Raw genomic sequence first — 230,686 nt, 5'->3', positions numbered from 1 at the left:
CCTGGGTACCGCGGCCAACGCCGCGGTGCAATCCATCGACAAGGTCGTGGCCATCGTCGACAACGACGTGGTCATGCAAAGCCAACTGGACCAGCGTGTCCATGAAGTGCAGCAAACCATTGCCAAGCGTGGCGGTGGCTTGCCGCCACCGGGCGTGCTGGACCAGCAGGTGCTTGAGCGCCTGATCGTTGAAAACCTGCAGTTGCAGATTGGCGAACGTTCCGGCATTCGCATCACCGATGAAGAGCTGAACCAGGCTGTCGGCACCATTGCCCAGCGCAACAACATGACCATCGACCAGTTCCGCGCCGCCCTGGCTCGCGACGGCCTGTCTTTTGACGACGCTCGCGACCAGATCCGTCGCGAGATGGTCATCAGCCGTGTAAGGCAGCGTCGTGTGGCCGAACGCATCCAGGTGTCCGAGCAAGAAGTGAAGAACTTCCTCGCTTCCGACCTGGGCAAAATGCAGTTGTCCGAAGAGCTGCACCTGGCCAACATCCTGATCCCCACGCCTGAAAGCGCCAACTCCGAAGCGATCCAGAGTGCATATCGCCAGGCGATGGACGTTTACCAGCAACTCAAGCAAGGCGCTGACTTTGGCCAGATGGCCGTGGCGCGTTCCGCCAGTGAGAACGCCCTGGAAGGCGGCGACATGGGCTGGCGCAAAGCCGCTCAGTTGCCCCCTCCGTTCGATCGCGAGCTCAGTTCCATGGCCGTGGGTGACATCACCCAGCCAGCCCGTACACCCGGCGGTTTCATCATCCTGAAGCTGTTGGAAAAACGCGGTGGCGGCACCCAGGTGCGCGACGAAGTACATGTTCGCCACATCCTGATCAAGCCGAGTGAAATCCGCAGCGAAGCCGAAACCAAGCGTTTGGCCGAGAAGCTTTACGAACGGATCACTTCTGGCGAGGACTTCGCCGAGCTGGCGAAGAGCTTCTCGGAAGACCCGGGTTCAGCCCTGAACGGTGGCGACCTGAATTGGGTCGATCCGAATGCGTTGGTTCCCGAGTTCCGCCAGGTCATGGCCGAAACACCGCAGGGCCAACTGTCCAAGCCGTTCAAGAGTCCTTATGGCTGGCACGTACTGGAAGTCCTTGGCCGCCGCGCCACCGACAGCACGACCCAGGCGCGCGAGCAGCAAGCCATGACGGTATTGCGTAACCGCAAATACGACGAAGAGTTGCAAACCTGGCTGCGTCAGATTCGCGACGAAGCCTACGTCGAGATCAAACTCCCTGGCGCAGACCAGGCAGCGCAGTGAAACCCAAGCGTTTCGCGCTGACCCCCGGCGAACCAGCCGGCATTGGTCCCGACCTTTGCCTGCTGCTCGCCTCGCAAGCCCAGCCGCATCCCCTGATTGCCATCACCAGCCGCGACCTGCTCATTGAGCGGGCCGCGCAGTTGGGGGTGGCGGTTGACCTGCTATCGGTCACGCCGGATGCCTGGCCGGATGCTCCGGCGCCTGCCGGCTGCCTGTATGTTTGGGATACCCCTTTGGGCGCCCCGGTCGTGACGGGACAGTTGGACACCGCCAACGCGGCGTTCGTCCTGGAAACCCTGACCCGCGCAGGCCAGGGCTGCCTGGACGGAGCCTTCGCAGGCATGATCACCGCCCCGGTGCACAAGGGCGTGATCAACGAATCCGGCATACCGTTTTCCGGCCACACGGAGTTCCTGGCCGACCTGACCCAGACCGCGCAAGTCGTGATGATGCTCGCCACCCGAGGCCTTCGCGTGGCGCTGGTCACCACTCACCTGCCCCTGAGGGATGTCGCCGACGCCGTAACACCGCAACGCCTCGAACGGGTCACGCGGATACTGCACACCGACCTCCAGGAAAAATTCGGCATCGCCCAGCCTCGCATCCTGGTGTGCGGGCTGAACCCCCATGCCGGCGAAGGCGGACACCTGGGCCGCGAAGAAATCGACATCATCGAACCCACATTGGAACGCTTGCGCAGCGAGGGCATGGATTTGCGTGGCCCGCTGCCGGCCGACACTCTGTTTACCCCCAAATATCTGGAGCACTGCGACGCGGTGCTGGCGATGTACCACGACCAGGGCCTGCCCGTGCTGAAGTACAAAGGCTTCGGCGCGGCGGTCAACGTGACCCTGGGCCTGCCCATCATCCGCACCTCGGTGGACCACGGCACTGCCCTGGACCTGGCCGGCAGCGGCAAGATCGACACCGGCAGCCTGCAAGTCGCGCTGGAAACCGCCTACCAGATGGCCGAGACCCATTTATGACCGAGCAATACCAACACCGCGCGCGCAAGCGCTTCGGCCAGAACTTCCTGCATGACGCTGGCGTGATCGATCGCATCCTGCGCTCCATCAATGCCAAGGTGGATGACCGCCTGCTCGAGATCGGGCCGGGCCAAGGTGCCCTGACCGAAGGTTTGCTCGGCAGCGGCGCACAGCTGGACGTGGTGGAACTGGACAAGGACCTCGTCCCGATCCTTAACCAGCAATTCGCCGGCAAGAGCAACTTCAACCTGCACCAAGGCGACGCCCTGAAATTCGACTTCAACAGCCTGAACGCCGCGCCGGGCAGCCTTCGAGTTGTGGGCAACCTGCCATACAACATCTCCACGCCGCTGATTTTTCACCTGCTGAACAATGCCAGCCTGATCCGCGACATGCACTTCATGCTGCAGAAGGAAGTGGTCGAGCGCCTCGCCGCCGGCCCTGGCGGCGGCGATTGGGGGCGTTTGTCGATCATGGTCCAGTACCATTGCCGCGTGGATCACCTGTTCAACGTGGGCCCGGGCGCGTTCAACCCACCGCCGAAAGTCGACTCTGCAATCGTCCGGCTTGTCCCCCACGCGGTCCTGCCGCATCCGGCAAAGGATCATCGCTTGCTGGAACGCGTGGTGCGCGAAGCTTTCAACCAGCGTCGCAAAACCCTGCGCAACACCTTGAAGCTGTTGCTCAGCAGCGCCGAAATCGAAGCCGCCGGCGTCGATGGCAGCCTGCGTCCCGAGCAACTGGACCTGGCGGCTTTCGTGCGCCTGGCCGACAAGCTCAGCGAACAAGTCGCGCCCACGACGGCTGCCAACTAACAGGCCATGACCGCTATCGGGCAGTACGCCGGTCTGGTTTACTACCCGATACGTGGCCTAGACTAATCTATTGAGTCATGTCCGCGTCCCGCTTAAGGCCTTTTTGCATGTCCGATCCTCGTTATCAGGTCGACGTCAGCGTCGCCACCCGCTTTCTGGCAGAACAGTCGCAACCCGAACACAACCGTTTCGCTTTCGCCTATACCATCACGGTGCGCAACAACGGCTCTTTGCCGGCCAGGCTATTGTCGCGGCACTGGGTCATCACCGACGGCGACGGACACGTCGAGGAAGTCCGCGGCGAGGGCGTGGTCGGCCAGCAACCGTTGATCGACGCGGGCAAAAGCCACAGCTATAGCAGCGGCACGGTGATGACTACCCAGGTCGGCACCATGCAGGGTACCTACCAAATGCTGGCCGAGGACGGCAAACGCTTCGACGCCATCATCAAACCCTTTCGCCTGGCGGTGCCCGGAGCATTGCACTGATGGCCACGTACGCGGTCGGCGACCTGCAAGGTTGCCTCGACCCACTCAAGTGCCTGCTGGAACGGGTAGCGTTTGATCCGCACAAAGACACGCTTTGGCTGGTGGGCGACCTGGTCAACCGTGGCCCGCAATCGCTCGAAACCCTTCGCTTCCTCCATGGCATCCGCGATTCGCTGGTCTGCGTGCTCGGCAACCACGACCTGCACCTGCTGGCCGCTTGGCGGAACATCGAGCGCCTGAAAAAATCCGATACCTTGAAAGAAATCCTGGACGCGCCTGATTGCGTCGAGCTGCTCGAATGGCTGCGCCAGCAAAAGCTCATGCATTACGACGAGACGCGCAACCTTGCACTGGTCCATGCCGGCATTCCGCCCCAATGGTCCCTGCGCAAGGCATTAAAGTGCGCGAGCGAAGTGGAGCAGGCGCTACGGGACGACAACCTGTTCGGCCCCTACCTGGACGGCATGTACGGAAACGAACCGGTCAAATGGGACAATGACCTCACCGGCGCGGCCCGGCTTCGGGTCATTACCAACTATTTCACCCGCATGCGTTTCTGCACCCGCGACGGCAAGCTCGATCTCAAGGGCAAGGAAGGTATCGAGACCGCCCCACCCGGTTATGCGCCATGGTTCAAGCACAAAGAGCGCAAGACCCGTAACCTGAAGATCATTTTTGGCCACTGGGCGGCCCTTGAAGGTCAAAGCGACGAGCCCGGGGTCTTTGCCCTTGATACCGGCTGCGTATGGGGCAGCGCACTGACGCTGATGAACGTCGACACCGGCGAGCTGCTGCGCTGCGATTGCGACGAGAAGGGCCACGCCAAACCACATCCATCGACCACTGCATCATTGCGGGCCGGCACTGCCCTTTGATCGGCTTTGTGCATCAGGCCACAGGAGTCCTAAATGTCCGAATTCAAACGCATCCCCCCCGAACAGGCCCAGGCCCTTCGTGAACAAGGCGCCGTCGTCGTCGATGTGCGCGACCCAGGTACTTTCGCCGCTTTGCATATCAGTGGCTCCAAGCATCTGGATAACCATTCCATTGCCGACTTCATCCGTGCCGCCGACCTCGATGCGCCTACCATCGTGGTCTGCTACCACGGCAATTCCAGCCAGAGTGCCGCAGCCTACCTGGTCAGCCAGGGCTTCAGTGACGTCTATAGCCTGGACGGTGGTTTTGAGCTATGGCGTACAACTTACCCAGCAGAAACAGGGCAAGGTACCCAGGAATAATTTTTTATGCCGCCCAAGCCCACGCGAACCGCGGGCTTGGGCGATGGCAGACGAACGGTCTGCCATAACTAATTACGTATTCAACCTTTACCTCTCCGATTCCGAACTATCCTTAGCCTCAGGCCATCCAAAACAGGGGAGAGCCGGTACACCGGCGCGCGGGTCATCGGGAGTCAGCTTTCAGGAGCCAACGTTCCTGAAAGCATTCTGGGGGGTAAAACGGCAACTGGGTTCCCAGCGGCTGTCCAGCATCGACTGATTGATCCGACACCGGCTCCACGTATCGAGCGAGGTGACGTCATGAGTATTTTTAGCCACTTCCAGCAACGTTTCGAGTCCACGCGGCAGGAGGAGTACTCGCTGCAGGAATACCTCGAACTCTGCAAGCAGGACCGCAGTGCCTACGCATCGGCCGCGGAGCGTCTGTTGCTGGCCATCGGAGAACCGGAACTGCTGGATACCTCGACCAACTCGAGGCTCTCGCGGATATTTTCCAACAAGGTGATCCGCCGCTACCCGGCCTTTGCCGACTTCCACGGGATGGAAGAATGCATCGAGCAGATCGTGTCCTACTTCCGCCATGCCGCCCAGGGCCTGGAGGAGAAGAAACAAATCCTCTACCTGCTCGGCCCCGTCGGCGGCGGTAAATCGTCACTGGCCGAGAAGCTCAAGCAACTGATTGAGAAAGTGCCCTTTTATGCCATCAAGGGGTCGCCGGTGTTCGAGTCCCCGCTGGGGCTGTTCAACGCCACCGAGGATGGCGCCATTCTCGAGGAAGATTTCGGCATCCCGCGCCGCTACCTCAACACCATCATGTCGCCATGGGCTACCAAGCGCCTGGCCGAGTTCGGCGGTGACATCAGCCAGTTCCGTGTGGTCAAGCTCTACCCATCGATCCTCAACCAGATTGCGGTCGCCAAGACCGAGCCTGGGGATGAAAACAACCAGGACATTTCCGCCCTGGTGGGCAAGGTCGATATCCGCAAGCTGGAGGAATTCCCACAGAACGACGCCGACGCCTACAGCTATTCTGGCGCGCTGTGCCGGGCCAACCAGGGCCTGATGGAATTCGTCGAAATGTTCAAGGCGCCCATCAAGGTGCTTCACCCGTTGCTGACCGCCACCCAGGAAGGTAACTACAACAGCACCGAAGGGTTGGGGGCGATTCCGTTCAGCGGCATCCTGCTGGCGCACTCCAACGAATCGGAATGGCACACCTTCCGCAACAACAAGAACAACGAAGCCTTCATCGACCGAATCTACATCGTCAAGGTGCCTTACTGCCTGCGGGTTACCGACGAGGTGAAGATCTACGACAAGCTGCTGTTCAACAGCTCGCTGTCCAAGGCCCATTGCGCGCCCGACACACTGAAGATGCTGGCTCAGTTCACTGTGCTGTCGCGCCTCAAGGAGCCGGAGAACTCCAACATCTACTCGAAGATGCGGGTCTACGACGGCGAAAACCTCAAGGACACCGATCCAAAGGCCAAGTCGATCCAGGAATACCGCGACAACGCGGGCGTGGACGAAGGGATGAACGGCCTCTCCACCCGTTTCGCGTTCAAGATCCTGTCCAAGGTCTTCAACTTCGATCCGCATGAAATCGCCGCCAACCCGGTCCACCTGCTGTACGTGCTTGAGCAACAGATCGAGCAGGAACAATTCCAGGCGGAAACCCGCGAGCGGTACCTGCGCTTCCTCAAGGAATACCTGGCGCCCCGCTACATCGAGTTCATCGGCAAGGAAATCCAGACCGCCTATCTGGAGTCCTACAGCGAATACGGCCAGAACATCTTCGATCGCTACGTGCTGTACGCAGACTTCTGGATCCAGGACCAGGAATACCGCGATCCGGAAACCGGCGAGATCCTCAATCGCGTGGCGCTTAACGAGGAACTGGAAAAGATCGAGAAACCGGCGGGCATCAGCAATCCGAAGGATTTCCGCAACGAGATCGTCAACTTCGTCCTGCGCGCCCGGGCCAACAACAACGGCAAGAACCCTACGTGGCTCAGCTACGAGAAGCTGCGGGTGGTCATCGAGAAGAAAATGTTCTCCAACACCGAAGACCTGCTGCCCGTCATCAGCTTCAACGCCAAGGCCAGCAAGGAGGACCAGCAAAAACACAACGATTTCGTTACACGCATGGTCGAACGTGGCTACACCGACAAACAGGTACGACTGTTGTCCGAGTGGTACCTGCGGGTCCGGAAATCGCAGTAGTACAGCGACAAGCTACAAGCTATGAGCTGCAAGAGAAAAGCGCGTGAGCCCTGAGTCCGCGCCTGCTTTTACTTGCAGCTTGTAGCTCACGACTTGAAGCTCCCCCGGAGGGGCCTATGAGCTATGTGATCGACCGACGCCTTAATGGCAAGAACAAGAGCACGGTGAACCGCCAGCGTTTTTTGCGGCGCTACCGTGATCACATCAAGAAAGCCGTCGAAGAGGCGGTCAGCCGTCGCTCCATTACTGACATGGAACACGGCGAACAGATCAGCATTCCCGGCCGCGACATCGACGAGCCGGTGCTTCACCATGGCCGCGGCGGCAAACAGACCGTCGTGCACCCTGGGAACAAGGAATTCACCAGCGGCGAGCACATCCCTCGTCCACCGGGCGGGGGCGGTGGCAAAGGCCCTGGCAAGGCGGGCAATTCCGGCGAAGGCATGGACGAATTCGTTTTCCAGATCACCCAGGAGGAGTTCCTTGAGTTCATGTTCGAGGACTTGGAATTGCCGAACCTGGTCAAGCGCAACCTGACCGGCACTGACACCTTCAAGACCGTACGCGCCGGTATCAGCAACGAAGGCAACCCCTCGCGCATCAATATCATCCGCACCCTGCGCTCAGCCCATGCCCGACGCATTGCCCTGTCAGGCAGCAGCCGGGCGAAACTGCGCGAAGCCAAGGAAGAACTGGCCCGGCTCAAGCGCGAGGAGCCGGATAATTTCGGCGACATCCAGGACCTGGAAGCGGAGATCGAGAAACTCAGCGCGCGCATCCATCGCGTACCGTTCCTCGATACCTTCGACCTCAAGTACAACCTGCTGGTGAAGCAACCAAACCCCAGCTCCAAGGCCGTGATGTTCTGCCTCATGGACGTATCCGGCTCCATGACCCAGGCAACCAAGGACATCGCCAAGCGCTTTTTCATCCTGTTGTACCTATTCCTGAAGCGGAACTACGACAAGATCGACGTGGTGTTCATCCGTCACCACACAAGTGCCCGAGAGGTCGACGAAGAAGAGTTTTTCTATTCCCGGGAAACCGGTGGCACCATTGTTTCCAGCGCCTTGAAGTTGATGCAGGAAATCATGGCCGCACGTTATCCAGCCAATGAATGGAATATCTATGCGGCGCAGGCGTCCGACGGGGATAACTGGAACGACGATTCGCCCATTTGCCGCGACATCCTGATCAACCAGATCATGCCGTTCGTCCAGTACTACACCTATGTGGAAATAACTCCACGCGAACACCAGGCCCTGTGGTACGAATACGAACGCATCGCCGAAGCCTTTTCCGACACGTTTGCCCAACAGCAACTGGTCTCGGCCGGGGATATCTACCCGGTCTTCCGTGAACTCTTCCAGCGCAGGTTAGTGACATGACCGCCAAAAAAGAGCAGAAGCGCCAGCCCATTTCCACCGGTTCCGAATGGACATTCGAACTGATACAGGCCTACGACCGCGAAATCAGCCGTATCGCGGACCGTTATGCCTTGGACACCTACCCGAACCAGATCGAAGTGATCACCGCCGAGCAGATGATGGACGCCTATGCGTCGGTCGGCATGCCGCTGGGCTATCACCACTGGTCCTATGGCAAGCACTTTCTCAGTACGGAAAAATCCTATAGCCGGGGCCAGATGGGGTTGGCCTACGAAATCGTGATCAATTCCGACCCGTGCATTGCCTACCTGATGGAAGAAAACACCATCTGCATGCAGGCCTTGGTAGTGGCGCATGCTTGCTATGGCCACAACAGCTTCTTCAAGGGCAACTATCTGTTCCGTACGTGGACCGATGCCAGTTCGATCATCGATTACCTTGTATTTGCCAAGCAGTACATCATGCAGTGCGAAGAACGCCACGGCATCGACGCCGTGGAAGACCTGCTGGATTCCTGCCATGCCTTGATGAACTACGGCGTGGACCGCTACAAGCGCCCCTATCCGATTTCCGCTGAAGAAGAGCGGCGCAGACAGAAGGACAGGGAAGAACATCTGCAGAAACAGATCAACGACCTATGGCGGACCATCCCCAAGGGCGCGGACAAATACAGCGAGAAGGACAATGCGCGTTTCCCTGCCGAGCCCCAGGAAAACATTCTCTACTTCATCGAGAAACATGCGCCGCTGCTGGAGCCTTGGCAGCGGGAAATCGTGCGGATCGTGCGCAAGATTGCCCAGTATTTCTATCCACAGCGCCAGACCCAGGTCATGAATGAGGGTTGGGCGACGTTCTGGCACTACACACTGATGAACGACCTGTACGACGAGGGCCTGGTCACTGACGGTTTCATGATGGAGTTCCTCACATCCCATACCAGCGTGGTGTTCCAGCCCGGCTTCGACAGCCCTTACTACAGCGGCATCAACCCTTATGCGCTGGGCTTCGCGATGTACCGCGACATTCGGCGCATGTGCGAAAACCCGACCGAAGAGGATCGTCGCTGGTTTCCTGAGCTGGCCGGGTCGGATTGGTTGTCCACGATCAAATTCGCGATGAGCAGCTTCAAGGATGAGAGCTTCATCCTGCAGTACCTTTCGCCCAAGGTGATTCGCGACCTGAAGCTATTCAGCATCCTTGACGATGATCAGAAGGACGACCTGCTGGTACCCGCAATCCATGATGAAAGCGGTTATCGCATCATCCGTGAAACCCTGGCGGCGCAGTACAACCTGGGCAATCGCGAACCCAACGTACAGATCTACAGCATCGACCGCCGCGGCGATCGCTCGCTGACGCTCCGTCATCAACAGCACAATCGCAAGCCACTGGGCGATTCAACCGATGAAGTCCTCAAGCACCTGCATCGCCTCTGGGGATTCGATATTCACCTCGAAACCCTGCAAGGCGATCAAGTGATGAAAACCCATCATGTCCCCCCGCGAAATGAACAAGCCGAAGGAGACTATGGCCGCCTGGACTTGGCCGTCATACATCTTTGATAGCGTTTTCGCCTCCGGCGGTCCGGCGTAAAGGTTTATCCTGTCGGCCCAACGGAGGTTTTTTATGCAGATCTACAAAGTTGGCGGCGCCGTTCGCGACCGCCTGCTGGGGATTCCCGTCACCGACATCGATCGGGTCGTGGTGGGCGCCACCGCCGAGGAAATGCTCGCCAAGGGCTTCCGCCCCGTAGGGGCTGATTTCCCGGTATTTCTTGACCCCAAGACAGGCGAGGAATATGCCCTCGCCCGCACGGAACGCAAGAGCGGCAGGGGTTATGGCGGCTTCGTGTTCCATGCCAGCCCCGAGGTGACGCTCGAAGAAGACCTGATCCGCCGGGACCTGACAATCAACGCGATTGCCGAAGATGATCATGGCAATCTCATCGATCCCTATCATGGCCAGCGTGATATCGAAGCACGCATGCTGCGTCACGTTTCCATGGCTTTCGCCGAAGATCCCCTCAGGGTCCTGCGTGTTGCTCGTTTTGCCGCGCGCTATGCCCCGCTGGGCTTCAAGGTTGCAGACGAGACGCTTGAGCTGATGCGCCAACTCAGCGGTTCAGGCGAGCTGGAAGCATTGACGGCCGAACGCAGTTGGAAAGAAATCTCCCGCGCACTGATGGAAAACCAGCCGCAGGTATTTATTCAAGTGCTTCGTGACTGCGATGCGCTCAAGATCCTGATGCCCGAAGTCGATGCATTGTTCGGCGTACCACAACCCGAAGCCCATCATCCCGAAATCGACACGGGCGCTCATACCTTGGGCGTGCTGGAACAGTCTGCACGGTTCAAGCAGCCGCTGTCGGTCCGCTGGGCTTGCCTGCTGCACGATTTGGGAAAAGGCCTGACGCCTGAGCATGAATGGCCACGGCACATCGCTCATGAACACACCGGGCTGAAACTGATCAAAGCGGTCAACGAGCGTTTCAAGGCGCCCCGCGACTGTCAGGAATTGGCGCTACTGGTGGGCCAATACCACACCCATGGCCATCGCGCGCTGGAACTCAAGGCATCCACTTTGCTTGAGCTGCTGCAGAGTTTCGATGTGTACCGGCGCCCCCAGCGCTTCGAGGAGTTCATCGCCGCATGCGAGATGGACGCGCGCGGGCGCAAGGGGCTTGAAGAGCGAAGTTATCCACAGGCCGATTATCTGCGAGGCGCTGCGTCAGCGGCCCGGGCAGTGGCGGTGCAACCGTTGCTGGAGAAAGGCTTCAAGGGACCGGAACTCGGAGAGGCGATCAAGCGTGAGCGCCTCAGGGCACTGAAGGCTTACAAGGAAGCGGCGAGCTGACGATGTCGGCCGCCGCTCTACAGCAGATCCGATGGCGTAAGCGGCTTCCCTCGCCACTCGAATGCCACCGGCGCCAGCACCTGGTCGATCTGCGCTTCTTCCCACAACACGGCAAAGCTTTTGCCCACGCCCGGATGAATCCGATCCGGCGCGATCAACGACAAAGGCCACAGCACAAAGGCATTCTTGAGGATTTCCGCGCGGGGAAGGATCAACCCATCGAAGTTGCCAACCTGTTCGCCGTACAACAACACGTCGATATCCAGCGGCAGCCCCTTGCGGTCCGGCGCGTAACGACCATTGTCGGCCTCGATGAATTTGAGCCGGCGATCCAGCTCCATCAGCGGCAGGTCAGTGAAGGCCGACACGACAAAATTGAAGAACGGACCGCTCTTGATGCCTACCGGCTGGCTCTCGAACACGGCCGAGCAACGCATATCGACCAAAAAACCGGCCAATGCCTCAAGCCCTGCGCACAAATGGGTTTCGCGCTCGATATTGCTGCCGAGCCCGAGGAAAACCTGTATCAGCGACATCCGCGCTCGATCTCCACGCCAACCCCACTGGCAGCCGGAACGGCGCCAGGCTTGGTTACTTTCAGGCGTAGCCAGGTAATCTCGAACTCGTCCATGAGTTCCTTGGCCAAACGCTCTGCAAAGGTCTCGACCAACTGGAACTGCGCCAGCTCAGCGAACGCCTGGATACGCGCCGAAACGCTGGCGTAATCGAGAGCCAGGGCAAGGTCGTCGCCCGCGGCAGCCGGACGGTTGTCCCAGGCGAAGCTCAGGTCAAGCCGCAGGCACTGTCGGATACCTCGCTCCCAGTCGTAGGCACCGATTACCGTGTCGACTTCCAGGCCCTCGATAAACACTCTGTCCAAGCACTTTTCTCCGCAGCACGACAAGGGCGCAATGCGCCGTTAGAATCAGGGCGTCCTCGCCCGGAATGGTTAGCATGTTTTGGTTACTGGCGATCCTCGCCTACCTGCTCGGCTCACTGTCCTTCGCCATTTTGCTCAGCCGCCTGACCGGTCGACCGGATCCGCGAATGAGTGGCTCGGGCAATGCCGGCGCCACCAACATGCTGCGCCTGGCCGGACGCAAACTCGCCATCCTGACCCTGCTCGGCGACCTCTGCAAAGGCCTTGTCCCGGTATTGATCGCCAGCCTTGCAGGGCTCTCGTTGCAACAACAGGCCTGGATCGGCGTCTGCGCCGTTATCGGCCACCTGTTCCCGCTGTACTTCCGCTTTCGTGGCGGCAAGGGTGTCGCCACCGCCGCCGGCATGCTGCTGGGTCTTTATCCCCCTGCCGCCCTGCTGGCTGCCTGCGCCTGGCTGCTGACCTTCTACCTGACTCGCACCAGTTCCCTGGCCGCGCTGATCGCCACGCCGTTGACCCTGCCGTTGCTAGCCTGGCAGGAACCGGCGGCCCTGCTGCCAATGACCGCGCTGGTTGCACTGATCGTCTGGCGCCACCGGGGCAATCTACGCGACCTGTTCGCCGGGCGCGAACGGCATTTTTAAATGCCGCTTCACAGCGGCGCCAACCGCTCCATGGGCCAACGCGCCTGCACGCTGATCGCCAGGCTTTCCTGCTGGCCGGCCTGCAACCGCTGGCAGCCGGCAAAAGCGATCATCGCGCCGTTATCTGTGCAGAACTCCGGTCGGGCGTAGTAAACGTCGCCCTTCATATCGCCAAGCATTTTCTCCAACGACAGTCGCAAGGCTTTATTGGCACTCACGCCGCCGGCGATGACCAGGCGCTTGAGCCCGGCCTGTTTCAAGGCACGCTTGCATTTGATGGTCAAAGTCTCCACCACGGCCTGCTGGAATGCCAGGGAGATGTCGCAACGGGCTTGCTCACTGTCGTCCCCGGCGCTGACGCACTGCTGCCAGGTATTCAACGCGAAGGTTTTCAGGCCGCTGAAGCTGAAATCCAGGCCAGGCCGATCGCACATCGGACGAGGGAAGACGAAACGTCCTTCGACCCCTTGGGTTGCCAGCCGCGCGATTTCCGGTCCGCCCGGATAGTTGAGGCCCATCATTTTCGCGGTTTTGTCGAAAGCTTCCCCGGCGGCATCGTCGAGCGACTCCCCCATGAGGGCGTACTGACCGATTCCGTCCACGCGGACAAGCTGCGTATGACCGCCCGACACCAACAAAGCGACGAACGGAAATTCCGGCGGTTGCGGCTCCAGCATCGGCGCCAGCAGATGGCCTTCCATGTGATGCACGCCCAGGGCCGGAATGCCCCAGGCAAAGGCCAGTGCCTGGGCACAGGAGGCACCGACCAGCAGCGCACCCACCAGGCCCGGCCCGGCGGTGTAGGCGATGGCATCGATCTCGGTCGGCACACAGCCGGCTTCGGCCAGGACCTGGCGGATCAAGGGCAGCATGCGCTTGACGTGATCGCGGGACGCAAGCTCGGGCACCACGCCGCCATAGGCGCGATGCAGGTCGATTTGACTGAACAAAGCGTCGGCCAGCAGGCCACGCTCGCTGTCGTAGAGTGCAACGCCGGTTTCGTCGCAGGACGTTTCTAATCCCAGTACTAGCATGGGTTTGCGCCTTGTAGAGGCTGAATTCGAAGGCGCGCATAATAGTCGCCGCGTTGTGCCCCGACCAGCTGTTTTCGATCAGAGGCTTTGCATTCCGAGCGATGAGGGGTTAACATCCGCAACCCTTAAAAACCGACGTCTTCAAGTGCTCTTTTGCCGCGAGGATGTTGACCCCGGTAATGAATGAAGGTAGCTCTGGATGCCAGCCGTCAAAGTAAAAGAGAACGAACCCTTCGACGTAGCTCTGCGTCGTTTCAAGCGCTCCTGCGAAAAAGCCGGTGTTCTGGCTGAAGTTCGTAGCCGCGAATTCTACGAGAAGCCGACTTCCGAGCGTAAGCGCAAAGCAGCAGCCGCTGTTAAGCGTCACGCCAAGAAAGTTCAGCGCGAACAGCGCCGCGCCGTACGTCTGTACTAATACACAGACGTCCGTCGCAAGCTTCTTGCCAAGCCCGGCCCTCAAGCCGGGCTTATGGCATTTGCGGAAAACGCTTGATGCTTCACTGTCAAAGCCGCAGACGCGACCTAGACAACCCGCTTCACTGCGTCAGACCTGGCTCTTTTGCCAGCGGTGCACGTCTCTTCTGACGAGCCTTCCAAGGCTACTGACGAGCACACCCTGATTCCTCTAACGACGATCAGCCCAAGGCACCCGCTTGCGTGCCCGCTTGATGAGCTATCCGTGGCCAGGCCGGCCGTTACCGGACTCAGCGCAACACATTCATATGGTCGAATACTGATAGTCATTAACGTCAGTGGATAATCGGCAGATACACTTCCCGACAGCAATGATGCAGACGACCCGGTCGAGCCACCTGTTTTCCGTGCCTCAAAACCAGGAACCGATGACGCCTGCTGATCTCGGGCCTTATTTCGCGCAGTGATGATGAGAACGCCATGGCCGGGCTAATTCCCCAGAGCTTTATTGACGACCTCCTGAACCGCACCGACATCGTCGACGTGGTCAGCTCTCGCCTGCAAATGAAGAAAGCGGGCAAGAACTACACGGCCTGCTGCCCGTTCCATAAAGAAAAAACCCCGTCCTTCAGCGTCAGCCCGGACAAACAGTTCTATTACTGCTTTGGCTGCGGCGCGGGCGGCAACGCCCTCGGCTTCATCATGGACCATGACAACCTGGAGTTCCCCCAGGCTGTCGAAGAACTGGCCAAAGCCGCTGGCATGGAAATCCCTCGCGAGGAAAGCGGTCGGCAGCACAAGCCGCGCCAACCGACCGATTCGCCGCTTTATCCACTGCTAACCGCCGCGGCTGATTTTTATCGCCAGGCCCTGAAAAGCCATCCGGCCCGCAAGGCGGCGGTGGATTATCTCAAGGGCCGCGGCCTGACCGGCGAGATTGCCCGTGATTTCGGCCTCGGCTTCGCCCCGCCCGGCTGGGACAATCTGTACAAGCATTTAAGCAGCGACACACTGCAGCAGCGCGCGATGATCGATGCCGGCCTGCTGGTCGAGAATGCCGAGACCGGCAAGCGCTACGACCGCTTCCGCGACCGCGTGATGTTCCCGATCCGCGATACGCGCGGGCGAATCATCGCCTTTGGCGGCCGGGTACTGGGCGACGACAAGCCCAAGTATCTGAACTCCCCGGAAACGCCGGTGTTCCATAAAGGCCAGGAGCTGTATGGCCTGTACGAAGCGCGCAAGAACAACCGCAACCTCGACGAGATCATTGTCGTCGAAGGCTACATGGACGTCATCGCCCTGGCCCAGCAAGGCTTGCGCAACGCCGTCGCGACCCTGGGCACGGCCACCAGCGAAGAGCACATGAAACGCCTGTTTCGCGTCGTGCCGAGCGTGCTGTTCTGCTTCGACGGCGACCAGGCCGGGCGCAATGCCGCCTGGCGTGCGCTGGAGGCAACGTTGCCATGTTTGCAGGATGGGCGACGCGCACGCTTTCTATTCCTGCCCGAGGGCGAAGACCCGGATACCCTGGTGCGCTCCGAGGGCACCGATGCATTTCGTGCACGAATCAACCAGCACGCGCAGCCGTTGGCCGATTATTTTTTCCAGCAACTGACTGAAGAAGCCGATCCGCGCTCCCTCGAAGGCAAGGCGCACATGGCCACCCTCGCGGCGCCGCTGATCGACAAGGTGCCGGGCGCCAACCTGCGCACGCTCATGCGTCAACGCCTGAGCGAAATCACCGGCCTCAACAACGAAGCGATGAATCAACTGGCCCACAGCGCTCCTCAGGAAGCGCCGCCAGCCTATGACCCTGGCGTCGATTACGACGCGATGCCGGATTTCGCCGACTATCATCAACCTCAGCAGGATTACGCTCCTCAGCAGGAGTGGACGCCGAAAAAAACCGCTGGTGGCGGCAAGAAATGGGACAAGAAACCCTGGGACAAGAACGGCAAGCGTGGCGATCGCGACCAACCACGTGCCCCGCGCGTGCCGGCCGCCGTCGAACCTCCAACACTGGCCGCCTTGCGCACCTTGCTGCATCACCCGCAACTGGCTGAGAAAGTAGAGGACGCCGGGCACTTCGCCGCCGAGGACCACAGCAACACACAATTGCTGGTGGCACTCCTTGAAGCCGTGCAAAAGAACCCCAAGCTAAACTCATTCCAGTTGATCGCGCGGTGGCACGGCACCGAGCAAGGGCGCCTGTTGAAGGCGCTGGCCGAGAAGGAATGGCTGATAGAGGGAGACAACCTTGAACAACAGTTTTTCGACACCATTACTAGCTTGTCCGCCCGCCAACGCGAGCGAAACCTGGAACAACTTCTGCGCAAAGCTCGCCAGAGCGAGTTGACCAGCGAAGAGAAAAACCAATTGCGGGATTTACTCAGCCGCAATGTTTGCGCATCAAACCCGACCTCAACTGGCGCGTGAGGTCACAGCTCAGGTATAATCCTCGGCTTGTTTTTTGCCCGCCAAGACCTTCAGTGGATAGGGTGTTATGTCCGGAAAAGCGCAACAGCAGTCTCGTATCAAAGAGTTGATCCTATTGGGTCGTGAGCAGGGCTACCTGACTTACGCGGAGGTCAACGACCACCTGCCGGAGGATATTTCAGATCCGGAACAGGTGGAAGACATCATCCGCATGATCAACGACATGGGGATCAACGTATTCGAGGTTGCTCCAGATAAGGATGCCCTTATGCTGGCCGACGCCGATACCGACGAGGCGGCCGCTGAAGAAGCGGCCGCAGCGTTGGCAGCGGTCGAGACCGACATTGGTCGCACCACGGACCCCGTGCGCATGTACATGCGTGAAATGGGTACGGTAGAGCTCCTCACGCGTGAAGGCGAGATCGAAATCGCCAAGCGTATTGAAGAAGGCATCCGTGAAGTGATGGGCGCGATCGCGCACTTCCCTGGCACGGTCGACCATATTCTCTCCGAGTACACCCGCGTCACCACCGAAGGTGGCCGCCTGTCCGACGTTCTGAGTGGCTACATCGACCCGGATGACGGCATTGCGCCGCCTGCCGCCGAGGTGCCGCCACCGATCGACTCGAAAGCCGCCAAGGCCGACGACGACACCGATGACGAAGACGCAGAAGCCAGCGACGACGAAGAAGAAGCCGAAAGCGGTCCGGATCCGATCATCGCTGCCCAGCGCTTCGGCGCCGTGGCCGACCAGATGGAAATCACCCGCAAGGCGCTGAAAAAGCATGGTCGCAACAACAAGCAGGCCATCGCCGAGCTGTTGGCGCTGGCCGAGCTGTTCATGCCGATCAAGCTGGTGCCCAAGCAGTTCGAAGGCTTGGTGGAGCGTGTTCGTAGCGCCCTGGATCGCCTGCGTCAGCAAGAGCGCGCCATCATGCAGCTCTGCGTACGTGATGCACGCATGCCGCGTGCAGACTTCCTGCGCCAGTTCCCGGGCCACGAAGTCGACGAAAGCTGGACCGACGCATTGGCCAAAGGCAAGAGCAAGTACGCCGAAGCCATTGCCCGCCTGCAACCGGACATCGTTCGTTGCCAGCAGAAGCTGAGCGCGCTGGAGGCCGAGACCGGCCTGAGCATCGCCGAAATCAAGGACATCAACCGTCGCATGTCGATCGGCGAGGCCAAGGCCCGTCGCGCGAAGAAAGAGATGGTCGAAGCGAACTTGCGCCTGGTGATCTCCATCGCCAAGAAGTACACCAACCGCGGCCTGCAATTCCTCGACCTGATCCAGGAAGGCAACATCGGCCTGATGAAGGCGGTGGACAAGTTCGAATACCGTCGCGGCTACAAGTTCTCGACTTATGCCACCTGGTGGATTCGTCAGGCGATCACTCGCTCGATCGCCGACCAGGCCCGCACCATCCGTATTCCGGTGCACATGATCGAGACCATCAACAAGCTCAACCGCATTTCCCGGCAGATGTTGCAGGAAATGGGTCGCGAACCGACGCCGGAAGAGCTGGGCGAACGCATGGAAATGCCTGAGGACAAGATCCGCAAGGTACTGAAGATCGCCAAAGAGCCGATCTCCATGGAAACCCCGATCGGTGATGACGAAGACTCCCATCTGGGTGACTTCATCGAAGACTCCACCATGCAGTCTCCGATCGATGTCGCCACTGTCGAGAGTCTCAAGGAAGCGACTCGCGAAGTACTCTCCGGCCTCACTGCCCGTGAAGCCAAGGTACTGCGCATGCGCTTCGGCATCGACATGAATACCGACCATACCCTTGAGGAAGTCGGCAAGCAGTTCGATGTCACCCGTGAGCGGATTCGTCAGATCGAAGCCAAGGCGTTGCGCAAACTGCGCCACCCGACGCGAAGCGAGCATCTGCGCTCATTCCTCGACGAGTGACCTTCCAAACCCCCGGCCCTGCCGGGGGTTTTGCTATCTGCAGATAAAACGCCCTTCGTTGCCCCCCTGCCCTGTTGCCCGTCTACACTCGAAACATCCTCCCAAGCCATGACGAGACCGTGATGCCCAGACTGACGGCCGTGCTTTTGCTGTCATTGATGACCTGGACCGCGACGGCCGGCGCGTTGACGCTCACCGATGAAGAGCGCCGCTGGCTCAAGGACCACCCCGACCTGCGCCTGGGCGTCGATGCCTCGTGGCCACCGTTCGAGTTTCGCGACGATCAGGGGCGCTACCAGGGCTTGGCGGCCGATTACGTCGAAATCATTCGCCGGCGACTGGCTGTCACGTTGACGCCCATCGAACCGGTGAGCTGGACCGTCGTGCTGGAACAGGTCGCTCAGGGCCGGATCGATCTCCTGCCAGGCATCATGTCCACCCCTGAACGCCAGAACTACCTGGCTTTCACCCGCCCGTACCTGGATTTTCCGATTGTCATCCTGGCCCATCGCGGCGGCGCCCAGCCGCGCAATCTTGAAGACCTGTACGGTCTGAAAATCGCCGTCGTGGAGAACTATGCCCCCCACGAACTGTTGCGCAATCACCATCCCGACCTGAACCTCGTGGCACTGCCCAACGTCAGCTCGGCGCTGCAGGCACTGGCAACCGATGAGGTGGATGCCGTCGTCGGCGACTTGGCGTCCAGCGTCTGGAGCTTGCGCCAACTCAAGCTCGACGGACTCTATGTCAGTGGCGAGACCCCTTATCGCTATCAGCTCGCGATGGCCGTCCCGCAGGAAAACAAGATATTGGTGGGTATCCTGGACAAGGTCATGGCGGACATGTCCCCCGCCGAGGTCAGCGAAATCCAGGAAAAATGGATCGGCAACGTGCGCGACTATCGCCAGTTCTGGTCGGACTTGTTGCTGTACGGCCTGCCAGGGCTGCTTCTACTGGTGGGTATCCTCGCAGTGGTGATTCGCATCAATCGCCGTCTCAGCTCCGAGATAGCCCGGCGAGTCGACCTGGAGCAAGAGCTGCGCAGCAGCGAGTACCACTATCGCGGTCTGGTCGAAAGTCTATCGGCGATTGCCTGGGAAGCACGGGTCAGCGACTTCACCTACAGCTACGTCTCGCCCCACGCCGAAGAATTGCTGGGTTATCCGCTCAGCCATTGGCTCATCCCGGGATTCTGGCGCAACATCATTCACCCGGCCGACCTCATACGCGCGCAGACCTATTGCGACCACGAAGTGCTTGCCGGGCGCGACCATTGCGTCGACTACCGGGTGATAACCGCCGATGGTCGCTGCCTGTGGGTACGAGACATCGTCAGCCTGATCGAACACGGCCACGAGCCGTTGATGCGCGGGTTGATGATCGACATCAGTGAAGCCAAGCACACCGAGGAAGCATTGCGTCTTTCCGAACAGAAGTTCGGATCGGTGTTTCGCCAGTGCCCGGACATTCTGGTGATCGCCCGGCTGCTGGACGGCTGCCTGCTGGAAGTCAACAAAGCCTTTGAAGAGCAGATCGGCCTGAGCGCCGAACAGGTGGTAGGCAAGAGCGCCACTGACCTGGATATCTGGGGCATACAGGGCGTGGGGCCGAGCCTGTTGCAACGTCTTCAAGCCGGAAGTATTCGTAACCTGGAAATGCCCTTTCGGCGCAGCAACGGCCAGGTCTTCACCGGGCTGATCTCAGCGGAACCGTTCGATCTCGACACGACCCCGGCGCTGGTCGTGGTGGTCCGTGATATCAGCCAGCTCAAGGAAACCCAGCAACAGTTGCAGACCTCCGAAGAGAAGTTTGCCAAGGCCTTCCACGCCTCGCCCGATGGCCTGCTACTGTCCCGGCAGAGCGATGGCCTGCTGATCGAGGTCAACGACGGTTTCAGCCGTATCACCGGTTTCAACAGCGCGCTTTCGGTGGACCGTTCGACGCTCGACCTGGGCATTTGGGTCAACCTCAACGAACGCAAGCAGATGCTCGACCTGCTGCAACGGGATGGCTTCGTCAAGGATTTCAGCTGCCATATCCGCCGCAACGACGGGCAGATCCGACTCTGCGAGGTGTCCAGCCGTCCGCTGCCCATCGGCAACGAAGACTGCATGCTGACCATCGCCCGGGACATCACCGAACGCCACCTCATGCAGGAAAAACTGCAACAGGCCGCCACGGTCTTCGAAAGCACCGCCGAAGGCGTATTGATCACCGACACGCAGCAGCACATCAGCGCCGTGAACCGCGCCTTCACCGAGATCACCGGCTACAGCGAAACCGAAGCCTTGGGCCATACGCCTCGCTTGCTCGCTTCCGGCCTGCATGACAGCGCGTTCTATGCGGCGATGTGGCATCAATTGACGGCCGAAGGACACTGGCAGGGCGAGATTTCCAACCGCCGCAAAAACGGCGAACTTTACCCCAGCTGGCTGACGATCAGCGCCGTCCGCAACCGGGAACAGCAGATCACGCATTTCGTCGCGGTGTTCGCTGACATCTCCAGCCTCAAGCACGCCCAGGCTCGCCTCGACTACCAGGCACACCACGATCCACTCACCGGCCTGCCAAATCGCACCCTGTTCGAAAGCCGTCTGCTGACGGCCCTGAATAACCAGCAGGAAAACGGCGGCCAGGGCGCGGTCCTGTTTCTCGACCTGGACCGTTTCAAGCACATCAACGACAGCCTCGGGCACCCGGTCGGCGACCTGCTCCTCAAGGGCATCGCCGTACGACTGCGCGAACAACTGCGCGATATCGACACCGTTGCGCGACTGGGCGGTGACGAATTCATCATCCTCTTGCCCGGCCTGCAACAGCCCAGTGATGCCGAGCACATTGCACATAAACTCTTGAACTGTTTCGCCGCGCCGTTCCAGGCCGGCGAACATGAATTCTTCATCAGCGCCAGCATCGGCACCAGCTTGTATCCGCAAGATGGCGGCGATGTCGCCACGCTGGTCAAGAATGCCGATGCGGCGATGTACCGCTCCAAGGCCAAGGGTCGTAACCGAGTGGAAAGCTACACCCGCGATCTCACGGCCCAGGCCAGCGAACGCGTCGCCCTGGAACACGAGCTGCGACGGGCGATTGAACGCAACGAGCTGTCGCTGTCCTTCCAGCCGAAAATCAGCCTCATCGACAACCGACTGGTGGGCGCCGAAGCGCTCATTCGCTGGACGCACCCGACCTTCGGCGACGTGCCGCCCGAACATTTCATCCCGCTGGCGGAAGAAAACGGCATGATCCTGCAGATTGGCGACTGGGTATTGGAAAGCGCATGCCGCCAACTCTGCGAGTGGAACAGCAGCCATGAAAGCCTTGGCCCGCTGTCGGTCAACCTGGCGGGAGCCCAACTGCGCCAACCCAACCTGCTGGGCCGCATCGAGCAACTGCTGCGGGAAAACCAGCTTGAGCCTGGCTTATTGCAACTGGAAATTACTGAAAACTTCATCATGAGCCAGGCCGAAGAGGCGCTCACGGTGCTCCATCAGCTGAAGAAACTCGGCGTACAACTGGCTATCGACGACTTCGGCACCGGCTATTCCTCCCTGAGCTATCTCAAGCGACTGCCGCTGGACATCCTCAAGATCGACCAGTCATTTGTCCGCGGCCTGCCTGACGACCCCCACGACGCGGCTATCGTGCGGGCAATCATCGCCCTGGGGCGCAGCATGCAGTTCACCATCATCGCCGAAGGCGTCGAGACCCTGGCCCAACAGCAATTCCTCACCGAAGAAGGCTGCGAACAAATCCAGGGCTACATCGTCAGCCTGCCTCTCTGCGCCGAGGAATTCGCCGCAACGTTTCTGCGTATGACCGTATCGGATTTTTCGGATAGCACAGCCGAGAAACCGTCGCTATAATCCGCGGCCTACTGAGGGCCCATAGCTCAGTTGGTTAGAGCAGAGGACTCATAATCCTTTGGTCCACGGTTCGAGTCCGTGTGGGCCCACCAAATTGAAAGCCGCGCATTGCGCGGCTTTCGTCGTTTCCAGGGGTACAAGATTTAACGAATCATTTGATACCCAGTGGTCGATCCAACGACATCGCACCGCCGCCGCGGGCGACGATGAGCAGTAGCAAGCCTGCCCAGGAAAGGTGGGTTGGCCAGGCGTCAGGGTAGACAAACACTTCGATTACAAGGGTCATGCCCAGTAATGCCAATGCCGACAGTCGCGAGAACAGGCCTAGCACAAGCAGCACCGGAAAAAGGTGCTCACTGTAGGTTGCCAGATGCGCGGCCAGTTCCGGTGTGACCAGCGGCAGTGCGTATTCTGTTCGAAACAGCTCGTACGTACTGGGCGTAATCGTCAAAAAACCACTGACTTTGGTGCGCCCTGACATCAGGAAAATGGCTGCGATGGATAGCCGCGCAACCAGCACCAACAACGAGTCACCCAGCATCGCGCCAAGTCGGTCTGCGATGCTGTTCCACATGCCTCGCAAGGATTTGTCGGCTGTGGACGAAGGATTTCTTATGGCGTCCATGATGTGCTCCGCTGGCTAAGTTGCTGTTACGGGATGCTTACAGAGGCGAACGCGTCGGCGCTGAATAAGCGGGTAATGAGTTCTGAAAAATCCAGGTCAGGCTGAACCTCAAGGGCCTTTTCCGCAGCCTGTTCAAGCGGTAGATGTGCCGCGCAGGCATCCAGAAACCTGCAATCTGCTGCGCTGGCGGCTTGCCAAAAAACCTTGCCTTGCTTGCGCGTCAGCAGCGCTCCTTCGCCTCGCCAGTCGAGCTCATCGGGCATGTCCCGCTCTTCGCGATTGAACCGCCAAAGGGTGTAGGCGGGGTTGTCCGGGAACCACGCCCAACGGCAAGCGGCCTTCGGTGTGAGTCGGCTGCGGGCCAAGTCCTGTGGGGACAGCTTCGCCAGTTCGCTCGGATCGACGTCGGGTTCATCTTCGGCGCAATGGACCTGGGTCCAAAGCAGGTCCAGGCGGGCGACGTCGCCCAGATAAGGTATCTCTCGCGCATGTTCGAAAACGTGGAGGAATTCCGGAAAACCAGCCCCGTAATGCAACAACCGGGAATCGGCCGGGGGCGCCTGCCGGGCATGGAGAGTCGCGGCAGCCTTAAGCCACTCTGTACCGACCAAGCGTTCGACGGTGGGAAAGTTCGCCAGTAATGCGTCCACCGATCCTTTCAAAACAGTGTTGCGGTACACCATAAAACCGGGCTGTTCGATCAGCGCGGTCATTCCAGTCGAATGTCGCTCATATAACGCGTCGACGAATGCATCCTGGAAACTGGCCAGCGAGGTGTTCATATCGTCACTTCCGATACTCGCCGGTTGCCAATGTTCAACAACCTCTGCGCCCTGTCTCGTTCAGCCAGCAAGACATCGAACCCAGGAATATTGTCGTCGCGCTCGATCAAGGTCGGACGCCTACCGATCCGTTCGATCAAACGTCGATATAACAACCAGACATCTTCAGCGATGGCGGCATCGTGCGTGTCTATCAGCAATCGCGTGTTTCCCGGGTCCACCGCGTGGCCTGCGAGATGGATTTCCCTGATCGCCCTGGCCGGGAAGGCATCCAGATATTTCGACGCATCAAAGCCCAAGTTATGCGCGCTGATATGGACATTATTGATGTCCACCAGCAACCCGCAGCCAGTCCTTATGCTCAGTTCGGTCAAGAACTCTATTTCGCTGAACTCATGCCCCGGCAAACTCAGATAGTGAGTGGGGTTTTCAATGGCAATCGAACGCCCCAGGGCCTCTTGAGTTCGTTGGATATTGCTTGCGATGCGCTGCAACGCCTCGACAGTACGAGGGAATGGCAGCAGGTCGGGATGATATTGGCCACGCCATGCAGACCAGGCCAGATGCTCGGAAATCAGTGCAGGCTGCACTCGGTCGACCAATGCCCGGAAGCGCTTCAGATGACTTTCGTCCGGTGGGCAATCGGCAGCCAGTGAAAGTGAAACACCGTGCAGCGACAGCGGGTGCTTGCTCCCGATTGCCTCCAGCCATGCGAGACGGGGGCCACCTTCTACCATGTAGTTTTCCGGATGAACTTCGAACCAGAGCCCCTCGGCAGCGCAGTCAAGCGCATCGGGGTAATGGTTCGGCTTCAGGCCGAGGCCGGCCCCCATCTGGAATACGGTTTTCATGATCGGTGAGCCCCTTGGCACTGCAATTACATAGGTGTGAGAGAGCCCATGCCTTTAGGTGTCTTGATGGAGGTACACGTACCGGCAGGAACGTTTTTCCAGGCATTGGCCTGATAGTCCATTTTGGCGGTGCCCGCACAGGTCGTGCCCGCCCCCGCTTTGCAATCGTTCTTGCCGGCCATGGCAACGCCGTAGCATTTTTCCATGGCGCCTGAGGCGGCAGGCGTTTGCGCTGCGATGGCACCGGCGGCGAACGAAGAGAAGGCAACGGCGAGGGCGGCAAGTTTGAGGTTGTTCATTATTTGCTCTCCAGAAGATGGGTTTGGTCGCTGCATCAATGCTTGGGCACCGTGTTTGCGATCCAACAAGTAGTTCGATGTGGTTCCGGATTCGGTTACAGCGCTCGCAAAATATTTCTCAGGCCAGCAAAAAATTAATTGCCTGTTGCCTTATGTCGGGAAGCCGCATGTAAGATTCGCTGCGGCATTGGCACCAGCGAGATATTTTCCCTTTCGTGTAACCAGAGCGAACGATGGAACGAACTACGGATAACGATGCTTTGCGCAGCCGAGAGCGCCATCTTCAGGCCTTGTTTCTCTCAGGCCTGGATGGGGACGAACGGGCTTATCGCAAGTTTTTATCGGAGCTGAGTGGCCATCTTCGCGGTTTTTTACGCGCGAGGCTTCAACAGCGCCCCGGTGAAATCGAGGATTTGCTGCAAGAGGTTTTACTGGCCGTTCATAATGCGCGCCAGACGTATCAAGCCAATCAACCGCTGACGGCATGGGTCTTTGCCATTGCGCGTTACAAGCTCATCGATTTTTTCCGTGGGAGGTCACGCCATGACGTGTTCAACGATTCCCTCGACGATGCGGCAGAGCTTTTTGCCGAGCCACATCTAGAACCTGCGCAGGCCAGTCGCGACCTGGGCAAGTTGCTTGAGCAACTACCTGAACGCCAGCGTCTACCTATCGTACGCGTGAAGCTGGAAGGGCTTTCTGTGACCGAAGCCGCTCAAACGACGGGGTTATCCGAGTCTGCGGTGAAGATAGGGATACACCGAGGGCTTAAAGCCCTGGCGTTGAGAGTGAGAGGTGCACGATGAAGACTGATGATTTGATTTCCCTGCTCGCCTCGGGTGTGGCCCCGGTCGATCCCAGGGCGCCCGCCAAACGATTCAGTGTCGCGGTTCTGGCCGGCCTCCTGGGCGCCCTTTTGCTGGTGGTCGCACTGAAGGGTGTGCGGCCCGACTTGGGCCAGGTCATGGCGACACCGATTTTCTGGGCCAAGATCGCGTTTCCGCTCTGCCTGATGATCGGCACGCTGGGCATGGTCACGAGGCTGGCCAGGCCTGGAGCGACCTCGGGACCCGGCAAGATCCTCATCGTCGCCGCCATCACTGCGGTGTGGGTCGGCGCGATCTATGTCCTCAAGGTGACCGCACCTGATGACCGCGTCGCAGTCGTCCTGGGCGATACCTGGCGGGTATGCGCGCTCAACATAACCCTGCTGTCGATCCCGGGATTCATCGCGGTGTTCTGGGCGCTACGCGGCCTCGCCCCCACCAACCTGACACTTACAGGCGCCTGTGGCGGACTGCTGGCCGGTTCGATGGCGACGATTGCCTACTCCTTTCATTGCCCCGAGATGCAGATCCCCTTCTGGGCAGTCTGGTACGTGTTGGGCATGTTGGTGCCGACGATACTGGGCGCGCTGCTCGGTCGACGCTGGCTGCGCTGGTAGCAGGCCCTTCGGTTTTTCCAGGGCCCTACGACTGCGACGCCACGCGTTTCTACTCAGTGTCGGTCCACTCACGACAAGAAACCCCATCCCACCGAGACCTCCATCATCGCCAGCCCCAGCCTGTCCCGACTGTTCCTCGAACTCTTCTGGCAACTCGGCATCCTGGTGGTGCCGGCCTTCTTCGTCACCATCCTGCCGCCGCCGCTGGCCTTGCTGGCGGTGATATTGCTCGGTTTGCTGATGGGCCTGGCCGCGCGGCTGGGCTTCCTGGCGATGGGCCGAGGCATTGCCCGTCTGACGGTTGGTGCCGTGTTTGGCCTGGGCTTCAGCCTGGGCCGGGCGCTGCCCGAGTGGTGGGGCATCCTTGTGGCTATCGTTGCGATCATCGTCGGCCTCGCCTGCGTCAGCAAATGGGAGCGACGCCTTGGGCTCGCGCCGGTTGCCACCAAGGGGCCGAGCGCCTGGGGTGGCAGCGAGCCACAGCTCACGCCTGAGGGCGAGCCGATCCGGCAGTTCAACCACAGCGAAATCGCCATGGGCGGCCCGGTGTATTGCGACTATCTGTTTCCCGACGGTGTGCTTTTGCAAGGGCTTGGTTCTTCTGCGCTGTTTTCCAGCGACGGCCGTTATTTCGCCGCGCCCGTGCCGTCCCGGCAGGAATGGGGACTGGTCATCCTCGATCGTCAGCAGCGCAAGGTCTACCGCTGCGCCGAAAGCGAGTTCTGGGAACTGGACGCTTTCAACCCCGACGAACTGATTGGCCGTCATAGCCCGCTGGTCGATAACAGCAGCCGCCAGGCGCGACTGGAGGATCTGCTGCAAACCGCCCAGGCAGCGGACCTGGTGCCCGTCGCTGACCTGTGGCTTGAACCTGGCTGGCACCCGGACAATGTAGCGCCCACCTTCGAGCGGCCCAGCGCCGACGGCCAGCATCGCTTGGAGGGCAACCTCTTGCTGCCCGCGACCTTCCGTGATCTGGACCAGCCATTGGCGCCGCTGTATTCCCCGCGCTATGCCATCACCGTCGACGGGCAGCCGTCGGGGCTGGTCATGGCAGCCGATGCACCTATGGTCTGGGGCGCCACTGAAGCCGCGCTGGTGTGTCTGGCCCGAGAGCAAGCCAACGATGCGGACAGCGATCAGTATTGGTTGTGGCAAGCGGGAAATGGCTGGCGCGCCCTGCCCTCGCCCTGGGTGAAAAGCGCCGCCGAGCCTTCCTTTTACTGGCACGAGTTGCTGAGTGTCGAGGCGAGCCATGTGCGTATCGGCGCGTATCTCGACTATCCACGACCGAGCTCCGGCCGTTACGGCTATCGCCTGGACAGCATCCACAGCGATACCGAAACCCAGACAGGTCACGACGCCCAGGGTCGCGTGCAGGTTGAAGAATTCAAGCTGACCCGGATGTCCATCGTCATGCCGCTGGACAGTCGCGGTCGGCGAGGCGACTCGTGCATCGAGACACAGTCGATGCTGGACGGCAAACGCGCTTGTCTGACCTGGATGCGCGACAACCCCGACGGACTCGGAAGTTATCGCTGCCAAATCGGTGATTGGTCCTTGCCGGGAAGTTGGTTGCTTGATCATCGAGTCTCCGATTGCGGGCGCTATCTGGCGCTGCTGCCCTTCGAAGCCGCGACGACGGTGGCAACCCACGCGGTGGTCGCAGACTTGCAGGAACGGCGCCTGCTGCAAGGGCCCGCCCTGTGGGTGGAGCGCATACTCGATTTCCGCGATGGCCGCTTGAGCCTTGCGGTGATCGCGGGTCGTCTCGATAGCGATGTCGAAAGCACCCCGTTGCAGCGTTTCAACGTCACCGCACCGGAGGTCGGCCGCGACTCGTCTTTCTGTCGTCCCAACGAGCAATACCGACTGTTCTACAACACCGTTCAGCTGCAGCCGGAAGACTCGCAGCTCAGTACCGTTGAGCCTTGGCGCCTGGTGGACCGCCCTCAAGCGGCCACCGCCGACGGCGACTTCATCCAACTGGCGCCGAATGACCAGGACGCCGCCTGGCTATTCGGCAGCGAAACGGAATACGCCGACAGTTGGGTGCGTGCCGGTACGCCCCGCCTCGGCGGGCACCTGTTGACGGCGTCGGGCTGTGCATTGGTCGACCTGGCGCCGTCGATGGCCTGGTCATCCAATAGCCGATATCTGGCGTTGACCTGCATGGCAACCGACGTGACAGAACTCTGTGGAAACTACCGGGGCTGGCAGTTGCTGCTGCTTGATGTCCAAGACCATACGCTGCGGATACACCCGCGATGGCTGGGTCATCGGCCGTTGTTTGAAAGCTTCGACGAGCAACAACTACAGGTACGCTGTTTCAAGCGCGATTGGGAAATTGAAGGCGATGACGACCGAGGTTCGGTGCAGGCGTTCTCACTGGGCGACTTGCTGCAGTTGCCGGCTGAGCCTTTGATCGACCAGGACGGTCTCTGGCTCAGGTCTTCCCAGGCGCACCTCGCCCCGGCCTGGCGAGCGCTGGCCTTGCCTGCCACCCGCTACTTCGAACGCCGGAGCCTGTAACATGCCCGCCATTGATGCCTGCGCCGGAGCTGACCTTGACTGATACCCGCCCTCCCGTCCTCGACGAAATCGATCGTCAACTGATCGCGGCGCTGCAAATCAACGCGCGGGAAAGTGTTGCGATGTTGGCTCGGCAATTGGGCATTGCCCGCACGACCGTGACCTCGCGCTTGGCTCGACTGGAGAAAACCAAGGTCATCACCGGCTACGGCGTGCGTCTTGGGCAGCGAGTGATCGATGGCGGTCTGCAGGCTTATGTCGGCATCAAGGTCCAGCCACGCTCCGGCAAGGACGTATTGCGACGCCTGAGCGCGATGGCCCAGGTCCAGCAGTTGTGCGCGGTCAGCGGCGAATTCGATTATGTGGCCTGGCTACGCACGGACTCGCCGGAGCAACTGGATCAGTTGCTGGATCAGATCGGCAGTGTGGACGGGGTGGAGAAAACCACCACGTCGATCATCCTCAGCAGCAAGATCGATCGGGGCCAGCCGGTCTAGAACTACCCAAACGCTGCGGAAGCGAGCTTGCTCGCGATGGCGGTGTGTCAGTCAACATTCTCATGGCTGATCCACCGCTTTCGCGAGCAGGCTCGCTCCCACATAGGGGCAGGCTTCGTCATTAGGATTGAACGAAGGTTATAAATGACGAAAAACAGCGCAAAACGACGACACATTGCGTCTTATTAACGTGCTTCTCCCTCTCTAGAATGGCTGGCATCTTTTCCTATACTCAGACGCGAACGTCGCGTCGAGTCGCCCATCAAGGTCCGCCATGAACAAGAACAATCGCCACCCAGCAGACGGCAAGAAACCCATCACCATTTTTGGGCCGGATTTTCCGTTCGCCTTTGACGACTGGATCGAACACCCGGCCGGCCTGGGCGTCATTCCGGAACATAATCACGGCGCTGAAGTGGCGATTGTCGGTGCCGGGATCGCCGGCCTGGTGGCGGCGTACGAATTGATGAAGCTGGGCCTCAAGCCGGTGGTCTACGAAGCGTCGAAAATGGGCGGGCGCCTGCGCTCCCAGGCGTTCAACGGCGCCGAAGGCATCATTGCCGAGCTCGGCGGCATGCGATTTCCGGTCTCATCGACGGCGTTCTATCACTACGTCGACAAGCTGGGCCTGGAGACCAAGCCCTTTCCCAACCCGTTGACCTCGGCCTCGGGCAGCACCGTCATCGACCTGGAAGGCCAGACCTATTATGCGGAAAGCATGGCCGACCTCCCCGCGCTATTCCAGGAGGTCGCCGACGCCTGGGCCGACGCATTGGAGGCGGGTTCACGCTTCAGCGAGATCCAGCAAGCGATCCGCGACCGCGACGTGCCACGTCTCAAGGAACTGTGGAACACCCTGGTGCCGCTGTGGGATGACCGCACCTTCTATGATTTCGTCGCCACCTCCAAGGCGTTCGCCAAGCTCTCGTTCCTGCACCGCGAAGTGTTCGGCCAGGTCGGTTTTGGTACGGGCGGCTGGGACTCGGACTTCCCCAATTCGATGCTGGAAATCTTCCGCGTGGTCATGACCAACTGCGATGATCACCAGCACTTGGTCGTGGGCGGTGTGGAGCAGGTGCCTCACGGTATCTGGAAACATGTCCCGGAACGTTGCGCGCACTGGCCAGCCGGTACCAGCCTCAACTCGTTGCACCTGGGCGCGCCTCGTGCTGGCGTGAAACGTATCGCACGCGCCGACAATGACCGGTTCAGCGTCACCGACGTCTGGGGCGACACGCGCGAATATGCCGCCGTGCTGGTCACCTGCCAGACATGGCTGTTGACTACCCAGATCGAATGCGAAGAGGCGCTGTTCTCGCAAAAGTTGTGGATGGCCCTGGACCGCACCCGCTACATGCAGTCGTCGAAGACCTTCGTGATGGTCGACCGGCCGTTCTGGAAGGACAAGGATCCGGAAACCGGACGCGACCTGATGAGCATGACCCTCACCGACCGCCTGACCCGTGGCACCTACCTGTTCGACAATGGCGACGACAAGCCGGGCGTGATCTGCCTGTCCTATTCGTGGATGAGCGATGCGCTGAAAATGCTGCCTTATCCGGTGGAAAAACGGGTGAAGCTGGCCCTCGATGCCCTGAAGAAGATTTATCCGAAGGTGGACATCGCCGCGCGGATCATCGGCGAACCGATCACCGTGTCCTGGGAAGCGGACCCTTACTTCCTCGGCGCATTCAAGGGCGCCTTGCCGGGCCACTATCGCTATAACCAGCGCATGTACGCGCATTTCATGCAGGACGACATGCCAGCCGAACAAAAAGGGATCTTTATCGCCGGCGACGACGTCTCATGGACACCCGCCTGGGTTGAAGGCGCGGTACAGACCTCGCTCAACGCCGTGTGGGGAATCATGAAACACTTCGGCGGTGAGACTCACCCCGAGAACCCGGGTCCAGGTGATGTGTTCGACGAAATCGGTCCGATCGCCCTGCCCGAATAAAAGGAGTTGTCGATGCGCGTAGCCCTTTACCAATGCCCACCGTTGCCCATGGACCCGGCCGGCAACCTGCAGCGCCTGCATCGGATCGCGCTGGAAGCCAGGGGCGCCGATGTGCTGGTGGTGCCGGAGATGTTCCTCACCGGCTACAACATCGGGGTCGATGCGGTGAATGTACTGGCGGAGGTCTACAACGGTGAATGGGCGCAGCAAATCGGCCGTATCGCCAAGGCGGCCGGCCTGGCGATTCTCTATGGCTACCCTGAACGCAGCGAAGACGGGCAGATCTACAACGCTGTCCAACTGATCGATGCCCACGGTGAACGCTTGGCCAACTACCGCAAGAGCCACCTGTTCGGTGACTTGGACCACACGATGTTCAGCGCGGGCGACGCGGCGTTGCCGATCGTGGAACTCAACGGCTGGAAGCTCGGTTTCCTGATTTGCTATGACCTGGAGTTCCCGGAAAATGCGCGGCGCCTGGCGTTGGCCGGCGCCGAACTGATCCTGGTGCCGACCGCCAACATGCAACCCTACGAGTTCATCGCCGATGTCACCGTGCGCGCACGGGCGATCGAGAACCAGTGCTTCGTCGCCTACGCCAATTATTGCGGCCACGAAGGCGAATTGCTGTATTGCGGCCAGAGCAGCATCGCCGCACCGGACGGCAGCCGGCCGGCGTTGGCGGGCCTGGACGAAGCGTTGATCGTGGGCGATCTCGATCGACAGCTGATCGATGATTCCCGCGCGGCCTACAACTACCTGCACGACCGTCGCCCCGCGCTTTATGGCGACTTGCCTAAACACTGATCCGGACTAATCCGCTAGCATGAGCGCATCCTCATCCTGGAAGCGCTCATGCCGGTCCCCGATCCCCTCCGCCCTCACATTGAAACCCTGGCCAACGGCCTGCAGGTGACATTGCGTCATGTCCCTGGCCTCAAGCGCTGCGCCGCTGTGTTGCGGGTGGCGGCCGGCAGCCATGATGCGCCCGAGGCTTGGCCGGGCCTGGCGCATTTTCTCGAACACCTTTTCTTCCTGGGGACAGAACGCTTTCCCACAGGGCAGAATTTGATGGCCTACGTGCAAGGTCACGGCGGGCAAATCAATGCGCGCACCAGCGAACGCACCACCGACTTTTTCCTGGAGCTACCGCCGGCCGCCCTGCCCGGCGGGCTGGAACGGTTGGCCGACATGCTCGTCCATCCACGCCTGGACGAAAACGATCAAATGCGCGAACGCGAGGTCCTCCACGCTGAATTCGTCGCCTGGTCCCAGGACGCAGCGGCCCAGCGACAGATGGCCTTGTACGAAGGGTTAGCGGCGAGACATCCGCTACGGGGCTTTCATGCGGGCAATCGCGACAGCCTTGGCGTATCGCAGCCGGAATTCCAAACGGCATTGCGCGATTTCTACCAGTGTTTCTATCAGAGCGGCCAAATGACCCTGAGCCTGGCCGGCCCGCAAGACTTCGAAGCCTTGCGAACCCTGGCCTTCCAATTCGGTGAGCACGTGGCCACCCATGAGGCAGCGATCCGGCAGGCACCGCCGAGGCTCATGGCGTCCGCCGACGCCAGTTATCAGCAAGCGCGGGAAGGCGGCCTCGACCTGCTGTTCGCCTTCGAACACCTGCCCGCCGCCTCGCCCCAGGCCTTGGACTTCCTGTGTCACTGGCTGAACAACCAAAAACCGGGCGGCTTGCTCGCGGCACTGCGCCAGCAAGGCCTGGCTGACAGCCTCAAGGCCACGGCGCTGTATGAATTTGCCGGCCAAGCGCTGCTGCATATCGAACTCAAGCTCGACAGCGGAGAAACACCCGTCGATAGCCGGCCGTTGCTGCGCGACTGGCTGGGCTTTTTTGCCGCCCAGGACGACTGGGCGTCACTGCGCCAGGCATACACCTCGCTTCGGCAACGTCAGCAAGAAACAGCGACCGCCTTGCAACTGGCCCGCTGGGACTGCGAAGGACGCAAAGGTCCGCTGTCGGAAAACGACTTGATACGCCTCAGGGAACTCCTCAGGCAGCTGCACCCTGTGGATAACGTCGCCGGACAATGGCACGTGCCAGCGCCCAACCCATTCCTGCAAACCATCGGTGAACCACCCCGCGCCGGTTTGATCCGTGGCCAGACCAGCGCCCACCGTGGCTTGCGCACATTCGCCCAGGATCGCAGCCGGGGCCGCCGGGAGCGCTCGCCCATGCCGTTCAGCCAGGCATTGCCGGATACCTCGCCTGAAGGTGCGGTGTACCTGCGCTGGCAATTGCCGGCACAAGCACCGCTCAGTCTGAAATCCAGGCTCGATCGGCAGTTGGCGGACTTGCAGGAAGATGCCCGGCAGGCCGGTGTCGACATCACCTTTGAACCCAGCGGCCAGCAATGGCTATTGAAACTGCTCGGCCTGCAGGCACCGATGCCGCTGGTCCTTTCGCACCTGCTGGCGAAGCTGGGACAGCCACTGCCGCCCGGCCCGGCCCGGGACGACGCACCACTGATACCGATCCGACAGCTGTTGCGCGAATTGCCGAATCATTGCCAGCAAAACCCACGGCCATCCTCGCAACCTTCATCGGGCAGCGACCAGGGCGTCTGGGCGGACGCCCACTGGGACGGTTTGGCCGTCGGTCTGTCGGCAGCCACCCAGGCCGCCATCGGTCCCGTATTGGCGCGAGTCCCTGGGATCGCCCAAGAAGGATCTCCGACAACGAGCGGGCCTGCGCCGATGCGTCGCTGGCATTCGCTCCAGACCCAAGGCGACGAACAGGCCGTGCTGCTGTTCTGTCCCACGCCCACCCAGGAGTTGGCCGACGAAGCCGCGTGGCGCCTGCTGGCCCATCTATGCCAAGCCCCGTATTACCAACGCCTGCGGGTCGAGTTGCAGTTGGGCTACGCGGTGTTCAGCGGCTTGAAGCAGATCGACGGCCGGACCGGGTTGTTGCTGGGCGCACAGTCACCCAGTGCGTCGGCGGCGCAGTTGGTCGAGCACATGGAGCAGTTCCTGGGCGACTTGCCAGCATTGATCGACGGGATTGACGATTCGACCCTGGCCAACCAACGACACGCCCTCGCCAACCAACTGCACAGTACTGGGCTGCCCGTTGCCCAGGCCGCCGAAATGCTCTGGCAAGGCAAGCTGGCCGGTCGTCCATTGGACTATCTCCAGCAATTACCGGAGGTCATGGCCGGTATGACGCGCAGACAATTGATCGATTCCGCCCGGCGCCTGGCCGAAGCCCATGGCGGACGGTATTGCCTGAGCAATGCACCGTGTCCGGGAATGCCCTGGCAAGCGGGGCATTGATCGTTACCAGCCCTGCAACGAGCTTTCTCAAAGAATCGCGGCGAAGGATTTTGACAGATTTAGTAACATAGCCGCCTAAGCATCTGAACATCTCCGAACGGAGGTGGACTATATGTATAGATCCAAAACGTCTCACCCCAACCAAAGGAGTATTCCCATGTCCTGGTCCAAACCCGCATATATCGATCTGCGTATCGGCTTCGAAGTCACCATGTACTTCGCCAGCCGTTGATTGCTGCAGGCGGTAGTACGCAACACCACGCCTCGGTCATCCGGGGCGTTTTTTATTTCGGTTTGCAGATGGAGCGGCCATGTTCGTCCAGATTCTAGGTTCCGCCGCCGGCGGCGGTTTCCCGCAGTGGAACTGCAACTGCGCCAACTGCGCAGGTTTTCGCAACGGCAGCCTGCGGGCCCAGGCGCGCACCCAGTCGTCCATTGCGATTTCCGATGACGGCGTGAGCTGGGTGTTGTGCAACGCCTCACCGGACATCCGCGCCCAACTCCAGGGGTTCGCCCCGATGCAGCCTGGCCGGGCCCTGCGGGACACTGGCATTGGCGCGATCATCCTGATGGACAGCCAGATCGACCACACCACCGGCCTGCTCAGCCTGCGTGAAGGCTGCCCGCACCAGGTCTGGTGCACCGATATGGTCCATGAAGACCTGAGCACCGGCTTCCCGTTGTTCAACATGCTGACCCACTGGAACGGCGGGCTGAGCTGGAACCGCATCGAACTCGACCAGAGTTTCACCATCGCCGCCTGCCCGAACCTGCGCTTCACCCCGCTGCCGTTGCGCAGCGCCGCCCCGCCCTATTCCCCGCACCGCTTCGACCCGCACCCAGGCGATAACATCGGGCTGATCGTCGAAGACCTGCGCACCGGCGGCAAGCTGTTCTATGCGCCGGGGCTGGGCAAGGTCGACGAGTCGTTGCTACAGATCATGGCCGGCAGCGATTGCCTGTTGGTGGACGGCACGATGTGGGACGACGATGAAATGCAGCGCCGTGGCGTCGGCACCCGCACCGGTCGGGAAATGGGCCACCTGGCGCAAAACGGCCCCGGCGGTATGCTCGAAGTGCTGGAGCAACTGCCCGAGCAGCGCAAGGTCCTTATCCATATCAACAACACCAACCCGATACTCGATGAAGATTCGCCCGAGCGGGCCGAGTTGGTGCGTCGCAAGATCGAAGTGGCATACGACGGGATGAGTATTGAGTTGTAGGAAGGGCTGGATGGCTACGGGAACCTGCTGGCCTCATCGCGAGCAAGCTCGCTCCCACAGTTGTCCGAGTCGTACCGAACATTCGATTCACAGCACCACCAATGTGGGAGCGAGCTTGCTCGCGATAGGGCCAACCCTGACACCACAGAACCCACGGGTATTTCCCGGAGAGCCGACATGACTGACACCCCCCTGTCCCCCGCCGAGTTCGAAGCGGCCCTGCGTGCCAAGGGCGCGTATTACCACATCCATCACCCGTATCACGTGGCGATGTATGAAGGCCGCGCCACGCGCGAGCAGATCCAGGGTTGGGTCGCGAATCGCTTTTATTACCAGGTGAATATCCCGCTCAAGGATGCCGCGATCCTGGCCAATTGCCCGGACCGGGAGATCCGCCGCGAGTGGATCCAGCGCCTGCTCGATCATGACGGCGCCCCGGGCGAAGACGGTGGCATCGAAGCCTGGCTGCGGCTGGGGCAGGCGGTGGGCCTGGATCCCGATCAATTGCGCTCCCAGGAACTGGTACTGCCGGGCGTGCGCTTCGCGGTGGATGCCTACGTCAACTTCGCCCGCCGGGCCAGTTGGCAGGAAGCCGCCAGCAGTTCGCTGACCGAGCTGTTCGCCCCGCAGATCCACCAGTCGCGCCTGGACAGCTGGCCGCAGCATTACCCGTGGATCGACCCGACCGGCTACGAATACTTCCGCACCCGCCTGGGCCAGGCCCGGCGCGACGTGGAGCATGGCCTGGCGATCACCTTGCAGCACTACACCACGCGTGCTGGCCAGGACCGCATGCTGGAAATCCTCCAGTTCAAACTCGACATCCTCTGGAGCATGCTCGACGCCATGAGCATGGCCTACGAACTGAACCGCCCGCCCTATCACACCGTGACCGACCAACGGGTTTGGCACAAAGGAATTACCCTATGAGTTTCGATCGCAGCCAAACCCCCAACTGGCGCCCCGGCTATCGCTTCCAGTACGAACCGGCCCAGAAGGGCCACGTGCTGCTCTATCCTGAAGGCATGATCAAGCTCAACGACAGCGCTGCGCTGATCGGCGGCCTGATCGATGGTGAACGCGATGTGGCGGCAATCATCGCTGAGCTGGATAAACAATTTCCCGGTGTGCCTGAGCTCGGTGACGACATCGAGCAATTCATGGAGGTCGCCCGTGCACAGCACTGGATCACCCTTGCCTGAGAAGCCCGCCGTTGGCCTGCCGTTGTGGCTGCTGGCCGAGCTGACCTATCGCTGCCCGCTGCAATGCCCGTACTGCTCCAACCCGCTGGACTTTGCCGAGCAAGGCAAGGAGCTGAGTACGGAGCAGTGGTTCAAGGTGTTCCGCGAGGCGCGAGAAATGGGTGCCGCGCAATTGGGCTTTTCCGGCGGCGAGCCGCTGGTGCGCCAGGACCTGGCCGAGCTGATCGGCGAGGCGCGCAAGCTGGGTTTCTACACCAACCTGATCACCTCAGGCATCGGCCTGACTGAACAAAAGATCAGCGACTTCAAGAAGGCTGGCCTGGACCACATCCAGATCAGTTTCCAGGCCAGCGACGAGCAGGTGAACAACCTGCTGGCCGGCTCGAAGAAAGCCTTCGCGCAAAAACTCGAAATGGCCCGGGCGGTGAAAGCCCATGGTTATCCGATGGTGCTGAACTTCGTGACCCATCGGCACAACATCGACAAGATCGACCGCATCATCGAGCTGTGCATCGCCCTCGAAGCCGACTTCGTCGAACTCGCCACCTGTCAGTTCTACGGCTGGGCGCACCTCAACCGCGTCGGTCTGCTGCCGACCCGGGAACAGCTGGTGCGGGCCGAGCGCATCACCAACGAATACCGAGCCAGGCTGGAAGCCGAAGGCAACCCGTGCAAGCTGATCTTCGTGACTCCGGACTACTACGAAGAGCGCCCGAAGGCCTGCATGAATGGCTGGGGCAGTATCTTCCTGACCGTCACGCCGGACGGCACGGCATTGCCTTGCCACGGTGCCCGGCAAATGCCAGTGCAGTTTCCGAATGTGCGCGACCACAGCATGCAACACATCTGGTACGACTCGTTCGGCTTCAACCGTTTTCGCGGTTACGACTGGATGCCCGAGCCCTGCCGCTCGTGCGATGAAAAAGAAAAGGATTTTGGCGGCTGCCGTTGCCAGGCGTTCATGCTCACGGGCGACGCCAGCAATGCCGACCCGGTGTGCAGCAAATCCGAACACCATGGGATGATTCTCCAGGCTCGCGAAGACGCCGAGCACGCCACGCAAACCATCGAGCAACTGGCCTTTCGTAATGAACGAAACTCACGCCTCATCGTTAAAGGCTGATCCGCTCAGCGCCGCCCAGGCTGTCGCGGCAGGCATCGACTTTGCCGAACTGCAACTCGGCCCCCTGGGCCTGTTCTGGAATGAATACCGTCCCGCGGACGGCGCCTGCCGAATCTGGCATCGGCGAGATGGCGAAGCCCATTGCCTGACCCCGGATGGCTTCAGCGTGCGCAGCCGGGTCTATGAATATGGCGGCGGGTCGTTCTGCCTGAGCGATAAGGGCGTACTGTTTGTCAACGAGGCCGACCAGCAGCTGTACCACCAATCGCTGGAAGACCCGCGCCCCGTGGCGTTGACCTCGGGCGACTGCCGATATGGCGACCTGTACTTCGCCGCAGGGCATGTGTTGGCGGTGGAAGAACGGGCCAACCAGCACCGTCTGGTGTCGATCGGGCTGATCGATCGTCAGCGATGCGTATTGGCCGAAGGCGCGGATTTCTATGCCGCGCCGATCCTGAGTCCTGATCAAAGGCGCCTCGCCTGGATCGAGTGGAGTCGCCCGCACCAGCCCTGGACGGCCACGCGGCTGATGTTGGCCGAGCACAACGATTCAGGTTGGGGCGAACCGGTCTGCGTGGCCGGCCACGGTGCGGAGGAGTCCATCCAGCAACCGCGCTTCGATGCTTCCAATCGTCTTTATTGCCTGACCGATCGAGGTGGCTACTGGCAGCCCTGGGGTGAAGATGCAGGCGTCCTGAGGCCATTGGCTGCCGCCGAAGCCGACCACGCCCCCGCGCCCTGGCAATTGGGCGGTTGTACCTGGCTGCCCATCGACGAAGAGACTTACCTGGCGAGCTGGAGCGAGGCGGGTTTTGGTCGGCTGGGCTTGTGCCAGGGTGACGCAACCGAAGATTTTACCGGGACCTACAGCCGCTTTCGCAGCCTGGCGCAGGATGAGTGTTTCATCTACGCCATTGCCGCCTCGCCGACGAGCCCGTCGGCGGTCATCGCCATCGAACGACAAAGCCACGACGCCACCGTGCTGGCTGGCGGCATTGCGCCGCTATCGGCCGAACAGATCAGCCGTCCACAGACCCTGCGCTATCCCGTTGCTTCAAGCGAAGCCCACGGGTTCTTTTATCCCACCACGGACACCCGCGCGAAACCGCCGCTGGTGGTGTTCATCCATGGCGGGCCGACTTCCGCCTGTTATCCGATATTTGATCCGCGCATCCAGTACTGGACCCAGCGCGGCTTTGCCGTGGCCGATCTCAATTACCGCGGCAGCAGTGGTTATGGCCGGGCCTACCGGCAGGCATTGCATTTGAATTGGGGCGTGGTGGACGTCGAGGATGCCTGCGCCGTCGTTGCGTACCTGGATGAGCAAGGCCTGGCCGATGGCCGCTGCGCCTTCATTCGTGGCGGCAGCGCCGGTGGGTATACGACCCTTTGCGCCTTGGCATTCCGGGATGTGTTCCGTGGCGGAGCCAGCCTCTATGGCGTCAGCGATCCGGTTGCCCTGGGCCGCGCCACGCACAAGTTCGAAGGCGACTATCTGGACTGGCTGATCGGCGACCCGCACGTGGATGCCGAGCGTTATCGGGCCCGTACTCCGTTGCTTCACGCAGACCAGATCCGAGCGCCGATGATTTTTTTCCAAGGCGAGCTGGATGCCGTGGTCGTGCCGCAGCAGACCCGCGATATGGTCAAGGCCTTGGAGGACAACGGTGTTCCAGTGGAGGCGCACTATTATCCGGAGGAACGCCACGGTTTTCGCAAGGCTGCAAACCAGGCGCATGCGCTGGAGCATGAGTGGTTGTTTTATCGCAAAGTGCTGGACGGCGATTTGTAGACAATCCGAAAAACTGTGGGAGCGAGCTTGCTCGCGATATCGGTGTGTCAGTTCAAAAATATCGATTGGACTATCGCTATCGCGAGCAAGCTCGCTCCCACAAGGATTTGTTCAAATTATCAGGGGATTCAGCGCTTGGCGATGATATACACCGCGTGCACGATGCCGGGGATATAACCCAACAGCGTCAGCAGGATATTCAGCCAAAAAGCCCCGCCGAAACCGACTTGCAGGAACACACCCAGCGGTGGCAGCAGGATGGCGATGATGATGCGAATGAAATCCATGGATGACTCCCTGATGAGCGATGGCCACGTTGCCATAGCCCATGGACACCTGCCCGCTCGTCGGGGTTCAGTAATTGCTCGCGGGAGGCGATTCGAAAGCGTCCGCCGATAAAAAACGCGGACAAAAGAAAACCCCGCCGAAGCGGGGCTTTGCAGACTGTTTCCCTGACATCCATTTCACTCCGCCTTCCTGGCAGAATCCTACGTGTCCGTGTTGTTACTTTGCGCGTCCTGCGCTACGTCCATGGAGGCTAGATTAGCCCTGGATCCAATCGGACGATAGAGGGAAATCGCCAGCACGTCATGTAAGCAATTGCTTACATGACGACATATTTCAGAACTGGCCCGGCTCCAACAGGAACAGCGACTCACTGCCAGCCTTCACTGAAGCGCTCAGGGAATGGATCCGCGGCAACAGGCGGGCGAAGTAGAATCGCGCCGTACCCAGCTTGCCTGCGTAGAAATCGTCCTGGCTTTCCTTGCCCAGGGCCGCCCTGGCCATGAGCGCCCACATGTAGGCATACGCGGTGTAACCAAACGCCTGGAGGTACTCCACCGACGCCGCGCCGATTTCGTTCGGATTGCTTTTCGCCCGGTCCAGCAACCATTCGGTCAATTCGTCCAGCGTACCGACGGCATCGTTCAACGGCTTGGTGAACTCCGACAACTCGCTGCTTGCCGTGGCGGTGAAATGGCGAATCTCATCGGCGAACAATTTATAGAACGCCCCGCCACTGCCGACGATCTTGCGTCCCACCAGGTCCAGCGCCTGGATACCGTTGGTGCCTTCGTAGATCTGCGTGATGCGCACGTCGCGCACCAGTTGCTCCTGGCCCCATTCGCGAATGTAGCCGTGACCGCCAAAGATCTGCTGGCCGTGGACCGTGGTTTCCAAGCCCAGGTCGGTGAGGAAAGCCTTGGCGACGGGCGTGAGCAGCGCGACCAGGTCTTCCGCACGCTTGCGGGTGGCGGGGTCTTGGCTGAACTTCGCGGTATCCAGTTGCATCGCGACGTAGGTGGAAAACGCGCGGCCACCTTCGTTCGAGGCTTTCATGGTCAGCAGCATGCGACGCACGTCCGGGTGGACGATGATCGGGTCGGCGACCTTGTCCTTGTTCTGCGCGCCGGTTGGCGAGCGGCTTTGCAAGCGGTCACGGGCGTATTCGATGGCGTTCTGGTACGAGCGCTCGCCGGTGGCCAGGCCCTGGATACCGACGCCCAGGCGCTCGTAGTTCATCATGGTGAACATCGCCGCCAGGCCTTTGTTCGGCTCGCCGACCAGATAACCCACGGCCTCGTCGAAGTTCATCACGCACGTGGCGGACGCCTGGATACCCATTTTGTGTTCGATCGACCCGCAGTTGGCCGCGTTCCGCGCACCCAGGCTGCCGTCGGCATTGACCATGAATTTCGGTACCAGGAACAGCGAGATGCCTTTCGGCCCAGCCGGTGCGTCCGGGAGTTTCGCCAACACCAGGTGGATGATGTTTTCGGTGAGGTCGTGTTCGCCGCCGGTGATGAAAATCTTCGTGCCACTGACCTTGTAGGAACCGTCAGCCTGGGGCTCCGCCTTGGTGCGGATGATGCCCAGGTCGGTACCGGCGTGAGGCTCGGTCAGGCACATGGAACCGGCCCAGACACCGGCGTACATGTTCGGCAGATACGCCGCTTTCAATTCTTCGCTGGCATGGGCGTTGATCGACAGGCAAGCCCCGGCGGTCAGCATCGGGTACAGGCCAAAGGACAGGCTGGCCGAGTTGACCATTTCCTCGACCTGGGCCGAAACGGCCTTGGGCATGCCCATGCCGCCATAAGCCGGATCACCGCCTACGCCAACCCAACCGCCCTCGGCGTAAGTCTTGTAGGCCTGTGGGAAACCAGCCGGCGTGGTGACGGCGCCGTCCGACCAGTGACAACCCTCTTCGTCAGCCGCACGGCTGAGGGGGGCGACGCTTTTACTGGTGACCTTTCCGGCTTCCTCCAGAATCGCTTCGACAGTTTCAGCATCCACGGTCTCGGCCAGCGCCGGCAATTGGGCCCAGAGTTTTGCGACCTCGAACACTTCATTGAGGACGAAGCGCATATCGCGCAGGGGCGCTTTGTAGTCAGCCATGGCAAACCTCGCAAGATCTAAACAATTGGTTCGTAGGAAAGCGGTTTCGCAATGGGCCAGAGTGTACCTCAACAACTTTTGCGACACATAGGGTCAACCCATGACCGTTTTATTATTTTTAGTCACTAGAAAAGATCGCAGGCTTCGCCAGCTCCTACAGGGAATACGCATTTCCATGTAGGAGTTGGCGAAGCCTGCGATCTTTGGCATTCCCCTCAATCAAAGCGCAAACAACTCCGCCGGCAACTTCATCAGGCATTCACTCCCAGCCTCGACGGCGGCCCGATGAGCGGTCGTGCGCGGCAGCAGGCGCTGGAAATAAAACTCGCAAGTCGCCAGCTTGGCCCGGCAAAAATCTGCATCACCGTCGCCACTGTCGAGTTGCGCCTGGGCCACCAACGCCATCCGTAGCCAGAGGTAGGCCAGGATGATGTAGCCGCTGTACATCAAGTAATCCACCGAGGCAGCCCCCACCTCATCCGGGTTTTTCATGGCCGCCATGCCAACCTGGGTCGTCAGTTCGCCCCACTGCCGGTTGAGGCCGTCGAGTTGCGCAACGTATCCGTCGAGCTGCGGATGCCCGGCATTGGCGGCGCAGAACTTGTGGACGATCCTGGTGAAGCCGCGCAGTAACTTGCCCTGACTGCCCAGGACCTTGCGCCCCAGCAGGTCCAGGGCCTGGATGCCATTGGTGCCCTCATAGATCGGCGCGATCCGACAGTCGCGCACCAGTTGCTCCATGCCCCATTCGCGGATAAAACCGTGGCCGCCAAACACTTGCATGCCGTGGTTGGTCACCTCCAGTCCGGTGTCGGTCATGAAGGCTTTGCAGATCGGGGTAAGGAACGCCAACAGGTCTTCGGCCTCCTGACGGGCGGTTTCGTCGCGGCCCAGGTGCGCGGTGTCGAGCAATTGGGCGGTGAAATAGGTCAACGCACGGTTGCCTTCGTTGAAGGCTTTCATCGTCAGCAGCATTCGACGCACGTCGGGATGGACGATGATCGGGTCAGCGACTTTTTCCGGAGCCTTGGGGCCGGTCAGCGAACGCATCTGCAGGCGATCGTTGGCGTACTTGATCGCGCCCTGGAAACTCGCCTCGCCCAAACACAGGCCTTGCATGCCAGTGCCGAGGCGAGCGTGGTTCATCATGGTGAACATGCAATTGAGGCCCTTGTTCGCCTCGCCGATCAGGAAACCCTTGGCGCCGTCGAAATTCAGCACGCAGGTGGCCGAGGCCTTGATGCCCATCTTGTGCTCGATCGACCCGCAGGAAACGCCATTGCGCTCCCCGGCCTCGCCCGTGGCGTCGGGCAGGAACTTCGGCACGATGAACAGCGAGATGCCCTTGGTCCCGGCCGGCGCATCGGGCAGCTTGGCGAGCACCAGGTGAATGATGTTGTCGCTCATGTCGTGCTCGCCGGCACTGATGAAGATCTTACTGCCGGTCACCGCGTAACTGCCGTCAGCCTGAGGCACGGCGCGGGTCTTGATGATGCCAAGGTCAGTGCCGCAGTGGGCTTCGGTCAGGCACATGGTACCGGTCCACTGGCCGGCAGTGAGTTTGCTGAGGTAGGTCTGCTTCTGCTCCTCGGTGCCGTGGGCGTGGATGGCCGACATGGCGCCGTGGGTCAGGCCGGGGTACATGCCCCAGGACGTGTTGCTCGACCCGATCATTTCGCTGATGACCAGGCCCAGGGAACTGGGCAGGCCCTGGCCGCCGTACGCCGGGTCCGCCGCCAGGCCGTGCCAGCCGCCTTCCACATACTGTGCGAAAGCCTGCTTGAAACCTGTAGGCGTAGTCACCACGCCGTTGTCGAAATGGCAGCCCTCTTCGTCACCAGGGCGATTGAGTGGCGCCAGCACGTTCTCACAGAATCGCGCGCCTTCCTCGAGGATGGCGCTGACCATGTCCGAGCTGGCATCGCTGGCACCCAGTTCGGCATAGCGACCATGGAAATCGAAGACGTGGTCGATCAAGAAGCGCATGTCGCGCAGGGGGGCTTTGTACTCGGGCATGGTGGTTTTCTCCGGTAGCAGATCGCTCCAACCTACTGCCGGCCATCAAGCCTCACAATCACAGTCCAGACGCTGAATGCGCCATCATCACTCAACCCGCGGCGGCTTCCATGCGCACCGCGCCGCGACGATTCTGGCCGAAGGCGATCACACAGTTTCGACCCGCGCCCTTGGCGTTATAGAGCGCCTGGTCCGCCGATTTGAGCACCTCTTCGGGCGTACGCTGCTCGATGCGCTCGGCCACGCCGATGCTGACGGTCACCGAAACGCTGGAGGCGCCAGCGCCGGCGCGACGCTGGCGCCCTTGTTGATCGTCCTGGGGACGACTGTCGGGATTGCGCAGTTGAATCGCGTACGTCTCGATGGATTGGCGGATGACTTCCAGGTGGGGCATGCACTCATCGATGGTCTTGCCTGCGAACACCAAGGCGAATTCCTCGCCACCGTAGCGATATGCCCTACCGCCACCGCCGATCTTTGACAGCTTGCTGGCGACCAGGCGCAGCACCTGGTCGCCGACGTCGTGGCCGTGGGTGTCGTTGAATTTCTTGAAATGGTCGACGTCACTCATCGCCAACACATAATTGCGCCCCAGGCGCTGCATGCGTTCGTTCAGTGCCCGACGCCCAGGCAGGCCGGTGAGTTCGTCGCGGAAGGCCATTTGATAAGCCTCGTGGGCGACCGCGGCGGCAATCATCAACATGACTTGGCTGCACATGATGTTCAGGGTAAACGGCAGGATGAATGTCTTGGGCAGCATCCAGAACAACCCGAGCAACCCCACCAGTTGCGCCGCGTGAAGCGGCCGGGGGTTGCGCCAGTATTGCCAGGCCAGCAGCAGGAATGCGGCGGCGAACATCGGGTAGGACAACTGGATCAGGCTCATCCAGGCGCCGTGCAACGCGGGCCAGCGGATCTCCGAGAGCCACAGCAGCAACGGCTGGGGGAAACTTTGCTCCAGGGCCAGCGCCACGCTGCCGAAAACCAGCAACACCGCGAACCGCGCCACCATGTCCTGGAACAGATGGGTGCGCTCCTGCCACGCCGCAAACAGCCCGAACAACAGCGGCAGCAACAGGCAGACGAGGTGGAACACCACCGCCGCGTCTTCGCGCACCTTGCCGTTATCCCGGTAGAAGTCGGTCTGGGTGTCCAGCAGGAAGTAGGCGATGTACACCGTGACCATCAGAAACAGTTCGCGCTGGCGTCGGTAAACGGCGCAATACGCGCCTCCCAGAAGCAACACCAATGTAGGCAGCACATTGAACAGGGAGGTGAAGAAGACGTTGAGATCCTTGACGTAGGCAGCCGCAAGCCCCGACAACAACAGCAGCAGTGACGGTAGGAAATGGCTCAAACGTACAGCGGAAGAACGCGGCAAGGGTAAAGCTCCGACCCGGCTGATCAAAGATGGCATTGTGCACGCGAGGCGTGACCGATGTCACACTGCCATCGCTGTAACGGCAGAGCGGGAAGTTTTCTTAGGGTTGGGTTGGATGAATATTGTTTCAGAATCACCGCGCCCCTCCTGTGGCGAGGGAGCTTGCTCCCGCTCGGCTGCGAAGCAGTCGTAAACCGGCGGGTGCGGTGTGTCTGATATTCCGCATTTGGCAGGTTTGGGGCCGCTTTCACGCCCAGCGGGAGCAAGCTCCCTTGCCACGAGTTTGCCTTGACTGGCGTTGGCAGACACAAAAAAAAAAGCCGCTGCTCCCGAAGAAGCAGCGGCTCTTGTGAAGAACCACGCAGGGCTTAGTAGCCCAGCGCGAAATCTTCTTCTTTCATGTCCATCAGGTTGTTGGCGCCCGACAACATGGCTGCAACGTGAGTGCGGGTACGCGGCAGGATGCGCTGGAAGTAGAAGCGCGCGGTCTGCAGCTTGGCGGTGTAGAACGCTTCCTCACTGGTGCCGGCTGCGAGTTTTTCCGCCGCCAGGCGCGCCATGTCGGCCCAGAAGTAAGCCAGGCAGGCATAACCGGAATACATCAGGTAATCCACCGAGGCCGCGCCGACTTCTTCGCGATCCTTCATGGCGGCCATGCCGACCTTCATGGTCAACTCGCCCCATTCCTTGTTCAACGCAGCCAGGGGTTCGACGAACTCCTTGAGTGCTTCGTTGCCTTCGTTGCCCTGGCAGAACTTGTGGACGATCTTGGTGAAACCCTTGAGCGCTTCGCCCTGGGTCATCAGCACTTTACGACCCAGCAGGTCGAGCGCCTGGATGCCGGTAGTGCCTTCGTACAGCATCGAGATACGGCTGTCGCGCACGTTCTGCTCCATGCCCCACTCGGCGATGAAACCGTGGCCGCCGTAGATCTGCACGCCGTGGTTGGCCGATTCGAAGCCGACTTCGGTCATGAAGGCCTTGGCGATCGGCGTCATGAACGCCAGCAGCGCGTCGGCTTTCTTCTTCTCTTCTTCGTCCACGCCGTACTTGACGATATCGACCTGCTTGGCGGTGAAGTAGACCATCGCCCGGTTGCCTTCGGCGAAGGCTTTCATGGTCAGCAGCATGCGACGCACGTCAGGGTGGACGATGATCGGGTCAGCGGCCTTGTCTGGGGCTTTCGGGCCAGTCAGGGAACGCATCTGCAAGCGATCACGGGCGTACTTCAGGCCGCCCTGGAAGCCGATCTCGGCGTGGGCCAGGCCTTGCAGCGCGGTGCCCAGGCGTGCGGTGTTCATGAAGGTGAACATGCAGTTCAGGCCCTTGTTCGCCGGGCCGATCAGGAAACCGGTGGCCGCGTCGAAGTTCATCACGCAAGTAGCGTTGCCGTGGATGCCCATCTTGTGTTCCAGGGAACCACAGCTCACCGCGTTGCGCTGGCCGATGGTGCCGTCGGCGTTAGGCAGGAATTTCGGCACGATGAACAGCGAAATGCCCTTGGTGCCAGCCGGTGCGTCCGGCAGGCGTGCCAGCACGATGTGGACGATGTTGTCGGCCATGTCGTGTTCGCCGGCCGAAATGAAGATCTTGGTGCCGGTCACTTTGTAGGAACCATCGGCCTGAGGCTCGGCCTTGGTGCGCAGCATGCCCAGGTCGGTGCCGCAGTGCGGTTCAGTCAGGCACATGGTGCCGGTCCATTCGCCGGACACCAGTTTGGTCAGGTAAGCCTCTTGCTGCTCGGGCGTACCGTGCTCGGAAATGGTGTTCATCGCGCCATGGGACAGGCCCGGGTACATACCCCACGACCAGTTGGCTTCGCCGACCATCTCGCTGACCGCCAGGCCCAGGGATTCCGGCAAGCCTTGACCACCGTGCTCGACGTCGTGGGCCAGGCTTGGCCAGCCGCCTTCGACGAACTGCTTGTAGGCTTCCTTGAAGCCGGTCGGGGTTTTCACGCCGGACTCGCTCCAGGTGCAACCTTCGAGGTCACCCACGCGGTTCAGTGGCGCCAACACCTGCTCACAAAACTTGGCGCCTTCTTCGAGAATGGCGTCAACCATGTCCGGAGTTGCGTCCTGGCAAGCCGGAAGGCTCTGATAATGCGCTTCGTAGCCGAGCAGTTCGTCACGAACGAAGCGAATATCACGCAAGGGGGCCTTGTAGTCAGGCATAGCGATAACCTCTGCTGATGTAACCGGGGATGAACGACCGTGGTTTTTTATAGCGGTCAAACAGGTGTTTGAAACATACGTTTACGCCCAAACCTTGTCAAGCGTCGATCCTTCGCCGTTCGTCATCGACCCCTGGAAAAATATCGGACACGGAAAAACCATCGCGTTGAAAAATCAGCGATGCCTGCAAAAAAGATTAGTCGAGCAATAAGACAGCAGAGACAAGAACGCCGCGAATAATCGCGGCGTTCTCATAAATCTCAGGCGCTTGTATCAAGCGAAAGTATCAATCAACGTACCCAGCATCTCATCGGAAGCCTTGGCGACATTCACGCCTAGCTGCACTTGAAACTTCCCATCGGCCATCTCAACCATGTTGCTGGCGAGGTCCGATTGCTGGCTGCGATCCACCGAACGCAGGCGATCGACCTGAACTTCGGACGACTGGCTGGTGACCGAACGCTCGATCGTATTGTTGGCGATCTGGCTGGAGGCCTGATCGACACGGTTCTGCCCTGTCTGAATCGTGCTCAGACCGGCATAGAATGCGGTATTTCCTGAGATTTCCATGACAGGGCTCGTCTTCTTGAAGGGTCGACACCGGCATTGAAACAGAAGCCCTGGAAAAACACCCGACAAAAACACTAATGGCACAGTGCCTCGTCATAGGCAAAACCTTGGCGGGTTCTCAGTCCAGCAAATCCAATTGCAGGTGCTCGGCCACCGCTTCAGCCGTTACGCTCTGGATCCGCGCCACCCGGCCCAGGCAGGGCGCCGGCAGGCGTTCGGCCAGGGTCGCCAGGTTTTCCTCGAGGCGCGAGGTGGCCGGGTCGATGATATTTGCCACCCAACCGGCCAATTGCAAACCGTCACGGGCAATAGCCTCGGCGGTCAACAACGCATGACTGATACACCCCAGGCGCACGCCCACCACCAGGATCACCGGCAGCCCCAGCGCTATCGCCAAGTCGGAAAGATTGTCCTGGCCGGCCAACGGTACACGCCAACCGCCTGCGCCTTCGATCAAGGTGAAGTCAGCGTCCAGTGCCAGCACTTCGCGCATCGGGCCCAGCAGCGACTGTACCGTCAACGCCACGCCGGCCTCCCGGGCGGCGAGGTGTGGCGCGATCGCAGGCTCGAACGCCACCGGATTGACCTGTGCATAACTCAATGGCATCGAGCATTCGGCTAGCAACGCCAAGGCGTCGGCGTTGCGCAGGCCCTTGGGCGTCACCTCGCAGCCGGAGGCCACCGGCTTGCCAGCAGCCGTGCTCATGCCGGCCTGTCGCGCCGCGTGCAGCAGGCCCGCTGCAACGGTGGTCTTGCCAACGTCGGTGTCAGTGCCGGTGATGAAATAAGCCTGGCTCATAGTGGTTTCTCCAACACGGCGTAGACCACCTGATAGGTCGCGGGCAGGCCCTGGGCCTGGCGGAACCGTTCGTAGGCTTCGACCAACGCGAGGATTCGCGCCCTGCCCGTCAACCCTCCGGGTCGGCCCGGGTTCAGATTATGAGCGCCCAATGCTTTCAATTCGTGGGTCAGGCTACGTACATCCGGGTAGTGCAACACATGGGGCTGATTTTCCAGGCAGAGGACATTCAATCCGCTACTTGCGCACAACTGTTGATAAGTCTCGAAATCACGGAAACGGTTGACGTGCACCCAGCCATCCACCTGACGCCAACTGTCACGCAATTCGTACAGTGTGCCGACACAAAGGCTGGTAAAGGCAAACACACCGCCCGGTTTCAATACGCGATGGGCCTCGCTCAGCACCGAGGCAAAATCGGCGCACCATTGCACCGCAAGGCTGGAGAAAACCAACTCACAGCTCGCCGCCTGCAAAGGCAGCCGCTCAGCATCACCGGCGATGAAATGCGCGGCCCCGCCTCTTGGGCGAGCATGGTTGAGCATGCCTTCGGCAATATCCAGCGCAAAGCCGGCGTCCTCGCCGAAACGAGCACCCAAGGCCCGGGTGAAGTAACCGGTGCCACAGCCCAGGTCCATCCAGCGCTGCGGATCGAGCGACGAAGGCAGTCGCCCGAGCAATTGTTGCCCCACGTCACGCTGCAGTTCAGCGACGCTGTCATAGCTGGCCGCCGCCCGGGAAAACGAGGCCGCGACCTGACGTTTATCGGGCAAGGCGCCAGGTAACTTCATAGACAAATCAGTCATCACCGGACTCATGCAAGAAAGCCTGGATCGCCCCCGCCACGCCGTGGGGATCTTCCAGAAGAAACGCGTGGCCGGCCTGTTCAATCAGGCCGATTTCGACATCCGGCAGCAATGCCAGCAACTCGCCCGCCGCTTCGGCTGGCACCAAGGCATCGAGCCCGGCAAACAAATGCAACTGCGGGCCGCGAAACCCCTGCAACGCCACACGAGTATCGAGCAGCGTCAACAACTCGAGACCGGCCATCAGCACGTCAGGCGCTGTATTCGGTGCGCCGCCGAGCAACAATCGCGACAACCCCCGGGGGTCGCCGCAACCTTGGGCACATAGCAAACTGAAGCGCTTGAGCGTCTGGCGCGGATCGGCCGCACACCCGGCAAGAAATCCATCGAAGATCTCACCGGCCATCGCGCTCGGCCATTGATCGTGAGCCACGAAAGACACATTACTGGCCAACGTCAGCACGCCACAGCAGCGCTCGCCCCGGCGCGCCGCCAGTTCCGAGGCCAACATGCCACCCAGGGACCAACCTCCGAGCCAGGCATCCTGGGGCAACGTCGCGTCCAACTCGTCGAGCCAGTCCGCCAGATTGCTCGAAGCCAGCGCCGGCAAGGGCTCGATTTCCACCTGCAAGTGCTCATCGAGCCCCTGCAGCGCAGCGGCCAACGGTTCCAGAGGCGAAACGCCCAGGCCCCAACCAGGCAGCAATATCAGTCGATCACGCATGACTCGGCTCCGGTCCCAGTCGGACAGAACATTCTGCCAGTGCCTCTAACAGTAGTTGCACCTGAGCCTCACTGTGGGCGGCGGTCAGGGTCACACGCAGACGAGCACTGCCAGCGGGGACAGTCGGTGGTCGGATCGCAGTCACCATCAGCCCCCGTTCACGCAGCATCCGCGACAACTGCATCGCCCGTCCGGCATCGCCGACCAGGATGGGCTGGATCGGCGTAAAGCTGTCCATCAGTTGCAAACCGATCTGCTCCGCGCCTTGGCGGAACTGGCGGATCAGCCGCTGCAAATGCTCACGCCGCCAATGTTCGCTGCGCAGCAGTTCAAGGCTCTTGAGCGTGGCGCAGGCCAGGGCTGGCGGTTGACTGGTGGTGTAAATGTAGGGACGCGCGAATTGGACGAGGCTTTCGATCAGTTCCTCACTGCCCGCCACAAAGGCGCCAGCGGTGCCAAAGGCCTTGCCCAGCGTGCCGACCAGCACGGGGACGTCTTCCTGGCTCAGACCGAAATGTTCGACGACACCGCCGCCGCTGGCGCCCAGCGTGCCGAAGCCGTGGGCATCATCAACCATCAGCCAGGCGCCCTTGGCCTTGGCTTCACGGGCGAGGGCCGGCAAGTCGGCGACGTCGCCATCCATACTGAACACCCCATCGGTGACCACCAAGGTATTGCCAACCGCCTTTTCCAAGCGCTGGGCCAGGCTCCGGGCATCGTTGTGCAGATAACGATTGAAACGCGCGCCGGACAACAACCCGGCATCGAGCAACGAGGCGTGGTTGAGGCGATCCTCCAGCACGGTGTCGCCCTGCCCGACCAACGCCGTGACCGCGCCGAGATTGGCCATGTAGCCGGTGGTGAACAGCAACGCCCGTGGGCGGCCGGTCAGCTCGGCCAGCGCCTCTTCCAAGGCGTGATGCGGCCCGCTGTGGCCGATGACCAGATGAGATGCGCCACCGCCGACGCCCCAACGCGCGGCACCTTCGCGCCAGGCCTCGATCACTTGCGGGTGATTGGCCAGGCCCAGGTAATCGTTGTTGCAGAACGCCAGCAGCGGCTGACCGTCGACCACCACTTCCGGACCTTGGGGGCTTTCGAGCAGCGGGCGCTGGCGATAGAGATTTTCAGCACGACGGGCAGCCAGGCGTGCGGCGAGATCGAAGGGCATGCTGGCCTCAACTGTTTAAGGACTGGCCAAAGCCCCTTGTGGGAGCGAGCTTGCTCGCGATAGCGGTGAGCCAGTCGACATAAATGTTGAATGTTCCATCGCCATCGCGAGCAAGCTCGCTCCCACAGGGCCTTGCATGCCAATCCGGGAATCGGTGCGTGATCAAACAGCGGCGTTATAGAACTGCTCGCTGCTCTTCTGCTCCACCAACGCCTGTTCAATGGCCGCTTGATGCACTTCGTCAGCATGCTCTTCACGGGCTTCGGGCTGGATGCCCAGGCGCGCGAACAGTTGCATGTCCTTGTCAGCCTGCGGGTTGGCAGTGGTCAGCAACTTGTCGCCGTAGAAAATCGAGTTCGCGCCGGCGAAAAACGCCAGGGCCTGCATTTGCTCGTTCATCGCTTCGCGGCCGGCGGACAAGCGCACGTGGGATTTCGGCATGAGGATCCGCGCCACGGCCAGCATGCGGATGAAATCGAACGGATCGACGTCCTCGGCATTCTCCAGCGGCGTGCCGGCGACTTTCACCAGCATGTTGATCGGCACCGACTCCGGGTGCTCCGGCAGGTTTGCCAGCTGGATCAGCAGGTTGGCGCGGTCGTCCAGGGACTCGCCCATGCCCAGGATCCCGCCAGAGCAGATCTTCATCCCCGAATCACGCACGTAGGCCAGGGTCTGCAGGCGCTCGCTGTAGGTGCGGGTGGTGATGATGCTGCCGTAGAACTCAGGCGACGTATCGAGGTTGTGGTTGTAGTAATCCAGGCCGGCCTGGGCCAGCGCTTCGGTCTGTTCCTGGTCGAGGCGGCCCAGGGTCATGCAGGTTTCCAGGCCCATGGCCTTCACACCCTTGACCATCTCCAGCACGTAAGGCATGTCCTTGGCCGACGGATGCTTCCACGCCGCGCCCATGCAGAAACGGGTCGAACCGATGGCCTTGGCGCGCGCCGCCTCTTCGAGGACCTTCTGCACTTCCAGCAACTTCTCTTTTTCCAGCCCGGTGTTGTAGTGGCCGGACTGCGGACAATATTTGCAATCTTCCGGGCAGGCGCCGGTCTTGATCGACAGCAGCGTGGAAACCTGGACGCGGTTGGCGTCGAAGTGCGCGCGGTGCACGGTCTGCGCCTGGAAAAGCAAGTCGTTGAATGGCTGGACGAAGAGTGCTTTGACTTCGGCCAAAGACCAGTCATGACGCAGGTTGGCAGTGGTGCTGGCGCTCATGGGCATTTCCTTGATTATGCTTGGCTGGCGCCTGGGGCACTCAATACCCACAGGCGCGACACGGATGTTCGGCATATTTAAGGAAGAGTCATGCGCTGTCAACCTCGATACAAATGGCCGGTTTACATCTGGTCAAAAAACAAACAACCCTGCCTATTGTGCGGCGAACACACGGACACACCGCAGCCAATCTGCACGCCTTGTGAAAGCGAATTGCCCTGGCTTGGCGATCAATGCAATGTCTGCGCGCTTCCGCAGCCCATGCCAGGGCTCCGCTGCGGACAATGCGCCACGCGCCGGCCGGCTTTCGAACGGGTCGTGGCGCCATGGATCTATGACTTTCCGGTGGACACGCTGGTCACCCGTTTCAAGCATCAGGCGAAGTGGCCGCTTGGGCGCTTACTCGGCGAACTGTTGGCGCAGTCGATCCAACATCATTTTGATGAAGGGCTGGAGCGTCCGGACGCGCTGGTGCCGGTGCCACTGGCGGCTCGACGCCTCCGGCAGCGCGGTTTCAACCAGGCGGCGCTGCTGGCCCGCTGGCTCAGCGGGCCGCTGCAGATTCCTTGCGAGGAGAAACTGCTGCTGCGCGTCCAGGACACCCCCGCGCAACAGGCCCTTGATGCCCGTGCGCGGCGTCGCAATCTTCGCCAAGCCTTTGCCTTGGCGCCTGACGCTTTATTGATGAACCGCCACTTGGCCCTGGTGGACGACGTGCTCACCACGGGTGCCACGGCCCAGACGCTTGCACGCCTGTTGCTCGATGCCGGCGCTGCCCGGGTCGATGTGTATTGCCTGGCCCGCACGCCAAAACCCGGCGACCCCGCTTGACGCGCCGCCGCCGAGGCGCCAACGTCCGGGCATCAAATCCCTGCACGCAGTTTTTCGTCATGACATTGCCTACGCTCCTGACCCAGCACATCGTCCGCCGACCACAGCGCATCGCCCTGTTGCAGCACATCGCCGAACAGGGCTCGATCACCCGCGCCGCCAAGAGCGCGGGCCTGAGCTACAAGGCCGCATGGGACGCGATTGACGAACTGAACAACTTGGCGGACCAACCGCTGGTCGTACGCAGCGTGGGTGGCAAGGGCGGTGGTGGCGCAAAACTGTCAGAGGAAGGCCAACGTGTCCTGCGTCTCTATCAACGCTTGCAGACCTTGCAGGCGCAACTGCTGGAAGCGAGCGAGGACGCAGGGGACCTGGGGCTGCTCAGCCGGCTGATGCTGCGCACCAGTGCCCGAAACCAGCTGCATGGCAAAGTGCTCGGCATCGACGCCCAAGGTCACAACGACCGGGTGCGCGTGGAACTGGCCCGTGGCCTGGTCATCGACACACAGATCACCCACGACAGCACACTGCGCCTGGAACTGGAAACCGGTACCGAAGTGGTTGCCTTGATCAAGGCCGGCTGGCTGGAGCTGTACCCCGCCGATCAGCCAGAACATCCGGGGGCCAACACGCTGCGCGGGGTGATCGAAGACGTCGCCGCCGCCGAAAACGGCCCCAGCGAAGTGCGCATCGGCCTGCCCAATGGCCAGACCTTGTGTGCCCTGGCTGATCCATCGCGGCTCAGAGAGCGAAACCTGGAGGCACGCTCACCGGTGCAAGTGTGTTTTTCTCCGTCAAATGTGTTGCTGGGCACCCCGTTGTAGCCCGCTGAAACAAAAGCTTCATCGACCCGCTTTAAGGTGACTGCCAAAACCAGCAGGGAGCCTGATGATGAGCCTATTAGAAGATAACCAATCCACCGACCTGGAAAACATCGTCGGCTTGAGCCGTCGCCGCTTCATTGGTGCTGGCGCCCTATGCGGTGCGGCGATGTTCCTGGGCGGCAACCTGCTGAGCCGCAGCGTCATGGCCGCCGCCGTGAGCGAAGGCAACAAACGCATGCTGGGCTTCGACGGCATCGCAGCCGCGACGACAGACACCATTACCCTTGCGCCAGGCTACAAAGCCTCGGTGTTGATCAGTTGGGGCCAGCCATTGCAAAAAAATGCACCGGCATTCGACCCCAGCGGCAACGGCACCGCCCGCGCGCAGGAAATGCAATTTGGCGACAACAACGACGGCATGAGCCTGTTCCCGATGCCTGGGGATGAAAACCGCGCGCTGATGGCGATCAACAACGAATACACCAATTATCGCTATCTCTTCCCCCATGGTGGTCAGCCGCAATCGGCCGAAGAAGTGCACAAGGCCCAGGCCTGTGAAGGCGTGTCGGTGATCGAGATCGAGCGGCGTCGCGGTCAATGGCAATTCGTCCAGGATTCTCGCTACAACCGCCGGATCCATGGCAACACGCCGATTCGCCTGAGCGGCCCGGCTGCCGGTCACGACTGGGTGAAAACCAGCGCCGACAAAAGCGGTAAAAAAGTGCTGGGCACCTTTCAGAACTGCGCCAATGGCATGACGCCGTGGGGCACTTACCTGACCTGTGAAGAAAACTTCACCGACTGCTTCGGCAGCAGCAAGGCCGACCTGAAATTCGATGACGCGCAAAAGCGCTACGGCGCTACCGTCACCAGCCGCGAGATCAACTGGCACCCGCATGACCCGCGCTTCGACCTGGCGAAGAATCCCAACGAACTCAATCGCCATGGCTGGGTGGTGGAAATCGATCCGTTCGACCCAAAATCCACTCCGGTGAAACGCACCGCCCTGGGCCGTTTCAAACACGAAAACGCGGCCCTGGCACAAACCCATGACGGTCGCGCCGTGGTGTACATGGGCGACGACGAACGCGGCGAATTCATTTATAAATTCATCAGCCGCGATCGCATCGACCACCGCAACGCCAAGGCCAATCGCGACTTGCTGGACCATGGCACCCTGTACGTGGCGCGCTTCGACGCCGGCGATGGCAACCCGGACCATCCGAAAGGCAAGGGCCAGTGGATCGAGCTGAGCCACGGCAAGAACGGCCTCGACGCCAGCAAGGGTTTCAATGGCCAGGCCGAGGTGCTGATCCACGCGCGCCTGGCCGGCAGTGCCGTGGGCGCGACTCGCATGGACCGCCCTGAGTGGATCGTGGTCAGCCCGAAAGACGGCCAGGTCTATTGCACCCTGACCAACAACGCCAAGCGCGGCGAAGATGGCCAACCGGTGGACGGGCCAAACCCTCGGGCCAAGAACGTCTACGGGCAGATCCTGCGCTGGCGCACCGACCGCGACGACCACGCCTCCAACACCTTCGAGTGGGATCTGTTCGTGGTCGCCGGCAACCCGACGGTACATGCCGGTACACCGAAAGCCGGCTCATCCAACGTCAATGCACAGAACATGTTCAACAGCCCCGACGGCCTGGGCTTCGACAAGGCCGGCCGGCTGTGGATCCTCACCGACGGCGACTCCAGCAACGCCGGAGACTTCGCCGGCATGGGCAACAACCAGATGCTCTGCGCCGACCCAGACACTGGCGAAATCCGCCGTTTCATGGTCGGGCCGGTGGGTTGTGAAGTGACCGGGATCAGTTTTGCACCGGACCAGAAGGCCCTGTTCGTGGGCATTCAGCACCCGGGTGAAAACGGCGGTTCGACCTTCCCCGAGCACCTGCCCAATGGCAAGCCGCGGTCTTCAGTGATGGTGATTACCCGCGAAGACGGCGGCGTTATCGGCGCCTGATCTGGCCTCATCGCGAGCAAGCTCGCTCCCACAGGATAGACGGTACACCGTAGATCCACTGTGGGAGCGAGCTTGCTCCGGGCGGCGATCCGACGATAGCGTCAGCACAGCCACCCCCTATCTGCCTCCGTCTGCGCTACCATGCTGGGCCGGACGCGGCAGCCCTGCCGCTGCGCAGGAGTCAGCATGTCCCATCCGTTCGAAACCCTCACGCCCGACCTGGTGCTCGATGCCGTTGAAAGCATCGGTTTCCTCAGCGACGCCCGCGTGCTGGCCCTCAACAGCTACGAAAACCGCGTCTATCAGGTCGGCATCGAAGACGCCGAGCCGCTGATCGCCAAGTTCTATCGCCCCCAGCGCTGGACCAACGAAGCCATCCTGGAGGAACACCAATTCACCTTCGAACTGGCCGACCGTGAAGTACCGGTGGTGGCGCCGTTGATCCATAACGGCGCCAGCCTGCACGAACATGCCGGGTTTCGTTTCACCCTGTTTCCCCGCCGCGGCGGCCGCGCGCCGGAGCCGGGCAATCTCGACCAGCTCTATCGCCTGGGCCAGTTGCTCGGGCGCCTGCATGCGATTGGCGCGACCCGTCCGTTCGAACACCGTGAAGCGCTGGGCGTGAAGAATTTCGGCCACGACTCGCTGGACACGGTGCTGCAAAGCGGCTTCGTCCCTCGCAGCCTATTGCCGGCCTACGAATCGGTCGCCAGGGACTTGCTCAAGCGCGTCGAGGACGCCTACGCCGCCACGCCCCACCAGAACATCCGCATGCACGGCGATTGTCATCCCGGCAACATGATGTGCCGCGACGAGGTGTTCCACATCGTTGACCTGGACGATTGCCGCATGGGGCCAGCGGTGCAGGATCTGTGGATGATGCTTGCAGGGGATCGCCAGGAATGCCTGGGCCAGCTGTCGGAGTTGATGGACGGTTACCAGGAATTCCATGATTTCGATCCACGGGAATTGGCCCTCATCGAACCACTGCGAGCCCTGCGCCTGATGCATTACAGCGCCTGGCTGGCCCGCCGCTGGGACGACCCGGCGTTTCCACGAAGCTTCCCGTGGTTTGGCAGTGAGCGTTACTGGGGCGACCAGATATTGGCGTTGCGCGAACAATTGGCCGCGCTGAATGAAGAGCCGTTGAAGTTGTTCTGATTGGGCTCGGCCCCAACAGCCACTGAAATCCCTGTGGGAGCGAGCTTGATCGCGATAGCGTTGTATCAGTCAATATAAATGGCGGCTGTTCCACCGCCATCGCGAGCAAGCTCGCTCCCACAGGGGACCTAACAAGGTTCACAGCACAACCAGACAAATCTCCTTACAATCACTCCTCTGTTAGCTGCCTAAGCAAGGATTCTGCATGCAAGCCGCCAACCCGCGTCGCGGGTACATCCTGGGCCTGAGTGCCTACATCATCTGGGGTCTGTTCCCGATCTATTTCAAAGCCATCGCCAGTGTGCCGTCGGTGGAAATCATCATCCACCGGGTGCTGTGGTCCGCCCTGTTCGGTGCGGCGTTGCTGATGGTCTGGAAACACCCGGGCTGGTGGCGCGAGTTGCGGGACAATCCCCGTCGCCTGGCGATCCTGGCGTTGAGCGGCACGTTGATCGCGGCCAACTGGCTGACCTACGTCTGGGCGGTAAACAACGGCAGGATGCTCGAAGCCAGCCTGGGCTACTACATCAATCCGCTGGTCAACGTGTTGCTGGGCATGCTGATCCTCGGCGAGCGCCTGCGCCGCATGCAGTGGCTGGCGGTGGGGTTGGCGGCACTCGGCGTGGCCCAGCAGGTCTGGCAGGTGGGCAGCCTGCCGTGGGTATCGCTGGCACTGGCGCTGACGTTTGGCTTCTACGGATTGATCCGCAAGCAGGCGCCGGTCAAGGCCTTGCCCGGGCTGGTGGTGGAAACCTGGATGTTGGTGCCGATCGCCATCGCCTGGTTGCTGCTCAATCCCTCGGCCACCAGCGCCCAAGCGGCGTTCTGGACCACCTCCGAAGCCTGGTGGCTGGTGGCGGCCGGCCCGGTGACGCTGGTCCCACTGGTATGCTTCAACGCCGCGGCGCGGCATTTGCCCTATACCGCGCTGGGTTTCTTGCAATACATCGCCCCGACTCTCGTGCTGCTGCTCGCGGTGCTGCTGTTCGGTGAGCATCTGTCGTCGTCCACCTTGGTGGCGTTCATCTTTATCTGGGCCGGGCTGGCGGTGTACAGCGTCGATGCCGTGATCAGTATGCGCCGGCGCAACTGATCAAAAAACACACAATCGTTCACAGGCCACGTCCGGCGTGGCCTGCGCGTTTCCTTCCCAAGGTTATCCACAGCGTGATCCCCGCCGTTTGTGCACAAGCCATTGAAAACTGGCGATTTTTTGATCATTGACCGCTGAGCCCCGGCGGGCCTGGGCTGGGGCCGGGTCTCTACAGGTTATCCACAGGCAGGCGCAGGTTTTCCTTGGATAACCCTCGTCACGCTTCGTCGCTGAGTTTCAGCTCAACCATCAACTCATCGGCCAAGGTCTCCAGGCGCGCCTGCAGTGTTTCAAGCGACAGGGTCAAGGGCACCCCGAGGATCGCCTCGGCATGAAACAGCAATTCACTGCTCATGGGCGCGGGCCGGACATGGGTCACCAGACGCTCGACATTGACGCCCTGCTCGCTCAGTAACCGGGTGATGTCCCGCACGATGCCGGGGCGATCGTTGCCCACCAGCTCCATGGCAATGGGTTTCCAGGTGCAGGATGCTTCAATGGCGCTTTCAGCGATCAGCACGCGAATGCCGTGGACCGACAATCCCTGCAAGGCTTCGATCAATTCTTCATGGGCCTCGGCCGGGGCGCTGAGGCGCAGGATCCCGGCAAACTGACCGGCCAGGTGCGACATGCGGCTCTCCAGCCAGTTACCGCCATGCTCGGCGATGCATTGGGCGATGCGCTCGACCTGCCCGGGCTTGTCCGGGGCGAAAACAGTGATGACGAGGTGGTCCATGGCGCAGTCCTCTTGTTGGGGAAGCGGACAGTATAGGCAAGGCAGGAAGTCCACACGGCCGCTTTCGTGGCGAGGGAGCCTGCTCCCGCTGGACCGCGTAGGAGCTGCCGAGCAAAGCGAGGCTGCGATCTTTTGCCGGACACCTCAATCTCAAGCAACAAGACAAAAGATCAAAAGATCAAAAGATCAAAAGATCAAAAGATCAAAAGATCGCAGCCTCGCTTTGCTCGGCGGCTCCTACGGCGGGAGCAAGCTCCCTTGCCATGGACGTGTGTACGAATTGTAGATTTATCTGGAACAATCCATCTGTTTTTTGAGAACATCCCGTTCCGCGCTGTGACCGTACTGCTTTAGTCGGTCGCAGAACGACGCATTTAGTCTAATTTTCACAAGCGCAATTGATCATGTAGTATGCCGCAGCGCGCACTACATAATCGTAATGCGTGATGTTCCACCGATGTCTGCCCAGGCCGGTCGCATCCCTGTAAAGCCCCGTCAGCAAGGCTTGATCACCCAGCCGCCAGCGATGGCATGTACTGGTTCAGGGGTTTGTGGTTTAAATGTCCCGAGGCTTCATTGTCAAAATCGAAGAGCTGAAAAGCGAAATAGCTGAGCAGAGTGAGGCAAGCAATGACTGAACACGTTCAAGTCGGTGGCCTGCAGGTCGCCAAAGTCCTGTTCGACTTCGTGAATAACGAAGCCATTCCCGGAACCGGCCTCACCGCCGACGCATTCTGGGCCGGCGCCGACAAGGTCATTCATGACCTGGCTCCGAAAAACAAAGCCCTACTCGCCAAACGCGACGATTTCCAGGCGCGGATCGACGCCTGGCACCAGGCACGTGCCGGCCAGGCCCACGACGCCGTGGCTTACAAAGCCTTCCTGCAAGACATTGGATACCTGCTGCCAGAAGCGGCGGACTTCCAGGCCACGACCCAGAACGTCGATGACGAAATCGCCCGCATGGCCGGCCCGCAACTGGTGGTGCCGGTGATGAACGCCCGCTTCGCCCTCAACGCCTCGAACGCCCGCTGGGGTTCACTGTATGACGCGTTGTACGGCACCGACGCCATCAGCGAAGCCGATGGCGCGGAAAAAGGCAAAGGCTACAACAAGGTGCGCGGCGACAAGGTCATCGCCTTCGCCCGTGCCTTCCTCGACGAAGCGGCCCCGCTGGCGGCCGGCTCCCATGTCGATTCCACTGCCTACAAAATCGTTGACGGCAAACTGGTGGTCACCCTCAAGGGCGGCACCAACAGCGGTCTGCGCGACGATGCCCAGTTGATCGGTTTCCAGGGCGATGCCTCGACGCCGACTGCCGTGCTGCTGAAACACAACGGCCTGCACTTCGAAATCCAGATCGACGCCAGCACCCCGGTCGGCCAGACCGATGCCGCCGGTGTCAAAGACCTCCTGATGGAGGCCGCGCTGACCACCATCATGGACTGCGAAGATTCGGTTGCCGCCGTCGATGCCGATGACAAGGTGGTGATCTATCGAAACTGGCTGGGCCTGATGAAGGGCGACCTGGCGGAACAAGTCGCCAAGGGCGGCCAGACCTTCACCCGGACCATGAACCCGGACCGCGTCTACACGGCTGTCGATGGTTCGAGCGTGACCCTGCACGGTCGCTCGCTGCTGTTCGTGCGCAACGTTGGCCACCTGATGACCATCGACGCGATCCTCGACAAGGACGGCAACGAAGTGCCGGAAGGCATCCTCGACGGCCTGGTCACCAGCCTGGCGGCGATCCACAGCCTCAACGGCAATACCTCGCGCCGCAACAGCCGCACCGGCTCGGTGTATATCGTCAAGCCGAAGATGCACGGCCCCGAAGAAGCCGCGTTCACCAACGAACTGTTCGGTCGTGTCGAAGACGTGCTGAACCTGCCGCGCAACACCCTCAAGGTCGGGATCATGGACGAGGAGCGCCGTACCACGGTCAACCTCAAGGCTTGCATCAAGGCCGCCAGCGAGCGCGTGGTATTCATCAACACCGGCTTCCTCGATCGTACGGGTGATGAAATCCACACCTCAATGGAAGCCGGCCCGATGGTGCGCAAGGCCGACATGAAAGCCGAGAAATGGATCGCCGCCTATGAAAACTGGAACGTCGATATCGGTCTGAGCACTGGCCTGCAAGGCCGCGCGCAAATCGGCAAGGGCATGTGGGCGATGCCGGACCTGATGGCGGCGATGCTCGAACAGAAAATCGCTCACCCGATGGCCGGCGCCAATACCGCCTGGGTGCCGTCGCCGACCGCCGCCGCGTTGCACGCGCTGCATTATCACAAGGTCGACGTGTTCGCCCGCCAGGCCGAACTGGCCAAGCGCGCCCGCGCTTCGGTGGACGACATCCTGACCATCCCGCTGGCCGTCAACCCGAGCTGGACGCCAGAGCAGATCAAGAACGAACTGGACAACAACGCCCAGGGCATCCTCGGCTACGTAGTGCGTTGGATCGACCAGGGCGTGGGTTGCTCCAAGGTGCCGGACATCAACGACATCGGCCTGATGGAAGACCGGGCGACGCTGCGTATTTCCAGCCAGCACATCGCCAACTGGCTGCGCCACGGCATCGTCACTCAGGAGCAGGTGATGGAAAGCCTCAAGCGCATGGCGCCGGTGGTGGACCGCCAGAACGCCAGCGACCCGCTGTACCGCCCGCTGGCGCCGGACTTCGACAGCAACATCGCCTTCCAGGCGGCGGTCGAGTTGGTGGTCGAAGGCACTCAGCAGCCGAATGGCTACACCGAGCCGGTGCTGCACCGTCGTCGTCGCGAGTTCAAGGCCGCCAATGGGTTGTGATTGAGCGGTAGACAGCGCATCACAAAAAAGCCCTGATCTCTCAATCAGGGCTTTTTCATTTGCAACACCTAACTGCCTTTGTGGCGAGGGCGCTTGCTCCCGCTGGGCTCTGTAGGAACGGGCGAAGCCTCGGGCCGCGTTCGGACGATCCCTTGATCTTGGCTTGTGATTCAAGCGCCTGGGGAAAGATCGCAGCCTCGCTGCGCTCGACAGCTCCTACAGTCGCAGTCGAGCGGGAGCAAGCTCCCTCGCCACAAAAGCACTTCGGCACGATTGAAGAAGATGGTCTAAAGATCCATCCCCAACTCATGCTTGACCAACCCCAGCAGCTTTTCGGTGTCGATCGGCTTGAGCAAAAAGTCCACCACGCTCAGGTGCATGGCTTCGATGGCGTCCTTCACATCGGCGTCGCCCGACACGATGATAATCGGCAACGCGGCCCGCTCCGACTCGCGCACCAGGCGTACCAGTTCCAGGCCATCGACGTTGCCCATGCGCAGGTCGGTGATGAGCAGGCCAATGGACGGCTTGGTCTCCAGCATCTTGAGTGCAGTTTCGCCACTGGCGGCGGTCATGCAGCGGATGCCGTCCAATGCCAGGATCTCCGACAGCAGCTCGCGGGCGTCCTTGTCGTCATCGACGATCAATACACGCTGCGGCGGCAGGTCAGGTTCCAGCATGACGGCACTCAGCGCCTCGCGCTCGGCGTCACTCAAAATATCGTGGTCGGACATGATGCTCTCTACGTTCCTTGAATCGATCCCCTGGCACAGTGGTCAGACATCGTTCTGCGGCGCTTCAATGTGCACTTCGTCGGATTTTTTTCCAAGAGCATTCCGGGAAGAATTTTCCGAGGCGAAGCGTAGGATATTTCCGTAGTTCCGGCCTGATGACGGCGACCTAGACTTACGTCCAATGGGCACCCCACGTTCAGAGGCCGACCATGGCGAACAGATCCGACCACAATAATTCGAAAAAGATTGCGCCATGGTTATGAAAAAAGCGGACGCCTTCATCCAGGCAGGGAAAACCGCGGTGTTGCAGAACATCCAGGGCACATTGCAGTTCCTGCAACGCTTCCCCCCGTTCAACCAAATGGAAAACGCCCACCTGGCCTATCTGGTGGAGCAATGCCTGCTGCGTTTCTACGCGCTGGGCGAAACGATCATCAAGCCGGCGGACGGTCCGGTAGAGCACTTCTATATCGTCAAGCAAGGCCGCGTGGTGGGCGAGCGGCCCCATTCGGCGAAGGGCGGCACCGAGACTACTTTTGAAATCACCACGGGCGAATGTTTTCCCCTCGCCGCGCTGTTGGGCGAGCGAGCCACCCGCACCGAGCATCGGGCCGGTGAGGACACGTTCTGCCTGCAATTGAACAAATTGGCCTTCATCAAGCTGTTCGCCCTGTCCGGCCCGTTTCGCGATTTCGCCTTGCGCGGGGTCAGCAGCCTGCTCGACCAGGTCAACCAGCAAGTGCAGCAAAAATCCGCGCAGACCCTGGGCACGCAATATTCCCTCAATACGCGCCTGGGCGAGCTGGCGATGCGTCACCCGGTCAGTTGCAGCCCCGAAACACCGCTGCGCGAAGCCGTGAAGCTGATGCACGAACAACAGGTCGGCAGCATCGTCGTGGTCAATGAACAAAAAGCGCCGATGGGGATTTTTACCCTGCGCGACTTGCGGCAAGTCGTGGCCGACGGCAGCGGGGACTTTTCCGAGTCGATCGCGATGCACATGACCCAGGCGCCGTTCTTCCTATCCCCCGACCACAGCGCCTTCGACGCGGCGATAGCCATGACCGAGCGCCACATCGCCCATGTCTGCCTGGTCAAGGACCAGCGCCTGTGTGGCGTAGTGTCGGAGCGGGATCTGTTTTCCCTGCAACGCGTCGACCTGGTGCACCTGGCCCGGACGATTCGCAACGCCCCCCGGGTGGAAAACCTGGTGACGCTGCGCGGCGAGATCGGCCAACTGGTGGAGCGCATGCTGGCCCACGGCGCGTCGTCAACGCAGATCACCCACATCATCACCTTGCTCAACGACCACACCGTGTGCCGGGTCATTGAGTTGACCCTGGCCGACAAAGGCGACCCGGGCGTGCCGTTCAGTTGGCTGTGTTTCGGCAGCGAAGGCCGCCGCGAGCAGACCCTGCATACCGACCAGGACAACGGCATCCTTTTCGAAGCCCGCGATGCCGCCCACGCTGCGCAGATCCGTGGCCTGCTGCTGCCCATCGCCCAGCAGATCAACCAGAGCCTGGCGCTGTGCGGCTTCACCTTGTGCAAAGGCAACATCATGGCCGGCAACCCCGAGCTGTGCCTGTCCCGGGCTGAATGGGCACGGCGCTTCGCGGCCTTCATTCGCGAAGCGACGCCCGAGAACCTGCTGGGCTCGAGCATCTATTTCGACCTGAGGGTGGTCTGGGGCGACGAACAAGGCTGCGAGCAATTGCGCCAGCAGATTCTCGATCACGTGGCGGACAACCGCTTGTTCCAGCGCATGATGGCCGAGAATGCCCTTCGCCACCGCCCGCCCGTTGGACGCTTCCGGGATTTCGTGCTGAGCAGAAAGAACGGCGAAAAAGCCACCCTCGACCTGAAGGTGCAAGGCCTGACGCCTTTCGTCGACGGCGCTCGATTGCTGGCCTTGGCCAACGGCATCGAGGCCAACAACACCCTCGAACGCTTGCGGCAACTGGTCGTCAAGGAAGTCATCGAACCGCTGGACGGCGCGGCTTATGAAGAGGCCTACCACTTCATCCAGCAGACCCGGATGCAGCAACATCAATTGCAGACCCGGGAAAACCTGCCTTATTCCAACCGTGTCGACCCCGACAGCCTCAATCATCTGGACCGGCGGATCCTGCGCGAATCCCTGCGCCAGGCCCAACGCCTGCAAAGCAGCCTGACGTTGAGGTATCAACTGTGAGTCTGTTTTCCTGGCTGCGCCCGGTCCAGCCAACGCTTTGCGACGCCTTGCAGCAACGCCTGGCCAACCTGCCCGCCCCCGCCCCATTGGCTGAATGCATCTTGCGGGAACAGCGTTGGGTGGTGGTCGACCTGGAAACCACCGGCCTCAACCTGAACAAAGACCAGGTGCTGTCCATCGGCGCGGTGGTGATCGAAGACGGGGCCATCGACTTCAGCCAGCAATTCGAACGGACCTTGCAATGCGACAAACAGAAGCTCGGGCCAAGCGTGCTGATCCATGGCCTGGCGCCGAGTGCCATCGCCGCCGGCAGCGACCCGGCGGAAGCCTTGCTAGCGTTCATGGAATTTGTCGGCGACAGTCCGCTGCTGGCGTTTCATGCGCCATTCGATTCCCACATGCTGGGGCGCGCCATGAAAGACTACCTGGGCTACCGGCTTCAACATCCATTCCTGGATGTCGCCGACCTGGCGCCGATGCTTTGCCCGCAAGCCAACCTGCGCAAGTCCGGCCTGGACGAGTGGATCGACTGGTTCAAGCTGCAAGTCTTCGATCGCCACAACGCCGGCGCCGACGCCCTGGCCACGGCGGAGCTGGCGCTGATCCTGTTCAGCCGCGCCCGCCAGCAGGAAATCCACACCCCCCTCGCCTTGCAACAACGCCTCGGGCAATGGAAACGGCGGCAGCAGGCGCCTTCGCTTTAATCCAGACCCGTGCCCTCGGGGAGCTTTTGTGGGAGCGAGCTTGCTCGCGATGGCGCAATGTCAGTCACCCCCAATGCGACTGCCCCACCGCTATCGCGAGCAAGCTCGCTCCCACAGGGGTATTGCATACCCCGACCAGCGCCAATTGCTTTCCCTGCCCCGCCTCTGCCACAATCGCGAACAATTCTCGTTACTTAAAACGTCGGTGATGTTCCGTGTCGTCAGTCCCTAGTGTCCGGTCTCACAAGTACCGTCCCTTTTTTGACGAGTGGCTGCTGTCGTCAGGCAAGGCGCCGCGACGAGTCATAGCCCGCTATGGCGAGGAGCGGCAACACAGCATGACGGCAGCAGACACCGTCAAAAAGGAACGGTACTTGTGAGACCGGGCACTACTCCTCATAGTGAGTTGGTTGGTGCGTTGTACCGTGACCATCGCGGCTGGCTATTGGCATGGCTACGGCGCAACGTGGCCTGCGCGCAGCGGGCCGAGGACCTGAGCCAGGACACGTTTGTGCGCTTGCTGGGTCGCGAGGAATTGAAGGCGCCCCGCGAACCACGTGCGTTTCTGGTGGCGATCGCCAAGGGGCTGTTGTTCGACTACTTCCGTCGGGCCGCCCTCGAACAGGCCTACCTGACCGAACTGATGCTGATTCCAGAAGACGAGCAGCCATCGGTAGAAGAGCAACAACTCATCCTCGAAGACCTGAAGAACATCGATCGCCTGCTGGGCAAGTTGTCCAGCAAGGCCCGCGCCGCCTTCTTCTATAACCGCCTCGATGGCCTCGGCCACGCTGAAATCGCCGAGCGCCTGGGGGTTTCGGTTCCACGGGTACGGCAATACCTGGCCCAAGGCATGCGGCAATGCTACATCGCGCTTTATGGTGAGCCGACATGACCACGGCCCACGGAAAACCGGTTTCGGCCCGGGTTCTGGACGCGGCCATCGCCTGGCAGTTGTCCTTGGACTCGAGCAGCCCAGAGGACCGCGAAGCATTTGCCCAATGGCATGCCGCCGACGAAGAACACGCCCGGGCCTGGCGGCAGCTAGGCATGCTCGACCAGCGCTTCAACGTCGCCAGCGGCCCGGCGCGCGCCGTGTTGCTGCAATCGCGGGTCAGCATCCGCCGACGCCTGCGCAAGGTCGGCAGCGGCCTGGCCAGTCTCGTCGCAGTCATCGGCTTGGCGCTGTTCGCCGGTGATCGTTACCTGCCCCTGGATTATTGGCTGGCCGACCAGCGTACCGCCACGGGTGAACAGCGCACGTTGCGCCTGGCGGACGGCACGTTGATCAACCTCAACACCCACAGTGCGCTGGACGTACGTTTCGACGACAAGCAGCGGCGTATCGTCTTGCAGGAAGGCGAGATCCTGGTGGAAACCGGCCATAACGATCCGCGTCCTTTCATCGTCGAGACGCGCGAAGGCAGCATGCGCGCGCTGGGCACGCGTTTCCTGGTCAGGCTCGAAGACCAGGGCACGCGCCTGAGCGTGTTGAAATCCGCAGTAGCGGCGCATCCGCAGGCCACCCATGAAGAACAGGTCCTGCGTGAAGGCCAGCAAGTGCTGATGCGCCGGGATGGCCTCGGGCCAACCTTGGCGTTGAAGCCCGGCGCCGATGCCTGGATCCGCGGCATGCTGGTGGTGGATAACGCGCGCCTTGAAGACCTGGTCCGGGAGCTGGGGCGTTATCGACGTGGTTATCTCGGTGTCGAGCCCCAAGTGGCTGACCTGCGGATCACCGGCAGTTTCCCGCTGCACGATACCGACCTGGCCCTGACCGCCCTGCTGCCGACCTTGCCGGTGCAGGTCGAGCATCACACGCGTTGGTGGGTGGTGGTGGGGCCAAGCGCTGCGCCGAAACCCTGATGTGCACGGTGCACCTTTGTAGGAGCTGCCGAAGGCTCGGGCCGCGTTCGGACGATCTTTTGTTTTTGATCTTTCGCTTGAGACTCAATCTGTGAAGAAAGATCGCAGCCTCGCTTCGCTCGGCAGCTCCTACAGAGGGTTTGTCAGCTTTATCTGAATCTAAATTATTTTCATCCAGCCCTATCACTTTTTGGATTTCATCCGGCACACAGGCAATTGAGAAATATTTCCATTCAGGAGCCGCCGTATGTCCCGCCCACTTGAGACCCTGTTGCGCCCCAGCCTGCTGGCCGTTGCCATTGCCCTTGCCGCCCCGTTGACCAGCGTCACGCTGCTGGCCGCCGAGCAGGCCTCAAGCTTGCGCGCCTACAACCTGCCCGCTGCGCCATTAGCCAGCACCCTGACCCAGATCGCCAGCCAAGCCGGCCTCTCCCTGAGCCTGGATCCGTCCCTGGCTTCCGGCAAGACTTCGGCGCCGGTCCAGGGTCAGTTCGATGCTACGGGAGCGCTGCGCGAAGCCTTGCGGGGCACCGGTCTGCAATTGGAACAAAGCAGCGCCGGCACCTTCAGCCTGATGGCCGCGCCTGAAGGCGTCATGGTCTTGCCGGAAACCAGCGTGATCGGGGCGGGAATCAGCGAAACGGCGTGGGGGCCGACTGATGGCTACGTCGCCACTCGGACCGCCGCTGGCACCAAGACGGATACGCCGATTGTCGAGCTGCCGCGCTCGGTCTCGGTGGTCACGCGCCAACAGATGGAGGAACGCTCCGTCCTCAACCTGAACGACGCCTTGCGCTACACCGCCGGCGTGCAGAGCAGCGGCTACGGTTCGGACTCACGTAACGATTGGCTGCTGGTGCGCGGCTTCGTGCCGACCCAATTCCTCGATGGCCTGCCGCTGCCCAAGGGCAACTACGTCACGCCGAAGATCGAACCCTGGAACCTTGAACGCATCGCCGTGCTGCGTGGCCCGGCCTCCTCGGTCTACGGGCAGACGCCGCCTGGCGGCATGCTCGACATGGTCAGCCGTCGCCCACAATCTGAAAGCAGCCATGAAGTCGAATTGCAAGCCGGCAGCTACGAGCACAAGCAGATCAATTTCGACAGCACCGGCAAGGTCGACGACGAAGGCCAGCTCCTGTATCGACTCAGCGGCACCGTGCGCGACAGCAACGCCCAGGTCGATCACATCCCGGACAAGCGCTACAACATCGCCCCGAGCCTGACCTGGAATATCAATGACGACACGCGCCTGACCTTCCTGTCGCAATATACCCGCGACGACACCGGCATCACCGGGCAATTCCTGCCATTGCAAGGCACCAAGCTGTCCTCGCCGGCGGGCAAGATTTCCCATCACAAGAACCTGGGCGATCCGGACTGGGAATTCTACGATCGTACTTATTACGCGTTGGGCTATGCCTTTGAAACCCGCCTGAACGACACCTGGCAGTTCCGCCAGAACCTGCGCTATACCAAGAGCGATCTTGAGTTCCAGGGAATTACAGCGGGGACGTTCCCACCTGATCAGGCAGTGAGTCCCGACGGGACAGTCAAGCGCAGCGCCGGGATCGTTAACGAAGATGTCAGTCAGTTCGCCGTTGATAACAACTTTCAAGCCGATTTCCAGACCGGTGCGGTGAGCCACACCTTGCTACTGGGTCTGGACCATCAGCGTTCCAATGCAAATTCAAAATGGCTCTGGGGTTCCAATGGCGTTCCCGACAGCAACATCCACAACCCGATCTACGGGCAGGACTTTTCTAACGTCCAGTACCTCACCATGTACGACTATAACCAGAAGACCAAGCAGACTGGCCTGTATGTCCAGGACCAGATTGCCCTGGACAACTGGCGCCTGACCCTCGGCGGCCGTGAAGACTGGATTCACACCAGCACTGAATTCCACAACCAGAACAACGCGACCGACACCCTGCGCGACAAGAAATTCAGCGGCAACGCGGCGCTGAGCTATGTCTTCGATAACGGTGTGACGCCTTATATTTCCTTCGCGCAATCGTTCCAGGCGGCAGCGGGTTCAACCGTCAACAGCACCCAGGCGTTCAAGCCCACCGAAGGCGAACAGTACGAAGCGGGTATCAAGTACCAGCCACCCGGCACCAAGACCTTGCTGACTGCCGCGGTGTTCGACTTGACGCAAAAAAACAACTCCGTCACCGAAAACAACATCACCCGCCAAGTCGGGGAGGTGCGCGTACGCGGCCTCGAACTGGAAGCCTCCGGCGAAGTAACCGATAACCTGAAGCTGATCGGCTCCTACACCTACAACGACAGCGAGATCACCAAGGGCACCGCGGCCGAAGAAGGCAAGCGCATGACCCAGGTACCGCGTCACCAGGCCACCGCTTGGGCCGACTACACCTGGCACAACGGCCCGCTGGACGGTTTTGGTGTCGGTGCCGGCGTGCGTTATGTCGGCGATACCTACGGCAACACCACCAACACCGATTGGGGGCATGTCGGGTCCTACACGGTGTATGACGCTTCGGCCCATTACGACCTCGGTCGTTTGAACAAGACGCTCAAGGGCGTCACGGTCGCGGTGGACGCGAAGAACCTCCTCAACAAGGACTACCTGTCCACTTGTGACGGCTCCTACTGCTACTACGGCGACCAACGCAACGTCGTCGCCAGCGTGAATTACAAATGGTAAACGGTTAGCATTTGCGTAAACCTTTCTGAGGGCACCTGCAACTGAGCTCAATCAGTCAGATGAAATCCCTGTGGGAGCGAGCCTGCTCGCGAAGACGGCGTAACAGTCAACATTGATGTTGACTGGAACACAGCTTTCGCGAGCAGGCTCGCCCCCACAGGTTTCACTGCTGACTGAATGACTCCAAGCATCGTCACCCTTTATGCATTCGGACCGATCATGAAAAGCAAAACCATCCGCCGCTGGTCCTTCGTCCACACCTGGACCAGCCTGATCTGCACAGTGTTCCTGCTGATGCTGGCGATCACCGGGCTGCCGTTGATCTTCCACCATGAAATCGAGCATCTGCTGGGCGACGCCCCGGAATTTCGGGAAATGCCGGCCGGCACGCCACCGCTGGACCTTGCCCAACTGGTGAAAAAAGCCAAGGCCCATCGCCCGGGCGAGGTGGTCCAGTATTTTGGCTGGGACGAGGACGATCCCAACGGCATCATCACCATCATGGCGCCGACGCCAGGCACCGAACCCAACGCGTCCCACACCTTCATGCTCGATGCCCGCACCGGCGAAGCCCTGGAAATGCCCTCGGCCAACGGCGGCTTCATGATGGTCATGCTGCGCCTGCACGTCGACATGTTCGCCGGCTTGCCGGGCAAGTTGCTGCTGGCGTTCATGGGTTTGCTGTTCGTGATCGCCATCGTCTCCGGCGTGGTGCTGTATTTGCCATTCATGCGACGCCTGACATTCGCCACGGTGCGCCAGGACAAATCCACACGCCTGCGCTGGCTCGACCTGCACAACCTGATTGGCGTGGTCACGCTGGTGTGGGCACTGACCGTTGGCGTCACTGGCGTGATCGCAGCCTGCGCCGACTTGATCATCGCCGCGTGGCGCAACGACAGCCTCAGCGCCATGGTCGAACCCTATCGCAACGCCCCGCCACTGACCGAACTGGCCCCGGCAACCCGTTTGCTGGACATTGCCAAGGCGGTCGCGCCAGGCATGGAGCCGAGCTTCATCGCTTTCCCGGGCACGCTGTTTTCCAGCGAGCACCATTACAGTGTGTTCATGAAAGGCAGCACCCACCTGACCTCCCATTTGCTGACGCCGGTCCTGATCGACGCCAGCACCCTGGACGTCACCGCCGTGGCTGAACGGCCCTGGTACATGGACATGATGAGCTTGTCCCTGCCACTGCATTTCGGCGACTACGGCGGCCGGCCGATGCAAATCTTCTGGGCGACCCTGGATGTGCTGACCATCATTGTCCTGGGCAGCGGCGTCTACCTGTGGATCGTTCGACGTAAAGCCGCCAAGCGCGCGACTGTCGGTGCGGAGGTCACGTCGTGAGGCCTCGGCAGTCGAATTTCTGGAAGGTATTCGGGATCCCCAGCGCAATCGGCGTGCTTTGCGCCGCCGGATTGTTCAGCGCCTTGCTCGGCGATGGCATGTGGGACGCCGTGAGCTGGGTCGGGTTGGGGATACCCTCCGTGCTGGCGGTATGGGGATTGCTCCCACGCCGCCGCTGAAGACAGGCGTCAGGAATCGATCTGACGCCCGCCCCCCGCCCACGTCATACGACGCCAACCTCAACGACGATGGTTTCCGGCCAGGCAATCTCTGACATATTTGTTGACAAATTAATCCTTGCACTCTTATAAAGGCGCAAGTTGTACGACAACCTACAACGCATCCTAATAACAAATATCCGAGTGAAAGGCGAAATGACCCGCAGTCGATCAGCCTCCGAAATCTCCACCTCTCGCCGCTTCCTGACGTATATCGCCCGCGCCGTCGCCGGCTGACGTCCTCTCGCAGCCATGCTGCACCGAAGACACCAAATCCAAAAATAATTGATGGTGAAGTGATGAAAATCAAAGGCATCCGTTGGTGGATGGTCGGCCTGGTCACGGCCGGCCTGATGGTCAACTACCTGGCTCGAAACACCCTTTCCGTGGCCGCTCCGACGCTGATGAGCGAAATGAGCATCTCCACCGAGCAATACTCCCACATCGTCGTGGCCTGGCAGATCTGTTACGCATTGATGCAACCGGTGGCCGGCTACATCATCGATGCCATCGGCACCAAGATGGGCTTCGCCATATTCGCGTTTGCCTGGTCCATCGCTTGCGCCGCAGCGGCAATGGCCTCCGGTTGGCAGGGCCTGGCGTTTTTCCGCGGGCTGCTTGGCCTGACGGAAGCCGCCGGGTTGCCGGCCGCAGTGAAGACTTCCACCGAATGGTTCCCGGCCAAGGAACGCTCGGTGGCGATCGGTTGGTTCAACATCGGTTCGTCGATCGGCGCCGTGCTGGCGCCGCCGCTGGTGGTCTGGGCGATCCTGAACAGCGGCTGGGAGTTGGCGTTCCTGATCGTCGGCGGCCTGGGCGTGGCCTGGACTTTCCTCTGGCTGGTCTTCTACAAGCATCCGCGTGACCAGAAGCTCCTGGGCGACGCCGAGCGCGATTACATCCTCAGCGGACAGGAAGCCCACTTCCAGGACCCGACGCCGAAAAAAGGCAGTTGGAAACGCATCATCGCCAGCCGCAACTTCTACGCCATCGCCAGCGCCCGGATCCTCTCGGAGCCGGCCTGGCAGACGTTCAACGCCTGGATTCCGTTGTACTTGATGACCGAGCGGCACATGAACATCAAGGAGATCGCGATGTTTGCCTGGCTGCCCTTCCTGGCCGCCGACCTTGGCTGCGTATTGGGTGGCTACCTGAGCCCGTTCTTCCATAAGTACTGCAAGGTGTCGCTGTTCACGTCCCGCAAGATGGTCCTGCTGTTTGGCGCCTCCTGCATGATCGGCCCAGCCTGCATCGGCCTCGTCGCCAGTCCGTACACGGCCATCGCCCTGCTCTGCGTCGGCGGTTTTGCCCACCAGACACTCTCCGGTGCGCTGTACGCCATTACCTCCGACTCCTTCGGCAAGAACGAAGTCGCCACGGCGACGGGCATGGGCGGGATGTTCGGTTACCTGGGCGCTGCCGCCTTCACGCTGTTGTTCGGCGTCATGGTGACGAAGATCGGCTACAGCCCGCTGTTCGTGCTGCTGGCGATCTTCGACGTGGTTGCCGCGTTTATCGTCTGGACCGTTGCCCGAGAACTCAAGCATCAGCCGACTACGCCGCAGCCCGAGGCGCAAGCGCTGCAACCAGCAGCCTGATGCACGGCGCGACCGAGCCACCTGGTCTCGGTCGCGCTATGCTGCGCAACACGCCCCCTGATCGAGACGTCACCATGTCCACCCCCAACATGACGCTGTTCCACAACCCTGCTTCGCCCTTTGTCCGCAAGGTCCTGGTGCTGCTGCACGAGACTGGCCAGCAAGACCGCGTGGCGTTGCAACTGAGCCTGCTCACGCCGGTCAAGCCGGACCGCGCGTTGATCGATGAAAACCCGTTGAGCAAGATCCCGGCCCTGCGCCTGGCCAACGGGACAGTGATCCATGACAGCCGCGTGATCCTCGATTACCTCGACCACCAGCACGTCGGCAACCCGCTGATCCCTCGGGATGGCGCGGCACGCTGGCGGCGCCTGACCCTGGCCTCAATGGCCGATGGGATCATGGACGCGGCGGTGATGATCCGTTATGAGACCGCGCTGCGCCCTGTGGAAAAACACTGGGACGAATGGCTCGATGCGCAACGGGACAAGATACGTCGCGCCCTGGCCATGCTCGAAGCCGAGGCGATTGCCGAACTGGCGAGCCATTTCGACATCGCTTCCATCAGCGTCGCCTGCGCCCTGGGTTACCTGGACCTGCGCCACCCGGACCTGGAATGGCGCAAGGCCAATCCACAACTGGCGGCGTGGTTTGCCGAGGTGAGCCTGCGACCTTCACTGGCCGAGACGGTGCCCAGGGTCTAGTTCTGTATTGGCTGATCCGGCCTCATCGCGAGCAAGCTCGCTCCCACATTGGGTTGCTTTGTTTGGGCCACCGGGATCCCCTGTGGGAGCGAGCTTGCTCGCGATGGCAGCGCACCGGATCCAGAGGAAACAACCCAGTAATCAGCATCACCAACTTTTCTCTCTCTCGCTGATCCTCACGCAACCCCAGCGACCGGCTCATTTCACCTCTCCCAGATCGAAGCTCATCGCCGCCGCCGGTTTCGCGCCCACCCCGTACCAGTCCAGCTTGCGGGTCAGCACCATGAACACGCCCAGCAGGCCGAACAGCAGCAGCGATCCCATCAACAGTGCGTAGTCCTCGGCGCTCAACAAGCCATAAAGCAAGCCATACAGCCCCGCCAATCCCGCCGAAAAGCCCAGGCCGTGGCCCACGCTACGGAGCACATGGCAGACGTAGAATCCGATCAACACCACGCAGGCACTGGCCGACACCAGGTACGCCAAGGTGAAGCCGATGTGTTCCGACAGCGACAGCAGCAACAGATAGAAGAACGCCAGGGCCACGCCCACCAACGCATATTGGACCGGGTGCACCGCCAGGCTCTTGAGCACCTCGAAGAGAAAGAACCCGGCGAAGGTCAACGCGATGAACAGCAGCGCATATTTGATCGCTCGATCGCTCTTGAGGTACTGGTCCACCGGATCGACGAAACTCACGCCGAACGCACGACTGCGGAACGCTTCACAGCCATCGGTGGGCACGCAGGCTTGAAGCGTCTCCAAGAGGTTGGTGGAGAAAAACGACGTCTGCCAATCAGCATTGAAACCCTGCTCGTTTATCTCGCGATTGACCGGCAAGTAGTTGCCGATGAAGCTGGGGTGCGGCCAGTCGGCGGACAGGTGCACTTTGGTAGTCTTGCCCACCGGAAGAATCTGTAGGTCGCCAGTGCCTTGCAAGCGCAGGTCGAAGCCGAAAGTCAGCTCGGGGCTGCCCTGGGCAGTGATCATCGGCAACGGCACGTGCACACCCTGCCCCAACCAGCTGAGGCGCGAGCCAGGCAGGAAATCAACGGTCTTCTGGTTCAGCGTGAGGGTCAGCGCATTCTCGATGCCACGAATGTCGCTGATGCCGACGCTCAGGTACGGCTCGTCGAAGCGGTAATCGGCAAAGTCCTTGGCCGCGACACCATAGCGCTCAGGCACCTTGAAGCGGCCATCGATCCGGTTATCGGCATGGAACAAGCGCGCTTCGTAGATGCCCCGGGCACGGGTTTCGGTACGGATCTGGCCGTCGAGTTCAAACTGCTCCGGTAAAAAATACAACTCACCTGCTCGCTCGACGGTTTCCAGGAAACGCACGCCGGTCTTCTCGTTGGTATTCCAGACCTTCACGCTCTTGCGAAACGGCACCACGATCATCGGCCCGATCAGTTGCTGGTTGTAGCTGGAGCTGCGGGCGATGTCCTGCAGCACACCGTCACGCAGTTCCTGGCGCTCATCAATGAGCCCGTTGATCATCAACAACGGGATCATCAACAAGAGAATCAATAGGGCGATCATGCCCAGTTTTATGGCGAGACTGCGGTTCATGTGGGGCTCTCCCTGTTCGAATGAGGGAGAGTCTGGGGTGGCTGTGTGTTGGCCTTATGGAGCGATTGTGGAGATTGTGTGTAGAACCAGAACCAGGAACCTCTGTGGGAGCGAGCTTGCTCGCGATAGCGGGGTTCCAGGCAACATAAATACAAGCTGATCCACCGCTATCGCGAGCAAGCTCGCTCCCACAAAGGGTCGTGTTTATCAGATAGCAGATGGGGTTTCAGGGCAACCTCAGCACCACCTCAACCCCACCCTCGACATTGCCAATACTGAATTGCCCCCCATGCAACTGCACCACTTCCTCCACGAAGTTGAGCCCCAGGCCAGTGCTCTTGCGGCCGCTGTCCGGGCGCGGCAGGGAGTAGAAGCGCTCGCTCAGGCGTGGCAGCGCGTAGTCGGGAATCGGCGCGCCCTGATTGAACAGGCGGATCTCGACGCGGTTCCCGTTGCGCTCGGCGCTGATACGTAGCCGACCGTTGACGGGGGTGAAATCCAGGGCGTTTTCCAGCAGATTGCCCAAGGCCTGGCGCAACAGGAACGGTTCACCGGTCAGCGTCAGGTCGGCAGCGATATGCTGTTCAACCGTCAACTGGCGACTTTCAATCCAGCCGCCACGCGCTTCTAGCAGCTCGTCCGTCAACGCCGCCAGCGGCACCGCGACTTCTTCTTCCAACCCCTGGCGCTGCTCGATCTGGGCCAGGTTGAGCAACCGTTCGATCAACTGCTGCATGCGCACACTTTCGTTGTCGATGTTATTGACGAAGCGTTGGTGCTGGGCGGCGGGCATGTCGCTTTGCAGCAGCTCGGCGGCCCCGCGAATCGCCGCCAGCGGGCTTTTGAGCTCGTGGGTCAGCGTATGCACATAACGCTCGACGTAAGCCTTGCCTTCCAGTTGCGTGCGCATGTGTTCCACAGCGCCCGCCAGTTGCTCGAACTCGCCGCCGCGATAATGCGGCACCTCCACCCGCCGCCCCTGGCTGACCGCCTGGGCGTAGATCGTCAAGCGCCGCAATGCCGCGCTGAGCCACCAGGACAACAAGCCGCCCAGCAACAAGCCCAGGGCGACCAAGCCGGCGCCATAGATCAACAGGCGCCGCTCGGTGCGATCGACATAAGGCTGCAAGGAACTGTTGGGCTTGGCGACGGTGACGACCCCAATGATGCGGCCGTTGTCGCGGATCGGCGCGCCGACGTGCATCACCGAGGACGTCGGATCATCGGCAACGCTGCGGGTCGAGCGAGCGCCGTAGTGGCCGCGCAGCGTCAGGTAAACGTCGTTCCAGCGCGAATAATCCTGTCCCACCGCCACGCCACTGGAGTCGAGCACCACGATGCCGTTGGCATCGGTGACATAGATGCGATGGCTGACCTGGTTTTTCGGCAAGCCCCAGATCGTCGCCGCCGGCTGGCGCTCGCCGTAGGCCTTGAGCAACTGCGGCCAGCGATTCTGGTTGAGGGTGCCGGCCTTGAAATCGTCCCGCAGGATCTCGGCCATCAGGTTGGCCGTGTCCACCAGGGTTTCTTCGGTGGACTGGCGCACGCCGGGGCGGATTTCCTCCATGACCGTGTTGAGCACGAAGTAACCGGTCAAGGCGATAAACAGCACATACACCAGGAAAATCCGGATCCCCAGCGACATCAGCTGTGCCCCGGGCTGTAGCTGTAGCCCAGGCCCCGATGCGTCTGGATCGGCTCGGCCTCGGCCCGGACCAGGCGCAGCTTGGCGCGCACGCTCTTGATGTGGCTGTCGATGCTGCGCTCGTAGCCGGCATCGCTGGCCACGCCCAGGGCATCGAGCAATTGTTCGCGGCTGAAGACCCGCTCAGGTTGCTCCAGCAGGCAATTGAGCAGGCGGAACTCGTGACGGGTGAGGTTCAGCGGTGTGCCGCGATAGTTGATCTGCACACGGTCGGCATCGACCTGAAACAGCGCCGTGCCCACCTCCGCCGCCGGACGCGGCGCCACGCGCTTGAGGATCGCCCGGACCCTGGCCGCCACCTCGCGGGGGCTGAAGGGCTTGACCACGTAATCGTCGGCACCGATCTCCAGGCCCACGATCCGGTCGATCTCGCCATCCCGGGCTGTCAGAAAGATGACCGGAACGTCGCTGAAACGCCTGAGTTTTTTACAAGTCTCGAATCCACTGATATCCGGCAGGCCCACATCGAGAATGATCAGGTCCGCGGGGGTGTTTTTCTGGTGTTCGAGGGCCGCCGCACCAAGGCTCAGCCACGCGGTGTCAAACCCCTCCCCTTGCAGGGCAAACACCAGTGTATCGGCGATGGCGGCTTCGTCTTCGACAATCAGGATATGAGGCATGGCTTGCGGGCCCGGCAGTAAAGTTGCCGGAACGGTGCCGCAAGGTTTGGGGGGAGTCAATCGGCAGTCGAATTTGTCAGGTGTTGGCGGTCAGGACTAACCGTTCTGATAGTAGGCAAGTGTTGGAAAACGGATGATGCTTAAGACCGGTTTTTTGGACATCAGATGGAGATTAGTCGATGCCGGCCGCCTCTCGCGAAACCGTATTGTGCCGCTACCGCTACGACCCGCTGGATCGCCTGGTCGATTGCGCGCCTTGCGCTGAGATCGATATCCAGCGGTTTTATTGCAAGAGCCGATTGGCGACGGAGATACAGGGGGCGGTGCAACGTAGCGTGTTTCAGCACGACGATCAGCTACTGGCGCAACGTCGGCGCGAGGATGCGAAGGTGGAGACCGCCCTGCTGGCGACTGACCAGCAGCGGTCGGTGTTGAATGTGCTTGATGCGAACCGGATTCATCCACTTGCCTATAGCCCTTATGGACATCGTCCGGCGGAAAACGGGCTGCTCAGTTTGCTTGGGTTTAACGGCGAACGGCCGGACCCGGTGACGGGGCATTATTTGTTGGGCAATGGGTATCGGGCGTTCAATCCGGTGTTGATGCGGTTTAATAGTCCGGATAATTTGAGTCCGTTCGGAAAGGGTGGGTTGAATGCTTACGGGTATAGCGTAGGAGATCCGATTAATTGGACGGACCCTACAGGACATATAAAAATCCCAGTAAACATGTCACTCATCACACCAGGGATCGATGATTTCCTTAAAAGTTTGATTGCGCCTACAGGGGCGATATCAAAATCAGCTAAAAGTCATAGAAGGATTATGACACTGCGGACCAGTCAAAGAAAATATTATGCTTCATTAAAAAATAGAACACACACCATAACCGCCAACGAAAAACTCTTAAAAAATCAAAACAGCTACACCATAAACGACAACATGACCGATCTAGAGCAAAGTTCAAAGGCTTACGAACTCGCAAAACAAGGTTATGGCTTTGAAAAATACCCGGACCCAAGCGTTAAACATGAAATCCAGATCAACGGAAGCACACTACTCGACACGGCCCACTTTGACGCAACCATAGCCCACTTTAAAAAAGCAAACAATACTCACAAGATCAAAACGTTTAATTTAAAAAACCCAAGTACGCCGCTCAAAAGAACTGACTATCAAGATGTTTACCTAGCCAATATCAAGCGCGCCGAATATATCAAAAACTTTACCGGCATTGATTTACTCAAGGAAATCCGCCAATAACGTCCATCGCACTAAAACATCAACATCAGGTCGCCCAAGTCCCGAAATATCGATCATTTCTCAGGGCCTCGCTCGCATTCTGGCGACCCCATCAACAATCCGGCTTATCCGCCGTAAACCGCCGCGCCGGGTTCACCGCCGCGCCAAACTCACGCAACGCCTTGGCCCCAATCAACAAGGGGTAATTGAAACTGCTGCGGTCGGTCAGGTTGACCTCGACCGTGCGCTTGACGTTACCCAGGCACAACTCCAGATCGACCACCGGGCGCTTGGTGGGCGCGATCTTTTCGTCGTCTTCTTCATCTTCCTCGGAACGGGTCTTGATCTTGCTGATGCGGGCGATCTTGTGCTCATAGACCTTGTTGCTCGCATCCTTGGTCGCCAGGCGGAACCGCACCCAATCATCGCCGTCACGGGTAAAGGTCTCGATGTCCTTGGCTGACAGCGAGGCGGTCAGGGCGCCGGTGTCCATCTTGGCCTTGAGCACTTCGCCACCGATTTCCGGCAGCGCAATGTATTCGTAGCGCCCGTACAGGGTCGGCTCGGCGGCCAGTACTGGAAGGGCCACCAGGGAAAGCAGGGCTAGAACTGATTTCATATAGTTAGGGCTTCCATTGTGGGCGTGGTTTTTTAGACCGTGGCTGGTGAATTCGTTCGGTTGATCGCACAGCTGTGGCCAGGGATTGCTCCCGTGGGCCCTGTAGGAGCTTTGTAGGAGCGCTGTAGGAGCTGTGTAGGAGCTGTGTAGGAGCTGCCGAGTGCAACGAGGCTGCGATCTTTCAAGGACACTTGAATCTCAAGCGAAAGATCAAAAGATCAAAAGATCAAAAGATCAAAAGATCAAAAGATCAAAAGATCGCAGCCTTCGGCAGCTCCTACACAAAGCGCTCCCAACCTACCCTGGCCAACGTGAAACTTTCGTCCACACCGATTTGGCCTGCCGCCCGAAGCTTGCTTATCATGGCCCGCCCACCTGTTTGCAAGAGTCATCTATGCGCCGCCTGCTCACCGGCTGTTTCGTCACCCTGCTGCTGTTGCTCAACACCCTGGTGCTGTTCGGGCCGCTGATGGTGTTCGCCCTGCTCAAACTGATCCTGCCCGGGCGCTTTCGCGACTATGCCTCGTGGGCGGTGATGTGGATCGCCGAGACCTGGGCCGAGATCGACAAGCTGATCTTCGCCCTGTGCATCCCCACCCGCTGGGACATCCGCGGCGGCGCGGACCTGCGCGGCGATACGTCTTACCTGGTGATCAGCAACCACCAATCCTGGGTGGACATCCCCGCTCTCGTCCAGACCCTCAACCGGCGTACGCCGTTCTTCAAGTTCTTCCTCAAGAAGGAACTGATCTGGGTGCCGTTCCTGGGGTTGGCCTGGTGGGCGCTGGACTACCCGTTCATGAAGCGCTACACCAAGGCGTTCCTGGCGAAAAACCCGGAACTGGCCGGCAAGGACCTGGAAATCACCAAGGCCGCCTGCGAGCTGTTCAAGCGCCAACCGGTCACCGTGGTCAACTACCTCGAAGGTACCCGCTTCACTGCCGCCAAAAGCCAACAACAGCAATCCCCCTTCACCCACCTGCTCAAGCCCAAGGCCGGTGGCGTGGCGTTCGTGCTGGCGGCCATGGGTGAGCAGCTGGACGCGGTGCTGGACGTGACCGTGGTCTATCCGCAGCAACGCATTCCCGGGTTCTGGGACTTGATCAGCGGCGCGGTGCCCAGGGTCATCATCGACATCCAGACCCGCGAATTGGCCCCCACACTGTGGCAAGGCGACTACGAAAACGACCCGGTATTTCGCCTGCAGGTGCAGGATTGGGTTAATCAGCTCTGGACTGAAAAGGACCGACGCATCGCCCAATTGCGCAACGAAAGGAGTGAAACCTAACAGTTCTGATAGTAGGCAGCGGCTGAAAAAGCTCCGATGCTGGAGGCCCGGCTTTTTGGTCCTTGCACGGAGTTCAGAGCATGCCTGTTGCGCCTCGTGAAACCGTATTGTGCCGCTACCGCTACGACCCGCTGGATCGCCTGGTCGATTGCGCACCTTGCGCTGAGGTGGGTATTCAGCGGTTTTACTGCAAGAGCCGTTTGGCGACGGAGATACAGGGCGCGGTGCAGCGGAGCGTCTTTCAGCATGACGACCAGTTGTTGGCGCAACTTCGGCGCGAGGACATGAAGGTGGAGACCGACCTGCTGGCGACTGATCAGCGGCGGTCGGTGTTGAATGTGCTCGATGCGAACCGGGTTCATCCACTTGCTTATAGCCCTTACGGCCATCGCCCGGCGGAAAATGGTTTGCTCAGTTTGCTTGGGTTTAACGGCGAACGGCCGGACCCGGTGACGGGGCATTATTTGTTGGGGAATGGGTATCGGGCATTCAATCCGGTGTTGATGCGGTTTAATAGTCCGGATAGTTTGAGCCCGTTTGGGGAAGGTGGATTGAATGCCTACGGATACTGCGAGGGGGATTCGATTAATCAGAACGATCCAACGGGCCATATGCTCTCGAAGCTTTTAAGCACCGCCCCACTTGTTCCGCCAAGACCAACGATCAGGACAGCTAGAATTTTCGCTACGCAAGTGCAAACACCGCTACCAGAAAGAATCAACGGCACTCGGATGGCAAGAAGACCCTCCGATCCGTCAGATTCGTTATTCGCTACCGAGCGAAAAGCAGGCGACAGCACTTCCAACCAGAGCGGAAGGGATGAACTGATGGGGTATCACGGCTCAACAAAAGAACATGAAACAAGCCTGACGAAAGGTTTAAATCCTCAATACGTAGGTTCAAGAAATGGTATCGATAGTGGCAGAGGCTTTTATATAACCCCAGACTACGAATCAGCGACAGGATGGGCTAGGTCTTCAAAGCGAGCAGAAACTAGCACCCCTCAAGTGTTTGGTGTTTATACCAAAAATTTTAACACCCTAAAACCTGGCAGGGATTACACCCTTAACACTGAGTTAAATACCGAATTAAAGGACCATATTCAGATCATCATCAAAGAACCCGCTTATCCTTTAATCTACATAAAGGCCATTCACGAAAAACAGAAAACCATCCGATTTAACTCTTTCGAAGCTCCTTATTAATCTTTGCCCTCGGCGTCCGACCGTTGCACCAGCCGGGACACCAACACCTGCAGACGAGTGAACACCGACTACTTCAGCTTGAGATTATGATGGTTGCCTGGCGGATTTTCGATGTCGCCACACCCTCAAACCCCCGCACCACTCCCCCAAATTCCCCCCAGATTCTGCAGCAACGAACCCGCCACGCCCTGTTGACCGAGGTATTGCAAGATGATCGGGGCAAACTGACCGATCATGCCGCTGTCCATGCCCAGCGCACTGAAGGCATTGTTCAGGTCGCCGGTGTCCTTGACGTTGCCCAGCAAGCCGTCGAGCAGCGCATTCTTGTCCGACCCGCCACCGAGCAAGCCACTCAGGCCATTGAGCCCACCTATAGCGCTGTTGCCGGCGATCTGATCCAGCCCCGGCACACTTTTGCTCAACTCGGCGAACTGCGGCTCACTGAGCCGATTCTTCGCCAGCCCCAGCATCGCGCCGGCACCGCCGATGGCCTGTTCCGGCGTGATCTTGAGTTCCGATCCCAAGGTGTTGAGCAGCCCGGCAGCTTTCGGCGCAGCGGCAACGACGCCCTCTTCCTGACCTGAATGGCCTTGCATCGCCGACACCACACTGGCTGCATCGCTGAAGCTGAACTGCGCGAAGGCCGGGCTGGCGGCCAGTGTCAGCAGCCAAGACAGTGCAAAACCTCGTGAAACCTTCATCCGGGACATCCTCTTGAGCACCAAAAAGCCGCCCAGGAAGAGCGGCGTAAAGCGTGTGTTGGACTGATGCGGACGGAATTTGTTCCTAAATGCAATACATGACCGGCCAATAGCCACTACAGAAAAATCTTCCAAAGCTGTAAGAAACGTCTGATTTAACGAAAACCGCGCTTTTTTATATAGCAAAGAGTTACCAAACATCCCTATACAGTTCTAAATTTACATAAATCATTGTGAACCTTGACAGTAGCCCGCCCGACCAAAGCCGTCGATCGTTGGACTGAGCCCTGGAGTCAGGCATATGCAAAAAATACTGGCTGGAGGCGCGGTGATGCTCTGGCTAATCCTCGGCCATGTCCATGCTGGCGAAGTAACGTGCCCCGCCGTTACTGACATCCGTAGAAACATTGAATCGGTGGAAGACGTTTTCTTCGTCGATGTACAGGACGACCACGAATGGAAAAGCGAAAGCCTGGTGGACGTGGTCGACCCGGTATCGTTGCAATTCGAAGGCGCCGAGTACGTGATTCATAAGGACGACGGGAACGAGCAGACACCCTCCCGCGCGACCATCACATGCAGGTACGGCGCTATCAACCTCAAGTTGGGATATCAACAGATCCTCAAACCGAAATTGTCAAAATGGGTGAGCAATCGCTGCGAAAGCGCGGACATACGAATGTGCAGATTAATGGAAAGCGACTACTTCAACTTGGTCTATTGATCGGTCACGGCAACCGCGTCACTGTTCCAGCACAGCCGCTCGAAGCACCCTGCCATCCCCTGCGCCATTACCGTACAGTGCGGCTTCCTCCAGCAGAGTTTGCCCATGAACGTAAAAATTGGCGGTGGTACCCTCGCGGTCATCCTGACAGGCATGCTCATTGTCTTTGGCGTCAACGAATGCCAGCGCGGCCCGCTGAACCCGGAACTTGCCGACGGCACCAGTGAAGAACAAAAGACATGGCTGACCATTGAACACCGCATCAAGCGCTCCGACCCGACCCTGACCGATGTGAGTCACGACCAGCAAGCGCTGACCGTGCACTACCGTCCTGGCACTTGCGCGGATAACTGCGAGCCCTGGGTCCCCCATATGCTGCGGGTCGTCGGCCACGGCCTGGCGGCGCTCAACGGCGCGCCGGGGGGCAAGCAGTACACGCAAGTGACGGTCAAGGCGTGGATCCTTGCCGATGATGATGTGGAATTGGTCTATGAAATGCCAGGGTTCGACGCCATCAAGACCCAACAAGGCGGCTACGAAACCTTTGCCGGCATGCCCCGCAGCCTGAAAATCAGCGCCGACGCCCTGGCCCAGGCGCAGGCCTATTGCCAAGGTCCTAGCGCCAAAGGGTTCTACCCAGAATTCTGCGAACGGGTCGAGACCGCAACGGCCCCGTAGGAGCTGGCGAAGCCTGCGATCTTTTAATCTTTTAATTTTTTAATCTTTTGATCTTTTGATCTTTTGATCTTTTGATCTTTTGATCTTTCGCTTGAGACTCAAGTGCCTGGGGAAAGATCGCAGTCTCGTTTCACTCGGCAGCGCCTACACAGTGTCCACAGCCCGACGCGTGCAATCTCTGCCCACAACCGGCGCTCGATCACCGTCGACTAAAAATCTTACAACTACTGAACTCTATGAACGGATCGAGACCGCAACGGCCCCGTAGGAGCTGGCGAAGCCTGCGATCTTTTAATCTTTTGATCTTTTGATCTTTCGCTTGAGACTCAAGTGCCTGGGGAAAGATCGCAGCCTCGTTTCACTCGGCAGCTCCTACACAGTGTCCACAGCCCGACGCGTGCAATCTCTGCCCACAACCGGCGCTCGATCACCGTCGACTAAAAATCTTACAACTACTGAACTCTATGAACGGATCGAGACCGCAACGGCCCCGTAGGAGCTGGCGAAGCCTGCGATCTTTGATCTTTTGATCTTTTGATCTTTTGATCTTTTGATCTTTTGATCTTTTGATCTTTTGATCTTTTGATCTTTTGATCTTTTGATCTTTCGCTTGAGACTCAAGTGCTTGGGGAAAGATCGCAGCCTCGTTTCACTCGGCAGCGCCTACACAGTGTCCACAGCCCGACGCGTGCAATCTTTAGCCACAACCGGCGCTCCCCCTCGACGTCCTCCAGGAAACCGCCGCCTACCGCATCCGCGCCGTGACCCAACTGTTGGAAAACATCGCCTTTCGCGAGGAACTCAGTTCCGACGCCGTTGTTCTCCACGATTTCGCCCTGCTCCTGGCGATTCCCGTCTTGCCTGATGGCTGGGATGAACTGGGCATGATCGCTGCCGCTTGCATGCACAAGCCAGGACATGGCCGCAGCGCTCGTCATCCGATTATCAACGCCCAAGCCGTTATTTCCTCTCGGTATTGCCTACTGTCAACGTTGACAGTAGGCGGCTGTTCATACGAGTTCTAAGCTGCAGCCGTGACAACGAAAAACAAGGCTCTGGGCAAACCACAGCCCCTGTGCCTTTCTCCATTCGGGCAAGCAGGAAGAATAAAAATGAACGACCGAATCAAAGGAACCGTGAAGTGGTTTAACGATGCAAAGGGCTATGGCTTCATCACGTGCGGCAAAGGTGGCGAGGAATTGTTCGTTCATTATTCGGCCATCGCCGGCGAGGGTTATAAAACATTGAAACGAGAGCAAACTGTTTCTTTTGAAGTCGAGACAGGCGAGAAAGGCAAGCAGGCCGCGAGAGTGACGCCTGAATAAGCCCAAGATTGAATATAACGAGGCGATGATTTATTCCGTAAAACTCTCAACTACTGTCAACCCTGACAGTAGGCAAACATTCTCAATCGGCTAAGTTCAAGCTGGCTTCAACAGAAATACAAGCGCCCCCATCGCTTACCGCACCAACCATTCATTCAGGTAAAAAAACATGAGTCAGGGAACAGTTAAGTGGTTTAACGACGAAAAGGGCTTTGGATTTATCACACCGGATGACGGTGGGGATGATCTCTTCGTTCACTTCAAAGCGATAAAAGCCGAGGGTTTCAAATCCCTGAAAGAAGGACAGAAAGTGACCTATGAAGCCGTCAAAGGGCAAAAAGGTATGCAAGCCGAGAACGTTCAAATCGTATAAAAATGGCGGCGGTGCGAGCGCGTTTCGACAGCTCGCACCCTGACCGCAGGCCCAGCTCTTTCAGTGGAGTTTTGCCATGGATAAGCAACCCGTAAAGCGTTACGGCCCAGTTGGGAGCGGCATTGGATTAACATCAGCCGATAACAACAAGCAGGACATTTTATTTAGCGTCCTGCCAACCAAAGAGGGCGGACCGGCCATAAAACCCGGACAGAAGGTGACGTACGAGCTGATGTTAGGTGATGACGGGCAATATTATGCAATCAATATTCAGGTCATCAGCGAGGACGAATAAGCGCCATCACTTTGCCCCATCAGCCGGCTGTCATGGGCGAGACCGATCTGGGCGGCCAACCTAACACTTGTGCTAGCTAGACGCCCGGCCTCTTACCTGAACATGATATTGCTATCTATATTTTCCACAGAACGAAGTCCATGTCCTCCACAGATGAAACCTTGCTCTGCCGCTACCAATACGACCCACTGGACCGCCTGGCCGACTGCACACCCTCGACCCAAGCCCGCACCCAGCGCTTCTACCTGAAAGAGCGCCTGACCAGCGAGATCCAAGGCTCGATACAACGCTCGATTTTCCAACAGGACGACCAACTCCTGGCGCAACAACAGCGCCAGGATGGCGGCATCGAAACCACCTTGCTCGCCACCGATCAGCAACGCTCGGTGCTGCACGCGCTCGATGCCACGCAGCCTCATCCCCTCGCCTATACGCCCTACGGCCACCGTGCCCCGGAAAACGGCTTACTCAGCCTGCTCGGCTTCAACGGCGAACGGCCGGACCCGGTGACGGGGCATTATTTGTTGGGTAATGGGTATCGGGCGTTCAATCCGGTGTTGATGCGGTTTAACAGCCCGGACAGTTTGAGTCCGTTTGGGGAGGGAGGGTTGAATACCTATGTCTATTGCGTGGGGGACCCTGTCAACCGGGGGGATCCAACGGGACATATATCATTATTTTCAAAGTTGGCTGGCCTCCTTGACAACTTCAAGGCCCCGACAACTACAGTAACAACTGAAATTGCAGCGCCCATTGCGAAGCCAAATAAATCGAGTTTCATAAATGGCGTATTCGAGACAGCCGCTCAATCCCTCTACAAAAACACAACGGCCCCAGCTGAAACAATGTCGCCAGCAAGGCAATATTTGGACAATATTGTTAAGCCGATATCCAACCCTGAACCTTTCATTAAAAAACTTAAAATTGTTAACCGAAACTTGGCCAGCCATGGAGATGAAAATCTTTCCATGGCACAAGCCCTTCATTACGAAAAGATCGTTCGAGAGGTAAACTCCGGAAAATTCAGCAACACCTTCGCCCATGTCCAATCAGCTAACGGGTGGATAAGAAGCTTTGTTGAGCACCCAACCCCTACCAACCTTGTTGGTGCTACCTTCAATGGTATTGGAGGGCCTTTGCTGAGTGGTGTATACGACCATGGTCTCTATAAAACCGGACAGGCGCTACGCAGAGGAAGCCTGGGAGCGAGACTTATCGACAACGTATAAGGTGAACGTTTACCCAGCCCAAATAAAAAGCCGTCCCGGTGATGGATAGACTGCATACCTGGATGATCGCCCAGCGCGACCTCGTGCCTGAAGGTTTGGCTATTTGCAGAGCACTGGATTACAGGCTGAAACGCTGGGCAGCGCTGTCGCGCTACCTCAGTGGATGGGGCGGTACCTATTGACAATAACTGGGCAGAGAACCAGATCCGACCATGGGCGCTGGGACGCAAAAACCGGCTCTTCGCTGGATCGCTGCGCAGCGGCAAACGAGCGGCGGCGATCATGAGTCTGATCCAGTCTGCGCGGCTGAATGGCCATGATCCGTATGCCTACTTGAAGGATATCCTCATGCGTTTGCCGACGCAGCGGGCGAGTGAGATCGATCAGTTGCTGCCGCATAAGTGGCAGCCGGTTTAATCACGCAAGATGTGATGCCCGGACGCATACGACACGAATGCCTTGATTCAGAGCTGATCAGTCATCAGAAGGGCGACATCATGTCGCCCTTCTCTCACTCCAAACGCCCTTACGCCGCACTAAACAACTTATGCGGATCAATCACAAACTTCTTCGGCACGCCCACATCAAACTCGCCATACCCCTTCGGCGCGTCATCCAGGCTGATCACCTGCACGCCGACGATTTCAGCGATGTTGATGCGGTCCCACATGTTCGCCTGCATCAGTCTTCATCACTGGGGCGTCGCCGACTTGGGCAGCCAAACCTAACACTTCTGCTAGCTAGACAACCCTCCTTCTGCCTGAACATGATAGTGCTATCTGTATTTCCCACAGAGCAAAGCCCATGTCCTCCCCAGATAACACCTTGCTCTGCCGTTACCACTACGACCCACTGGATCGCCTGGCCGATTGCACCCCCTCGGCCCAGGCCCGCACCCAGCGCTTCTACCTGAAGGACCGCCTGACCAGCGAAATCCAAGGCTCGGTACGGCGCTCGATATTCCAACAGGAAGCCCAACTCCTGGCGCAACAAGAGCACCAGGACGACGCCGTCGAAACCACCTTGCTCGCCACCGATCAGCAACGCTCAGTGCTGCACGCGCTGGATGCCACACAGTCTCATCCCCTCGCCTACACGCCCTACGGTCATCGCCCTGCGCAAAACGGCTTACTCAGCCTGCTCGGCTTCAACGGCGAACGGCCGGACCCGGTGACGGGGCATTATTTGTTGGGCAATGGGTATCGGGCATTCAATCCGGTGCTGATGCGGTTCAACAGCCCGGACAGTTTGAGTCCGTTTGGGGAGGGTGGGTTGAATGCTTATGTGTATTGCGTAGGGGATCCGGTTAATCGGAATGATCCAACAGGACACACTTGGGTGTGGCTGAAGAGACTTCTGAGAACCGCTGGGGTCATGAGCCCAGCGTCTTCTCCGCCATCAGTGGTTAGAACCGCAGTCAATATTAACAATCCGACACCAAGTATTTCTAATACTGTTCCTCCTCCGCCCTACAGCCCTCCTAGCACTCGCCATGCCGATATCATGCCGCGCATACATCAAGGCCCAGCAAGCGAAATTACCCGATTGGAAAGTATCGTATCAATAGATCGTGGTGCTCTAAATGACATTCATAATGGTCGTTTGCTTACATCATCGGAAGTTCACGCTCAGGTAGTCCACCGCCTCAACGCGAACGAGCAGCGAATCAGTGAGCTCAAAGGAATGATTCCACCTCCAAATTATGAGGAGGCTCTAAACGCCCCTCGTCCCGATGATCTTCCGAGTTACACAGCAGCGATAAGGGACGGAATCTGAGCCCGGCGCAATAACACAGACAAAAAAAGGGCGATGTAAGTCGCCCTTTTTTCAAGCTTTACGCCGCACTAGACAATTTATGCGGATCAATCACAAACTTCTTCGGCACGTCCGCATCAAATTCGCCATACCCCTTCGGCGCTTCATCCAGGCTGATCACCTGCACGCCGACGATTTCAGCGATGTTGATACGGTCCCACATGATGGCCTGAATCAGTACTTCATCACTGGGGCGTGGCCGACTTGGGCAGCCCAAACCTAACACTTCTGCTAGCTAGACACCCGCCCTTCTCCCTGAACATGATAGTGCTATCTGTATTCCCCACAGAGCAAAGCCCATGTCTTATACAACCGAAACCTTGCTCTGCCGCTACCACTACGACCCACTGGACCGCTTGGCCGACTGCACCCCCTCGACCCAAGCCCGCACCCAGCGCTTCTACCTGAAAGAGCGCCTGACCAGCGAAATCCAAGGCTCGGTACAACGCTCGATTTACCAACAGGACGACCAACTCCTTGCGCAACAACAACGCCAGGACGATGCCGTCGAAACCACCTTGCTCGCCACCGATCAGCAACGCTCGGTGCTGCGCGCGCTCGATGCCACGCAGCCTCACCCCCTCGCCTATACGCCCTACGGCCACCGTGCCCCGGAAAACGGCTTACTCAGCCTGCTCGGCTTCAACGGTGAACGGCCGGATCCGGTGACGGGCATTATTTGTTGGGCAATGGTTATCGGGCGTTCAATCCGGTGTTGATGCGGTTTAACAGCCCGGACAGCTTGAGTCCGTTTGGGGAGGGTGGATTGAATGCGTATGCATACTGCGTTGGAGACCCGGTGAATCGAAGCGATCCGACAGGACATATACCGAACTTTTTAAAGCCTGCACTAAGACATTTAAAAATCATAAAAAGACCGAATCCAGCTCCGACTATAGACATTCATGGCATAACACTTCCTGCATCGCCCCACATAAAAAATTTAGATGTATTCAATTCCCCTACGGAGGAATTTTTAATACGACCTATAGGCCCGGAACATGAAACCCCGTACATATCCAAATTCGAACTCAAACTATGGACAGACAGCAACAAAACAATCAAAGCCGAAAGATTCTTAGCTCAACAACTAAAAAACTCCAGCAACCTCACATCCAAAATAGATAATTTTCAGGAAAACATTCAAATAACACTAAACTGTAGAACGATCCACAAAGCCAATCTGCACATGTATGAAACGGAAATCAAGCAGATTACTGACGACGCCTTCAAATCAACATCGAACTTTTTTACCTCTCCTGGCGCCCCTCCCACTTACGAGTGGGCAGTGCAGCACTCACGACAAATACGCAATCAAACTTAAACTTTATCTTACCAGGCAAAATGGAATCGAATTTTTTATTAGTTGCTACGTTTCCACTGGAGCCCCCTAGAAAGGGGCGACATCACTGTCGCCCCTTTCTCCGTCTTGCCCTTTACCGCTTACGCCGCACTAAACAACTTATGCGGATCAATCACAAACTTCTTCGGCACACCCGCATCAAATTCGCCACACCCCTTCGGCGCGTCATCCAGGCTGATCACCTGCACACCCACAATTTCAGTGATGTTGATACGGTCCCACATGATCGCATGCATCAGTTGGCGGTTGCATTCCATCACCTAACAACCAAACCTAACACTTCTGCTAGCTAGACAACCGCCCTTCCCCCTGAACATGATGTCGCTATCTATATTCCCCACAGAGCAAAGCCCATGTCTTACACAACTGAAACCTTGCTCTGCGGCTATCATTACGACCCACTGGACCGACTGGCCGATTGCACACCCTCGTCTCAGGACCGCACCCAGCGCTTCTACCTGAAAGAGCGCCTGACCAGCGAAATCCAAGGCTCGGTACAACGCTCGATTTTCCAACAGGACGACCAACTCCTTGCGCAACAACAACGCCAGGACGATGCCGTCGAAACCACCTTGCTCGCCACCGATCAGCAACGCTCGGTGCTGCGCGCGCTCGATGCCACGCAGCCTCACCCCCTCGCCTATACGCCCTACGGCCACCGTGCCCCGGAAAACGGCTTACTCAGCCTGCTCGGCTTCAACGGCGAACGGCCGGATCCGGTGACGGGGCATTATTTGCTGGGTAATGGGTATCGGGCGTTTAACCCGGTGTTGATGCGGTTTAACAGCCCGGATAGTTGGAGTCCGTTTGGGGAGGGGGGGTTGAATGCGTATACATATTGTTTGGGAAATCCCGTCAATCGGGTAGACCCAACGGGAAAAATATCATTCAGCTTATTGAGTGCAACGTTGCAGCGCCTCTTTAAAAGTCATATCGACAAACTATTTGGCATCACAAGAAAACCTATAAAAAACTACCGAAGCATCGCAAAAGGCGTTGCCATATTCGAGGACACGACAAAAAAAAACATGAACCGTTTAACTGTAGTAGCCCATGGCGGCCCACCCATAAAAGGAAAATTCCCGTACATCATCGCAAATGATAAATCCATTACACCCGCTCAACTACATTTCAGACTTAAAAATCGAGTTAACCTTGAAAAATATGACAGCATTCGGACGCTTGTTTGCTCTTCGGCCGACGGCGAAAAGACGTTCGGTTCAACGTTATCAGAGCTCACTGGAAAACCCGTGAAAGCATTCTCGGGCCGAGTCCTTACTGGGCCAACCCAGACACCTGAAAAAACCCTACCGAGCGGATCTATTGATAACACCGTAACAGAATACATGGTGGTCAAAAATCGTTATCTTGGTCGCCTATTCAACTATCGCCCAAAAACATTCATAGCAATTAGGAACGCCCCATAAAAAAGGAAAATGTCTTTTCAGCCCTTTTTCCCGGCTTGCCCTTTATTACCTACACAGCACTGAACAATTTATTTATGCGAACCAATCACGAACTTCTTCGGCAACCCGGCATTGAACTGACCCCGGCCTTTCGGCGCGACGCGTACTGATCACCGCATACAAACGATTTTCGGTAATATTGATGGGACCCACAGGATGATTGCGCCCCACGGACCATCGTACTTCACCATTTAGCCGGACCGATTCGAGCAGCCAAACCTAACACTTCTGCTAGCTAGACAACCGCCCTTCCCCCTGAACATGATGTCGCTATCTATATTCCCCACAGAGCAAAGCCCATGTCTTACACAACTGAAACCTTGCTCTGCGGCTATCATTACGACCCACTGGACCGACTGGCCGATTGCACACCCTCGTCTCAGGACCGCACCCAGCGCTTCTACCTGAAAGAGCGCCTGACCAGCGAAATCCAAGGCTCGGTACAACGCTCGATTTTCCAACAGGACGACCAACTCCTGGCGCAACAACAACGCCAGGACGATGCCGTCGAAACCACCTTGCTCGCCACCGATCAGCAACGCTCGGTGCTGCGCGCGCTCGATGCCACGCAGCCTCACCCCCTCGCCTATACGCCCTACGGCCACCGTGCCCCGGAAAACGGCTTACTCAGCCTGCTCGGCTTCAACGGCGAACGGCCGGACCCGGTGACGGGGCATTATTTGCTGGGTAATGGGTATCGGGCGTTCAATCCGGTGTTGATGCGGTTTAACAGCCCGGACAGTTTGAGTCCGTTTGGGAAGGGTGGGTTGAATGCGTATTCGTATTGCGTGGGGGATCCGATTAACCGACAGGATCCGACGGGGCATTTTTCATTCTTCCGGTGGCTTCGACGGTTAATGCCTAAAGCGGCGCGTTCAACATCAACACAAGCAACCCCTAAATATAATATTAACCTCAGCAGCGCCAAGGCTACTCCAACCACTAAGAATGGAGCAAAGGTTTTAGCAAATACTAAATCCAACTTTCTTGCAGCCGAAATAAAACAATTAAATACGAGCTACTTGGCGAAGGGGAATGAACCAAGAAAAATTATTACCGAAGCGTCTGACATCATGTCGGGCCGTATAGGTATTGAGCAAAAATTCGTTCTAAATGACCAAGGGCAAATGGCAACAGCCATTTCTGGAGATAAAGGAACGCCCATGTATATTTCTCATCCGTCAATAGCAGAAATTCTGGATAGCAAAAAAGTAATTAGCGCTGGCACACTAATGACCGGCAGCATGGGTGAGATGGTGATATATAACAGGTCTGGGCATTACCGGCCATTGTTTGAAGATCTCACTCCGGCAATTGATCACATACGAAAACTAGGCCTTGCACCTGTACCTCTGCCGTTTAATTGATTCCCTGCGAGATGAAATATTTGTCGAAAACTTAAGATAGCATACTGTTTTTTACAACAATCACACAATTAAAGGCGGTATCCTGTCGCCTTTTTATCACCTTGCCTTCAGCTTTACGCCGCAGAACAACTTATGCGGACAATCACAAACTTCTTAGGCACACCCGCATCAAACTCGCCATCCCCCTTCGGCGCGTCGTCCAGGCTGTTCACCCGTACACCAACGATGTCAGCAACGGCCCCACATGATCTCCTGAATCAGTACTTCATCATTGGGGCGTGGCCGACTTGGGCAGCCAAACCTAACACTTCTGCTAGCTAGACAACCGCCCTTCCCCCTGAACATGATAGTGCTATCTGTATTGTCCACAGAGCAAAGCCCATGTCCTCCCCAGATGAAACCTTGCTCTGCCGCTACCAATACGACCCACTGGATCGCCTGGCCGACTGCACCCCCTCGGCCCAGGCCCGCACCCAGCGGTTCTACCTGAAGGAGCGCCTGACCAGCGAGATCCAAGGCTCGGTACAACGCTCGATTTTCCAGCAGGGCGATCAACTCCTGGCGCAACAAGAGCGCCAGGACGGCGGTATCGAAACCACCTTGCTCGCCACCGATCAGCAACGCTCGGTGCTGCACGCGCTCGATGCCACGCAGCCTCATCCCCTCGCCTATACGCCCTACGGCCACCGTGCCCCGGAAAACGGCTTACTCAGCCTGCTCGGCTTCAACGGCGAACGGCCGGACCCGGTGACGGGGCATTATTTGTTGGGTAACGGGTATCGGGCGTTCAATCCGGTGTTGATGCGGTTTAACAGCCCGGACAGTTTGAGTCCGTTTGGGGAGGGTGGGTTGAATGCCTATATGTATTGCGTAGGGGATCCGGTCAATCGACAGGACCCGACAGGCCACCTTTCGTTTTTCCCGAAAGGGTTTAATCCTATTAAAGGCCTTAGAAATCTGTTGGGCCTAAGAAAAGCCTCACCCCGCAAAGCTGATACACCCTTGGCTACCGGAAAAAAATACTTGGTGGGGTTCCACGGCACCTCGGAAGACAGCGCGCAAAGCCTGCTCAAAAGCGGGGTTAAGGAAGGATATGAAGGGACTAACAGCAGACTGGAAGACTTGGTGCTTGGTGAAGGGTTTTACATCGCTAAAGATCCTGAGGTCGCAGGAAATTACGCTCGCGCGCTGCTTGGAAAAAACAATCGATCAATCGTACTGAAGGTATACGTAACCGACATGCCTTCAAAAGTTCCCGACGTCGATTACTATCGAGGTGAGGGTAAAAGCGAAGGAATAAAATCTTTTCGCCCCCATGTCTACGGAGACATTTCATTCCAACACCATAGTTCTTTCAGGCGCAAAGGGCCGATTGACCAAATTCAGGAAATTCGCCAATAAAGAAATTTCGCCTCTCAGGTATGCATGAGAAAAAATTATTAAAAAAGGGCGACATCACTGTCGCCCTTTCCCCGTCTTGCCCTTTACCGCTTACGCCGCACTGAACAACTTATGCGGATCAATCACAAACTTCTTCGGCACGCCCGCATCAAACTCGCCATAACCCTTCGGCGCATCATCCAGGCTGATCACCTGTACGCCAACGATTTCAGCAATGTTGATGCGGTCCCACATGATCGCCTGCATCAGTTGGCGGTTGTACTTCATCACCGGGGTCTGGCCGGTGTGGAAGCTGTGGGATTTGGCCCAGCCCAGGCCGAAGCGGATGCTCAGGCTGCCCATCTTGGCCGCTGCATCGACGGCGCCCGGGTCTTCGGTGACGTAGAGACCGGGGATGCCGATCTTGCCGGCGACGCGGACCACGCCCATCAACGAGTTGAGCACGGTGGCCGGGGCTTCGTGCTTGACGCCGTCATGACCGTGGCCGCGGGCTTCAAAGCCAACGGCGTCGACCGCGCAATCGACCTCAGGCTCGCCCAACAGCGCGGCGATCTGTTCGTGCAGCGGGGTGTCCTGGGACAGGTCGGCAATTTCGAAACCCTGGGCCTTGGCGTGGGCCAGGCGAACCGGGTTGACGTCGCCAATGATCACGACTGCCGCGCCCAGCAAGCGAGCGGAAGCAGCAGCGGCCAGGCCAACCGGGCCGGCACCGGCGATGTAGACGGTGCTGCCAGGGCCAACGCCGGCGGTGACGGCGCCGTGGTAGCCGGTGGGCAGGATGTCGGACAGGCAGGTCAGGTCACGGATTTTTTCCATGGCCTTGTCGCGGTCCGGCAGTTTCAACAGGTTGAAGTCGGCGTACGGCACCAACACATATTCGGCTTGGCCGCCGGTCCAGTCGCCCATGTCGACGTAACCGTAGGCACCGCCGGCACGGGCCGGGTTGACGGTCAGGCAGACGCCCGTGTGCATTTCCTTGCAGGAACGGCAGCGCCCGCAAGCCACGTTGAACGGTACCGAGACCAGGTCGCCGATTTTCAGGTTCTCGACGTCGCTGCCCTTCTCGATCACTTCACCGGTGATTTCGTGCCCCAGGACCAGGCCGGTCTGGGCGGTGGTGCGGCCGCGCACCATGTGTTGGTCGGAGCCGCAGATGTTGGTGGAGACTACGCGCAGGATGACACCGTGCTCGATCTTCCTGCCGCGCGGGTCCTGCATTTTTGGATAGTCGATTTTCTGTACTTCGACCTTGCCGTTGCCGAGATACACGACACCACGATTACCGGACATGCTTTCACCTCGCTGTTGTTTTTATGAAACTGCGCCGCCCAGGCAGGCAGCGCGTTGATTGCTCGGGTTAGTGCTTGTGTCTTTGTTTCTTTGTTTCTTTGTTGTCTGTGAGGGCCTCATCGCGAGCAAGCTCGCTCCCACAAAGATTTTTGGTGTAACTAATATTTGTATACCGGCACAGATCCTGTGGGAGCGAGCTTGCTCGCGATGACGGACTAGAGAACGACCGTACGATTGGCGTTCAGGAACACCCTTCGCTCAATGTGATACCCCACCGCCCGGGCCAAGGTCAGCCCTTCGATATCCCGGCCCTTGGCGATCAGGTCTTCGGGATAGTGGCTGTGGTCCACCACCTCCACGCCCTGGGCGATGATCGGCCCTTCGTCCAGGTCGTTGTTGATGTAGTGCGCCGTGGCGCCTACCAGCTTCACCCCCTTGTTGTAGGCCTGGTGATACGGCTTGGCGCCCTTGAAGCCCGGCAGCAGCGAGTGATGGATGTTGATCGCCTTGCCGTCGAGCTTGCGGCACAGCTCCGGAGACAGCACTTGCATGTAGCGGGCAAGGATCACCAGTTCGGCGCCGGTGTCTTCGATCACTTGCCACACCTGCCGCTCCTGGGCCGGCTTGTCGTTCGGGTCCAGGGGGAAATGGTAGTAGGGAATCTGGTGCCAGTCGGCCAGCGGCTTGAGGTCGGGGTGGTTCGAGACCACAGCCACCACGTCCATGGACAACTGGCCGATGCGCTGGCGGTAGAGCAAATCGTTGAGGCAATGATCGGCCTTGGAGACCATGATCACCACTTTGGGCCGGTAGTTGGGTGGCGTGAGTTCGAAGACCATGCCGAAGGCTTGCGCGCGCTCGGCCAGGCCGGCACGGAAGTTCTGCTCGTCAAAACCGTCGGGCTGGCGAAACTCCACGCGAATGAAGAAACGCGCCGAGAGCCGGTCGTCGAAGGAGTGGTGCTCGGTGACGTAGCAGCCCTGCTCGAACAGAAAGCGGGTCACCGCATCCACCGTGCCGAGTACGCTGGGGCAGTCGGCGGTCAGGATCCATGTGTCTGGGGCGCGGCTCATTGCGGTGACTCCTGTTCGAATTTAACGAAGCGACACAAAACCCGTGGCGAGGGAGCTTGCTCCCGCTCGGTTGCGTAGGAGCTATGTAGGAGCTACGTAGGAGCTGTCGAGTGAAACGAGGCTGCGATCTTTCCAAGGACACTTGAATCCCAAGCGAAAGATCAAAAGATCGCAGCCTCCGGCAGCTCCTACAGAGCCCAGCGGGAGCAAGCTCCCTCGCCACAAGAGCCGTGTCGGCTTTAGTCCTTATGCCTGCACGTTCAAGCCATACTCAGCCGCGGCATCCTGCAACCACAGCCACCAGTAATCCGAGAAGCTGCGGCGGATCACCAGTTCCCAGGTGTCTTCAGCCGTGTGACGGATCACCAGTTGCGACTTGGCGAACACCGTGCCCACCGCCTTGCCTACCGGAAAGTTGTTTGGGTGAACATCGTAGCTGGTGGACTTCATCAGCACGTCGCGCACGTTCGGGCCGGACAGTTCGAGGATCTGCTGGCCGCCGCTGACGTTGACGATCTGGATATGCAGGTCGCCCAGGGCTTCGCGCAGCTTCTGCTCGGCGGCGAACTCTTCGCCGGTGGGCACCACCAGCAGCCATTCGTCCGGGCCGAGCCATTGCAGACTGGTCTCGCCCTTGACGACGACGCTCAGGGCGCCCGGCAATTCCAGGCCCAGGGCCTTGTGCACGCCGGCGGCGAAGGCCGGGTCATGGCCATCGCCACGAAGGGTCAGGTGGCCGAGGAGTTTTTTCTCGCGCACGGTCACGCCGGCGTTCTTGCGGCCCTTGCCCACCAGGCTGGCGAGGTCGGCATGGTGCAGCGACGACTCGGCCTTGGCCCCGGTGGTTGGGCGTTGTGGGTACACGTTGACTGCGGTCATATGGAGCACCTGTCTGAATGCTGTTGAGTCAAACCCTTGCGGTGGCCGTCAGGCCGTCATCGCGAGCAAGCTCGCTCCCACAAGGGTTACACGATCAACTGTGGGAGCGAGCTTGCTCGCGATGAAGCCGACGCGGTATCGCCGGTCTCCCACAGGACCTCAAGCCACTAGATATTCTGCCGATCCCCCTTCGGATCGAAGAACACCGAAGAAACAATCTCTGCCTCGATCACGCTGCCGTCGGCCAATGGCGCGAACACTCGCTCGCCCAGGCGCTTCAAGCCGCCCTTGACCACGCCCATCGCAAACGAATAACCCAGGGAGTTATGCGCATAGCTGGAGGTCACGTGGCCGACCATCGACATCGGAATCGCCTGCTTCGGGTTGAACACCAGTTGCGCGCCTTCCGGCAGCCAGACATTCGGGTCGATCGGCTTGAGGCCCACCAGTTGCTTGCGGTCTTCACGCACGCAATCTTCACGGTTCATGCCACGCCAGCCTATCCACGAGAACGGCTTGGTCCGGCCAACGCACCAGCCCATGTTCAGGTCGTCCGGGGTCATCGAGCCGTCCGTGTCCTGGCCGACGATGATGAAGCCCTTCTCGGCCCGCAATACGTGCATGGTCTCGGTGCCGTACGGGGTCAGGTTGTACTTCTTGCCGGCCTCGACGATCTGTTCGAGCACGCCCATGGCGTAGTCGGCCTGCACGTTGATTTCGTACGACAGTTCACCGGTGAACGAGATCCGGAACACCCGGGCCGGGACGCCGCCCACCAGGCCTTCCTTCCAGGTCATGAACGGGAAAGCGTCCTTGTCCAGGTCGATGTCGGTGACGTCGCCGAGCAGCTTGCGGCTGTTGGGCCCCGACAGGGTCATGGTCGCCCAGTGGTCGGTGACCGAAGTGAAGTACACCTTCAGGTCCGGCCATTCGGTCTGGTGATAGATCTCCAGCCATTGCAGCACGCGCGCCGCGCCGCCGGTGGTGGTGGTCATCAGGAAGTGGTTGTCCGCCAGACAGGCCGTTACGCCGTCGTCGAAGACCATGCCGTCTTCCTTGCACATCAGGCCGTAGCGGGCCTTGCCCACGTCGAGCTTGGTCCAGGCGTTGGTGTAGACGCGGTTGAGGAACTCGCGGGCATCCGGGCCCTGGATGTCGATCTTGCCCAGGGTCGAAGCGTCCAGCAGGCCGACGCTGTCACGCACGGCCTGGCATTCGCGCTTGACCGCGGCATGCATGTCTTCGCCGTTCCTCGGGAAGTACCAAGGGCGCTTCCACTGGCCGACGTCTTCGAACTCGGCACCGTTCTTCACATGCCAGGCATGCAGCGCGGTGAAACGCACCGGCTCGAAGATGTGCCCACAATGCCGGCCCGCCACCGCGCCGAACGTCACCGGCGTGTAGTTCGGACGGAACATGGTGGTGCCCATCTGCGGGATGCTCACGTTCAGCGAACGGGCCGCGATGGCCAGGCCGTTGACGTTGCCCAGCTTGCCCTGGTCGGTGCCGAAGCCCAGTGCGGTGTAGCGCTTGACGTGTTCCACCGACTCGAAGCCTTCGCGGGTGGCGAGTTCGATGGCGGCGGCGGTGACGTCGTTTTGCAGGTCGACGAATTGCTTCGGCGCCCGGGCGGTGGCTTTTTCGTGGGGCACCTGGAACAGCGCCAGGGTCGGTTCTTCGTGACGGCTCAGCGCTTTGGGCAACACGCCCTCGACGGCCTTGAAGCCGGCTTCGCTCGCCGCACGCACGCCGCCTTCGAAACCGTCGGCCAAGCTATCGCCGAGGCCATAGACGCCGTTGATACCGCCGACGCAGACACGTTTTTGCGGGGCTTCGCCCGGTACGAAACCGAGGATGTCTTCACGCCAGATCGGCTTGCCACCCAGGTGCGAAGCCAGGTGGACCACCGGGCTGTAGCCGCCGGAGCTGGCCACCAGGTCGCAGTCCAGCCATTCGCCGGGGCTGGTGACTTTGTGGGCACGGACGTCGATCGCGGCAACCCGTGCCCCGGTGACGCGCTTGCTGCCCCGGGCCTCGATCACGGCACTGCCGGTGAGGATGCGAATGCCCTTGGCGCGGGCTTCTTCCACCAGCGCCCCCCGTGGGTTGCTGCGGGCGTCGGCCACGGCCACCACTTGCAGGCCGGCGTCGAACCAGTCCAGGGCCACGCGATAGGCGTGGTCATTGTTGGTGCTCAGGACCAGTTTCTTGCCCGGGGCCACGCCGTAGCGGCGGATGTAGGTGGAAACCGCGCCAGCCAGCATGTTGCCCGGCACGTCGTTGTTGCCATAGACCAATGGGCGCTCGCAGGCACCAGTCGCCAGGACCACGCGCTTGGCGCGAACGCGGTTGATGCGCTGGCGGACCTGGCCGATCGGTGCACGGTCGCCGAGGTGATCGGTGAGGCGCTCGTGGATGGTCAGGAAGTTATGGTCGTGATAACCGTTCACCGTGGCGCGAGACAGCAACACCACTTCGGGCATCGAGCGCAGTTCAGCCACCGCGGCAGCGACCCATTCGGTCGCCGGCTTGCCGTCCAGGCTCTCGCGGGAGTCGAGCAGGCTGCCGCCGAACTCTTCCTGCTCATCGGCCAGGATCACGCGGGCACCGCTACGGCCAGCCGCCAACGCGGCAGCCAGGCCAGCAGGGCCGGCGCCGACGATCAGCACGTCGCAGTGACGGTTCATGTAGTCGTAGGTGTCCGGATCGTTCTCGGTCGGCGAGCGACCCAGGCCCGCGGCCTTGCGAATGTACTTCTCGTAGGTCATCCAGAACGATTGCGGGTACATGAAGGTTTTGTAGTAGAAGCCCGGCGGCATCAGCTTGCCGCCGACCTTGCCGAGAATCCCCATCATGTCGTTGTTCACGTTCGGCCAGCCGTTGGTGCTGGTGGCGACCAAACCTTGATACAGCGCCTGTTGCGTGGCGCGCACGTTCGGGATCTGCGTGGCTTCGGTGGCACCGATCTGCAGCACCGCGTTCGGCTCTTCGGCGCCGGCGGCGAAGATGCCGCGCGGACGGGAATACTTGAAGCTGCGGCCGATGATGTCGACCCCGTTGGCCAGCAGCGCGGCGGCCAGGGAGTCGCCTTCGAAGCCTTTGTAGGCCTGGCCGTTGAAGGTGAATGTCAGCACTTTGTTGCGGTCGATCCGTCCGCCGTTGGACAGGCGATTGATCTGGCTCATACCTTCTCTCCCAGAGCCTGTGCAGCCGCTTTCGGACTGTCAGCCTTGTCGGTGAACTGCGGCTTTTCGCCGATCTTGTAGGTTTCGAGAATCTCGTAGGTCAGGGTGTCACGGGTCGCGTTGAAATACTGGCGGCAACCGGCGACGTGATCCCACAGTTCATGGTGCAAGCCACGTGGGTTGTCGCGGAAGAACATGTAGTCGCCCCACTGCTCGTCGGTGCAGGCGTTCGGATCCAGTGGACGCGGAATGTGCGCCTGGCCGGATGCATGGAATTCCTCTTCGGAGCGCAGTTCGCCGCAGTGAGGACAGAAGATATGCAACATGGGGATTTCTCCTGTTAGTGGGCAACCGCAGCAGCGCCGTGTTCATCGATCAACGCACCGTTGTGGAAACGGTCGATGGAGAAAGGTGCGGCCAATGGGTGCATTTCGCCCTTGGCCAGGCTCGCGGCAAACACGTTGCCCGAGCCAGGTGTCGCCTTGAAGCCGCCGGTGCCCCAACCGCAGTTGAAGAACATGTTCGGCACCGGGGTCTTGGAGATGATCGGGCAAGCGTCCGGCGTGGTGTCGACGATGCCGCCCCACTGGCGGTTCATGCGCACGCGGGACAACACCGGGAACATCTCGACGATGGCCTGGACCGTGTGTTCGATCACCGGGTACGAGCCACGCTGGCCGTAGCCGTTGTAGCCGTCGATGCCGGCACCGATCACCAGGTCGCCCTTGTCGGACTGGCTGATATAGCCGTGCACGGCGTTGGACATGATCACGCTGTCGATGATCGGCTTGATCGGCTCCGACACCAGCGCTTGCAGCGGGTGGGATTCGATCGGCAGGCGGAAGCCGGCGAGCTTGGCCATGTGCCCGGAGTTACCGGCCGTCACCACGCCGACGCGCTTGGCGCCGATGAAGCCCTTGTTGGTTTCCACGCCGATGCACACGCCGTTTTCCTTGCGGAAACCGATCACTTCGGTCTGCTGGATCAGGTCCACGCCCAAGGCATCCGCCGCCCGGGCAAAGCCCCAGGCCACGGCGTCGTGACGGGCCACGCCGCCGCGGCGCTGGACGGTGGCGCCCATCACCGGGTAGCGGGTGTTCTTCGAGCAATCCAGGTACGGGATCTCGTCGGCCACTTGCTTGGCGTTGAGCAGCTCGCCGTCCACGCCGTTCAGGCGGTTGGCGCTGACGCGGCGCTCGGAATCACGGATGTCCTGCAGGGTGTGGCACAGGTTGTAGACGCCACGCTGGGAGAACATCACGTTGTAGTTCAAGTCCTGGGACAAGCCTTCCCAGAGTTTCATCGCGTGTTCGTACAGGTGGGCCGATTCGTCCCACAGGTAGTTGGAGCGCACGATGGTGGTGTTGCGCGCGGTGTTGCCGCCGCCCAACCAGCCCTTCTCGACCACGGCCACGTTGGTGATGCCGTGTTCCTTGGCCAGGTAGTAGGCGGTCGCGAGGCCATGCCCGCCACCGCCGACGATGACCACGTCGTAGACCTTTTTCGGGGTCGGCGTGCGCCACATCCGCTGCCAGTTTTCATGATGGCTGAGTGAGTGTTTGAAGAGGCCGAAGCCCGAATAGCGTTGCATAGTCATTTACTCCAAAACCGACTCAGCGATAAACCGGGAAGTCCGCGCACAGGGCCGCCACTTGCTGTGCGACATTGGCCTCGACATCGGCATCGCCGAGGTTGTCGAGAATGTCGCAGATCCAGCCGGCCAGCGTGACGCACTGGGTCACCTTGAAGCCACGGGTGGTCACCGCCGGGGTGCCGATGCGCAGGCCCGAGGTCACGAACGGCGACTGCGGGTCGTTCGGCACGGCGTTCTTGTTGACGGTGATGTGGGCACGGCCCAGGGCGGCGTCGGCGTCCTTGCCGGTCAGGCCCTGGCGAATCAGGCTGACCAGGAACAGGTGGTTGTCGGTGCCGCCGGACACTACATCGTAGCCGCGCTTGATGAACACGCCAGCCATGGCCTGGGCGTTGTCGATCACTTGTTGCTGGTAAGCCTTGAAGCCAGGCTCCGCCGCTTCCTTGAAGCACACCGCCTTGCCGGCGATGACGTGCATCAGCGGGCCGCCCTGGGCGCCGGGGAATACCGCGGCGTTGAGCTTCTTCTCGATCTCTTCGTTGGACTTGGCCAGGATCAGGCCGCCACGTGGACCGCGCAGGGTCTTGTGGGTGGTGGTGGTGACCACGTCGGCATACGGCAGCGGGTTCGGGTACAGGCCGGCGGCAACCAGGCCAGCGACGTGGGCCATGTCGACGAACAGCAGCGCACCGACCTTGTCGGCGATCTGGCGGAAGCGTGGGAAATCCAGGGTCTTGGAGTAAGCGGAGAAACCGGCAACGATCATCTTCGGCTTGTGCTCGACCGCCAGGCGCTCGACTTCGTCGTAGTCGATCAGGCCGGTGGTGGTGTCGATGCCGTATTGCACCGCGTTATAGAGTTTGCCCGAGGACGACACTTTGGCACCGTGGGTCAGGTGACCGCCGTGGGCCAGGCTCATGCCCAGGATGGTGTCGCCAGCCTGCAGGAGGGCCAGGTACACGGCGCTGTTGGCCGACGAACCGGAGTGCGGCTGGACGTTGGCGTAATCGGCGCCGAACAACTGCTTGGCGCGCTCGATGGCCAGGGCCTCGACCTTGTCGACGTGCTCGCAGCCACCGTAGTAGCGCTTGCCCGGATAGCCTTCGGCGTATTTGTTGGTCAAGCCACTGCCCTGGGCCTGCATCACACGCTTGCTGGTGTAGTTCTCCGACGCGATCAGTTCGATGTGATCTTCCTGGCGTTGCTCCTCGGCATTCATCGCCGCCAGCAGTGCATCATCGTAGCCTTGGATTTGGTCTTGCTTGCTGAACATCGCGTCTCTCCCAGCGGCGGCGGTGCGCCTTTCGTCTCGGTGAGGCACGGACCGTTTCGGTCGTGCCCTTTGGATGCGATGGTATGGCCGGCGCAGGCAGGTCAAATGCCTATGGACGCCACGCAAAGGTGCGTTTACGACATGCGCTCAAATGGAATGGAGCACCGGCCCTGTGGCGAGGGAGCTTGCTCCCGCTGGGCTGTGTGGGAACTGCGTAGGAGCTATGTAGGAGCTATGTAGGAGCTGCCGAGTGAAACGAGGCTGCGATCTTTCCCCAGACACTTGAGTCTCAAGCGAAAGATCAAAAGATCAAAAGATCAAAAGATCAAAAGATCGCAGCCCAGCGGGAGCAAGCTCCCTCGCTACAACGGCTATGCGGCGATCTGGCGAACCGCGAGCAACAGCAAAAAGTGCGCGGGATACAGCGCATAGGCCCAGCGCCGCATGGGCACTGGATGAAAACGACCCGCCTGTCGCAAAAGCACCAGCCCCAGCCATGGCGCGACCAGGCAAGCCACCAGCCCCCACAACGCCACCGCATCCCCCAGCCACGCCGCGCCGTACAACACCCGCCATTGGTTGGCCGCGACACAGACCAGTCCCGGCAACAAGGCCAGGTACAACGAACGCCTGAATACCAGCAACATCACCAACGGCAGCAGCACGCCGAAGAAACCGAACATCAGCCTCGACGAAAACAGTGCCGCCAGGAGCAATGCCGTCGCAGCCAGGCATCGCGCCGCCAGGGTCGGGCCCTGCCAACCGCGTGCCACCAACAACCCGAGAACCAGTGTCGGCATCACGTTCAGCGTCATGGGGTCGGGAATGAACAAGCGATAAGGCATTTCGCTGACGGCACTGAACAGCAACAGCCAACCCAAGTAACGCCACGGAGCCGTGCCGGCATTGCTACGCGCCAGGTTCGCCGCCATCGCCAGGCAAAACCACGGAAACGCCAGCCGCCCCGGCACGTATAGCCAATCGACGGAAAAACCGACATATCGCAGATGATCGAGAATCATCGACAACAGTGCCAACCATTTGAGCAAGTCCAGGGCGCCATCACGTCGACTCATGATCATGTCGACTCAATGACTCGGTCTTTTTCTGACAGAAACATCCGGTGTGTTCCCCCGCTAATCTTGGGTAAAGTGCGCACCAGTATCGATCACGGCGTTGTGGACCCAAGCACGCCGAACCATGGAACCCCTCATCCGGGGCATTCCGCCAGGGATCTCTTACCCAGGACTCTCTATTCAAGGAGCAAGGCCATGACCGACAAGAGCCAACAATTCGCCAGCGACAACTATTCCGGTATTTGCCCCGAAGCCTGGGCCGCCATGGAAGAAGCCAACCAGGGCCACCAGCGCGCCTACGGTGATGACGATTGGACCCACCGCGCGGCAGATGGCTTTCGGGAGCTATTCGAAACCGACTGCGAAGTGTTCTTTGCGTTCAACGGCACGGCTGCCAATTCCCTGGCCCTTTCGTCGCTGTGCCAGAGTTATCACAGCGTGATCTGCTCGGAAACCGCCCACGTCGAAACCGACGAATGCGGCGCACCGGAATTCTTCTCCAACGGTTCCAAGCTGCTGGTGGCGCGCACCGAGAATGGCAAGCTGACCCCCGAGTCGATCCGCGAGGTCGCCCTCAAGCGCCAGGACATCCACTACCCCAAGCCGCGCGTCGTGACCCTGACCCAGGCCACGGAAGTCGGCAGTGTCTACACGCCGGATGAAATCCGCGCCATCAGCGCCACCTGCAAGGAGCTTGGCCTGAACCTGCACATGGACGGCGCGCGGTTTTCCAACGCCTGCGCCTTCCTTGGCTGCACCCCGGCCGACCTGACCTGGAAAGCCGGCGTCGACGTGCTGTGCTTCGGCGGCACTAAAAACGGCATGGCGGTGGGTGAAGCCATCCTGTTCTTCAACCACGACCTGGCCGAAGACTTCGACTACCGCTGCAAGCAGGCCGGACAACTGGCTTCGAAAATGCGCTTCCTCTCCGCGCCGTGGGTCGGCTTGCTGCAAGACGACGCGTGGCTCAAGCACGCCCGCCACGCCAACCGCTGCGCGCAATTGCTGGCAGAACTGGTCAGTGACATCGACGGCGTGGAACTGATGTTCCCGGTCCAGGCCAACGGCGTGTTCCTGCAACTCTCGGAACCGGCCATCGCCGCACTGACGGCCAAGGGCTGGCGTTTCTACACTTTCATCGGCAAGGGCGGCGCACGCTTCATGTGCTCGTGGGATACCGAGGAAGCACGGGTGCGGGAATTGGCAGCGGATATTCGGGAAGTGATGAGCGCCTGAAACAACGACCGGCCTGTCGTAGGAGCTGCCGAGCGCAGCGAGGCTGCGATCTTTCCAAGCCAGATTGAGTCTGAAGCGAAAGATCAAAAGATCAAAAGATCAAAAGATCGCAGCCTCGCTTTGCTCGGCAGCTCCTACGCACAGCCGAGCGGGAGCAAGCTCCCTCGCCACAGATAAATCCCTCCAAATACAAGTAAATCCCTCCAGCACAGAGGGATTTAGACCTGCCTGAGCGAACGAATCAAAACTCGATCCGCACATCCCCCTTCGGCACGCTGCAGCACGACAGGATATAACCCTCGGCCTCGTCGTCTTCAGTAATCCCGCCGTTGTGCTCCATCTCCACTTCCCCGCCCAGCTTCAGCACCTTGCAGGTGCCGCAGATGCCCATGCCGCAGGCCTTGGGGATCATCATGCCGAGCTTGGCGGCGGCGGCGTGTACGGTTTCTCCCGGCCCCACGCGAATGCTCTTGCCCGATGAGGTGAACTCCACCAGGTGCAGGTCCGCTGCATCGACTTCTGGCGCGTCGGCAGCCTGCTCGGCCTGCTCCACCGCGTCGGCGCGGGCTTCCGGTGGCGTGGCGCCGAAGGATTCCTCGTGGTAACGCTTCATGTCATAGCCAGCGGCTTCCAGCAGGCGCTTGACCGCGGTCATGTACGGGGTCGGGCCGCAGCAGAACACCTCGCGTTCGAGGAAGTCGGGCACCATCAGTTCCAGCATCTTGTGGTTCAGGTAACCGCGATACCCGGCCCACGGCTCGCCCAGGCCATGTTTTTCACAGATCAGGTGCAGGCTGAAGTTGTCGATTCGCGACGCCATGTGCTCCAGCTCGCGATGGTAGATGATGTCCTTGGGCGAACGGGCGCTGTGGATGAAGGTCATGTCGACGTTGGCGTTGGTGTCGTAGAACCAGCGCGCCATGGACATGCACGGCGTAATGCCCACGCCGCCACTGAGGTACAACACTTTCGGGCTTGGGAAATCGATGGCGTTGAACAACCCCACCGGTCCGTGCACCGCCAGCTCCTGGCCCTCGTGCAGGGTGTCGTGCAGCCAGTTGGAGACCTTGCCCCCCGGCACGCGCTTGATCGTTACAGAGAAACTGTAGGGCACCGACGGCGAGCTGGAGATGGTGTAGGAGCGCATGATCGGCTGGCCTTCGATTTCCAGCTCCAGGGTGACGAACTGCCCTGGCTTGAAAAAGAACATGATCGGCTGGTCTGCCATAAAGCAGAAGGTGCGCACATCCCAGGTTTCCTGGATGACTTTGACGCAACGCACGATATGTCGGCCATTGGCCCAGGTCTGGGTCGTGACCGGGTTCAGGAAATTATTGGACATGCTGATCTCCACGGCCGACTGTCGGCCTTCATGAGGGCGATTGTGCGCAGGCACCTGAGTGACCATTTACCTATCTGCGACATTCACATACTTATCGCGACCAGCCCCCAACGACCGGGGCTTGCGCGTCGGGAACAGATTGGGCCATGTCGCCCATGGATAAGGTTGCGCCCCTGCGCGGCCCCACACTCGCCCCAACAGACAAACACATTTTTCTGCCTTGCGTAGCACAACCGATCAGCCACTTTTTTGATGGTCACGTAGAGGACCATGAGGACAAAACGATGGACGTCACCACTACCCTGAGCCTGGGCGATCCGCTGGAACCCGCACGCAAGGCCACCGCGCAGATGCTGCAAGAGCGCGAGCGCACCTTTTCGCTGCCGCAACCGTTCTACAGTGATGAGCGCCTGTTTGATATCGACATGCAGGAAATCTTCCAGAAAGAATGGTTGATCGCCGGCATGACCTGCGAAATCCCGGCCAAGGGCAACTACCTGACGCTGCAAGTGGGCAAGAACCCGATCATCGTGATTCGCGGCGCCGACGGCGTGGTGCATGCGTTCCATAACGTCTGCCGCCACCGCGGTTCGCGGCTGTGCACCAGCGACAAGGGCAAGGTCGCCAAGCTGGTCTGCCATTACCACCAGTGGACCTACGAACTGGACGGCCGCCTGCTGTTCGCCGGCACCGAAATGGGCGCCGACTTCGACATGAAGCAGTACGGCCTCAAGCCGGTGAACGTGAAGACCGCCGGCGGCTACATCTTCATCAGCCTGGCCGAGAACCCGCCGGCGATCGATGACTTCCTGTCGACCTTGAACCACTACATGGAACCCTACGACATGGAAAACACCAAGGTGGCGGTACAAACCACCTTGATGGAAAAGGCCAACTGGAAACTGGTGCTGGAAAACAACCGCGAGTGTTACCACTGCAACGCCTCGCACCCCGAATTGCTCAAGACCCTCCTGGAATGGGACGACGTCACCGACCCACGCGCCGACCAGGCGTTCAAGGATCACGTGGCCGCCTCAGCCGCCGCCTGGGAAGCCGAGAAGATCCCTTACGCCCACGCCAGTTTCGGCCTGCGCAACCGCATCGTGCGCATGCCGCTGCTCAAGGGCACCGTGTCGATGACCATGGACGGCAAGCAAGGCTGCGCCAAGCTGATGGGCCGCATCAAGAACCCGGACCTGGGCTCGATGCGCATCCTGCACCTGCCGCACTCGTGGAACCACTGCATGGGCGACCACATCATTGTCTTCACCGTGTGGCCGATCAGCGCCCAGGAAACCATGGTCACCACCAAGTGGCTGGTGCACAAGGACGCGGTCGAAGGCGTGGACTACGACGTGGAGCGCATGCGCCAGGTCTGGGACGCCACCAACGACCAGGACCGTCGCCTGGCCGAAGAAAACCAGCGCGGCATCAACTCCACCGCCTACCAGCCAGGCCCGTACTCCAAGACTTATGAGTTCGGCGTGGTGAATTTCGTCGATTGGTACAGCGAGCGCATGCTCAACAACCTGGGAGCCGAGCCGGCGCCGTACCTCAAGGGCGTACCGGTACAAGGCTGAGTCGCCCCTCGACAAGCCTCGCAGACATCGAACGATGCTGCGGGGTTTGTTTTTGCATCCGTCATAACGGCTCGGCCCTCACCGCAACATAACCGCGTCAGAATCCGGCGGCGTCGTGCCTATGACAATCCGGGAAATCTTGCCATCCAGGCCGTTGTTGCGAACGTAAGCCAGCCTGAAATCGGCGTTATCCTCATTGCGCTCGAACGTACGCACCGTTACCGCTTCGTCGAGGCCGATATCGCGCTTGATATCGATGACGGCATAGTCGTCCGTGGCGCTACCGCTGGGCGAGTCGTAGACGACAACCCGTGTACCCGCCGAAATACCGCGCAACTTCATCGACCGCGCTTCATCGTTCTCACAACCACGCGCAGGCAATCTCAAGTATTGGCTTCGGCCTGCGGGAATGACGCAAGTGGTGTCCTGATCTGGACTGGCCTGATTCGCTTCATAAAAATAAAACCCGCCCTGAGTCAATGCAGCGGCGTAGGACAACGCATCACCGACCCGGTTGAAATTGATCGCCAGGAAATTCGGCGCGGTGCGCTTGCCCATCGCTACTGCGCAGTGGTTATCCACGCGTCGCTCAAGCCAGGTCAGGTTGTTGTCCAAAGCCCCCGCGTGGTCCACCGTCGCGCCCCAGGTGTGGAACTGATTCATGACAAACAGCCTCGGCCAATGACCAAATCCAGACGCCCATACCTGGGCGTCGTACTGCTCCCAGCGAGACGGGCAACTCCACTCATGCTCCAGGATCGTGACGCCCAGGTCCCAGTGATTCTGGTTTTCCCAATGCTTGTCACGCAGCAGATGCAGGGGCTTTCCATCGATCTCATACAGTCCCGCGTGCCGGTCCGTCAGGATGACCAGGCGCCTGCCGCTGCCAATCATCTGGGCCAGGGTCGGCCAGGTGGGATCCTCGGCGTAGGGATTGGGGTCGAACACCCAATCCGCCAGACCGGGCACACGACCCAGCGCGTTTTGCAGACGGGTCCGGTCCACGTAGTTTTCCAGCAGCAAGGTGACGACAGCCTCGGGATTGCTGCGAAGGAACGGCAGGAACACGTCGTTCAATGCGCCGACAAAGTCCTTGTCGTTACGCACATCGCAGCGCCCCTTCTCGCTGGCGTGGCACAGATAGACATCGGCTTCTCCCGACAGGTTGCCGGGGTGCAGGTCCAGCATGAAGCCGCGCACGCCTCGTTCCAGTTGCGTGCGCATGTTGTCGAGGTAGCCGTTGTGCGCGGTCACCCAGGTGTATTCGTTGAAGGGTTTGCCGAGGTCATCGATGCCCGGCGCCGTTTCGCCCGCGCAGGCCTGGGACGCGGTGACCAACAGGGCGCCCAATAGACTCCACAGCCTCGGAGTTTTCTTTAAATCAGACATTTTATCTTCCGTGATATGAACCGGCCTCCTCGTGAGGACCGGGACCGTATTAACCGGAAGATAGAACTCGGCGTACAGCCTGAATCTTTTTCTCGATATTAAAAAAACGCCCCCACAAAGGATCTCCGGCACACCGAAGGTCCCTTGTGCGCGAGCCTGCTCGCGAAGGCGGAATCACAGCCAACATCTTCATTGACTGACCCACCGCTTTCGCGAGCAAGCTCGCTCCCACACTGGATCCGGGGCGGACATGCGGTACATGCAACAACACAACACCCTGTGGGAGCGAGCCTGCTCGCGAAGGCGGAACCACAGCCAACACCTGCATTGACTGACCCACCGTTTTCGCGAGCAAGCTCGCTCCCACACTGGATCCGGGGCGGACATGCTGCACATGCAACAACACAAAACCCTGTGGGAGCGAGCTTGCTCGCGAAGGCGGTATCACCATCAACACCTGCATTGACTGACCCACCGCTTTCGCGAGCAAGCTCGCTCCCACACTGGATCCGCGGCGAACATGCGGCACAGCAACAACACAAAACCCTGTGGGAGCGAGCCTGCTCGCGAAGGCTGCCTTACATTCACCCGATTACTTTGAAGACCACCGCACCGACCCATCCTCCCCATAAAACGTCTCGACAATCTCCTCTCCCTTCAACTGTACCTTCACATAGCCATTCAACACCCGCTCCGGATACGCCTCGTCGCCCGCCAATTGGGTTTCCGACCACAGCACCCGCGCGTGCCCGTTCAACTCGCTGGTGGTGCCATAGGGAATCGCCCCATGCCCGGCGCAGCGCGCGTGCAACCCACCTTGCGGCGCGTAGCAGATGCCATTGTGCAAATGGCCCCAATACCAGTAGTCCGGCTCACGCCCCAGGGCGTCACAGACCGGTTGGTAGAGCGCAGTCTTGTTGTGCCCGGAAATATCGAAGCCCTGGTGATGACTGAGGACCATGAGTTTCGTGCGCTTGGGCAGGGTTTTCATCCACTCGATCTGCTGGGTGTTGAGGGTGCCGTCCATGTACAGGTTCATGGCGTCCGAGGCGTAGGCGCTGTCCAGGCCAACCACCAGCCAATCGTCGTTGTACAGCGCAAAGTAACTGGTGCCCTGCTGCACCGGGAACCGCTTGGCCAGTTCCTTGAAATAACCATGGGCGCCGCTGTACATCTCATGGTTGGAATTGAGCGTGAACGAGCCGTGCTTGCCTTGCGGCCAGCCGACCATGTCGACGTCTTCCTGGGAATGGGTACCGGCGTAATACACGTCGCCCAGGTGGATGGTGAAATCGGCCAGGGCCAGTTGCATCTGGTTGGCGACGGCCACGGCGGGCGCGTGGCTGTCGAACGGCCCCGTCCCCCAGTCGCCGGCGATGGCCAGCACCACGTCGTTGTCCATTTTCACCAACGCCGGGGTGGTGGCGAACGGCGCATGGTGGCGCAGGTTTTCGATCCACTTGAGCAGCGCCTCGCTCCACAGCAGGTCCAACAGTTCCCATTTGCGACAGCCCAATAACGTGCCGTCCTTGAGCACCCGGGTCGGCAACTCGTCTTCGCTTTGCGGCAGCGGCGTGGCGTTGCCGATCTTCAGGATCGACAAACCGTGGGCCAACTCCCACGGCACGGCCGGTTCGTCGTCCGGCAGATCACCGTGGTCGATCACATGACGGGCCTGGTCGTGGCCTCGTTCCAGCAATCTGACAATGGCCTGGAACTCCTCGGGCTCCAGGTCGTTGACGAGTTTCTTCCAGGACATTTCCAGCCGCGTGACCAACCCGTGCAGGCGGACCTTGACCTTGTCGAACTCATGTTCCCAATGGTGCAGTAATGACATGTGAACGCTCCTTCGTTTTGCCCCGGGCTACAGGGTCTTCATGAATTCGATCAGGGCCCGCTTGTCGATGTCCGACAGCTGCGTGCCGTACAGGTGACCGCCGTTGTGATTGCCTTCCAGGCGGGTGTCGTATCTGAAATCCGCCGACGCCTTCATCTGCGCGCCGCTGGTGACGAAACCGACCTTCTGCGGGTCGTAGATGTCGGAGCCGGTGTAGAACACCTGCGGCCGTTGTTCCGGCGCTTGCAGCAGATCCCACAGGGTCGGCACCGAGCCGTTGTGCAGGTACGGCGCGCGCAGCCAGATGCCGTCGGTGGGGGTGTTGCTGTAGCTCTGGGTCTTGCGGTAGGCGCCAAAGTCGAACGGTGGTTTCTTGAAGCCATGGAACGCCGTCACCAGGCCAGTCGTGAAGGAATTGAGCCGATGGGGGTCGGTGCCCAACTGGTCGATGTTGGTGGTGACCTGGCCGGTGTCGCTGCGGCCGAAATCATGGCAACCGGCGCAGTTCTGCTCCCAGATCGGTTTGCCCTGGGCGACTTTCGCCGGGTCCAGGGCGAACGGCCAGGCCGGTGCCTTGTGGCCCAGCAGCCAGTTGGTCACCCGGTTGAAACTCGGCGGCAGCACCGACTCCGGCGTCGCGCCCACGGCCATGGCCGCCGCGTAGTTGCGTTCGTGGATCTTGTTGTTATTGCCGTCCCAGTGCAGGTACATGGATTCACGAGGTTTCTGGTTCCACACTTGCGGCAGGTCCACGGTGCCGATGGTGGAGTCATCCGGGAAGCCGAACACCACCATCTTGGTCGGGTTGAAGGTGTCGGTACGCCCTGGTCCCTGGGCCGGACGCAGTTTCTGCCAGGCGTAGGCCTGTTTCTGCTTGAGCAACGCGCTCTTGGCCATCGGGATGATCAGGTAGCGGTTGTACAACTTCTCGAAAAACCCTAGCTGGAACTTGCCGTTGATCGCCGCCATCACCGCCTCGGGGGTGAATTTCGGGTCGCTGGCACATTCGTAGGCGAACCACTGGAAAGCCTGCAGTTGCAGGGTATTGGCCGGCGCGGCAGCGACTGGCACCGCCACGTCAGTGGCATTGGCCCGGTAGGAACCGGTGTGGCACAGGGCGCAATTCGGCTCGACCGTGGGGTAGCCGAGTTGCCGCTTGGCCATGCCGATGGGCAGGTCCTTGCCGTTTTCATAGAGGAAACCGAACACCTCGTAGCCACCCGGCTTGGGCAGTTTTTCCGGGCACATCTGCGGCAGCACGGCGAACAGGTAGTACGGAATTCGCGCCTCGATGCCCAGGCCGATGGCGGCGTATTTGTAGTGGTCTTCGTCGGAAGCGAAGTCCGGCTGCGGCACCTCCCGGATCATCTGGTACCAGGTCTGGTAGCCAATGAAACCCAGTAGCACGACCACCACCAACGTACCGACCTTGAACCCGTGGCTCTGCCAGCGCAGCGCCCAGCCGGCGCGCCACTCGCGCCAACCGGCGCAGAGCAAGGCCAGCGGACGGTTGGCCACCGGGCTACCGAGGTACAGCAGCCCGCCCAGGACCAGGAACATGGTCAGGTCGCCCATCAGCATCGGCACGAACAGCGAGCCCTGGTTGTTGGTGTTGATCAGGTAGATCCAGAACACCACCGCCACCAGCCGCGACAGCACGCACAACCACGAATGCACCACGAAACGCGGCGCGTTGAAGCCCGAGGGCATGTAGAACAGGCTGATCCCCACCAGCAACATGCCGGCGTTCTCCAGCCAGGGATCGGACAGCACGGGCGGCAGGCCGAGCATGGACGTCAGCAACGCCGGCGCGAACAGCGCCGGGATCGCGAAGACCATGTTCATGACGATTCCGATCCAGATGACGCGCTGGAACCAGCGGATGTAAGTGTTCATGGCATCCTTTTCCTTATTCTTGACTTACCACAAAACCTTTGTGGCCAGAGATTGCTCCCGCCGGACTCTGTGTAGGAGCTGCCGAGCGAAGCGAGGCTGCGATCTTTCCCCAGACACTTGAATCCCAAGCGAAAGATCGAAAGATCAAAAGATCGTCCGAACGCGGCCCGAGCCTTCGGCAGCTCCTACAGAGCCCGGCGGGAGCAACCTCTGGCCAAGGACGGCGATCAGCTAGCCCTGCGCAGTCTTCTCCAGATGCTCAAGAATGATCGGATACACATCCACCACCGCATCCTTGCCGAACATGCAATCGATGTGGCCGTAGCCGGGTATTTCATGGCGGCTGAACAGCTGCGGGCCATGCAGGTCGCACAATCGCTCGTAGGTCTTGAGGGTGCTTTGCGGCAGGTAGCACTGGTTGTCGGCGCCGCTGATGAAGCAGATCGGCAACTTCAATCGATCGAAATGCGGCATGTAGACATCGTTGCCCTTGAAGTCCACCAGGTGCCCCTTGCGCACGATCAGCGCCAGGTGCTCGAAAGTCTGGATGTTCGACTCGCCGAACAGCTCGTGCAGGTTATCGTGCAAGGTTTCGTTGAGGGTGTCGTGGCGGTACAGCGACGCATACATGAACGTAATGCGATGGCAGACCGGGTTGGTGCAATACCCCTGGGCCTCGATCCGGGCATAGCCGTTGAGGGCCTTGTCGTAGAGTTTGTTGAACCAGCTTTCCTTGGTGTCGGCGTAGGCCGTCATGGATTTGATGCCGATGGCGTCGAGCATGCCCGGCAGGTGCAAACCGGCCTTCAGTCCCGTGGCGGTGGCGACCACCGTGTCGGCGGCAATCTGCGAGCAGACCACCGAGCGCACGCCCTGCAACCCCGCGAGCATCGACATGAAGAAGGTCGTCGCGCCGTAGCAATGCACCACGCACTGCACGTCACGGGCCAGGGTCGCCTGTTGGATCTGCTCGATGGCGGCCTTGAAATCGTACTGGGCGACCTGGTCGCCGTTCCATTCATTTTTGCTCGCCGGCAGCAGGATGCTCACCCGAAGATCCAACAGCCAGACGTCGTATTCGTGTTTGCAGAGGTACTCCAGCAGGTTGGTGTGGATGGTGTCGGTGGAGAAGATATTCGAGCCCACGCCCAGGCCATGGACCAGCATCACCGGACCTTTGCTGCCAGCCTGGTAACGGGTGAGGCGCAGTTCGACATTGTCCTCGGTCTGGAAGAAATGCACGACTGGGGCCGGCGCATCCAATGGCCGTTTCAAGCGGGGCGGCGCGTCCGGGTTGAAGTAGACGTCGCCGGCGAAGACACCGCCGTAGCTCTCCCACAGGATCCCGGCGAAGAACTTGCCGAACCGCGCCAGCGCCTCCACCCGCTCGCGCTCATTGCGGGCGTTGAGCACCTTCATCGTGGTCATCTGCTTGGCAAAATCGGCCGGCAGGATATGCATCACCCCAGAGCCGAGCACTGCACCGGTCTTGTCCGGTCCGCGATAGAGCGTGACGTAGAGCGTGCTGGTGTCGTGCCAGATGTTCAGCACGCCGTTGTCCTCGGGCACGGTCTTGAAGGCGCTGAAAAAGTAGTCGCTGCCGTCTTCGGCGGTCAGCTTCATGTCGTAGTTCATATGGCGCACGCCGACCTGTTCCTGGTATTGCTCGAACAGGTTGAACACACCGTTGCTGGCAACCAGCGGCTTGGACGACAACAGCGGCGCATCGAGGGTGCCCACCAGGGTCGCGGCGTGTTCCGGTTCCTTGATCAGGCGATCGAGGTCGGCGGCGGTGATGGTCAGGGTGAATTCGATCGGTGAGTTATCGGCCTTGCCGCGCTTGGCCGCCGCTTCGTAAAGATTGAGGTCGGTGCCTTGGGGCTGGGTGAACGCCGTGGAGAAGTACCCCTTCATGGTTTCGGTGAACTGCACGCCGAGTGTCGGCGCCGCCACCGGTTTGCGCGGGGCCGACGGCAGCGTGTAGTCGATCAGCCAGCCGCGATCGGCCGCCAGCAGCCCCATGTTGCGCTCACTCACCGCCGAAATGGTCAACAACGGGTTGACCGCCAGGGACGTCGGGATCACCGAGCCGTCCGTCACGTACAGGCCCGGGTAGACGTCGGTGCCACTGGCGCCACTGAACACCTGGCCCTTGTGGTTGACCACGCCCTGGACCGCGTCTTCGCCCATCACACAGCCGCCCAGCGGATGGACCGAGACGATGCTGTGCTTGAGCAGTTTGGTCCAGATCGGGTTCTCGACCCAGATCCCGCCCAAGGCCTTGGTGCTCTGGTGCAGCCGTTCGTTGCCGAGGGTGACGTTTTCCTGCTCGCCGACACCGGGCCAGTCGATGCGCAACTGATCCTTGTTGTCGAGGACCATGCGGCCCTTGCCGTTGTCATGGCTCATGATCAAGTAGGTCTGCATGTTGTGCAGCGCGCCGTAATATGGCCCGCGCAGGAAACTCTCCGCCTCGCGGCCCTTGTACTTGAGGCTGGCGCCGAAGCCGGTGTCGGTGGGCACGCCGATCATTTCGGCGAACGCCGCCATGCTCGGCACCATCGCCCGGCCTAGGGCTCCGGGGATCGAGCCCTCCTCGATCACCATCCGGCTGCGCCAGTCGCCTTCGGTGCGCATGTCGATCACCGAGGTAATGCAAGGTCCCACCGGCTCGAGTTCCTTGGCCGAATGGGCGCCGAAACCGATGCCATTGATGACTTGGTCACAGTTGTGGCCGAAGCCGAGGATGTCACCGTTGCCGCTCATGTTCTCGCCCAACTGGGCGGACATCGACAACCCCTTGTCCCGCGAGCGCAGCATGATTTCGGTGGAACCCAAGGTGCCGGCGGACACCACCACGATGTCCGCGCGGACAAAAAGCGTCGGCGCCGAAAACATCTCGCGACCGCTGTCCAGGTACTGGAAATGCACGATCCAGCCGTCCCCTTCGCGCTCCAGGTGCCGCACCTCGGCCTGGCAGAAAATCTCCGCGCCGTGGTTCCAGGCGTCCGGCAGGTAGTTCATCAGCGTGGTGTTCTTGGCCTTGTTGTTACAGCCCGAGACGCAATCGCCACAGCCGTTGCAAGGCAGTTGTTCGACGCCGACGTGGTTGAGGTTGTTGGGCAGCTTGTCGAAGGTCACGTTGATCGGTGGCTTGTAGAAGTGCGCGCCCTGCTTGAGGTAATCCGCCGACTTCTTGTGGGCGTCGAGCTTGGGCAGGTTCGGCGAGGACGCCGGATAGGGATTGGGCTTGAGCATCTCCCGGGCCCGTGCATAGCCGTCCTTGAGCAGCGTGTCGCTGTGCTCGCGCATCGCCAGGGGCCAGCGTGGATCTTCGAACACACCGGGCTCGGCTTCCAACGCGACGTTGGCATTGATCAGCGACGTGCCGCCCAGGCCACACCCGACCACTACGTTCTGCTGGGCGTTGACGTGCAGGTCGAACAGCCCGGTGCGCGAACCGATGTGACCGTCCGGATCGTGCACCTGCAATTCCTCGGTGGCGGCGAGCAATGTGTTGGGATACTCGCCGGGCTGGATCTCCCGACCCCGCTCCAGCAGACAGACCTTGCGCCCGGCCCGGGACAAGCGTGACGCGGCAATGCCGCCGCCGTAGCCGGAACCAATGACGATAACGTCGTAGTGTTCCTTGATTTCACTGATGGGGGTCGAGATCCGTGTCATGTTCAAGTCCTCTCAGGCAGAAGGGGCAACTCTGCGGTTGCCTGCAAATCCACAGGCGCACGAACGCCTGGCCGCTATCCCGTATGGGTTGGAGCGGCAGTCAACGGTGTCGGTGGGAAAACCTCAGGTGTTATAGGCGCGCACGCTGATTGGCTGCGCGACGATGGACACGTCGAGGCAGCGCGGTGGGAGGCGTCGGGATGCACGTCGGGGCTGAAGCGAGTAACGGGGTGGGGGCCTTGCTATCCATCGTGCGTTCTCCCTGAACCAGATATGGATAAAGTCGCGCTGTCCTTGTGCCCTGAGTGAAGACAGGCGACACCTGTACGTCAAGGCAGTTCCTTAGAACTGTATGAAATTTGATCTATCGCGTTTGGCGCTAAGCCCGCCGTGGCTTACAGGGTTTCGCGAACAACTTATCCACATGGACACCCACAGCAAATGGGGACAAACAGGCCCCCGTCAGACATTTTGTAAGCGCCGATGTGAATAAAATCCGTGACTTATCCAACGACAACGGTTTCCTGACGGTTTGAGTGTTTTTTGATCAGTCCGCTGAGACGCTTGAATATAAAGGGCTGCAGAGCAGAGCGAACACCTTATCCACAGAAGCGCCAACAGTGTTTGGGGGTAATTTTGACGATTCTGTGGAAAACCTATCGAACGCCTCCCAAATCAGTGTTTTCCGGATGTTTTCAAGAGGCCGGGGCGAATTTGGCTATTATTTAACCAATACCTTGCAGGCACCGTAGCGCTTGGCTTGCAGCGGAGAGCGAACATCTTATCCACAGAAGCGCCAACAGAGATTGGGGGCAAGTTTTCCTCGCTTCTGGGTTTTATTCACAGAGAAAAGCCAATAAAAACCGATGGTTAGGTTGGCTATTTTTTAATCGATGGGATGGAGAGCCTGATTGACGTGGGGTGTAGCGAGGGGCGAACAGGTTATCCACAGAGGCGCGCACAGGGATTGTGAGTAACGCTTAATGGGTTAGCACAACATACAGGCGCACCGCCAATCCCCTGTGGGAGCGAGCTTGCTCGCGATTGCATTCTGCCAGCCATCTCAACTTGGCTGACCCACCGCTATCGCGAGCAAGCTCGCTCCCACAGGGATTCAAGGTGAGTCTGGGTCTAGCGAACCACCCCTTCTTCCACCAACAGCTTGAGAATCGCCTCGGCCCCCGCCTCCGGGCTCAAGCCCTTGAGCACTTGCCCGCCTCCGCCGCTGGCCTTGGCCGTGGCGGCTTTCATGCGGTCGGCGCCGCTCTTGGCCTTGATCACTTTCAGGCGCTTGGGCCGTGGCTTGGCCGGCTGCAGGGTCGCCACCGCCAGCAACGCATCGTCGATGATCTCGACTTCCTCAGCGTGCAACGCCCCACGCCGCGCCGGGCCGTAGGCGCTTTGCCGAGGCTTGGGCGCGGCGTTATCCACAGTGGCGAGAAATGGCAGGCGCACCTTGAGCCGTCGCCGCTGGCCACGGGGCAAGGCTTGCAATACCAGGGCCGCGCCGTTTTCGATGGATTCGACCTGGGCCAGCCCCACCACCAGCGGCCAACCGAGATTCTCCGCCAGCAGGAACGGCAGCATGCCCGAGCCTTCGCCGGTTTCCGCCTGGCTACCGGTCAACACCACTTGGGCACCAGCGTCACGCAGATAGTCGGTCAGGGCCGGCAACGCATCGGCCCCGTTCGGGTTCTCCAACACATGCAGTTCATCCAGCCCCATGCCCAGGTAAGCGCGCAGGGCCGGTTCGGCCACGTCGCCGGCGTGCAGCACTTGCAGGTCATTGCCGGCCAATTGCAGGCCCAGCTCCACGGCGCGGGCGTCTTGCTCGGCGCGCCGTGGCCGGCCGGAAGTCGGGTGGGCGCCGATGGAGACGAGGCTGATCACTTGGGTACTCATGAACGTTTCCTTAGCTTAAGCCGCATCGCGCCTGGCTTCGTTGCGGTAAGCCTCTACCGCCGCGATCAGGGCCTGGAGAATCGCCGCGCTGTCACCGATCACCGACAGGTCCGCACGCTTGATCATGTCGCAACCCGGATCGAGGTTGATCGCCACCACCTTGTCGCAGGCGCCAATGCCCTGCAGGTGCTGGATCGCCCCGGAAATCCCCACGGCGACATAAACCCGTGCCGTGACCCAGGTGCCGGACGCACCGACCTGGCGATCGCGAGCCATGAAGCCATCGTCCACCGCCACCCGCGAAGCGCCTTCGGTAGCGCCCAAGGCCGCCGCCGTCCTGTGGAAAAGTGCCCAGTCCTTGACGCCGTTGCCGCCGGAGAAAATGAATTCGGCCTCGGCCATCGGAATCGCGCCGGGGTCCACCGCCACCGCGCCGAGGTCTTCGATCCGCGACAAGCTGCGGGCCACGCTTGTGGATAACTCCACCGGCAAGGCTTCGTGCCGGGTTTCGCTGACCGGCTCGGCGCATTCGGCAGCGGCCAGGATCAACCGCGCCAATGGCCGTGCGAGGTCCTGCAGCCCCGCACCGGCGCGGCCGATGCACGCCTCGCCCTTGACCTGCCAGACCCGTGTGGCCGGGCGTTCGCCCAAGGCAGCGGCGAAGCGGCGGCCCAGCTCACCGCCGCCGCTGCGACTGTCAGGCAGCAGCCAATGGCGCGGGTTGAACTGGTTATCCACAGCCCGCAAGCCTTGTACCCGTTGCTCCGGTGCATAACCGCTGAATTCTTCACCATCGAGCACCAGCAGGCGGTCAACGCCTGCGGTGGCGAAAGCGCTTTCCTTGTGCTCGCCGAAGACCACGGCCAGCACTGCACCGTCGGTACCCGCGAGTTGATGGGCCAGGCCCAGCAGGTCACGGTCATGACTGCTGAGGCGGCCACCGACCATGTCCGGCACAACGCTGATGTAGAACGCCGGTTGCACGACTTGATGCAGCGGCAGTTGCACTTCCGTCGCCGCGGCACGCTTGGTTGCGCCGCCCTGCTGGGCGCCGCTGCGGTCAATGCGCTTGATGCCGTTGGGGCCGATGAAACCGACACCATGCACATTCTTGCGAATGACGCCGTTAGGCCCCATCCAGCTGTGCTGCACCGGTTGCATGGCCGCGTGCAGCGGGTGCAGGCGGTTGCGGGCGATCCACTCGGCGCGAGGGTCGCGGCGGATGATGTCGCTCATTAATGCACCTCCGCAGGTTCACGTTTGGCCGGGGCCGCGGGCTTGCTCGGCGCCGCGTCTTCAAGCAGCGCGTCGGCCACCAGTTCGGCAATGTCCTTGATCATCGGCCGTGGCTCGACCACGCCTTCGAGCATCGCGGTGCACTGTGGACAACCCACGGCCACCAGCTCGGCGCCGGTTTCACGGATATCGTCCATGCGCATGTCCGGGATGCGCTGCTTGCCCGGGATGTCGGTGATCGGCGCGCCGCCACCACCGCCGCAGCAACGCGAACGGAAACCGGAACGCTGCATTTCCTTGACCTCGATGCCCAGCGCCCGCAGCACTTGGCGCGGTGCCTCGTATTCGCCGTTGTAGCGGCCCAGGTAGCACGGGTCGTGATAGGTCACGCTGTCGCCCTTGTGCTGGCCGAGGTTCAGCGCGCCGGCGTCGATGATTTCCGCCAGGTAGGTGCTGTGGTGCTGCACCAGGTAGTTGCCATCGAAGGCGCCGTATTCGTTTTTCAGCACATGGAAGCTGTGGGGGTCGCAAGTGACGATGCGGTTGAAGCTGTATTTGGCCAGGGTCTGGATATTGCGCTTGGCCAACAGCTGGAACGTTGCTTCGTCACCCAGGCGCCGGGCCACATCGCCGCTGTCGCGTTCTTCGAGGCCGAGCACGGCGAAGTCGATTTTCGCCGCCTTCAGTACTTTGACGAATGCCCGCAGGGTGCGCTGGTTACGCATGTCGAAGGCGCCGTCGCCGACCCAGAACAGCACGTCGGTGGATTTCTTCTCGCTGAGCAGGTTGAGGTTCAAGTCCGCCGCCCAGTTCATCCGTCCGCCCGGGGCGAAGCCGCCAGGGTTGTCAGTGGCGATGAGGTTTTCCAGCACCTCGGCACCCTTGTTCGGCGTCGCACCTTTTTCCAGGGTCAGGTGGCGGCGCATGTCGACGATGGCATCGACGTGCTCGATCATCATCGGGCATTCTTCAACGCACGCCCGGCACGTGGTGCAGGACCACAGGGTCTCGGCGTCCACCAGGCCGTTGACGATCGGCTGGTGCGGATTACCGCCATGCTCGCCCACCGGTTTACCTGGATAGGGACTGCCGGCGAATTTCGCATCGGTGCCGCCGGCCAGGCCGACGACCATGTCCTGGATGAGTTTCTTCGGGTTCAGCGGCTGGCCGGCGGCGAACGCCGGGCAGGCTGCTTCGCACTTGCCGCACTGCACGCAAGCGTCGAAGCCGAGCAGTTGGTTCCAGGTGAAATCCTTGGGTTTTTCCACACCCAGCGGTGCGGCGGGGTCAGTCAGGTCCAGCGGCTTCAAGCCCGTGGAACGGCCACCACCAAAGCGCTCTGCGCGGCGGTGCCAGGCCAGGTGCAGCGCACCGGCGAAGGCGTGTTTCATCGGCCCGCCCCAGGTCATGCCGAAGAACAGTTCCGACACGCCCCACAGCACGCCGACACCCAGGATCGCCGCCACCAGCCAACCACCGAAGTTTTCCGGCAGGATGCCCGCCACCGGCAGCGTCACCAGGAAGAACGACGCCGAGAAGGCCAACAGGCTTTTCGGCAGGCGCATCCACGGGCCTTTCGACAAACGCGCTGGCGGGTTGCGCCGACGCAGGTACATGAAGATCGCGCCGACGAACATCACCGCCGACATCAGCAGCAGGGCGTAACCGAGGATGCGGTTGTGCAAGCCAAAACCGTGCACCAGGATCGCCAACACAATCGACGCCACCGCCCCGCCCGCCGTGGCGACGTGGGTGTTGGCGATGTACTTGTCCCGCGCCACCACGTGGTGCAAGTCCACCATGTAGCGCTTGGGCATGGCAAGGAGGCCACCGATCAGGTCGACCTTGGCCGGTCGTCCCCGGCGCCACATGTTCACCCGCCGCAAAGCGCCGAGGACCGCGAGGCCCAGGGCTGCGAACAGCAGGATTGGAAGAAGGGTGTTCAACATAGGTGTTGCTCCCAAAGACCTCAGGGTCTTGCAGGTCGAGATGCCTTACTCGGTGCCTGTGGGAGCGAGCTTGCTCGCGATTGCATTCTGTCAGTCACATTTGCATCGACTGACCCGCCGCTTTCGCGAGCAAGCTCGCTCCCACAGGATCATGTGCAAGCCGTTAGAAATCCTTGCACAGCCGAAGCGCGTCGTAGATGGCCGCGTGGGTATTACGCTGGGCCACGCAGTCGCCGATGCGGAACAGCAGGTAGCCATCGCCGCTCTGCTCCAGGCACGGCTGGGGCTTGATCGCGAACAGGGCTTCGACGTCGATCTGGCCCTTGTTGCGCGAACCTTCCTTGAGCGCGTAGTAGATTTCTTCGTCCGGCCGCACGCCGTTCTCCACGACCACCTGGTCGACCACGCGTTCTTCCTTGGCACCGGTGTATTCGTTTTCCAGTACCGCCACCAGCTTGTCGCCTTCGCGATAGACCTTCTCCAGCATCATGTCCCCGGTCATGATCACTTCCTTGGGGTACATGCTGCGGTAGTAGGTCGGGAACGAAGTCCCGCCAATGGCCACGCCCGGCTTGATGTCGTCGGTGACGATCTCGACCTGGCTGCCCTTGTCGGCAAGGAAGTCGGCCACCGACATGCCGGTGAACTCGCAAATGGTGTCGTAGACGAGCACGTTCTTGCCTGGCGCGACCTTGCCGTCGAGCACGTCCCAACTGCTGACCACCAACCCTTCGGCGGCACCCCAGTGTTCGTTCTGCTCCAGGTTCGGATGGCCGCCAACGGCCAGCACCACCACGTCCGGACGCAGGTCCATGATGGTCGGCGCGTCGGCCGCCACGCCCAGGCGCAGGTCGACTTTCAGCCGCGCCAGTTCCAGCTGGAACCAGCGGGTGATACCGGCGATCTGGTCCCGTTGCGGGGCTTTCGACGCGGTGGTGATCTGCCCGCCGATGAATTCCTTCTTCTCGAACAGGGTCACGTCGTGGCCACGTTCGGCGGCCACACGCGCGGCTTCCATCCCGGCCGGGCCGGCACCGACCACCACGACTTTGCGCTTGGGCCCGGTGGACTTCTCGATGATGTGCGGCACGCCCATGTATTCACGGGATGTCGCGGCATTCTGGATGCACAGCACATCCAGGCCCTGGTACTGGCGGTCGATGCAGTAGTTGGCGCCGACGCACTGCTTGATCTGGTCGATCTGGCCCATCTTGATCTTGGCGATCAGGTGCGGGTCGGCGATGTGGGCGCGGGTCATGCCGACCATGTCCACGTAACCGCCCTCCAGGATCCGCGTGGCCTGGTTCGGGTCCTTGATGTTCTGCGCGTGCAGCACCGGGACCTTGACCACTTCCTTGATACCGGCGGCCAGGTGCAGGAACGGCTCCGGTGGATAACTCATGTTCGGGATGACGTTGGCCAGGGTGTTGTGGGTGTCGCACCCCGAACCCACCACGCCGATGAAATCAAGCATGCCGGTGTCGTCGTAGTACTTGGCAATCTGCTTCATGTCCTCGTGGGACAAGCCGTCCGGGTGGAACTCGTCGCCGCACAGGCGCATGCCCACGCAGAAATCGTCGCCCACTTCGGCGCGCACGGCCTTCAGCACTTCCAGGCCGAACTTCATGCGGCCTTCGAAACTGCCGCCCCATTCATCGGTCCGCTTGTTGACCCGCGGGCTCCAGAACTGGTCGATCATGTGCTGGTGCACGGCGGACAGCTCGACGCCGTCCAGGCCTCCGGCCTTGGCGCGCTTGGCGGCGCTGGCATAGTTGCCGATCACCCGCCAGATTTCTTCCGGCTCGATGGTCTTGCAGGTCGCACGGTGCACCGGCTCGCGCACGCCGGACGGCGACATCAGGGTCGGCCAGTTGAAGCCGTCCCAGCGCGAGCGACGACCCATGTGGGTAATCTGGATCATGATCTTGGCGCCATGCTTGTGCATGGCGTCGGCCAGGTTCTGGAAATGCGGGATGATGCGGTCGGTGGACAGGTTCACCGAGCTCCACCATTCCTGCGGGCTGTCGATGGCGACCACCGACGAGCCACCACAGATCGCCAGGCCGATGCCGCCCTTGGCCTTCTCTTCGTAATACTTCACGTACCGGTCGGTGGTCATGCCGCCGTCGGTGGCATAGACCTCGGCGTGCGCGGTGCTGAGCACGCGGTTGCGGATGGTCAGCTTGCCGATCTGGATCGGCTGGAACATTGCTTCAAAAGCCATGGCGCGATCCTCGACTTACAACGGCTTGACGATGAACAGGCCGTCGTCGTGGCCTTCTTCGGAACCGCCGTAGACCTGCTCGGCCACGGTGCGGATCGAACTGCCGCGAGCGGCGAGGATCTGGTCCATGGCACCGGCGAACCAGCCAGTGAACATGTAGTCGACCTTGCGCCCGACCTTGCCGTACACATAGACGAACGCCGAGTGTTCGAGCTTGACGCTGGCGGTGCCTTTGTCCAGGTCGATGTCCTGGATCTTGAACAGGCCCCAGCCACGCTGGGACAGGCGCTTCATGTAGTGCTCGAACACCGCGACGCCTTCCAGGCCATGGCATTCGGCTTCTTTTTCACACCAGTGCCAGGCGGATTTGTAGCCGGCCTTGTAGAGAATCTCGGCGTAGGCGTCGGCGCCCAGCACTTCCTCGATGCCCATGTGGTTGTTGACGAAGAAGTGACGCGGCACGTACAGCATCGGCAGGGCGTCGGACGTCCAGACACCGGTTTCGCTGTCGACTTCGATAGGCAGTTGCGGGGCGATCTTGGCCATGAAACGTTAACTCCAAAAAATTCGTAGTCAGTGCTTAGCAATGCTTTTGCTTTGCTCTTATAAACAAGCCGTATGAATGACTTTGGAGCCGTAGCGAGCACGTCGAGAGCAAGGAAGGACCGGAGCGACAAGCGAGACAGTACGGGACGTACGGCGAGCTTGGCGCGAGGACCTGACGCAGCTATCGGCGAGCGGAGTAGGCTCCAGAGTTATTCATTCGCCCCAGACGTCCTTGAGAACACTCACCCAGTTTTCCCCCATGATCTTGCGCACCACCCGCTCAGGATGGCCGCGCTTGAGCAGCGTTTCGGTAAGGTTCGGGAACTCGCCCACGGTGCGGATGCCCAGGGGGTTGATGATCTTGCCGAAGCTGGTCAGACGACGGGCGTAGCCCTTGTCGTGGGTCAGCATTTCGAAGAAATCCTGGCCGTGGCCCTGGGTGAAGTCGGTGCCGATGCCGATGGCGTCCTCGCCGACGATGTTCATGGTGTATTCGATGGCTTCGGCGTAGTCGTCGATGGTCGAATCGATGCCCTTGGCCAGGAACGGCGCGAACATGGTCACGCCGACGAAACCACCGTGGTCGGCAATGAACTTCAGCTCTTCATCGGATTTGTTGCGCGGGTGTTCCTTCAGGCCGGACGGCAGGCAGTGGGAGTAGCAGACCGGTTTCTTCGATTCGAGGATGACTTCTTCGGAAGTCTTGGAGCCGACGTGGGACAGGTCGCACATGATGCCGACGCGGTTCATCTCGGCGACGATCTCGCGGCCGAAGCCCGACAAGCCGCCGTCGCGCTCGTAGCAACCGGTGCCCACCAGGTTCTGGGTGTTGTAGCACATCTGCACCACACCGACGCCGAGCTGCTTGAAGATCTCGACGTAGCCGAGCTGGTCTTCGAAGGCATGGGCGTTCTGGAAGCCGAAGATGATGCCGGTCTTGCCCTGTTCCTTGGCGCGACGGATGTCGGCGGTGGTCTTCACCGGGATCACCAGGTCGCTGTTCTCGCGGATCAGTTTCTGGCTGGCAACGATGTTATTGATGGTGGCCTGGAAACCTTCCCACACCGACACGGTGCAGTTGGCTGCGGTCAGGCCGCCCTTGCGCATGTCTTCGAACAGGTCGCGGTTCCACTTGGCAATGATCAGCCCGTCGATAACGATGCTGTCGGCGTGCAATTCGGCTGGGCTCATCAGGCAGTCCCCTTGTTGGCGATTCATGCGCCGAATCGTGTGCCGGCGCTTTGGGGCCAGCATATGCCGGAGGGCGGTGGCGACCGGGTGCAAAAACGACAGGGGAATTGCCGAAAGCGTCAATCCGCGACAATGGGCTGCGACGGCCCCCCTCCGACCATCTGTTATTTACCCGGCGCTTGCGCCAGAATCCGCGGCACCACTGGCTTTCACTGGATTTGAGCGACAACCCGATGAAATCGATTCTTCTTGCCCTGGCATTGATCAGCACCGTCGCCCACGCGACCGAAGACACCGAGCCCAACCCCTGCGACGAAGTTGAAAACGACGTCCAGACCCTGGCCTGCTCGGCTTATGGAAAAAAGGCTGCCGAACAGTTGCTCAACGAAAACCTGCAAAGCCTCAACGAGCGCCTGCAGACCCGCTACGCCAGCGACAAGGCCCAGCTCAACGACATCACCGCCAAGATCAAGGCCGCCCAGCAACTCTGGCAAAAACAGCGCGAAGCCGACTGCGCCATCGCCGCCTTCCCGGCCAAGCCCGGCAGCGACGCCTACAAGATCGCCGAAAACGACTGCATGGCCCAGGTGAGCGATGACCGGTCGGAGTTTTTGGAGTCGATTGGACAGGAGTAACGCTTCAGCAGCCACTTGGCGCGGTAAGCTGCTCGCATTATGAGTAAAGGAATTCACATGAAAACGTGCGGCATCGAAATCAAAGGCAGCGAAGCGATCATCGCCGTTGCCTCGCTGGACCAGCAGGCGTTGAGCCACGTCGCATTGAACATCAAGAAAATCGCTCTGGACGATGACGATCAAGCCGCGAACGTCAAGGCCTTCGCCGCCCAGGTACGGGCGTTCGTGACGGACAACGGCATCGAGCGCATCGCCATCAAGAAGCGCAGCAAGAAAGGCGAGTTCGCCGGTGGGCCGACCACGTTCAAGATCGAAGGGGTATTCCAGTTGCTGGAAGGTTGCGAGGTGACGCTGCTGTCGCCACAGACCATCAACGCCCAGAGCAAGAAACATGATTTCGCCCTGCCGGCGACGCTGAACAAGTATCAGCACGAGGCCTTTAAAGCAGCCTGCTCGGCGCTGATGAAGAAATAGACCTTCTCCTGTCAAGCACAGTACCCGTGGCGAGGGAGCTTGCTCCCGCTCGGCTCTGTAGGAGCTGGCGAAGCCTGCGATCTTTTGATCTTTTGATCTTTTGATCTTTTGATCTTTCGCTTGAGACTCAAGTGTCTGGGGAAAGATCGCAGCCTCGCTTCGCTCGACAGCTCCTACAGAGCTCCTACACAGTTCCTGCACGGCTTCTACCCTGCTCGGCGCAGATGAAGAAATAGACCTTCTCCTGTCAAGCACAGTACTCGTGGCGAGGGAGCTTGCTCCCGCTCGGCTGTAGGAGCTGGCGAAGCCTGCGATCTTTTGATCTTTGATCTTTTGATCTTTTGATCTTTCGCTTGAGACTCAAGTGTCTGGGGAAAGATCGCAGCCTCGCTTCGCTCGACAGCTCCTACAGAGCTCCTACACAGTTCCTGCACGGCTTCTACAGGGCCGCCAGCGGGAGCAAGCTCCCTCGCCACGGGCTACATTCCAAGTTCAAAGCGGCTTGCGATACCCCTTCAACCACTCCGCAAACGCCTTGTCCTCCAGCGCATAACCACCGCGATTGGATTTCCACACCAATTCTTTCTCACGCAGCGCATCGATGCACGATTGGATGGTCTGGGTACCCGGCACGACTTCGCTTCCCATGCCCTTGAGCACCTTGCCCACCGCCTCCAAAGTTGAGTCGGTAAAAGGCGCGAAAGGCTCGTTGTTTTGCGAGCGCTCGGCCATGACCTGCAACACGGCACGTTGCGGCACCGTCAGGGCATTCCAGGCGCTTTCAAACTCGGTCCAGACGCCGGCGCGCAGCGTTTCGGCGCTGTTGCGCAGTAACTCACCCAAATGGCTCGCCTCACCCAGCTCCAGCGCGATTTCCCCAATGACACTGCGCAGCATTTCTGGACGGCGTCCCACCCGCTCAAAAGCCTGGTCGAGATCATCGGCGTTGAACTGGTTGGTCTGGGCCAGGTGCGCGTTCAGATGGGCGGTATAGGCTTGGGTGAAGGCTTTGCCCAGCAACGGGAAAGGCGTGATGCTGGACCCATAGAAGGGTTGGTTTCGGCTGAGCACCAAGTGGGCGAGCTTGTCGCGGTTGGAGCCGGTGAACACCAACCGCAGGCCGCTGGTATCGCCCTCCCGCCCCTGGTTGAGCTGATCACGGGCAGCCTTGAGGCCGAACATCGCGTTGACCCCGGCCTCGGTGGTCAAGGCATGCTGGGCTTCGTCGATGACCAGCACCACGGTTTTATCGGCGGCACGGTGCAACAGTTCCAGCGCCTGGGTCAGCGTCGCCCCCTCGGGCAGTTGCGGCTGGCTGAAATCCCAGGACAACGTGCGCAGGAAGCTGAGTTTGTCGATGCCCATGGACTTGGCGAGCTTGCGGATGCCTCTCTCATGAGGGACCAACGCGGCGGCGATGGCCGAGGCGATCAGTTCGGCAGGGTCCTTTTCCTTGTTTGCCCAGAGATCGACGTAGACCGCGAGCCAACCTCGCGCCTCGCATTCAGGAATCAAGTCTTCGCGCAGGAAAGTACTCTTTCCGGTGCGCCTTGGCGCGGCCAGGAACAGGCCTGAGGTGTAATCCTGGATCCCGGCGCCGATCAGCCCGTCGACAATGTTGCGGGCCAGATCCGGACGCCGGAAGACAAAACCGGTGTGCTTCGACATGGTTTTATACTCAATTATGGCGACAGGTATAATTTATTGTCGCGAGTATAATTAAGTATAAAAACCTGTCAAACCACCTCCCGCTCGTCCCCCTGCCGTCGCCGATCCTCCCGCGGACACCGAGCAAACCGAGCCCGATAGCTGCGGGTGAAGTACGACGGCGACTCAAATCCACAGGCAATGCTCACTTCCAGCACACTCATGTCGGTCTGGCGCAGCAGTTGCCGGGCCTTTTCCAGGCGCAATCGCAGGTAGAAGCCACTGGGGGTATCGTTCAGGTGCAGGCGGAACAGGCGTTCGAGCTGCCGGCGGGTGACATTGATCGATTCGGCCAGCGCCAAGGTCGTCAGGGGTGGCTCGCTGTGGGCTTCCATCTCGCCAATCACATGCACCAGTTTCTTGTTGCGGATGCCGTAGCGGCTGGCGACTTCCATGCGCTGGTGGTCTTTACGCGGGCGGATGCGGCCGAGCACGAATTGTTCGCTGACCTGGATCGCCAATGCCGAACCGTGGGCCTGGCCGATGAGGTCGAGCATCAGGTCGATGGATGCGGTGCCGCCGGCGCAGGTAATGCGGCGGCGGTCGATCTCGAAGAGCTCCTGGGTCACGCTGAGCTGTGGATAGGATTCCTTGAACGCCTCGATCGCTTCCCAGTGCAGGGTGACGCGATGCCCGTCCAGCAATCCCGCGTCCGCGAGGACGACGCTGCCGGTATCGATCCCGCCCAGGATAACGCCGTCATTGTCCAGTCGGTGCAGCCAGCGCTCCAACACCGGAGTGACGAATTTCAACGGTTCGAACCCAGCCACCACCCATAACGTCGCGCCTTTTTTCAGCGGCTCCAGCGCGGCATCGGCGTTGACCGACATGCCGTTGCTCGCCAACACCGCCCCGCCATCGGCGCTCAACACATGCCAGCGATACAGCTCGCCACGGAAGCGATTGGCCACCCGCAGCGGCTCGATGGCCGAAATGAAACCGATGGCCGAGAAACCCGGCATCAACAAGAAATAGAAGTCCTGGGACATGGAGCGCACTCGGTTGGCGGGCAGCGTGCGGACCTTGATACGCCAGTTCCACGTGGCGTTCAAGTACGCAGGTCGCTGCAGTGCAAGAGCAGGTCGCCGCTGTGCGTCTTGAGCAAGCCCCGGCTGCGTACTTTGGCATCACCGGCGCGCAGATGCCGGAACCCATAACAACAAGCTGCCGAGGAACCCGATATGAAACGACTGATCAGCTCCTGCGTTCTTGCACTCACTGGTACCGCTTTCCTCAGCTCGGCCACCCTGGCAGCCGAACCCGCCGCCTGCCGGGACGTGCGCCTGGGCGTGGTCAACTGGACCGACGTCATCGCTACCAGCGCCCTGACCCAAGTGATGCTCGACGGCCTCGGCTACAAGACCAAACAGACCAGCGCGTCCCAACAAATCATCTTCGCCGGTATCCGCGACCAGCGCCTGGACTTGTTCCTGGGCTATTGGAACCCCTTGATGACCCAGACCATCACGCCGTTCGTCCAGGCCAAGCAGGTCAAGGTGCTGGAGCAGCCCAGCCTCCAGGACGCCCGCGCCACCCTGGCCGTGCCGACTTACCTGGCCGACAAGGGCCTGAAGACCTTCGCCGACATCGCCAAGTTCGAGAAGGAGCTGGGTGGCAAGATCTATGGCATCGAGCCCGGCTCCGGCGCCAACACCCAGATCAAGGCGATGATCGCCAAGAACCAGTTCGGCCTGGGCAAGTTCCAACTGGTCGAATCCAGCGAGGCCGGCATGCTCGCCGCCGTGGACCGCGCCGTGCGGCGCAAGGAAGCCGTGGTGTTCTTCGGCTGGGCGCCGCACCCGATGAACGTCAACGTGCAAATGACCTACCTCACCGGCAGCGAAGACGCCCTCGGCCCGAACGAAGGCATGGCCACCGTCTGGACCGTCACCGCACCGAACTACGCCGAGCAATGCCCGAACGTCAGCCGTCTGCTGAGCAACCTGACCTTCACCGCCGAAGACGAGAGCCGGATGATGCAGCCGCTGCTCGATCACAAGGATCCGCTCGAATCGGCCCGGCAGTGGCTCAAGGATCATCCGCAAGACAAGCAGCGCTGGCTCGAAGGCGTAACCACCTTCGACGGCAAGCCCGCCGCCGAGAACCTGAAACTCACCAGTAACTGATCAATCGCTCTCCATCTGCGCAGCACTTGTGGCCTGTACGGTTAATTCGAATGCTCGAATTAGCCACACAGGCCACTCACTGCGCAGTGACCCACCACGCCTGAAGGAATCCGCACCATGAACCACGACGTCATCATCACCTGCGCACTCACCGGTGCTGGCGACACGACCGCCAAGAGCCCCCACGTGCCGGTCACCCCGAAACAGATCGCGGCGGCTGCCGTCGAGGCGGCAAAGGCCGGAGCCACGGTGGTCCATTGCCACGTCCGCGACCCGCAGACCGGCAAGTTCAGCCGCGACGTGGCGCTGTACCGCGAAGTGATGGAGCGCATCCGCGAGTCGGACGTGGACATCATCGTCAACCTCACCGCCGGCATGGGCGGCGACCTGGAAATCGGTGGTGGCGAAAACCCAATGGAGTTTGGCCCCAACACCGACCTGGTGGGGCCGCTGACCCGCCTGGCCCACGTCGAAGAATTGCTGCCGGAAATCTGCACCCTGGATTGCGGCACCCTGAACTTCGGCGACGGCGACACCATTTACGTCTCCACCCCGGCGCAACTGCGGGCCGGCGCCAAGCGCATCACTGAGCTGGGGGTCAAGGCCGAGCTGGAGATCTTCGACACCGGCCACCTGTGGTTCGCCAAGCAACTGATCAAGGAAGGCCTGCTGGACAACCCATTGTTCCAGCTCTGCCTGGGCATCCCATGGGGCGCGCCGGCCGACACCACCACCATGAAAGCCATGGTCGACAACCTGCCGGCCGATGCGGTGTGGGCCGGCTTCGGCATCGGCCGCATGCAAATGCCGATGGCGGCCCAGGCGGTGCTGCTGGGGGGCAACGTCCGGGTCGGGCTGGAAGACAACCTCTGGCTGGACAAAGGCGTGCTCGCCACCAACGGCCAATTGGTGGAGCGCGCCGGCGAAATCCTCAGCCGCCTTGGGGCCCGGGTGCTCACCCCGGCTGAGGGCCGCAAGAAAATGGGCCTGGTCCAGCGCGGTTAAATCGAACCTGCGCATACCCTGTGGGAGCGAGCTCGCTCGCGATAGCGATAGTCCTGTCTTCGAAGATGCGTCGGCCGTACCGCCGCCATCGCGAGCAAGCTCGCTCCCACAGGTGATCTTCACTCTTTTCAGGACATCACCATGAGCTTTATCACCGACATCAAAACCTTCGCCGCCCTGGGCAGCGGCGTCATCGGCAGCGGCTGGGTCAGTCGCGCCCTGGCCCATGGCCTCGACGTGGTCGCCTGGGACCCTGCGCCCGGCGCTGAAGCCGCGCTGCGCAAACGCGTCGCCAATGCCTGGGGCGCCCTGGAGAAACAAGGCCTGGTCCCTGGCGCCTCCCAGGATCGGCTGCGCTTTGTCGCGACCATCGAAGAATGCGTGCGTGACGCCGACTTCATCCAGGAAAGCGCGCCCGAGCGCCTGGAACTCAAACTCCAGCTGCACAGCCAGATCAGCGCCGCCGCCAAGCCGAACGCATTGATCGGTTCCAGCACGTCGGGGCTGCTGCCGAGTGAATTCTATGAAAGCTCGACCCATCCGGAACGCTGCGTGGTCGGGCACCCGTTCAACCCGGTCTACCTGTTGCCACTGGTGGAAGTGGTCGGCGGCAAAAACACTGCGCCCGAAGCCGTTCAAGCAGCGATGCAAGTTTATGAATCCCTCGGCATGCGGCCGCTCCACGTGCGCAAGGAAGTGCCCGGCTTCATTGCTGACCGTCTGCTCGAAGCGCTCTGGCGCGAGGCGCTGCACCTGGTCAACGACGGCGTGGCAACCACGGGGGAAATCGACGATGCCATCCGTTTTGGCGCCGGGTTGCGCTGGTCGTTCATGGGCACGTTCCTGACCTACACCCTGGCCGGCGGCGACGCTGGGATGCGGCACTTCATGGCCCAGTTCGGCCCGGCGCTGCAACTGCCCTGGACCTACCTGCCGGCACCGGAACTGACCGAGAAGCTGATCGACGATGTGGTGGACGGAACGAGCGAGCAATTGGGCCGCCACAGCATTTCGGCGCTGGAACGCTATCGTGATGATTGCCTGATGGCGGTGCTGGAGGCGGTGAAGACCACCAAGGAAAAGCATGGAATGACTTTTAGCGAATAACACCATTCTTGTGGCGAGGGAGCTTGCTCCCGCTCGGCTCGTAGGAGCTGTCGAGTGCAACGAGGCTGCGATCTTTGCGCAGACACTTGAATCTCAAGCGAAAGATAAAAAGATCGCAGCCTTCGGCAGCTCCTACAGCGCAGTCCAGCGGGAGCAAGCTCCCTCGCCACAATTGTGTACATCAGCGACGATCCGTGGAGTCCAACATGCCCACCCTCACCACCTACCAAACCCGCGTCCTCCCCGAATGGGTCGACTACAACGGCCATTTGCGCGACGCGTTCTACTTGCTGATCTTCAGCTACGCCACCGACGCGCTGATGGACCGCCTCGGCCTGGACAGCCAGAACCGCGAAGCCAGCGGTCATTCCCTGTTCACCCTTGAGCTGCACCTGAACTACCTGCACGAAGTGAAGCTCGGCGCCGATGTCGAGGTTCACACGCACATCATTGGCCACGACGCCAAGCGCCTGCATCTCTATCACAGCCTGCACCTGGCGGGCGGCGACAAAGAGCTGGCCGGCAACGAGCAGATGCTGCTGCACGTCGATCTGGCGGGGCCACGCTCCGCGCCGTTCACCGAACAGACCCTGGGCACACTCAAAGCCCTGCTCGACAGCCAATCCGATTTGCCGACGCCGGCCTATATCGGTCGAGTCATCGCACTGCCCCCCGCCCGATAAAATCCCGAGGAGATCGCCATGCATACCGCCGCCGCAATTGCCGACTTCCGCAGCTATCCCCTGGTCCACGCGTTGACCGCTGCGACACCGTTGGCCGATCGGGTTCACGTCACTTGGGCCGATGGTCGCCTCAGCCCCTTTCATCTCCAGTGGCTGCGCGACAACTGCCCTTGCCAGCAATGCGTCTACAGCGTCACCCGTGAGCAAGTCCTGGAAATCGTCGATGTGCCCGAAGACTTGGCGCCCGGTGAAATCCGCGTCGATGATCAAGGGCGCCTGTGCGTGGCCTGGCAGGACGGCCACCAGAGCCAATTCGACCCGGGCTGGCTGCGCGCCCACGCCTATGACGAGCAATCCAGGGCCGAGCGCCTGGCAAGCAAGCCGCAACGACACCTCTGGCAGCACGACCTGCAACTGCCGGTGTTCGACTACCAGGCACTGATGGAGGACGCCGGCGCGCTGCTGCAATGGCTGCTGGCGGTACGCGACATCGGCCTGACCCAAGTACGCGGCGTGCCCACCGAACCCGGCTCGCTGAAACAGATCGCCCAACGCATTTCCTTCATTCGCGAGAGCAATTTCGGTGTGCTGTTCAACGTGCAATCCAAGGCCGACGCCGACAGCAACGCCTACACCGCTTTCAACCTGCCATTGCACAGCGACCTGCCGACACGAGAGTTGCAGCCGGGGTTGCAGTTCCTGCATTGCCTGGTGAACGACGCCGTGGGTGGCGAAAGTATTTTCGTCGACGGCTTCGCCATTGCCGAAGCGCTGCGCCAGGAAGATCCCGAAGCCTTCGATGCGCTGTGTCAGACCCCGGTGGAGTTTCGCAACAAGGACCGCCACAGCGACTACCGCTGCCTGGCGCCGATCATTGCCCTGGACGCCCTCGGGCAAGTCTCGGAAATCCGCATGGCGAACTTCCTGCGTGGGCCGTTCGATACCTCGGTCGAGCAGATGCCCAGGCTCTATCGCGCCTATCGCCGCTTCATCGCGCTGACCCGCGAACCACGCTTTCGCCTGGTACAGCGGCTCGAACCCGGGCAACTGTGGTGCTTCGACAACCGCCGCACCCTCCACGCGCGCAACGCCTTCGACCCGGCGACCGGGGCGCGGCATTTCCAGGGGTGTTATGTGGATCGGGATGAACTGTTGTCGCGGATTCTGGTGTTGCAAAGGTAAACCGCGTCATCGTTCATCGCGAGCAAGCTCGCTCCCACATCAGATTTTGTGAACGACACAGCCCCCCTGTGGGAGCGAGCTTGCTCGCGATAGCGCCCGATCAAACAACGCACTTTCCCCAGGTTCACACAGACAAAAAAATCCCCGATCAAGCCGTGACAGGATCGGGGCAGGAGCGTTACTGGAGGAGCTGTTGCGCGAGGGTGACCAAACCATCGTGATTCAGCTTGGGGCCAGTGTGCCCAGTCCAGGGCCCGGCGAGTTAGCCGAAAACGACGCGCTCATAGTCATTCATGACAGAACGACGATTTGCCCTTGCCGCCGCTTCGGGTGGCTACCAGAATCGAGACACGACCCCAATCCCTGAACAAGGAAAAGCGTCATGATGTACGCCGATTTGATCGACCAGGAAGACCTGTTGGGCCATCTCAAGGCCCTGGGGTTGCAGATTCCCAGCGGCTCGACGGCCGAGCAGGCCTGTGAGTGTGCCGTGCGCGGCTTGGACAGGGCTCGCGCCAATGAACTGCGGCGGATGGTCAAGGAGATGTATACCAGCAGCGCGACCATCCTTCCGGCCGTGCGCCAGGCGATCGACAAGCAACTGCTGCCAGCGTTGACGCAATACCAGCAGAACCATAGCTGACCCTGGTTTCTGTAGGAGCTGGCGGAGCCTGCGATCTTTTAATCTTTCACTTGAGACTCAAGTGTCTGGAGAAAGATCGCAGCCTCGCTTCGCTCGGCAGCTCCTACACAGCGCCTGCAGGCCCAGCGGGAGCAAGCTCCCTCGCCACAAAAGCCGGAGGTCTTAGAGCCTCACGCTGGCAAACGTCGACTCATTGCGCGCCTGGCTCAGCGCCGACAACGGGCCGGACAGCGGCGACAGCACCAGCGCCTGCGGCAACGGCATCATCGCCACCTGTTGCGTGGTGTTGGAACCGACGCGCTCATCCCGTGGCGGAATGCCGAAGTACTCGCGGTAGCACTTGGAGAAGTGCGGGGTGGAGACGAAGCCGCACACCGAGGCCACTTCGATGATCGACATCGGCGTCTGCTTGAGCAGTTGCCGCGCCCGAATCAGTCGCAGCTTGAGGTAATAGCGCGACGGCGAGCAATGCAGGTACTTCTGGAACAGGCGCTCCAGCTGGCGCCGGGACACGGCGACGTACACCGCCAGTTCGTCCAGGTCGATCGGCTCTTCGAGGTTGGCCTCCATCAGCGCGACGATTTCCTGCAGCTTCGGCTGGTTGGTGCCCAGCATGTGCTTGAGCGGCACGCGCTGGTGATCCTGCTCATTGCGGATACGCTCGTAGACAAACATCTCGGAGATTGCCGCCGACAGCTCGCGACCGTGATCGCGACTGATCAGGTGCAGCATCATGTCCAGCGGCGCGGTGCCACCGGAGCTGGTGAAACGGTTGCGGTCGAGGGTGAACAGCCGCGTGCTCATTGACACCCGTGGAAAGGCTTCCTGCATCGCCGCCAGGCATTCCCAGTGCACGCTGCAATCGAAACCGTCCAGCAGGCCGGCGCAGGCCAGGGCCCAACTGCCGGTGCAGACCGCGCCAAGGCGACGGGACTGACGGGCCTGGCTTTGCAGCCAGGAAACATGTTCACGGGTAACCGTGCGTTGGATGCCGATGCCGCCGCAGACGATGACCGTGTCCAGGGGCGGCGCCTTGTGCATAGAGGCGTCCGGCGTGATCTGCAAACCGTCACTGGCCCAGACCTGGCCGCCATCGACGGTCAGGGTAGTCCAGCGATACAGCTCGCGACCGGACAGTTGGTTGGCCATGCGTAGCGGTTCCACCGCGGACGCCAGGGAAATCAGCGTGAAATTGTCCAGCAGCAGAAAGCCGATGGATTGAGGCGCACGGTTCTGGGGTTGGGCCCCGGAGTTGGACGTCGTCATCGCGGTATCTCCTCACACAAAGCGGGTGATGGCCTCAGGCGGAGGCTCTTGTTATTGCCCATCGTTCTCTTGCGTGAGACGGGGCTTTATCGGGATAGAGCAATTGCCATGCCTAAATTTGAATACGCGTTCAATAACTCCTGAAAACGACATGCCGGCCTGTCTATATAAGGGGCCTGTCGAGGCTGGGTTATAAGTGCCATCAAGGGCCGCAGGGGCCTGCCGCAGCGGGCTGTGAGCAGATCGGTAGCACTTGTGGTAACTGGGCTGCGCCGTTTGCGCGATGGTTGTCACCGCAAGCGCGGGGACGGACGGTAGCGCGGCGCCCGAGGGCGTGACCGCCAAGTCACGCCTTATCTGTTTGCGACGCGCTAAAAGGTGGCGTGTTTTTATAGCGGTGTTCATTTTACGAGCGGTTTTCATGCTCTGTAGGAGCTGGCGAAGCCCGCGATCTTTTGATGTTGATCGTCCGCTTGCGACTCAATTGTCAGAAGCAGGATCGCAGCCTCGTTGCACTCGGCAGCTCCTACACCATCGCCAGGAGCCTGCGATCTTTTGCTGCTGACCTTTCGCTTGAGATTCAATTGCCAGGGACAAGATCGCAGCCTTGCTTCGCTCGGCAGCGCCTACAAATCAGCACTCCACCGCACTGACCGCCAGCCCGCCCCGCGATGTCTCTTTATATTTGTCGTGCATGTCGGCACCGGTATCGCGCATGGTGCGGATCACCCGGTCCAGGGAGATGAAATGCTGGCCATCACCGCGCAAGGCCATTTGTGCTGCGTTGATGGCTTTCACCGCGGCGATCGCGTTGCGCTCGATGCACGGCACCTGCACCAGGCCACCGACTGGGTCGCAGGTCAGGCCGAGGTTGTGTTCCAGGCCGATTTCCGCGGCGTTGCACAATTGCTCCGGCGTGGCCCCGAGGATTTCCGCCAGGCCCGCCGCCGCCATGGCGCAGGCCGAGCCGACCTCACCCTGGCAGCCCACTTCGGCACCCGAGATTGAGGCGTTCTTCTTGCACAGGATCCCCACCGCCGCCGCGCCGAGGAAATAATCCACGACGTTGGCGTCGGTGACCGCCTCGCTGAACTTCATGAAGTAATGCAGCACCGCTGGAATGATTCCCGCCGCGCCATTGGTCGGCGCCGTGACCATGCGCCCACCGGCGGCGTTTTCCTCGTTGACTGCCAGGGCGAACAGGTTGACCCACTCCATGGCGCTCAGGGTCGAGCCAATCACGTTCGGTTTGTTCAGCTCTTGCAGGCTGCGGTGCAATTTGGCCGCCCGCCGACGCACATTCAAGCCGCCCGGCAGGATGCCTTCATGCTTGAGGCCCTGCTCCACGCAACTCTGCATGGCCCGCCAGAGCTTCATCAGGCCGCTGCGAATCTCCTCTTCCGACCGCCAGACCTTCTCGTTGGCCATCATCAGTTCAGCCACCCGCAAATTGTGCGTGCGGCACAACCCGAGCAGTTCTTCGGCGCTGGAAAAATCGTAGGGCAACTCGGTGGTGTCCAGGTCCATCACGCCGCTGGAGGCCTGGGCCTGGTCGACGACGAATCCGCCGCCGACTGAATAGTAGGTGTCGCGGTGCAGCTCGCCGTTGTCGCCCTCGGCCACCAGCGTCATCGCGTTGGGGTGGAACGGCAGGTTTTCGTCGAGCAGGCGCATGTCCCGGGACCAGACGAAAGGCACCGGCAGGCGACCATCGAGCAACAGGGTCTCGGTCTCGCGCAGCAGTTCGATGCGCGCGCCGATTTGCGACGGGTCGATCGAGTCGGGCCATTCACCCATCAACCCCATGATCGTGGCGGTATCGCTGCCGTGGCCAATGCCGGTGGCCGACAACGAACCGAACAGCTGCACCTCGACCCGGCGCACCTCGTGCAGCAGCGACTTCGCGCGCAACGCTTCAATAAACAGCGCCGCAGCGCGCATGGGCCCCACGGTGTGGGAACTGGATGGGCCGATACCAATCTTGAACAGGTCGAATACGCTGATTGCCATTGCCTTGAATCTCCAGAACGGTCACATCCGGGCGCAGGAGCGCCCGGTGGCGGAGCTGCTACGCTCAACGCCGGGATGGCCGCATCATCCGGCTTTTGAATGGGCTTTCGACGTCTGACACCGACGCAATCATGCCCACCAGCGCCGCGTCCTTGTCGCCCAGGTTTTACGACGTTTTTTTGCGTGTCAGAAGCCAGCCGAGGGCCGAAAAAATCTGTAAACGACGTCACCAACACTGGATGCGACCCTCCCTGTACTGGATACGACTCACCCTGTAGGCGTCGGATTTGCACTGGTACATGATCGGTTACGGCTCGTTTGCAAGGCCGCGTGTCACAAAGCGTGCTCACGCGCCACCAACCGCAACTTAAAAAAAGCAAAAAAGCGCGGTTGTCCCGACCGGACACTGCCAATAAAACACCAGGAGTCCACCCATGAAAGGTTCCAAGCCGTTGTTGTTGGCCGCCATGCTGAGTCTTCCAATGCTGGCCAACGCTGCAGAGCCCGCTCAATGCAGCACCGTCAACTTCTCCGATGTCGGCTGGACCGACATCACCGTAACCACCGCCACCACCAGCGTGGTGCTCGATGCCCTCGGCTACAAGACCAAGACCACGATGATTTCGGTGCCGGTGACCTACAAGTCCCTGGCCGATGGCAAGAACATGGACGTGTTCCTCGGCAACTGGATGCCGACCATGGAAAACGACATCAAGGCCTATCGCGAAGCCGGCACCGTGGAAACCGTGCGCACCAACCTCAAGGGTGCCAAATACACCCTCGCCGTTCCCCAGGCCTTGTATGACAAAGGCCTGCACGATTTCGCCGACATCCCTAAATTCAAGAAAGAGCTCGACGGCAAGATCTACGGGATCGAACCGGGCAACGACGGCAACCGCCTGATCCAGAGCATGATCGAGAAGAACGCCTTCGGCCTGAAGGACGCGGGCTTCAAGGTCGTCGAGTCCAGTGAGGCCGGCATGCTCTCCCAGGTCGATCGTGCCTCCAAGCGCGGGACCGACGTGGTGTTCCTCGGCTGGGCGCCGCACCCGATGAATACCCGCTTCAAGATCCAATACCTGACCGGGGGCGACGACTTCTTCGGCCCGGATTTCGGTGCCGCCACCGTGGCGACCAACACCCGCAAGGGCTACAGCCAGGAATGCAGCAACGTCGGCCAACTGTTGAAGAACCTGGAATTCACCGTCGACATGGAAAGTACGCTGATGGGCAATGTGCTGGACGACAAGATGAAACCCGAGGCCGCCGCCAAGGCCTGGCTGAAGAAAAATCCACAGGTGCTCGATACCTGGCTCGCTGGCGTGACCACCATTGACGGTAAACCTGGCCTGGACGCCGTGAAAGCCAAGCTTGCGCAATAACTGCTTATGTTATGCCGGGCGGGTTCGCTCGCCCGGGCTGTTTATTCCCTTGCATGCGGACGTTCACTACCATGCTTATTGATCAGAAAATACCCTTGGGCCAGTACATCGCGGGCTTTGTCGAATGGTTGACGCAAAACGGCGCCAACACTTTCGACGCAATCGCGCTGTTCCTGGAAACGATGATTCACGGCGTGACGTTTGCGCTGACCTGGTTCAATCCACTGGTGCTTATCGGCCTCATCGCGCTACTGGCGCACTTCATCCAGCGCAAATGGGGCCTGACCGTTTTCGTCATCGCGTCCTTCTTGCTGATCCTCAACCTGGGTTACTGGCAAGAGACCATGGAGACCCTCGCCCAGGTGCTGTTCGCGACCCTGGTCTGCGTACTGATCGGCGTGCCGCTGGGCATTGTTGCCGCGCACAAGCCGATGTTCTACACGATGATGCGTCCGGTGCTCGATCTGATGCAGACCGTACCGACCTTCGTTTACCTCATTCCTACCCTGACCCTTTTCGGTCTGGGTGTGGTCCCGGGCCTGATCTCCACGGTGGTGTTCGCGATTGCCGCGCCCATCCGCCTGACCTACCTGGGCATCCGCGACGTACCGGACGAACTGATGGACGCCGGCAAAGCCTTCGGCTGCTCCCGTCGCCAGCTCCTGTCGCGCATTGAACTGCCCCATGCGATGCCGAGCATCGCGGCCGGTATCACCCAGTGCATCATGCTGTCGTTGTCGATGGTGGTAATCGCGGCACTGGTGGGCGCCGACGGCCTGGGCAAACCCGTGGTCAACGCACTGAACACCGCTGATATCGCCCTGGGCTTCGAAGCCGGCCTCGCGATCGTATTGCTGGCGATCATGCTCGACCGAATCTGCAAACAACCCGACGCCAAAGTAGGGGGTGACGCATGAGCATAATCCGCTTCGAAGAGGTCGACGTGATCTTTGCCAAAGATCCACGCGAAGCCCTCAAGCTGCTCGACAAGGGCATGACCCGCAACGAAATCCTGAAGAAGACCGGGCAGATCGTCGGCGTGGAAAAGGCCAGCCTCGACATCGAAAAAGGCGAGATCTGCGTGTTGATGGGCCTGTCCGGTTCCGGCAAATCCAGCCTGCTGCGTTGCATCAACGGCTTGAACACCGTGAGTCGCGGCAAGCTGTTCGTCGAGCACGAAGGCCGCCAGATCGACATCGCCTCCTGCAGCCCCGCCGAACTGAAGATGATGCGCACCAAGCGCATCGCCATGGTGTTCCAGAAGTTCGCCCTGATGCCTTGGCTGACGGTGCGCGAGAACATCAGTTTCGGCCTGGAAATGCAGGGCCGACCGGAGAAGGAACGCAAGAAGCTGGTGGATGAGAAGCTTGAGCTGGTGGGCCTGACCCAGTGGCGCAACAAGAAGCCCGACGAATTGTCCGGTGGCATGCAGCAACGGGTCGGCCTGGCCCGCGCCCTGGCGATGGACGCCGACATCCTGTTGATGGACGAACCGTTCTCGGCCCTCGACCCACTGATCCGCCAAGGCCTGCAAGACGAACTGCTGGAGCTGCAACGCAAGCTGAGCAAGACCATCGTGTTCGTCAGCCACGACCTCGACGAAGCCCTGAAGCTGGGCAGCCGTATCGCGATCATGAAAGACGGCCGGATCATCCAATACAGCAAGCCGGAACAGATCGTGTTGAACCCGGCGGACGACTATGTGCGCACGTTCGTTGCCCATACCAACCCGCTCAACGTCCTCTGCGGTCGCAGCCTGATGCGCACCCTGGACAACTGCAAGCGCATCAACGGTTCGGTATGCCTGGACCCGGGCGGTGACTCCTGGCTCGACCTGGCCGAAGGCAACACCATCAAGGGTGCCCGGCAGAACGGCGCGGTGCTGGACCTGCAAAACTGGGCGCCGGGCCAAGCCGTCGAAGGCCTGGGCCGCCGCCCGACGCTGGTGGATTCGAACATCGGCATGCGCGACGCCTTGCAGATCCGCTACCAGACCGGCAACAAGCTGGTGCTGCATGACAACCAGAAAGTCGTCGGCATCCTCGGTGACAGCGAGCTGTACCACGCACTGCTCGGCAAGAACCTGGGCTAAGCCCCACGCAGACAAAAACGCCGCGAGATGATCGCGGCGTTTTTGCGTGTGCACGACAAGCGTTGAAACCCTATCCCGTGGCGAGGGAGCTTGCTCCCGCTCGACTCTATAGGAGCTGGCGAAGCCTGCGATCTTTTTATCTTTCGCTTGGGATTCAAGTGGCTGGGGAAAAGATCGCAGCCTCGTTGCACTCGGCAGCTCCTACACAGGTTCTACACCGCTCCTACAGGCCCAGCGGGAGCAAGCTCCCTCGCCACAAAAGCCCCTCTGCCACAAAAGCTGGGCCAGGCAGAGGGTCAGCTATAGGCCCGCAGCGCCGCCAACTCCGCCCGCTCCTGCTCGGCCTGCACATCCTGGCGCATGGCCTTGTGCAGCCCGAACATGAAGACCACCAGCACCACCGAGAACGGCAATCCGGCCAGCACCACCATGGTCTGCATCGCCTCGAAGTTACCGGCGAACAACAGGCCAACGGTCACCAGTGTGATGACCACCGACCAGAAAATCCGCAACCAGTGTGGTGCATCTTCATCGACACTGCCGCCCTTGCACGAAAGATTCGCCATCATCACCGCGCCGGAGTCAGCCGGGGTCAGGAACAACACGAAACCGACGAAGATCGACACGCCGATCACGACTTTCGAGGCCGGGTAATATTCCAGCAGTTGATAGATCGACATGGACGGCTGCGTCAGCGCCGTCTTGCCCAGTTCCACCGCCCCTTGGTTCATCACCAGGTCCAGGGCCGAGTTACCGAAGATCGACAGCCACGCCAATGTAAAGCCCAGGGGAATCAGCAACACGCCCGCCACCAGTTCGCGCACGGTACGGCCACGGGAAATCCGCGCGATGAACATGCCGACGAAAGGCGCCCAGGAAATCCACCATGCCCAGTAGAACAGGGTCCACAGGCCCAGCCAGCGGTCGGACTTGGCGCTGTCGTCGACATATACATACAGGTCGAACGTCTTGAGAATCACGCCGTTGAGGTAGTCACCGACGTTCTGCACGAAACCGTTGAGCAGGTGCAGGGTCGGACCGAACAACAACACGAAGATCAGCAAGCCGCTGAACAACACGATGTTCAGGTTGGACAGCCGGCGAATGCCGTTTTCCACGCCCGAGACAGCGGCGATGGTCGCCACGGTGCTCATCACGATGATCACGATCAGCAGGTTGGTGTTGCTGTGCTCGATGCCGAACAGGTTTTCCAGCCCGGACGCGACTTGCAGCGAACCTATCCCCAGGTTGGTCACCAGCCCCAGCAACGTGACGAACATGCCGAAACCGTCTACTGCATGACCCGCCGCGCCCTTGACCCAGCGCTCGCCCACCAATGGATACAAGGCCGAGCGCAGCGCCAGCGGTTGGTTGTGCCGGTAGGCGAAATACGCCACGGCCAGGCCCACCAGGGCATAGATCGCCCAGCCATGCAGGCCCCAGTGCAAGAACGTCAACTGCACGGCCTGGCGCGCGGCCATCTGGCTGCCGGCCACGCCCTCAGGTGGGTTGAAGTAATGGTCCAGCGGCTCGGACGCGCCGAAATACAGCAGGGAAATGCCGATGCCCGACGAAAACAGCATCCCGGCCCAGGCGCCGTAGCTGAAGTCCGGCGTGTCGTGCTTGCTGCCCAGCTTGAGCTTGCCGTAGGAGGAAAGCGCCAGGCCCACCACGAACACCAGGTAGGCGGCGATCACCACCATGTAGTACCAGCCGAAGCTGCGGGACAGCCATGCCTGGGCAATGCCGAGCAACCGGCCGGCCTCTTGTGGCGCAATGATCAATATGGCGGTGAGCAGCAGGATCAGCGCGGTGGAGGTGTAGAACACCCAACCGTTGACCGTCACCTTTTGCGGTGGGGTCTTTATTAGCAAGGCAGAACTCATTGCACGGATGCTCCAGGCAGTGCGAGAGAAGGACAAGGCAACGCGATACCCGACCAATCGGTGAGTGGGCAGCCGACCGGCGGGTGTTATAAAGACACCCTTGGAGCCCTCGCCCCCGTCATGCGCGGGTCTTGGGTCCTTGATGTCTCGCTTCCGCGCCATTTACGCGTAGGAATTTTCGGTAAATCGCGACGAATTGTCGCAGAGCTTATTCTTTGTTGATTGAACGTTCAATCAAAACAAAATAGACTGGCCCTCATGAAGGCGGACCGAACTCGTCCGCCCGATGGCCTAAGGAGATTTGCAGATGCCCAAGGTCGGTATGCAACCCATCCGCCGCCAGCAGTTGATCGAAGCCACTTTGCAGGCGGTCGATCAGGTCGGAATGGGGGACGCCAGCATTGCGCTGATCGCCCGTTTGGCCGGCGTTTCGAACGGCATCATCAGTCACTACTTTCAGGACAAGAATGGCCTGATCGCCGCCACGGCGCAGTACCTGATGAGTGTCCTGAGCGAGAACGTCACCGCGCGTCGCCAAGCGCTGACGGACTCGAGCCCGCGAGCTCACCTGAAGGTGATCATCGAAGGCAACTTCGACGCCAGCCAGGTCAATGGCCCGGCGATGAAAACCTGGTTGGCCTTCTGGGCCACCAGCATGCACCACCCGTCTTTGCACAGGTTGCAGCGGATCAACGATCACCGTCTGTATTCCAACCTGTGTTGCCAGTTCCGCCGCGTGTTGCCTGTTGACCAGGCGCGCAGCGCGGCACGGGGCCTGGCCGCGCTGATTGACGGTTTGTGGCTGCGCGGGGCGCTGTCGGGAGACGCGTTCGATACCGCCCAGGCACACCAGATCGCTTACGAATACATGGATTTCCAACTGGCCAAGTCAGGAATGCCAGAGCACACAGAATCGCTCGCCACCTGAACCGCCACCGCAGCGCGTAGTCAGCTATGAACGACACGCTCGGTGCTCAGCCAACCACTTATGCACTTGCGAGGACTTTATGGCCCGTTTCGAACTGCAAAAACTCTACATCGATGGCGCGTACAGCGATGCCAGCGGCGACGCCACCTTCGAAGCCATCAACCCGGCCAACGGTGAAGTACTCGCCCTGGTGCAGCGCGCAACGTTCGAGGACGTCGAGCGTGCCGTGGTCAGCGCCGAAAAAGGCCAGAAAGTCTGGGCCGCCATGACCGCCATGCAACGCTCGCGCATCCTGCGCCGCGCCGTGGACATCCTGCGCGAGCGCAACGATGAACTGGCCGCCCTGGAAACCCTGGACACCGGCAAATCGTTCTCCGAAACCAAATACGTCGACATCGTCACCGGCGCCGACGTGCTGGAATACTACGCAGGCCTGGTGCCGGCCATCGAAGGCGAGCAGGTTCCACTGCGCACCACTTCCTTCGTGTACACCCGCCGCGAGCCCCTGGGCGTGGTCGCCGGTATCGGCGCGTGGAACTACCCGATCCAGATCGCCCTGTGGAAATCCGCCCCGGCCCTGGCTGCCGGTAACGCGATGATCTTCAAGCCAAGCGAAGTCACTTCGCTGACCACCCTGAAACTGGCCGAAATCTACACCGAGGCCGGCGTTCCAGCGGGCGTGTTCAACGTGCTGACCGGCAGCGGTCGCGAAGTCGGCACCTGGCTGACCGAGCACCCGCGCATCGAGAAGATCTCCTTCACTGGCGGCACCGACACCGGCAAGAAGGTCATGGCCAGCGCTTCGAGCTCATCGCTCAAGGACGTGACCATGGAACTGGGCGGCAAGTCGCCGCTGATCATCTTCGACGACGCCGACCTGGATCGCGCCGCCGACACCGCGATGATGGCCAACTTCTACAGCTCCGGTCAGGTCTGCACCAATGGCACCCGGGTGTTCGTGCCGAGCCACCTGAAGGCTGCCTTCGAAGCCAAGATCGCCGAGCGCGTGGCGCGCATCCGCGTCGGTAACCCTGAAGACGAAAACACCAACTTCGGCCCGCTGGTGAGCTTCGCCCACATGGAAAGCGTGCTGGGCTACATCGAGAAAGGCAAAGCCGAAGGCGCGCGCTTGCTGTGCGGCGGCGGTCGCCTGACCGAAGGCGAGTTCGCCAAGGGCGCGTTCGTCGCCCCGACCGTGTTCACCGACTGCACCGATGAGATGACCATCGTGCGTGAAGAAATCTTCGGCCCGGTGATGAGCATCCTCACCTATGACACCGAAGAAGAGGTGATCCGCCGCGCCAACGACACCGACTTCGGCCTGGCCGCCGGCGTGGTGACGCGCGACCTCAACCGCGCCCACCGCGTGATCCACCAGCTCGAAGCGGGCATCTGCTGGATCAACGCCTGGGGCGAATCGGCGGCGCAAATGCCGGTCGGTGGCTACAAGCAATCGGGCGTGGGCCGGGAGAACGGGATCAGCTCGCTGAACAACTTCACCCGCATCAAGTCGGTGCAGGTCGAGATGGGCGATTACGCCTCAGTGTTCTGATCTGACACCGGACCTGAGGCTGGGGGCTTTTGTGGCGAGGGAGCTTGCTCCCGCTGGGCTCTGTAGGAGCTGGCGAAGCCTGCGAGCTTTTGATCCTGATCTTTCGCTCTGAACTCAATTGTCTGGGGAAAGATCGCAGCCTCGTTTCACTCGGCAGCTCCTACACAGCGCCTACACAGAACGCGACCTGAACCCAACTCAAAAAGAGGGTGCATTTCATGTCCCAAGAATTCGATTACATCATCATCGGTGCCGGCTCGGCCGGCAATACCCTGGCCACCCGCCTGACCGAAGACGAAGGCGTCACCGTCCTGCTGCTCGAAGCCGGCGGCCCGGACTATCGCCTCGACTTCCGCACACAAATGCCCGCCGCCCTGGCATTTCCTCTCCAGGGCCGACGCTACAACTGGGCCTACGAAACCGATCCGGAGCCGCACATGAACGGCCGCCGCATGGAGTGCGGTCGCGGCAAGGGCCTGGGCGGTTCTTCGCTGATCAACGGCATGTGCTACATCCGCGGCAACGCCCTGGACTACGACAACTGGGCCAAGCTGCCCGGCCTGGAAGACTGGACCTACCTCGATTGCCTGCCGTATTTCCGCAAGGCCGAAACCCGTGACATCGGCCCGAACGATTACCACGGCGGCGAAGGCCCGGTCAGCGTGACCACGCCCAAGGCCGGCAACAACCCATTGTTCCACGCCATGGTCGAAGCCGGCGTGCAGGCTGGTTACCCGCGTACCGACGACCTCAACGGTTACCAACAGGAAGGTTTCGGCCCGATGGACCGTACCGTCACGCCCAACGGTCGGCGCGCCAGTACCGCCCGCGGTTACCTGGACATCGCCAAGAAGCGCTCGACACTGACGATCGTTACCCATGCCCTGACCGACAAGATCCTGTTCGAAGGCAAGCGTGCGGTCGGCGTGCGCTACCTGGTGGGCGCCGCTGAAGAGCGCGTCGAAGCCCGTGCCCGCAAGGAAGTGCTGCTGTGCTCCGGCGCCATCGCCTCGCCGCAGATCCTCCAGCGTTCCGGCGTTGGCCCGGCCAAGCTGCTGGAGAATCTCGACATCACGGTGGTCCACGACCTGCCGGGCGTGGGTGAAAACCTGCAGGATCACCTGGAGCTGTACCTGCAATACGCCTGCACGCAACCGGTCTCGCTGTACCCGTCGCTGCTCTGGTACAACCAGCCGGCCATCGGTGCCGAGTGGCTGTTCAACGGCACCGGCATCGGCGCCAGCAACCAGTTCGAGGCCGGCGGTTTCATCCGCACCCGCCCGGATTTCGAATGGCCGAACATCCAGTACCACTTCCTGCCGGTGGCGATTAACTACAACGGCAGCAATGGCGTGAAAGAGCACGGTTTCCAGGCGCACATGGGTTCCATGCGCTCGCCAAGCCGTGGTCGGATCCAGGCCAAGTCCAAGGACCCGCGCCAGCACCCGAGCATCCTGTTCAACTACATGGCCACCGAGCAGGACTGGCAAGAGTTTCGCGACGGCATCCGCCTGACCCGCGAGATCATGCAACAACCGGCGCTCGATGCCTTCCGTGGCCGCGAGATCAGCCCGGGCATCGACGTGCAGACGGACGAGCAACTCGACCAGTTCATCCGCGAGCACGCCGAAACCGCGTTCCACCCGTCCTGCTCGTGCAAGATGGGCACCGATGACATGGCCGTGGTGGACGGCGAAGGCCGCGTGCATGGCATGGAAGGGCTGCGAGTAGTCGACGCCTCGATCATGCCGATCATCACCACCGGCAACCTCAACGCGCCGACGATCATGATGGCCGAGAAAATCGCCGACAAGATCCGTGGGCGCAAGCCATTGCCGCGCAGCACCGCACCGTACTACGTGGCCGGTGATGCGCCGGTCAAGGGCAAGCCAATGCGTGAGGTTAGCAACTCTGCTTAGTAACATTCGACATGCACAAAAAACCGCCAACTCTCATTAAATGACGGTTTTTTGTGCATGTTTTTTTCAATCGCCGGTCGCCCTCCCGACCCAGCAGCGATAATATTCGGCAACATATATAAAATTGCCAAGTTGACCGCCCCTCCCTACTATCCGCGCCCTTATCAATACAGTCAGGATTGCAGTAGTTGAAGACCAAAAATACGGCCGACGCTTCGTCTGCCGTCGACGATTTTCGTGAACGGATAAATAAAGAAACCTGTATCAACCTTGACTTTGGTTACTTGAACGGTGCCATTGAATCATGGTGGATGAGGAATAATCATCAACCCACCCATGTACTTAAATTTCAATTGCTGAGCTTTTTCCAAACTTACCTGCGCAGCGAAGACACGTTGTACTTCGATAAGGTAGGCCTGGCCGATGAAGGTGTGGCAGCGGTATGCATCAAGAATATCTTCAGGCTGGACTCCCCAAAGCTGGCACTTGCCGCACACGAAGCGCTGGCAGAGCTGTTCTACCTGACCGATATCAAATATGACTATGAGGAGCACAAGGCGCTCTATCTAAAACCATCGGCAGAGCAATACAAAGAATGGGGTAATGGCTACGGAGATATCACGCCGCACTCCGACGACCTGTATGAAAATATGCATATTGATTATTTGGCGTTGACAGTATGTCGCGATACTACCCATACACCGACGACTTATTACTTCCCTCGCGATCTGATCGACAATCTCAGTGACGACGAACTGGAAACGCTGCTCACTATGCAAGCAATATTTACTTCCGGTAAAAACGTGAATGGTTTCAAGGAACGAATTCGCAACATCGTCACTTATGACCCACTTTACGGCTATCAGTTTTCGCTGGACTTTCGTATTGACCAGCACTGCGGCGAACGCATGCGCGCGCTCAATGGTGGGCAACACGTCCTGGACAAAATGCGGGCCGGAATCGCCCACGCCAGGCATCACGTATCTACGGCGCAAACGGGCACCTTCCTGATCATGGCCAACCACAAGATCCTGCATGCCCGACCGACGCTAAACATCAGTGTCGACACGGCTCGCAAACACTCGGCTACACCGACCCTCAGCACGACACCACGCCTGTTATTTCGCAGCAAAGGCCCCAGAAAATACTATTACCCGCTGGACGAAAGCCTGGCGTCATAGAGGACAACCCATGACTGCCGATATACAGCCGACAAACCCATTGCCGCGCAGGGTCTTCAAAGAAGGCGCTCGCGATGCCATTACCTTTGGTATCGCGTTCGTTTTTCTGTATTTATCGATTGGTATCCTCGGTGCCACGCAAGCACTGTCCTGGAGCCAGACCCTGGCGACGACGTTATTGATTTTTTCCACGCCACTGCAGTTTTTGCTCGTGCAAAACCCACATGATGGCTGGTTGCTGGTTCCAATCATTATCGTACTCAACGCCAGGTTCGTCTTGCTCTCGGCGGCGATAGCACCGCACATCAGAAACACCTCCACCGCAAAAATCACCGCCTCATTGATTCTGATCACCCCGTCGATCTTTACGGCGTTCATGACCCGCCTGAAACATCGAAAAGACTACCCCTTCAGTTACATGGTCGGTGTCGGGCTGCCCATATTCGTCGTGTCGATCATCTGCACGTGTATCGGTTTCATAGTCGGTGCAGAGCTCGCGTCACCGATCGTCTATGCGGCCATGGCGATGTTGCTGCCGCTCCAATTCACGGCTCTGGCAGGGAAGCACTGGCCTCATTACACCGAAGTATCGAGCTATTGGCTAGGGTTCATCGGCGCGCCATTGCTGGTTCTGATCTTCAAGGACTACAGCCTGCTCCTGACGCCGTTTGTCATCGGAGCCGCCATGGTGCTGGTGGAGAACCGACGCAAGGCCAGGGAGACCAAATCCTCATGACGCTCTGGCTCCTGATCATTTTTTCGGCGCTTTGCGCCTTCGCTTTTCGCGGCCTGCCGTTTGTCTTCAAGAACAGCGCGGCACTCACGCAGACAGAGGGGTCGTTGTATCGGTTCATCAGCTACAGCGCACAAGCGATGCTGGGCGTCATCGTCTATGACACCGCCTTCGATAAACGCGATGCGTTAAGCCTTGTGCAGGAGTTCCAGACGCTCGATGGGGTGAAACTGGTCCTGTTGTCGTTAGCCTTTGTCGTGGTCATAAAAACAAAAAGAATACTGCCCAGTTTCTTCGCCTGTCTGCTGGCTTACCTCGCCGCGCTCCTTTACCTCCATTAGCCTCGATACCGACCAAGCATACAAATACCTTTGGCGAGGGTTTATTCCCGCGCCAAGGTATCGTGTTCGACCTCTTCTTGATCCCTCCCCCGCCCCAGGCCTACTCTAGAGCCACCGCGTCAATGCGCCGCACCTCGCTGCATCGCCACTCCAGACAAGGAGGTTTCATGTTCGACTTCCATCCCCAGCTCAAGCAGCGGTTTGCTGCCTTGCGCACGGGCGCTGAATTCTTTTCCCTGCGTTATGTCCGTGAGTCCGGCCAGCACCTGTCGGTGCGCAAGAACGTCGCCGAACCGCCCAGTCTCAACCGTGATGAAGGGGCGATGCTCACCGTGCGGGTCAACGGCGTCGAGGCCTACGCGGCCACCAATGATCTGTCCCAGGCAGGCCTGCAGGCGGCACTGGAACGCGCCGAGCAACACGCTCGTCGGCTCAAGCCCCACGCCCTGCTCGACCTGCGCGAGCAAGCGGTGTCCAGCGACCGCGCCGACTACTTCTCGCCACATTTCGACCAGGCCTTCCCTCCGCTGAGCGATTGCTACCAACTGCTCGGCGACGAATCGGCTTCGGTGCCCGCCGACGAACGGCTGGTGAACTGGCAGGCCAGCATCGGCCTGACCCAGGTCGAGCAGATCTACCTCAACAGTGCCGGCGCTGAATTGCGCCAGGCCCAACGCTTCATCTACCCGGCCCTGGATGTCACCGCGTTCGACGGGCATGACAGCCAGACCCGCACCCTGGGCCGGGAGAATTTCGGCCAGCAAGGCGGCTTCGATGTGATCAGCCGTTGCGGCCTGATCGGCGCCGGCCCGAGGATTGCCGACCAGGCCTTGCAGTTGCTGATGGCGCCCAACACGCCACAAGGCCCACGCGACTTGCTGCTGATGCCCGACCAGATGATGCTGCAGATTCACGAATCCATCGGCCATCCGCTGGAGCTGGACCGCATCCTCGGGGATGAGCGCAATTACGCCGGCACCAGCTTCGTCAAGACCAGCGATTTCGGTCACCTGCAATACGGCTCCAGCCTATTGAACGTGACCTTCGACCCGGACATTCCCGAAGAACTGGCGAGCTACAGCCATGACGATGACGGCAGCGCCGCCAGCAAGCAGTTCCTGATTCGTGAAGGGCTGCTGTTGCGTCCATTGGGCGGGGCGCTGTCGCAGTTCCGCGCAGGCCTCGACGGTGTCGCCAACAGCCGCGCCTGCGGTTGGAACCGGCCCCCCATCGACCGCATGGCGAACCTGAACATCGAACCCGGCGACCAATCCCTGGAGCAACTGATCCAGGGTATCGAGCACGGCGTGCTGATGCGCACCAACCGGTCCTGGTCCATCGACGATGCCCGGAACAAATTCCAGTTCGGCTGCGAATGGGGCCAGTTGATCGAGAACGGCGAGCTCAAGGGCGTGGTGAAGAACCCCAACTACCGGGGCATTTCCGCGCAATTCTGGAAAAGCCTGAGGGCCGTCGGCGATGCGAGCACGTCCCAGGTCCTGGGCACGCCGAACTGCGGCAAGGGCGAACCGAACCAGGTCATCCGCGTCGGCCATGCGTCGCCGGCCTGTGTGTTCAGCCATGTGGATGTGTTTGGGGGAGACGCCTGATGGGCACTGTCAACAATCAAGCGGGGACGTTCAAGGCGTTGGTCGATTGGCTGCGCGATGCGTTGCACGAACCTGAGCAATTCACCCTCGGCTACGCCGCCGAGTCTTCGGCCTTCGTGCGCTTCAACCACGGCAAGGTCCGCCAGGCCGGCCAGGTGCAGCAGGCCAATGTCAGTTTCAAATTGATCAACGACGGCCGTCATGCCGATTTGCAGATCACCTTGTCCGGTGACACCGAGACCGACCTGCAACGCTTGGCCGAAGGGCTACGGCAACTGCGCGAAACCTTGCCGCTGTTGCCTGCCGATCCCTACCTGCTGCTCAACCATAATCACTGGCGCAGCGACAACGTGCAGGCCCATCCACTGCCCGAAACGGAGCAGGCCGTCGCTGAAATCAGCCGCGCAGCCGAAGGCCTGGATCTGGTCGGGTTCTATGCTGCGGGGCCCATCAGCCGTGGTTTCGCCAGTTCTTCAGGCGCATTCGGCTGGCACCAGGCCAACAGTTTCAACTTCGACTTCAGCCTGTTCCATGAGAGCGGCCAGGCGGTGAAGGCCAGCTACGCCGGGCATGAATGGAGCAGCGAGGGATTCGCCCGGCGCTTCGAGCAGGCTCGCGAGCAACTGGAATTTCTCGGCCGCCCGCAGCGCACGCTGCCGCCCGGCGAATATCGCGCTTATCTGGCGCCGGCCGCCTTGGAAGAGATCATGGGCATGCTCAGTTGGGGCGGTTTTTCCGCCCGGGCAATTGCCAGCAAGCAAAGCCCGCTGCAGAAGTTCTACGCCGGCGAAGCCCACTTCAGCCCCAACGTGTGGCTGACCGAACAGGTCAGCGGTTCCTTGAGCCCGGCGTTTTCCGACGAAGGTTATCCCCGCGACGACTTGACGCTGATTGCCAAGGGCACGGCCAATGCACGGCTGGTCAACTCCCGCAGCGCCGCCGAATATGGCCTCACCGCCAATGGCGCCAGCAGCTACGAATACCCCACGGCGCTGGACATGAAAGAAGGCCATCTCGAGCAGCGGCACATTCTTGAGGAGCTCGGCACTGGCTTGTACATCAGCAACCTGTGGTACCTGAACTACTCGGACCAACCGGCGGCACGCTTGACCGGCATGACCCGCTTCGCCACGTTCTGGGTCGAGAACGGCCAGATCCAGGCACCGGTCAGCACCATGCGTTTCGACGACAGCGTCTACAGCCTGCTGGGCTCGCAGCTCGAAGCGCTGACCCGGGAGCGGGAACTTCTGCTTTCGGCCAGCACCTACAGCCAACGGGCCACGGCCTCGATGTTGTTGCCGGGGGCGTTGGTCAAGCGGTTGACCTTGACCCTGTAAATCCGACCCTACGCAAACCTGTAAAGGGATTACTTGTGGCGAGGGGATTTATCCCCGCTGGGGCGCGAAGCGCCCCCAAAAGGAAGCCAAATACAACCTTCCTGATACACCTAGGTGATAGTTCCAAGGGCTGCTTCGCAGCCCAGCGGGGATAAATCCCCTCGCCACAACAGCACCACCTGTTCCTGATCAACACTCCAAACAAGAGGTCCCATGCCCAACCGCGCCCCGCTTGACGCCGTCACCGCCCGCTGGCTCCCGTGGGTCGTGGCGATTGCCTTTTTCATGCAGTCCCTCGACGGGACCATCCTCAACACCGCCCTGCCCGCCATGGCCAGTGACCTGGCGGAAAACCCGCTGCGCATGCAGGGTGTGATCATTGCCTACATGCTCACCGTGGCGCTGCTGATCCCGGCGTCGGGCTGGATCGCCGACCGCTTCGGCACCAAGAAGATTTTCTTCGGTGCGATCCTGTTGTTCAGCTTCGGCTCCTTGCTCTGCGCCTTGTCCAGTTCGTTGAGCATGCTGGTCGGCGCCCGTGTCGTCCAAGGCCTGGGCGGGGCGTTGATGCTGCCGGTGGGCAGGTTGGTGGTATTGCGGGCCTATCCACGCTCGGAACTGGTGCGGATCATGGGCTTCATCACCATCCCCGGGCTGCTCGGCCCGCTGATCGGTCCGACCATGGGCGGCTGGATGGTGGAATACATGACCTGGCACTGGATCTTCATCATCAACCTGCCGGTGGGTGTGATCGGCTGTTATGCAGTCTGGAAGTTCATTCCAGACCTGCGCGGCACCGAGCGCACGCGTTTCGATGGCTTGGGCTTTTTGCTGTTTGGCGCGGCGATGGTGCTGATCACCATTGCCATGGAAGGCCTGGGTGAATTGCACCTGCCGCACCTGCGCGTAATGTTGCTGCTGTTCGGCGGCATGGCCTGCCTGGCGGCGTACTGGTTGCGGGCCGGGCACGTCGAGAACGCGCTGTTCCCACCGTCACTGTTCAAGACCCGGACTTTCGCGGTGGGCATCCTCGGCAACCTGTTCGCCCGCCTGGGCAGCGGCGCCCTGCCGTTCCTGGTGCCATTGCTGTTGCAAGTCGCCCTGGGTTATTCGCCGTCCCAGGCGGGAATGAGCATGCTGCCACTGGCGGCCGCGGCGATGGTCGCCAAATCCGTGGCCCGGCCGCTGATCGAACGCTTCGGCTATCGCATCATCCTTACCGGCAACACGCTGGCACTGGGCGTGATGCTGGCGAGCATGGGCCTGGTTAGCGAGCAGACGCCGTACTGGCTGTTGCTGGCGCATCTGGCGGTGCTGGGGGCGATCAACTCGCTGCAATTCACCGCGATGAACACCGTGACGCTGATCGACCTGGACGACGCCAGCGCCAGCAGCGGCAACAGCTTGTTGTCGGTGGTGGCGCAACTGTCCCTGAGCCTGGGCGTGGCTTGCGCCGGCGCGCTACTTGGCGGCTTCACGGCCCAGGTTGGCAACGATGGCGTGGACACGGTGCTGGGCGCATTCCAGTTGACCTTCGTGACGGTGGGCATCATGGCGATGCTCGCGGCGACGATTTTTTCCCAGTTGTCGAAGCAGGATGGGCGGCGGGTCAAACGGCCGGATGAGCATATCGAGCATTAACGGGGGGAACCTGCTCCCGCCGGAGTTGGCACTGTGTAGGAACTGCGTAGGAGCTGCGTAGGAGCTGCCGAGTGCAACGAGGCTGCGATCTTTCCCCTGCCCATTGAGTCAAGAGCGAAAGATCAAGATCAAGATCAAGATCAAGATCAAGATCAAGATCAAGATCAAGATCAAGATCAAGATCAAGATCAAGATCAAGATCAAGATCAAGATCAAGATCAAGATCAAGATCAAAAGATCGCAGGCTTCGCCAGCTCCTACGGAGCCCAGCGGGAGCAAGCTCGCTCGCCACAGGGAATTCGCCCACTTCGGAACTGCGCCACAGCTCGTCCAGATCTTTCGAAGAAAGTGGCACGAGGCTGCTACACTGCGCGACATTTTGTTTTGCAGGCCAGTCCCGTGACCACCATTGCCACCGCTTTTAATACTTTGCCGCTGTCCGCCGCCATGCTGGCTAACCTCGAATCACTCGGTTATGCCCAGATGACGCCGATCCAGGCGCAAAGCTTGCCGGTGATCCTCAAGGGCATGGACCTGATCGCCCAGGCCAAGACCGGCAGCGGCAAGACTGCCGCCTTCGGCATCGGTCTGCTGAACCCGATCAACCCGCGCTATTTTGGCTGCCAGGCCCTGGTGATGTGCCCGACCCGCGAGCTGGCCGACCAGGTTGCCAAGGAAATCCGCCGCCTGGCCCGCGCCGAAGACAACATCAAGGTCCTGACCCTGTGCGGCGGCGTGTCCTTCGGCCCGCAGATCGCTTCCCTCGAACACGGTGCCCACATCATCGTCGGCACGCCGGGGCGCATCCAGCAGCACCTGCGCAAGGGCTCGCTGGTGCTCGACGGCTTGAACACACTGATTCTCGACGAAGCCGACCGCATGCTCGACATGGGCTTCTACGACGCCATCGAAGACATCATCCAGCAGACCCCGGAGCGCCGCCAGACACTGCTGTTCTCCGCCACCTACCCGGTGGGCATCAAGCAGCTAGCCTCCAAGTTCATGCGTGACCCGCAGCAGGTGAAGGCCGAAGCACTGCACTCCGACGCGCAGATCGAGCAGCGTTTCTACGAAATCTCGCCGGAGGAACGCATGGACGCGGTGGTCAAGGTCCTGGCGCATTTCCGTCCGGCTTCTTGCGTGGCGTTCTGCTTCACCAAGCAGCAGGTCCAGGAAACCGTCGACCACCTGACGGCCAAGGGCATCTCCGCCGTCGGCCTGCACGGCGACCTTGAACAACGCGACCGCGACCAGGTGCTGGCGATGTTCGCCAACCGCAGCACCTCGGTGCTGGTGGCCACCGACGTGGCGGCCCGCGGCCTGGACATCGATGCCCTGGACATGGTGATCAACGTCGAACTGGCCCGGGATTCGGAAATCCATATCCACCGTGTCGGCCGTACCGGCCGCGCCGGTGAGAAAGGCATCGCCATCAGCCTGGTGGCGCCGTCCGAAGCCCACCGCGCCCAGGCTATCGAGCAACTGCAGAAGTCGCCGCTGAGCTGGGACCAACTGGATAACCTCAAGCCCCAGGGCGGCGGTCCGTTGCTGCCGGCCATGAGCACCCTGTGCATCGGCGCCGGGCGCAAGGACAAGGTTCGTCCCGGCGACATCCTTGGTGCCCTGACCGGCGACGCCGGCATCCCTGGCGCCCAGGTCGGCAAGATCGCGATCTTCGATTTCCAGGCCTACGTGGCCGTGGAACGCGGGATCGCCAAACAGGCCTTGCAGCGCTTGAACGACGGCAAGATCAAGGGTCGGTCGTTGCGGGTGCGGATCCTTTGATTCCAGTTGATTCACTCTGTGGCGAGGGAGCTTGCTCCCGCTGGGCTTGTAGGAGCTGCCGAGCGAAGCGAGGCTGCGATCTTTTCGCAGCCAATTGAGTCGGGAGCGAAAGATCGCAGGCTTCGCCAGCTCCTACAAAGCCCAGCGGGAGCAAGCTCCCTCGCCACAAAAGCTCCATACCCAGCCGACCATCGAAATTGAGGACACCGTTTTGCGCTCTACCGAAGTCGTGATCATTGGCGCTGGCGCCGCGGGGTTGATGTGCGCGCTGACCGCGGCCGCGCGCGGGCGGCAGGTGATGTTGCTGGACCACGCCAACAAGGCCGGCAAGAAAATCCTCATGTCGGGCGGCGGGCGCTGCAATTTCACCAATATGTACACCGAGCCAGGCAATTTCCTTTCGCAGAATCCGCACTTCTGCAAATCGGCGCTAGCCCGCTACACCCAGTGGGATTTCATCGCGCTGGTGGCCAAGCACGGCGTGCCCTATCACGAGAAAAAACTCGGCCAATTGTTCTGCGATAACAAGTCCAGCGACATCCTCGGCCTGCTGCTGGACGAATGCGACCAGGCCGGCGTCAACCTGCACCTGGACACCTCGATCGAGCAGATCGAAAAGACCGACGGTGGCTACCTGCTGCAAACCACCCTCGGCGCCCTCGCCTGCCAGTCCCTGGTCATTGCTACCGGCGGGCTGTCGATTCCGACCCTCGGGGCAACCGGCTTCGGTTATCAGGTGGCGAAGCAGTTTGGCCATGAGTTGCTGCCAACCCGCGCCGGGCTGGTGCCATTCACCATTACCGACCAGCTCAAGACGCTGTGCACCGAACTGTCGGGCACCTCGGTGGATTGCCTGGTGAGCTGCAATAGCCAGGGTTTTCGCGAGAACATCCTGTTCACCCACCGCGGCCTGAGCGGCCCGGCGATCCTGCAGATTTCCTCGTTCTGGGAACCAGGGGACACGGTGCAGATCAACCTGTTGCCCGACCACGACGTGCCGCAATGGCTGCAGCAGCAACAAGCCGAACGCCCCAACAGCGAATTGAAAACGCTGCTGGGCGAGCTGTTCACCAAGAAAATGGCCAACCTGCTGGCCGACACCTGGTTCGTCTCCAAACCCATGAAGCAATACACCCACGCCGAGCTGGCGGACATTGCCGAGAAACTGGCGAGCTGGAACGTCGTCCCTGCCGGTACCGAAGGCTACCGCACCGCCGAAGTCACGCTGGGTGGCGTCGATACCCGGGAAGTCTCGTCCAAGACCATGGAATCGTTGAAGAGCCCCGGGCTGTACTTCATTGGCGAAGTGCTGGACGTCACCGGGCACCTGGGCGGGTTCAACTTCCAGTGGGCCTGGGCTTCGGGGTATGCGGCGGCGCAGTACGTCTGACCCCGCCCCATGTTGTACCTGCTTTTGTGGCGAGGGAGCTTGCTCCCGCTGGCTCTGTAGGAGCTGCCGAAGGCTCGGGCCGCGTTCGGACGATCTTTTGATCTTTCGCTTGAGACTCAAGTGTCTGGGGAAAGATCGCAGCCTCGCTTCGCTCGGCAGCTCCAGGCCTTCGCGAGCAGGCTCGCTCCCACAGGGTCTGGTGGCGGCTTCCGGAACACTTTTTGCTGTCAGATGTGATCGCCGCCATTGCATCGGCGTCATTACTGCCTCAATTTAGCGTCATTGCCCGTCAGGCCCTTGCACTTCATGTCATCGACCTCGTTTAGCCAATCCCTGCGGCGCCTTTGGGCGCTGGACAAGTTCAGTTATAGCGTGCGGGTGTTCATCGCCCTGACCGGCAGCATGGGGCTGTGCTGGTATCTGGATGAAATGGGGCTGCTGATTCCCCTGTTCCTGGGCATCATCGCCAGCGCCCTGGCCGAGACCGATGACAGTTGGCAAGGCCGCCTCAACGCCCTGGTCGTGACGCTGGTGTGCTTCACCGTTGCTGCACTGTCGGTGGAGTTGCTGTTTCCCTACCCCGTCCTGTTCATTGTCGCCCTGGCCCTGGCTGCCTTTGGCCTGACCATGCTTGGCGCCTTGGGCGAACGCTACGGCGCGATCGCCTCGGCCACCTTGATTCTCTCGGTCTACACCATCATCGGCGTGGACCAGCGCGGCGGCGCGGTGACCGACTTCTGGCACGAACCTTCACTGCTGGTGGCCGGTGCCGCGTGGTATGGCCTGCTCTCGGTCCTCTGGCACGCGCTGTTTTCCAACCAACCGGTGCAGCAAAGCCTGGCGCGGCTGTTTCGCGAATTGGGGCGTTACCTGAAGCTCAAGTCGTCGTTGCTCGAACCGATCCGCCAACTGGACGTCGAGGCGCGACGCCTGGAACTGGCCCAGCAGAACGGCCGGGTCGTCGCCGCGCTCAACAGCGCCAAGGAAATCATCCTGCACCGCGTCGGCAACGGCCGACCCGGCTCGAAAGTCAGCCGCTACCTGAAGCTGTATTTTCTCGCCCAGGACATCCACGAACGCGCGAGCTCTTCCCATTACCCCTATAACGCGCTGGCCGAAGCCTTCTTTCACAGCGATGTGCTGTTTCGCTGCCAGCGCCTGCTGCGCCAGCAGGGCAAAGCCTGCCAGGCTCTGGCGGAGTCGATCCAGCTGCGCCAGCCGTTCGTCTATGACGACAGCTTTGCCGAGGCGTTGAACGACCTGCACGCGTCCCTCGAACATTTGCGCATCCAGAGCAACCCGGCGTGGCGCGGCTTGCTGCGTTCGCTGCGCGCATTGTCGGTGAACCTTGGCACGATGGACCGCCTGCTCAGCGATGCGAGCAATCCCGACGCGTTGGCCGACGCCACCGACAGCAGCCTCCTGGACCGCTCACCACGCAACCTCAAGGACGTCTGGGTACGCCTGCGTACCCAGCTCACGCCCACCTCGCTGCTGTTTCGTCACGCGTTGCGATTACCGTTGGCCTTGAGCGTGGGCTACGCCATGGTGCACCTGATCCACCCGTCCCAGGGTTACTGGATCGTCCTGACCACGCTGTTCGTTTGCCAACCCAACTACGGCGCCACCCGGCGCAAGCTCGGCCAGCGGATCATTGGCACCGCGATTGGCCTGACAGTGTCCTGGGCGCTGTTTGATCTGTTCCCGAATCCCCTGGTGCAATCGTGCTTCGCCATCGTCGCCGGGGTCATCTTCTTCACCAACCGCACCACCCGCTATACCCTGGCGACCGCAGCCATCACCATCATGGTGCTGTTCTGCTTCAACCAGGTCGGCGACGGCTACGGCCTGCTGCTGCCACGGCTATTCGATACCTTGGTAGGCAGCCTGATCGCCGGGCTGGCAGTGTTCCTGTTCCTGCCCGACTGGCAGGGCCGGCGACTGAACAAAGTGCTTGCCAACACGCTCACCTGCAACAGCATCTACCTGCGCCAGATCATGCAGCAATACGCGGCCGGCAAAAGTGACGACCTGGCCTATCGCCTGGCCCGCCGCAACGCCCATAACGCCGATGCGGCGCTGTCCACCACGCTGGCGAACATGCTGATGGAGCCTGGGCATTTCCGTAAGGAGGCCGACGTCGGATTCCGCTTCCTGGTGTTGTCCCACACGTTGCTCAGCTACCTGTCAGGCCTGGGCGCCCACCGGGGCACGGAATTGCCAACGGAAGTGCGCGAATACCTGATCGACGGCGCGGGCGTAAAACTGGCGTCCAGCATCGATGAAATCGCCCAAGGCCTGGCGAGCAAACAGTCGATTGCCATCCAGAGTGACGAAGAGGAAGCCCTGGCCAGCGAGCTTGAGCAGATGCCCGACGAAATCGACGAAGGGCAGCGGCTGGTGCAGACTCAACTGGCCTTGATCTGCCGCCAGCTGGGGCCGTTGCGCACGTTGGCGGCGCATTTGATGAAGGCCTGACGGCCGGCTGCAAGCTGCAAGCTGCAAGCTGCAAGCTGCAAGCTGCAAGTCAAGGCTATAAGTTCGTGACGCCGGGCGTGAAGCTTGAAGCTTGAAGCTTGAAGCTGCTCCTGCTCTACATCCCATGCGCCTTCAATAGCCGCTCATAACTCCCATCCGCCCTCATCGCCGCAATCTCGCGATCGAACCCGGCTACGATCTGCTCGTGCTCGGGGTTCTTCAGGCTGACCAATATGTGCAGGCTGTTTTCGCTCAGGGGCTTGGGCAGGAACTCCACGGCGTTGCGCACCTTCGGGGATTCCCGAGCCAGGTAGTAACGGGCGACGTACTCATCTTCCAAGGTCAGTTTCACCCGGTCGGCAGCCAGCATGCGCACGGCCATCGCAAAGTTGTGCACAGGGATCTTCTGCATCTGTGCATCCTCGTCGAACGCCTTGGCATAGGCGTAGCCACGCACCACGGCGATGGGGTAGGCATATAACTGCTGCAGATTATCGAACTCGATGTCCGCGTCCTTGCGCTTGATGAAGCGCACGCGGTTGAGCAAGTATTCGGCCGAGAACTGTCCCACATGGGTGCGTTCTTCGGCGTACCAGGCGTTGATCAGCACGTCGTAGCGCCCTTCACTGATGCCCAGCATCGCCCGTGCCCAGGGCACCTGCTCGAAGTCACTGGCATAGCCCGCCCGCGCCAGGGCCGTCGTGACGATATCGGTCGCCAGGCCGCCGTTGACCAAGGTCGAATCGGTGAAAGGGGGCCAGGCATCGGCCACCAGGCGCAACTTCTGCGCGCAGACGCTGTGGCTCAGCAACAGCAGTCCGACCAAAGCAAGAGCTCGATGCAATCGCGGCATGCCAAACATCCTTGACGGGTTCAAGCCCGGTTTGTTTTTAGCCGAAATCCAAAGGACATCCGCAGACGTCCGGTCCTAACGTTAGCTCATCGAAACCGCTGCGCAGGGCTGAATCGAAGATTACACAAAGAAGACAAGACCGCGACACATCCATGATGGCATTTTGGTCTTTATCACAGATTTTCCGATCAATCGAAAAGAGACTTCCGACGTGAGGACGCCTAATATCGGCATCAGGCATTCAAGGAAATTCAGAAAATGGATATCGACTGGGTCTGCAAACATCACAGCGACCTGAGCAAGGAGCAGCTGTACGCCATTCTAAAATTGCGCGCCGACGTGTTCGTGGTCGAGCAGAGCTGCGCCTACCCGGACGTGGATGGACTCGATCTGGAAGGCGACACGTGCCACTTGATGGCTTGGCGGGACAATCACCTGATCGCTTACCTTCGTTTGCTCGATCCCCACTCGCAGAACAGCGATGTGGTAATTGGCCGGGTGGTGATTGCGCCAGAAGCTCGCGGCCAGGGGCTAGGTCATGAGCTGATGGAACATGCGCTCGCGCAGGCCGAACAGCATTGGCCCGGCACATCGATTTCATTGTCGGCCCAGGCGCATCTGCGGGGGTATTACGGACGGTATGGGTTTGAAGTGGTAGGTGTCGAGTATCTGGAAGATGGGATTCCGCATATCGGTATGCATCGTCCGTAGGAGCTGCCTCAGGCTGCGATCCTTTGATCTTGATCCTTCACGCTCGATTCCATTGTCAGTGGGAAGATCGCAGCCTCGTTGCACTCGTCAGCGCCTACGGATACTCAAGTACAGCCTTGATCCGCTCCAGGTTCTGCTCGATCCATCCCCGCTCAATCGCCCCCCAATCGCGAATCCGATACCGCCCGGCATGGTTGCGCGCGCCTTCTTCTTGCTCGAACTCACACAGGATATCCAGGTCCGCCAGCGCCGCGACGGTGTCCTGGGCCGTACGCCGAGGCATGCCGGTGACTTCGGTAAGGGCCGGCACGTTACTGGCCAGGCCGCTGTCGATCAGGTAAGCCACGTACAAGCGACGATAGAAGCTGCTCTTGGTCTTGCTGACGTCCATCCGATCATTCCTTGTCTTGTTGCAGGTCCCGCCAGGTCAGGTACACCCGCAGGTCGAATTCCAACTGGTGATAACCCGGCAGCATGTGCTCGCACAGCTGATAGAACGCCTTGTTGTGGTCCGACTCCTTGAAGTGGGCCAGCTCGTGAACCACGATCATCTTCAGGAACTCGGGCGCCGCCTCCTTGAACAACGATGCGATGCGGATTTCCTTCTTGGCCTTGAGCTTGCCACCTTGCACGCGCGACACGGCTGTATGCAGGCCCAGTGCACGATGCGTCAGGTCCAGGCGATTGTCGAACAGCACCTTGTCGATGGCCGGCGCGTTACGCAGGTATTGCTGCTTGAGTTCCAGCGCGTAGGCGTACAACGCCTTATCGCTCTGGATCGGATGCCGGTCGGGATAGCGCTGGCGCAGGTAATCGCCCAGCCGATCCTCGGCGATCAATTGCTGCACCTGGGCTTGCAAGGCGGCGGGGTACGCCTGGAGGTATTTGAGCGCAGTCATCGGGCGGCCACACCATCACAAAAGGCCGCCAGTGTAACGAATTCAGGCGATGACCGCGCTCCAGTCGAAGGGCTTGGCGAAGGCGTTGGTGTCTTCCGCCATCAAGGGGCGCGCCACCAGAAACCCCTGCACGAACTCGCATCCGTGGGCCTGCAACCACTGATATTGCTCACGGGTCTCCACCCCTTCGGCGATCACTCGCAAACCCAGTTGCCGACACAGGTCGATCACCGAGGCAGCCAACGCGGCATCCCGGGGCGAGCCTGGCAGGCGGGCGATCAAATGCCGGTCGAGCTTGAGGGTATCGAGTTCCAGATCCCGCAGGTGAGCCAACGAGCAAGGCCCGGAACCGAAGTCATCCAGCGCCACGCGCACCCCCAGATGGCGCAGCAATCGCAGCTGCTTATGGGTCTCGTCCGGGTTGCGCATCAGCGCATCCTCGGTCACCTCGACCTCCAGTTGCCGAGGCTTCAAGGCGTGGCGCTCCAGGACCTGGCGCAACTCGGTCACCAGGTTGGGCATGCCGAACTGGGTACTGCTCAGGCTCACGCCCAATACCAGATCCTCGGCGAACAAGCGCTCCCAGACTTTGCGCTGGGCCGCGCTGCGGTGGTAGATCCAACTGCCCAGTCGGCTGATCAGCCGCGCCTCTTCCAACAGCGGCAGGAACAAGCCCGGCGGAACATCGCCGACGCTTGGGTGCTGCCAACGCAACAGCGCCTCGAACCCGCGAATGCGTCCGTCATGAATACTGACCTGGGGTTGATAGACCATATTGAAGTCGCGGTTTTCGATGGCCGAGCGCACGCTTTCCTCGAGCATCAGCCGTGAACGGGCCCGACCGTTCATTTCGTGGTCATAAAAACGATATTGCTGGCGGCCGGCGCGCTTGGCCTCGTACATCGCGATGTCGGAAGCGCGCAGCAGGCCATCGAGGTTGGAGCCGCAATCCGGGTAAGTTGCGATCCCGATGCTGGCCCCCAGCGTCACGTCCATGCCTTCGATCTGCTGGCAGATCGAAACCCGTTCAATGAGTTTCTCGGCGATCTTGGCAGCCTGCTCGGGTACTTCGAGGTCCAGCAGGGCCGTGAACTCATCACCGCCCAGCCGCGCGAGAATATCGAATGGTCGCAGGCAGGCCTTCAATTGCTCGGAGACCCAGCGCAGCACCCGGTCGCCGGCATCGTGGCCCAGCGAATCGTTGACGCGCTTGAAGCCGTCGAGGTCCAGGTACAGCAGCACCCAGTTGCTTTCCAGCCGTTCGCTGCGCATCAGCAGGTTTTCCGCCGTCTGATAGAACCCCCTGCGGTTGAGCAAGCCGGTCAGCGGGTCAGTCACAGCCTGGAACTCCAACTGCTGGTGCAAATGGCGGACCACCGACATGTCCTGGAGCGTCACCACCATGGCCTTCTGTTCCGAGGGCAGAGGCGCACAGGACAGGGCCACCGACACCTGCTGGCCGGGTGCGGTGCGCAACACCGCATCGTGCAGGCGCCAGGTTTCGCCGCGCTGGTAGGCGGTATGGATCTCCGAGTCCGTCCACTCAGGGATATGGGGCTTCTGCAGATAATCGAGGAAAGGCATGCCTTGCAACTGGTCGGCGGTGGCATTGAGCAGACGGCACGTCGAGGGGTTGGCGAAACGGATACAGCCGTTTTCATCCACCACCAGGATCCCTTCGGCGGCGTTGTCCAGCACCGAGGCATTGAAGGCCCGGGCCGCTTCGAGATCCTGGCTCAGGCGCTGCAAGGCCCGGCGGTTGCGCTGGTGCTCGAGCAACGCCTGGACCTTGGGCTTGAGGATCTGTGGGTCGAAGGGTTTGAACAGGTAATCCACCGCGCCACTGGCGTAGCCCTTGATGACGGCGTCCTGGGACTGCTCGTTGGCGGTGAGGAAAATGATCGGCGTGAGCCGCGTACGCTGGCTGCCGCGCATCAGGCGCGCCACTTCGAAACCGTCCATGTCCGGCATCTGCACATCCAGCAGCACCAGGTCGATGTCATGTTCGAGCAGCAGGTTCAGCGCCTCGATCCCCGAGGACGCGGTCATCACCTGCCAATCCTGACGCTGCAGCAACGCTCGCATGCTGAGCAGGTTTTCGGGGTAGTCATCAACGATCAAAAGGACAGAGCTGTCTTCGCCAAACGGGGGTTGCGCGCATTCCATGCTGCTTCTCTTATCGGGGCGCCATGTCCGCGCTATGGAGCAAGGCGGACAACATACAGTGATCTCACTCTAGACCGGGATTTTGAAAAGCAGTAGGTGTCATCGCGCCATCATCCAGACAAAGCCCGAAATAGCCGACTAACGGTCACCCTCCTCAGGCACAGAAACTGCAATGACCCACTCGACGGACAATTGACGTCAAACATTCGCCGATCGGTCAACAACAAAATGCCCCTACCCAGCGTTTCGAGACGCTTAAAAGGGCGGTTTAAAGCCTCCCGCCACGGCGTACCCCTTTTACATCCGAAACGTAGGACCTGAACATGATCGATCTCACCACCTGGAATTTGAGCATCCCCGAAGGCAGCCCGGCGATGACCATCGAAACCCCTCGCCTGGCGCAAGGGTTCAAGGATCAATATTTCAACGCCGAAACCGGCACCGTGTTCTTCTGGGCTCCGGTAACCGGCACCAAGACGGCCAACGCGATTTACCCGCGCAGCGAACTGCGCGAAACCTATCCCGACGGCACCCTGCGCAATTGGCTTTACCCGGCGGCGGACAACACCCTGCGCGCCACTATCACCGTCAATCAGGTACCCAGCACCGGCAAGATCGTGATTGGCCAGATTCACACCAAGGACAGCACCAGCCCGATGGTGAAGCTGGAATACCAATACAAAGCCTACAGCTCCACCGGGAACATCGTCGCCAAGGTGCGCATGCGACCTGATGACGAGACGGGCCAGGTGATCACCATTGCCACCGGCGTGACCCTGAACCGCAGCTTTTCCTACATGATCCACCTGAGCCCCAAGGGCGCACTCGGCATCAGCGCGGCGGGCTACAACTGGCGTACCACCGTCGACCCGAGCTGGAAGGTAAAGCCGCTGTATTTCAAGGCCGGCGTTTATGTCCAGGACAACACCGGCTATGTCACCGAAGGCGGAAAAGTGACGTTCAGCCTGCTGGAAATCAAACACGCCACCCTTTGATTGCCCCACCCTTCCCGCCGTCAGAGCAGCACGGATCGCTGCTATCGGCCCTCCCCTTTAGAAGGCATCCGGTTCCGGGTGCTTTTTTTTGCGCTGATTCAGGCATGGGTGCCAAATCGCCACCCCATAAGGTTCCCAAGAAGATCCGGATAATCGACCAATGGTCTTTTTTTTCGGGCACAAAACTGGAAAACGCCACTCTGACGGTCTGCTGACGCCAACCCTCCGCCGGACGACTGTGTCAAATCTTCGTCCTCACCCCTTCTTGGCGTCGGAAAAAGCGCGTCTTAGAGCCTCCGGCTGTGGCGTAAATCATTTCTTCTCCTCAGAAAGGATCCGAACATGGTCGATCTTGCAACCTGGAACCTGAGCATTCCCGAAGGCAGCCCGCCGAAAACCATCGAAACCCCTCGCTTGGTGGACGGGTTCCAGGACAAGTATTTCAACTCCTCAGGCAGCACGGTGTACTTCTGGTCACCGGTGACCGGCACCAAGACAGAGAATGCCATTTACCCGCGCAGCGAACTGCGCGAGACCTACAAGGACGGCACCCTGCGCAACTGGGTCTACCCCGACGCCGACAACCAGCTGCGGGCGAGCCTCGTGGTCAATCAGGTGCCCAGCAGCGGCAAGATCGTGATTGGTCAGATCCATGCCAAGGACAGCAGCAAGCCCATGGTCAAGCTGGAATACCAATACAGCGACTCCAGCGCCACCGGCAACATCGTCGCCAAGGTCCGCATGCGTCCCGATGACAGCGAAGGCCGGGTCATCACGGTCGCTACGGGGGTGAAACTCAACCGCTCCTTCTCCTACCGGATCCACCTGGATCGTACCGGCGACCTGGGCATTACCGCGGCGGGTAACAGCTGGTACACCACCGTCGGTCGCGCCTGGCGCGACAAGCCGTTGTACTTCAAGGCCGGGGTGTATGTGCAGGACAACACGGGCTATACCAGCGAAGGTGGCAAGGTGACGTTCAGCGTGCTGGATATCGATCACAACACCTGATTTTCTGCTTCTGAAAATCTCGTAGGAATTTACGTCCCGCGGCGAGGGAGCTTGCTCCCGCTGGGCTGCGAAGCGGCCCCTCTTTCCTCCAGACCTACCGCATTTGCCGGTTTTACGGCGGCTGCGCCCCCGAGCGGGAGCAAGCTCCCTCGCCACGGGGGCCAGTGCGTCCAGCATCCTTGCGACCAGCCTCGGCTTCATTTTTGTGCCAATGGCTTCCCCCTGAACCGCAACGGAGCCGAATCATGAAGTGCGGCAAGCCGACCCGCGTCCCACTCCCTTCGCATACCCTCCAGCAACTCGCCATCAATTCGATGCCCGCTGCTCGCCAACGCCTGGCTCATGGCATCGGCGATTCGCTCGATGATCAAAGCGGGCTTATCAACTTTGCAATGCTTACGGCCAAACTCGATCAACTGCTTGCGATCCGGATATGTTTTTGCCTTGTTCATCTTGATTGCCAATGTGCGATCTACCAGTGAGCGTCCAGACTTGGGGTTGTAATGCTCATAAACCGTGGTCGTGGTGACATCGAAAACCGGCGCCAACCGCACGCTTTCCAGCGCGTCGGGATGCGTATAGATAACACCAAAATTTTTTAGATGGGCATCACCGTTACGCACCATGACCGAAAGGCAAACCGAAGAAAAAAAGCGCTCCAACTCGCGAACCGGTTCAGCATGACGGCATACCTGCTCCACTACTGCGGCGAGGATTTCGTAGCTCTGGGAGTATTTGTAGTTGTCGTGGGGATCTTTGTGCAGGCTGAGCAACACTGCCATGTCTTCGAACCCCAGCCGTCCGGACGGGGTCAGGTCGAACCTCTCCATGACAAACAACTCGCCATTTTCCGAGAGCCAGAATGGTGGTGTTTCAAGCCCTGCCAGGCGAGCCGCCTCCAAGCAAAGGAATTCATTTTGCGCCAGATGGGCATACTCCTCGGCACCGGATTTAACGATCAGATCGGAGCTGAGTAGGGTCTTTCGACCCCCTGTCAGCTTGTCCAAGTCAGGTACGAGTACCTTGGGCTGTACACCCGAAATACCCGACTCGAAATACGTATCGACCAGAAAATCAAAAACGCTTTGTGAAATATCCGCCGAAAGAATTTCCTGCAGTCCAACCTGAGCACGAACCGGCACCGAAGCCTCGACTGGATTCATATAGCTGAGTCGCCCGATTTGATTGCCGCCTATTACCGACAGCAGGCGCATGTCATCGACCTGCATATGCCTGGCCATCCGACGCTTGATCTGGTCCGCCAGAAAACCCTCAGGCACATTCATGTCGAATATCGGATGAAGGATATTGCTGACTGACGGCGTTGGGTCATAGGGCATGACCAGCGAGACCTCCCGAGGCGCCTCGGCACTGGCATACGCAAACGAGAACTGCGAACCTTTGGACAAGTCACCGCTATAGCCTTGTGGTGTCATGACATTAAGCAGCTTGACTCTACTCATCATGCTCCACCAGCTCAGCCAGGGATTTGAGGTCGATGCGTTTATCAACGATTTCCAAGGCCATTCCCAGCGCCGATACGACCCGAAACAAGGTGTAGACGGCCACATTCTCACCCGCTTCAAGATCGATAACGGTCTTGCGGTTGCAGCTGGCTCTTTCGGCGAGCTGCTGTTGGCTATAGCCCTTGGCACGGCGCAGCGTACGTACTCTCTCGCCTAAGGCAGAAGGATTCAGGATAAGCATAATGTCCACCATAAGGGACTTTTTAATAGGTAAATAAGATTATGTCCACTCTAACGGACATTTCAAGTCAACACACCGCACTTCATCTGACGGCAGCAGGGGGGCGCTTAGCGTACTCGACAGAAATAACGATGCTTGAAATTCCGCTTCCGAAATTCTCGTAGGAATTTACGCCCCGTGGCGAGGGAGCTTGCTCCCGCTGGGCGTGAAGCGGCCCCTCTTTCCTCCAGACCTACCGCATTTGCCGGTTTTTACGGCGGCTGTGCCCCCGAGCGGGAGCAAGCTCCTTCGCCACAGGGGCCGGTGCGTCCTACAGGGGAGATTTTGGCGTTGGGAATCTGCTCTATAGTTCGGGGGTCTGCTGGCTTTGGTCGGTGGGCAGGGGTTTCGCAGCCCTGGTGGGTTAGAATCACGACCGTCAGAAATCGATGTAGGCCTATCCCGCCTACCTCGGCTTTTCATGGCGGCTGTGTGTGGGAGATCTTCGGGTCTGCCGGGTTTCTCTAACTCCTCGGTCTGCGAACCCGCACATGGCTGCCACCCAATTTGTTTCGCAGCGAACGGTGGCAAATATCTATTTGAGTTAGAGGTTTGTCATGAAAGCCGAACAATTGCCCACTCGCTTCACTCCGCTCACCCCGATCGCCACCACCCAGCCCGTCCTGTTCATCGATAAAACCGTCCCACTGACCGAGCTCCACGCCTGCGCCAGCGAACGCTTGCATGCCACGCTCGACTACCTGACACTCATGGCCTGCGCCACCTTGCGCGACTCGGCTGCTGACGATTTCAATACTCTCACCAATGTCGCCCGGATCCTCGTCCAGGACGTCACCGACGTGTTCGGCGTCATTGAACAGCGCGGCCTCGAAGACCAATAAAACCCTCCCGGTGGAAGATGATCCCCTGTGGGAGCGAGCTTGCTCGCGATAGCGCCGGGTCAGCAGCATGGATGTCGACCGACACAGCGCTACCAAGATCTTTGTGTATATCCGATAAAGCGAAACCATAAGCAGCCGTTACCTACAAAAACGGATATACACCCAAACCCCAAACATAAAAAAACCCGCATCACTGCGGGTTTTCTCACAACGCTAAAACATCAATTAACCTTAGCGTTCAACTCACCCTTCAAATACCGCTGATACATCGCTTCCAGAGAGATCGGCTTGATCTTCGAAGCATTCCCCGCCGTACCAAACGCCTCATAACGGGCGATACACACATCACGCATCGCCGTCACGGTCGCACCGAAGAACTTGCGCGGATCAAACTCGCTCGGGTTGGTCGCCATCAGACGACGCATGGCACCGGTGGACGCCAGGCGCAGGTCAGTGTCGATGTTGACCTTGCGCACGCCGTACTTGATGCCTTCGACGATTTCTTCAACCGGCACGCCGTAGGTTTCCTTGATGTCGCCGCCGTACTGGTTGATGATCGCCAGCCACTCCTGCGGTACCGAGGACGAGCCGTGCATCACCAGGTGGGTGTTGGGGATGCGCTTGTGGATTTCCTTGATGCGGTCGATGGCCAGCACGTCGCCGGTGGGCGGCTTGGTGAACTTGTACGCGCCGTGGCTGGTGCCGATGGCGATGGCCAGGGCGTCGACTTGGGTTTTCTTGACGAAGTCGGCGGCTTCTTCCGGGTCGGTCAGCATCTGGCTGTGGTCCAGCACGCCTTCGGCACCGATACCGTCTTCTTCACCCGCCATGCCGGTTTCCAGCGAGCCCAGGCAACCCAGTTCGCCTTCCACCGAGACGCCGCAGGCGTGGGCCATGGCGACGGTCTGCTGGGTGACGCGCACGTTGTACTCGTAGTCGGTCGGGGTCTTGCCGTCTTCGCCCAGGGAGCCGTCCATCATTACCGAGCTGAAACCCAGTTGGATCGAGCGCTGGCAGACGTCAGGGCTAGTGCCGTGGTCCTGGTGCATGCACACCGGGATGTGCGGGAATTCTTCGATTGCCGCCAGGATCAGGTGGCGCAGGAACGGCGCGCCGGCGTATTTGCGGGCACCGGCCGAAGCCTGGACGATCACCGGGGAGTCAGTCTTGTCAGCGGCTTCCATGATGGCGCGCATCTGCTCAAGGTTGTTGACGTTAAAGGCTGGGACGCCGTAGCCGAACTCGGCTGCGTGGTCCAGCATCTGACGCATGCTGATAAGTGCCATTGTGTGTATCTCTCCCGGTCGAGGGTCGTTAATCGTGCCAGCCTGCCGGAGCGGCGGCGGCTATTCAAGTCATTGCGGATCGGGGTTGGCCCGAGCCGCCTGTTCGGTATCGCTAAATCCAAATATTGACGCGTTCCCTGTGGGAGCGAGCTTGCTCGCGATGAGGGCGACACATTCAACATCACTGTTGCCTGATAGGCCGCTATCGCGAGCAAGCTCGCTCCCACACTGGATCTGCTTCCACATTCAGATCTCGGTGAATCAGATCAATCCTGTCATTGCGCCCTACAACCACGCCCAATCAGATCATTGGTGGCGACCCAATACACCAGGCCTTCCTCACCCTTGATGTGAAACGCCAGCATGTCATCGCTGTACAGCGAACCTTCGGCACCCGGCTCCAGCTTGAGCCGATAAACCTTCTCGGCACCGCCCAGGCGGACATCGACGGCCTTGCGCGCTGTATCGGTGTAACGCCAGAGCACCTTGGCCTCGCTGTCACACGTCCAACTCGTCCAGCCCTCTGCAACGGGTTCGGACGACTGCAGAAAACCCAGTTGCGAGCAACCGGCCAACAATGCCAACGCCATGACGGCGACAAAGCCTTTCATCCGTGTTCCTCGACGGGCGGCACAGGCCGCCCGCCATGAGTTAAAGAGTCTGACCCGTCAAGGGCAACCATGTTCCTTGACCGGCGCTTGCGTCTCGTATTTATCCAGGCCGTCCGGCCCGGAACGCTTGTTCAGCACCGGGTTGGTCTCGGCCTGCCAGTCAGCCTGGTAGCAGCCATCCTCGGGCGTTGGCGCCGCATTGTCCGGCGCCGTGGCTTTCGGGCTGCTGGAACAGGCCGCCAGCAACGTCGCAGCCATCAGCGCCATGAACGTCTTGACCATTGGAACACTCCTTTGCCTGGTCAACGCTGCCTCAGGCCTTGGCCCGGCTTTCCAGGACTTCCACGGCTGGCAACACTTTGCCTTCGACGAATTCGAGGAACGCACCACCGCCGGTAGAAATGTAGGAGATCTGCTCGGCCACGCCATATTTATCGATGGCCGCCAGGGTATCGCCACCGCCGGCGATGGAAAACGCAGCGCTCTCGGCAATGGCCTGGGCCAGTACCTTTGTGCCGTTGCCGAACTGGTCGAACTCGAATACCCCAACTGGACCGTTCCACAGGATGGTCTGGGAAGATTTCAGCAGTTCAGCGAAATTGGCCGCCGTTTGCGGGCCAATGTCGAGGATCATGTCGTCTTCGGCCACGTCGGCGATCAGCTTCACGGTGGCGGTGGCGCTTTCGGCAAATTCCTTGGCGACCACCACGTCCACCGGCAGCGGCACGCTGACCTTGGCGGCGATTTCACGGGCGGTGTCCAGCAGGTCCGGCTCGTACAGCGACTTGCCAACCGGATGGCCGGCCGCAGCGAGGAAGGTGTTGGCGATGCCGCCACCGACGATCAACTGATTGCAGACTTGGCTCAGGCTGTTGAGTACGTCGAGCTTGGTCGACACCTTGGAGCCGGCGACGATAGCGGCCATCGGCTGGGCCGGAGAACCCAGGGCCTTGCCCAGCGCATCGAGTTCGGCGGCCAGCAGTGGACCTGCGGCAGCAACCTTGGCGAACTTCGCCACGCCATGGGTCGAACCCTCGGCGCGGTGGGCGGTGCCGAAGGCGTCCATCACGAACACGTCGCACAAGGCGGCGTATTGCTGGGCCAGTTCGTCGGCGTTCTTTTTCTCGCCTTTGTTGAAGCGCACGTTTTCGAACAGCACGACGTCGCCAGCCTTGACGTCGATACCACCCAGGTAATCGGCGACCAGCGGCACGTCACGGCCCAGGGCTTTGCTCAGGTAGTCGGCGACAGGCTTGAGGCTGTTTTCCGCCGAGAATTCGCCTTCGGTCGGACGGCCCAGGTGCGAGCAGACCATCACGGCCGCGCCTTTTTCCAGGGCCAGCTTGATGGTCGGCAGCGAGGCCAGGATGCGCGCGTCGCTGGTGACAACACCGTCCTTGACGGGGACGTTGAGGTCTTCGCGGATCAATACGCGCTTACCTTGCAGATCGAGGTCGGACATCTTCAACACGGTCATGGGTCGCAATTCCTGGGTAACTGTTTAGAGAGCAGGTTTATTGGAAGCGGTTTGCAGGTAGTGCTCGGCAACGTCCAGCATTCGATTGGCAAAACCCCATTCGTTGTCGAACCAGGCCAGGATGTTCACAAGCCTCGGTCCGGAAACGCGGGTCTGGCTGGCATCGACGATGGCCGAATGCGGGTCGTGGTTGAAATCACAACTGGCGTGAGGCAACTCGGTATAAGCCAGGAGGCCTTTGAGCGGACCGCTGGTGGCGGCTTCGCGCAGGATCCGGTTGACCTCGGTGGCGTCGGTATCGCTCACGGTCTGCATCGTGATGTCGAGGCAAGACACGTTTACCGTCGGCACCCGCACGGCTTTGGCCTGAATTCGCCCGGCAAGTTCCGGCAACAGCCGTTCAATGCCACGCGCCAGACCAGTGGACACCGGAATCACCGATTGGAACGCCGAGCGAGTGCGGCGCAAGTCCTCGTGGTGATAGGCGTCGATGACCGGCTGGTCGTTCATTGCCGAGTGGATCGTGGTGATGGACACGTATTCCAGGCCAATGGCCTGGTCCAGCAGGCGCAACAGCGGCACGCCGCAGTTGGTGGTGCAGGACGCGTTGGACACCAGGAGCTCTTCACCGGTCAGGCAATCCTGGTTCACGCCGTAGACGATGGTGGCGTCGACGTCCGCCTCGCTGGCCATCGGCTGGGAAAACAGCACCCGTGGCGCGCCCGCGGCGATGAAACGCTGACCGTCGTCGCGGGTGTTGTAGGCGCCGGAGCATTCAAGCACCAGGTCGACGCCCAGGGACGCCCAATCGATGCCTTCGGGGGTAGCACTGCGCAGGACCTTCACGCAGTCGCCATTGATATGCAGACAATCGCCCTCGACCCGCACTTCGCCGGGGAACCGGCCATGGGTGGAGTCAAAGCGTGTCAGGTATTCGATGCTGGCCATGTCGGCCAGATCGTTGATGGCCACGATCTCGAACCCGGCCTTCGCCCCTCGCTCGAACAACGCCCGGAAGACGCAACGGCCAATGCGGCCGTAGCCGTTGAGTGCAACTTTGTAGGGACGCGGTTGGGGCATGGGGGTTCTCGATAGTCGCGGGGAAACGAATTCGTGTTAACCACGCAAATCTCTGTAGGAGCTGACGAATGAAACGAGGCTGCGATCTTTCCCCTGACGCTTGAATCTCAAGCGAAAGATCAAGATCAAAAGATCGCAGCCTCGCTTCACTCGTCAGCGCCTACAGGAAGTGCGGTGGTCTCGACCACCGCGTCGTGTCTTAGTCTTCCAGCAGCTCTTCCGCCTGACCCAGGATGTTTTCCAGGGTGAAGCCAAACTCCTCGAACAGTGCTGGCGCAGGCGCCGATTCGCCGTAGGTGGTCATGCCGATCACGCGACCTTCCAGGCCCACGTACTTGTACCAGTAATCGGCGTGAGCGGCTTCAATGGCGATCCGCGCGCTGACCTGCAGCGGCAACACCGCTTGCTTGTAGCCGGCGTCCTGGGCGTCGAACACGCTGGTGCATGGCATGGACACCACGCGCACGTTGCGGCCTTGCTCGGTCAGCTTGTCGTAGGCCTGGACGGCCAGGCCGACTTCCGAACCGGTGGCGATCAGGATCAGCTCAGGTTCGCCGATGCAGTCCTTGAGCACATAGCCGCCACGGCTGATGTCGCCGATCTGGCCGGCATCACGGACTTGGTGCTGCAGGTTCTGGCGAGAGAAGATCAGTGCCGATGGACCATCGTTGCGCTCGATGGCGTACTTCCAGGCCACCGCCGACTCCACGGCGTCGCATGGGCGCCAGGTGTCCAGGTTCGGCGTGCAGCGCAGGCTCGCCAGTTGCTCGATCGGCTGGTGAGTCGGGCCGTCTTCGCCCAGGCCGATGGAATCGTGGGTGAACACGTAGAGCACGCGTTTTTTCATCAGGGCCGACATGCGCACGGCGTTGCGAGCGTATTCCATGAACATCAGGAAGGTCGCGCCGTAAGGCACCAGGCCGCCGTGCAGGGCAACGCCGTTCATGATCGCGCTCATGCCGAACTCGCGAACGCCGTAGTACATGTAGTTGCCGCTGGCGTCTTCGGCCGTCACGCCTTTGCAACCTTTCCACAGGGTCAGGTTGGAGCCTGCCAGGTCGGCCGAACCGCCCAGCAGTTCCGGCAGCAGCGGGCCGAAGGCATTCAGGGTGTTCTGGCTGGCCTTGCGGCTGGCGATGGTTTCGCCCTTGGCGGCAACCTCGGCGATGTAGGCAGAGGCTTTCTCGGCGAAGTCGGCCGGCAGCTCGCCGCTGAGGCGACGCACCAGTTCGTTGGCCTGCTCAGGGAATTCAGCGGAGTAGGCAGCAAAGCGCTGGTCCCACTCGGCTTCGGCCGCGCGGCCTTTTTCCTTGGCGTCCCATTCGGCATAGATGTCGGCCGGGATTTCGAACGGACCGTGTTCCCACTTCAGCGCGGCACGGGTCAGGGCGATTTCCTCGGCACCCAATGGCGCGCCGTGACAGTCTTCCTTGCCTTGCTTGTTCGGCGAACCAAAACCGATGGTGGTCTTGCAGCAGATCAGGGTTGGCTGAGCGCTCTTGCGGGCAGTCTCGATGGCGATCTTGATTTCTTCCGGGTCGTGACCGTCGACGTTGCGGATCACCAGCCAGTTGTAGGCTTCGAAGCGCTTGGGCGTGTCGTCGGTGAACCAGCCTTCGACTTCGCCGTCGATGGAGATGCCGTTGTCATCGTAGAAAGCGATCAGCTTGTCCAGGCCCAGGGTGCCGGCCAGGGACGCGACTTCATGGGAAATGCCTTCCATCATGCAGCCATCACCCAGGAAAACGTAGGTGTGGTGGTCGACAACGTTGTGGCCCGGGCGGTTGAACTGCGCGGCCAGGACTTTTTCCGCCAGGGCGAAGCCCACGGCGTTGGCCAGGCCTTGGCCCAGCGGGCCGGTGGTGGTTTCCACGCCAGGGGTGTAGCCGTATTCCGGGTGGCCCGGAGTGCGGCTGTGCAGTTGGCGGAAGTTCTTCAGGTCATCGATCGACAAGTCATAACCGGTCAGGTGCAGCAACGAGTAGATCAACATCGAGCCGTGGCCGTTGGACAGCACGAAGCGGTCACGGTCGGCGAACGAAGGGTTGCTCGGGTTGTGCTTGAGGTAGTCGCGCCACAGCACCTCGGCGATATCCGCCATACCCATGGGGGCGCCGGGATGGCCGCTGTTGGCTTTTTGCACGGCATCCATGCTGAGGGCACGAATGGCATTGGCACGCTCACGACGGCTGGGCATCGCTGATCTCCTGGGTTTTGAATAACGAAACTGAAAAAAGGCGAGCATTTTCCCTCACCCACCCGCCCCGGGGCAATCAGATACTCGTCCAAAGGCGATTTTGCGGTGGATAAAGTCGCATTGGCCAGGTGAAACCTTTCCGCTGATGGTGGGTAGAGTCAAGCACGCAGCTGGAAGTGCCATTTATCGAGCAATATCAAAACTTTTTGATATTGACCTTGCGATGCGCCAGACCCGTCACTAGACTGCCGACCTATGAATTTACGCGTGCCTTCCATTCGCCATGATGACAGCGATGAGCTGGCGGCCCTTTGCAAGGCCGGCGGCGATCCGCTGCGCCTGAATGTATTGCGCGCCCTGGCCAACGACTCGTTCGGCGTACTGGAACTGGCACAGATCTTCGGCATCGGCCAATCTGGCATGAGTCATCACCTCAAGGTACTGGCCCAGGCCGACCTGGTGGCGACACGTCGCGAAGGCAACGCAATTTTCTATCGGCGCGCCCTGCCCCACACCGAGCTGCTGGGTGGCAAGCTGCACGCCGCGCTGCTCGAAGAAGTGGACGAGCTGGACCTGCCGATGGATGTGCAGGACCGCATTGCCCAGGTCCACGGGCAACGCGCCGCCGCCAGCCAGGATTTTTTCGCACGGGTGGCGGAGAAGTTTCGCGCCCAGCAGGATTTGATCGCCGGGCTGCCGCAATACCGTGACAGTGTGGTGGCGCTGCTCGATAAACTGAGTTTCGGACCAGCTGCCACGGCGATAGAAGTCGGCCCCGGCGACGGCGCTTTCCTGCCGGAACTGGCGCGGCGCTTCAATCAGGTGACCGCGCTGGACAACAGCCCGGCGATGCTCGAACTGGCCCGCCAGGTGTGCGAACGCGAATCCCTGGCTAATGTCAGCCTGCAACTGGCCGATGCCCTGAACGGCGTCAGCCTGCGGGCCGATTGCGTTGTATTGAACATGGTGCTTCACCATTTTGCCGCACCGGCCGACGCGCTCAAGCACATGGCCAACCTGCTGCAACCGGGCGGTAGCCTGTTGGTGACAGAGTTATGCAGCCACAACCAGAGTTGGGCCAAGGAGGCCTGCGGAGATCTCTGGCTGGGGTTTGAACAGGACGACCTGGCCCGTTGGGCCACCGCTGCGGGCCTCGTGCCCGGGGAAAGCCTCTATGTAGGCTTACGTAATGGTTTCCAGATTCAGGTCCGCCATTTTCAGCGGCCGGCTGGCGACACTCACCATCGGTAACTTGTAGGAAAACATCGAGATGAGCGAATACTCCCTTTTCACCTCCGAGTCCGTGTCTGAAGGGCATCCGGACAAAATCGCCGACCAGATTTCTGATGCGGTGCTGGACGCCATCATTGCTGAAGACAAGTTCGCCCGCGTGGCGTGCGAGACTCTGGTGAAAACGGGCGTGGCGATCATCGCCGGCGAAGTCACCACCTCGGCCTGGGTCGACCTGGAACAGATCGTTCGCGACGTGATCCTCGGCATCGGCTACAACAGCTCCGACGTCGGCTTCGACGGCGCGACCTGCGGCGTGATGAACATCATCGGCAAGCAGTCCCCGGACATCAACCAGGGCGTTGACCGCGCCAAGCCGGAAGATCAGGGCGCTGGCGACCAAGGCCTGATGTTCGGCTACGCCAGCAACGAAACCGACGTATTGATGCCGGCACCGATCACCTTCTCGCACCAGCTGGTCCAGCGTCAGGCCGAGGCCCGCAAATCCGGCCTGCTGCCTTGGCTGCGCCCGGACGCCAAGTCGCAAGTGACCTGCCGTTATGAAGGCGGCAAGGTCGTTGGCATCGACGCCGTCGTGCTGTCGACCCAGCACAACCCGGAAGTCTCCTATAAAGACCTGCGCGAAGGCGTGATGGAGCTGATCGTCAAGCACGTGCTGCCTGCCGAATTGCTGTCCAAGGACACCCAGTTCCACATCAACCCTACCGGCCAATTCATCATTGGCGGCCCTGTGGGCGACTGCGGCCTGACCGGTCGCAAGATCATCGTCGACAGCTACGGCGGCATGGCCCGTCACGGCGGCGGCGCGTTCTCCGGCAAGGATCCGTCCAAGGTTGACCGTTCGGCGGCGTACGCCGGCCGTTATGTCGCCAAGAACATCGTTGCCGCCGGCCTGGCCGAGCGTTGCGAGATCCAGGTGTCCTACGCCATCGGCGTCGCCCAGCCTACGTCGATTTCGCTGAACACTTTCGGCACCGGCAAGATTGGCGACGACAAGATCATCCAGCTGGTGCGTGAAGTGTTCGACCTGCGCCCATACGCGATCACCACCATGCTTGACCTGCTGCACCCGATGTACCAGGACACCGCAGCCTACGGCCACTTCGGTCGCACGCCGCAGACCAAGACCGTGGGCGACGACACCTTCACCACGTTCACCTGGGAAAAAACCGACCGCGCCGACGCCCTGCGCGCCGCTGCCGGCCTGTAATACCGGCGTGTAGAGAAAAGCCCCTGGCGACTCGCTCGCCAGGGGCTTTTTCATGCCTTGAAGATCACCACCAAAGCCTGTGGCGAGGGCTTGCTCCCGCTGGGCTCTGTAGGAGCTGCCGAAGACTCGGGCCGCGTTCGGACGATCTTTTGATCTTTCGCTTGAGACTCAAGTGTCCGGAGAAAAATCGCAGCCTCGTTGCACTCGACAGCTCCTACAACGCCCCCCAGCGGGGGCAAGCTCCCTCGCCACAAAGGCTTAGCGCAATATTCAAGCCCGCCGTGCCACCAGCAAAAACGAAGCCGCACTGGCCAGCAGCCCCGCACACATCCGATTGAACAGGCGCTTGCCACTCGGTCGGGCGAACAGCCGTCGCGCGTAAATACCCATGTAGCAATACAAGCCGATGGCGATGCACTCCAGTGCCAGGAACAAACCACCCAGCACGGCGAATTGTTGAGTGACGGTGCCTGTACGGTCGACGAATTGCGGCAGGAACGCGGTAAACAACAGGATCGCCTTCGGATTGCCGATCGCCACCAGGAACTCCTGGCGCGCCAGGCTGGCCATGCTCATGGAAACGCTCGTCGCCTCGCCACTGGTTTCAGGCTGCGCGCGCCACAACTGCACGGCGAGGTAGAAAAGATAGCCAGCGCCAACCAGCTTGATGCCCAGGAACAACAGTTCCGAGGTGTGCAGCACCGCCGTCAGCCCCACCGCCGCCAGGGCAATCATGATGGCAAAGGCCACCAGTCGACCGATACCGCCACTGCACGCCCGGACGAAGCCATAACGCGAGGCGTTGCTGATCGACAGCAGGTTGTTCGGGCCCGGCGCCATGTTCAGCGCGAAGCAGGCCGGGATGAAGACAGCGAGGGTCGTCAGGTCCATCGGTTGCACTCTTGGCAGAGCGGATCGAGCGTCCATTGTGCACCGCTCATCGATGGGTTCAAGGGACAGTTGCGCAGCCAGATCGGCCGGGACTGTACCGTCGGCCCTTCGCCTTCAGCTTCGCAAAACCCGGTAACGCTATGGGTCTCGCGACTTTTCGCGCAGTGGCTAGCCTTCAGGGACCCAACCCAGCAAGGATGCTTCGATGCCACCGTCTTTGTATGCAATCGCCTGCCTGATATTCATCGCCATACCCGCAATGGCCACACCTTGTCCCGACTGGCCCACGGAGCGTGCCCACGCCGAAGTCGCTGCGCTGCAACAGCAAATCGACACATGGGACGACAGCTATCACCGCCTCGGCCAATCCCAGGTGGCCGACGAACTCTACGATCAGTCCCGCACGCAGTTGAGCCAGTGGCGCAGTTGCTTCAGTCTTCCGGCAATCGATAATCCCCTGCGCTCAGCGGGCGGAACGGTGCGGCACCCGGTCGTCCATACCGGCCTGGAGAAACTCAAGGATGCCGATGCCGTCGGTGCGTGGCTGCGCGGTCGAAAAGACGTCTGGGCCCAACCGAAGGTCGATGGCGTGGCGGTGACGCTGGTGTATCGAAAGGGCCATCTGTATCAGGCGATCAGTCGCGGTGACGGCGTCCTGGGGCACGACTGGACCATTAACTCGCGAAAGATCCGCGCCATTCCCCAGCGACTGCGCCAGCCTGTGGACCTGGTCGTCCAGGGCGAGTTGTACTGGCGCCAGGAGGCCCATGTCCAGGCCGACCGTGGCAGCGTAAACGCCCGCGGGACCATGGCGGGCTTGATGGCCCGCAGCAACCTGACGACGCAGGACGGGATTGATACGGGCCTGTTTGTCTGGGACTGGCCTGAAGGGCCAGCCACCCTGACCGAGCGGATGGCCGCGCTGGATGAGCTGGGCTTCGCGGGCACCCTCGACTACAACCAACCTGTCCGGGACCTCGCCGATGCCGAACGGTGGCGTGACCATTGGTATCGCACCCCGCTGCCATTCGCCAGCGACGGGATCGTCTTGCGCCAGAGCCGCCGCCCTCCGGCCGATCGTTGGCAGGCCCGGGCACCGTTCTGGAGCGTGGCCTGGAAATACCCGTACGCCCAAGCCATGGCCGAAGTCCGCAAGATCAACTTCAAGATCGGTCGCACGGGACGCATCACCCCCGTACTGGAACTTGAACGCATCCGACTCGACGATCGATGGATTCGCCGGGTGAGCGTCAGCTCCCTCAAGCGCTGGGAAGAGATGGATATCCGACCCGGCGACCGGGTCGCCATCAGCCTGGCCGGGTTAACCATCCCGCGCCTCGATGAGGTCGTCCTTCGCAGCCTCGAACGCCAGGAAGTCAACGCGCCCGCCGCAGCCGACCATCATTTCCTGAGCTGCTGGCGACCGACGCCCGGCTGTGAGAGCCAATTCCTCGCGCGACTGAACTGGCTCAGCGGCAAGAATGGCCTCGCCCTGCCCCATGTCGGTCCCGGCACCTGGGAAAAGCTCCTGGCCGCTGGTCGACTCGACGGATTGCTGGATTGGTTGACCCTCGATGCCGCCGAGCTTGCTACCATGGCCGGCTTCGGCGAGCGCAACAGCGCCCGCCTGCTTGCCAGCCTCGACAGCGCCCGGCAGCGGCCCTTTCGTCAATGGCTAAAGGCCCTTGGCCTGCCGCCCACTGCCAATGCGCGGCTGGACGGGCCGTGGCAGGCGCTGGCCGAACGCAGCACTGAACAATGGCAAGCCGAAGCCGGCATCGGGCCGGGACGCGCCGCGCAACTGAGCGCTTTTTTTCGCGACCCGCAGGTGCTGGCCTTGAGTGAGATATTACGCACCGCCGGGGTCGATGGTTTTTAATCCGCCCCCCACGGTTGAACCCAAGGGGCGACTACGCGTTCCAACTGCGCATCTGTACCGACCGCCCGCGAGTTTTATGGAGTTGTTATGAATTTCCTGCCTTCTGTTGCCCTGCTGGTGCTATGCAGCGCCATGGCCACCTTTTCATCGGCGGACGAGCAAACCCCGGAGCTCACCGGTTGCGCAGCCAAACGCCAAGGCATCATCAATCAGATCGAACTGGCCAAATCACGGGGCAACCAGGAACAGCAGGCGGGCCTCGAAACGGCACTGGACGAAGTCACGACCCATTGCACGGATGCCTCCCTGCGCAAGGAGCGCGAGAACAAAGTGCTCGAAGCCAAGCATGAAGTCAGTCGTCGCCAGGCCGACCTGGACAAGGCGATGAAAAAAGGCGACGCGGAAAGAATCAACAAGCGCAAGGACAAACTGGCAGCGTCCCGCAAGGAATTGCAGGAAGCCGTGGATGAGTTGGATAAGTAGGGCCTAGCTGCAAGTTTCTAGCTGCAAGCTGCAAGTTCAAAGCGCCACACTTGCAGCTTTCAGCTTGCAGCTGCTCCACCATCAATGATCCCGAAACTCTTTATGACAGGCACTGCACGCATCTTCGACCTTTTGCACCACGGGGCCCAGATAGCTGGCCTTGTAGGGCTGGACTTGGCTTCCGGTGACCAATTCACCGGTCGCCGCCTCAAGGTTACGGGCCAGCTCCTGGAAGCGCGCCTGTTTTTTCCAAACCTCATCCGTGGCGCTGGTATGGTCTGCTTCACGTACTGGCGGAAAGTGCTTCCAGGGCTCGCGGGACAGTTGATCCAGCTTTACCGCACCCTCGGCAAAACGCGCGCCATCGAACGGGACGCGGCCGCGCAGCATGCCGCCCAAGTCTTCGTTGGTCTTGAGCATCTGCTTGAAAATCGCCTTGCGCTGGCCCAGGGGAGAATTGGGATCGACACCGCCGCAAGCGGACAGCAGCAAGCAGGCCAGTACGGTCACGGAAAATCGTTTTACAAACATCTCGGCCTCGGGGCAGGAAACGGCCGCCAGTATCCTCGGGTCATCGGCAAAGGCCAATGGCCCTATCAACATTACGGGTTGTCGAGCGCCTGAAAACGCTGGGAAACCACAAGGAAATCTTCATGAACAGCCGCACCAAGCCCTGGCACAAAGGCCTGGCACTGACCCTACCGCTGATTGCGCTACTGGCTGGCTGCAATCGCGGCGAAAAAGTCGAAGAGCCCCAGACGCACGCCGTCGCGACTTATGCCAGTGCCCCTTGGGATGCGCTGCCAGCGGTATCCGATGAAGACCTGCTGGCCGGCTTCGGTGCCTGGCGCAGCGCTTGCACCCGGCTCAAGGCAGACGCAACCTGGGGCCCAACCTGCGCGGCTGCCGCCAATGTGCCGCAAACCGCAAAGGCCGTGCGCAATTTCTTGAAGCAGAACCTGGACGTCTATGGCCTGCGCTCGGGCGATAACAGCCCCAACGGCCTGATTACCGGCTACTACGAGCCGGTCTACCCCGGCAGCCTCACCCAGACCGCGAAGGCGAATATTCCGGTCTATGGCGTACCGGACGACATGATCATCGTGTCCCTGGACAGCATTTATCCGGAGCTGAAGGGCAAGCGCCTGCGCGGTCGCCTCGAAGGCCGGGTGCTCAAGCCTTACGACGACGCCGCCACCATCGAAACCAAGGGCGTGAAGGCGCCGGTTATCGCCTGGCTGACGGACCCGATGAACCTGCAATTCCTGCAGATCCAGGGTTCGGGACGCATTCGGCTTGATGACGGCCGCCAGGTGCGCATCGGCTATGCCGACCAGAACGGCCACCCGTATCGGCCCATTGGCCGCTGGTTGGTTGAACAGGGGGAGCTGAAAAAGGAAGACGTGACCATGGGCACCATCAGCGCCTGGGCCAAGGCCAACCCCCACCGCATTCCTGAATTGCTGGGCAGCAACCCCAGCTATGTGTTCTTCAACCGCAACCCCGACAGCAACGAAGGCCCGCGAGGCTCGTTGAACGTACCGCTCACCGCCGGCTACAGCGTAGCGGTAGATCGCAAGGTCATTCCGTTGGGCAGCCTGTTGTGGCTGTCCACCACACGCCCCGACGGCAGCGCCTTGAACCGCCCCGTCGCCGCCCAGGATACGGGCGGGGCCATTGCCGGCGAAGTAAGGGCCGACTTGTTCTGGGGCACGGGCGAAACGGCCGGGCAACTGGCCGGGGACATGAAGCAACAGGGGCAGATCTGGATGCTCTGGCCCAAGGGCATGGCGTTGCCGCAAGTGCCGCAGGTGGCGAACGCCGTTACCGCCAATCCCTAGAATCCCAATCGCGAGCAGGCTCGCCCCCACTTTGGATCGGGTGTGTACACAAAATAGGTATTCACCCAGATCAACTGTGGGAGCGAGCTTGCTCGCGAAGAGGCCCGCACAGACGCCAGAAATTCACCAGCCAGATTCAGACCGAAACAAAAAAGAAACTCAGCACCAACCCCACCCCCACGAACCACACCAGCGAACGCAGGATCGCCCAGTCCGCCAGATAGCAAATGATGTAGAGCAGGCGACTGGTGATGAACAGTACCGCCAGCACGTTGATCGTCACCAGTTCGGCGTTACCGGCCAGGTGCGCGACGATCACCGCTGCGGCAAAGAACGGGGCGATCTCGAAACTGTTCAATTGCGCGGCATAGGCACGCCGGGGAGCGCCTTCAAGTGAGTCGAGAAAGTCCCGGGGGTCGTGGTTATCCTGCAGCCTGTATCTTCCACCCGCCTTGGCGATGCCGATACACAGGTAAGGCAGGATGAAAGCGATCAAAACACACCACAGGGCAACCGTCATACCGCATTTTCCTTTTTGAGTTTTATAGAGAATCGAGAGTCGGCCATTGCTTAGAATTTCATGACCAGCATGCCAACCAGCACCAGCCCGCAGGCTAAGAGTCGCGGCCGGCCGAAAGGTTCTTTCAGGTAGCGCATGCCGAAGAGCACCACCAGCATCACGCTGATCTCCCGCAGCGCCGCCGCTTCGGCGATCGAGCCCAGTTGCATCGCCCACAGCACCAGAGCGTAGCTGAACAATACACAGAACCCGACCGCCAGCCCCAAGCGCCACTGTTCACGCCAGAACAGCATGAACGCCGGTCGTTTGCCGACCAGCGCCAACAGAGGAAACGGCCAGGCACTGAGCAGCGTGATCCAGACCAGGTAATCCAGCGGATGAGGCCAGCGGCGCAGGGCCTGGCCATCGATGAAGGTGTAGCCGCCGATGCACAGGCCGATCAGCGCGACCACCGGCAGCATCGACCAGGGCAGCCGCTCGCCACCACCGCCCTGCCACAACAGGCACAGCATGCCGAACGGTATCAGCAGGATGCCGATGATCTGTTGCGTCGTCAGGACTTCACCGGCAAACATCAGCGTCAGGGCCAGCACCACGAGCGGAGAGAGGCCGCGCATCAAGGGATAGACCAGGCCCAGGTCACCGACCCGATAAGCCTGGATCAGCAAATAGCGGTACAACAGTTCGAATGCAGCCGACGCCAGGATCCATGGCCAGATTTCCAGCGGCGGCCATTCCACGAAGCCCACCGCCAATGCCACGAACAGCAACGCGACAGTGTCCATGCACGCCACCACCAGCCACCGCTCGCCGCTGAACTTGATCAGCGTATTCCATGCCGCATGCAACAGCGCCGCGACCAATACCAACACCGTTGCCAGCACGGCACGCTCCTTGTCTTGTCCCACCGCCCCGTAGGAGCCGTAGGAGCCGTAGGAGCTGTCGAGTGCAACGAGGCTGCGATCTTTCCACTGACAATTGAGTCTGGAGTGAAAGATCAAAAGATCGCAGCCTCGTTGCACTCGACAGCTCCTACAGCTCCTACAGCTCCTACAGCTCCTACGCTCAGTAAGACTCATGAATTGATCCGCTATCGTTTATACTGCAAACCGACCACGCCGCACTTCAGTTGCGCATAGATCAATACCAATAATTCTGCCTGCCGCCCGTTCAATCGAACCAAGGCGCCGGCATGCGTATGCCTGATCCGAGCGTCAAGACTACAGACAGAGACCTTGCGCATGCCACTTGCTTTGCTTGCTTTGGCCGTCGCCGCTTTCGGCATCGGCACGACTGAATTCGTCATCATGGGGCTGCTGCCCGATGTCGCCCGGGACCTGGCCGTGAGCATTCCCCAGGCCGGGCTGTTGATCACCGGTTATGCCCTGGGGGTGGTATTTGGCGCGCCGATCCTGGCGATCGGCACCGCGAACATGCCGCGCAAGGCCACGTTGCTGGGCATGACGCTGATGTTCATCCTCGGCAATGTGCTGTGTGCCCTGGCCCCGAACTACACCACGCTGATGGCCGCCCGGGTCATTACTGCGCTGTGCCACGGAGCGTTCTTTGGCATCGGTTCGGTGGTGGCGGCCGGGTTGGTGGCGCCGAACAAACGGGCCCAGGCGATTGCCATGATGTTCACCGGCCTGACCCTGGCAAACGTGCTGGGCGTACCGCTGGGCACGGCTTTGGGGCAATACGCCGGCTGGCGTTCGACGTTCTGGGCGGTATCGGTGATCGGCGTGATCGCCGCCATCGCCCAATGGGTCTGGCTGCCCAAGGAAATCCCCATGGAGAGGGCCAACCTGGCCAGCGAATTCAAGGTGCTGGGCAAGGTCAACGTGTTGCTGGCCCTGGGCATGAGCGTACTGGCCTCCACCAGCTTGTTCAGCGTGTTCACCTACATCGCGCCGATTCTTCAGGACATCACCGGTGTCAGCCCCCACGGCATCACCGTCATGCTGCTGTTGTTCGGTGTGGGCCTGACAGCAGGCAGTTTCCTCGGCGGGCGCCTGGCGGACCGACGCCTGCTGCCTTCGCTGGTGGGCATGGCCCTGGCCGTGGTGCTGGTGCTGGCCGCGTTCAGCCAGACCAGCCAGTCGGTGATTCCGGCGGCGATCACCTTGGTGCTGTGGGGCATCTTCGCCTTTGCCCTGTGCCCGATCCTGCAACTGCTGATCATAGACCAGGCCTTTGAGGCGCCGAACCTCGGCTCGACCCTGAACCAGAGTGCCTTCAACCTCGGCAACGCGGCCGGGGCGTGGATGGGTGGGTTGGTCGTCGCCAGTGGTGCCGACCTGGCGGATTTGCCGTGGACCGGGGCATTCGTCAGCGGCCTCACGGTATTGACCGCCTTGTTCTTTATCCATCGGCAACGACGCCTGGCGGCCGTCGTTGTTTGAGAGGCTGGGAAATCGGCCCTGCCCATGAGTGAATGGGCGACGCGTTCATTGCGAAATTTTCCCCATTCATGCGGGCTGTTTTTACCTATCCTCCAAAAGCCTTGTTCCAGAGCGCTTGCCATTGAAATCCGCCGAGGGCAGTTTGCAGCCGACGGATGTATGTCCATTTGAGTCGCAAGGCAATCAGCCGGGTAATTTTGCTTAGAGTTCGGTCCCCCCAAGTACAAGGACGACCAGAATGCTAGGCCCAATCTCGCAACAATCTCTCTCCCTTAGCTTTTCCAAGAACAGCGACCATACCGTAAAACAGGCGAATCCCGGAGATGCCCGCCTACTGGTTGACCGCGCTACAGACCGGTCTATATCCATCATTCGACATGGCGACGGTAGCATCGAAGTCACTATGAATCGCCCTACCATTAGCGACCTGATCCTCAGTGGCGGTGGCGCCAAGGGAGTGGCCTATTCCGGACTCCTCAAAACCCTCGAAGCCAACGGCCTCATGGACAATATCAGAACGATTTCAGGCTCCTCTGCGGGGGCCATCTCGGCCGCCGTACTCGCCAGCGGCATGAGTCATGCGCGTTTCGACCAGATCCTTGACGATATTCCCCTCACGTCCTTGCTCGACAGCACCAACGTTATCGTCAAAGCACTCCAGAATGTCTCGTCGAAGCTGGGCGAAAAACTGAAAAACGTTCCGCTGGCGCAATTGCTGTGTGATCTGTTGCCGCGCCTGGGTTCCAAGGGGATGCCGCTGGAGAACTTGATTCGGGAGGAATCCTGCAAGGCGCTTCTGCAACGCTGCAAAGATCACCCGGAACCTCTTTCCAAAGAGGCACAACAAGCCGTAGCCAATGTGGAAAAGAACCAATACGTCACCTTCGCCGACCTGGCCGTCCTGAGCAAAGAAATCCTACAGATCAAGACCGTGGAAATCACCGGCACCGGCATGTTCGAGGAAGGCACGCAATTAGTGGTGTTCAGCGAGCAAACCACGCCTGACATGGACATTGCCGTGGCCGCGCATATCTCCGCGTCGCTGCCGGTGGTGTTCAGCAAGCTGACGCAGCAAGGACTACCCTTCCAACAGAACGACGAGAAACGCATTGAAACCACGGCATGTGCCGATGGCGGCATCCTGAACAACACACCGGTACCTGACATCTATAAGCCGGCGACCTCCATGAGCCCGATCCCGGACAGCGAGTCTTTGATTCTGGTATTCGAGGCGGAAGAATCGAACCAGCAAAACCAGCGAGGCACGGGCGTCACGGCCCTGATCGACAGATTTCTCGATGCACCCCATACGGCCAGCTCTGTATGGAATGCCGAACAACTGAAGCGCTTTGCCGACCAGACCGTCGTCGTGCCGCTGAAATCCAATAAAGGTGATTACAGCGGCCTGTTGAGCGGGACAGTCAACTTCAGCATGTCCAAGGAGATCAAGGATCATCTCCAGGATGAACTGCGCAAGAAAGTCCAAACCCACCTGAAAGAGCACAACGCCACTCAACAAACCTTTTCGTTTGCCTCGATCGAGGACGCCCTGCTGGCGTTGGGCGACAAAGAGTTCGAGCAACTGAGCATAGAACTGGAGGACGACGAAACCTGCGCCGAGGCGATCACCTTCAGGCACCACGCACAACGGGCGTTGACGCAATTGAAGGAAGCGATCCAAGAGGCCAACAAGGCATCCACCAAACTTGAACCTACCCCACAGATGCACATGGCCATCTGGACCCTCGATCAGCTTGCGGACCAGTCCGGCAGGCTGGAATGGCTGGCAAAACGCCTCAATCACGGCAATGACCCGGACTTCATGCAGTTCCTCCAGGCCGCCGCCGAGTGGGACAGAGGCGCGCCCAGCGCCATTTCCGAGGTGACCGGTCACGCTGTCGAGAAAATGCACCTGCACGACCTTGCCACGCGCATCCATAACGTCGTGCAGCACGCGCTCAATCCCGCGCTTTTTTTCGGCGGCCAGCCCGATGCGAACATCAAACTGATCCAAGGTACCATTCGAGACCTGAAGGAGGCTCGCAGCCACCAGGCGTTCAATGACTCGCTTGAGCGGGTTATCGCGAACTACAAGTCGCGCTACACGGGGATGCTCAATCCCAAGTCACAAACTCGCGAGACCCTGCGCAACATGCAATTCAAATAACCACCGCTCAGGCCTGAGAGCCTGGGATCAGGCTCCTGCCTACTCGGAGTCGCTGCGCTGCGCAGGCGCAGCGGATGGTTTGTCTTTGGGCAGGCCAACCTCACTGCGAATCTGTGCATGGCTGATCAACGCAAAGATAAAACTTCCACCGACGATGTTGCCTGCCAACGTCGGCCCGGCAAACACCATCCAGAAGTCCTCCCAGGACAACTGGCCGGCGAACACCAGGTACGACACTTCGGCCGAACCGACGACGATGTGGGTGAAATCCCCAAGCGCCATGAGGTAGGTGATCAAGATAATGATCCACATCTTGGCGCTTTCCATGGACGGGATCATCCAGACCATGGTGGCGATCATCCAGCCGGAAATGATGCCCTTGGCGAACATCTGGCCGGTGTCGTTTTCCATGACCTTGCGGCCGATTTCCAGGAAAGCCTGGTCGGTGCGCTGATCGAAGATCGGCAAGTGCAACATCACGTAGGCCACCAGCAAGGTGCCGCACAGGTTGCCCACCAGCACCACGCCCCAGAGCCGCAACAGCCGGCCGAAGTTACCCAGCGTGGGGTTGCTCATGATCGGCAGCACGGCGGTCAGGGTGTTTTCTGTGAACAGTTGCTGGCGGGCCAGGATCACCGCAAGAAAGCCGGCGCAGTAACCGAAACTGGCGATCACCTTGAAGCCTTCGTGGTCCGGCAGCCGGGAGTTGAGCAACCCCATCGCCATCAGCGACAGGCCCATGGTTAAACCCGCCGCCAGGGCCGACCACCAGAGCGCGGCGATACTGCGCTCCAGCTCCTGATTGCCCTGGGTGCGGATGATTTCGTGCAGCACCGCAGCCCGCGGGGGCTGGTTGCGGTCGACTTCGTGCTGTTCCTGGGCTGAAAGGTCAGGGGTCTTGCCTTCTTCATGGGTGTCCATACAGCTCCTGAACCGGTGGCGTGATGTACCTACGACACGCGGCGATCCGCGCTGTTCAGTGACCTCAGCCTGAAACCGCTATCGCGAGCAGGCTCGCTCCCACAGGGGGACGGCGGTGAACACAAATCGGGTGATCACCCCGGGCCCCTTGTGGGAGCGAGCTTGCTCGCGATAGCAGCGCCGCCGATCTCACTCGACGACAGCATCCTTGAACTGATCCTTGACGTATTTGATCTCGGTCCGCCCGTGAGGCGCGGGCAGGCCGTCTTCGCCGAGGTTGACGAAGACCATCTTCTCCACGGTCAGGATGCTCTTGCGGGTGATCTTGTTGCGCACTTCGCACGTCAGGGTGATGGAGGTGCGACCGAACTCGGTGGCGGTGATGCCCAGTTCAATGATGTCGCCCTGGCGCGAAGCACTGACGAAATTGATTTCCGAGATGTACTTGGTGACCACGCGCTGGTTACCCAGTTGGACGATGGCATAGATGGCCGCCTCTTCGTCGATCCAGCGCAACAGGCTGCCGCCGAACAGTGTGCCGTTGGGATTGAGGTCTTCGGGCTTGACCCATTTGCGGGTGTGGAAATTCATGATGGCTCCTGAGCGGCAAGCTTTAAGCTTCAAGCGGCAAGAAAAGAGCATTTGCGCTTTTAACTTGCGGCTTACAGCTTGCAGCTTGTCGCTGCCCCCTTGCAACTATCCAGTCAAAGCCAGCTATAATCGCCCCCGTTTCATCGGCCCACGCTTTGGGCCGCTCCCGCCACCTGTCCGAGGGGCGCTGCAGCAGGCTCGACCTGTCAGGCTCGGATGGGGCGTTGCCCGTACGGGGCTCCTCGTACAGGCACTAAACGCACAACGGCGCCCATTCGCATACATTACGAATGGAGACTCTTCATGAGCGCTGTTATCACGCCTGCCGATTTTACCGACTACAAAGTCGCCGACATGTCCCTGGCTGCCTGGGGCCGTCGCGAAATCATCATCGCCGAATCCGAAATGCCAGCCCTGATGGGCCTGCGTCGCAAATACTCTGGCGAACAGCCATTGAAAGGCGCAAAAATCCTCGGCTGCATCCACATGACCATCCAGACCGCCGTGCTGATCGAAACCCTGGTTGCCCTGGGTGCCGAAGTGCGCTGGTCGTCCTGCAACATTTTCTCGACCCAGGACCAGGCCGCTGCCGCCATCGCCGCTGCCGGTATCCCGGTGTTCGCCTGGAAAGGCGAGACCGAGCAAGAGTACGAGTGGTGCCTGGAGCAGACCATCCTCAAGGATGGCCAGCCATGGGACACCAACATGATCCTCGACGACGGCGGCGACCTGACCGAGCTGCTGCACAAGAAATACCCGGCCGTACTGGACAAGGTCCACGGCGTGACCGAAGAAACCACCACCGGCGTACACCGTCTGCTGGACATGCTGGCCAAGGGCGAGCTGAAGATCCCGGCCATCAACGTCAACGACTCGGTGACCAAGAGCAAGAACGACAACAAGTACGGCTGCCGTCACAGCCTCAACGACGCCATCAAGCGCGGCACCGACCACCTGTTGTCGGGCAAGCAGGCGCTGGTGATCGGCTACGGTGACGTGGGCAAGGGTTCGGCCCAGTCCCTGCGCCAGGAAGGCATGATCGTCAAGGTCTCCGAAGTCGACCCGATCTGCGCCATGCAAGCCTGCATGGACGGCTTCGAGCTGGTTTCGCCGTTCATCGACGGGATCAACGACGGCACCGAGGGCAGCATCGACAAGGCCCTGCTGGGCAAGATCGACCTGATCGTGACCACCACCGGCAACGTCAATGTCTGCGATGCCAACATGCTCAAGGCCCTGAAAAAGCGCGCCGTGGTCTGCAACATTGGTCACTTCGACAATGAAATCGACACCGCTTTCATGCGCAAGAACTGGGCATGGGAAGAAGTGAAGCCACAGGTCCACAAGGTTCACCGCACTGGCGCTGGCAGCTTCGACCCACAGAACGACGACTACCTGATCCTGCTGGCCGAAGGCCGCCTGGTTAACCTGGGCAATGCCACCGGTCACCCGAGCCGCATCATGGACGGTTCGTTCGCCAACCAGGTCCTGGCCCAGATCTTCCTGTTCGGCCAGAAATATGCCGACCTGTCGCCAGCCCAGAAAGCCGAGCGCCTGACCGTGGAAGTATTGCCGAAGAAACTCGACGAAGAAGTGGCCCTGGAAATGGTCCGCGGTTTCGGCGGCGTGGTCACCAAGCTGACCAAGCAACAGGCTGACTACATCGGCGTTACCGTCGAAGGTCCGTTCAAGCCGCACGCTTATAGGTATTGACAGCAGCTGCAAGCCTTGAGCTTCAAGCGGCAAGTAAGAGCAGGTTGTTTACTTGCGATTTGAGGCTTGGGGCTTACTTCTTTATCGCAATTACGCAGCCGCGAGCTGCAAGCTTATAAGCACTGGAATTCGGCGCACCGCCCTCTTGCAGCTTATGGCTTGCAGCTTGCCGCTGGGAGCCCCGACCATGTCCCAAGACCGTCGCTACAGCTTCGAGTTCTTCCCGACGAAGACCGATGCTGGGCATGAAAAGCTGATCGCCACTGCTCGCCAGCTGGCAAGCTACAACCCTGATTTTTTCTCCTGCACCTACGGCGCCGGCGGTTCGACCCGTGACCGTACGCTGAATACCGTGCTGCAGCTCGAAAGCGAAGTCAAAGTCCCGGCCGCGCCGCACTTGTCCTGCGTGGGTGACAGCAAGGACGACCTGCGCAGCCTGCTGGCCCAATACAAGGCCGCAGGGATCAAGCGCATCGTAGCCCTGCGCGGCGACCTGCCGTCGGGCATGGGCATGGCCAGCGGCGAGCTGCGCCACGCCAATGAGCTGGTTGAGTTCATTCGCGAAGAAACCGGCGAGCACTTTCACATTGAAATCGCCGCTTATCCGGAGATGCACCCCCAGGCGCGCAATTTCGAAGATGATTTGCGCAACTTCGTGCGCAAGGCCAACGCCGGCGCCAGCAGCGCAATCACCCAGTATTTCTTCAACGCCGACAGCTATTTCTATTTTGTCGAACGCGTTCGCCAGATGGGCGTCGAGATTCCGGTAGTGCCGGGAATCATGCCAATCACCAACTACAGCAAGCTGGCACGCTTCTCTGATGCCTGCGGCGCGGAGATCCCGCGCTGGATCCGCAAGCAACTGGAAGCCTACGGCGACGACACCGCCAGCATCCAGCGCTTCGGTGAAGAGGTCATCACGCAGATGTGTGAACGCTTGCTACAAGGCGGCGCACCGGGGCTGCACTTCTATACCCTGAACCAGGCAGAGCCTAGCCTCGCGGTGTGGAACAATCTCAAGCTGCCGCGTTAAAGCCAACTTGAGGTGATATACGCAAAGGCCCTGGCACAACCAGGGCCTTTTTTGGTCCAGTCCAAGCGAAGCCCCCAGCCCGCGTGCCAGAGCGCTCTAGCTATTTGACAGGCTCTCGTCGTAACCTCCGGTCATGCCTGTAATCGCCCGTTTAACGACACTTTTTCTCTTGTGCCTGAGCTTCGCTGCCCAGGCCGAGAAGTTGCGCATTGTCACCGAACCCTGGGCCCCCTATGTCTACGAGGAAAACGGCAAGATCCTCGGCTTGGACTATGAAACAACAGCCATCGTCTTCAAGCGCCTGGGCATCGACGTCGAATGGCAACTGCTGCCCTGGAAGCGCTGCCTGGCGATGCTGGAACAAGGGTTGGCGGACGGTGCGCTGGACATCTTCCACAGCGACGAGCGCGACGCCCTGCTGCTTTACCCCAGCGAACCGCTGTCGGACGTCGAGTTTGTGATGTTCTATGCCAATGCCCGGCCTCATCCATTTCGTACGCTCGATGAACTCGATGGACTGACCGTGGGGACCTCGCCAGGCTATCTGTATAGCGAGGCCTTCAGGGAATCGTCCCGATTCAAACGGGAGACTGCGCCCACTCACGAAGCCAACTTCGGCAAATTGCAATTGGGTCGGATCGACCTGCTCATTACCGACCGCCGGGTGGGCCGACATGTACTCAAGGCGCTGCAACTAGGCGACCAGATCACGGAGAACCCTTTGGTCGTCAGCCGTCAAAGCCAATACCTGGCGGTACGGCGCAAGGCCGGCATGGATTTGCTCGTGCAACGCTTCGGCGCTGAACTCAAGCGTTTCAAGCATGAGCCGGCCTACGCCGAACTGAGCGCTCGATATGGCGCGGGCACCACTGCCAACGTTGCGCCGCGCGACACCGTGCCACGCTGAAATACGCCGTTGAGCAGCAGGAAAGCAGCGCAAGGCGATTGCTCTGTTATACTCCGGCCTTCCCGCCAGGCTCACGCCCGGACGCCCGGTCTTGCAAAAGGCATCCCGACACCGCTACAGCGCAGCTTCCAGCCCGCGCGAGCCCTGTCCGGACTTGTCTTCCAGACCCGGCAGGACCGGACGGGATGAGGTCTCTGATCGACCGCATTCACGCCAGGCAAGACTATCCCATTGGGCCAGGCCCTCACTAAAAACAGGATTACTCATGTCCTTTGCTTCCCTCGGTCTCTCCGAGGCTTTAGTCGGCGCCATCGAAGCCGCCGGCTACACCCAGCCTACCCCGGTGCAACAGCGGGCCATCCCCGCCGTGTTGCAAGGTCGCGACCTGATGGTCGCCGCACAGACAGGTACGGGCAAGACCGGCGGTTTCGCCCTTCCAATCCTGGAGCGGCTGTTCCCGAACGGTCACCCGGACAAATCCCAGCGTCATGGCCCGCGCCAACCGCGCGTACTGGTCCTGACGCCTACCCGCGAACTGGCGGCCCAGGTGCACGAGAGCTTCAAGGTCTACGCTCGCGACCTGAAATTCGTCAGTGCCTGCATTTTTGGCGGTGTCGGCATGAACCCGCAGGTCCAGGCCATGGCGCGCGGCGTCGACGTGCTGGTGGCCTGCCCCGGTCGCCTGCTGGACCTCGCCGGGCAAGGCAGCGTCGATCTGTCCCACGTGGAAATCCTCGTGCTGGACGAAGCCGACCGCATGCTCGACATGGGTTTTGTCCATGATGTGAAGAAAGTCCTGGCCCGCCTTCCAGCCAAGCGCCAGAACCTGCTGTTTTCGGCGACCTTCTCCAAGGACATCACCGACCTGGCCGGCAAGCTGTTGCACAACCCGGAACGCATCGAAGTCACGCCGCCGAACACCACGGTCGAGCGCATTGAACAACGCGTATTCCGCCTTCCTGCCAGCCACAAGCGTGCCCTGCTGGCGCACCTGATCACCACGGGCGCCTGGGAACAGGTCCTGGTTTTCACCCGCACCAAGCATGGCGCCAACCGCCTGGCCGAGTACCTGGACAAACACGGCCTGCCCGCCGTGGCGATCCATGGCAACAAGAGCCAGAACGCTCGTACCAAGGCCTTGGCTGACTTCAAGGCTGGCGAAGTGCGCATCCTGGTGGCCACCGACATCGCCGCCCGCGGCCTGGACATCGACCAGTTGCCCCACGTCGTCAACTTCGAGTTGCCGAACGTCGATGAAGACTATGTCCACCGCATCGGCCGTACTGGCCGGGCCGGTCGTTCGGGCGAAGCGATTTCCCTGGTCGCGCCGGACGAGGAAAAGCTGCTCAAGAGCATTGAGCGCATGACCAAGCAGAAGATTCCCGACGGCGACCTGATGGGCTTCGATGCCAGCACGATCGAGGCCGAGAAGCCTGAAGTGCGCGAGCGTCCGGACGTGCGCAACCCGCGTAATCCACGAGGCCCGCGTGGCGATGGCCCGAATGGCAGCGGTGGTGGTCGCAAGGACAAAGGCAAGGACAAGGGCAAGGAAAAGCCGGCCAGCAACGGTCGCGGCGAACGCCCGGCCCGCGAGCAGAAACCCCGCGAAGGCTCCCCAGCCCGCGAGCAGCAGCGCCCGGCACCTCGCGCCGCCGCCGATCGCGGCCCGGCTGATCGCGCCCCGGACGAGTTCCTGGACGACGATATCGACAATTTCGGCAACCGCGTCGACTACGTACCCCAGCAGAAGCCGGCCGCAGGCCGCGGTCGCCGCCCAGGCGCCCCGGCACAAGGCGCAGGTTCAGGCGCACCACGCGGTGGTCAGCCACAAGGTCGCCAGAACGGACCGCGCAACAGCAACGGCTCGTCCACCGGCACCCCACCGGCCAAGCGCAACGGCCCGCGCAACGGTGCGCCACGTGACGGCCAGGCCCGTCGTGAAGACTCCCGTCCACGACGCCCAGCCCGTGGCGACGACCAGGCTCGCCAGGAGCCCGCGGTGCAGAACCCGCGTGGCAACCAGCCGAAAATCATCCACAAGGAATCGAAAACCGATCGTTTCCCGACGCCTGAACAGCTGGATCAACTGCCAAGCCGTCCGCGTGGCGAAAAACCGGCCTTGCTGACACGCAATCGCTGAGTTTTCGAAGCTGTTAAAAAGCCCCTGGTCTCGCGACCCGGGGCTTTTTTTGGCCCGAAGCAAGACCAAATGTGGGAGCGAGCTTGCTCGCGATCGCGGCAGTCCCGTCACATTGATGTTGACTGGAGCATCGCTATCGCGGGCAAGCTCGCTCCCACAGGGGCCTTTGTATGCCCAAATTCGGTGCAATAAAAAACGCCCCTGGCCGCAAGACCAGGGGCGTTTTTTGTCAGGCGCGAACGTTACTTCGCTTTGACACCTTCAAACGAAACGTACAGCTCGACCACATCGGATTTTGGACCCAGGTCTTTCTGCTTGCCAAAGTCGGAACGCTTGATGGTGGTAGTGCCTTCGAAGCCGGCACGGTAGCCGCCCCATGGATCCTTGCCTTCGCCCAGGAAAGTAGCCTTGACCACGACCGGCTTGGTCACGCCCAGCAGGGTCAGGTCACCGGTCACATCGGCGGTGTTTGCGCCGGTGGACTTGACGCTGGTGGACACGAAGGTGGCCTTGCCGAATTTGCTGGCGTTCAGGAAATCAGCGCTGGCGATGTGCTTGTCGCGCTCGGCGTGGTTGGTAAACACGCTGGCGGTGTTGACGTTGAACTCGATCTTGCTGGCTTCAGGCTTGGCGGCGTCGAAGCTGAACTTGCCGTCGATGTCCTTGAAGGTACCGGTGATGTAGCTGTAGCCCAGGTGGCTGATCTTGAAATCAACGAAGGCGTGCTGGCCTTCCTTGTCGACCACGTAGTCGGCAGCCATGGCCTGGCCGGCGGACAGCAGGGCAGAACCGATTGCCAGGGCGGCGAGCGTCTTTTTCAACATGCTTTCTATTCCTTTGGAGTCGAGGTTGAACATCAGGCTTGGCGCCCCAGCATGCGCTTGAGGGTCGCGTCACGGTCGATAAAGTGGTGTTTCAATGCTGCCAACGCATGGAGGCCGGAAAAAATTACCAGCGCCCATGCGAGGTACAGGTGGATCTGGCCGGCGACGTCTGCCTGGTCGGGCAGTCCGGACACCAGCGCGGGTACGTCAAACAGACCAAACACCGAGATCCCGACACCGTCTGCGGTGGAAATCAGGTAGCCGGCGATCATCACGGCGAACAGCCCGAGATACAGTGCGCTATGGCCAAGCTTGGCGCCTACACGAGTCAGTCGCCCGTAGGTTTCCAGGGTCGGTGGCGGCGGGCTGACAAAACGCCAGAGCACTCGCAGCACCATTACCGCCAACAGCACCAGGCCGATGCTCTTGTGCAGCTCCGGCGCGTCTTTGCGCCAGGAACTGTAGTAGTCCAACCCGACCATCCACAGGCCCAGCGCAAACAACCCGTACACCGCCAGGGCAACGGCCCAATGCGAAACGATGCTGACCCAGCCATAGCGAGAAGAAGAGTTGCGTAGCTGCATTGCTCATATCCTGTAAAAACTTTGACCAAGACTAGCGAGTTATCTATCGATTTAAAGCGGAAATTTTCGCTTTGAAATATCGAGAAATACGATCATCAATCTGGAGGGGGCGGGTTAAGGAAAGATTAAAGCGGATGCGTTGCGTGGTGGCGAGGGGAAGCGGGCATGGTCCGCAAGGTGAAATGGACTCATAGCGAGTGCTGTTCACCTGAGGGCTTCGATAAACCCGTGGCGAGGGAGCTTGCTCCCGCTGGGACGGTCCGACGCTTCGGGCGAAGCGGCCCCAAAACCCGTCGAGTGCAGATTATCAGGCACACCGCACCCTCCAATCCACGACTGCTTCGCAGCCGAGCGGGAGCAAGCTCCCTCGCCACGGGGCCATCGCTTCTCTTGAATGAGCCTGAAAAAAAACGCGGCCCGTGGGCCGCGTTTTTACGCCTGAACGTTACTGAGCCTGGGTTTCAGTCGTCGCCGGCTTGGCCACCGGTTTCTTCGTCGGCTCAACCTTTTTCGCCGGTGCCTTGGCCGGGGCTTTTTTAGCCGGGGTCTTGGCGGCCGGTTTTTTCGCCGCTGGCTTGGCCGCCGCTTTCTTGGCCGGCTCGACTTTCGCCGGGGCCGGCGCGGGTGGTTCTACCGGGGCCGGCGCTGGAGCAGGTGCGGGCGCTGGAGGCGGGGCTACCGGCTCGGGGGCCTTGACCGGCTCCGGCTTCTTGTCGTCATCCGAGCCACCGAACAGGTTGGTGAAGAAGTTGCCCTTCTTCGCCGCCACCGCGCCAGCGGCAGCCGCTGCGGCCGGGGCGACCTTCGGTGGTTCGAAGGATTTGCCTGCGGCCAGGTCTTCAACCTGGCTGGCGGCACGTTGGCCACTGCGCAGCGCGCCTTCCAGCGTGCCTGGGTACATGGCGTCGGTGTGTTCGCCGGCAAAGGCTACACGCTGCAAGGGCTTTTCCCACAGGCGCCAGTATTTGCTGATCTGGCCCGGACCGAACGCCAGGTACGCGCCGCCCATGGACGGATCGGTGCTGTAGCGACGGATTTCATAACCGGTGAACGCACCACGGGCCTGCGGATAAAACGCATGCAGGCGGATCAGCACCTGGTCGACCATCTGCTTGTCGCCAAAAGCCTGCATCACCCGGGCATTGTCGCCGGACAGGTTGATGACCACGTTGGCCCCGCCCTTCATGGCCGGCTCGATCCACATCATGCCCAGGCCGGTGTTGCTGTAGATCTCGCCCGACATGCGCGCCTTGCTGTCCCAGACCGGGGTCTTGAACTTGAGCATGATCTGGTCGCGCCAGCCGTAGTTGGTGCCTTTGATCGCGCCTTGGTGCTGGGCATCCAGGGCCGGGGTCAATTGGATTTTGTTCAGTGCCCGCAACGGCACCGCCAGCACGACATAGTCAGCCTGGTAACCGACGCTGCCGACCTTGACGGTGACGCCGTCCTTGTCCTGGGAAATGGCCGAGACCGGGGAGCCGGTCTTGATGGTTTTCAGTTGCTTGACGAATGCCTGGGCCAACACCGGGCTGCCACCGAGCAGGCGCGAGGCGCGCAGGTCACGGTCGGACACGCCGCGATAGACGCGGTTCTGCTGGGCGAAATACAGCAGAGAGAGGCGCGACGGTTCGTCGTAGCGCGTACGAATTTCCTGGTTGACCAATTGCCGCGCGGTGGCAGGCAGTTGCAGGCGATCGAGCCAGTTGGACACGGTGATCTGGTCGAGCGCATGCAGCGTGCTGGTGGCCGCCGGGTTCAGCGGATCGTCGATGGAGCGTGCCAACTCGTCCAGGGTGGTCTCGTAGCGCTTGAGCGCTTCGGCGGTGGCGGGCTGCTTGGTCGCCAGGTCAGCGGCGGTGAAATAAGTGCCGTCGATCAGGTAACTCGGGGTACGCACGAATTCCGGTGCCGGGGTGGTGCTCAGCTTGAACGTCGAAACGTATTTATTCAGCACAGGCTGAGTCTTTTCGTTGCCGATCCACTCACTGGTGGCCATGCCCGAACGGCCGCCCAGGCTCGGCTTGGCTTCCAGCAGGGTCACGGCCCAGCCCTTGTTCTGCAGCTCATAGGCCGCCGTCAGTCCGGCCAGCCCACCGCCAATGACGATGGCCGTCGGTTGCTTGTCCTTGGCCAGCGCCGAAACGCTGAACAGCCCTATCATCACCAGCGCACAGGCGCGCAGCCAACCAGCAGACATTCAGCGAACTCCGGAATAAAGCGTAAGAATTTTCGATTTTTCGAGCCAGTCGGCTCTCGGTCTTTCGAGCCAGTCGGCTCAGGAACCGCGAAGAATACGTCAGCCATCAAAAGGCCGCCAGCGACGTCTATCGCCTGGCTCAAAGTAGCGACAACGACACAATGGGTTGTCCGCCGGGCCGCCATTGCATAGGCTTGCGCGATTGTTTTGCCCGCGCCCGCCGCGAGCCGCCTCGAGGAGACTGTACATGGGCCTGAATAACCAGTGGATGCAACGCGATCTCGCGGTACTGTGGCACCCCTGCACCCAGATGAAAGATCACGAACAGCTGCCGCTGATCCCTATCAAGCGCGGCGAAGGCGTGTGGCTGGAAGACTTCGAAGGCAAGCGCTACCTCGACGCGGTGAGTTCGTGGTGGGTCAACGTATTCGGCCATGCCAACCCACGCATCAACCAGCGCATCAAGGATCAGGTCGATCAGTTGGAGCATGTGATCCTCGCCGGCTTCAGCCACCAACCGGTGATCGAGCTGTCCGAGCGCCTGGTGAAGATGACGCCCGACGGCCTGACCCGGTGCTTCTACGCCGATAACGGCTCGTCGTGCATCGAAGTGGCAATGAAGATGAGCTTTCATTACTGGATCAATCGCGGCCAGCCAGACAAGAAACGCTTTGTCACCCTGAACAACAGTTACCACGGCGAAACCATCGCCGCGATGTCGGTGGGCGACGTGCCGTTGTTCACCGAAACCTACAAGGCGTTGCTGCTGGACACGATCAAGGTGCCGAGCCCCGACTGTTATCACCGCCCCGAAGGCATGGGCTGGGAAGAGCATTCGCGCAATATGTTCGCCGCCATGGAGCAGACCCTCGCCGAACACCACGACACGGTGGCGGCGGTGATCGTCGAGCCGCTGATCCAGGGCGCGGGCGGCATGCGCATGTATCACCCGGTGTACCTGAAGCTGCTGCGCGAGGCCTGCGATCGCTATGGCGTGCACCTGATCCACGACGAAATCGCCGTCGGCTTCGGCCGCACCGGGACGATGTTTGCCTGTGAACAGGCCGGTATCACACCGGATTTCCTCTGCCTGTCCAAGGCCCTGACCGGCGGCTACCTGCCGCTGGCGGCGTGCATGACCACCGACGAGGTGTACAGCGCGTTCTACGACGACTACCCGACCCTGCGCGCCTTCCTCCATTCCCACAGCTACACCGGCAACCCGTTGGCCTGCGCGGCGGCCTTGGCGACGCTGGATATTTTCGAAGAAGACAACGTCATCGAAACCAACAAGGCCTTGGCCCAGCGCATGGCGAGCGCCACCGCGCACCTGGCCGATCACCCGAACGTGGCCGAAGTGCGCCAGACCGGCATGGTGCTGGCCATCGAGATGGTCAAGGACAAGGCCAGCAAAACCGCTTATCCGTGGCATGAACGCCGTGGCCTGGCGGTGTTCCAGCATGCCTTGGAGCGCGGCGCGTTGCTGCGGCCGCTGGGCAGCGTGGTGTATTTCCTGCCGCCGTATGTCATCACGCCGGAACAGATCGATTTCCTGGCTGAAGTGGCCAGCGAAGGCATCGACATCGCCACCCGGGACAAGGTCAGCGTGGCAGTGCCGAAGGACTTCCATCCGGGCTATCGCGATCCGGGCTGACGACAGATTTCTCTGTGGCGAGGGAGCTTGCTCCCGCTCGATTGCGCAGCAACCGCAAACAATGGGGCCGCTACGCTGGACTCTGTAGGAGCTGGCGAAGCCTGCGATCTTTTGATCTTTTACTTGGGGCTCAGGCGCCAGGGGAAAGATCGCAGCCTCGTTTTACTCGGCAGCTCCTACACGCTCCTACACAGCTCCTATACAGCTTCTACACCTTTAATTTTTCCAGAGATTTAGCATGAGACTGTCCCGCTTCTTCATCGACACCCCCCTGGGCCTCGGCGATCACGAATTGCCCGAAGCCCAGGCCCACTACATTGGCCGGGTGCTGCGCATGGCCGAGGGCGATGCGGTGCAAGTGTTCGACGGTTCCGGCCAGGAGTTTCGCGGCACCCTGGCCGAGGTCGGGAAGAAACGCGTGCGCGTGCAACTCGACGAGCAGTTTGCCGGACAGCCTGAATCGCCGCTGCGCATTCACCTCGGCCAGGGTCTGTCCCGGGGCGAGCGCATGGACTGGGCGATCCAGAAGGCTACCGAGCTGGGGGCCAGCGAGATCACGCCGATCTTCACCGAGCGCTGCGAAGTACGTCTCAAGGACGAGCGCGCCGACAAGCGCCTGCTGCATTGGCGCCAGGTGGCGATCAGCGCCTGCGAGCAATGTGGGCGCTCCACCGTGCCGGTGATCCATCCGCCACTGTTGCTGGCCGACTGGTTGAAGCAGGCCGAGGCCGAATTGAAGCTGGTGCTGCACCCGGTGGCCGATCCACTGGTCAGCCATGCCAAGCCTTCGACCCTGGCGTTCCTGATCGGTCCCGAGGGCGGGTTGTCGGATGCCGAAGTCGAGCAGGCCAAGACCGCCGGCTACCACGCCGCCCGCCTCGGCCCCCGCGTGCTGCGTACCGAAACCGCGCCGGTGGTGGCGTTGGCGGTGGCGCAGCAGTTGTGGGGGGATTTCTGAGGCTCGGCGACCACTGAAGATCCACTGTGGGAGCGAGCTTGCTCGCGATTGCGGTGAATCAGTCGACACTTGCACAGGCTGACCACCACTATCGCGAGCAAGCTCGCTCCCACAGGAATCATCGGTGCAGCGCGATCACTGCACCGGCTCACTCGTCGGCTTGGCAATGATCGCCTTCAACTCGCTGGTCATCGGGAATTCCAGGTTCAAGCCCTTGGGCGGGATCGGCTGCTGGAACCAACGCTCGTAGATCGCGTTGATCTCCCCTGACGTGTACAGGTCCGCCAGGGTCGCGTTGACCAGCGCGAGGAATTGCGGATCGTCCTTGCGCACCATGCAGCTGTAGATTTCCCGCGACTGCTCTTCCCCGACCACGACCCATTTATGCGGATCGCGCGCCTTGGCCCGCTCGCCGTACAGCAGTGCGTCGTCCATGTAGAACGCCGCCGCCCGCCCGGTCTCGAGCATCTGGAAGGCTTCGCCGTGATCCTTGGCGCTGATGACGAACATGTCGAGCTTGTTGTCCTGGTTGTAGCTCTTCAGGAACCGCTCATTGGTCGTGCCAGCGGTGGTCACCACGTTCTTGCCACGCAGGTCGGCGAAGCTGTGGATGCCGCTGTCCTTGGCGGTCAGCAACTGACCCTTCACGTAAATGAAACCGTAGGAAAACGCCACTTGCTTCTGCCGCTCGGCGGTCACGCCGGTGGAACCGCATTCCAAGTCCACGGTGCCGTTCTGCACCAGCGGGATGCGGGTCTGGGAAGTCACCAGGTTGTACTTCACATTCAGTTGCGGCAACGCCAGTTGCTGCTGGATGCGCTCGACGATCTTGCCCGCCAGCTCCACCGAATAGCCCATCGGCTTGCCGCTGTTGTCCGCGACGTAGGAAAACGGCACCGAGGCGTCGCGATAGCCCAGGGTGATGCTCTTGCTGCTGGCGATCTTGTCCAGGGTGCCGGCCGGCGGCGCTTCATTGGCGAATGCCGGGGCACTCAGCAGCAGGCTCAGGGTGCAGCCGATCAACGTGATTTTTTGCATTGTTATTCTCCGTTGCGGGTGGGTCAGGCGGCGCGGGGCGCGAGGCCTCGCATGTCGATGGAAGGTGTGCGTTGGCGAATCAGCTCGCTGAGCAAGCGGCCGCTGCCGCACGCCAGGGTAAAGCCCAAGGCGCCATGGCCCAGGTTGAGCCACAGGTTGCGGTAGCCGGTGGCGCCAATCAGTGGCACGCCGCTGGGCGTGGCCGGACGCATGCCCGCCCACTCGGTCGCGCGTTCGTAATTCCCGGCCAGCGGCAAGGTGTCCATCGCCTGGCGACGGATAAGGGCCAGGCGCCTGGGGTCCGGTGTCGGATCAAACCCGACAATGTCGACCATCGCCGCCACCCTCAGTTGGTCACCGATGCGAGCGTAGACCACCTTGCGGTCATAGTCGGTGATGCTCAGCTCCGGCGCCCGATGTCGCGCCTCGATCGGTACCGTCAGGCTGTAGCCCTTGAGGGGGTACAGCGGCAATCGCACCCCGGGCAATGCGAGCGCTGCGCTGCGATGACCCGCGGCGATCACCAACGCGTCTACGCCCAGGCGATGTCCGCCCAGGTCGATTGCCTGCACCGTGCCGTTGGCATGATGGATAGCGGTCACCGCACGCCCTAGCAAAAACTCGCAGCGCCCCGAAGCCCGCAGCCGCGCCGCCAATTGCAGGCAGAAGGCATGGCAATCGGCGGCCTCCTCGTCCGGCGTATGGATCCCGCCCACGAACGGCACGTCGGCCAGCGCCGGCTCCAAGCTGGCGCACTCCTCGGGGCCCAGTACTTGTTGATGATCAAGGTCAGACAGGCGCCGGCGGGCGTGCTCGAAATGGCCGGCATTTCGAAACGTCACCAACTTGCCGTTGCGCCGCCAGTCGAAGCCGTCGAGGCGATCCTCTTCGCGCCAAGTCTGCAATGTCGCCTGGCTCAACAGCGCCAGGCGCAACAGGTGCTCACCGTTGCGGCGATTGACCGAGGTCCGGCACGCCGCGATGAATGCCGCCATCCAACGCCATTGGCCCGGGTCGAGGCGCGGGCGCAACTTCAGCGGCGAATCCGCGCGCAACATCCAGCCCAGGGCCTGCCACGGCACCCCGGCATCCGCCAGCGGCGTGACGTAGCGATAAGACAATTGCCCGCCATTGGCGAAGCTGGTTTCACTGCCCAACGCGTCCCTAGCTTCGACAAGCGTGACGTCGACGCCTTCGCGAACCAGCGCATAAGCCGTCGCCAGCCCGATCACGCCGCCACCGATGATGCAAACCCGCTGAGCCATGTCTGTCTCACACCTGTTTCGAATGGCCCAAGGTTAGGATCGGATGACAGCGTTCGAACAATGAATAAAGATGGGTTTCCTATAAACAAAGGTTATGGGCTCGCCATGCGCCTTCGTCATATCGAGATTTTCCAGGCGATTCGCCAGACCGGCTCCATCAGCGGCGCCGCGCAGTTGTTGCATGTCTCCCAGCCGGCGGTGACCAAGGTGTTGCAGCATGCCGAGCAGCAGTTGGGCTTTGCGCTGTTCCTGCGGGTGCGCGGCAAGTTGCAGGCCACGCCCGAAGCGCTGGAGTTGGAGCGCGAGGTCGACAAGGTCAGCGAAAGCCTGCAAGGCGTGCGGCGCCTGGCCCAGAGCCTGCGCCGCGAGCCGGGGCACAGCCTGCGGATCGGCGCCACGCCGGCCTTGGCGCTGTCGTTGCTGCCGACGGCGATTCATCAATGGACCCAACGTTACCCGGACATCGTCTGCGAGTTATCCAGCGCCCACAGCCGCGAGCTGACGCAGAACCTGCTGATGCGCGAAATCGACGTCGCCCTGACCCTGCAACCGCCCGATCACCCCGGCCTCAAGGCCCAGCCCCTGGCCAGCGGCGTGTTGGTGGCCCTGGCACCCAGCGGCCATTGGCCCGAGGCGGCGATCGGCACGCCCATGCCGTTGCAGGCCCTGGCCGGCGCGCCGTTGATCGGCCTGTCCAGCACCGACCCGCTCTCAGCCAGGCTGGACGGCTACCTCAAGTCGGTGGAACCGCCGCCACACGTGAGCATTTCCGTGCAGACCTATTCACTGGCCCGGGCCATGGTCGAATCCGGCGCCGGGCTGGCGGTGATCGACCCGTTCACGGCCTTGGGCGCTGCGCGCACCCGCACGGCCATCCGGCCCTTGTCACCACCGCTGCCCATTTCCCTGTACGCGGTGACCCGGGCCAATGAGGCTCCGGCCCATACGATGGGCGCCTTGCTGGAGATCTTCGCCAGCCAGGCCCAGGCGCAACTGGATCGTCTGTTTGCAGGTGCTCAAAGCACGTAGAACAGGATCGCCACGAAATGCAGCAGGCTGCCGGCGATGACGAACAGGTGCCAGATGCCATGGGCATGGCGCAGGCGCTGGTCGAGGGCGAAAAAAATGATGCCCACCGTGTAAAGCACGCCGCCCGAAGCCAGCCAGGCGAACCCGGCGCTGCCCAGCGCCGCCAGCAACGGCTTGACCGCCACCAGGACGATCCAGCCCATCACCGCATAAATGACGATCGACAGGATCCGTGCTTCGGAGCGTGGCTTGATTTCCTGTAGGATGCCGATCACGGCCAGCCCCCAGACGATCCCGAACAAGGTCCAGCCCCACGGCCCGCGCAGGGTCACCAGGCAGAACGGCGTGTAGCTGCCGGCGATCAACAGGTAGATCGAAAAGTGATCGACCTTCTGCATGATTTCTTTTTTGCGCCCCCGCACGCTGTGATAGACCGTCGAGGCGCTGTACAGCACCAGCAAGGTGAACCCGTAGATCGCCACGCTGACGATCTTCCAGGGATCGCCCGCCATCCCGGCAATCACCAGCAACCACACCGCGCCGATAAACGCCGCGACCGCCCCCACCAGGTGCGTCCAGGCGTTGAGTCGTTCCCCGTGATACATCCAATCCCACTCCCTATTCCGAAACTGGCGCCAAGGCTCAGGCTTGGCGCTGGAAAGTGCAATGGTTTGTACCCGTGCTAGACACAAACCCGTGGCGAGGGAGCTTGCTCCCACTTGAGTGCGCAGCGCTCACAAAATCCTTGGGGCTGCTGCGCAACCCAGCGGGAGCAAGCTCCCTCGCCACAAAAGCTCTCCAGCCACATAAATCGCGTCGCCAGGAAGACATGGGGCACAATCAGCCCATACGAATAAGAGTCCGCCCCCATGCTGATCGACGAAGAATTGACCCTGAAGAAACTCGAGGTGTTCCTGGCCTTCATGCGCACCGGCAACCTCGCGCGGGCGGCGGCCGAGTTGCAGACCAGCAACGTCAGCGTGCACCGGGCCATCCATTCGCTGGAGAGCGCCCTGCGTTGCCCATTGTTCAAGCACGAGGGCCGCAACCTCACCCCCTTGGAAAGCGCCTATGTGCTGGAAGAGCGAGCGCAGAAACTGATCCAGGACGTGATCGAAAGCGTGCGCCTGACCCGCGAGGCGGCTGGTTTTTCCGCCGAGCGCTTCAAGCTTGGCTCGCTGTATTCGCTGACGGTCAAGACCGTGCCGCAGTTGATCATGGGCCTGAAGATCCGCCGCAGCGAACTCAATATCGACCTGATCATGGGTTCGAACATCGACCTCCTGTACAAGCTCAAGAACATGGAAGTCGATGCGATCCTGGTGTCGCTGGACGACAGCGTCAACGATCCGGACTGCGAACAGATCCAGCTGTTTTCCGATGACATCTTCCTTGCCACGCCGGCCGACTCACCCTTCGCCCAGCGCAGCGAAGTCGACCTGGCCGAAGTGCGCAACGAAACCTTCATCACCCTGACCCAGGGCTTCGCCACGCACCAGGACGGCAATCGGGTGTTCAGGCAGGCGGGGTTCGAGCCGAAGGTGGCGATGCAGGTGAATGACATTTTCACCCTGCTGAGCATGGTCAGCTCCGGGGTGGGCTATGCCCTGCTGCCGGGCAGGATCGCGGCGGTGTATGAAAACCGGGTGAAACTGATCCCGTTGCAGGAAAAGTACCGGTTGCAGCAGCACATCGGCGTGGTGTTCCTCAAGGCCAAGGAGCGCGATCCGAACCTGCTGGCGCTGTTGGCGGAGTGCCGGATGTATGCCAATCGCCAGGCTTGAGACCGAGTAGCCTTCATCGCGAGCAAGCTCGCTCCCACATTGGATCGGTGTTCACAAATCCCCTGTGGGAGCGAGCTTGCTCGCGATGATGCCAGTCCATTCAAAGAATAACTGAAGCCCTACCCCATCAACCCCCGCATGATCAGAAACAACAACGAAGGCCCCAACAAGCACCCAAGCGCCGTATAGAACGCCGCCGTCAGGCAACCATAAGGCACCAGCTTCGGATCGGTCGCCGCCAAGCCACCGGCCACGCCGCTGGACGTGCCCATCAACCCGCCGAAGATCACCGCACTACGCGGGTTGTTGAGGCCAATGAACGGTGCCACGAACGGCGTCGCCACCATCACCAGGATCGCCTTGATCAGCCCTGCGGCAATGGACAGCGCCATCACCTCGGAGCTGGCGCCAATCGCCGCCCCGGTCACCGGCCCGACGATATAAGTCACCGCCCCGGCGCCGATGGTGGTCAGGCTCACCGAATCGGTATAACCGAAGGCCATCGCCACGCCGACGCCGGCAATAAATGAAGTCCCGACCCCGACGAACAAGGCCAGCACGCCCACGAAACCGGCGCGCTTGAGTTCTTCGATACTGACGCCGAACGCCGTGGCGACGATGGCGAAGTCCCGCAGCATCGCACCGCCCAGCAGACCAATCCCGGACAGCAACGGAATGTCCACCACACCCTTCTGCCCGCCCGTCATGGCCCCGCCGATGTATGAGAGCACCAGCCCCAGCAAGATGGCGATGGCCGAACCGTGCAAGCGACCTTTGGTGAACGTATTGCTGATCCAGTAGGACACCCACATCGTGATGCCGACAATGGCGAAACCGCTGATCAGGCCGTAGCCGGTGATGACTTTCATCATGGATTCGTACATGGCGGTCACCCTACCGTTTTCACGGACACGTTGGATTGAGGGTCCTTGTTGCCGATGCGCACCAGCACCGGCACCAACGCAAAGGCAATCACTACCGCCAGGGTTCCGGCCAGGATCGCCATCGGCCCGCCCTTCAATGCGCCATAAACGTTTTGCTGCGCCGCCATCGCCACCACGATCGGGATATAGATGGCGCTCCAGAATTCCACGCCGGCTTCGGACTTGCCCTTGAACAGGCCGCGCTTGTTCAGGTAACTGCCCAGGCCGATCAACAGCAGCATCGCAATGCCGACGCCGCCGACGTTGGCGGGCACGCCAATCAATTTGCCCAGCAGCTCACCGATGAAAATACCCGCCAGGGTACAAAAGGCCAGAAACGCCACACCGTAAATAATCATTGTCGTCATCCTCAAAATGCATCGTCGAAGTTGTTGTTTTTGTGCTTCGCCAGCTTGAGTCGGTGTCTAGGGTTGGCGGAGTCCCTCCTCATGCAGCAGCGCTTGCAGCGTGTCGAGCCGCGCGCCGTCAAATGCCATGACGGTGCCTTGCTCGAACGCCCGGCGCGCCAGCCCGGTGAGCACCGCGCCGGGCGGCAATTCGATTTGCAGGCGTACGCCACGCTCGTAGGCGCTCTGCACCGTGCCGCGCCAATCGACGACACGGCACATGTTGAACGCGAGGTCGTCGCGCAACGCATCGGCCTTGATCACCGGGCGGGCGCGGCTGCCGCTGAGATACCCCAGGGATGGCGCTTTCAACGGCACCTCGGCAAACGCTTCGGCCAACGTCCGGGCCGGTGCCTCCAGCAAAGGGCAATGGGACGGCACGCTGACCGTCAATCGACAGGCCTTGCCAGCGCCTTGGCTACGAGCCAGCCCAGCAACAACGCCCATGGCTTCGTCGCTGCCGGCAATGACCACCTGGTTGTCGGCGTTGATATTGGCCAGGTACACCGGCGTTGTTTCACTGTGCACCCGGGCCAGCAAGGTTTCCACGGCGGCGAGGTCCAGGCCGATGATCGCGGTCATGCCATAGCCTTGCGGGTACGCCTGCTGCATCAGCTCGCCGCGCAAGCTGACCAATCGCAGCGCATCCGCAAAGTCCAGCGCACCGGCCACGACCGCCGCCGGATACGCGCCGATGGACAGCCCCGCCACGTAATCCGGCGCGGGGGCCTGTTCCAGCAACCGACGGGCCGCGGCCACGCCAGCGATCAGCAGGCACAGCTGCACGGCGCGAGTCGATTGCAAAGCCTCGGCGCTGTCCAGTCGCAAGACATCTTCACCCAGCACATCCCCCGCCTCGTCGAGGATCAGCGGCGCCAAGCCATGAAGCATGCCCACGCGCTGCGCACCCTGGCCGGGAAAGACGAAGAGGCTGCTCACGCGACCCGCTCCAACGAAGGTTGCCAAGGATCGCTCACCAGCCGGGCCTGGACATCATCCTTGAGCAAGACCCGACGGGACGAACCCGCCCACTCGCGCAGGGCGACGGCGCCGCAAGGCGTTTGCAATTGCATGTCTACGGCGCAGACCGAAGCATCCAGCAGCGCCAGCAATTCCTTGGCCTGGAGGCGCCCCAGACGATGCGGCGTGCGCAGGATCAAATCCAGGTCGCTGCGCTCATGCAGTGCCTCGACGCCCGTGGCCAGTTCGAACCCGGCGCTGCCGCTGATGCCCCAGGTCCAGCCACTGGCATTGAGCAATGGCCGCAACCGGGCCAGCGCGTGCAAGGCCGGAAGGTCGCGAGGCGACTCGACCTGGCAAAGGTCCTCCGGGCGCACCCGGCGCTGGACCGCTACCACCGGCATCGATGTGGCGTAACGCTGCTCCCGGGCGCGACCGCGTACACCCACCGCGACGTGCCCAGGCGAGGACAACGCCCGACGCACCACCACCGGCTGCCCGAGGTCGAGCGACTCGACAGCCCAGCCCGGCGCATCCGCAGGCAACTGCAGGGCCGTCATCCCCCAGAGCAGGTCATGGGCCAGGAACGTACTCACCACTGCGCCCTCAACAATTGGCGCACGGTGCTCGAAGCGGCTCGATGGGCCGCGCCCAGGCGATTGCTCAGATCCCGAGGCCCGCCAGCCACGTCGTTGATCGCTTGTTGCAGGCAATCAATCACCCGGCCCAGATCCGCCGCCGTCGGCTGCTCGATCTGCTCCACCGACAAGGTTTCCCAGAGCAGCCCCAGGCTGGCGTAGCTGTCGATGTCATAGGCCATCGGCGGCACGCTGGCGGCCAGGGCTTCGAGTTCTTCGACACTGCGCAGGGTCACCCGCGCCGCCGAGGCCTTGCCCATGGCGTGGACCATCACGCCCGGGTCGCGCAGGGCGATCAGCCGGTTGGCCTGGTAGCCGTGGGCGAGGAACGCACCGGACATCGCCTTGCCCACCAACAAGCCAATCACCGGATGCCCGGCCAATCGGGCACGGGCATAACTGTCCGCCGCGCCGGCCAGCGCCTGATGAATCCCGAGGGCTTCTTCGCGGCGGCCGTAAGCCTGGCTGGGCACGTCGACAATGGCAATCAACGCACGTTTGCGAGGCGCATTGCGGTCGGCTTCGATGGCATCGTCCACTGCCTTGGCCAGGCCCCAGCCTTCGAGCAAACCCACCTCGCCGTTGCGCGCCCGGGGAAAACGGTTGTCGGGATCGGCCACCACGGCGAGCAGGCGCGCGGTTTGTCCGCCCAGCGGGACATCGGCGACTTTCAACGACGCCGGCAGGCCGGCCAACGCCTCGGCGCCACCGCTCAGGGCCTCGAACCAGCGCAGGCCTCTCAATGAATACGAAGTCATGGACGTTCTCCCTGATACAGCTGGCGAACCGCTGCCGGTTCGATTTGCACGTCGGTGTCCAAGCGAGCCAGGCGTTGCAAGAACAGTTCGGCCTGACCGCTGCGGTGTTCGCTGGGCACCCCAAGGTGCAACAGTTCGCTGACCTGCCGACGAATCTGCGTGACGTCGTCGGCAGCGTAACGGTCCACCAGTCCGGTGGCGTAACGCTGCTCGCCGCCGGTCAGGCTCCAGATGAAGGGCCGGTCGCGGGAGTCGTATTCGTCGATCCCGGCTTCCTGCTCGATCACTTGCGGGCCGTTCAGCCCCAGCCGCGCTTCCTGGGTCACCAGCAGATAACTGCACAGCCCTGCAGCGATCGACATGCCACCAAAGCAGCCAACGCTGCCGGCGACCACGCCCACCACCGGCTGGAATTGGCGCAGGTCGACAATCGCCGAGTGAATCTCGGCAATCGCCGCGAGCCCGAGGTTGGCTTCCTGCAACCGTACGCCGCCGGTTTCCAGCAGCAGCACGGCGCGGGTCGGAATGCCTTTGCGGTTGTCTTCGGCAGCCAGCTCCAATGCTCCGGCGATTTTTGCCCCGCCGACTTCACCGAGGCTGCCGCCCTGGAACGCCCCTTCGATGGCAGCCACGACAACCGGCAGACCGTCGAGGTTGCCCTTGGCGATCACCACACCGTCGTCGCTCTGCGGCACCACGCCCTGGCGCAGCAGCCACGGCGACATGACGCGCTGGAAGGGGTCGAGCAATTCGCGGAACGTACCGTCGTCGAGCAAGGCCCTGGCCCGTTGCCGGGCACCGAGTTCGACGAAGCTGTGCTTGTTGAGCAACGCTGCGCTGTCAGTCATGGCCGATCTCCTCGAAACCTTGCTCCAGGCGCAGACGCACCACGCCGGGGGTGGCGCCGAAATCATGGATGTCGATGCTCATTGCCGGCGGCGTCTGGCCGTCGAACATGCGGGTGAACAAATGCTGCCAGCGTTGCTCGCTGCCGTTGACCGAGGTCTGCACGTGGATGGTCAATTTGCCCGCCAGTCCAGGTTCGATCAGCACTTCCAGGTCGCCCGAGCCGACGCAACCCACCAGCGCCCGGCCCCGTGGCGGCTGTCCGGCGGGGAATTCAAAGGATAAGGTTTCCATCAGCAAGCTCCTGGGAAGAGGCCATCGCCGCGTTCGATACGGTCGAGAAACAGGCAGGCGGCGAGCAAGTCGGCAGCGCCGCCGGGCGATGCGTTCAAGGTAATCAGTTGTTGATCCAGCGCGTGCAGTTGGCGGCGACCGCCCAGGCTTGCACTGCCACCGGCGTCGAGCACCGCTTTGGCGCCGTGCTGCATGGCCTGCAAACCGGCTTCCCCAGCGCGGTAGAGCACGCAGGTGTCGGCCAGGTTGGTCATGATCGCCAACAAGGCATCGAGCCGGGCGTTCTGTTCGCCCGCACCCGCCGCGCGACTGCGCTTGAGTTGCGGCAGGCCCAGGCCGGTCACCGCCGGGAACGCCAGTTGCGCTTCCTCCCGGGCACCGCGCACGCCGTAGCGTTGGGCGACCAGGGCGCCATGGCTCAGGGGTTGCGGTGCAAAACGGTCATTGAGCAAGGCCAGGCGTGCGGCACGTAAAGTGACGGCACTGGCAACACTCGATTCAGGTTCCAGCGCCGCCGCCGCGACCAACAGGCCCAAGGCCCAGATCGCGCCACGGTGGGTATTCACGCCGCCCGTGGTCACCCGCATGGCGGCTTCACCTTCACGGCCGATCCGGCCGAGGGCTTCGCGCAGTGGCAGGCCGATTTCGCCGCAGTCGAGGGCGGCCTCGGCCATTTCCTTGAAGGCCGGCCACAGCGACAACGCCGAAGCGTGCATCAGGCCCAGGTGCAAATCGGTGTGGGCGCCGCTGCCGCGACGGTCCACCAGCGCCGGTTTGGGCGAGAGGTCGGCCTCGTCGATCAACGCGTCCACCGCGAGGTCGGCCAAGCGTTCAGCCAGGGAGATTGGCTTGGGTTGCAGGTTGAGGACGCGCATTTACCAGCTCCTGAACTTGGCGGGCGGGTTGTAGAGGCCACCGGACCACTCCACCAGATCGGCCACGCTCTTGGCCGCGAGCAATTCGCGGGTGGCGTCGGTGCGGCGAATACCCAGGTCTTCGGGCAAGGCGATCAGCCCTTCGCGGCGCATGCGCGCGGTGTCTTTCGGGTCATGGCGCAAGCCGATGGCCGTCACCCCGGCCACGGCGGCAATCATCGCCTGGCGCTCTTCGAGGGAACGGGCCTTGTACAGGTAGGCGATGCCTTCTTCGGTCAGCAGGTGGGTGACGTCGTCGCCGTAGATCATGATCGGCGCCAGCGGCATGCCGGCTTTTTTTGCCACGTCCACCGCGTCGAGGGTGTCGACGAAGGTCGGCTTGCCACCCTCCTGGAACGTCTCGACCATCTGCACCACCAGTTTCTTGCCGCGTTCAAGCAACGGCGCCTCGCCGTCGCCGTGACGCATGTCGAGCCAGGCCGGCGTGCCGTGACGACGACCGCGCGGGTCGTGGCCCATGTTCGGCGCGCCGCCGAAGCCAGCGAGGCGGCCACGGGTCACGGTGGAGGAATGACCGTCGCCGTCCACTTGCAGGGTGGCGCCGATGAACAGGTCCACCGCGTACTGCCCGGCCAGTTGGCAGACCATGCGGTTGGAGCGCAGCGAGCCGTCATGGCCGGTGAAGAACACATCCGGCCGAGCGGCAATGTAGTTTTCCATGCCCAATTCGGTGCCGAAGCAATGCACGCTTTCGACCCAGCCACTTTCGATGGCCGGGATCAGCGTCGGGTGCGGGTTGAGGGTCCAGTTGCGGCAGATCTTGCCTTTCAGGCCAAGGGATTCGCCGTAGGTCGGCAGGATCAATTCGATGGCGGCGGTATTGAAACCAATACCGTGGTTGAGGGACTGGACGTTGTGTTTTTCGTAGATCCCGCGGATCGCCATCATCGCCATCAGCACATGCACCGGCTTGATATGACGCGGGTCGCGGGTGAACAGCGGCTCGATGTAGAACGGCTTGTCGGCCACCACCACGAAATCCACCCAGGACGCCGGGATATCCACACGCGGCAGGTCGCTGACGTCATCCACCAACTGGTTGACCTGGACGATGACGATGCCATCGCTGAACGCCGCCGGCTCGATCAGCGCGGGCGTGTCCTCGGTGCTCGGGCCGGTGTAGATATTGCCGGCGCGGTCGGCCATGAAACCGGCCGAGAGCACGACGTTGGGAATCAGATCCACCACCAGCCGGGCATAGAGCTCGATGTAGGTGTGGATCGCGCCGATTTCCAACAGGCCGTCTTCCAGCAATTGGCTGATGCGCAGGCTCTGGGTGCCGGCGAAGGAGAAATCGAGCTTGCGGGCGATGCCGCGTTCGAACAGGTCCAGGTGCTCGGAACGACCGACACTGGGCATGATCATGTGCAGATCGTGCAGCGTTGCAGGATCGGCCTTGGCGAGGGAGCGGGAAAGGAAATCCGCCTGCTTCTGGTTATTGCCCTCCAACACCACGCGGTCGCCGGGCAGGATCAAGGCCTCCAGCGCCGCGACGATTTTATCGGTGGGCAACACCACGCCATCGGCAAGGCCCTCGACCAACGCCAGGCGCCGCTGTTTTTCGCTGCGCCGCCGCGTCCATCGCGAGTCGGGGGATATTGTTGTTGTCATGACCACTCCACGGGTTCGCTGTCGTGGGGGTCACATTAGGAGTGTTGTGGCGCGGACATCAATCAAGCCCGATGGCGGATCGTTACGGTGGGCGTAATGGTTGAATGGCGCAGCGGACAATGCTTCTGTGGCGAGGGAGCTCGCTCCCGCTCGGCTGCGCCGTGGGAGCTGCCGAAGGCTCGGGCCGCGTTCGGACGATTTTTTGATCTTTCGCTTGAGATTCAATTGTCTGGGGAAAGGTCGCAGCCTCGTTGCACTCGACAGCTCCTACGGGCGCGACCCAGCGAAGCAAGCTCCCTCGCCACGGCTTGCGACATCCGGATGAGGGCCTACCCGTGGAAGCCCCCAGTCTGGACTCAGTTGCCGACCAACCCCGCCGCAATCACCAACTCCTCCATCGCCAGCAAATCCGGCACTTTCGCCACATGTTCCCCGACCTGCACCGCCGCCTGCTCCAGCCCGCACAGCGGCACGTCGACGTAGCTCAACTGGCTGTCGAGCTTGCAGGAGCGGGGGATGCCTTGGACCAGCAGGGCCATGAAGCGCAGCTCCGGCCGCCCGCCCAGCGCGTTGAGCACGACGATGCGGGCGCGCTCGCCGATGACGGTTTTCTGGCCGCAGGCCGACTCGAAGCTCAGCAACGGGATTTTTCGCTCGCGCCAGCTTACCCAGCCCAGGAACCACGGTGGCGTGTCCATATCGAAGGCGCTGCGCTGGTAGTCGATCAGCTCGGCCACCGCCACGTTGGGCAAGATCAGATGACGATCGGCCAATGGCAGCAACAGCCCGGTAAGGTGGCTGGTACGAGGGTGAAAGTCATGCATGGGTCTTGCTCCAGTACGCGATGCTGTCGAGCAGCACCGATTCCTGGTACGGCTTGCCCAGGTAGTCATTGACGCCGATGGCCATGGCGCGGTCGCGGTGTTTCTCGCCGGTGCGGGAGGTGATCATGATGATCGGCAAGTGCGCCAGGCGTGGGTCGTTGCGCACTTGCGTGGCGACTTCGAAGCCGTCCATGCGCGGCATCTCGATGTCGAGCAGCATCAGGTCCGGCGAGTGTTCGGCCAACAAGGCCATGGCGTCCACGCCATCCTTGGCGGTGAGGACGTGCATGCCGTGGCGTTCGAGCAAACGGCTGGTGACCTTGCGCACCGTCACCGAGTCGTCCACCACCAGCACCAGCAGCGGCCGTTGCGGTTCGCCCTCGCCTTCAGCCGGCACTTCGCGACGCGGGACCTGGTGGGGCAAGGCGCGGATCGGTGCCAGCAGGTCGAGAATCAGCACCACTCGCCCGTCCCCCAGGATCGTTGCCCCGGACAGGCCGCGCACCGCCGAAAATTGCGGGCCGAGGCTCTTGACCACGATCTCCCGGGTGCCGGTGGTGGCGTCGACCTGAACCGCGACATGCCGTTCGTTGCACTGCACCAGCAACACCGGCAAAGGCTGGCTCTGGCCCAGCAGTTTCGGCCGGGCACCGGTTTTCAGCAGCTCGCCCAGGTAACACAGCTCGTAGCGTTGCCCGGCGTAGGTGTAGGTCGGCGGATCGAGCTGGTAATAGCCATCCAGTTCGGCGGGCAGCACCCGGACGATGCTCTCGATGGTGTTCAGCGGAATGGCGTATTGGTCTTCGTGGCACTGCACCATCAGCGCGCGGTTGACCGCCACGGTGAACGGCAGGCGGATGCGGAAATGCACACCCTGCCCTGGCGTGGAGTCGATGGACATGCTCCCGCCCAGTTGCCGCACTTCCTCGTGGACCACGTCCATGCCCACGCCACGCCCGGAAATCTGGGTGATCTTTTGCGCCGTGGAAAAGCCTGGCTGGAGGATAAACTGCAACACGTCACGGTCACTGATGTCGCTGTCAGGCGCCAGCAGGCCCCGTTTGATCGCCTTGCGTCGCACCGCGTCCAATGGCACCCCGGCGCCATCGTCACGGATGTCGAAAATGATGTCGCCGCCCTCCCGGGACAAGTCGAGGCTGATGCGCCCACGGGCCGGCTTGCCGGCGGCGATGCGCACGTCAGCCGGCTCCAGGCCATGGTCGACGGCGTTGCGCAGCATGTGTTCCAGAGGCGCGGCCATGCGTTCGAGCACGTTGCGGTCCATCTCGCCCTCGGCATTGTCGACCACGAACTCGACGTCCTTGCCCAATTCCTGCGCCACTTGCCGGACGATGCGCTTGAGGCGCGGCAGCATGCGCTCGAACGGCACCATGCGCGTACGCACCAGGCCTTCCTGCAGCTCGGTGTTGATGCGCCCTTGCTGTTGCAGCAGGTTTTCCGCGTCGTGATTGCTGCGGTCGAGGGTTTCCTTGAGATCGAGCAAGTCCGAGGCCGACTCGAACAATGCCCGGGACAATTGCTGCAGTTGCGAATGGCGATCCATTTCCAGCGGATCGAACTCTTCGTAGCCCAGGCGCTCGGCGTCCACTTGTTGACGACTGAGGATCCGTCCCTGGGTTTCGGTATCCAGGCGCCGCAACTGATCGCGCATGCGCTCGATGGTGGTTTCCATCTCGCCCAGCGCCACGCGCGCGTCGTTGACCTGTTGTTCGATGCGCCCTCGGAAGATCGAAGTTTCCCCGGCCAGGTTCACCAGGTCATCGAGCAGTTCGGCGGACACCTTGACCATGTCCGCGCCGTCGCTCGGCGTAGCGGGTTCGGGTCGCGCAGGCGGCGTTGGCGATGGGGCGATTGGCGGCGCGGCAGCGTCTTCTGACGCCTCGCTCGCCTGTGGATGGTTGACCGCCTGGATCCGCGCAATCAGCCGGTCACCGGGCGGGCACGGCTGGCCAGCGCGAACGGCGTCGAGCATTTGGGCCAGACGGTCATGGCCGCCCTGCACCAGGGTAAACAGCGCCGGGCTCGGCTGCAGCAGTCCTGTCGACAACCCTTCATAGAGGTTTTCCAGCTCATGGGCGAGGTCGCCGATGGGCGCGATTTCGACCATTCGTGCGCCGCCCTTGAGGGTATGCAGGTCGCGCAACAGGGTTTCCACGGCCTGGCGGTTCGCCGGATCCTCCTGCCAGCGCAGCAACGCCGCGCCGGAACTGTCGAGGATGTCGAAGCCCTCTTCGAGGAATATTTCCAGGAGCTCGGGGTCATGGCCCGCGGCGTCACCTTGATGGGACGGCGGCAGCTCGATGGTATTCGGCTTGTCCTGGCGGAACCGGTGCAGGGCATCGATCAGCGCAACGGGGTCGCCCAGCGGCTGTCCTTGCTGCAACTGCCCGAGCAGCAGGTCGAGACGCTCGTGACTGTTGTTGAGCAACTGCGCCAGCGCCTCGCTGTAGCTGTAGCGGCGGTCCACCAACCCCTCATAGAGATTTTCCAGTTCCTGGGCCAGATCACTCACCGGCCGGATATCGGCCATGCGCGCGCCGCCCTTGAGGGTATGCAAATCTCGCTGCAGCGATGACAGTGGCGCGCCGTTGTCCGGGTCCGCCAGCCAGCGTTGCAGGGCGTGGGCGGCGCTTTCGAGGATGTCCTGCGCTTCTTCGAGGAAGATCGAAGCGATGTCATCGTCCACGGTGGCATGGGTGCTCGCGCCCTGTTCCATTTCGGCCGTCGCCTGGCCCAGCTCGCGAATGCTCAGGGTGCGACTGCCGTCGCTGCGAATCAGCCCCGTGGCGGCCGGGTCGAGACTTTCCTGGAGCAGCGTGCGAAGAGCCTGCACCCGCTCGGGTTGCGAATGCACTTCCTGCCCGGCCGCCAGTTCGTCGAGCATGTCGATCAACGCTTCATGGGCGCGTTGCGCTTCCTGGAAAAATGCGTCGCTGACCGCCAGGCTGCTTTCTTCGACCGCGCCGTAAAGGTCGAGCAAGGCTTCGCAAAGTTCATCCACCGGGTGCAGGTCGGCCAGGTGCGCGCCTTCGCCCAGGGTGGTCAATTCGTCGAGCAACGCGCTGAGCTCCTGGCCTTCGCCAGGATGCTGTTGCCAGCGCTGCAGCAGGTTTTCAGCATCCAGCAGGATGTCCATGCCCTGGGCGAGGAAGTTGTTGATCAACTGCGGATCACGCTTGGTCCGCGCGCCTTGGTCCGGTGTGCCAAGGACCGCTTGCAGGCGCTCGGTCATCAGCACCTGGGCGCGCTGGATCAGGTCGGCGGCGCCGGGGATCGGCGCCAGCGGCTCGCTGTGCAGTTGACGCAGCCCTCGTCGCAACAGCCCTTCGCCTTCGAGCAGCAGCTCCACCTCATCCAGGTCCAGGGCGATCAAATGCGCCTTGTATTCCCGGGCCAGTTCGTCCAACGCGCCGGCGAGCTCGGCAATGGGCAGCACGCCAGCCATGGAGGCGCTGCCCTTGAGCGTGTGCAAGGCACGTTGCAGTTCGTCGTTGGCCTGCAGTGGAAGGTGTTCGGCGGCCTGGTCGAGGAAGCGATTGAGCGCGGCGAGGTGCCCCTGGGCTTCGTTGTCGAAGATCTTCAGCAACAGCGGGTCAAGCGCCGCCACGTCCTGTTCGTCGTCCTCCTCGGCATCGCCGCCCTTGGCGAGCCCGTGGGCGCGAGCGGCCAGGCGGTCGACATCGTCACGCTGGCGCTGGTGATGAGCAGCGAACTCAGCGACCAGCCCCGGCAGCAATTGCACCGTCTCGTCAACCAGCTGCCGCACCGAAGCGCCCGGCTCGACGCTGCGTTCCAGCACGCGGTTGAGCAGGTTTTCCACTGCCCAGGCCAATTCCCCCAACACCAGCGCCCGGACCATCCGGCCGCTGCCCTTGAGGGTATGGAAAGCCCGCCGCAGTTCTGTCAGGGCGCCGTGGTCGTCGGGGTCGGTCGTCCAGCGCGGCAGGTATTCATGCAGGACATCCAGAACTTCATCGGTCTCCTCGAGGAACACCTCGCGCAGTTCATCGTCCACCGGGCTTTCATCCACGGGGGGCGGCAACAGGCTACCCGGCATGTTCCTCGCCGGCGGGTTGACCGCCGAGACCGGGTTGGCCAGGACTTCAGCCAACGACTGCACGGTCTGCGGATCGTCCAGTTCCTGCAAATCCTGCATGACCTGGGCTTCGTTGGGGCTCAGCACGTCATCGAGCAAGGGGACGCGAGCTTCGTCAGGGAAATAACCGAGGACGCCCAGGCTGTGCTCGACCCCGTCCAACAGGCTCTCGGCGGGCTTCAGCGGGTCTTCGCCCAAGCGCTCCAGGTAATATTCCAGCCCGCTGATCACATCGGCCAAATGATCGAGCTCCTCCCACCCTGGCTGGGCATGTTCAAGCAGCAGGTGCTCGCGGATGAATTCGTTGCACGCCTCCACCAGCCTGGCGGCACGGCTCAACGGAATCATCGCCAGCGCGCCGCGTACCTGGGTCAGCAGCGCGGGCATTTCCGTGAGCTGCGCGCTGTTCCAGTCGGCGTCGATGTAGTCGACGATCATGTCCTTGGCCTGTTGCAGGCAGGTGTGGGCTTCCTTGATGACGATCTGATGGATCTGGGTCAGGTCGATCGTCGGCAGGTGGTTGTCTTCGCGGCTTTCAGGTTCGACGGTGCCAACCATGCCGGCCAGCGTCGCCTCGACGTAGAGCAAGGCACCGGCGACGTCCATCAGCGTCGCATCGTCAGGCGCGCGCTGGCCCTGGGCGAGGCTCAGCACCACGGCCAGCTGATCGATGATGACTTTGCGCGGTTGGCCAAACCCCAGCACCGCCAACGTGTCAGCGATTTGCCGCAAGGGCGCCAGCAGGCTGTCCAGTTCCGAGGCATGCTGGCGATCGCTGCGCACGAACAGGTCCAGGCGCTCCTTGACCCGCACCAGCTCCTCGCACAGTGCGGCAAGGACCGAGCGCATGGCATCGCGATCGGGCCCGGCCAGGCGCGCGCGTTCTTCGTCGACCATGGCGCTGTCGGGCAGCGCATCGTCCAGTGAGTAGCGTTCTTTCATGATCTGCATCTGCCCGCTGGGATGTTCGGCCTTGGCAATATAGAACAACAGACTCTTGAGCAGGTGTGGCGGGGCCGGCTGATTGATGCCGGAGATGCCTTGTTCCAGCAAGCGCTTGAGTTCCTTGTCGGCATCCTTGAACAGGCTGCGCAGCGCCGGGCTGTTGGCGATACGCCCGTCCCGCATGCCTTCGACCAGCGCCGAGGCGACCTGCCACAACGCATTGAGCGGCGCTCCGGCGCACAGTGCTTCGAGACGATGGAAGACCTTGGCCAGGTAACCGAGATGGGTGACGTCGTCCTGCTCACGCAGCAATCCCGCCAGCGCGACTTGCAGGCTCTGGCGCAATTTGCGCAAGGTGTTCGGCAGGTCGGCCGGTTCGAGCCGCTTCAAGGCGTCATCGTCGAGCGGCGCGATGTCTGGCAGTTCCGGGCTGAACAGGCGGGTCTCGGACAACAGGCCTTCACCCCGGGCGCTGCGCAAGTCGTTGATCAACGGCAGTACCACCAACGGCAGGTCGCGGCGGGCACCGTGGACGCGCTCAAGGTAAGTCGGCAGTTGGCCCAGCGCCTGGCGCAACAGGCTGATGGCCTCGTCGCGGTGGCCGATACGGTTGTCCTGCAAGGCGATGCACAGTTGCTCCATTTCTTCGGCGAGCAACGCCGCGCCATAGAACTCGACCATCTGCAGGCCGCCATGGACTTGATGGATGCAGGCCAGGCACTGGCCGAGGGCATCCGCTGCCTGCGGATCGTCCACCAGCCGGTTGAGGGCCAGGTGGGCCTGCTTCAGCGTTTCGGCAATCTCGCCCCTGACCCATTCCAGGGCCACATAGTCGTGCCGATCACCCATAACCACTCCAAATCAACCTGAGCATGTGAGCTTTTGTGGCGAGGGAGCTTGCTCCCGCTGGGACGGTCCGACGCTTCGGGCGCAGCGGCCCCAAGAACTTTGTGAGCGCCGCGCACTGGAGCGCCAGCCCGGTCAAGCGGGAGCAAGCTCCCTCGCCACAAATGATCTTCGCCACCCGACAGAGCCAGTCAGTCACGCCTTGTCCTCATCCACCACCGGCACCGCCGGCAAGGTGAACCCTGACACCGAGCGGCGCAGTTGGCTGGCCATCTTCGCCAGGTTGCCGATGCTCTCTGCCGTGGCCGTCGAGCCCGAGGACGTTTGCGAGGTGATTTGCTGGATCACGTTCATGGTCAAGGATATCTGCCCGGCCGAGGTGGTCTGTTGCTGCGCCGCGTTGGAAATGCTCTGGATCAACGCCGCCAGGGTCTTGGACACGCCTTCGATTTCTTCCAGGGCCACGCCGGCATCCTGGGCCAGCCGGGCGCCGCGCACCACTTCGGTGGTGGTCTGTTCCATGGAAATCACGGCCTCGTTGGTATCGGCCTGGATCGCCCGCACCAGGGTCTCGATCTGCCGCGTCGCGGCCGAGGAGCGCTCCGCCAGCCGCTGCACTTCATCGGCCACCACCGCAAACCCGCGCCCGGCATCGCCGGCCATGGACGCCTGGATCGCGGCGTTGAGAGCCAGGATGTTGGTCTGGTCGGCGATGTCGTCGATCAGGCTGACGATGTCGCCAATTTCCTGGGACGACTCGCCCAGGCGCTTGATGCGCTTGGCGGTGTCCTGGATCTGCTCGCGAATGTTGTCCATGCCATGAATGGTGTTGTGCACCACCTCGTTGCCCTTGTTGGCGATCTCCACGGAACGCTCGGCCACCGCCGACGACTCGGCGGCATTGGCCGACACCTGGTCGATGGACTGGGCCATTTCATTGATTGAAGTCGACGCTTCGGAAATTTGCTGGGCCTGGTGTTCGGACGCCTGGGCCAGGTGCATCGCCGTGGCCTGGGTTTCCTGCACCGCGGCGGCCACCTGGCCGGCAGTGAGGTTGATCGTCGCCACCAGATCGCGCAGCTGGTCCACCGAATAATTGATGGAATCGGCGATGGTCCCGGTGAAATCCTCGGTGACTGAGGCGGTGACGGTCAGGTCGCCGTCGGCCAGGTCTTCGATTTCGTCCAGCAAGCGCATGATCGCGTTCTGGTTGCGCTCGTTCTTTTCCGCCGTTTCGCGCAATTGGCGGTTGGTCTCGCGGACCATCACCAGGCCGATGAGGATGATCGACATCAGCGCCAGCAGGCCCAGCACATAGCCGCCAATGGTGTTGACGGACCGTCCGCCCGCCAGGTTTTCGAACGCCGAAGCCAGGTGCGAAGCTTCATCCAGCAGGGTTTGCGACAGGTTGAAAATGTTGCCCGCCGATTCGCGGACCTTGAACAGTTCCGGGGAGGTCTCGAGGATTTCATCCACAGAGCCCGAGACGAACTCGAACAGCTCGCTGATCTCGCTCAGGCGCGCCCGGGCATCGCGGTCCTGTACCTGGGAAATCTTCAAGGTCGGGTCGCCTTGCAGCATGCCGTTGAGCACCTGGCCGAAACGCGCGGCATCACGACCGAACGTGTCGGCGGCCTGGCTGGCGTTCTCATCCCCCGCCAACACGGTATTCACCGCGCCGAGAATCCGCTCGGCCAGCAGCGACTGGCGCTGCGCCATGGCCACCTGGGGGGCCGGCGCCCCCCGTTGCAGGAGGATTTCGACGACTTTCTCGTACTCGACTTGCAGTTGCGGCACGGTTTCGGCCAGCGTCGCCGCGACCTGATGCAGCGACAAGACGGTTTGTTCGCTGGAAAGAATGGCATCGGTGTTCTTGAGCAGGCGCTCCCAGTCCAACTGCACGGCGCGCATCTGCGGACGCAGGGTGGCGGGCGCAGGCGGCAGGCCGGTGACCGGGTCGCCCTGCTTCAGGTAACCCCAGCGCTGGGCGAAATCATTGCGCGCATCGCTCAGCAATTTGAACGCGGCGGCCTTGCCGGCGGCGGCCTCGGTGGCGTTCTTGGCGATGCGCTGGGACAACACCCGCAGCTCCCCGGCGTGGCCGATGTATTGCTTGTCATAGGTGGACTGGATGTTGAGGTACGCGAAGTTGGCGAACAACAGCATGATGAAGACAATCAACGCGACGAACAGCACGATGATCTGCGAACGACTGCGCGACGCTTCCAGTGGCTTGCCTGTTTTTGCTTTGATCATCGGTTCTCGCCTGTGCTGCCCAATCTATCCACAATCCCAAGCCCGACTCGATTCCCCGTAGGAGCTGCCGTAGGCTGCGATCTTTTGATCTTGAGGCCTACGTCAAAGCAATCTGTCTGTTGAAAAGATCAAAAGATCGCAGCCTTCGGCAGCTCCTACCCTGAGTTGTGCTGTCACCTAAACCGCCACATCCATGAACCCCGGCGATCGCGCCAGGGCAAATGGGCTGAACACCTGCCACTGCCGCTCGCCCTCGAACCGGCCCTGGACGAAGGCCGCTTCCGGACCATTGAGGTCGTTCGCCGAGGCCGACTCCAGGCTGTCCCGGGCAAAATGCTGCAGGCCGAGCACTTCGTCCACCAGCAAACCGGCGAACACCTCGTCATGGTCCACCACCAGCACCCGCCGCTGCTTGCGCACGCTGGACAGTTCATGGCCGAAGAAGCCGCACAGATCCATCAACGGCAGCAAACGCCCGCGCAGGTTAGCCACTCCGCGAACCCATGGCTTGACCCCGGGCAATGGCGTGTGGCGCGGCTCGTGCAGCACTTCGCTGACTTCACCCATGGGCGCCACGAACCAGTGTTCGCCCAGGCGAAAGCCGATGCCGCTCCAGGTGTCGCGATGGACCGGTTGGGACGGCAGGTCCGCGCCCAGCAACCGACAGCGCCGATCGATCCGCAGCAACAGCTCGAAAGCGGTCAGGGATTGGCTCATGGCCGTGCGTTCAACCCAGTACTTTGTTCAGGGTTGCGATCAGGGTGTCTTCATCCACCGGTTTGGTCAGGTAATCCCTCGCGCCTTGGCGGGTGCCCCAGACCTTGTCGGTTTCCTGGTCCTTGGTGGTGATGATGATCACCGGAATGTGCCCGGTGTCCGGGTCCTTGGTCAGTTGGCGAGTGGCCTGGAACCCGTTGAGGCCGGGCATGACGATGTCCATCAATACCGCGTCGGGTTTTTCCTGGCGGGCCAGTGCCACGCCATCGGCGCCGTTCTCAGCCTTGAGAACCTGATGACCGTGCTTTTCCAGCATGCCGGTCAGTTTGTACATTTCAGTCGGCGAATCATCGACGATCAGAACTCGTGCCATGGTGTTCCCCATTTTCTGTAGACCTCGGCCCGCAGGCCGAGCGTCATGAGTGTGCCTGGTGCGGCTGGACAGCGGAAAAGCCCGGGACATGGGCCTGTATCGCGCCCAGCAATTCTTCCTTGCTGAAAGGCTTGGTCAGAAACTGATCGGAGCCGACGATGCGCCCCTTGGCCTTGTCGAACAGGCCATCGCGGGACGACAGCATGATCACTGGCGTCGCCTTGAAGGCCCCGTTGTTCTTGATCAGGGCGCAGGTCTGGTAACCGTCCAGGCGCGGCATCATGATGTCGACAAAGATAATGCCTGGATGATGGTCGACGATCTTGGCCAGCGCATCGAAGCCGTCGACCGCCGTGATCACCTCGCAACCGACGTTGCGCAGCAGGGTTTCGGCGGTGCGGCGGATGGTCTTCGAGTCGTCGATGACCATGACCTTCAAGGCGCTGGGTTGCTGCTGCGTAAATTGCTCTGCCATTGCCACTGCGAACCGGTTTTTAACGCGTAAGTGTGAACGACAGCGCAAACCCTTGATGTTCAAGGCCCGCACGTCACATGGCAGCCTTTTTAGCACAGTCTCCATCGCCGATCTATCAGCCGCTCGGCACGGTGGTTTTTCCTTGACCGCCAATCTTCCGGGCGCCACTCTGACGCCACTTTTTCACGCCATTTGTGCCCATCGAAATTATGAGGAACCAAGCCATGAGCGTACGCGTCGGCATTGTCATGGACCCAATCGCCAGCATTTCCTACAAGAAGGATAGCTCGCTGGCCATGCTGCTGGCCGCTCAGAAGCGCGGCTGGGAACTGTTCTACATGGAGCAGCGCGACCTCTACCAGGCCGAAGGCCAGGCCCGGGCGCGGATGAAACCACTGAAAGTCTTCGCCAACCCGGAGAAATGGTTCGAACTGGGCGAGGAAAGCGATGCACTGCTGAGCGACCTGGACGTGATCCTGATGCGCAAGGATCCGCCGTTCGACATGGAATTCGTGTATTCCACCTATCTCCTGGAACAGGCTGAAAGCGCCGGCGTGCTGGTGGTCAACAAGCCGCAGAGCCTGCGCGACTGCAACGAAAAGCTGTTCGCCACGCTGTTCCCGCAATGCACGCCGCCGACAATCGTCAGCCGTCGTCCGGACGTGTTGCGTGAATTCGCCGACCATCACGGCGACGTGATCCTCAAGCCGCTGGACGGCATGGGCGGTTCTTCGATCTTCCGCCACACCGCCGGCCACCCGAACCTGTCGGTGATCCTGGAAACCCTGACCTTGCATGGCAAGCAGCAGATCATGATCCAGGGCTACCTGCCGGCCATCGTCGACGGCGACAAACGCATCCTGATGATCGACGGCGAGCCCGTGGATTATTGCCTGGCGCGCATCCCGGCCGCCGGCGAAACCCGTGGCAACCTGGCGGCCGGCGGTCGTGGCGAAGCCCGTCCGCTGACCGACAAGGACCGCTGGATCGCCGCCCAGGTCGGCCCGACACTACGGGAAAAAGGCCTGCTGTTCGTCGGCCTGGACGTGATCGGCGAGCACCTGACGGAAATCAACGTCACCAGCCCGACCTGCATCCGCGAGATCGACAATGCCTTCGGCACCGACATCGGCGGCATGCTGATGGAGGCCATCGACAAAAAGCTGCAAGCGGCAAGCCTCAAGCGGCAAGTTTGATGCAGCGTGCAGCCTGACTTGGAGCTTGAAGCTTGAAGCCTGTAGCTAAGATGCCGCCCGATCTGCCCCTAGAGCTCGCCCATCGTGGCGTGCGCCCGGCTGATCGTCTCGGTTTTACCCTGTTCCTGGCGGCGCTGATCCACTTGGCCGTGCTGCTGGGCGTCGGGTTTGCCACGGTCGAACCCAAGCAGATCAGCCAGACCCTGGAAATCACCCTGGCGACGTTCAAGAGCGAGACCAAGCCCAGGAAGGCCGACTTTCTCGCCCAGGAAAACCAGCAAGGCAGCGGCACCCTGGAAAAGAAAGCGACCCCCAAGACCACCGAGATCGCGCCGTTCCAGGACAACAAAGTCCAAAAGATCACGCCACCGCCGGCCGCCAAGCCGGAGGTCCAGGAAACGGCGCCCAAGGCTGCCGTGACCACCGTGGCGCCGAAGCCGAAAAAGGCCCCGGTCAAGGAAGAGGTCAAGCCCGATCCGAAGCCCAAGGCACCGGAGCCGACCTTCGACAGTTCACAGCTTTCCAGCGACATCGCCAGCCTGGAAGCCGAGCTGGCCCAGGAGCAACAGCTGTACGCCAAGCGCCCGCGCATCCACCGCCTCAGTGCCGCTTCGACCATGCGCGACAAGGGTGCCTGGTACAAGGACGAGTGGCGCAAGAAGGTCGAGCGCATCGGCAATCTCAATTACCCCGAGGAAGCCCGGCGCAAGCAGATCTACGGCAACCTGCGGCTAATGGTCTCGATCAACCGCGACGGCTCGCTGTACGAGGTGCTGGTGCTCGAATCCTCCGGCCAGCCCCTGCTGGACCAGGCCGCCCAGCGGATCGTGCGCCTGGCCGCGCCGTTCGCGCCGTTCACCGGCGACCTGTCGGACATCGACCGCCTGGAAATCATCCGCACCTGGAAATTCGCCCGGGGTGATCGGCTGTCCAGTAACTGACCTGCAGACGGTATCAATACCCTGTGGGAGCGAGCTTGCTCGCGATAGCAATGGATCATTCAACATGGATGGCGACTGGCACACCGCATCGCGAGCAAGCTCGCTCCCACAGGGGGTTGGTGACAGCCCCAAGCATTTCCCGGCTTGTCAGTTCGGCCCTGCCCCGCCACACTAGCGCCTATGAAAAACGTCAGCCCCACCTACCTCAAGCA

General features: G+C 60.9%; 191 protein-coding genes, 1 tRNA gene, 7 pseudogenes and 1 riboswitch (2 of these 200 only partly in view). Of the genes and pseudogenes, 106 read left to right on the top strand and 93 right to left on the bottom strand.

Going from position 1 to position 230,686, the window contains the following annotated elements:
* From surA to M8Q45_RS27760, 10 genes are all read left to right on the top strand, one after another.
* Positions 1-1,264: the 3' portion of a peptidylprolyl isomerase SurA gene (surA, locus tag M8Q45_RS27805; RefSeq protein ID WP_249877213.1), read on the top strand. It extends 53 nt beyond the left edge of the window; the window shows 1,264 of its 1,317 coding nt (coding positions 54-1,317); the start codon falls outside the window, past its left edge; the stop codon is at positions 1,262-1,264.
* The gene (gene pdxA / locus M8Q45_RS27800; protein WP_249877212.1) at positions 1,261-2,250 is read left to right on the top strand and encodes a 4-hydroxythreonine-4-phosphate dehydrogenase PdxA; all 990 of its coding nucleotides are present in this window, start codon (positions 1,261-1,263) and stop codon (positions 2,248-2,250) included. Before surA ends, pdxA begins: the two co-directional genes overlap by 4 nt.
* The gene (gene rsmA / locus M8Q45_RS27795; protein ID WP_249877211.1) at positions 2,247-3,065 is read left to right on the top strand and encodes a 16S rRNA (adenine(1518)-N(6)/adenine(1519)-N(6))-dimethyltransferase RsmA; all 819 of its coding nucleotides are present in this window, start codon (positions 2,247-2,249) and stop codon (positions 3,063-3,065) included. The genes pdxA and rsmA overlap by 4 nt, the downstream gene beginning before the upstream one ends.
* A 107-nt stretch (positions 3,066-3,172) precedes the next feature.
* Positions 3,173-3,553 (top strand): Co2+/Mg2+ efflux facilitator ApaG/CorD, encoded by a 381-nt coding sequence (apaG, locus tag M8Q45_RS27790; protein ID WP_030139227.1) that lies wholly within the window; start codon positions 3,173-3,175, stop codon positions 3,551-3,553.
* Positions 3,553-4,428, top strand: coding sequence for a symmetrical bis(5'-nucleosyl)-tetraphosphatase (locus M8Q45_RS27785; protein ID WP_249877210.1), 876 nt, complete (start codon positions 3,553-3,555; stop codon positions 4,426-4,428). Before apaG ends, M8Q45_RS27785 begins: the two co-directional genes overlap by 1 nt.
* A 33-nt stretch (positions 4,429-4,461) precedes the next feature.
* Positions 4,462-4,791: a thiosulfate sulfurtransferase GlpE gene (gene glpE, locus M8Q45_RS27780; protein WP_249877209.1), complete on the top strand. Its 330-nt coding sequence runs from the start codon at positions 4,462-4,464 to the stop codon at positions 4,789-4,791.
* Positions 4,792-5,091: 300 nt separating this feature from the next.
* Positions 5,092-7,014 carry a PrkA family serine protein kinase gene (locus tag M8Q45_RS27775; RefSeq protein WP_030139230.1) on the top strand — a complete coding sequence of 641 codons (1,923 nt, stop codon included), beginning with the start codon at positions 5,092-5,094 and terminating at the stop codon, positions 7,012-7,014.
* A 116-nt stretch (positions 7,015-7,130) separates the two neighbouring features.
* The gene (locus tag M8Q45_RS27770; RefSeq protein WP_030139231.1) at positions 7,131-8,402 is read left to right on the top strand and encodes a YeaH/YhbH family protein; all 1,272 of its coding nucleotides are present in this window, start codon (positions 7,131-7,133) and stop codon (positions 8,400-8,402) included.
* The gene (locus M8Q45_RS27765; protein ID WP_181287217.1) at positions 8,399-9,964 is read left to right on the top strand and encodes a SpoVR family protein; all 1,566 of its coding nucleotides are present in this window, start codon (positions 8,399-8,401) and stop codon (positions 9,962-9,964) included. Before M8Q45_RS27770 ends, M8Q45_RS27765 begins: the two co-directional genes overlap by 4 nt.
* Positions 9,965-10,028: 64 nt before the next feature.
* Entirely contained in the window at positions 10,029-11,255 is a 1,227-nt protein-coding gene (locus M8Q45_RS27760; protein WP_249877208.1) for a multifunctional CCA addition/repair protein, read from the top strand.
* Between the two features lie 17 nt (positions 11,256-11,272).
* Here M8Q45_RS27760 and folK read toward each other — a convergent pair whose 3' ends face one another.
* Positions 11,273-11,791, bottom strand: a complete 519-nt coding sequence (gene folK, locus M8Q45_RS27755; protein WP_249877207.1) for a 2-amino-4-hydroxy-6-hydroxymethyldihydropteridine diphosphokinase — start codon at positions 11,789-11,791, stop codon at positions 11,273-11,275.
* Positions 11,782-12,135 (bottom strand): dihydroneopterin aldolase, encoded by a 354-nt coding sequence (gene folB / locus M8Q45_RS27750; RefSeq protein WP_249877206.1) that lies wholly within the window; start codon positions 12,133-12,135, stop codon positions 11,782-11,784. The genes folK and folB overlap by 10 nt, the downstream gene beginning before the upstream one ends.
* Before the next feature lie 74 nt (positions 12,136-12,209).
* Between folB and plsY the strand changes: the two genes are divergently transcribed.
* Entirely contained in the window at positions 12,210-12,779 is a 570-nt protein-coding gene (gene plsY, locus M8Q45_RS27745; protein WP_249877205.1) for a glycerol-3-phosphate 1-O-acyltransferase PlsY, read from the top strand.
* A gap of 8 nt (positions 12,780-12,787) precedes the next feature.
* Here plsY and tsaD read toward each other — a convergent pair whose 3' ends face one another.
* Entirely contained in the window at positions 12,788-13,813 is a 1,026-nt protein-coding gene (gene tsaD / locus M8Q45_RS27740; RefSeq protein WP_249877204.1) for a tRNA (adenosine(37)-N6)-threonylcarbamoyltransferase complex transferase subunit TsaD, read from the bottom strand.
* Positions 13,814-14,012: 199 nt separating this feature from the next.
* Here tsaD and rpsU point away from each other — a divergent pair, with 199 nt between their 5' ends.
* The 5 genes from rpsU to M8Q45_RS27715 all read left to right on the top strand — a co-directional run bounded on the left by rpsU (position 14,013) and on the right by M8Q45_RS27715 (position 22,539).
* Positions 14,013-14,228 carry a 30S ribosomal protein S21 gene (gene rpsU / locus M8Q45_RS27735; protein WP_002551877.1) on the top strand — a complete coding sequence of 72 codons (216 nt, stop codon included), beginning with the start codon at positions 14,013-14,015 and terminating at the stop codon, positions 14,226-14,228.
* Between the two features lie 479 nt (positions 14,229-14,707).
* Positions 14,708-16,666, top strand: a complete 1,959-nt coding sequence (gene dnaG / locus M8Q45_RS27730; protein ID WP_249877203.1) for a DNA primase — start codon at positions 14,708-14,710, stop codon at positions 16,664-16,666.
* 67 nt (positions 16,667-16,733) lie between these two features.
* Positions 16,734-18,581, top strand: a complete 1,848-nt coding sequence (gene rpoD / locus M8Q45_RS27725; protein WP_249877202.1) for an RNA polymerase sigma factor RpoD — start codon at positions 16,734-16,736, stop codon at positions 18,579-18,581.
* Positions 18,582-18,703: 122 nt separating this feature from the next.
* A complete protein-coding gene (locus M8Q45_RS27720) occupies positions 18,704-22,447 on the top strand; it encodes a bifunctional diguanylate cyclase/phosphodiesterase (protein WP_249877201.1) in 3,744 nt (1,247 codons plus the stop codon).
* A 15-nt stretch (positions 22,448-22,462) separates the two neighbouring features.
* Positions 22,463-22,539 (top strand) — tRNA-Ile (locus tag M8Q45_RS27715).
* Between the two features lie 59 nt (positions 22,540-22,598).
* Here the strand turns inward: M8Q45_RS27715 and M8Q45_RS27710 are convergent.
* Genes M8Q45_RS27710 through M8Q45_RS27695 form a run of 4 tightly spaced genes read right to left on the bottom strand, consistent with a single transcriptional unit; the run spans position 22,599 to position 25,004 of the window.
* On the bottom strand, positions 22,599-23,072 hold the full coding sequence (locus M8Q45_RS27710; protein WP_249877200.1) for a DoxX family protein: 474 nt from the start codon (positions 23,070-23,072) through the stop codon (positions 22,599-22,601).
* Positions 23,073-23,098: 26 nt separating this feature from the next.
* Positions 23,099-23,854, bottom strand: coding sequence for an HvfC/BufC N-terminal domain-containing protein (locus M8Q45_RS27705; RefSeq protein WP_249877199.1), 756 nt, complete (start codon positions 23,852-23,854; stop codon positions 23,099-23,101).
* Entirely contained in the window at positions 23,851-24,705 is an 855-nt protein-coding gene (gene bufB, locus M8Q45_RS27700; protein WP_249877198.1) for an MNIO family bufferin maturase, read from the bottom strand. Before bufB ends, M8Q45_RS27705 begins: the two co-directional genes overlap by 4 nt.
* A gap of 26 nt (positions 24,706-24,731) precedes the next feature.
* Entirely contained in the window at positions 24,732-25,004 is a 273-nt protein-coding gene (locus M8Q45_RS27695) for a BufA1 family periplasmic bufferin-type metallophore (RefSeq protein WP_249877197.1), read from the bottom strand.
* Positions 25,005-25,237: 233 nt separating this feature from the next.
* Between M8Q45_RS27695 and M8Q45_RS27690 the strand changes: the two genes are divergently transcribed.
* From M8Q45_RS27690 to M8Q45_RS27630, 13 genes are all read left to right on the top strand, one after another.
* A complete protein-coding gene (locus tag M8Q45_RS27690) occupies positions 25,238-25,810 on the top strand; it encodes a sigma-70 family RNA polymerase sigma factor (protein WP_249877196.1) in 573 nt (190 codons plus the stop codon).
* Entirely contained in the window at positions 25,807-26,448 is a 642-nt protein-coding gene (locus M8Q45_RS27685; protein WP_249877195.1) for an NrsF family protein, read from the top strand. The genes M8Q45_RS27690 and M8Q45_RS27685 overlap by 4 nt, the downstream gene beginning before the upstream one ends.
* A 102-nt stretch (positions 26,449-26,550) precedes the next feature.
* On the top strand, positions 26,551-28,980 hold the full coding sequence (locus M8Q45_RS27680; RefSeq protein WP_502940589.1) for a hypothetical protein: 2,430 nt from the start codon (positions 26,551-26,553) through the stop codon (positions 28,978-28,980).
* Positions 28,981-29,015: 35 nt separating this feature from the next.
* Positions 29,016-29,477, top strand: coding sequence for an Lrp/AsnC family transcriptional regulator (locus tag M8Q45_RS27675; RefSeq protein ID WP_018607342.1), 462 nt, complete (start codon positions 29,016-29,018; stop codon positions 29,475-29,477).
* A 274-nt stretch (positions 29,478-29,751) separates the two neighbouring features.
* Complete coding sequence (locus M8Q45_RS27670) at positions 29,752-31,434, top strand: flavin monoamine oxidase family protein (RefSeq protein WP_198797838.1); 1,683 nt, start codon at positions 29,752-29,754, stop codon at positions 31,432-31,434.
* A gap of 12 nt (positions 31,435-31,446) precedes the next feature.
* Complete coding sequence (locus M8Q45_RS27665; RefSeq protein ID WP_249877194.1) at positions 31,447-32,241, top strand: carbon-nitrogen hydrolase family protein; 795 nt, start codon at positions 31,447-31,449, stop codon at positions 32,239-32,241.
* Between the two features lie 48 nt (positions 32,242-32,289).
* A complete protein-coding gene (gene pqqF, locus M8Q45_RS27660; RefSeq protein ID WP_249877193.1) occupies positions 32,290-34,731 on the top strand; it encodes a pyrroloquinoline quinone biosynthesis protein PqqF in 2,442 nt (813 codons plus the stop codon).
* Between the two features lie 157 nt (positions 34,732-34,888).
* Positions 34,889-34,963: a pyrroloquinoline quinone precursor peptide PqqA gene (gene pqqA, locus M8Q45_RS27655; protein WP_003177660.1), complete on the top strand. Its 75-nt coding sequence runs from the start codon at positions 34,889-34,891 to the stop codon at positions 34,961-34,963.
* A gap of 79 nt (positions 34,964-35,042) precedes the next feature.
* The gene (pqqB, locus tag M8Q45_RS27650) at positions 35,043-35,954 is read left to right on the top strand and encodes a pyrroloquinoline quinone biosynthesis protein PqqB (protein ID WP_249877192.1); all 912 of its coding nucleotides are present in this window, start codon (positions 35,043-35,045) and stop codon (positions 35,952-35,954) included.
* 177 nt (positions 35,955-36,131) lie between these two features.
* On the top strand, positions 36,132-36,884 hold the full coding sequence (pqqC, locus tag M8Q45_RS27645) for a pyrroloquinoline-quinone synthase PqqC (RefSeq protein ID WP_249877191.1): 753 nt from the start codon (positions 36,132-36,134) through the stop codon (positions 36,882-36,884).
* Positions 36,881-37,156: a pyrroloquinoline quinone biosynthesis peptide chaperone PqqD gene (gene pqqD, locus M8Q45_RS27640; RefSeq protein WP_030139251.1), complete on the top strand. Its 276-nt coding sequence runs from the start codon at positions 36,881-36,883 to the stop codon at positions 37,154-37,156. The genes pqqC and pqqD overlap by 4 nt, the downstream gene beginning before the upstream one ends.
* Entirely contained in the window at positions 37,149-38,279 is a 1,131-nt protein-coding gene (pqqE, locus tag M8Q45_RS27635; protein ID WP_283939267.1) for a pyrroloquinoline quinone biosynthesis protein PqqE, read from the top strand. The genes pqqD and pqqE overlap by 8 nt, the downstream gene beginning before the upstream one ends.
* Positions 38,245-40,071, top strand: a complete 1,827-nt coding sequence (locus tag M8Q45_RS27630; RefSeq protein WP_249877189.1) for an alpha/beta hydrolase family protein — start codon at positions 38,245-38,247, stop codon at positions 40,069-40,071. Before pqqE ends, M8Q45_RS27630 begins: the two co-directional genes overlap by 35 nt.
* Before the next feature lie 128 nt (positions 40,072-40,199).
* Here M8Q45_RS27630 and M8Q45_RS27625 read toward each other — a convergent pair whose 3' ends face one another.
* The 11 genes from M8Q45_RS27625 to bioB all read right to left on the bottom strand — a co-directional run bounded on the left by M8Q45_RS27625 (position 40,200) and on the right by bioB (position 53,330).
* Entirely contained in the window at positions 40,200-40,358 is a 159-nt protein-coding gene (locus tag M8Q45_RS27625; RefSeq protein ID WP_003177654.1) for a YqaE/Pmp3 family membrane protein, read from the bottom strand.
* Between the two features lie 334 nt (positions 40,359-40,692).
* Positions 40,693-42,471, bottom strand: a complete 1,779-nt coding sequence (locus M8Q45_RS27620) for an acyl-CoA dehydrogenase C-terminal domain-containing protein (RefSeq protein WP_249877188.1) — start codon at positions 42,469-42,471, stop codon at positions 40,693-40,695.
* A 219-nt stretch (positions 42,472-42,690) separates the two neighbouring features.
* The gene (locus tag M8Q45_RS27615) at positions 42,691-44,487 is read right to left on the bottom strand and encodes an acyl-CoA dehydrogenase C-terminal domain-containing protein (RefSeq protein WP_249877187.1); all 1,797 of its coding nucleotides are present in this window, start codon (positions 44,485-44,487) and stop codon (positions 42,691-42,693) included.
* A gap of 91 nt (positions 44,488-44,578) precedes the next feature.
* Positions 44,579-45,868: a GGDEF domain-containing protein gene (locus tag M8Q45_RS27610; RefSeq protein WP_030139256.1), complete on the bottom strand. Its 1,290-nt coding sequence runs from the start codon at positions 45,866-45,868 to the stop codon at positions 44,579-44,581.
* A gap of 368 nt (positions 45,869-46,236) precedes the next feature.
* Positions 46,237-48,042, bottom strand: coding sequence for a phenylacyl-CoA dehydrogenase (locus tag M8Q45_RS27605; RefSeq protein ID WP_249877186.1), 1,806 nt, complete (start codon positions 48,040-48,042; stop codon positions 46,237-46,239).
* 273 nt (positions 48,043-48,315) lie between these two features.
* A complete protein-coding gene (locus tag M8Q45_RS27600; protein WP_249877185.1) occupies positions 48,316-48,612 on the bottom strand; it encodes a pyrroloquinoline quinone biosynthesis protein PqqE in 297 nt (98 codons plus the stop codon).
* A 118-nt stretch (positions 48,613-48,730) separates the two neighbouring features.
* Positions 48,731-49,411, bottom strand: coding sequence for a dethiobiotin synthase (gene bioD, locus M8Q45_RS27595; protein ID WP_249877184.1), 681 nt, complete (start codon positions 49,409-49,411; stop codon positions 48,731-48,733).
* Positions 49,408-50,217, bottom strand: a complete 810-nt coding sequence (gene bioC / locus M8Q45_RS27590; protein ID WP_249877183.1) for a malonyl-ACP O-methyltransferase BioC — start codon at positions 50,215-50,217, stop codon at positions 49,408-49,410. Before bioC ends, bioD begins: the two co-directional genes overlap by 4 nt.
* A complete protein-coding gene (locus tag M8Q45_RS27585; protein WP_249877182.1) occupies positions 50,210-50,941 on the bottom strand; it encodes an alpha/beta fold hydrolase in 732 nt (243 codons plus the stop codon). Before M8Q45_RS27585 ends, bioC begins: the two co-directional genes overlap by 8 nt.
* Positions 50,934-52,112, bottom strand: coding sequence for an 8-amino-7-oxononanoate synthase (gene bioF, locus M8Q45_RS27580; protein ID WP_249877181.1), 1,179 nt, complete (start codon positions 52,110-52,112; stop codon positions 50,934-50,936). Before bioF ends, M8Q45_RS27585 begins: the two co-directional genes overlap by 8 nt.
* 162 nt (positions 52,113-52,274) lie before the next feature.
* Positions 52,275-53,330: a biotin synthase BioB gene (bioB, locus tag M8Q45_RS27575; RefSeq protein ID WP_039590691.1), complete on the bottom strand. Its 1,056-nt coding sequence runs from the start codon at positions 53,328-53,330 to the stop codon at positions 52,275-52,277.
* Positions 53,331-53,420: 90 nt separating this feature from the next.
* On the opposite strand from bioB, the gene M8Q45_RS27570 reads away from it, so the two are divergent.
* The 5 genes from M8Q45_RS27570 to rarD all read left to right on the top strand — a co-directional run bounded on the left by M8Q45_RS27570 (position 53,421) and on the right by rarD (position 59,208).
* On the top strand, positions 53,421-54,161 hold the full coding sequence (locus M8Q45_RS27570; RefSeq protein WP_249877180.1) for a ComF family protein: 741 nt from the start codon (positions 53,421-53,423) through the stop codon (positions 54,159-54,161).
* 59 nt (positions 54,162-54,220) lie between these two features.
* Complete coding sequence (locus M8Q45_RS27565) at positions 54,221-54,985, top strand: TOBE domain-containing protein (RefSeq protein ID WP_249877179.1); 765 nt, start codon at positions 54,221-54,223, stop codon at positions 54,983-54,985.
* Positions 54,986-55,052: 67 nt separating this feature from the next.
* Entirely contained in the window at positions 55,053-56,954 is a 1,902-nt protein-coding gene (locus M8Q45_RS27560; protein ID WP_249877178.1) for a PhoX family protein, read from the top strand.
* A gap of 186 nt (positions 56,955-57,140) precedes the next feature.
* On the top strand, positions 57,141-58,115 hold the full coding sequence (locus M8Q45_RS27555; protein ID WP_030139267.1) for a serine/threonine protein kinase: 975 nt from the start codon (positions 57,141-57,143) through the stop codon (positions 58,113-58,115).
* 205 nt (positions 58,116-58,320) lie between these two features.
* Positions 58,321-59,208: an EamA family transporter RarD gene (rarD, locus tag M8Q45_RS27550; RefSeq protein WP_249877177.1), complete on the top strand. Its 888-nt coding sequence runs from the start codon at positions 58,321-58,323 to the stop codon at positions 59,206-59,208.
* 217 nt (positions 59,209-59,425) lie between these two features.
* On the opposite strand, the gene M8Q45_RS27545 is transcribed toward rarD, so the two are convergent.
* Positions 59,426-59,944, bottom strand: a complete 519-nt coding sequence (locus tag M8Q45_RS27545; protein ID WP_249877176.1) for a glycine cleavage system transcriptional repressor — start codon at positions 59,942-59,944, stop codon at positions 59,426-59,428.
* 630 nt (positions 59,945-60,574) lie between these two features.
* Here M8Q45_RS27545 and M8Q45_RS27540 point away from each other — a divergent pair.
* The gene (locus tag M8Q45_RS27540; RefSeq protein WP_249877175.1) at positions 60,575-62,752 is read left to right on the top strand and encodes a malate synthase G; all 2,178 of its coding nucleotides are present in this window, start codon (positions 60,575-60,577) and stop codon (positions 62,750-62,752) included.
* A 287-nt stretch (positions 62,753-63,039) separates the two neighbouring features.
* Here the strand turns inward: M8Q45_RS27540 and M8Q45_RS27535 are convergent, their stop codons facing one another.
* The gene (locus tag M8Q45_RS27535) at positions 63,040-63,486 is read right to left on the bottom strand and encodes a response regulator (protein ID WP_030139271.1); all 447 of its coding nucleotides are present in this window, start codon (positions 63,484-63,486) and stop codon (positions 63,040-63,042) included.
* A 259-nt stretch (positions 63,487-63,745) separates the two neighbouring features.
* Here M8Q45_RS27535 and M8Q45_RS27530 point away from each other — a divergent pair, with 259 nt between their 5' ends.
* The 9 genes from M8Q45_RS27530 to M8Q45_RS27490 all read left to right on the top strand — a co-directional run bounded on the left by M8Q45_RS27530 (position 63,746) and on the right by M8Q45_RS27490 (position 74,794).
* The gene (locus M8Q45_RS27530) at positions 63,746-65,680 is read left to right on the top strand and encodes a putative nucleotidyltransferase substrate binding domain-containing protein (RefSeq protein WP_349654643.1); all 1,935 of its coding nucleotides are present in this window, start codon (positions 63,746-63,748) and stop codon (positions 65,678-65,680) included.
* Positions 65,677-66,384, top strand: coding sequence for a 3'-5' exonuclease (locus M8Q45_RS27525; RefSeq protein ID WP_249877173.1), 708 nt, complete (start codon positions 65,677-65,679; stop codon positions 66,382-66,384). Before M8Q45_RS27530 ends, M8Q45_RS27525 begins: the two co-directional genes overlap by 4 nt.
* 376 nt (positions 66,385-66,760) lie before the next feature.
* Complete coding sequence (locus M8Q45_RS27520; RefSeq protein ID WP_249877172.1) at positions 66,761-67,279, top strand: RNA polymerase sigma factor; 519 nt, start codon at positions 66,761-66,763, stop codon at positions 67,277-67,279.
* Positions 67,276-68,250, top strand: coding sequence for a FecR domain-containing protein (locus M8Q45_RS27515; RefSeq protein ID WP_249877171.1), 975 nt, complete (start codon positions 67,276-67,278; stop codon positions 68,248-68,250). The genes M8Q45_RS27520 and M8Q45_RS27515 overlap by 4 nt, the downstream gene beginning before the upstream one ends.
* Before the next feature lie 247 nt (positions 68,251-68,497).
* Positions 68,498-70,924 carry a TonB-dependent siderophore receptor gene (locus tag M8Q45_RS27510; RefSeq protein WP_249877170.1) on the top strand — a complete coding sequence of 809 codons (2,427 nt, stop codon included), beginning with the start codon at positions 68,498-68,500 and terminating at the stop codon, positions 70,922-70,924.
* A gap of 219 nt (positions 70,925-71,143) precedes the next feature.
* Positions 71,144-72,274 (top strand): PepSY-associated TM helix domain-containing protein, encoded by a 1,131-nt coding sequence (locus tag M8Q45_RS27505; RefSeq protein ID WP_249877169.1) that lies wholly within the window; start codon positions 71,144-71,146, stop codon positions 72,272-72,274.
* Entirely contained in the window at positions 72,271-72,453 is a 183-nt protein-coding gene (locus M8Q45_RS27500) for a hypothetical protein (protein ID WP_249877168.1), read from the top strand. Before M8Q45_RS27505 ends, M8Q45_RS27500 begins: the two co-directional genes overlap by 4 nt.
* Before the next feature lie 338 nt (positions 72,454-72,791).
* Positions 72,792-74,090, top strand: coding sequence for an MFS transporter (locus tag M8Q45_RS27495; protein WP_249877167.1), 1,299 nt, complete (start codon positions 72,792-72,794; stop codon positions 74,088-74,090).
* A gap of 74 nt (positions 74,091-74,164) precedes the next feature.
* Positions 74,165-74,794: a glutathione S-transferase gene (locus M8Q45_RS27490; RefSeq protein WP_249877166.1), complete on the top strand. Its 630-nt coding sequence runs from the start codon at positions 74,165-74,167 to the stop codon at positions 74,792-74,794.
* A 198-nt stretch (positions 74,795-74,992) separates the two neighbouring features.
* Here M8Q45_RS27490 and creD read toward each other — a convergent pair whose 3' ends face one another.
* The 3 genes from creD to creB form a co-directional block, all read right to left on the bottom strand.
* On the bottom strand, positions 74,993-76,366 hold the full coding sequence (creD, locus tag M8Q45_RS27485; RefSeq protein WP_249877165.1) for a cell envelope integrity protein CreD: 1,374 nt from the start codon (positions 76,364-76,366) through the stop codon (positions 74,993-74,995).
* Positions 76,367-76,592: 226 nt separating this feature from the next.
* Positions 76,593-78,011 (bottom strand): two-component system sensor histidine kinase CreC, encoded by a 1,419-nt coding sequence (gene creC / locus M8Q45_RS27480; protein ID WP_249877164.1) that lies wholly within the window; start codon positions 78,009-78,011, stop codon positions 76,593-76,595.
* A complete protein-coding gene (creB, locus tag M8Q45_RS27475) occupies positions 78,011-78,691 on the bottom strand; it encodes a two-component system response regulator CreB (protein WP_249877163.1) in 681 nt (226 codons plus the stop codon). Before creB ends, creC begins: the two co-directional genes overlap by 1 nt.
* A gap of 179 nt (positions 78,692-78,870) precedes the next feature.
* Here creB and M8Q45_RS27470 point away from each other — a divergent pair, with 179 nt between their 5' ends.
* Positions 78,871-79,953, top strand: a complete 1,083-nt coding sequence (locus tag M8Q45_RS27470) for an RHS repeat-associated core domain-containing protein (RefSeq protein ID WP_249877162.1) — start codon at positions 78,871-78,873, stop codon at positions 79,951-79,953.
* 91 nt (positions 79,954-80,044) lie between these two features.
* On the opposite strand, the gene rloA2 is transcribed toward M8Q45_RS27470, so the two are convergent.
* The gene (rloA2, locus tag M8Q45_RS27465; protein WP_079302906.1) at positions 80,045-80,551 is read right to left on the bottom strand and encodes a retropepsin-like aspartic peptidase RloA2; all 507 of its coding nucleotides are present in this window, start codon (positions 80,549-80,551) and stop codon (positions 80,045-80,047) included.
* Positions 80,552-80,945: 394 nt separating this feature from the next.
* On the opposite strand from rloA2, the gene yihG reads away from it, so the two are divergent.
* Positions 80,946-81,839, top strand: coding sequence for a 1-acylglycerol-3-phosphate O-acyltransferase, YihG family (yihG, locus tag M8Q45_RS27460; protein WP_249877161.1), 894 nt, complete (start codon positions 80,946-80,948; stop codon positions 81,837-81,839).
* A gap of 80 nt (positions 81,840-81,919) precedes the next feature.
* Entirely contained in the window at positions 81,920-83,044 is a 1,125-nt protein-coding gene (locus M8Q45_RS27455) for an RHS repeat-associated core domain-containing protein (protein ID WP_249877160.1), read from the top strand.
* Between the two features lie 125 nt (positions 83,045-83,169).
* On the opposite strand, the gene M8Q45_RS27450 is transcribed toward M8Q45_RS27455, so the two are convergent.
* Positions 83,170-83,745 carry a DUF2780 domain-containing protein gene (locus tag M8Q45_RS27450; protein WP_249877159.1) on the bottom strand — a complete coding sequence of 192 codons (576 nt, stop codon included), beginning with the start codon at positions 83,743-83,745 and terminating at the stop codon, positions 83,170-83,172.
* Between the two features lie 301 nt (positions 83,746-84,046).
* Here M8Q45_RS27450 and M8Q45_RS27445 point away from each other — a divergent pair, with 301 nt between their 5' ends.
* Together M8Q45_RS27445 and M8Q45_RS27440 are read left to right on the top strand one after the other, a co-directional pair.
* Positions 84,047-84,469 carry a DUF3757 domain-containing protein gene (locus M8Q45_RS27445; RefSeq protein ID WP_249877158.1) on the top strand — a complete coding sequence of 141 codons (423 nt, stop codon included), beginning with the start codon at positions 84,047-84,049 and terminating at the stop codon, positions 84,467-84,469.
* 105 nt (positions 84,470-84,574) lie between these two features.
* Positions 84,575-85,147 (top strand): hypothetical protein, encoded by a 573-nt coding sequence (locus M8Q45_RS27440; RefSeq protein WP_249877157.1) that lies wholly within the window; start codon positions 84,575-84,577, stop codon positions 85,145-85,147.
* A gap of 617 nt (positions 85,148-85,764) precedes the next feature.
* On the opposite strand, the gene M8Q45_RS27435 is transcribed toward M8Q45_RS27440, so the two are convergent.
* Positions 85,765-86,103 (bottom strand): hypothetical protein, encoded by a 339-nt coding sequence (locus M8Q45_RS27435; RefSeq protein ID WP_249877156.1) that lies wholly within the window; start codon positions 86,101-86,103, stop codon positions 85,765-85,767.
* Positions 86,104-86,259: 156 nt separating this feature from the next.
* Here M8Q45_RS27435 and M8Q45_RS27430 point away from each other — a divergent pair, with 156 nt between their 5' ends.
* The 5 genes and pseudogenes from M8Q45_RS27430 to M8Q45_RS27410 form a co-directional block, all read left to right on the top strand.
* The gene (locus tag M8Q45_RS27430) at positions 86,260-86,472 is read left to right on the top strand and encodes a cold-shock protein (protein ID WP_249877155.1); all 213 of its coding nucleotides are present in this window, start codon (positions 86,260-86,262) and stop codon (positions 86,470-86,472) included.
* Between the two features lie 169 nt (positions 86,473-86,641).
* Complete coding sequence (locus M8Q45_RS27425) at positions 86,642-86,845, top strand: cold-shock protein (RefSeq protein ID WP_249877154.1); 204 nt, start codon at positions 86,642-86,644, stop codon at positions 86,843-86,845.
* Positions 86,846-86,921: 76 nt separating this feature from the next.
* A complete protein-coding gene (locus M8Q45_RS27420) occupies positions 86,922-87,140 on the top strand; it encodes a hypothetical protein (protein ID WP_249877153.1) in 219 nt (72 codons plus the stop codon).
* 140 nt (positions 87,141-87,280) lie between these two features.
* Positions 87,281-88,369, top strand: a complete 1,089-nt coding sequence (locus M8Q45_RS27415) for an RHS repeat-associated core domain-containing protein (protein ID WP_249877152.1) — start codon at positions 87,281-87,283, stop codon at positions 88,367-88,369.
* A 35-nt stretch (positions 88,370-88,404) separates the two neighbouring features.
* A pseudogene (locus tag M8Q45_RS27410) lies at positions 88,405-88,786 on the top strand (IS66 family transposase); the annotation flags it as partial.
* Positions 88,787-88,895: 109 nt separating this feature from the next.
* Here the strand turns inward: M8Q45_RS27410 and M8Q45_RS27405 are convergent.
* Positions 88,896-89,057 (bottom strand): annotated as a pseudogene (locus tag M8Q45_RS27405) (formaldehyde dehydrogenase, glutathione-independent); the annotation flags it as partial.
* A 116-nt stretch (positions 89,058-89,173) separates the two neighbouring features.
* On the opposite strand from M8Q45_RS27405, the gene M8Q45_RS27400 reads away from it, so the two are divergent.
* Entirely contained in the window at positions 89,174-90,145 is a 972-nt protein-coding gene (locus M8Q45_RS27400; protein WP_249877151.1) for an RHS repeat-associated core domain-containing protein, read from the top strand.
* Positions 90,146-90,203: 58 nt separating this feature from the next.
* Here the strand turns inward: M8Q45_RS27400 and M8Q45_RS27395 are convergent.
* A pseudogene (locus M8Q45_RS27395) lies at positions 90,204-90,362 on the bottom strand (formaldehyde dehydrogenase, glutathione-independent); the annotation flags it as partial.
* 121 nt (positions 90,363-90,483) lie between these two features.
* Between M8Q45_RS27395 and M8Q45_RS27390 the strand changes: the two are divergent.
* Positions 90,484-91,508 (top strand): annotated as a pseudogene (locus M8Q45_RS27390) (RHS repeat-associated core domain-containing protein).
* A gap of 119 nt (positions 91,509-91,627) precedes the next feature.
* Here M8Q45_RS27390 and M8Q45_RS27385 read toward each other — a convergent pair.
* Positions 91,628-91,807, bottom strand: a pseudogene (locus tag M8Q45_RS27385) (formaldehyde dehydrogenase, glutathione-independent); the annotation flags it as partial.
* Between the two features lie 93 nt (positions 91,808-91,900).
* On the opposite strand from M8Q45_RS27385, the gene M8Q45_RS27380 reads away from it, so the two are divergent.
* Together M8Q45_RS27380 and M8Q45_RS27375 are read left to right on the top strand one after the other, a co-directional pair.
* A complete protein-coding gene (locus tag M8Q45_RS27380; RefSeq protein ID WP_249877150.1) occupies positions 91,901-92,974 on the top strand; it encodes an RHS repeat-associated core domain-containing protein in 1,074 nt (357 codons plus the stop codon).
* 338 nt (positions 92,975-93,312) lie between these two features.
* Positions 93,313-94,380, top strand: a complete 1,068-nt coding sequence (locus tag M8Q45_RS27375; protein WP_249877149.1) for an RHS repeat-associated core domain-containing protein — start codon at positions 93,313-93,315, stop codon at positions 94,378-94,380.
* Between the two features lie 96 nt (positions 94,381-94,476).
* Here the strand turns inward: M8Q45_RS27375 and M8Q45_RS28710 are convergent.
* A pseudogene (locus tag M8Q45_RS28710) lies at positions 94,477-94,616 on the bottom strand (hypothetical protein); the annotation flags it as partial.
* A 145-nt stretch (positions 94,617-94,761) separates the two neighbouring features.
* Between M8Q45_RS28710 and M8Q45_RS27370 the strand changes: the two are divergent.
* Positions 94,762-95,781 carry an RHS repeat-associated core domain-containing protein gene (locus tag M8Q45_RS27370; protein ID WP_249877148.1) on the top strand — a complete coding sequence of 340 codons (1,020 nt, stop codon included), beginning with the start codon at positions 94,762-94,764 and terminating at the stop codon, positions 95,779-95,781.
* Between the two features lie 90 nt (positions 95,782-95,871).
* Here M8Q45_RS27370 and fdhA read toward each other — a convergent pair whose 3' ends face one another.
* From fdhA to M8Q45_RS27330, 8 genes are all read right to left on the bottom strand, one after another.
* Positions 95,872-97,071, bottom strand: a complete 1,200-nt coding sequence (gene fdhA / locus M8Q45_RS27365; protein ID WP_039590652.1) for a formaldehyde dehydrogenase, glutathione-independent — start codon at positions 97,069-97,071, stop codon at positions 95,872-95,874.
* Between the two features lie 215 nt (positions 97,072-97,286).
* Positions 97,287-98,144: a formyltetrahydrofolate deformylase gene (gene purU / locus M8Q45_RS27360; RefSeq protein WP_039590651.1), complete on the bottom strand. Its 858-nt coding sequence runs from the start codon at positions 98,142-98,144 to the stop codon at positions 97,287-97,289.
* Between the two features lie 246 nt (positions 98,145-98,390).
* Positions 98,391-99,023 carry a sarcosine oxidase subunit gamma gene (locus M8Q45_RS27355; RefSeq protein WP_249877147.1) on the bottom strand — a complete coding sequence of 211 codons (633 nt, stop codon included), beginning with the start codon at positions 99,021-99,023 and terminating at the stop codon, positions 98,391-98,393.
* Positions 99,024-99,190: 167 nt separating this feature from the next.
* A complete protein-coding gene (locus M8Q45_RS27350; protein ID WP_249877146.1) occupies positions 99,191-102,208 on the bottom strand; it encodes a sarcosine oxidase subunit alpha in 3,018 nt (1,005 codons plus the stop codon).
* Positions 102,205-102,534, bottom strand: coding sequence for a sarcosine oxidase subunit delta (locus M8Q45_RS27345; RefSeq protein WP_249877145.1), 330 nt, complete (start codon positions 102,532-102,534; stop codon positions 102,205-102,207). The genes M8Q45_RS27350 and M8Q45_RS27345 overlap by 4 nt, the downstream gene beginning before the upstream one ends.
* A 14-nt stretch (positions 102,535-102,548) precedes the next feature.
* Positions 102,549-103,799 carry a sarcosine oxidase subunit beta gene (locus tag M8Q45_RS27340; RefSeq protein ID WP_003177603.1) on the bottom strand — a complete coding sequence of 417 codons (1,251 nt, stop codon included), beginning with the start codon at positions 103,797-103,799 and terminating at the stop codon, positions 102,549-102,551.
* Between the two features lie 22 nt (positions 103,800-103,821).
* Positions 103,822-105,075 (bottom strand): serine hydroxymethyltransferase, encoded by a 1,254-nt coding sequence (gene glyA / locus M8Q45_RS27335; protein WP_249877144.1) that lies wholly within the window; start codon positions 105,073-105,075, stop codon positions 103,822-103,824.
* A 371-nt stretch (positions 105,076-105,446) separates the two neighbouring features.
* Positions 105,447-106,157: a TraX family protein gene (locus tag M8Q45_RS27330; RefSeq protein ID WP_249877143.1), complete on the bottom strand. Its 711-nt coding sequence runs from the start codon at positions 106,155-106,157 to the stop codon at positions 105,447-105,449.
* A 189-nt stretch (positions 106,158-106,346) separates the two neighbouring features.
* Here M8Q45_RS27330 and M8Q45_RS27325 point away from each other — a divergent pair, with 189 nt between their 5' ends.
* Positions 106,347-107,387, top strand: coding sequence for a threonine aldolase family protein (locus tag M8Q45_RS27325; protein WP_249877142.1), 1,041 nt, complete (start codon positions 106,347-106,349; stop codon positions 107,385-107,387).
* A 241-nt stretch (positions 107,388-107,628) separates the two neighbouring features.
* Here the strand turns inward: M8Q45_RS27325 and gbcB are convergent, their stop codons facing one another.
* Complete coding sequence (gene gbcB, locus M8Q45_RS27320; protein ID WP_249877141.1) at positions 107,629-108,729, bottom strand: glycine betaine monooxygenase reductase subunit; 1,101 nt, start codon at positions 108,727-108,729, stop codon at positions 107,629-107,631.
* A gap of 284 nt (positions 108,730-109,013) precedes the next feature.
* Between gbcB and gbca the strand changes: the two genes are divergently transcribed.
* On the top strand, positions 109,014-110,309 hold the full coding sequence (gbca, locus tag M8Q45_RS27315) for a glycine betaine monooxygenase oxygenase subunit (protein ID WP_217860511.1): 1,296 nt from the start codon (positions 109,014-109,016) through the stop codon (positions 110,307-110,309).
* Positions 110,310-110,387: 78 nt separating this feature from the next.
* On the opposite strand, the gene M8Q45_RS27310 is transcribed toward gbca, so the two are convergent.
* From M8Q45_RS27310 to M8Q45_RS27265, 10 genes are all read right to left on the bottom strand, one after another.
* On the bottom strand, positions 110,388-111,698 hold the full coding sequence (locus tag M8Q45_RS27310; RefSeq protein ID WP_249877140.1) for a phosphoinositide-specific phospholipase C-related protein: 1,311 nt from the start codon (positions 111,696-111,698) through the stop codon (positions 110,388-110,390).
* A 592-nt stretch (positions 111,699-112,290) separates the two neighbouring features.
* A complete protein-coding gene (locus M8Q45_RS27305; RefSeq protein WP_249877139.1) occupies positions 112,291-113,535 on the bottom strand; it encodes a metallophosphoesterase in 1,245 nt (414 codons plus the stop codon).
* A gap of 27 nt (positions 113,536-113,562) precedes the next feature.
* Complete coding sequence (locus tag M8Q45_RS27300; RefSeq protein ID WP_249877138.1) at positions 113,563-115,431, bottom strand: c-type cytochrome; 1,869 nt, start codon at positions 115,429-115,431, stop codon at positions 113,563-113,565.
* A 231-nt stretch (positions 115,432-115,662) separates the two neighbouring features.
* Positions 115,663-119,115: a GMC oxidoreductase gene (locus tag M8Q45_RS27295; protein WP_249877137.1), complete on the bottom strand. Its 3,453-nt coding sequence runs from the start codon at positions 119,113-119,115 to the stop codon at positions 115,663-115,665.
* A gap of 1,131 nt (positions 119,116-120,246) precedes the next feature.
* The gene (etfB, locus tag M8Q45_RS27290; protein WP_249877136.1) at positions 120,247-121,017 is read right to left on the bottom strand and encodes an electron transfer flavoprotein subunit beta; all 771 of its coding nucleotides are present in this window, start codon (positions 121,015-121,017) and stop codon (positions 120,247-120,249) included.
* Positions 121,018-121,032: 15 nt separating this feature from the next.
* Positions 121,033-122,253, bottom strand: a complete 1,221-nt coding sequence (gene etfA, locus M8Q45_RS27285; protein WP_249877135.1) for an electron transfer flavoprotein subunit alpha — start codon at positions 122,251-122,253, stop codon at positions 121,033-121,035.
* Positions 122,253-124,202 carry a dimethylglycine demethylation protein DgcB gene (dgcB, locus tag M8Q45_RS27280; protein ID WP_249877134.1) on the bottom strand — a complete coding sequence of 650 codons (1,950 nt, stop codon included), beginning with the start codon at positions 124,200-124,202 and terminating at the stop codon, positions 122,253-122,255. The genes etfA and dgcB overlap by 1 nt, the downstream gene beginning before the upstream one ends.
* 163 nt (positions 124,203-124,365) lie before the next feature.
* Positions 124,366-126,426 (bottom strand): dimethylglycine demethylation protein DgcA, encoded by a 2,061-nt coding sequence (gene dgcA, locus M8Q45_RS27275; RefSeq protein ID WP_249877133.1) that lies wholly within the window; start codon positions 126,424-126,426, stop codon positions 124,366-124,368.
* Positions 126,427-126,441: 15 nt separating this feature from the next.
* On the bottom strand, positions 126,442-126,972 hold the full coding sequence (locus M8Q45_RS27270) for a DUF5943 domain-containing protein (protein ID WP_030139308.1): 531 nt from the start codon (positions 126,970-126,972) through the stop codon (positions 126,442-126,444).
* Between the two features lie 213 nt (positions 126,973-127,185).
* Positions 127,186-128,163, bottom strand: coding sequence for a dipeptidase (locus tag M8Q45_RS27265; RefSeq protein ID WP_249877402.1), 978 nt, complete (start codon positions 128,161-128,163; stop codon positions 127,186-127,188).
* 233 nt (positions 128,164-128,396) lie between these two features.
* On the opposite strand from M8Q45_RS27265, the gene M8Q45_RS27260 reads away from it, so the two are divergent.
* Positions 128,397-128,798, top strand: a complete 402-nt coding sequence (locus M8Q45_RS27260; protein ID WP_030139306.1) for a lysozyme inhibitor LprI family protein — start codon at positions 128,397-128,399, stop codon at positions 128,796-128,798.
* 57 nt (positions 128,799-128,855) lie between these two features.
* Positions 128,856-129,272, top strand: a complete 417-nt coding sequence (locus M8Q45_RS27255; RefSeq protein ID WP_249877132.1) for a DUF3010 family protein — start codon at positions 128,856-128,858, stop codon at positions 129,270-129,272.
* 492 nt (positions 129,273-129,764) lie between these two features.
* Here M8Q45_RS27255 and M8Q45_RS27250 read toward each other — a convergent pair whose 3' ends face one another.
* A complete protein-coding gene (locus M8Q45_RS27250) occupies positions 129,765-130,940 on the bottom strand; it encodes an AAA family ATPase (RefSeq protein ID WP_249877131.1) in 1,176 nt (391 codons plus the stop codon).
* Between the two features lie 68 nt (positions 130,941-131,008).
* The gene (locus M8Q45_RS27245) at positions 131,009-131,968 is read right to left on the bottom strand and encodes a GlxA family transcriptional regulator (RefSeq protein WP_249877401.1); all 960 of its coding nucleotides are present in this window, start codon (positions 131,966-131,968) and stop codon (positions 131,009-131,011) included.
* A 192-nt stretch (positions 131,969-132,160) separates the two neighbouring features.
* Here M8Q45_RS27245 and M8Q45_RS27240 point away from each other — a divergent pair, with 192 nt between their 5' ends.
* From M8Q45_RS27240 to M8Q45_RS27215, 6 genes are all read left to right on the top strand, one after another.
* Positions 132,161-133,105 carry a choline ABC transporter substrate-binding protein gene (locus M8Q45_RS27240; RefSeq protein ID WP_249877130.1) on the top strand — a complete coding sequence of 315 codons (945 nt, stop codon included), beginning with the start codon at positions 132,161-132,163 and terminating at the stop codon, positions 133,103-133,105.
* Positions 133,106-133,222: 117 nt separating this feature from the next.
* Entirely contained in the window at positions 133,223-134,110 is an 888-nt protein-coding gene (gene cdhC, locus M8Q45_RS27235) for a 3-dehydrocarnitine:acetyl-CoA trimethylamine transferase CdhC (RefSeq protein ID WP_249877129.1), read from the top strand.
* A gap of 141 nt (positions 134,111-134,251) precedes the next feature.
* Positions 134,252-135,217 (top strand): L-carnitine dehydrogenase, encoded by a 966-nt coding sequence (locus M8Q45_RS27230; RefSeq protein ID WP_249877128.1) that lies wholly within the window; start codon positions 134,252-134,254, stop codon positions 135,215-135,217.
* A 206-nt stretch (positions 135,218-135,423) separates the two neighbouring features.
* The gene (locus M8Q45_RS27225; protein WP_249877127.1) at positions 135,424-135,900 is read left to right on the top strand and encodes a thioesterase family protein; all 477 of its coding nucleotides are present in this window, start codon (positions 135,424-135,426) and stop codon (positions 135,898-135,900) included.
* Positions 135,901-135,918: 18 nt separating this feature from the next.
* The gene (locus tag M8Q45_RS27220; protein WP_249877126.1) at positions 135,919-137,082 is read left to right on the top strand and encodes a gamma-butyrobetaine dioxygenase; all 1,164 of its coding nucleotides are present in this window, start codon (positions 135,919-135,921) and stop codon (positions 137,080-137,082) included.
* Positions 137,083-137,464: 382 nt separating this feature from the next.
* Entirely contained in the window at positions 137,465-137,725 is a 261-nt protein-coding gene (locus M8Q45_RS27215) for a hypothetical protein (RefSeq protein WP_217860522.1), read from the top strand.
* A gap of 162 nt (positions 137,726-137,887) precedes the next feature.
* Here M8Q45_RS27215 and gbdR read toward each other — a convergent pair whose 3' ends face one another.
* Both gbdR and M8Q45_RS27205 read right to left on the bottom strand, forming a co-directional pair.
* A complete protein-coding gene (gene gbdR, locus M8Q45_RS27210; RefSeq protein WP_060740272.1) occupies positions 137,888-138,991 on the bottom strand; it encodes a choline metabolism transcriptional regulator GbdR in 1,104 nt (367 codons plus the stop codon).
* A 633-nt stretch (positions 138,992-139,624) separates the two neighbouring features.
* Complete coding sequence (locus tag M8Q45_RS27205; protein ID WP_249877125.1) at positions 139,625-141,001, bottom strand: L-serine ammonia-lyase; 1,377 nt, start codon at positions 140,999-141,001, stop codon at positions 139,625-139,627.
* A gap of 434 nt (positions 141,002-141,435) precedes the next feature.
* Here M8Q45_RS27205 and M8Q45_RS27200 point away from each other — a divergent pair, with 434 nt between their 5' ends.
* The 3 genes from M8Q45_RS27200 (at position 141,436) to choV (ending at position 144,475) form a co-directional block, all read left to right on the top strand.
* Positions 141,436-142,383 carry a choline ABC transporter substrate-binding protein gene (locus tag M8Q45_RS27200; protein WP_249877124.1) on the top strand — a complete coding sequence of 316 codons (948 nt, stop codon included), beginning with the start codon at positions 141,436-141,438 and terminating at the stop codon, positions 142,381-142,383.
* Between the two features lie 71 nt (positions 142,384-142,454).
* Complete coding sequence (gene choW, locus M8Q45_RS27195; protein ID WP_249877123.1) at positions 142,455-143,300, top strand: choline ABC transporter permease subunit; 846 nt, start codon at positions 142,455-142,457, stop codon at positions 143,298-143,300.
* On the top strand, positions 143,297-144,475 hold the full coding sequence (gene choV / locus M8Q45_RS27190; protein WP_249877122.1) for a choline ABC transporter ATP-binding protein: 1,179 nt from the start codon (positions 143,297-143,299) through the stop codon (positions 144,473-144,475). Before choW ends, choV begins: the two co-directional genes overlap by 4 nt.
* Positions 144,476-144,771: 296 nt before the next feature.
* On the opposite strand, the gene M8Q45_RS27185 is transcribed toward choV, so the two are convergent.
* Entirely contained in the window at positions 144,772-146,304 is a 1,533-nt protein-coding gene (locus tag M8Q45_RS27185) for a BCCT family transporter (RefSeq protein WP_249877400.1), read from the bottom strand.
* Between the two features lie 364 nt (positions 146,305-146,668).
* Here M8Q45_RS27185 and betI point away from each other — a divergent pair, with 364 nt between their 5' ends.
* From betI to yccS, 12 genes are all read left to right on the top strand, one after another.
* Positions 146,669-147,289: a transcriptional regulator BetI gene (betI, locus tag M8Q45_RS27180; protein WP_030137836.1), complete on the top strand. Its 621-nt coding sequence runs from the start codon at positions 146,669-146,671 to the stop codon at positions 147,287-147,289.
* 79 nt (positions 147,290-147,368) lie between these two features.
* Positions 147,369-148,841, top strand: coding sequence for a betaine-aldehyde dehydrogenase (betB, locus tag M8Q45_RS27175; RefSeq protein ID WP_249877121.1), 1,473 nt, complete (start codon positions 147,369-147,371; stop codon positions 148,839-148,841).
* Positions 148,842-149,059: 218 nt separating this feature from the next.
* Positions 149,060-150,760: a choline dehydrogenase gene (betA, locus tag M8Q45_RS27170; protein WP_249877120.1), complete on the top strand. Its 1,701-nt coding sequence runs from the start codon at positions 149,060-149,062 to the stop codon at positions 150,758-150,760.
* A gap of 188 nt (positions 150,761-150,948) precedes the next feature.
* On the top strand, positions 150,949-151,941 hold the full coding sequence (locus M8Q45_RS27165; RefSeq protein WP_249877119.1) for a hypothetical protein: 993 nt from the start codon (positions 150,949-150,951) through the stop codon (positions 151,939-151,941).
* A gap of 10 nt (positions 151,942-151,951) precedes the next feature.
* Positions 151,952-152,677, top strand: coding sequence for an AzlC family ABC transporter permease (locus tag M8Q45_RS27160; protein ID WP_249877118.1), 726 nt, complete (start codon positions 151,952-151,954; stop codon positions 152,675-152,677).
* Positions 152,674-153,015, top strand: coding sequence for an AzlD domain-containing protein (locus M8Q45_RS27155; protein WP_249877117.1), 342 nt, complete (start codon positions 152,674-152,676; stop codon positions 153,013-153,015). The genes M8Q45_RS27160 and M8Q45_RS27155 overlap by 4 nt, the downstream gene beginning before the upstream one ends.
* Before the next feature lie 167 nt (positions 153,016-153,182).
* Positions 153,183-154,625: a TldD/PmbA family protein gene (locus M8Q45_RS27150; RefSeq protein WP_249877116.1), complete on the top strand. Its 1,443-nt coding sequence runs from the start codon at positions 153,183-153,185 to the stop codon at positions 154,623-154,625.
* Entirely contained in the window at positions 154,625-155,962 is a 1,338-nt protein-coding gene (locus tag M8Q45_RS27145) for a TldD/PmbA family protein (RefSeq protein ID WP_249877115.1), read from the top strand. Before M8Q45_RS27150 ends, M8Q45_RS27145 begins: the two co-directional genes overlap by 1 nt.
* A gap of 213 nt (positions 155,963-156,175) precedes the next feature.
* Entirely contained in the window at positions 156,176-157,603 is a 1,428-nt protein-coding gene (gene mdtD / locus M8Q45_RS27140) for a multidrug transporter subunit MdtD (RefSeq protein WP_249877114.1), read from the top strand.
* A 447-nt stretch (positions 157,604-158,050) separates the two neighbouring features.
* On the top strand, positions 158,051-159,388 hold the full coding sequence (gene dbpA / locus M8Q45_RS27135) for an ATP-dependent RNA helicase DbpA (protein WP_249877399.1): 1,338 nt from the start codon (positions 158,051-158,053) through the stop codon (positions 159,386-159,388).
* Positions 159,389-159,599: 211 nt separating this feature from the next.
* Complete coding sequence (locus M8Q45_RS27130; protein ID WP_249877113.1) at positions 159,600-160,778, top strand: BaiN/RdsA family NAD(P)/FAD-dependent oxidoreductase; 1,179 nt, start codon at positions 159,600-159,602, stop codon at positions 160,776-160,778.
* 306 nt (positions 160,779-161,084) lie between these two features.
* Positions 161,085-163,256, top strand: coding sequence for a YccS family putative transporter (gene yccS, locus M8Q45_RS27125; RefSeq protein ID WP_249877112.1), 2,172 nt, complete (start codon positions 161,085-161,087; stop codon positions 163,254-163,256).
* Positions 163,257-163,371: 115 nt separating this feature from the next.
* Here the strand turns inward: yccS and M8Q45_RS27120 are convergent, their stop codons facing one another.
* Positions 163,372-164,109 carry a substrate-binding periplasmic protein gene (locus M8Q45_RS27120; protein WP_249877111.1) on the bottom strand — a complete coding sequence of 246 codons (738 nt, stop codon included), beginning with the start codon at positions 164,107-164,109 and terminating at the stop codon, positions 163,372-163,374.
* A 258-nt stretch (positions 164,110-164,367) separates the two neighbouring features.
* Between M8Q45_RS27120 and M8Q45_RS27115 the strand changes: the two genes are divergently transcribed.
* The gene (locus M8Q45_RS27115) at positions 164,368-164,820 is read left to right on the top strand and encodes a GNAT family N-acetyltransferase (RefSeq protein ID WP_249877110.1); all 453 of its coding nucleotides are present in this window, start codon (positions 164,368-164,370) and stop codon (positions 164,818-164,820) included.
* A 94-nt stretch (positions 164,821-164,914) separates the two neighbouring features.
* Here the strand turns inward: M8Q45_RS27115 and M8Q45_RS27110 are convergent, their stop codons facing one another.
* From M8Q45_RS27110 to M8Q45_RS27100, 3 genes are read right to left on the bottom strand one after another with little or no spacing between them, the layout of a single operon-like run.
* Entirely contained in the window at positions 164,915-165,211 is a 297-nt protein-coding gene (locus M8Q45_RS27110; protein WP_249877109.1) for a winged helix-turn-helix domain-containing protein, read from the bottom strand.
* 4 nt (positions 165,212-165,215) lie between these two features.
* Positions 165,216-165,719: a M48 metallopeptidase family protein gene (locus tag M8Q45_RS27105; protein WP_249877108.1), complete on the bottom strand. Its 504-nt coding sequence runs from the start codon at positions 165,717-165,719 to the stop codon at positions 165,216-165,218.
* 42 nt (positions 165,720-165,761) lie between these two features.
* Positions 165,762-167,885: a putative bifunctional diguanylate cyclase/phosphodiesterase gene (locus tag M8Q45_RS27100; protein WP_249877107.1), complete on the bottom strand. Its 2,124-nt coding sequence runs from the start codon at positions 167,883-167,885 to the stop codon at positions 165,762-165,764.
* 323 nt (positions 167,886-168,208) lie between these two features.
* Here M8Q45_RS27100 and M8Q45_RS27095 point away from each other — a divergent pair, with 323 nt between their 5' ends.
* Positions 168,209-168,880: a polysaccharide lyase family 7 protein gene (locus tag M8Q45_RS27095; RefSeq protein ID WP_249877106.1), complete on the top strand. Its 672-nt coding sequence runs from the start codon at positions 168,209-168,211 to the stop codon at positions 168,878-168,880.
* 342 nt (positions 168,881-169,222) lie between these two features.
* Complete coding sequence (locus M8Q45_RS27090; RefSeq protein ID WP_249877105.1) at positions 169,223-169,891, top strand: polysaccharide lyase family 7 protein; 669 nt, start codon at positions 169,223-169,225, stop codon at positions 169,889-169,891.
* A 197-nt stretch (positions 169,892-170,088) separates the two neighbouring features.
* Here the strand turns inward: M8Q45_RS27090 and M8Q45_RS27085 are convergent, their stop codons facing one another.
* Both M8Q45_RS27085 and M8Q45_RS27080 read right to left on the bottom strand, forming a co-directional pair.
* On the bottom strand, positions 170,089-171,354 hold the full coding sequence (locus M8Q45_RS27085; protein ID WP_249877104.1) for a type II toxin-antitoxin system HipA family toxin: 1,266 nt from the start codon (positions 171,352-171,354) through the stop codon (positions 170,089-170,091).
* Complete coding sequence (locus M8Q45_RS27080) at positions 171,347-171,598, bottom strand: helix-turn-helix transcriptional regulator (RefSeq protein WP_249877103.1); 252 nt, start codon at positions 171,596-171,598, stop codon at positions 171,347-171,349. Before M8Q45_RS27080 ends, M8Q45_RS27085 begins: the two co-directional genes overlap by 8 nt.
* A gap of 596 nt (positions 171,599-172,194) precedes the next feature.
* Between M8Q45_RS27080 and M8Q45_RS27075 the strand changes: the two genes are divergently transcribed.
* Positions 172,195-172,479 (top strand): fructose-bisphosphate aldolase, encoded by a 285-nt coding sequence (locus M8Q45_RS27075; RefSeq protein WP_249877102.1) that lies wholly within the window; start codon positions 172,195-172,197, stop codon positions 172,477-172,479.
* Between the two features lie 221 nt (positions 172,480-172,700).
* On the opposite strand, the gene fba is transcribed toward M8Q45_RS27075, so the two are convergent.
* The 6 genes from fba to tkt form a co-directional block, all read right to left on the bottom strand.
* A complete protein-coding gene (fba, locus tag M8Q45_RS27070) occupies positions 172,701-173,765 on the bottom strand; it encodes a class II fructose-bisphosphate aldolase (RefSeq protein ID WP_003177554.1) in 1,065 nt (354 codons plus the stop codon).
* A 275-nt stretch (positions 173,766-174,040) separates the two neighbouring features.
* Complete coding sequence (locus M8Q45_RS27065) at positions 174,041-174,376, bottom strand: MliC family protein (RefSeq protein ID WP_249877101.1); 336 nt, start codon at positions 174,374-174,376, stop codon at positions 174,041-174,043.
* A gap of 57 nt (positions 174,377-174,433) precedes the next feature.
* Positions 174,434-174,658: a hypothetical protein gene (locus tag M8Q45_RS27060; protein ID WP_249877100.1), complete on the bottom strand. Its 225-nt coding sequence runs from the start codon at positions 174,656-174,658 to the stop codon at positions 174,434-174,436.
* 31 nt (positions 174,659-174,689) lie between these two features.
* A complete protein-coding gene (locus M8Q45_RS27055; RefSeq protein ID WP_249877099.1) occupies positions 174,690-175,853 on the bottom strand; it encodes a phosphoglycerate kinase in 1,164 nt (387 codons plus the stop codon).
* Between the two features lie 24 nt (positions 175,854-175,877).
* On the bottom strand, positions 175,878-176,933 hold the full coding sequence (gene epd / locus M8Q45_RS27050) for an erythrose-4-phosphate dehydrogenase (RefSeq protein WP_249877098.1): 1,056 nt from the start codon (positions 176,931-176,933) through the stop codon (positions 175,878-175,880).
* A 199-nt stretch (positions 176,934-177,132) separates the two neighbouring features.
* Positions 177,133-179,130, bottom strand: coding sequence for a transketolase (gene tkt, locus M8Q45_RS27045; RefSeq protein ID WP_249877097.1), 1,998 nt, complete (start codon positions 179,128-179,130; stop codon positions 177,133-177,135).
* A 255-nt stretch (positions 179,131-179,385) separates the two neighbouring features.
* Here tkt and M8Q45_RS27040 point away from each other — a divergent pair, with 255 nt between their 5' ends.
* Positions 179,386-180,381 carry an ArsR/SmtB family transcription factor gene (locus tag M8Q45_RS27040; protein ID WP_249877096.1) on the top strand — a complete coding sequence of 332 codons (996 nt, stop codon included), beginning with the start codon at positions 179,386-179,388 and terminating at the stop codon, positions 180,379-180,381.
* 19 nt (positions 180,382-180,400) lie between these two features.
* Positions 180,401-181,591, top strand: a complete 1,191-nt coding sequence (gene metK / locus M8Q45_RS27035) for a methionine adenosyltransferase (RefSeq protein WP_030137860.1) — start codon at positions 180,401-180,403, stop codon at positions 181,589-181,591.
* 270 nt (positions 181,592-181,861) lie between these two features.
* On the opposite strand, the gene M8Q45_RS27030 is transcribed toward metK, so the two are convergent.
* Positions 181,862-182,482 (bottom strand): LysE family translocator, encoded by a 621-nt coding sequence (locus M8Q45_RS27030; RefSeq protein ID WP_249877095.1) that lies wholly within the window; start codon positions 182,480-182,482, stop codon positions 181,862-181,864.
* Positions 182,483-182,687: 205 nt separating this feature from the next.
* Between M8Q45_RS27030 and ligB the strand changes: the two genes are divergently transcribed.
* Positions 182,688-184,361, top strand: coding sequence for an NAD-dependent DNA ligase LigB (gene ligB / locus M8Q45_RS27025; RefSeq protein WP_249877094.1), 1,674 nt, complete (start codon positions 182,688-182,690; stop codon positions 184,359-184,361).
* Positions 184,362-184,448: 87 nt separating this feature from the next.
* Positions 184,449-184,844, top strand: a complete 396-nt coding sequence (locus M8Q45_RS27020) for a DUF1090 domain-containing protein (RefSeq protein ID WP_249877093.1) — start codon at positions 184,449-184,451, stop codon at positions 184,842-184,844.
* 81 nt (positions 184,845-184,925) lie between these two features.
* Here the strand turns inward: M8Q45_RS27020 and M8Q45_RS27015 are convergent, their stop codons facing one another.
* Entirely contained in the window at positions 184,926-185,375 is a 450-nt protein-coding gene (locus M8Q45_RS27015; RefSeq protein ID WP_249877092.1) for a c-type cytochrome, read from the bottom strand.
* A gap of 122 nt (positions 185,376-185,497) precedes the next feature.
* Here M8Q45_RS27015 and mltA point away from each other — a divergent pair, with 122 nt between their 5' ends.
* On the top strand, positions 185,498-186,685 hold the full coding sequence (gene mltA, locus M8Q45_RS27010) for a murein transglycosylase A (RefSeq protein WP_249877091.1): 1,188 nt from the start codon (positions 185,498-185,500) through the stop codon (positions 186,683-186,685).
* Positions 186,686-186,821: 136 nt separating this feature from the next.
* Here mltA and M8Q45_RS27005 read toward each other — a convergent pair whose 3' ends face one another.
* Entirely contained in the window at positions 186,822-187,205 is a 384-nt protein-coding gene (locus M8Q45_RS27005) for an MAPEG family protein (protein ID WP_249877090.1), read from the bottom strand.
* 50 nt (positions 187,206-187,255) lie between these two features.
* Positions 187,256-188,089, bottom strand: a complete 834-nt coding sequence (locus M8Q45_RS27000; protein ID WP_249877089.1) for an EamA family transporter — start codon at positions 188,087-188,089, stop codon at positions 187,256-187,258.
* 357 nt (positions 188,090-188,446) lie between these two features.
* Here M8Q45_RS27000 and M8Q45_RS26995 point away from each other — a divergent pair, with 357 nt between their 5' ends.
* Both M8Q45_RS26995 and M8Q45_RS26990 read left to right on the top strand, forming a co-directional pair.
* Positions 188,447-189,607: an MFS transporter gene (locus M8Q45_RS26995; protein ID WP_249877088.1), complete on the top strand. Its 1,161-nt coding sequence runs from the start codon at positions 188,447-188,449 to the stop codon at positions 189,605-189,607.
* 238 nt (positions 189,608-189,845) lie between these two features.
* Entirely contained in the window at positions 189,846-191,774 is a 1,929-nt protein-coding gene (locus M8Q45_RS26990) for a patatin-like phospholipase family protein (RefSeq protein ID WP_249877087.1), read from the top strand.
* A gap of 39 nt (positions 191,775-191,813) precedes the next feature.
* On the opposite strand, the gene M8Q45_RS26985 is transcribed toward M8Q45_RS26990, so the two are convergent.
* Positions 191,814-192,695 carry a formate/nitrite transporter family protein gene (locus tag M8Q45_RS26985; protein WP_249877086.1) on the bottom strand — a complete coding sequence of 294 codons (882 nt, stop codon included), beginning with the start codon at positions 192,693-192,695 and terminating at the stop codon, positions 191,814-191,816.
* 189 nt (positions 192,696-192,884) lie between these two features.
* Positions 192,885-193,286, bottom strand: coding sequence for an acyl-CoA thioesterase (locus M8Q45_RS26980; protein ID WP_003206420.1), 402 nt, complete (start codon positions 193,284-193,286; stop codon positions 192,885-192,887).
* Between the two features lie 173 nt (positions 193,287-193,459).
* A riboswitch (S-adenosyl-L-homocysteine riboswitch) is annotated at positions 193,460-193,566 on the top strand.
* Positions 193,567-193,589: 23 nt separating this feature from the next.
* Here M8Q45_RS26980 and ahcY point away from each other — a divergent pair.
* The 4 genes and pseudogenes from ahcY to rhlE2 all read left to right on the top strand — a co-directional run bounded on the left by ahcY (position 193,590) and on the right by rhlE2 (position 199,079).
* The gene (ahcY, locus tag M8Q45_RS26975) at positions 193,590-194,999 is read left to right on the top strand and encodes an adenosylhomocysteinase (protein WP_249877085.1); all 1,410 of its coding nucleotides are present in this window, start codon (positions 193,590-193,592) and stop codon (positions 194,997-194,999) included.
* A gap of 187 nt (positions 195,000-195,186) precedes the next feature.
* A complete protein-coding gene (metF, locus tag M8Q45_RS26970; protein ID WP_249877084.1) occupies positions 195,187-196,032 on the top strand; it encodes a methylenetetrahydrofolate reductase [NAD(P)H] in 846 nt (281 codons plus the stop codon).
* A gap of 133 nt (positions 196,033-196,165) precedes the next feature.
* A pseudogene (locus M8Q45_RS26965) lies at positions 196,166-196,974 on the top strand (substrate-binding periplasmic protein); the annotation flags it as partial.
* 230 nt (positions 196,975-197,204) lie between these two features.
* Entirely contained in the window at positions 197,205-199,079 is a 1,875-nt protein-coding gene (gene rhlE2, locus M8Q45_RS26960) for an RNA helicase RhlE2 (protein ID WP_249877082.1), read from the top strand.
* Positions 199,080-199,321: 242 nt separating this feature from the next.
* On the opposite strand, the gene M8Q45_RS26955 is transcribed toward rhlE2, so the two are convergent.
* The 3 genes from M8Q45_RS26955 to M8Q45_RS26945 all read right to left on the bottom strand — a co-directional run bounded on the left by M8Q45_RS26955 (position 199,322) and on the right by M8Q45_RS26945 (position 202,684).
* Entirely contained in the window at positions 199,322-199,903 is a 582-nt protein-coding gene (locus M8Q45_RS26955; RefSeq protein WP_249877081.1) for a YceI family protein, read from the bottom strand.
* Between the two features lie 32 nt (positions 199,904-199,935).
* On the bottom strand, positions 199,936-200,487 hold the full coding sequence (locus tag M8Q45_RS26950; protein ID WP_249877080.1) for a cytochrome b: 552 nt from the start codon (positions 200,485-200,487) through the stop codon (positions 199,936-199,938).
* A 445-nt stretch (positions 200,488-200,932) separates the two neighbouring features.
* Positions 200,933-202,684, bottom strand: a complete 1,752-nt coding sequence (locus M8Q45_RS26945) for a flavin monoamine oxidase family protein (RefSeq protein WP_249877079.1) — start codon at positions 202,682-202,684, stop codon at positions 200,933-200,935.
* A 247-nt stretch (positions 202,685-202,931) separates the two neighbouring features.
* Here M8Q45_RS26945 and M8Q45_RS26940 point away from each other — a divergent pair, with 247 nt between their 5' ends.
* Both M8Q45_RS26940 and M8Q45_RS26935 read left to right on the top strand, forming a co-directional pair.
* Positions 202,932-204,338: an adenosylmethionine--8-amino-7-oxononanoate transaminase gene (locus M8Q45_RS26940; RefSeq protein ID WP_249877078.1), complete on the top strand. Its 1,407-nt coding sequence runs from the start codon at positions 202,932-202,934 to the stop codon at positions 204,336-204,338.
* A gap of 238 nt (positions 204,339-204,576) precedes the next feature.
* Positions 204,577-205,296, top strand: a complete 720-nt coding sequence (locus M8Q45_RS26935; protein WP_249877077.1) for a 16S rRNA (uracil(1498)-N(3))-methyltransferase — start codon at positions 204,577-204,579, stop codon at positions 205,294-205,296.
* Positions 205,297-205,431: 135 nt separating this feature from the next.
* Here the strand turns inward: M8Q45_RS26935 and M8Q45_RS26930 are convergent, their stop codons facing one another.
* Together M8Q45_RS26930 and M8Q45_RS26925 are read right to left on the bottom strand one after the other, a co-directional pair.
* Positions 205,432-206,334, bottom strand: coding sequence for a transporter substrate-binding domain-containing protein (locus M8Q45_RS26930; protein WP_249877076.1), 903 nt, complete (start codon positions 206,332-206,334; stop codon positions 205,432-205,434).
* 23 nt (positions 206,335-206,357) lie between these two features.
* Positions 206,358-207,599, bottom strand: coding sequence for a D-amino acid dehydrogenase (locus M8Q45_RS26925; RefSeq protein WP_249877075.1), 1,242 nt, complete (start codon positions 207,597-207,599; stop codon positions 206,358-206,360).
* Positions 207,600-207,704: 105 nt separating this feature from the next.
* Between M8Q45_RS26925 and M8Q45_RS26920 the strand changes: the two genes are divergently transcribed.
* Positions 207,705-208,628 carry a LysR family transcriptional regulator gene (locus tag M8Q45_RS26920; protein WP_249877074.1) on the top strand — a complete coding sequence of 308 codons (924 nt, stop codon included), beginning with the start codon at positions 207,705-207,707 and terminating at the stop codon, positions 208,626-208,628.
* Here the strand turns inward: M8Q45_RS26920 and trhA are convergent.
* Positions 208,616-209,233, bottom strand: a complete 618-nt coding sequence (trhA, locus tag M8Q45_RS26915) for a PAQR family membrane homeostasis protein TrhA (protein ID WP_249877073.1) — start codon at positions 209,231-209,233, stop codon at positions 208,616-208,618. The two genes, M8Q45_RS26920 and trhA, sit on opposite strands and share 13 nt — an antisense overlap.
* A gap of 264 nt (positions 209,234-209,497) precedes the next feature.
* Between trhA and M8Q45_RS26910 the strand changes: the two genes are divergently transcribed.
* Entirely contained in the window at positions 209,498-210,412 is a 915-nt protein-coding gene (locus tag M8Q45_RS26910; RefSeq protein ID WP_249877072.1) for a LysR family transcriptional regulator, read from the top strand.
* A gap of 119 nt (positions 210,413-210,531) precedes the next feature.
* Here M8Q45_RS26910 and madM read toward each other — a convergent pair whose 3' ends face one another.
* The 15 genes from madM to M8Q45_RS26835 all read right to left on the bottom strand — a co-directional run bounded on the left by madM (position 210,532) and on the right by M8Q45_RS26835 (position 228,337).
* On the bottom strand, positions 210,532-211,296 hold the full coding sequence (gene madM, locus M8Q45_RS26905) for a malonate transporter subunit MadM (protein WP_030137885.1): 765 nt from the start codon (positions 211,294-211,296) through the stop codon (positions 210,532-210,534).
* Between the two features lie 5 nt (positions 211,297-211,301).
* A complete protein-coding gene (gene madL / locus M8Q45_RS26900; protein WP_198723988.1) occupies positions 211,302-211,694 on the bottom strand; it encodes a malonate transporter subunit MadL in 393 nt (130 codons plus the stop codon).
* A gap of 66 nt (positions 211,695-211,760) precedes the next feature.
* Positions 211,761-212,681, bottom strand: coding sequence for a malonate decarboxylase subunit epsilon (gene mdcH / locus M8Q45_RS26895; RefSeq protein WP_249877071.1), 921 nt, complete (start codon positions 212,679-212,681; stop codon positions 211,761-211,763).
* Positions 212,678-213,301 carry a malonate decarboxylase holo-ACP synthase gene (locus M8Q45_RS26890; protein WP_249877070.1) on the bottom strand — a complete coding sequence of 208 codons (624 nt, stop codon included), beginning with the start codon at positions 213,299-213,301 and terminating at the stop codon, positions 212,678-212,680. The genes mdcH and M8Q45_RS26890 overlap by 4 nt, the downstream gene beginning before the upstream one ends.
* Positions 213,295-214,098 carry a biotin-independent malonate decarboxylase subunit gamma gene (gene mdcE, locus M8Q45_RS26885; RefSeq protein WP_249877069.1) on the bottom strand — a complete coding sequence of 268 codons (804 nt, stop codon included), beginning with the start codon at positions 214,096-214,098 and terminating at the stop codon, positions 213,295-213,297. The genes M8Q45_RS26890 and mdcE overlap by 7 nt, the downstream gene beginning before the upstream one ends.
* Positions 214,095-214,946: a biotin-independent malonate decarboxylase subunit beta gene (locus tag M8Q45_RS26880; RefSeq protein ID WP_249877068.1), complete on the bottom strand. Its 852-nt coding sequence runs from the start codon at positions 214,944-214,946 to the stop codon at positions 214,095-214,097. The genes mdcE and M8Q45_RS26880 overlap by 4 nt, the downstream gene beginning before the upstream one ends.
* Entirely contained in the window at positions 214,939-215,238 is a 300-nt protein-coding gene (locus tag M8Q45_RS26875; protein WP_030137891.1) for a malonate decarboxylase subunit delta, read from the bottom strand. Before M8Q45_RS26875 ends, M8Q45_RS26880 begins: the two co-directional genes overlap by 8 nt.
* Positions 215,238-216,113 carry a triphosphoribosyl-dephospho-CoA synthase gene (locus M8Q45_RS26870; protein ID WP_249877067.1) on the bottom strand — a complete coding sequence of 292 codons (876 nt, stop codon included), beginning with the start codon at positions 216,111-216,113 and terminating at the stop codon, positions 215,238-215,240. Before M8Q45_RS26870 ends, M8Q45_RS26875 begins: the two co-directional genes overlap by 1 nt.
* Positions 216,114-217,784 (bottom strand): malonate decarboxylase subunit alpha, encoded by a 1,671-nt coding sequence (gene mdcA, locus M8Q45_RS26865; RefSeq protein ID WP_249877066.1) that lies wholly within the window; start codon positions 217,782-217,784, stop codon positions 216,114-216,116. It lies immediately after the preceding gene.
* A 356-nt stretch (positions 217,785-218,140) separates the two neighbouring features.
* Positions 218,141-218,608, bottom strand: coding sequence for a chemotaxis protein CheW (locus M8Q45_RS26860; RefSeq protein ID WP_249877065.1), 468 nt, complete (start codon positions 218,606-218,608; stop codon positions 218,141-218,143).
* Entirely contained in the window at positions 218,601-224,519 is a 5,919-nt protein-coding gene (locus M8Q45_RS26855; protein ID WP_249877064.1) for an Hpt domain-containing protein, read from the bottom strand. Before M8Q45_RS26855 ends, M8Q45_RS26860 begins: the two co-directional genes overlap by 8 nt.
* A gap of 192 nt (positions 224,520-224,711) precedes the next feature.
* Positions 224,712-226,772, bottom strand: a complete 2,061-nt coding sequence (locus tag M8Q45_RS26850) for a methyl-accepting chemotaxis protein (protein ID WP_249877063.1) — start codon at positions 226,770-226,772, stop codon at positions 224,712-224,714.
* A 177-nt stretch (positions 226,773-226,949) separates the two neighbouring features.
* Positions 226,950-227,489, bottom strand: a complete 540-nt coding sequence (locus M8Q45_RS26845) for a chemotaxis protein CheW (protein ID WP_249877062.1) — start codon at positions 227,487-227,489, stop codon at positions 226,950-226,952.
* Between the two features lie 10 nt (positions 227,490-227,499).
* Positions 227,500-227,862 (bottom strand): twitching motility response regulator PilH, encoded by a 363-nt coding sequence (gene pilH / locus M8Q45_RS26840; RefSeq protein ID WP_030137899.1) that lies wholly within the window; start codon positions 227,860-227,862, stop codon positions 227,500-227,502.
* A gap of 43 nt (positions 227,863-227,905) precedes the next feature.
* Positions 227,906-228,337, bottom strand: a complete 432-nt coding sequence (locus M8Q45_RS26835; protein WP_181288195.1) for a response regulator — start codon at positions 228,335-228,337, stop codon at positions 227,906-227,908.
* 224 nt (positions 228,338-228,561) lie between these two features.
* Here M8Q45_RS26835 and gshB point away from each other — a divergent pair, with 224 nt between their 5' ends.
* The 3 genes from gshB to M8Q45_RS26820 all read left to right on the top strand — a co-directional run.
* Positions 228,562-229,533, top strand: coding sequence for a glutathione synthase (gene gshB / locus M8Q45_RS26830; RefSeq protein ID WP_249877061.1), 972 nt, complete (start codon positions 228,562-228,564; stop codon positions 229,531-229,533).
* A 50-nt stretch (positions 229,534-229,583) separates the two neighbouring features.
* Positions 229,584-230,474, top strand: coding sequence for an energy transducer TonB (locus tag M8Q45_RS26825; RefSeq protein ID WP_249877398.1), 891 nt, complete (start codon positions 229,584-229,586; stop codon positions 230,472-230,474).
* Positions 230,475-230,654: 180 nt separating this feature from the next.
* A protein-coding gene (locus M8Q45_RS26820; protein WP_249877060.1) for a YqgE/AlgH family protein crosses the window boundary here: on the top strand, positions 230,655-230,686 show its start. 538 nt of this gene lie beyond the right edge of the window; the window shows 32 of its 570 coding nt (coding positions 1-32); the start codon lies at positions 230,655-230,657; its stop codon lies beyond the right edge, outside the window.

The sequence above is a fragment of the Pseudomonas sp. T1.Ur genome, from assembly GCF_023516725.1.
In the GTDB taxonomy this organism is placed as follows: Bacteria; Pseudomonadota; Gammaproteobacteria; order Pseudomonadales; family Pseudomonadaceae; genus Aquipseudomonas; species Aquipseudomonas alvandae.
The sequence above is the reverse complement of the archived record's forward strand: the minus strand, read 5'-3'. Positions and strand labels throughout refer to the sequence as shown.

Excerpts from the sequence above, each read along its gene's own strand:
- rsmA (WP_249877211.1), top strand. The coding sequence starts at position 2,247 with ATGACCGAGCAATACCAACACCGCGCGCGCAAGCGCTTCGGCCAGAAC.
- apaG (WP_030139227.1), top strand. The coding sequence starts at position 3,173 with ATGTCCGATCCTCGTTATCAGGTCGACGTCAGCGTCGCCACCCGCTTT.
- M8Q45_RS27785 (WP_249877210.1), top strand. The coding sequence starts at position 3,553 with ATGGCCACGTACGCGGTCGGCGACCTGCAAGGTTGCCTCGACCCACTC.
- glpE (WP_249877209.1), top strand. The coding sequence starts at position 4,462 with ATGTCCGAATTCAAACGCATCCCCCCCGAACAGGCCCAGGCCCTTCGT.
- M8Q45_RS27775 (WP_030139230.1), top strand. The coding sequence starts at position 5,092 with ATGAGTATTTTTAGCCACTTCCAGCAACGTTTCGAGTCCACGCGGCAG.
- M8Q45_RS27770 (WP_030139231.1), top strand. The coding sequence starts at position 7,131 with ATGAGCTATGTGATCGACCGACGCCTTAATGGCAAGAACAAGAGCACG.
- M8Q45_RS27765 (WP_181287217.1), top strand. The coding sequence starts at position 8,399 with ATGACCGCCAAAAAAGAGCAGAAGCGCCAGCCCATTTCCACCGGTTCC.
- M8Q45_RS27760 (WP_249877208.1), top strand. The coding sequence starts at position 10,029 with ATGCAGATCTACAAAGTTGGCGGCGCCGTTCGCGACCGCCTGCTGGGG.
- folK (WP_249877207.1), bottom strand. The coding sequence starts at position 11,791 with ATGTCGCTGATACAGGTTTTCCTCGGGCTCGGCAGCAATATCGAGCGC.
- plsY (WP_249877205.1), top strand. The coding sequence starts at position 12,210 with ATGTTTTGGTTACTGGCGATCCTCGCCTACCTGCTCGGCTCACTGTCC.
- tsaD (WP_249877204.1), bottom strand. The coding sequence starts at position 13,813 with ATGCTAGTACTGGGATTAGAAACGTCCTGCGACGAAACCGGCGTTGCA.
- rpsU (WP_002551877.1), top strand. The coding sequence starts at position 14,013 with ATGCCAGCCGTCAAAGTAAAAGAGAACGAACCCTTCGACGTAGCTCTG.
- dnaG (WP_249877203.1), top strand. The coding sequence starts at position 14,708 with ATGGCCGGGCTAATTCCCCAGAGCTTTATTGACGACCTCCTGAACCGC.
- rpoD (WP_249877202.1), top strand. The coding sequence starts at position 16,734 with ATGTCCGGAAAAGCGCAACAGCAGTCTCGTATCAAAGAGTTGATCCTA.
- M8Q45_RS27720 (WP_249877201.1), top strand. The coding sequence starts at position 18,704 with ATGCCCAGACTGACGGCCGTGCTTTTGCTGTCATTGATGACCTGGACC.
- M8Q45_RS27710 (WP_249877200.1), bottom strand. The coding sequence starts at position 23,072 with ATGGACGCCATAAGAAATCCTTCGTCCACAGCCGACAAATCCTTGCGA.
- M8Q45_RS27705 (WP_249877199.1), bottom strand. The coding sequence starts at position 23,854 with ATGAACACCTCGCTGGCCAGTTTCCAGGATGCATTCGTCGACGCGTTA.
- bufB (WP_249877198.1), bottom strand. The coding sequence starts at position 24,705 with ATGAAAACCGTATTCCAGATGGGGGCCGGCCTCGGCCTGAAGCCGAAC.
- M8Q45_RS27695 (WP_249877197.1), bottom strand. The coding sequence starts at position 25,004 with ATGAACAACCTCAAACTTGCCGCCCTCGCCGTTGCCTTCTCTTCGTTC.
- M8Q45_RS27690 (WP_249877196.1), top strand. The coding sequence starts at position 25,238 with ATGGAACGAACTACGGATAACGATGCTTTGCGCAGCCGAGAGCGCCAT.
- M8Q45_RS27685 (WP_249877195.1), top strand. The coding sequence starts at position 25,807 with ATGAAGACTGATGATTTGATTTCCCTGCTCGCCTCGGGTGTGGCCCCG.
- M8Q45_RS27670 (WP_198797838.1), top strand. The coding sequence starts at position 29,752 with ATGAACAAGAACAATCGCCACCCAGCAGACGGCAAGAAACCCATCACC.
- M8Q45_RS27665 (WP_249877194.1), top strand. The coding sequence starts at position 31,447 with ATGCGCGTAGCCCTTTACCAATGCCCACCGTTGCCCATGGACCCGGCC.
- pqqF (WP_249877193.1), top strand. The coding sequence starts at position 32,290 with ATGCCGGTCCCCGATCCCCTCCGCCCTCACATTGAAACCCTGGCCAAC.
- pqqB (WP_249877192.1), top strand. The coding sequence starts at position 35,043 with ATGTTCGTCCAGATTCTAGGTTCCGCCGCCGGCGGCGGTTTCCCGCAG.
- pqqC (WP_249877191.1), top strand. The coding sequence starts at position 36,132 with ATGACTGACACCCCCCTGTCCCCCGCCGAGTTCGAAGCGGCCCTGCGT.
- pqqD (WP_030139251.1), top strand. The coding sequence starts at position 36,881 with ATGAGTTTCGATCGCAGCCAAACCCCCAACTGGCGCCCCGGCTATCGC.
- M8Q45_RS27630 (WP_249877189.1), top strand. The coding sequence starts at position 38,245 with ATGAACGAAACTCACGCCTCATCGTTAAAGGCTGATCCGCTCAGCGCC.
- M8Q45_RS27625 (WP_003177654.1), bottom strand. The coding sequence starts at position 40,358 with ATGGATTTCATTCGCATCATCATCGCCATCCTGCTGCCACCGCTGGGT.
- M8Q45_RS27620 (WP_249877188.1), bottom strand. The coding sequence starts at position 42,471 with ATGGCTGACTACAAAGCGCCCCTGCGCGATATGCGCTTCGTCCTCAAT.
- M8Q45_RS27615 (WP_249877187.1), bottom strand. The coding sequence starts at position 44,487 with ATGCCCGAGTACAAAGCCCCCCTGCGCGACATGCGCTTCTTGATCGAC.
- M8Q45_RS27605 (WP_249877186.1), bottom strand. The coding sequence starts at position 48,042 with ATGCCTGACTACAAGGCCCCCTTGCGTGATATTCGCTTCGTTCGTGAC.
- M8Q45_RS27600 (WP_249877185.1), bottom strand. The coding sequence starts at position 48,612 with ATGGAAATCTCAGGAAATACCGCATTCTATGCCGGTCTGAGCACGATT.
- bioD (WP_249877184.1), bottom strand. The coding sequence starts at position 49,411 with ATGAGCCAGGCTTATTTCATCACCGGCACTGACACCGACGTTGGCAAG.
- bioC (WP_249877183.1), bottom strand. The coding sequence starts at position 50,217 with ATGACTGATTTGTCTATGAAGTTACCTGGCGCCTTGCCCGATAAACGT.
- M8Q45_RS27585 (WP_249877182.1), bottom strand. The coding sequence starts at position 50,941 with ATGCGTGATCGACTGATATTGCTGCCTGGTTGGGGCCTGGGCGTTTCG.
- bioF (WP_249877181.1), bottom strand. The coding sequence starts at position 52,112 with ATGCCCTTCGATCTCGCCGCACGCCTGGCTGCCCGTCGTGCTGAAAAT.
- bioB (WP_039590691.1), bottom strand. The coding sequence starts at position 53,330 with ATGAGCGCCAGCACCACTGCCAACCTGCGTCATGACTGGTCTTTGGCC.
- M8Q45_RS27570 (WP_249877180.1), top strand. The coding sequence starts at position 53,421 with ATGCGCTGTCAACCTCGATACAAATGGCCGGTTTACATCTGGTCAAAA.
- M8Q45_RS27565 (WP_249877179.1), top strand. The coding sequence starts at position 54,221 with ATGACATTGCCTACGCTCCTGACCCAGCACATCGTCCGCCGACCACAG.
- M8Q45_RS27560 (WP_249877178.1), top strand. The coding sequence starts at position 55,053 with ATGAGCCTATTAGAAGATAACCAATCCACCGACCTGGAAAACATCGTC.
- M8Q45_RS27555 (WP_030139267.1), top strand. The coding sequence starts at position 57,141 with ATGTCCCATCCGTTCGAAACCCTCACGCCCGACCTGGTGCTCGATGCC.
- rarD (WP_249877177.1), top strand. The coding sequence starts at position 58,321 with ATGCAAGCCGCCAACCCGCGTCGCGGGTACATCCTGGGCCTGAGTGCC.
- M8Q45_RS27545 (WP_249877176.1), bottom strand. The coding sequence starts at position 59,944 with ATGGACCACCTCGTCATCACTGTTTTCGCCCCGGACAAGCCCGGGCAG.
- M8Q45_RS27540 (WP_249877175.1), top strand. The coding sequence starts at position 60,575 with ATGACTGAACACGTTCAAGTCGGTGGCCTGCAGGTCGCCAAAGTCCTG.
- M8Q45_RS27535 (WP_030139271.1), bottom strand. The coding sequence starts at position 63,486 with ATGTCCGACCACGATATTTTGAGTGACGCCGAGCGCGAGGCGCTGAGT.
- M8Q45_RS27530 (WP_349654643.1), top strand. The coding sequence starts at position 63,746 with ATGAAAAAAGCGGACGCCTTCATCCAGGCAGGGAAAACCGCGGTGTTG.
- M8Q45_RS27515 (WP_249877171.1), top strand. The coding sequence starts at position 67,276 with ATGACCACGGCCCACGGAAAACCGGTTTCGGCCCGGGTTCTGGACGCG.
- M8Q45_RS27510 (WP_249877170.1), top strand. The coding sequence starts at position 68,498 with ATGTCCCGCCCACTTGAGACCCTGTTGCGCCCCAGCCTGCTGGCCGTT.
- M8Q45_RS27505 (WP_249877169.1), top strand. The coding sequence starts at position 71,144 with ATGAAAAGCAAAACCATCCGCCGCTGGTCCTTCGTCCACACCTGGACC.
- M8Q45_RS27495 (WP_249877167.1), top strand. The coding sequence starts at position 72,792 with ATGAAAATCAAAGGCATCCGTTGGTGGATGGTCGGCCTGGTCACGGCC.
- M8Q45_RS27490 (WP_249877166.1), top strand. The coding sequence starts at position 74,165 with ATGTCCACCCCCAACATGACGCTGTTCCACAACCCTGCTTCGCCCTTT.
- creD (WP_249877165.1), bottom strand. The coding sequence starts at position 76,366 with ATGAACCGCAGTCTCGCCATAAAACTGGGCATGATCGCCCTATTGATT.
- creC (WP_249877164.1), bottom strand. The coding sequence starts at position 78,011 with ATGTCGCTGGGGATCCGGATTTTCCTGGTGTATGTGCTGTTTATCGCC.
- creB (WP_249877163.1), bottom strand. The coding sequence starts at position 78,691 with ATGCCTCATATCCTGATTGTCGAAGACGAAGCCGCCATCGCCGATACA.
- M8Q45_RS27470 (WP_249877162.1), top strand. The coding sequence starts at position 78,871 with ATGCCGGCCGCCTCTCGCGAAACCGTATTGTGCCGCTACCGCTACGAC.
- rloA2 (WP_079302906.1), bottom strand. The coding sequence starts at position 80,551 with ATGAAATCAGTTCTAGCCCTGCTTTCCCTGGTGGCCCTTCCAGTACTG.
- yihG (WP_249877161.1), top strand. The coding sequence starts at position 80,946 with ATGCGCCGCCTGCTCACCGGCTGTTTCGTCACCCTGCTGCTGTTGCTC.
- M8Q45_RS27455 (WP_249877160.1), top strand. The coding sequence starts at position 81,920 with ATGCCTGTTGCGCCTCGTGAAACCGTATTGTGCCGCTACCGCTACGAC.
- M8Q45_RS27450 (WP_249877159.1), bottom strand. The coding sequence starts at position 83,745 with ATGAAGGTTTCACGAGGTTTTGCACTGTCTTGGCTGCTGACACTGGCC.
- M8Q45_RS27445 (WP_249877158.1), top strand. The coding sequence starts at position 84,047 with ATGCAAAAAATACTGGCTGGAGGCGCGGTGATGCTCTGGCTAATCCTC.
- M8Q45_RS27440 (WP_249877157.1), top strand. The coding sequence starts at position 84,575 with ATGAACGTAAAAATTGGCGGTGGTACCCTCGCGGTCATCCTGACAGGC.
- M8Q45_RS27430 (WP_249877155.1), top strand. The coding sequence starts at position 86,260 with ATGAACGACCGAATCAAAGGAACCGTGAAGTGGTTTAACGATGCAAAG.
- M8Q45_RS27425 (WP_249877154.1), top strand. The coding sequence starts at position 86,642 with ATGAGTCAGGGAACAGTTAAGTGGTTTAACGACGAAAAGGGCTTTGGA.
- M8Q45_RS27420 (WP_249877153.1), top strand. The coding sequence starts at position 86,922 with ATGGATAAGCAACCCGTAAAGCGTTACGGCCCAGTTGGGAGCGGCATT.
- M8Q45_RS27415 (WP_249877152.1), top strand. The coding sequence starts at position 87,281 with ATGTCCTCCACAGATGAAACCTTGCTCTGCCGCTACCAATACGACCCA.
- M8Q45_RS27400 (WP_249877151.1), top strand. The coding sequence starts at position 89,174 with ATGTCCTCCCCAGATAACACCTTGCTCTGCCGTTACCACTACGACCCA.
- M8Q45_RS27380 (WP_249877150.1), top strand. The coding sequence starts at position 91,901 with ATGTCTTACACAACTGAAACCTTGCTCTGCGGCTATCATTACGACCCA.
- M8Q45_RS27375 (WP_249877149.1), top strand. The coding sequence starts at position 93,313 with ATGTCTTACACAACTGAAACCTTGCTCTGCGGCTATCATTACGACCCA.
- M8Q45_RS27370 (WP_249877148.1), top strand. The coding sequence starts at position 94,762 with ATGTCCTCCCCAGATGAAACCTTGCTCTGCCGCTACCAATACGACCCA.
- fdhA (WP_039590652.1), bottom strand. The coding sequence starts at position 97,071 with ATGTCCGGTAATCGTGGTGTCGTGTATCTCGGCAACGGCAAGGTCGAA.
- purU (WP_039590651.1), bottom strand. The coding sequence starts at position 98,144 with ATGAGCCGCGCCCCAGACACATGGATCCTGACCGCCGACTGCCCCAGC.
- M8Q45_RS27355 (WP_249877147.1), bottom strand. The coding sequence starts at position 99,023 with ATGACCGCAGTCAACGTGTACCCACAACGCCCAACCACCGGGGCCAAG.
- M8Q45_RS27350 (WP_249877146.1), bottom strand. The coding sequence starts at position 102,208 with ATGAGCCAGATCAATCGCCTGTCCAACGGCGGACGGATCGACCGCAAC.
- M8Q45_RS27345 (WP_249877145.1), bottom strand. The coding sequence starts at position 102,534 with ATGTTGCATATCTTCTGTCCTCACTGCGGCGAACTGCGCTCCGAAGAG.
- M8Q45_RS27340 (WP_003177603.1), bottom strand. The coding sequence starts at position 103,799 with ATGCAACGCTATTCGGGCTTCGGCCTCTTCAAACACTCACTCAGCCAT.
- glyA (WP_249877144.1), bottom strand. The coding sequence starts at position 105,075 with ATGTTCAGCAAGCAAGACCAAATCCAAGGCTACGATGATGCACTGCTG.
- M8Q45_RS27330 (WP_249877143.1), bottom strand. The coding sequence starts at position 106,157 with ATGATCATGAGTCGACGTGATGGCGCCCTGGACTTGCTCAAATGGTTG.
- M8Q45_RS27325 (WP_249877142.1), top strand. The coding sequence starts at position 106,347 with ATGACCGACAAGAGCCAACAATTCGCCAGCGACAACTATTCCGGTATT.
- gbcB (WP_249877141.1), bottom strand. The coding sequence starts at position 108,729 with ATGTCCAATAATTTCCTGAACCCGGTCACGACCCAGACCTGGGCCAAT.
- gbca (WP_217860511.1), top strand. The coding sequence starts at position 109,014 with ATGGACGTCACCACTACCCTGAGCCTGGGCGATCCGCTGGAACCCGCA.
- M8Q45_RS27310 (WP_249877140.1), bottom strand. The coding sequence starts at position 111,698 with ATGTCTGATTTAAAGAAAACTCCGAGGCTGTGGAGTCTATTGGGCGCC.
- M8Q45_RS27305 (WP_249877139.1), bottom strand. The coding sequence starts at position 113,535 with ATGTCATTACTGCACCATTGGGAACATGAGTTCGACAAGGTCAAGGTC.
- M8Q45_RS27300 (WP_249877138.1), bottom strand. The coding sequence starts at position 115,431 with ATGAACACTTACATCCGCTGGTTCCAGCGCGTCATCTGGATCGGAATC.
- M8Q45_RS27295 (WP_249877137.1), bottom strand. The coding sequence starts at position 119,115 with ATGACACGGATCTCGACCCCCATCAGTGAAATCAAGGAACACTACGAC.
- etfB (WP_249877136.1), bottom strand. The coding sequence starts at position 121,017 with ATGAGTACCCAAGTGATCAGCCTCGTCTCCATCGGCGCCCACCCGACT.
- etfA (WP_249877135.1), bottom strand. The coding sequence starts at position 122,253 with ATGAGCGACATCATCCGCCGCGACCCTCGCGCCGAGTGGATCGCCCGC.
- dgcB (WP_249877134.1), bottom strand. The coding sequence starts at position 124,202 with ATGTTGAACACCCTTCTTCCAATCCTGCTGTTCGCAGCCCTGGGCCTC.
- dgcA (WP_249877133.1), bottom strand. The coding sequence starts at position 126,426 with ATGGCTTTTGAAGCAATGTTCCAGCCGATCCAGATCGGCAAGCTGACC.
- M8Q45_RS27270 (WP_030139308.1), bottom strand. The coding sequence starts at position 126,972 with ATGGCCAAGATCGCCCCGCAACTGCCTATCGAAGTCGACAGCGAAACC.
- M8Q45_RS27265 (WP_249877402.1), bottom strand. The coding sequence starts at position 128,163 with ATGAGCCCAGCCGAATTGCACGCCGACAGCATCGTTATCGACGGGCTG.
- M8Q45_RS27260 (WP_030139306.1), top strand. The coding sequence starts at position 128,397 with ATGAAATCGATTCTTCTTGCCCTGGCATTGATCAGCACCGTCGCCCAC.
- M8Q45_RS27255 (WP_249877132.1), top strand. The coding sequence starts at position 128,856 with ATGAAAACGTGCGGCATCGAAATCAAAGGCAGCGAAGCGATCATCGCC.
- M8Q45_RS27250 (WP_249877131.1), bottom strand. The coding sequence starts at position 130,940 with ATGTCGAAGCACACCGGTTTTGTCTTCCGGCGTCCGGATCTGGCCCGC.
- M8Q45_RS27245 (WP_249877401.1), bottom strand. The coding sequence starts at position 131,968 with ATGTCCCAGGACTTCTATTTCTTGTTGATGCCGGGTTTCTCGGCCATC.
- M8Q45_RS27240 (WP_249877130.1), top strand. The coding sequence starts at position 132,161 with ATGAAACGACTGATCAGCTCCTGCGTTCTTGCACTCACTGGTACCGCT.
- cdhC (WP_249877129.1), top strand. The coding sequence starts at position 133,223 with ATGAACCACGACGTCATCATCACCTGCGCACTCACCGGTGCTGGCGAC.
- M8Q45_RS27230 (WP_249877128.1), top strand. The coding sequence starts at position 134,252 with ATGAGCTTTATCACCGACATCAAAACCTTCGCCGCCCTGGGCAGCGGC.
- M8Q45_RS27225 (WP_249877127.1), top strand. The coding sequence starts at position 135,424 with ATGCCCACCCTCACCACCTACCAAACCCGCGTCCTCCCCGAATGGGTC.
- M8Q45_RS27220 (WP_249877126.1), top strand. The coding sequence starts at position 135,919 with ATGCATACCGCCGCCGCAATTGCCGACTTCCGCAGCTATCCCCTGGTC.
- M8Q45_RS27215 (WP_217860522.1), top strand. The coding sequence starts at position 137,465 with ATGATGTACGCCGATTTGATCGACCAGGAAGACCTGTTGGGCCATCTC.
- gbdR (WP_060740272.1), bottom strand. The coding sequence starts at position 138,991 with ATGACGACGTCCAACTCCGGGGCCCAACCCCAGAACCGTGCGCCTCAA.
- M8Q45_RS27205 (WP_249877125.1), bottom strand. The coding sequence starts at position 141,001 with ATGGCAATCAGCGTATTCGACCTGTTCAAGATTGGTATCGGCCCATCC.
- M8Q45_RS27200 (WP_249877124.1), top strand. The coding sequence starts at position 141,436 with ATGAAAGGTTCCAAGCCGTTGTTGTTGGCCGCCATGCTGAGTCTTCCA.
- choW (WP_249877123.1), top strand. The coding sequence starts at position 142,455 with ATGCTTATTGATCAGAAAATACCCTTGGGCCAGTACATCGCGGGCTTT.
- choV (WP_249877122.1), top strand. The coding sequence starts at position 143,297 with ATGAGCATAATCCGCTTCGAAGAGGTCGACGTGATCTTTGCCAAAGAT.
- betI (WP_030137836.1), top strand. The coding sequence starts at position 146,669 with ATGCCCAAGGTCGGTATGCAACCCATCCGCCGCCAGCAGTTGATCGAA.
- betB (WP_249877121.1), top strand. The coding sequence starts at position 147,369 with ATGGCCCGTTTCGAACTGCAAAAACTCTACATCGATGGCGCGTACAGC.
- betA (WP_249877120.1), top strand. The coding sequence starts at position 149,060 with ATGTCCCAAGAATTCGATTACATCATCATCGGTGCCGGCTCGGCCGGC.
- M8Q45_RS27160 (WP_249877118.1), top strand. The coding sequence starts at position 151,952 with ATGACTGCCGATATACAGCCGACAAACCCATTGCCGCGCAGGGTCTTC.
- M8Q45_RS27155 (WP_249877117.1), top strand. The coding sequence starts at position 152,674 with ATGACGCTCTGGCTCCTGATCATTTTTTCGGCGCTTTGCGCCTTCGCT.
- M8Q45_RS27150 (WP_249877116.1), top strand. The coding sequence starts at position 153,183 with ATGTTCGACTTCCATCCCCAGCTCAAGCAGCGGTTTGCTGCCTTGCGC.
- M8Q45_RS27145 (WP_249877115.1), top strand. The coding sequence starts at position 154,625 with ATGGGCACTGTCAACAATCAAGCGGGGACGTTCAAGGCGTTGGTCGAT.
- mdtD (WP_249877114.1), top strand. The coding sequence starts at position 156,176 with ATGCCCAACCGCGCCCCGCTTGACGCCGTCACCGCCCGCTGGCTCCCG.
- dbpA (WP_249877399.1), top strand. The coding sequence starts at position 158,051 with ATGCTGGCTAACCTCGAATCACTCGGTTATGCCCAGATGACGCCGATC.
- yccS (WP_249877112.1), top strand. The coding sequence starts at position 161,085 with ATGTCATCGACCTCGTTTAGCCAATCCCTGCGGCGCCTTTGGGCGCTG.
- M8Q45_RS27120 (WP_249877111.1), bottom strand. The coding sequence starts at position 164,109 with ATGCCGCGATTGCATCGAGCTCTTGCTTTGGTCGGACTGCTGTTGCTG.
- M8Q45_RS27115 (WP_249877110.1), top strand. The coding sequence starts at position 164,368 with ATGGATATCGACTGGGTCTGCAAACATCACAGCGACCTGAGCAAGGAG.
- M8Q45_RS27110 (WP_249877109.1), bottom strand. The coding sequence starts at position 165,211 with ATGGACGTCAGCAAGACCAAGAGCAGCTTCTATCGTCGCTTGTACGTG.
- M8Q45_RS27105 (WP_249877108.1), bottom strand. The coding sequence starts at position 165,719 with ATGACTGCGCTCAAATACCTCCAGGCGTACCCCGCCGCCTTGCAAGCC.
- M8Q45_RS27100 (WP_249877107.1), bottom strand. The coding sequence starts at position 167,885 with ATGGAATGCGCGCAACCCCCGTTTGGCGAAGACAGCTCTGTCCTTTTG.
- M8Q45_RS27095 (WP_249877106.1), top strand. The coding sequence starts at position 168,209 with ATGATCGATCTCACCACCTGGAATTTGAGCATCCCCGAAGGCAGCCCG.
- M8Q45_RS27090 (WP_249877105.1), top strand. The coding sequence starts at position 169,223 with ATGGTCGATCTTGCAACCTGGAACCTGAGCATTCCCGAAGGCAGCCCG.
- M8Q45_RS27085 (WP_249877104.1), bottom strand. The coding sequence starts at position 171,354 with ATGAGTAGAGTCAAGCTGCTTAATGTCATGACACCACAAGGCTATAGC.
- M8Q45_RS27080 (WP_249877103.1), bottom strand. The coding sequence starts at position 171,598 with ATGCTTATCCTGAATCCTTCTGCCTTAGGCGAGAGAGTACGTACGCTG.
- M8Q45_RS27075 (WP_249877102.1), top strand. The coding sequence starts at position 172,195 with ATGAAAGCCGAACAATTGCCCACTCGCTTCACTCCGCTCACCCCGATC.
- fba (WP_003177554.1), bottom strand. The coding sequence starts at position 173,765 with ATGGCACTTATCAGCATGCGTCAGATGCTGGACCACGCAGCCGAGTTC.
- M8Q45_RS27065 (WP_249877101.1), bottom strand. The coding sequence starts at position 174,376 with ATGAAAGGCTTTGTCGCCGTCATGGCGTTGGCATTGTTGGCCGGTTGC.
- M8Q45_RS27060 (WP_249877100.1), bottom strand. The coding sequence starts at position 174,658 with ATGGTCAAGACGTTCATGGCGCTGATGGCTGCGACGTTGCTGGCGGCC.
- M8Q45_RS27055 (WP_249877099.1), bottom strand. The coding sequence starts at position 175,853 with ATGACCGTGTTGAAGATGTCCGACCTCGATCTGCAAGGTAAGCGCGTA.
- epd (WP_249877098.1), bottom strand. The coding sequence starts at position 176,933 with ATGCCCCAACCGCGTCCCTACAAAGTTGCACTCAACGGCTACGGCCGC.
- tkt (WP_249877097.1), bottom strand. The coding sequence starts at position 179,130 with ATGCCCAGCCGTCGTGAGCGTGCCAATGCCATTCGTGCCCTCAGCATG.
- M8Q45_RS27040 (WP_249877096.1), top strand. The coding sequence starts at position 179,386 with ATGAATTTACGCGTGCCTTCCATTCGCCATGATGACAGCGATGAGCTG.
- metK (WP_030137860.1), top strand. The coding sequence starts at position 180,401 with ATGAGCGAATACTCCCTTTTCACCTCCGAGTCCGTGTCTGAAGGGCAT.
- M8Q45_RS27030 (WP_249877095.1), bottom strand. The coding sequence starts at position 182,482 with ATGGACCTGACGACCCTCGCTGTCTTCATCCCGGCCTGCTTCGCGCTG.
- ligB (WP_249877094.1), top strand. The coding sequence starts at position 182,688 with ATGCCACCGTCTTTGTATGCAATCGCCTGCCTGATATTCATCGCCATA.
- M8Q45_RS27020 (WP_249877093.1), top strand. The coding sequence starts at position 184,449 with ATGAATTTCCTGCCTTCTGTTGCCCTGCTGGTGCTATGCAGCGCCATG.
- M8Q45_RS27015 (WP_249877092.1), bottom strand. The coding sequence starts at position 185,375 with ATGTTTGTAAAACGATTTTCCGTGACCGTACTGGCCTGCTTGCTGCTG.
- mltA (WP_249877091.1), top strand. The coding sequence starts at position 185,498 with ATGAACAGCCGCACCAAGCCCTGGCACAAAGGCCTGGCACTGACCCTA.
- M8Q45_RS27005 (WP_249877090.1), bottom strand. The coding sequence starts at position 187,205 with ATGACGGTTGCCCTGTGGTGTGTTTTGATCGCTTTCATCCTGCCTTAC.
- M8Q45_RS26995 (WP_249877088.1), top strand. The coding sequence starts at position 188,447 with ATGCCACTTGCTTTGCTTGCTTTGGCCGTCGCCGCTTTCGGCATCGGC.
- M8Q45_RS26990 (WP_249877087.1), top strand. The coding sequence starts at position 189,846 with ATGCTAGGCCCAATCTCGCAACAATCTCTCTCCCTTAGCTTTTCCAAG.
- M8Q45_RS26985 (WP_249877086.1), bottom strand. The coding sequence starts at position 192,695 with ATGGACACCCATGAAGAAGGCAAGACCCCTGACCTTTCAGCCCAGGAA.
- M8Q45_RS26980 (WP_003206420.1), bottom strand. The coding sequence starts at position 193,286 with ATGAATTTCCACACCCGCAAATGGGTCAAGCCCGAAGACCTCAATCCC.
- ahcY (WP_249877085.1), top strand. The coding sequence starts at position 193,590 with ATGAGCGCTGTTATCACGCCTGCCGATTTTACCGACTACAAAGTCGCC.
- metF (WP_249877084.1), top strand. The coding sequence starts at position 195,187 with ATGTCCCAAGACCGTCGCTACAGCTTCGAGTTCTTCCCGACGAAGACC.
- rhlE2 (WP_249877082.1), top strand. The coding sequence starts at position 197,205 with ATGTCCTTTGCTTCCCTCGGTCTCTCCGAGGCTTTAGTCGGCGCCATC.
- M8Q45_RS26955 (WP_249877081.1), bottom strand. The coding sequence starts at position 199,903 with ATGTTGAAAAAGACGCTCGCCGCCCTGGCAATCGGTTCTGCCCTGCTG.
- M8Q45_RS26950 (WP_249877080.1), bottom strand. The coding sequence starts at position 200,487 with ATGCAGCTACGCAACTCTTCTTCTCGCTATGGCTGGGTCAGCATCGTT.
- M8Q45_RS26945 (WP_249877079.1), bottom strand. The coding sequence starts at position 202,684 with ATGTCTGCTGGTTGGCTGCGCGCCTGTGCGCTGGTGATGATAGGGCTG.
- M8Q45_RS26940 (WP_249877078.1), top strand. The coding sequence starts at position 202,932 with ATGGGCCTGAATAACCAGTGGATGCAACGCGATCTCGCGGTACTGTGG.
- M8Q45_RS26935 (WP_249877077.1), top strand. The coding sequence starts at position 204,577 with ATGAGACTGTCCCGCTTCTTCATCGACACCCCCCTGGGCCTCGGCGAT.
- M8Q45_RS26930 (WP_249877076.1), bottom strand. The coding sequence starts at position 206,334 with ATGCAAAAAATCACGTTGATCGGCTGCACCCTGAGCCTGCTGCTGAGT.
- M8Q45_RS26925 (WP_249877075.1), bottom strand. The coding sequence starts at position 207,599 with ATGGCTCAGCGGGTTTGCATCATCGGTGGCGGCGTGATCGGGCTGGCG.
- M8Q45_RS26920 (WP_249877074.1), top strand. The coding sequence starts at position 207,705 with ATGCGCCTTCGTCATATCGAGATTTTCCAGGCGATTCGCCAGACCGGC.
- trhA (WP_249877073.1), bottom strand. The coding sequence starts at position 209,233 with ATGTATCACGGGGAACGACTCAACGCCTGGACGCACCTGGTGGGGGCG.
- M8Q45_RS26910 (WP_249877072.1), top strand. The coding sequence starts at position 209,498 with ATGCTGATCGACGAAGAATTGACCCTGAAGAAACTCGAGGTGTTCCTG.
- madM (WP_030137885.1), bottom strand. The coding sequence starts at position 211,296 with ATGTACGAATCCATGATGAAAGTCATCACCGGCTACGGCCTGATCAGC.
- madL (WP_198723988.1), bottom strand. The coding sequence starts at position 211,694 with ATGATTATTTACGGTGTGGCGTTTCTGGCCTTTTGTACCCTGGCGGGT.
- mdcE (WP_249877069.1), bottom strand. The coding sequence starts at position 214,098 with ATGACTTCGTATTCATTGAGAGGCCTGCGCTGGTTCGAGGCCCTGAGC.
- M8Q45_RS26880 (WP_249877068.1), bottom strand. The coding sequence starts at position 214,946 with ATGACTGACAGCGCAGCGTTGCTCAACAAGCACAGCTTCGTCGAACTC.
- M8Q45_RS26875 (WP_030137891.1), bottom strand. The coding sequence starts at position 215,238 with ATGGAAACCTTATCCTTTGAATTCCCCGCCGGACAGCCGCCACGGGGC.
- M8Q45_RS26870 (WP_249877067.1), bottom strand. The coding sequence starts at position 216,113 with ATGCGCGTCCTCAACCTGCAACCCAAGCCAATCTCCCTGGCTGAACGC.
- mdcA (WP_249877066.1), bottom strand. The coding sequence starts at position 217,784 with ATGACAACAACAATATCCCCCGACTCGCGATGGACGCGGCGGCGCAGC.
- M8Q45_RS26860 (WP_249877065.1), bottom strand. The coding sequence starts at position 218,608 with ATGCATGACTTTCACCCTCGTACCAGCCACCTTACCGGGCTGTTGCTG.
- M8Q45_RS26855 (WP_249877064.1), bottom strand. The coding sequence starts at position 224,519 with ATGGGTGATCGGCACGACTATGTGGCCCTGGAATGGGTCAGGGGCGAG.
- M8Q45_RS26850 (WP_249877063.1), bottom strand. The coding sequence starts at position 226,772 with ATGATCAAAGCAAAAACAGGCAAGCCACTGGAAGCGTCGCGCAGTCGT.
- M8Q45_RS26845 (WP_249877062.1), bottom strand. The coding sequence starts at position 227,489 with ATGAGCCAATCCCTGACCGCTTTCGAGCTGTTGCTGCGGATCGATCGG.
- pilH (WP_030137899.1), bottom strand. The coding sequence starts at position 227,862 with ATGGCACGAGTTCTGATCGTCGATGATTCGCCGACTGAAATGTACAAA.
- M8Q45_RS26835 (WP_181288195.1), bottom strand. The coding sequence starts at position 228,337 with ATGGCAGAGCAATTTACGCAGCAGCAACCCAGCGCCTTGAAGGTCATG.
- gshB (WP_249877061.1), top strand. The coding sequence starts at position 228,562 with ATGAGCGTACGCGTCGGCATTGTCATGGACCCAATCGCCAGCATTTCC.
- M8Q45_RS26825 (WP_249877398.1), top strand. The coding sequence starts at position 229,584 with ATGCCGCCCGATCTGCCCCTAGAGCTCGCCCATCGTGGCGTGCGCCCG.